This is a genomic window from Allobosea sp. 10L422, assembly GCF_056395345.1.
On sequence record NZ_JBFTJI010000001.1, the window covers coordinates 1 to 224,149 of the forward strand.

Annotated in this window: 210 protein-coding genes, 1 tRNA gene and 1 pseudogene (1 of these 212 cut by a window edge); 105 read left to right on the forward strand and 107 right to left on the reverse strand. The window is 65.2% G+C overall.

What is annotated here, in order from left to right:
- Positions 1-160: 160 nt before the first annotated feature.
- The 3 genes from AC1DEZ_RS00005 to AC1DEZ_RS00015 all read right to left on the reverse strand — a co-directional run bounded on the left by AC1DEZ_RS00005 (position 161) and on the right by AC1DEZ_RS00015 (position 3,089).
- Positions 161-412, reverse strand: a complete 252-nt coding sequence (locus AC1DEZ_RS00005) for a hypothetical protein (protein WP_476778114.1) — start codon at positions 410-412, stop codon at positions 161-163.
- A complete protein-coding gene (locus tag AC1DEZ_RS00010; protein WP_476778115.1) occupies positions 403-2,475 on the reverse strand; it encodes an ATP-dependent helicase in 2,073 nt (690 codons plus the stop codon). The genes AC1DEZ_RS00005 and AC1DEZ_RS00010 overlap by 10 nt, the downstream gene beginning before the upstream one ends.
- A 380-nt stretch (positions 2,476-2,855) precedes the next feature.
- Positions 2,856-3,089 carry a hypothetical protein gene (locus AC1DEZ_RS00015; RefSeq protein WP_476778116.1) on the reverse strand — a complete coding sequence of 78 codons (234 nt, stop codon included), beginning with the start codon at positions 3,087-3,089 and terminating at the stop codon, positions 2,856-2,858.
- A gap of 241 nt (positions 3,090-3,330) precedes the next feature.
- Here AC1DEZ_RS00015 and AC1DEZ_RS00020 point away from each other — a divergent pair, with 241 nt between their 5' ends.
- The 5 genes from AC1DEZ_RS00020 (at position 3,331) to AC1DEZ_RS00040 (ending at position 5,314) form a co-directional block, all read left to right on the forward strand.
- Positions 3,331-3,630: a PepSY domain-containing protein gene (locus tag AC1DEZ_RS00020; protein ID WP_112764225.1), complete on the forward strand. Its 300-nt coding sequence runs from the start codon at positions 3,331-3,333 to the stop codon at positions 3,628-3,630.
- 12 nt (positions 3,631-3,642) lie between these two features.
- The gene (locus AC1DEZ_RS00025; RefSeq protein WP_476778117.1) at positions 3,643-4,179 is read left to right on the forward strand and encodes a hypothetical protein; all 537 of its coding nucleotides are present in this window, start codon (positions 3,643-3,645) and stop codon (positions 4,177-4,179) included.
- A gap of 90 nt (positions 4,180-4,269) precedes the next feature.
- Positions 4,270-4,773, forward strand: a complete 504-nt coding sequence (locus AC1DEZ_RS00030; protein WP_113255015.1) for a YciE/YciF ferroxidase family protein — start codon at positions 4,270-4,272, stop codon at positions 4,771-4,773.
- A 63-nt stretch (positions 4,774-4,836) separates the two neighbouring features.
- Positions 4,837-5,088 carry a hypothetical protein gene (locus tag AC1DEZ_RS00035; protein ID WP_476778118.1) on the forward strand — a complete coding sequence of 84 codons (252 nt, stop codon included), beginning with the start codon at positions 4,837-4,839 and terminating at the stop codon, positions 5,086-5,088.
- A complete protein-coding gene (locus AC1DEZ_RS00040; RefSeq protein WP_370955412.1) occupies positions 5,069-5,314 on the forward strand; it encodes a hypothetical protein in 246 nt (81 codons plus the stop codon). The genes AC1DEZ_RS00035 and AC1DEZ_RS00040 overlap by 20 nt, the downstream gene beginning before the upstream one ends.
- A 6-nt stretch (positions 5,315-5,320) precedes the next feature.
- Here the strand turns inward: AC1DEZ_RS00040 and AC1DEZ_RS00045 are convergent, their stop codons facing one another.
- The 4 genes from AC1DEZ_RS00045 to AC1DEZ_RS00060 are packed head-to-tail and all read right to left on the reverse strand — an operon-like array spanning position 5,321 to position 7,080.
- Positions 5,321-6,178 (reverse strand): SDR family oxidoreductase, encoded by an 858-nt coding sequence (locus AC1DEZ_RS00045; RefSeq protein WP_476778119.1) that lies wholly within the window; start codon positions 6,176-6,178, stop codon positions 5,321-5,323.
- A 22-nt stretch (positions 6,179-6,200) separates the two neighbouring features.
- On the reverse strand, positions 6,201-6,389 hold the full coding sequence (locus AC1DEZ_RS00050; protein ID WP_112764281.1) for a DUF3008 family protein: 189 nt from the start codon (positions 6,387-6,389) through the stop codon (positions 6,201-6,203).
- 11 nt (positions 6,390-6,400) lie between these two features.
- Positions 6,401-6,778 (reverse strand): VOC family protein, encoded by a 378-nt coding sequence (locus tag AC1DEZ_RS00055; protein WP_476778120.1) that lies wholly within the window; start codon positions 6,776-6,778, stop codon positions 6,401-6,403.
- Entirely contained in the window at positions 6,775-7,080 is a 306-nt protein-coding gene (locus AC1DEZ_RS00060; protein ID WP_476778121.1) for a GNAT family N-acetyltransferase, read from the reverse strand. The genes AC1DEZ_RS00055 and AC1DEZ_RS00060 overlap by 4 nt, the downstream gene beginning before the upstream one ends.
- Before the next feature lie 105 nt (positions 7,081-7,185).
- Between AC1DEZ_RS00060 and AC1DEZ_RS00065 the strand changes: the two genes are divergently transcribed.
- Positions 7,186-7,452: a hypothetical protein gene (locus AC1DEZ_RS00065; RefSeq protein ID WP_476778122.1), complete on the forward strand. Its 267-nt coding sequence runs from the start codon at positions 7,186-7,188 to the stop codon at positions 7,450-7,452.
- On the forward strand, positions 7,430-7,996 hold the full coding sequence (locus AC1DEZ_RS00070) for a CinA family protein (RefSeq protein ID WP_476765293.1): 567 nt from the start codon (positions 7,430-7,432) through the stop codon (positions 7,994-7,996). Before AC1DEZ_RS00065 ends, AC1DEZ_RS00070 begins: the two co-directional genes overlap by 23 nt.
- A gap of 78 nt (positions 7,997-8,074) precedes the next feature.
- Here AC1DEZ_RS00070 and AC1DEZ_RS00075 read toward each other — a convergent pair whose 3' ends face one another.
- Both AC1DEZ_RS00075 and AC1DEZ_RS00080 read right to left on the reverse strand, forming a co-directional pair.
- Positions 8,075-8,305, reverse strand: a complete 231-nt coding sequence (locus AC1DEZ_RS00075; protein ID WP_476778123.1) for a hypothetical protein — start codon at positions 8,303-8,305, stop codon at positions 8,075-8,077.
- A gap of 453 nt (positions 8,306-8,758) precedes the next feature.
- Entirely contained in the window at positions 8,759-10,270 is a 1,512-nt protein-coding gene (locus tag AC1DEZ_RS00080) for a PAS domain S-box protein (RefSeq protein WP_476778124.1), read from the reverse strand.
- A 235-nt stretch (positions 10,271-10,505) separates the two neighbouring features.
- On the opposite strand from AC1DEZ_RS00080, the gene AC1DEZ_RS00085 reads away from it, so the two are divergent.
- Positions 10,506-10,982 (forward strand): response regulator, encoded by a 477-nt coding sequence (locus tag AC1DEZ_RS00085; protein ID WP_476778125.1) that lies wholly within the window; start codon positions 10,506-10,508, stop codon positions 10,980-10,982.
- 428 nt (positions 10,983-11,410) lie between these two features.
- Here the strand turns inward: AC1DEZ_RS00085 and AC1DEZ_RS00090 are convergent, their stop codons facing one another.
- Both AC1DEZ_RS00090 and AC1DEZ_RS00095 read right to left on the reverse strand, forming a co-directional pair.
- Positions 11,411-12,340, reverse strand: coding sequence for a hypothetical protein (locus tag AC1DEZ_RS00090; RefSeq protein ID WP_476778126.1), 930 nt, complete (start codon positions 12,338-12,340; stop codon positions 11,411-11,413).
- 77 nt (positions 12,341-12,417) lie between these two features.
- Positions 12,418-13,431: a L,D-transpeptidase gene (locus AC1DEZ_RS00095; protein ID WP_476778127.1), complete on the reverse strand. Its 1,014-nt coding sequence runs from the start codon at positions 13,429-13,431 to the stop codon at positions 12,418-12,420.
- A gap of 494 nt (positions 13,432-13,925) precedes the next feature.
- Here AC1DEZ_RS00095 and AC1DEZ_RS00100 point away from each other — a divergent pair, with 494 nt between their 5' ends.
- The 4 genes from AC1DEZ_RS00100 (at position 13,926) to AC1DEZ_RS00115 (ending at position 20,156) form a co-directional block, all read left to right on the forward strand.
- Positions 13,926-15,131, forward strand: coding sequence for an MFS transporter (locus AC1DEZ_RS00100; protein ID WP_476778128.1), 1,206 nt, complete (start codon positions 13,926-13,928; stop codon positions 15,129-15,131).
- A 45-nt stretch (positions 15,132-15,176) separates the two neighbouring features.
- The gene (locus AC1DEZ_RS00105; protein ID WP_476778129.1) at positions 15,177-16,229 is read left to right on the forward strand and encodes a glycosyltransferase family 4 protein; all 1,053 of its coding nucleotides are present in this window, start codon (positions 15,177-15,179) and stop codon (positions 16,227-16,229) included.
- A gap of 63 nt (positions 16,230-16,292) precedes the next feature.
- Complete coding sequence (locus AC1DEZ_RS00110; protein ID WP_476778130.1) at positions 16,293-18,542, forward strand: amylo-alpha-1,6-glucosidase; 2,250 nt, start codon at positions 16,293-16,295, stop codon at positions 18,540-18,542.
- 375 nt (positions 18,543-18,917) lie between these two features.
- Positions 18,918-20,156, forward strand: coding sequence for an NRAMP family divalent metal transporter (locus AC1DEZ_RS00115; protein ID WP_476778131.1), 1,239 nt, complete (start codon positions 18,918-18,920; stop codon positions 20,154-20,156).
- Between the two features lie 74 nt (positions 20,157-20,230).
- Here AC1DEZ_RS00115 and AC1DEZ_RS00120 read toward each other — a convergent pair whose 3' ends face one another.
- Complete coding sequence (locus AC1DEZ_RS00120) at positions 20,231-21,127, reverse strand: DUF6328 family protein (protein ID WP_476778132.1); 897 nt, start codon at positions 21,125-21,127, stop codon at positions 20,231-20,233.
- A 9-nt stretch (positions 21,128-21,136) separates the two neighbouring features.
- Positions 21,137-21,682 carry a phosphatase PAP2 family protein gene (locus AC1DEZ_RS00125; RefSeq protein WP_476778133.1) on the reverse strand — a complete coding sequence of 182 codons (546 nt, stop codon included), beginning with the start codon at positions 21,680-21,682 and terminating at the stop codon, positions 21,137-21,139.
- Positions 21,683-21,832: 150 nt separating this feature from the next.
- Between AC1DEZ_RS00125 and AC1DEZ_RS00130 the strand changes: the two genes are divergently transcribed.
- The 3 genes from AC1DEZ_RS00130 (at position 21,833) to AC1DEZ_RS00140 (ending at position 23,808) form a co-directional block, all read left to right on the forward strand.
- Positions 21,833-22,294 carry a low affinity iron permease family protein gene (locus AC1DEZ_RS00130; RefSeq protein ID WP_476778134.1) on the forward strand — a complete coding sequence of 154 codons (462 nt, stop codon included), beginning with the start codon at positions 21,833-21,835 and terminating at the stop codon, positions 22,292-22,294.
- A 467-nt stretch (positions 22,295-22,761) separates the two neighbouring features.
- Positions 22,762-23,265, forward strand: coding sequence for a YciE/YciF ferroxidase family protein (locus AC1DEZ_RS00135; RefSeq protein WP_476778135.1), 504 nt, complete (start codon positions 22,762-22,764; stop codon positions 23,263-23,265).
- A gap of 297 nt (positions 23,266-23,562) precedes the next feature.
- A complete protein-coding gene (locus tag AC1DEZ_RS00140) occupies positions 23,563-23,808 on the forward strand; it encodes a hypothetical protein (RefSeq protein ID WP_476778136.1) in 246 nt (81 codons plus the stop codon).
- Positions 23,809-23,819: 11 nt separating this feature from the next.
- Here AC1DEZ_RS00140 and AC1DEZ_RS00145 read toward each other — a convergent pair whose 3' ends face one another.
- The 6 genes from AC1DEZ_RS00145 to AC1DEZ_RS00170 all read right to left on the reverse strand — a co-directional run bounded on the left by AC1DEZ_RS00145 (position 23,820) and on the right by AC1DEZ_RS00170 (position 26,300).
- A complete protein-coding gene (locus AC1DEZ_RS00145; protein ID WP_476778137.1) occupies positions 23,820-24,677 on the reverse strand; it encodes an SDR family oxidoreductase in 858 nt (285 codons plus the stop codon).
- A gap of 48 nt (positions 24,678-24,725) precedes the next feature.
- Positions 24,726-24,914, reverse strand: a complete 189-nt coding sequence (locus AC1DEZ_RS00150) for a DUF3008 family protein (RefSeq protein ID WP_476778138.1) — start codon at positions 24,912-24,914, stop codon at positions 24,726-24,728.
- Positions 24,915-24,926: 12 nt separating this feature from the next.
- A complete protein-coding gene (locus tag AC1DEZ_RS00155) occupies positions 24,927-25,304 on the reverse strand; it encodes a VOC family protein (RefSeq protein WP_476778139.1) in 378 nt (125 codons plus the stop codon).
- On the reverse strand, positions 25,301-25,615 hold the full coding sequence (locus AC1DEZ_RS00160) for a GNAT family N-acetyltransferase (RefSeq protein ID WP_476778140.1): 315 nt from the start codon (positions 25,613-25,615) through the stop codon (positions 25,301-25,303). The genes AC1DEZ_RS00155 and AC1DEZ_RS00160 overlap by 4 nt, the downstream gene beginning before the upstream one ends.
- A 157-nt stretch (positions 25,616-25,772) precedes the next feature.
- Positions 25,773-25,982: a con-10 family general stress protein gene (locus AC1DEZ_RS00165; protein ID WP_476778141.1), complete on the reverse strand. Its 210-nt coding sequence runs from the start codon at positions 25,980-25,982 to the stop codon at positions 25,773-25,775.
- A gap of 129 nt (positions 25,983-26,111) precedes the next feature.
- Positions 26,112-26,300: a hypothetical protein gene (locus AC1DEZ_RS00170; RefSeq protein WP_476778142.1), complete on the reverse strand. Its 189-nt coding sequence runs from the start codon at positions 26,298-26,300 to the stop codon at positions 26,112-26,114.
- Positions 26,301-26,539: 239 nt separating this feature from the next.
- Between AC1DEZ_RS00170 and AC1DEZ_RS00175 the strand changes: the two genes are divergently transcribed.
- From AC1DEZ_RS00175 to AC1DEZ_RS00185, 3 genes and pseudogenes are all read left to right on the forward strand, one after another.
- Positions 26,540-27,409 (forward strand): hypothetical protein, encoded by an 870-nt coding sequence (locus AC1DEZ_RS00175; RefSeq protein WP_476778143.1) that lies wholly within the window; start codon positions 26,540-26,542, stop codon positions 27,407-27,409.
- Positions 27,410-27,675: 266 nt separating this feature from the next.
- Positions 27,676-28,344, forward strand: a pseudogene (locus AC1DEZ_RS00180) (UdgX family uracil-DNA binding protein); the annotation flags it as partial.
- Between the two features lie 165 nt (positions 28,345-28,509).
- Positions 28,510-28,770 carry a hypothetical protein gene (locus AC1DEZ_RS00185; RefSeq protein ID WP_476778144.1) on the forward strand — a complete coding sequence of 87 codons (261 nt, stop codon included), beginning with the start codon at positions 28,510-28,512 and terminating at the stop codon, positions 28,768-28,770.
- Positions 28,771-28,871: 101 nt separating this feature from the next.
- Here AC1DEZ_RS00185 and AC1DEZ_RS00190 read toward each other — a convergent pair whose 3' ends face one another.
- Together AC1DEZ_RS00190 and AC1DEZ_RS00195 are read right to left on the reverse strand one after the other, a co-directional pair.
- Positions 28,872-29,285: a DUF1236 domain-containing protein gene (locus tag AC1DEZ_RS00190; RefSeq protein ID WP_476778145.1), complete on the reverse strand. Its 414-nt coding sequence runs from the start codon at positions 29,283-29,285 to the stop codon at positions 28,872-28,874.
- A 124-nt stretch (positions 29,286-29,409) separates the two neighbouring features.
- Entirely contained in the window at positions 29,410-30,639 is a 1,230-nt protein-coding gene (locus tag AC1DEZ_RS00195) for an NAD(P)/FAD-dependent oxidoreductase (protein WP_476778146.1), read from the reverse strand.
- Positions 30,640-30,925: 286 nt separating this feature from the next.
- Here AC1DEZ_RS00195 and AC1DEZ_RS00200 point away from each other — a divergent pair, with 286 nt between their 5' ends.
- Positions 30,926-31,225 (forward strand): hypothetical protein, encoded by a 300-nt coding sequence (locus AC1DEZ_RS00200; protein WP_476778147.1) that lies wholly within the window; start codon positions 30,926-30,928, stop codon positions 31,223-31,225.
- A gap of 399 nt (positions 31,226-31,624) precedes the next feature.
- On the forward strand, positions 31,625-31,930 hold the full coding sequence (locus AC1DEZ_RS00205) for an acyl carrier protein (protein ID WP_476778148.1): 306 nt from the start codon (positions 31,625-31,627) through the stop codon (positions 31,928-31,930).
- 574 nt (positions 31,931-32,504) lie between these two features.
- On the opposite strand, the gene AC1DEZ_RS00210 is transcribed toward AC1DEZ_RS00205, so the two are convergent.
- Entirely contained in the window at positions 32,505-32,813 is a 309-nt protein-coding gene (locus AC1DEZ_RS00210; RefSeq protein ID WP_476778149.1) for a DUF1236 domain-containing protein, read from the reverse strand.
- Between the two features lie 270 nt (positions 32,814-33,083).
- On the opposite strand from AC1DEZ_RS00210, the gene AC1DEZ_RS00215 reads away from it, so the two are divergent.
- Both AC1DEZ_RS00215 and AC1DEZ_RS00220 read left to right on the forward strand, forming a co-directional pair.
- Positions 33,084-33,323 carry a DUF2171 domain-containing protein gene (locus AC1DEZ_RS00215; protein ID WP_476778150.1) on the forward strand — a complete coding sequence of 80 codons (240 nt, stop codon included), beginning with the start codon at positions 33,084-33,086 and terminating at the stop codon, positions 33,321-33,323.
- Between the two features lie 84 nt (positions 33,324-33,407).
- Positions 33,408-34,352 (forward strand): cation diffusion facilitator family transporter, encoded by a 945-nt coding sequence (locus tag AC1DEZ_RS00220; protein WP_476778752.1) that lies wholly within the window; start codon positions 33,408-33,410, stop codon positions 34,350-34,352.
- 69 nt (positions 34,353-34,421) lie between these two features.
- Here AC1DEZ_RS00220 and AC1DEZ_RS00225 read toward each other — a convergent pair whose 3' ends face one another.
- Entirely contained in the window at positions 34,422-34,907 is a 486-nt protein-coding gene (locus AC1DEZ_RS00225; protein WP_476778151.1) for a flavodoxin family protein, read from the reverse strand.
- 554 nt (positions 34,908-35,461) lie between these two features.
- Here AC1DEZ_RS00225 and paoA point away from each other — a divergent pair.
- Genes paoA through paoC form a run of 3 tightly spaced genes read left to right on the forward strand, consistent with a single transcriptional unit; the run spans position 35,462 to position 39,280 of the window.
- Positions 35,462-36,127 (forward strand): aldehyde dehydrogenase iron-sulfur subunit PaoA, encoded by a 666-nt coding sequence (paoA, locus tag AC1DEZ_RS00230; protein ID WP_476778152.1) that lies wholly within the window; start codon positions 35,462-35,464, stop codon positions 36,125-36,127.
- On the forward strand, positions 36,124-37,074 hold the full coding sequence (locus tag AC1DEZ_RS00235) for an FAD binding domain-containing protein (protein ID WP_476778153.1): 951 nt from the start codon (positions 36,124-36,126) through the stop codon (positions 37,072-37,074). Before paoA ends, AC1DEZ_RS00235 begins: the two co-directional genes overlap by 4 nt.
- 4 nt (positions 37,075-37,078) lie before the next feature.
- Entirely contained in the window at positions 37,079-39,280 is a 2,202-nt protein-coding gene (gene paoC / locus AC1DEZ_RS00240) for an aldehyde oxidoreductase molybdenum-binding subunit PaoC (protein WP_476778154.1), read from the forward strand.
- A 322-nt stretch (positions 39,281-39,602) separates the two neighbouring features.
- Here paoC and AC1DEZ_RS00245 read toward each other — a convergent pair whose 3' ends face one another.
- The 3 genes from AC1DEZ_RS00245 to AC1DEZ_RS00255 are packed head-to-tail and all read right to left on the reverse strand — an operon-like array spanning position 39,603 to position 42,110.
- Positions 39,603-40,799 (reverse strand): arabinose transporter, encoded by a 1,197-nt coding sequence (locus AC1DEZ_RS00245; protein ID WP_476778753.1) that lies wholly within the window; start codon positions 40,797-40,799, stop codon positions 39,603-39,605.
- Between the two features lie 2 nt (positions 40,800-40,801).
- Complete coding sequence (locus tag AC1DEZ_RS00250; RefSeq protein ID WP_476778155.1) at positions 40,802-41,578, reverse strand: carboxymuconolactone decarboxylase family protein; 777 nt, start codon at positions 41,576-41,578, stop codon at positions 40,802-40,804.
- A gap of 13 nt (positions 41,579-41,591) precedes the next feature.
- On the reverse strand, positions 41,592-42,110 hold the full coding sequence (locus tag AC1DEZ_RS00255) for a (R)-mandelonitrile lyase (RefSeq protein WP_476778156.1): 519 nt from the start codon (positions 42,108-42,110) through the stop codon (positions 41,592-41,594).
- A 64-nt stretch (positions 42,111-42,174) separates the two neighbouring features.
- Here AC1DEZ_RS00255 and AC1DEZ_RS00260 point away from each other — a divergent pair, with 64 nt between their 5' ends.
- On the forward strand, positions 42,175-43,068 hold the full coding sequence (locus tag AC1DEZ_RS00260; RefSeq protein ID WP_476778157.1) for a LysR family transcriptional regulator: 894 nt from the start codon (positions 42,175-42,177) through the stop codon (positions 43,066-43,068).
- Positions 43,069-43,120: 52 nt separating this feature from the next.
- Here AC1DEZ_RS00260 and AC1DEZ_RS00265 read toward each other — a convergent pair whose 3' ends face one another.
- The 4 genes from AC1DEZ_RS00265 to AC1DEZ_RS00280 form a co-directional block, all read right to left on the reverse strand.
- On the reverse strand, positions 43,121-44,137 hold the full coding sequence (locus tag AC1DEZ_RS00265) for a zinc-dependent alcohol dehydrogenase family protein (protein WP_476778158.1): 1,017 nt from the start codon (positions 44,135-44,137) through the stop codon (positions 43,121-43,123).
- A 20-nt stretch (positions 44,138-44,157) separates the two neighbouring features.
- Positions 44,158-44,556, reverse strand: a complete 399-nt coding sequence (locus AC1DEZ_RS00270) for a cyclophilin-like fold protein (protein WP_476778754.1) — start codon at positions 44,554-44,556, stop codon at positions 44,158-44,160.
- 78 nt (positions 44,557-44,634) lie between these two features.
- The gene (locus tag AC1DEZ_RS00275; protein ID WP_476778159.1) at positions 44,635-45,723 is read right to left on the reverse strand and encodes an alpha/beta hydrolase; all 1,089 of its coding nucleotides are present in this window, start codon (positions 45,721-45,723) and stop codon (positions 44,635-44,637) included.
- Between the two features lie 22 nt (positions 45,724-45,745).
- Entirely contained in the window at positions 45,746-46,933 is a 1,188-nt protein-coding gene (locus tag AC1DEZ_RS00280) for an MFS transporter (RefSeq protein WP_476778160.1), read from the reverse strand.
- A gap of 134 nt (positions 46,934-47,067) precedes the next feature.
- On the opposite strand from AC1DEZ_RS00280, the gene AC1DEZ_RS00285 reads away from it, so the two are divergent.
- Positions 47,068-47,973, forward strand: a complete 906-nt coding sequence (locus AC1DEZ_RS00285; protein ID WP_476778161.1) for a LysR family transcriptional regulator — start codon at positions 47,068-47,070, stop codon at positions 47,971-47,973.
- Here AC1DEZ_RS00285 and AC1DEZ_RS00290 read toward each other — a convergent pair.
- The 3 genes from AC1DEZ_RS00290 to AC1DEZ_RS00300 form a co-directional block, all read right to left on the reverse strand.
- Positions 47,970-48,245 carry a hypothetical protein gene (locus AC1DEZ_RS00290; protein ID WP_476778162.1) on the reverse strand — a complete coding sequence of 92 codons (276 nt, stop codon included), beginning with the start codon at positions 48,243-48,245 and terminating at the stop codon, positions 47,970-47,972. The two genes, AC1DEZ_RS00285 and AC1DEZ_RS00290, sit on opposite strands and share 4 nt — an antisense overlap.
- A 136-nt stretch (positions 48,246-48,381) precedes the next feature.
- Positions 48,382-49,053 (reverse strand): hypothetical protein, encoded by a 672-nt coding sequence (locus tag AC1DEZ_RS00295; protein WP_476778163.1) that lies wholly within the window; start codon positions 49,051-49,053, stop codon positions 48,382-48,384.
- A 497-nt stretch (positions 49,054-49,550) separates the two neighbouring features.
- Complete coding sequence (locus tag AC1DEZ_RS00300; RefSeq protein ID WP_476778164.1) at positions 49,551-53,276, reverse strand: vitamin B12-dependent ribonucleotide reductase; 3,726 nt, start codon at positions 53,274-53,276, stop codon at positions 49,551-49,553.
- 866 nt (positions 53,277-54,142) lie between these two features.
- On the opposite strand from AC1DEZ_RS00300, the gene AC1DEZ_RS00305 reads away from it, so the two are divergent.
- From AC1DEZ_RS00305 to AC1DEZ_RS00315, 3 genes are all read left to right on the forward strand, one after another.
- A complete protein-coding gene (locus tag AC1DEZ_RS00305) occupies positions 54,143-54,553 on the forward strand; it encodes an NADH:ubiquinone oxidoreductase subunit NDUFA12 (RefSeq protein ID WP_265054815.1) in 411 nt (136 codons plus the stop codon).
- A 192-nt stretch (positions 54,554-54,745) separates the two neighbouring features.
- Positions 54,746-55,381 (forward strand): DUF2155 domain-containing protein, encoded by a 636-nt coding sequence (locus tag AC1DEZ_RS00310; RefSeq protein WP_476778165.1) that lies wholly within the window; start codon positions 54,746-54,748, stop codon positions 55,379-55,381.
- A 3-nt stretch (positions 55,382-55,384) separates the two neighbouring features.
- On the forward strand, positions 55,385-55,963 hold the full coding sequence (locus AC1DEZ_RS00315) for an FUSC family protein (protein WP_476778166.1): 579 nt from the start codon (positions 55,385-55,387) through the stop codon (positions 55,961-55,963).
- On the opposite strand, the gene aat is transcribed toward AC1DEZ_RS00315, so the two are convergent.
- Together aat and gyrA are read right to left on the reverse strand one after the other, a co-directional pair.
- On the reverse strand, positions 55,960-56,631 hold the full coding sequence (aat, locus tag AC1DEZ_RS00320; RefSeq protein ID WP_476778167.1) for a leucyl/phenylalanyl-tRNA--protein transferase: 672 nt from the start codon (positions 56,629-56,631) through the stop codon (positions 55,960-55,962). The two genes, AC1DEZ_RS00315 and aat, sit on opposite strands and share 4 nt — an antisense overlap.
- Positions 56,632-56,853: 222 nt before the next feature.
- On the reverse strand, positions 56,854-59,571 hold the full coding sequence (gene gyrA, locus AC1DEZ_RS00325; RefSeq protein WP_476778755.1) for a DNA gyrase subunit A: 2,718 nt from the start codon (positions 59,569-59,571) through the stop codon (positions 56,854-56,856).
- Between the two features lie 294 nt (positions 59,572-59,865).
- Between gyrA and AC1DEZ_RS00330 the strand changes: the two genes are divergently transcribed.
- Positions 59,866-60,495 carry a MarC family protein gene (locus AC1DEZ_RS00330; RefSeq protein ID WP_441513487.1) on the forward strand — a complete coding sequence of 210 codons (630 nt, stop codon included), beginning with the start codon at positions 59,866-59,868 and terminating at the stop codon, positions 60,493-60,495.
- 63 nt (positions 60,496-60,558) lie between these two features.
- Positions 60,559-61,374, forward strand: a complete 816-nt coding sequence (locus AC1DEZ_RS00335; protein ID WP_476778168.1) for a bestrophin-like domain — start codon at positions 60,559-60,561, stop codon at positions 61,372-61,374.
- A gap of 109 nt (positions 61,375-61,483) precedes the next feature.
- Here AC1DEZ_RS00335 and AC1DEZ_RS00340 read toward each other — a convergent pair whose 3' ends face one another.
- Positions 61,484-63,079 carry an arylsulfatase gene (locus AC1DEZ_RS00340; RefSeq protein ID WP_476778169.1) on the reverse strand — a complete coding sequence of 532 codons (1,596 nt, stop codon included), beginning with the start codon at positions 63,077-63,079 and terminating at the stop codon, positions 61,484-61,486.
- 182 nt (positions 63,080-63,261) lie between these two features.
- Positions 63,262-63,927 carry a DJ-1/PfpI family protein gene (locus tag AC1DEZ_RS00345; protein ID WP_476778170.1) on the reverse strand — a complete coding sequence of 222 codons (666 nt, stop codon included), beginning with the start codon at positions 63,925-63,927 and terminating at the stop codon, positions 63,262-63,264.
- Positions 63,928-64,000: 73 nt separating this feature from the next.
- On the opposite strand from AC1DEZ_RS00345, the gene AC1DEZ_RS00350 reads away from it, so the two are divergent.
- Positions 64,001-64,966 (forward strand): GlxA family transcriptional regulator, encoded by a 966-nt coding sequence (locus AC1DEZ_RS00350; protein WP_441513525.1) that lies wholly within the window; start codon positions 64,001-64,003, stop codon positions 64,964-64,966.
- A 34-nt stretch (positions 64,967-65,000) separates the two neighbouring features.
- Here AC1DEZ_RS00350 and AC1DEZ_RS00355 read toward each other — a convergent pair whose 3' ends face one another.
- The 8 genes from AC1DEZ_RS00355 to AC1DEZ_RS00390 all read right to left on the reverse strand — a co-directional run bounded on the left by AC1DEZ_RS00355 (position 65,001) and on the right by AC1DEZ_RS00390 (position 74,834).
- Positions 65,001-66,179 (reverse strand): E22 family MetX-like putative esterase, encoded by a 1,179-nt coding sequence (locus AC1DEZ_RS00355; protein WP_476778171.1) that lies wholly within the window; start codon positions 66,177-66,179, stop codon positions 65,001-65,003.
- Between the two features lie 180 nt (positions 66,180-66,359).
- Positions 66,360-68,117 (reverse strand): AsmA family protein, encoded by a 1,758-nt coding sequence (locus AC1DEZ_RS00360; protein ID WP_476778172.1) that lies wholly within the window; start codon positions 68,115-68,117, stop codon positions 66,360-66,362.
- Positions 68,118-68,211: 94 nt separating this feature from the next.
- Entirely contained in the window at positions 68,212-69,798 is a 1,587-nt protein-coding gene (locus tag AC1DEZ_RS00365; protein WP_476778173.1) for an ABC transporter permease, read from the reverse strand.
- A 95-nt stretch (positions 69,799-69,893) separates the two neighbouring features.
- Positions 69,894-70,904 (reverse strand): extracellular solute-binding protein, encoded by a 1,011-nt coding sequence (locus AC1DEZ_RS00370; RefSeq protein ID WP_476778174.1) that lies wholly within the window; start codon positions 70,902-70,904, stop codon positions 69,894-69,896.
- Positions 70,905-71,127: 223 nt separating this feature from the next.
- On the reverse strand, positions 71,128-72,204 hold the full coding sequence (locus AC1DEZ_RS00375; protein ID WP_476778175.1) for a DUF2865 domain-containing protein: 1,077 nt from the start codon (positions 72,202-72,204) through the stop codon (positions 71,128-71,130).
- Positions 72,205-72,350: 146 nt separating this feature from the next.
- The gene (locus tag AC1DEZ_RS00380) at positions 72,351-72,761 is read right to left on the reverse strand and encodes an MAPEG family protein (protein WP_476778176.1); all 411 of its coding nucleotides are present in this window, start codon (positions 72,759-72,761) and stop codon (positions 72,351-72,353) included.
- Positions 72,762-72,831: 70 nt separating this feature from the next.
- The gene (guaB, locus tag AC1DEZ_RS00385) at positions 72,832-74,325 is read right to left on the reverse strand and encodes an IMP dehydrogenase (protein ID WP_476778177.1); all 1,494 of its coding nucleotides are present in this window, start codon (positions 74,323-74,325) and stop codon (positions 72,832-72,834) included.
- Between the two features lie 191 nt (positions 74,326-74,516).
- The gene (locus AC1DEZ_RS00390; protein WP_476778178.1) at positions 74,517-74,834 is read right to left on the reverse strand and encodes a hypothetical protein; all 318 of its coding nucleotides are present in this window, start codon (positions 74,832-74,834) and stop codon (positions 74,517-74,519) included.
- A gap of 291 nt (positions 74,835-75,125) precedes the next feature.
- Between AC1DEZ_RS00390 and AC1DEZ_RS00395 the strand changes: the two genes are divergently transcribed.
- Entirely contained in the window at positions 75,126-76,565 is a 1,440-nt protein-coding gene (locus AC1DEZ_RS00395; protein WP_476778179.1) for an MFS transporter, read from the forward strand.
- A gap of 38 nt (positions 76,566-76,603) precedes the next feature.
- On the opposite strand, the gene AC1DEZ_RS00400 is transcribed toward AC1DEZ_RS00395, so the two are convergent.
- Complete coding sequence (locus tag AC1DEZ_RS00400; protein ID WP_476778180.1) at positions 76,604-77,344, reverse strand: RlmE family RNA methyltransferase; 741 nt, start codon at positions 77,342-77,344, stop codon at positions 76,604-76,606.
- A gap of 9 nt (positions 77,345-77,353) precedes the next feature.
- Entirely contained in the window at positions 77,354-78,472 is a 1,119-nt protein-coding gene (locus AC1DEZ_RS00405; RefSeq protein WP_476778181.1) for a Ppx/GppA phosphatase family protein, read from the reverse strand.
- A 215-nt stretch (positions 78,473-78,687) separates the two neighbouring features.
- Between AC1DEZ_RS00405 and glpK the strand changes: the two genes are divergently transcribed.
- The 12 genes from glpK to AC1DEZ_RS00465 all read left to right on the forward strand — a co-directional run bounded on the left by glpK (position 78,688) and on the right by AC1DEZ_RS00465 (position 90,798).
- Entirely contained in the window at positions 78,688-80,190 is a 1,503-nt protein-coding gene (gene glpK / locus AC1DEZ_RS00410; protein WP_476778182.1) for a glycerol kinase GlpK, read from the forward strand.
- Positions 80,191-80,472: 282 nt separating this feature from the next.
- Positions 80,473-81,165 (forward strand): MtnX-like HAD-IB family phosphatase, encoded by a 693-nt coding sequence (locus AC1DEZ_RS00415; RefSeq protein ID WP_476778183.1) that lies wholly within the window; start codon positions 80,473-80,475, stop codon positions 81,163-81,165.
- Positions 81,158-82,603, forward strand: a complete 1,446-nt coding sequence (locus tag AC1DEZ_RS00420; protein ID WP_476778184.1) for an aspartate aminotransferase family protein — start codon at positions 81,158-81,160, stop codon at positions 82,601-82,603. Before AC1DEZ_RS00415 ends, AC1DEZ_RS00420 begins: the two co-directional genes overlap by 8 nt.
- Before the next feature lie 18 nt (positions 82,604-82,621).
- Positions 82,622-83,545, forward strand: coding sequence for an arginase family protein (locus AC1DEZ_RS00425; RefSeq protein ID WP_476778185.1), 924 nt, complete (start codon positions 82,622-82,624; stop codon positions 83,543-83,545).
- Positions 83,542-83,904, forward strand: coding sequence for an EamA family transporter (locus AC1DEZ_RS00430; RefSeq protein WP_441513468.1), 363 nt, complete (start codon positions 83,542-83,544; stop codon positions 83,902-83,904). Before AC1DEZ_RS00425 ends, AC1DEZ_RS00430 begins: the two co-directional genes overlap by 4 nt.
- 11 nt (positions 83,905-83,915) lie before the next feature.
- The gene (locus AC1DEZ_RS00435; protein ID WP_476778186.1) at positions 83,916-84,767 is read left to right on the forward strand and encodes an alpha/beta hydrolase; all 852 of its coding nucleotides are present in this window, start codon (positions 83,916-83,918) and stop codon (positions 84,765-84,767) included.
- Between the two features lie 29 nt (positions 84,768-84,796).
- Complete coding sequence (locus tag AC1DEZ_RS00440) at positions 84,797-85,924, forward strand: GNAT family N-acetyltransferase (RefSeq protein WP_476778187.1); 1,128 nt, start codon at positions 84,797-84,799, stop codon at positions 85,922-85,924.
- On the forward strand, positions 85,921-86,328 hold the full coding sequence (locus AC1DEZ_RS00445; RefSeq protein ID WP_441513465.1) for an EamA family transporter: 408 nt from the start codon (positions 85,921-85,923) through the stop codon (positions 86,326-86,328). Before AC1DEZ_RS00440 ends, AC1DEZ_RS00445 begins: the two co-directional genes overlap by 4 nt.
- Positions 86,315-86,737: a DUF2147 domain-containing protein gene (locus AC1DEZ_RS00450; RefSeq protein ID WP_441513464.1), complete on the forward strand. Its 423-nt coding sequence runs from the start codon at positions 86,315-86,317 to the stop codon at positions 86,735-86,737. Before AC1DEZ_RS00445 ends, AC1DEZ_RS00450 begins: the two co-directional genes overlap by 14 nt.
- A 61-nt stretch (positions 86,738-86,798) precedes the next feature.
- Positions 86,799-88,526, forward strand: coding sequence for a sensor histidine kinase (locus AC1DEZ_RS00455; RefSeq protein WP_441513463.1), 1,728 nt, complete (start codon positions 86,799-86,801; stop codon positions 88,524-88,526).
- Positions 88,523-89,899: a sigma-54-dependent transcriptional regulator gene (locus tag AC1DEZ_RS00460; RefSeq protein WP_441513462.1), complete on the forward strand. Its 1,377-nt coding sequence runs from the start codon at positions 88,523-88,525 to the stop codon at positions 89,897-89,899. Before AC1DEZ_RS00455 ends, AC1DEZ_RS00460 begins: the two co-directional genes overlap by 4 nt.
- 77 nt (positions 89,900-89,976) lie before the next feature.
- A complete protein-coding gene (locus AC1DEZ_RS00465) occupies positions 89,977-90,798 on the forward strand; it encodes a MipA/OmpV family protein (protein ID WP_476778188.1) in 822 nt (273 codons plus the stop codon).
- A gap of 161 nt (positions 90,799-90,959) precedes the next feature.
- Here AC1DEZ_RS00465 and AC1DEZ_RS00470 read toward each other — a convergent pair.
- Positions 90,960-91,033 (reverse strand) — tRNA-Gln (locus AC1DEZ_RS00470).
- Positions 91,034-91,311: 278 nt separating this feature from the next.
- On the opposite strand from AC1DEZ_RS00470, the gene AC1DEZ_RS00475 reads away from it, so the two are divergent.
- Positions 91,312-92,661: an amidase gene (locus AC1DEZ_RS00475; protein ID WP_476778189.1), complete on the forward strand. Its 1,350-nt coding sequence runs from the start codon at positions 91,312-91,314 to the stop codon at positions 92,659-92,661.
- A 64-nt stretch (positions 92,662-92,725) separates the two neighbouring features.
- Positions 92,726-93,838 (forward strand): M20 family metallopeptidase, encoded by a 1,113-nt coding sequence (locus AC1DEZ_RS00480; protein ID WP_476778190.1) that lies wholly within the window; start codon positions 92,726-92,728, stop codon positions 93,836-93,838.
- Between the two features lie 260 nt (positions 93,839-94,098).
- Here AC1DEZ_RS00480 and accC read toward each other — a convergent pair whose 3' ends face one another.
- From accC to AC1DEZ_RS00495, 3 genes are all read right to left on the reverse strand, one after another.
- Complete coding sequence (gene accC, locus AC1DEZ_RS00485) at positions 94,099-95,460, reverse strand: acetyl-CoA carboxylase biotin carboxylase subunit (RefSeq protein WP_476778191.1); 1,362 nt, start codon at positions 95,458-95,460, stop codon at positions 94,099-94,101.
- A 41-nt stretch (positions 95,461-95,501) separates the two neighbouring features.
- A complete protein-coding gene (accB, locus tag AC1DEZ_RS00490) occupies positions 95,502-95,957 on the reverse strand; it encodes an acetyl-CoA carboxylase biotin carboxyl carrier protein (RefSeq protein ID WP_476778192.1) in 456 nt (151 codons plus the stop codon).
- A 347-nt stretch (positions 95,958-96,304) separates the two neighbouring features.
- Positions 96,305-97,111 (reverse strand): DsbA family protein, encoded by an 807-nt coding sequence (locus AC1DEZ_RS00495; RefSeq protein WP_441513456.1) that lies wholly within the window; start codon positions 97,109-97,111, stop codon positions 96,305-96,307.
- A 183-nt stretch (positions 97,112-97,294) separates the two neighbouring features.
- Between AC1DEZ_RS00495 and AC1DEZ_RS00500 the strand changes: the two genes are divergently transcribed.
- Together AC1DEZ_RS00500 and AC1DEZ_RS00505 are read left to right on the forward strand one after the other, a co-directional pair.
- Positions 97,295-98,485, forward strand: a complete 1,191-nt coding sequence (locus AC1DEZ_RS00500; RefSeq protein ID WP_476778193.1) for a pyridoxal phosphate-dependent aminotransferase — start codon at positions 97,295-97,297, stop codon at positions 98,483-98,485.
- Positions 98,486-98,562: 77 nt separating this feature from the next.
- On the forward strand, positions 98,563-100,872 hold the full coding sequence (locus tag AC1DEZ_RS00505) for a mechanosensitive ion channel family protein (protein WP_476778194.1): 2,310 nt from the start codon (positions 98,563-98,565) through the stop codon (positions 100,870-100,872).
- A 13-nt stretch (positions 100,873-100,885) separates the two neighbouring features.
- Here AC1DEZ_RS00505 and AC1DEZ_RS00510 read toward each other — a convergent pair whose 3' ends face one another.
- Positions 100,886-101,239, reverse strand: a complete 354-nt coding sequence (locus AC1DEZ_RS00510) for a hypothetical protein (protein ID WP_476778195.1) — start codon at positions 101,237-101,239, stop codon at positions 100,886-100,888.
- A 134-nt stretch (positions 101,240-101,373) separates the two neighbouring features.
- On the reverse strand, positions 101,374-104,154 hold the full coding sequence (locus AC1DEZ_RS00515; protein ID WP_476778196.1) for an Rne/Rng family ribonuclease: 2,781 nt from the start codon (positions 104,152-104,154) through the stop codon (positions 101,374-101,376).
- Between the two features lie 638 nt (positions 104,155-104,792).
- On the opposite strand from AC1DEZ_RS00515, the gene AC1DEZ_RS00520 reads away from it, so the two are divergent.
- The 3 genes from AC1DEZ_RS00520 (at position 104,793) to prfB (ending at position 110,062) form a co-directional block, all read left to right on the forward strand.
- On the forward strand, positions 104,793-106,058 hold the full coding sequence (locus AC1DEZ_RS00520; protein ID WP_476778197.1) for an N-acetylmuramoyl-L-alanine amidase: 1,266 nt from the start codon (positions 104,793-104,795) through the stop codon (positions 106,056-106,058).
- A gap of 262 nt (positions 106,059-106,320) precedes the next feature.
- A complete protein-coding gene (locus AC1DEZ_RS00525; protein ID WP_441513450.1) occupies positions 106,321-108,768 on the forward strand; it encodes a penicillin-binding protein 1A in 2,448 nt (815 codons plus the stop codon).
- 165 nt (positions 108,769-108,933) lie between these two features.
- Positions 108,934-110,062 (forward strand): peptide chain release factor 2 gene (gene prfB / locus AC1DEZ_RS00530; protein WP_441513449.1). Its coding sequence is split into 2 segments (ribosomal slippage): positions 108,934-109,002 and positions 109,004-110,062, totalling 1,128 coding nucleotides; the frame shifts between segments, so codons are not numbered across the junction.
- A 66-nt stretch (positions 110,063-110,128) separates the two neighbouring features.
- On the opposite strand, the gene AC1DEZ_RS00535 is transcribed toward prfB, so the two are convergent.
- Complete coding sequence (locus AC1DEZ_RS00535) at positions 110,129-111,436, reverse strand: M23 family metallopeptidase (RefSeq protein ID WP_441513448.1); 1,308 nt, start codon at positions 111,434-111,436, stop codon at positions 110,129-110,131.
- Positions 111,437-111,518: 82 nt separating this feature from the next.
- Positions 111,519-111,983 carry a peroxiredoxin gene (locus AC1DEZ_RS00540; RefSeq protein ID WP_476778198.1) on the reverse strand — a complete coding sequence of 155 codons (465 nt, stop codon included), beginning with the start codon at positions 111,981-111,983 and terminating at the stop codon, positions 111,519-111,521.
- A 230-nt stretch (positions 111,984-112,213) separates the two neighbouring features.
- On the opposite strand from AC1DEZ_RS00540, the gene AC1DEZ_RS00545 reads away from it, so the two are divergent.
- On the forward strand, positions 112,214-115,648 hold the full coding sequence (locus AC1DEZ_RS00545; RefSeq protein ID WP_476778199.1) for a hypothetical protein: 3,435 nt from the start codon (positions 112,214-112,216) through the stop codon (positions 115,646-115,648).
- Positions 115,649-115,666: 18 nt separating this feature from the next.
- Here AC1DEZ_RS00545 and tyrS read toward each other — a convergent pair whose 3' ends face one another.
- Together tyrS and AC1DEZ_RS00555 are read right to left on the reverse strand one after the other, a co-directional pair.
- Complete coding sequence (gene tyrS, locus AC1DEZ_RS00550; RefSeq protein WP_476778200.1) at positions 115,667-116,920, reverse strand: tyrosine--tRNA ligase; 1,254 nt, start codon at positions 116,918-116,920, stop codon at positions 115,667-115,669.
- 94 nt (positions 116,921-117,014) lie between these two features.
- Positions 117,015-117,242 carry a hypothetical protein gene (locus tag AC1DEZ_RS00555; protein WP_476778201.1) on the reverse strand — a complete coding sequence of 76 codons (228 nt, stop codon included), beginning with the start codon at positions 117,240-117,242 and terminating at the stop codon, positions 117,015-117,017.
- A 127-nt stretch (positions 117,243-117,369) separates the two neighbouring features.
- On the opposite strand from AC1DEZ_RS00555, the gene gcvA reads away from it, so the two are divergent.
- Entirely contained in the window at positions 117,370-118,317 is a 948-nt protein-coding gene (gcvA, locus tag AC1DEZ_RS00560) for a transcriptional regulator GcvA (RefSeq protein WP_476778202.1), read from the forward strand.
- Between the two features lie 9 nt (positions 118,318-118,326).
- Here gcvA and AC1DEZ_RS00565 read toward each other — a convergent pair whose 3' ends face one another.
- On the reverse strand, positions 118,327-118,998 hold the full coding sequence (locus AC1DEZ_RS00565; RefSeq protein ID WP_149129147.1) for an alpha/beta hydrolase: 672 nt from the start codon (positions 118,996-118,998) through the stop codon (positions 118,327-118,329).
- A gap of 293 nt (positions 118,999-119,291) precedes the next feature.
- On the opposite strand from AC1DEZ_RS00565, the gene AC1DEZ_RS00570 reads away from it, so the two are divergent.
- From AC1DEZ_RS00570 to AC1DEZ_RS00605, 8 genes are all read left to right on the forward strand, one after another.
- Positions 119,292-120,497, forward strand: a complete 1,206-nt coding sequence (locus tag AC1DEZ_RS00570; RefSeq protein ID WP_476778756.1) for a cysteine desulfurase family protein — start codon at positions 119,292-119,294, stop codon at positions 120,495-120,497.
- Between the two features lie 59 nt (positions 120,498-120,556).
- Entirely contained in the window at positions 120,557-122,029 is a 1,473-nt protein-coding gene (gene sufB / locus AC1DEZ_RS00575) for a Fe-S cluster assembly protein SufB (RefSeq protein ID WP_476778203.1), read from the forward strand.
- A gap of 109 nt (positions 122,030-122,138) precedes the next feature.
- On the forward strand, positions 122,139-122,891 hold the full coding sequence (sufC, locus tag AC1DEZ_RS00580; protein WP_441513441.1) for a Fe-S cluster assembly ATPase SufC: 753 nt from the start codon (positions 122,139-122,141) through the stop codon (positions 122,889-122,891).
- Complete coding sequence (sufD, locus tag AC1DEZ_RS00585; RefSeq protein WP_476778204.1) at positions 122,891-124,240, forward strand: Fe-S cluster assembly protein SufD; 1,350 nt, start codon at positions 122,891-122,893, stop codon at positions 124,238-124,240. The genes sufC and sufD overlap by 1 nt, the downstream gene beginning before the upstream one ends.
- Positions 124,240-124,446, forward strand: a complete 207-nt coding sequence (locus tag AC1DEZ_RS00590; protein WP_400506761.1) for a tautomerase family protein — start codon at positions 124,240-124,242, stop codon at positions 124,444-124,446. Before sufD ends, AC1DEZ_RS00590 begins: the two co-directional genes overlap by 1 nt.
- 2 nt (positions 124,447-124,448) lie before the next feature.
- Positions 124,449-125,702 (forward strand): aminotransferase class V-fold PLP-dependent enzyme, encoded by a 1,254-nt coding sequence (locus AC1DEZ_RS00595; RefSeq protein WP_476778205.1) that lies wholly within the window; start codon positions 124,449-124,451, stop codon positions 125,700-125,702.
- Positions 125,703-125,760: 58 nt separating this feature from the next.
- Positions 125,761-126,120, forward strand: a complete 360-nt coding sequence (locus tag AC1DEZ_RS00600) for an SUF system Fe-S cluster assembly protein (protein ID WP_441471087.1) — start codon at positions 125,761-125,763, stop codon at positions 126,118-126,120.
- Positions 126,121-126,334: 214 nt separating this feature from the next.
- Positions 126,335-127,225, forward strand: coding sequence for a PhzF family phenazine biosynthesis protein (locus AC1DEZ_RS00605; RefSeq protein ID WP_476778206.1), 891 nt, complete (start codon positions 126,335-126,337; stop codon positions 127,223-127,225).
- Here the strand turns inward: AC1DEZ_RS00605 and AC1DEZ_RS00610 are convergent.
- The gene (locus AC1DEZ_RS00610) at positions 127,220-127,576 is read right to left on the reverse strand and encodes an MmcQ/YjbR family DNA-binding protein (RefSeq protein ID WP_476778207.1); all 357 of its coding nucleotides are present in this window, start codon (positions 127,574-127,576) and stop codon (positions 127,220-127,222) included. The genes AC1DEZ_RS00605 and AC1DEZ_RS00610 overlap by 6 nt on opposite strands.
- A gap of 7 nt (positions 127,577-127,583) precedes the next feature.
- Positions 127,584-128,651, reverse strand: a complete 1,068-nt coding sequence (locus AC1DEZ_RS00615; RefSeq protein ID WP_476778208.1) for a malate/lactate/ureidoglycolate dehydrogenase — start codon at positions 128,649-128,651, stop codon at positions 127,584-127,586.
- Between the two features lie 305 nt (positions 128,652-128,956).
- Between AC1DEZ_RS00615 and AC1DEZ_RS00620 the strand changes: the two genes are divergently transcribed.
- Positions 128,957-129,346 carry a HesB/IscA family protein gene (locus AC1DEZ_RS00620; RefSeq protein ID WP_476778209.1) on the forward strand — a complete coding sequence of 130 codons (390 nt, stop codon included), beginning with the start codon at positions 128,957-128,959 and terminating at the stop codon, positions 129,344-129,346.
- 312 nt (positions 129,347-129,658) lie between these two features.
- Here AC1DEZ_RS00620 and AC1DEZ_RS00625 read toward each other — a convergent pair whose 3' ends face one another.
- Complete coding sequence (locus AC1DEZ_RS00625; RefSeq protein WP_441513434.1) at positions 129,659-130,717, reverse strand: GGDEF domain-containing protein; 1,059 nt, start codon at positions 130,715-130,717, stop codon at positions 129,659-129,661.
- Positions 130,718-130,903: 186 nt separating this feature from the next.
- On the reverse strand, positions 130,904-132,376 hold the full coding sequence (locus AC1DEZ_RS00630) for a DEAD/DEAH box helicase (protein WP_476778210.1): 1,473 nt from the start codon (positions 132,374-132,376) through the stop codon (positions 130,904-130,906).
- 162 nt (positions 132,377-132,538) lie between these two features.
- On the opposite strand from AC1DEZ_RS00630, the gene AC1DEZ_RS00635 reads away from it, so the two are divergent.
- On the forward strand, positions 132,539-133,234 hold the full coding sequence (locus AC1DEZ_RS00635; protein ID WP_476778211.1) for an alpha/beta fold hydrolase: 696 nt from the start codon (positions 132,539-132,541) through the stop codon (positions 133,232-133,234).
- A gap of 2 nt (positions 133,235-133,236) precedes the next feature.
- Here the strand turns inward: AC1DEZ_RS00635 and AC1DEZ_RS00640 are convergent, their stop codons facing one another.
- The 3 genes from AC1DEZ_RS00640 to parE all read right to left on the reverse strand — a co-directional run bounded on the left by AC1DEZ_RS00640 (position 133,237) and on the right by parE (position 136,781).
- Entirely contained in the window at positions 133,237-133,497 is a 261-nt protein-coding gene (locus AC1DEZ_RS00640; protein ID WP_441513431.1) for a hypothetical protein, read from the reverse strand.
- A 71-nt stretch (positions 133,498-133,568) separates the two neighbouring features.
- On the reverse strand, positions 133,569-134,540 hold the full coding sequence (locus AC1DEZ_RS00645) for a LysR family transcriptional regulator (RefSeq protein ID WP_476778212.1): 972 nt from the start codon (positions 134,538-134,540) through the stop codon (positions 133,569-133,571).
- Between the two features lie 159 nt (positions 134,541-134,699).
- The gene (gene parE, locus AC1DEZ_RS00650) at positions 134,700-136,781 is read right to left on the reverse strand and encodes a DNA topoisomerase IV subunit B (protein ID WP_476778757.1); all 2,082 of its coding nucleotides are present in this window, start codon (positions 136,779-136,781) and stop codon (positions 134,700-134,702) included.
- Between the two features lie 332 nt (positions 136,782-137,113).
- Between parE and AC1DEZ_RS00655 the strand changes: the two genes are divergently transcribed.
- The 3 genes from AC1DEZ_RS00655 to AC1DEZ_RS00665 all read left to right on the forward strand — a co-directional run bounded on the left by AC1DEZ_RS00655 (position 137,114) and on the right by AC1DEZ_RS00665 (position 140,148).
- Complete coding sequence (locus tag AC1DEZ_RS00655) at positions 137,114-137,317, forward strand: hypothetical protein (RefSeq protein WP_441513429.1); 204 nt, start codon at positions 137,114-137,116, stop codon at positions 137,315-137,317.
- 145 nt (positions 137,318-137,462) lie between these two features.
- Complete coding sequence (locus AC1DEZ_RS00660) at positions 137,463-138,842, forward strand: hypothetical protein (protein ID WP_476778213.1); 1,380 nt, start codon at positions 137,463-137,465, stop codon at positions 138,840-138,842.
- A gap of 82 nt (positions 138,843-138,924) precedes the next feature.
- Positions 138,925-140,148 carry a glycosyltransferase family 4 protein gene (locus AC1DEZ_RS00665; RefSeq protein ID WP_476778214.1) on the forward strand — a complete coding sequence of 408 codons (1,224 nt, stop codon included), beginning with the start codon at positions 138,925-138,927 and terminating at the stop codon, positions 140,146-140,148.
- Positions 140,149-140,155: 7 nt separating this feature from the next.
- Here the strand turns inward: AC1DEZ_RS00665 and AC1DEZ_RS00670 are convergent, their stop codons facing one another.
- A complete protein-coding gene (locus tag AC1DEZ_RS00670) occupies positions 140,156-140,986 on the reverse strand; it encodes an FkbM family methyltransferase (protein WP_441513426.1) in 831 nt (276 codons plus the stop codon).
- Positions 140,987-141,058: 72 nt separating this feature from the next.
- Between AC1DEZ_RS00670 and AC1DEZ_RS00675 the strand changes: the two genes are divergently transcribed.
- Positions 141,059-142,465 carry a TIGR03808 family TAT-translocated repetitive protein gene (locus AC1DEZ_RS00675; RefSeq protein ID WP_476778215.1) on the forward strand — a complete coding sequence of 469 codons (1,407 nt, stop codon included), beginning with the start codon at positions 141,059-141,061 and terminating at the stop codon, positions 142,463-142,465.
- Positions 142,466-142,586: 121 nt separating this feature from the next.
- Here AC1DEZ_RS00675 and glnA read toward each other — a convergent pair whose 3' ends face one another.
- Both glnA and AC1DEZ_RS00685 read right to left on the reverse strand, forming a co-directional pair.
- Positions 142,587-143,996 carry a type I glutamate--ammonia ligase gene (glnA, locus tag AC1DEZ_RS00680; RefSeq protein WP_441513425.1) on the reverse strand — a complete coding sequence of 470 codons (1,410 nt, stop codon included), beginning with the start codon at positions 143,994-143,996 and terminating at the stop codon, positions 142,587-142,589.
- Between the two features lie 96 nt (positions 143,997-144,092).
- Entirely contained in the window at positions 144,093-144,431 is a 339-nt protein-coding gene (locus AC1DEZ_RS00685; RefSeq protein WP_441513424.1) for a P-II family nitrogen regulator, read from the reverse strand.
- Positions 144,432-144,713: 282 nt separating this feature from the next.
- On the opposite strand from AC1DEZ_RS00685, the gene AC1DEZ_RS00690 reads away from it, so the two are divergent.
- Positions 144,714-146,240, forward strand: a complete 1,527-nt coding sequence (locus tag AC1DEZ_RS00690; RefSeq protein ID WP_476778216.1) for an NAD(P)H-hydrate dehydratase — start codon at positions 144,714-144,716, stop codon at positions 146,238-146,240.
- A gap of 75 nt (positions 146,241-146,315) precedes the next feature.
- On the opposite strand, the gene AC1DEZ_RS00695 is transcribed toward AC1DEZ_RS00690, so the two are convergent.
- Entirely contained in the window at positions 146,316-146,855 is a 540-nt protein-coding gene (locus AC1DEZ_RS00695) for a PRC-barrel domain-containing protein (RefSeq protein ID WP_476778217.1), read from the reverse strand.
- Positions 146,856-147,098: 243 nt separating this feature from the next.
- On the opposite strand from AC1DEZ_RS00695, the gene AC1DEZ_RS00700 reads away from it, so the two are divergent.
- On the forward strand, positions 147,099-147,305 hold the full coding sequence (locus tag AC1DEZ_RS00700) for a hypothetical protein (protein ID WP_441513421.1): 207 nt from the start codon (positions 147,099-147,101) through the stop codon (positions 147,303-147,305).
- A gap of 89 nt (positions 147,306-147,394) precedes the next feature.
- Here AC1DEZ_RS00700 and AC1DEZ_RS00705 read toward each other — a convergent pair whose 3' ends face one another.
- Positions 147,395-147,562, reverse strand: a complete 168-nt coding sequence (locus AC1DEZ_RS00705) for a hypothetical protein (protein WP_441513420.1) — start codon at positions 147,560-147,562, stop codon at positions 147,395-147,397.
- A gap of 157 nt (positions 147,563-147,719) precedes the next feature.
- On the opposite strand from AC1DEZ_RS00705, the gene AC1DEZ_RS00710 reads away from it, so the two are divergent.
- The 4 genes from AC1DEZ_RS00710 (at position 147,720) to AC1DEZ_RS00725 (ending at position 151,016) form a co-directional block, all read left to right on the forward strand.
- Entirely contained in the window at positions 147,720-147,995 is a 276-nt protein-coding gene (locus tag AC1DEZ_RS00710) for a hypothetical protein (protein ID WP_476778218.1), read from the forward strand.
- 199 nt (positions 147,996-148,194) lie between these two features.
- On the forward strand, positions 148,195-148,854 hold the full coding sequence (locus tag AC1DEZ_RS00715; protein WP_476778758.1) for a peroxiredoxin: 660 nt from the start codon (positions 148,195-148,197) through the stop codon (positions 148,852-148,854).
- A 105-nt stretch (positions 148,855-148,959) separates the two neighbouring features.
- Positions 148,960-149,847 carry an MBL fold metallo-hydrolase gene (locus AC1DEZ_RS00720; protein WP_476778219.1) on the forward strand — a complete coding sequence of 296 codons (888 nt, stop codon included), beginning with the start codon at positions 148,960-148,962 and terminating at the stop codon, positions 149,845-149,847.
- A gap of 128 nt (positions 149,848-149,975) precedes the next feature.
- Positions 149,976-151,016 carry a zinc-dependent alcohol dehydrogenase family protein gene (locus tag AC1DEZ_RS00725; RefSeq protein WP_476778220.1) on the forward strand — a complete coding sequence of 347 codons (1,041 nt, stop codon included), beginning with the start codon at positions 149,976-149,978 and terminating at the stop codon, positions 151,014-151,016.
- 155 nt (positions 151,017-151,171) lie between these two features.
- On the opposite strand, the gene AC1DEZ_RS00730 is transcribed toward AC1DEZ_RS00725, so the two are convergent.
- The gene (locus tag AC1DEZ_RS00730) at positions 151,172-151,498 is read right to left on the reverse strand and encodes a hypothetical protein (protein ID WP_476778221.1); all 327 of its coding nucleotides are present in this window, start codon (positions 151,496-151,498) and stop codon (positions 151,172-151,174) included.
- Positions 151,499-152,211: 713 nt separating this feature from the next.
- Between AC1DEZ_RS00730 and AC1DEZ_RS00735 the strand changes: the two genes are divergently transcribed.
- Positions 152,212-152,505 carry a GIY-YIG nuclease family protein gene (locus tag AC1DEZ_RS00735; protein WP_441513521.1) on the forward strand — a complete coding sequence of 98 codons (294 nt, stop codon included), beginning with the start codon at positions 152,212-152,214 and terminating at the stop codon, positions 152,503-152,505.
- Between the two features lie 100 nt (positions 152,506-152,605).
- Here the strand turns inward: AC1DEZ_RS00735 and AC1DEZ_RS00740 are convergent, their stop codons facing one another.
- The 3 genes from AC1DEZ_RS00740 to uvrA all read right to left on the reverse strand — a co-directional run bounded on the left by AC1DEZ_RS00740 (position 152,606) and on the right by uvrA (position 157,567).
- Positions 152,606-152,809 carry an SEC-C metal-binding domain-containing protein gene (locus AC1DEZ_RS00740; RefSeq protein ID WP_476778759.1) on the reverse strand — a complete coding sequence of 68 codons (204 nt, stop codon included), beginning with the start codon at positions 152,807-152,809 and terminating at the stop codon, positions 152,606-152,608.
- A gap of 470 nt (positions 152,810-153,279) precedes the next feature.
- A complete protein-coding gene (locus tag AC1DEZ_RS00745; protein ID WP_476778222.1) occupies positions 153,280-154,506 on the reverse strand; it encodes an ATP-dependent nuclease in 1,227 nt (408 codons plus the stop codon).
- A 142-nt stretch (positions 154,507-154,648) separates the two neighbouring features.
- Positions 154,649-157,567, reverse strand: a complete 2,919-nt coding sequence (uvrA, locus tag AC1DEZ_RS00750; RefSeq protein ID WP_476778760.1) for an excinuclease ABC subunit UvrA — start codon at positions 157,565-157,567, stop codon at positions 154,649-154,651.
- 261 nt (positions 157,568-157,828) lie between these two features.
- Here uvrA and AC1DEZ_RS00755 point away from each other — a divergent pair, with 261 nt between their 5' ends.
- Positions 157,829-158,494: a GntR family transcriptional regulator gene (locus tag AC1DEZ_RS00755; protein WP_476778223.1), complete on the forward strand. Its 666-nt coding sequence runs from the start codon at positions 157,829-157,831 to the stop codon at positions 158,492-158,494.
- A 227-nt stretch (positions 158,495-158,721) separates the two neighbouring features.
- Positions 158,722-159,288 (forward strand): biotin transporter BioY, encoded by a 567-nt coding sequence (locus AC1DEZ_RS00760; protein WP_476778224.1) that lies wholly within the window; start codon positions 158,722-158,724, stop codon positions 159,286-159,288.
- 239 nt (positions 159,289-159,527) lie between these two features.
- Here the strand turns inward: AC1DEZ_RS00760 and AC1DEZ_RS00765 are convergent, their stop codons facing one another.
- The 4 genes from AC1DEZ_RS00765 to AC1DEZ_RS00780 all read right to left on the reverse strand — a co-directional run bounded on the left by AC1DEZ_RS00765 (position 159,528) and on the right by AC1DEZ_RS00780 (position 165,208).
- The gene (locus AC1DEZ_RS00765) at positions 159,528-160,292 is read right to left on the reverse strand and encodes an HpcH/HpaI aldolase family protein (protein ID WP_476778225.1); all 765 of its coding nucleotides are present in this window, start codon (positions 160,290-160,292) and stop codon (positions 159,528-159,530) included.
- 54 nt (positions 160,293-160,346) lie between these two features.
- On the reverse strand, positions 160,347-162,056 hold the full coding sequence (locus AC1DEZ_RS00770; RefSeq protein ID WP_476778226.1) for a hydantoinase B/oxoprolinase family protein: 1,710 nt from the start codon (positions 162,054-162,056) through the stop codon (positions 160,347-160,349).
- Positions 162,049-164,175, reverse strand: coding sequence for a hydantoinase/oxoprolinase family protein (locus tag AC1DEZ_RS00775; RefSeq protein ID WP_476778227.1), 2,127 nt, complete (start codon positions 164,173-164,175; stop codon positions 162,049-162,051). Before AC1DEZ_RS00775 ends, AC1DEZ_RS00770 begins: the two co-directional genes overlap by 8 nt.
- 106 nt (positions 164,176-164,281) lie before the next feature.
- Entirely contained in the window at positions 164,282-165,208 is a 927-nt protein-coding gene (locus tag AC1DEZ_RS00780; protein WP_476778228.1) for a LysR family transcriptional regulator, read from the reverse strand.
- A 206-nt stretch (positions 165,209-165,414) separates the two neighbouring features.
- On the opposite strand from AC1DEZ_RS00780, the gene AC1DEZ_RS00785 reads away from it, so the two are divergent.
- Genes AC1DEZ_RS00785 through AC1DEZ_RS00795 form a run of 3 tightly spaced genes read left to right on the forward strand, consistent with a single transcriptional unit; the run spans position 165,415 to position 168,289 of the window.
- On the forward strand, positions 165,415-166,401 hold the full coding sequence (locus AC1DEZ_RS00785) for a TRAP transporter substrate-binding protein (RefSeq protein ID WP_441513404.1): 987 nt from the start codon (positions 165,415-165,417) through the stop codon (positions 166,399-166,401).
- 52 nt (positions 166,402-166,453) lie between these two features.
- Positions 166,454-166,975: a TRAP transporter small permease gene (locus tag AC1DEZ_RS00790; RefSeq protein ID WP_441513403.1), complete on the forward strand. Its 522-nt coding sequence runs from the start codon at positions 166,454-166,456 to the stop codon at positions 166,973-166,975.
- Positions 166,976-166,984: 9 nt separating this feature from the next.
- Positions 166,985-168,289, forward strand: coding sequence for a TRAP transporter large permease (locus tag AC1DEZ_RS00795; protein WP_476778229.1), 1,305 nt, complete (start codon positions 166,985-166,987; stop codon positions 168,287-168,289).
- 54 nt (positions 168,290-168,343) lie between these two features.
- Here the strand turns inward: AC1DEZ_RS00795 and AC1DEZ_RS00800 are convergent, their stop codons facing one another.
- The 3 genes from AC1DEZ_RS00800 to AC1DEZ_RS00810 form a co-directional block, all read right to left on the reverse strand.
- Complete coding sequence (locus tag AC1DEZ_RS00800; protein WP_476778230.1) at positions 168,344-169,441, reverse strand: ABC transporter ATP-binding protein; 1,098 nt, start codon at positions 169,439-169,441, stop codon at positions 168,344-168,346.
- Complete coding sequence (locus tag AC1DEZ_RS00805) at positions 169,438-170,421, reverse strand: zinc-dependent alcohol dehydrogenase family protein (RefSeq protein WP_476778231.1); 984 nt, start codon at positions 170,419-170,421, stop codon at positions 169,438-169,440. Before AC1DEZ_RS00805 ends, AC1DEZ_RS00800 begins: the two co-directional genes overlap by 4 nt.
- A 301-nt stretch (positions 170,422-170,722) precedes the next feature.
- A complete protein-coding gene (locus tag AC1DEZ_RS00810) occupies positions 170,723-171,124 on the reverse strand; it encodes a phasin family protein (RefSeq protein WP_476778232.1) in 402 nt (133 codons plus the stop codon).
- 114 nt (positions 171,125-171,238) lie between these two features.
- On the opposite strand from AC1DEZ_RS00810, the gene AC1DEZ_RS00815 reads away from it, so the two are divergent.
- Together AC1DEZ_RS00815 and AC1DEZ_RS00820 are read left to right on the forward strand one after the other, a co-directional pair.
- On the forward strand, positions 171,239-171,718 hold the full coding sequence (locus AC1DEZ_RS00815; RefSeq protein WP_476778233.1) for an NUDIX hydrolase: 480 nt from the start codon (positions 171,239-171,241) through the stop codon (positions 171,716-171,718).
- A 147-nt stretch (positions 171,719-171,865) separates the two neighbouring features.
- Positions 171,866-172,075, forward strand: a complete 210-nt coding sequence (locus AC1DEZ_RS00820) for a hypothetical protein (protein ID WP_476778234.1) — start codon at positions 171,866-171,868, stop codon at positions 172,073-172,075.
- A 294-nt stretch (positions 172,076-172,369) separates the two neighbouring features.
- Here the strand turns inward: AC1DEZ_RS00820 and AC1DEZ_RS00825 are convergent, their stop codons facing one another.
- Positions 172,370-172,816, reverse strand: coding sequence for a host attachment protein (locus tag AC1DEZ_RS00825; protein ID WP_476778235.1), 447 nt, complete (start codon positions 172,814-172,816; stop codon positions 172,370-172,372).
- Between the two features lie 31 nt (positions 172,817-172,847).
- Positions 172,848-173,018, reverse strand: coding sequence for a hypothetical protein (locus AC1DEZ_RS00830; RefSeq protein ID WP_441513396.1), 171 nt, complete (start codon positions 173,016-173,018; stop codon positions 172,848-172,850).
- Between the two features lie 222 nt (positions 173,019-173,240).
- Between AC1DEZ_RS00830 and AC1DEZ_RS00835 the strand changes: the two genes are divergently transcribed.
- Positions 173,241-174,785: a bifunctional aminoglycoside phosphotransferase/ATP-binding protein gene (locus AC1DEZ_RS00835; protein ID WP_476778236.1), complete on the forward strand. Its 1,545-nt coding sequence runs from the start codon at positions 173,241-173,243 to the stop codon at positions 174,783-174,785.
- Between the two features lie 31 nt (positions 174,786-174,816).
- Here the strand turns inward: AC1DEZ_RS00835 and AC1DEZ_RS00840 are convergent, their stop codons facing one another.
- Complete coding sequence (locus AC1DEZ_RS00840; protein ID WP_476778237.1) at positions 174,817-175,623, reverse strand: ABC transporter ATP-binding protein; 807 nt, start codon at positions 175,621-175,623, stop codon at positions 174,817-174,819.
- An 88-nt stretch (positions 175,624-175,711) separates the two neighbouring features.
- The gene (locus AC1DEZ_RS00845; RefSeq protein ID WP_476778238.1) at positions 175,712-176,632 is read right to left on the reverse strand and encodes a universal stress protein; all 921 of its coding nucleotides are present in this window, start codon (positions 176,630-176,632) and stop codon (positions 175,712-175,714) included.
- Between the two features lie 162 nt (positions 176,633-176,794).
- On the opposite strand from AC1DEZ_RS00845, the gene AC1DEZ_RS00850 reads away from it, so the two are divergent.
- The 3 genes from AC1DEZ_RS00850 to mgtA are packed head-to-tail and all read left to right on the forward strand — an operon-like array spanning position 176,795 to position 180,761.
- Entirely contained in the window at positions 176,795-177,919 is a 1,125-nt protein-coding gene (locus AC1DEZ_RS00850) for an NAD(P)-dependent alcohol dehydrogenase (protein WP_476778761.1), read from the forward strand.
- Between the two features lie 11 nt (positions 177,920-177,930).
- Positions 177,931-178,164 carry a hypothetical protein gene (locus tag AC1DEZ_RS00855; RefSeq protein ID WP_476778239.1) on the forward strand — a complete coding sequence of 78 codons (234 nt, stop codon included), beginning with the start codon at positions 177,931-177,933 and terminating at the stop codon, positions 178,162-178,164.
- Complete coding sequence (mgtA, locus tag AC1DEZ_RS00860) at positions 178,161-180,761, forward strand: magnesium-translocating P-type ATPase (protein WP_476778240.1); 2,601 nt, start codon at positions 178,161-178,163, stop codon at positions 180,759-180,761. The genes AC1DEZ_RS00855 and mgtA overlap by 4 nt, the downstream gene beginning before the upstream one ends.
- Positions 180,762-180,816: 55 nt before the next feature.
- On the opposite strand, the gene AC1DEZ_RS00865 is transcribed toward mgtA, so the two are convergent.
- The 3 genes from AC1DEZ_RS00865 to AC1DEZ_RS00875 form a co-directional block, all read right to left on the reverse strand.
- Positions 180,817-182,178: an HlyD family type I secretion periplasmic adaptor subunit gene (locus tag AC1DEZ_RS00865; RefSeq protein ID WP_476778241.1), complete on the reverse strand. Its 1,362-nt coding sequence runs from the start codon at positions 182,176-182,178 to the stop codon at positions 180,817-180,819.
- Positions 182,165-183,916: a type I secretion system permease/ATPase gene (locus AC1DEZ_RS00870; RefSeq protein ID WP_476778242.1), complete on the reverse strand. Its 1,752-nt coding sequence runs from the start codon at positions 183,914-183,916 to the stop codon at positions 182,165-182,167. The genes AC1DEZ_RS00865 and AC1DEZ_RS00870 overlap by 14 nt, the downstream gene beginning before the upstream one ends.
- Before the next feature lie 155 nt (positions 183,917-184,071).
- Positions 184,072-185,637: a hypothetical protein gene (locus tag AC1DEZ_RS00875; RefSeq protein WP_476778243.1), complete on the reverse strand. Its 1,566-nt coding sequence runs from the start codon at positions 185,635-185,637 to the stop codon at positions 184,072-184,074.
- A 504-nt stretch (positions 185,638-186,141) separates the two neighbouring features.
- Between AC1DEZ_RS00875 and AC1DEZ_RS00880 the strand changes: the two genes are divergently transcribed.
- Positions 186,142-187,677, forward strand: a complete 1,536-nt coding sequence (locus tag AC1DEZ_RS00880; protein WP_476778244.1) for a S10 family peptidase — start codon at positions 186,142-186,144, stop codon at positions 187,675-187,677.
- Positions 187,678-187,787: 110 nt separating this feature from the next.
- Here AC1DEZ_RS00880 and AC1DEZ_RS00885 read toward each other — a convergent pair whose 3' ends face one another.
- The 5 genes from AC1DEZ_RS00885 to AC1DEZ_RS00905 all read right to left on the reverse strand — a co-directional run bounded on the left by AC1DEZ_RS00885 (position 187,788) and on the right by AC1DEZ_RS00905 (position 192,055).
- Complete coding sequence (locus tag AC1DEZ_RS00885; protein ID WP_476778245.1) at positions 187,788-188,123, reverse strand: hypothetical protein; 336 nt, start codon at positions 188,121-188,123, stop codon at positions 187,788-187,790.
- Entirely contained in the window at positions 188,123-188,989 is an 867-nt protein-coding gene (locus tag AC1DEZ_RS00890; RefSeq protein WP_476778246.1) for a DUF6772 family protein, read from the reverse strand. Before AC1DEZ_RS00890 ends, AC1DEZ_RS00885 begins: the two co-directional genes overlap by 1 nt.
- A 35-nt stretch (positions 188,990-189,024) precedes the next feature.
- Complete coding sequence (locus tag AC1DEZ_RS00895; RefSeq protein ID WP_476778247.1) at positions 189,025-189,867, reverse strand: carbohydrate ABC transporter permease; 843 nt, start codon at positions 189,865-189,867, stop codon at positions 189,025-189,027.
- Positions 189,860-190,732, reverse strand: coding sequence for a carbohydrate ABC transporter permease (locus AC1DEZ_RS00900; RefSeq protein WP_476778248.1), 873 nt, complete (start codon positions 190,730-190,732; stop codon positions 189,860-189,862). The genes AC1DEZ_RS00895 and AC1DEZ_RS00900 overlap by 8 nt, the downstream gene beginning before the upstream one ends.
- A 198-nt stretch (positions 190,733-190,930) precedes the next feature.
- On the reverse strand, positions 190,931-192,055 hold the full coding sequence (locus AC1DEZ_RS00905) for a mandelate racemase/muconate lactonizing enzyme family protein (protein ID WP_476778249.1): 1,125 nt from the start codon (positions 192,053-192,055) through the stop codon (positions 190,931-190,933).
- Positions 192,056-192,165: 110 nt separating this feature from the next.
- On the opposite strand from AC1DEZ_RS00905, the gene AC1DEZ_RS00910 reads away from it, so the two are divergent.
- From AC1DEZ_RS00910 to AC1DEZ_RS00925, 4 genes are read left to right on the forward strand one after another with little or no spacing between them, the layout of a single operon-like run.
- Positions 192,166-192,957 carry a FadR/GntR family transcriptional regulator gene (locus AC1DEZ_RS00910; RefSeq protein WP_476778250.1) on the forward strand — a complete coding sequence of 264 codons (792 nt, stop codon included), beginning with the start codon at positions 192,166-192,168 and terminating at the stop codon, positions 192,955-192,957.
- Entirely contained in the window at positions 192,929-194,224 is a 1,296-nt protein-coding gene (locus AC1DEZ_RS00915) for an ABC transporter substrate-binding protein (protein ID WP_476778251.1), read from the forward strand. Before AC1DEZ_RS00910 ends, AC1DEZ_RS00915 begins: the two co-directional genes overlap by 29 nt.
- Positions 194,225-194,283: 59 nt before the next feature.
- The gene (locus AC1DEZ_RS00920) at positions 194,284-195,573 is read left to right on the forward strand and encodes an ABC transporter substrate-binding protein (RefSeq protein WP_476778252.1); all 1,290 of its coding nucleotides are present in this window, start codon (positions 194,284-194,286) and stop codon (positions 195,571-195,573) included.
- Entirely contained in the window at positions 195,573-196,325 is a 753-nt protein-coding gene (locus AC1DEZ_RS00925; RefSeq protein WP_476778253.1) for an SDR family NAD(P)-dependent oxidoreductase, read from the forward strand. The genes AC1DEZ_RS00920 and AC1DEZ_RS00925 overlap by 1 nt, the downstream gene beginning before the upstream one ends.
- 237 nt (positions 196,326-196,562) lie before the next feature.
- Here AC1DEZ_RS00925 and trhA read toward each other — a convergent pair whose 3' ends face one another.
- Positions 196,563-197,231 carry a PAQR family membrane homeostasis protein TrhA gene (gene trhA / locus AC1DEZ_RS00930; RefSeq protein ID WP_476778762.1) on the reverse strand — a complete coding sequence of 223 codons (669 nt, stop codon included), beginning with the start codon at positions 197,229-197,231 and terminating at the stop codon, positions 196,563-196,565.
- A 299-nt stretch (positions 197,232-197,530) separates the two neighbouring features.
- Entirely contained in the window at positions 197,531-198,343 is an 813-nt protein-coding gene (locus tag AC1DEZ_RS00935; RefSeq protein WP_476778254.1) for a GntR family transcriptional regulator, read from the reverse strand.
- 135 nt (positions 198,344-198,478) lie between these two features.
- Between AC1DEZ_RS00935 and AC1DEZ_RS00940 the strand changes: the two genes are divergently transcribed.
- The 8 genes from AC1DEZ_RS00940 to AC1DEZ_RS00975 all read left to right on the forward strand — a co-directional run bounded on the left by AC1DEZ_RS00940 (position 198,479) and on the right by AC1DEZ_RS00975 (position 208,144).
- Positions 198,479-199,804 (forward strand): M20 family metallopeptidase, encoded by a 1,326-nt coding sequence (locus AC1DEZ_RS00940; RefSeq protein ID WP_476778255.1) that lies wholly within the window; start codon positions 198,479-198,481, stop codon positions 199,802-199,804.
- A gap of 11 nt (positions 199,805-199,815) precedes the next feature.
- On the forward strand, positions 199,816-201,369 hold the full coding sequence (locus tag AC1DEZ_RS00945; RefSeq protein ID WP_476778256.1) for an ABC transporter substrate-binding protein: 1,554 nt from the start codon (positions 199,816-199,818) through the stop codon (positions 201,367-201,369).
- A gap of 20 nt (positions 201,370-201,389) precedes the next feature.
- Positions 201,390-202,337 carry an ABC transporter permease gene (locus tag AC1DEZ_RS00950; RefSeq protein WP_476778257.1) on the forward strand — a complete coding sequence of 316 codons (948 nt, stop codon included), beginning with the start codon at positions 201,390-201,392 and terminating at the stop codon, positions 202,335-202,337.
- Positions 202,330-203,154, forward strand: coding sequence for an ABC transporter permease (locus AC1DEZ_RS00955; RefSeq protein WP_476778258.1), 825 nt, complete (start codon positions 202,330-202,332; stop codon positions 203,152-203,154). The genes AC1DEZ_RS00950 and AC1DEZ_RS00955 overlap by 8 nt, the downstream gene beginning before the upstream one ends.
- Positions 203,155-203,158: 4 nt before the next feature.
- Positions 203,159-204,778 (forward strand): dipeptide ABC transporter ATP-binding protein, encoded by a 1,620-nt coding sequence (locus AC1DEZ_RS00960; protein ID WP_476778259.1) that lies wholly within the window; start codon positions 203,159-203,161, stop codon positions 204,776-204,778.
- 17 nt (positions 204,779-204,795) lie between these two features.
- Entirely contained in the window at positions 204,796-206,016 is a 1,221-nt protein-coding gene (locus tag AC1DEZ_RS00965; RefSeq protein ID WP_476778260.1) for a M20 family metallopeptidase, read from the forward strand.
- Positions 206,013-207,149 (forward strand): M24 family metallopeptidase, encoded by a 1,137-nt coding sequence (locus AC1DEZ_RS00970; protein ID WP_476778261.1) that lies wholly within the window; start codon positions 206,013-206,015, stop codon positions 207,147-207,149. Before AC1DEZ_RS00965 ends, AC1DEZ_RS00970 begins: the two co-directional genes overlap by 4 nt.
- Positions 207,150-207,445: 296 nt before the next feature.
- Positions 207,446-208,144: a hypothetical protein gene (locus tag AC1DEZ_RS00975; protein ID WP_476778262.1), complete on the forward strand. Its 699-nt coding sequence runs from the start codon at positions 207,446-207,448 to the stop codon at positions 208,142-208,144.
- 138 nt (positions 208,145-208,282) lie between these two features.
- Here the strand turns inward: AC1DEZ_RS00975 and AC1DEZ_RS00980 are convergent, their stop codons facing one another.
- The gene (locus tag AC1DEZ_RS00980; protein WP_476778263.1) at positions 208,283-209,740 is read right to left on the reverse strand and encodes an NAD-dependent succinate-semialdehyde dehydrogenase; all 1,458 of its coding nucleotides are present in this window, start codon (positions 209,738-209,740) and stop codon (positions 208,283-208,285) included.
- A 163-nt stretch (positions 209,741-209,903) separates the two neighbouring features.
- Here AC1DEZ_RS00980 and AC1DEZ_RS00985 point away from each other — a divergent pair, with 163 nt between their 5' ends.
- From AC1DEZ_RS00985 to gabT, 3 genes are read left to right on the forward strand one after another with little or no spacing between them, the layout of a single operon-like run.
- Complete coding sequence (locus AC1DEZ_RS00985; RefSeq protein WP_441513367.1) at positions 209,904-210,242, forward strand: tRNA-binding protein; 339 nt, start codon at positions 209,904-209,906, stop codon at positions 210,240-210,242.
- Between the two features lie 12 nt (positions 210,243-210,254).
- Entirely contained in the window at positions 210,255-211,433 is a 1,179-nt protein-coding gene (locus AC1DEZ_RS00990) for an NAD(P)/FAD-dependent oxidoreductase (protein WP_476778264.1), read from the forward strand.
- 36 nt (positions 211,434-211,469) lie between these two features.
- Entirely contained in the window at positions 211,470-212,774 is a 1,305-nt protein-coding gene (gabT, locus tag AC1DEZ_RS00995) for a 4-aminobutyrate--2-oxoglutarate transaminase (protein ID WP_476778265.1), read from the forward strand.
- Between the two features lie 221 nt (positions 212,775-212,995).
- On the opposite strand, the gene AC1DEZ_RS01000 is transcribed toward gabT, so the two are convergent.
- The 3 genes from AC1DEZ_RS01000 to AC1DEZ_RS01010 form a co-directional block, all read right to left on the reverse strand.
- The gene (locus AC1DEZ_RS01000) at positions 212,996-214,414 is read right to left on the reverse strand and encodes an FAD-binding oxidoreductase (protein ID WP_476778266.1); all 1,419 of its coding nucleotides are present in this window, start codon (positions 214,412-214,414) and stop codon (positions 212,996-212,998) included.
- 146 nt (positions 214,415-214,560) lie between these two features.
- Positions 214,561-215,049: an Lrp/AsnC family transcriptional regulator gene (locus AC1DEZ_RS01005; protein ID WP_476778267.1), complete on the reverse strand. Its 489-nt coding sequence runs from the start codon at positions 215,047-215,049 to the stop codon at positions 214,561-214,563.
- A 22-nt stretch (positions 215,050-215,071) separates the two neighbouring features.
- Positions 215,072-215,794: a haloacid dehalogenase type II gene (locus tag AC1DEZ_RS01010; protein WP_476778268.1), complete on the reverse strand. Its 723-nt coding sequence runs from the start codon at positions 215,792-215,794 to the stop codon at positions 215,072-215,074.
- Positions 215,795-215,851: 57 nt separating this feature from the next.
- On the opposite strand from AC1DEZ_RS01010, the gene AC1DEZ_RS01015 reads away from it, so the two are divergent.
- The gene (locus AC1DEZ_RS01015) at positions 215,852-216,094 is read left to right on the forward strand and encodes a hypothetical protein (protein WP_441513360.1); all 243 of its coding nucleotides are present in this window, start codon (positions 215,852-215,854) and stop codon (positions 216,092-216,094) included.
- Positions 216,095-216,188: 94 nt separating this feature from the next.
- Here AC1DEZ_RS01015 and AC1DEZ_RS01020 read toward each other — a convergent pair whose 3' ends face one another.
- The 8 genes from AC1DEZ_RS01020 to AC1DEZ_RS01055 are packed head-to-tail and all read right to left on the reverse strand — an operon-like array spanning position 216,189 to position 223,960.
- Complete coding sequence (locus tag AC1DEZ_RS01020) at positions 216,189-216,671, reverse strand: GAF domain-containing protein (protein ID WP_476778269.1); 483 nt, start codon at positions 216,669-216,671, stop codon at positions 216,189-216,191.
- Complete coding sequence (locus tag AC1DEZ_RS01025; protein WP_476778270.1) at positions 216,668-217,654, reverse strand: CobW family GTP-binding protein; 987 nt, start codon at positions 217,652-217,654, stop codon at positions 216,668-216,670. The genes AC1DEZ_RS01020 and AC1DEZ_RS01025 overlap by 4 nt, the downstream gene beginning before the upstream one ends.
- Entirely contained in the window at positions 217,654-219,228 is a 1,575-nt protein-coding gene (locus tag AC1DEZ_RS01030) for an amidohydrolase family protein (RefSeq protein WP_476778271.1), read from the reverse strand. Before AC1DEZ_RS01030 ends, AC1DEZ_RS01025 begins: the two co-directional genes overlap by 1 nt.
- Positions 219,225-220,181: a branched-chain amino acid ABC transporter permease gene (locus AC1DEZ_RS01035; RefSeq protein WP_476778272.1), complete on the reverse strand. Its 957-nt coding sequence runs from the start codon at positions 220,179-220,181 to the stop codon at positions 219,225-219,227. Before AC1DEZ_RS01035 ends, AC1DEZ_RS01030 begins: the two co-directional genes overlap by 4 nt.
- Entirely contained in the window at positions 220,178-221,065 is an 888-nt protein-coding gene (locus tag AC1DEZ_RS01040; protein ID WP_476778273.1) for a branched-chain amino acid ABC transporter permease, read from the reverse strand. Before AC1DEZ_RS01040 ends, AC1DEZ_RS01035 begins: the two co-directional genes overlap by 4 nt.
- A 21-nt stretch (positions 221,066-221,086) precedes the next feature.
- Positions 221,087-222,298, reverse strand: a complete 1,212-nt coding sequence (locus tag AC1DEZ_RS01045) for an ABC transporter substrate-binding protein (protein ID WP_476778274.1) — start codon at positions 222,296-222,298, stop codon at positions 221,087-221,089.
- Positions 222,285-223,052 carry an ABC transporter ATP-binding protein gene (locus AC1DEZ_RS01050; protein WP_476778275.1) on the reverse strand — a complete coding sequence of 256 codons (768 nt, stop codon included), beginning with the start codon at positions 223,050-223,052 and terminating at the stop codon, positions 222,285-222,287. The genes AC1DEZ_RS01045 and AC1DEZ_RS01050 overlap by 14 nt, the downstream gene beginning before the upstream one ends.
- Positions 223,049-223,960, reverse strand: a complete 912-nt coding sequence (locus AC1DEZ_RS01055) for an ABC transporter ATP-binding protein (RefSeq protein ID WP_476778276.1) — start codon at positions 223,958-223,960, stop codon at positions 223,049-223,051. The genes AC1DEZ_RS01050 and AC1DEZ_RS01055 overlap by 4 nt, the downstream gene beginning before the upstream one ends.
- Positions 223,961-224,013: 53 nt before the next feature.
- Between AC1DEZ_RS01055 and AC1DEZ_RS01060 the strand changes: the two genes are divergently transcribed.
- Positions 224,014-224,149: the 5' portion of a helix-turn-helix transcriptional regulator gene (locus AC1DEZ_RS01060; protein WP_476778277.1), read on the forward strand. It continues 419 nt past the right edge of the window; the window shows 136 of its 555 coding nt (coding positions 1-136); the start codon lies at positions 224,014-224,016; the stop codon falls past the right edge of the window.

Genomic DNA, 224,149 nt, shown 5'->3' on the forward strand with positions numbered 1-224,149 from the left:
CAACGGGACGCCCCTGCGACAACAACACGTCAACCTGTCGCAGCTTCGCGACGATCTCTTCGGGCTTGTGCTTCTTCTGCGCCATAGCGGCTTCCTCCAAAGGCTCAAAAGCCTACTTCACGGAGGACCACTTTTCAGGGGGCAGGCCAAGGACTCTCCCTCAGACCGGAGGAGAAAAGGGTCTCAGGTCAATCCGGCCGCCGTGGTAGTGCCGGAATGCCCGGACGAATTTCTCCTCCGCGAAGCAAACGCGCACCTGCCCTATAGCGCCGAGCGACGATCCGATGCGGTACGGGATTTCCCATTCCTGCAACCATGTCTCGATTGCGCGGAGCATCATGTCGAACCCAGCCCGGGGAACTTCGATTTCGATCTGATGAGGCCAGCGATCGGCCTGAGCGATCATCGCCACATGCCCCGCATCTTGGCTCGCACGTCGACCTTGGGGCCAGCGTTCGGCGTCCGGCCGGGGTCTGTCCCTGAGACGATCGGCCAGGCGATCCGCTCGAAATGACCGAGCAAGCCGTTCGGGATGAAGCGCGTTCGGTTGGCGTAGACATGACGGTCGCCGGTTCCGGATTGGCCGGACGTGAAGAAGCGCTGCGGCACGATCAGGTGAAGGTCGTCCTTCGCCCGCGTCATCGCGACATAGAGCAGACGGCGTTCCTCCTCGATCTCGTCCCTCGTTCCCGTCCCTAGGTCGATGGGAAGGCAGCCATCGACCGTGTTCATGACGAAGACCGATTTCCATTCCTGGCCCTTGGCCGAATGGATTGTCGACAGGATCAAGTAGTCCTCATCGAGGTGCGGTACCCCGGCCTGGTCGCTTGTCGCATCGGGGGGATCGAGCGTGAGTTCGGTCAGGAATCGCTCCCGGGAAGGGTAGCCGCTGGCGATCTGCTCGAGCTGCACCAGATCGGCCTGCCGTGTGGAAGCGTCCTCATAGATCCGTTCGAGATGCGGCTCGTACCAGCGACGGGCGCGCTCGATTTCACTGGGCCAGCCAGCGCCGCCGGAGCGGATCTCGGTGACCGCGGCGAGGAACCCGGGCCAATCTTCGCCGGCGCGCTGTGGGGCAGGGGCGTTCTCCAGCGCTTCGATCGGGGAGGCCGCCTGTGCGATGTGATCGAGGACACGCTGCGCCGATGTCGGTCCGACGCCAGGTAGAAGTTGCAACACGCGGAAGCCGGCGACCTTGTCCCGTGGGTTCTCCACGAACCGGAGTATCGCCAGAAGGTCCTTGATATGCGCGCTATCGAGGAACTTCAGCCCGCCGAACTTCACGAACGGAATGTTGCGACGGGTCAGTTCGATCTCGAGGGGGCCGCTGTGATGCGACGCCCGAAACAGGACCGCCTGCTGCTTCAGCGCCGAACCGCTCTCACGGTTCTCCAGCACCTTCTCGGCGATGAAGCGTGCCTGGTCGGCCTCGTCGCGAACATGCACGAGCTGCGGAGGGGACCCGGTGGCGCGGTCCGTCCAAAGGTTCTTGGTGAAACGTTCAGTGGCCAGATCGATCACTGCGTTGGCGGCCGAGAGGATGGCTTCGGTCGAGCGGTAGTTCTGGTCGAGGGTGACGACCTCCGCAGGGGGCGAGAACGCGGCGGGGAAGTCGAGGATGTTGCGGACCGTCGCGGCGCGGAACGAATAGATCGACTGGGCATCGTCGCCGACCACGGTGAGACCGCGACCATCCGGCTTGAGCGCGAGCAGGATCGAGGACTGGAGGCGGTTGGTGTCCTGGTACTCGTCGACCATCACATGATCGAAGCGCGCGCCGATATCCGCAGCGATGTCCGGGTCGGTCATCGCCTGCGCCCAGTAGAGCAGGAGGTCGTCGTAATCGAGGACGTTCTGGCTCTGCTTGGCTTCGACGTAGGCGGCGAAGAGGCCTTTGAGCTCCGCCGCCCAGGCGACGCACCAGGGGTAGGACCGGCCGAGGACTTCCTCGATGGACGCTTCCGCGTTTACGCAGCGCGAATAGATCGCCAGGCAGGTCCCCTTGGTCGGGAAGCGCGCTTCGGTCTTCGAGAAGCCGAGCTCATGCCGGACGAGGTTCATCTGATCGGCGGAATCCTCGCGGTCATGGATGGTAAAGGCCGGGTCGAGGCCGAGCTGATCGGCGCAATCCCGCAGGAGCCGGGCTCCAATGCCGTGGAAGGTGCCTGCCCAGGTGAGGGCATCGCTCAGCACCCCGGCACCGTCGCCGAGAACCTTCCGCGCGATGCGCTCGACGCGCTTCGCCATCTCCGATGCCGCGCGGCGCGAGAAGGTCATCAGCAGAATGCGCCGCGGGTCGGCGCCGCTGACCAGCAGGTGCGCGACCCGATGCGCCAACGTGTTGGTCTTGCCCGATCCGGCGCCCGCAATGACCAGGAGCGGAGACGACACTATTGCGCCCACGCCATGAACGACGGCGCGCCGCTGCGCCGAATTGAGCGTGTCGAGATAGCTGATCGGGGCGACGGCGTTCATGAGGATCTGCTGGATGATGATTCGCCCGAACCTACCATGTCGAATGATAAGCGCGCGTCAGGATCGGCTGCGCTTGGCATCGCGGGCGGCTGCACGCCCCCGATACCAGGTTCCCCAATAGGCTCCGCGGCCGCGATCTCGGGGATCGAAATCGAGCCCGCCCATAATCTCCCTGAAGCGCGCGGCCTGATCGGGATCGGAGAAGCAAAACACGCGATATCGCTTGCCGTCATAAGCGACCTCATGGCCCCGTGGCGCGAGCGATGATAGGGGTCCTGTCGATGGGACAATGCCGAGCCCATGGCCAGGCGGGATTTCGACTGCGATCTGGTGAGGCCAGCGACGGTCAACCTCCGAGGGCGACAGCTCACCCTTCCGTCTCATGTTTCGTCGACGGCGGGAGGACGGCGCCGCCCCTCCGAAAAGCGACCGCGCAAGAAACCGCGCGACGAAGCTGCATCGGCGTCGGCTGCCATGACGGCCAGGTCCCGGAGGACCATCCGGATCGCCTCCCGGGAATCTCCGCTGGCTTCCTCCAGGACCGCATCGATCTCCTCATCGGAAACGGCAAAAGGGTCTGGTTCAGGCGGGCGCTGAGGCACGGCTGCTGTCATGGTTCTCACTCGGGATGCGAGAACATAAAGAGAACATATGGATTTAGGAGTCAAGCCGGAAAGACCAACGCCAGAGGCCCGGTGACTTCGGGGCCGCCACCTGGCGCTGCCCCGGCATATGAAGAAAACGCCCCGCGGTTTGGTCGCTACGGATCCCAAAAATCTGGCGGAACAGAAACGGCGCCCAGCTCGTTCGAAATGCATTCAGTGGACCATTCCACGAGTTTCGAGGAGCTTAAACATGAAGAAGCTTTTGCTCGCGTTTCTCATCGCGGCAACGACCTCCTTTGGTGCGCTCGCTCAGACCGCGACGACTTCACCCGTACCATCGCCCAAGGGCGAAGCGGACAAGAATGCTCCGCTTCCAGGCGCGAATAGCTTCACCGAAGGACAGGCGAAGAGCCGTCTCGAGGCCAACGGCTATTCGCAGGTTGGTCCGCTGACGAAGGACGCCAATGGCGTCTGGAAGGGCAGCGCCACGCATGGCGGCGCCAAAGTGAACGTCACCGTCGACTATCGCGGCAACATCACCCGCCAGTAATCGGAGACTCCCATGACTCAGACACTGACGCGTTCCTATGAAAACTACGAGACCGCCCGGTCGGTGGTCGAAGCCCTCGAAGCCGAGGGCGTCAGCGCCGCTGACATCAGTGTGGTCGGTCGGCACGCCAAGGCCGATGACAGCAATGCCGGTGAAGGCGCCGGAATCGGCGCGGCACTCGGCGGAGCAGCCGGTCTGCTCGCAGGTGTCGGACTGCTCGCCATTCCCGGGATCGGCCCGGTGGTGGCCGCAGGTTGGCTCGCGTCGACGGCAGCGGGCGCCGCGGCCGGCGGCGTCGCCGGCGGGATCGTCGGAGCGCTGACCAGCGCCGGCCACAGTGAAGAGGATGCCAACTACTACGTCGAAACGGTTCGGCGCGGCGGTACCGTTGTTTCGGTTCGCGTTGCCGATGAGCAGGTTCCGGCGGTCGAGGCCATCCTCGATGGAGCATCTCCCATCGACCGGGATGCCCGTCTCGCGGAATACCGTGCAGCAGGGTGGAACCGGTTCGACGAGACGGCGGAACCCTATCGCTCCACGGTGATCTGAACAAAGCCGTCCGGCTTTCGGAAGAGGGCGGACCAGCCCTCAGGAACGACCAAGCGCTGGGGGGATTTTCCTGCCAAAATGGAGAGCGGCATGGGTTGGTTTTCTAAAGACATCGCCACGATGGACGACCTCTTCGTCCATACGCTTCAGGACATTTATTACGCCGAGAACCAGATCAAGAAGGCGCTTCCGGACATGGTCGAAAAGGCCACCAGCCCGGATCTCAAGCGAGGCTTCGAAACGCATCTGCGCGAGACCGAGGGCCAGATCACGCGCCTGAAGGAGGTCTTCCGCCTGCATGGCGTTGAGGAAAAGGGCGTCACCTGCCCTGCGATCGACGGCATCCTCGAAGAGGCCAATGACGTCGCCGGCGAAGTCGAAGACAAGCAGGTGCTCGACGCAGCGCTGATTGCCGCGGCCCAGGCGGTGGAGCACTACGAGATCACGCGTTACGGCACGTTGGTCGCTTGGGCGAAGCAGCTCGGTCGCAATGACTGCGCGTCGCTCTTAAAGCAGAACCTCGACGAGGAAGCCGCGACCGACGAGAAACTCACCAAGCTCGCGCTGGACGGTATCAATCGCAAGGCTGCTTGAGCGCGCGGCCCCGCCGGACATCCGGCGGGGTCTTTTTCTCTTCGGAGTGTACAGGAGTCCCTGATGCTTTCGTCCGAACCGTTTACTTCCGGCCGGGATCTCGCGCTGCGGATGAATGCAGCTTACCCGCACCGCGATTGGGTGGCGCTTCTGGCGGAGAGTGCCGGGAAGAGCCGGGACTTCGTGGAATGGCATCTTCAGGAAGATATGGCGCCGCCGGAGGCTTTGTCGCGAGCCGCCTCCGAACTCCTCGACGAGATTGCTGCAAGCAACCAATCCGAATTGGACTCCAGCCATGACTTTCAAAAATCATGAGGAATATGAGGCTGCCGTACAGCGCGCCGCCGCGCTGAGCGACGCGCCCGCAGGTTCTCCGCAGGCAGCCGAGTTTCTACGGCTTACAGACAAGATCCGGCACTGGAATGAGGCGCACAGGGGCGAAAAGAGCCATGGTCCTGAACCGTCCGACAGCTTGCTCAAGCCGGACGATCTTCCTTTCTCGGGCCTGCCCGGCAATCTCGGGAAGCTCAACAAAGATTGACCCGCTTCACAGGATCGGATGACCGCCAGTTACCGCGATGGTGGCGCCCGAGACGTAGCTCGAGAGTGGATCGGCGAGCATCACATAGGCCGTCGCGAGCTCCGCCGGTTGTCCCGGCCGCTTCATTGGGACCTGCTTGCCGAACTGCGTGACGCTCTCGCCCGTCATCGTCGAGGGGATCAGCGGTGTCCAGATCGGCCCGGGCGCTACGGCATTGGCCCGGATCCCTTTCTCCGCCAGCAACTGCGCCAGCCCGCCGGTGAAGTTCTGGATGGCTCCCTTGGTCGTGGCATAGGCGACTAGGGTCGGATTGGGCTTGTCGGCGTTCACCGAGGCTGTGTTGATGATGCAGGAACCAGGCTTCATGTGCGGGACGGCAGCCTTGGTCAGGAAGAACATCGCGTGGATGTTCACCGCGAAGGTCAGTTGCCATTCTTCGTCCGAAATGTCGCCGATATTCTTGAAACTGGCCTGATGGGCAGCGTTGTTGACGAGGATGTCGACGCCGCCGAATTCGGCCACGGCCCGGTCGACGATCTGGCGGCAATGGGCCGCTTCCTGGATGTCGCCGGATACAAGCATGGCTTTCCGTCCGGCCTTCTCGACCCAACCGCGGGTTTCCCCGGCATCCTCATCCTCGTTCAGATAGGAGATCAGGACGTCCGCGCCCTCCCGCGCGAAAGCGATGGCAACAGCCCGCCCGATGCCGCTGTCGCCACCGGTGATGATGGCGCGCTTGCCCTCGAGACGACCCGAGCCGACATAGCTGTCCTCGCCATGGTCCGGTCGGGGCGTCATGGCATCGGTGCGCCCCGGCATCGGTTGCTGCTGCTCAGGGAAGGGCGGTTCGAAGTGTGATGTCATCGTTTTTTCCTCGAAACGCGAATCAGTGCTTGCTCTTGTGCTCGGGTTTTCCCTTGCGCTTGGTCGAAGCCATCTTCTCGAGTTCGCTCTCGCTCATCGACTTTTCCATCGACTTCGAGGCGCCCTTGAGCTTGCTTTCCTTGATGTCTCCGCGCTTTGCGGCGAGCGCGGCGCCCGCGGCCTTCTGTTGAGCGGCTGATTTTGCAGGCATGTCGTCCTCCTTCACTTGGATGAACGGGTGACGGCCTCGATCTTGTTGCCGTCGGGGTCGAAGACGAAGGCGCCATAGTAGTGAGCGTCGTAATTCGGGCGTACACCCGGGGCGCCAGCGTCGGTGCCACCGTTGGCGAGCGCGGAATGGTAAAAGGCGTTCACGATCTCTCGGCTACCCGCAGCAAAAGCGATGTGGGTCCCGTTGCCGCTGGAAGCCCTATTGCCGTCAACGGGCGTCTCGATGCTGAAGAGAATGCTGCTCACGCCATAGTCGGCCGATCGATTGCTGCTGCTGAGAAGCCGGATCCCGAGTTCCGCAAGGACCGCGTCGTAGAACGTGCGCGCATTCGCGAGATCATTGGTGCCGACGGAAATATGGTCGATCATTGCGCCCACTCCGTCCGCTGGGCGAGAACGTCTTGGTATTCAGGATGCCGCCTCGCCCAGTCCGCGATGAATGAGCAGGCGGGGACGATACGCTCTCCGCGGCCGCGTGCGCGCTCGAACAGGGCTTCCGCAAGCTGCGAGCCGAGACCTCGACCGCGCAAACTCGACGGCACCTCGGTGTGCGAAACAATAAGGTAGTCATCAAGTCGCCGATACGTTGCGAAGGCCTCCCCGCCCGGAACCGCCATCACGAACCTGTTGTGTTCAGGGTCGTCTCGGATGCTTGGCGGTTTCGTCGGCATGGGGCGCTCCTGAAAGAGGCGGTGTCCGGGTTGAACCCCGGCAGCCGATCGGAGTTCCCTCTCGCAGCGATGCTTCTCGAAGCCCTGCGGGACTGGGAACGGTGAATGAAACACTCGATCTGGACCCGATTCAGATTTGCCTGGGTGACCGGCGGCTTCTTCCTGATCAGCCTGGTCGGCCACTGGGTCTTCGGCTGGTTCGCCTCTGCCAACGACCAAGCGAGCCATGGTCAGGCCGCCAGCTTCGAGGGGCTCGATACCATCCTGCGCAAGGTCGATCGCGACGACGGCGACCGCCTCATCGAGGAGATCGACCGCGACTACGCAGGCCGCCACACGGATCACCGCTATGTCAGAGAACGCCAGTCATAAGGTATTCGACGGTTCGGCGCTTCCCGGGCTCCATGTCCTGGCGGAGCGCTTGATCGCGACGGCATGCAGCCTGCGGATCCGGCTTGTGACCGTCGAATCCTGCACGGCCGGCGCGATGGCGCATGCGCTGTCCCGTCCGTTCGGCGCAGCCCTGGCTCTTGCAGGGGGTTTTGTCACCTATACGAAGGCAGCCAAGGAGAAGCTGGTGGGCGTACCTAGGCCGCTTCTCGCGGAATGCACCGCCGTGCATGCGGAGGTGGCGAAGGCAATGACTCTCGGCGCCCTCGAACGTAGTGGAGCGGACTGCGCGATTGCCATCACCGGCGTGACCGGCGCAGAACCCGATGAGGACGGAAACCCGATCGGGCGGGTTTTCGTCGGTTTCGCTCGGGCCGGTGAAACACGCACATTGCACTGTGAGTTCGGTCCGCTCGCTCCAGATGCGCTTGCTCACCTGGCAATCCAAGCGGCTATCGCCTTTGGCCTGTCGCAACTCGGCGATGAAGCGGCCCATACTGCTCTGAATAAGGCCCTTGCCTGTTAAACCGGCTACGTAACCCGAGCAGATACCTGTCAAAACTTATGCCATCTGGAAGGTCGCCAATGTCTGGGGTTCCGATGATCAAGCGGCGGTATTCTCGGCCGACTGTCGATAGCGCTCGACTGCGCGCCTCTTCAGATCATCTTCGTCTTCTGCAATGGCGACCAGAAAGGCCACGATATAGGCTAATCTGGTCCGCTCCTTCTCATCTCGCGCATCGGGAATGGTCGATCTGATTTCATCCCACGCGGCATCCAAAGCAGCCTGCGCTCGAGCGAGATCGACCGGATCATTCAACGATGAGAATGGCATGGTTCCTTCCCCGTAGCTGGGTGATAGGATTTCTGAGAAATTAGCGCGCCGCGGCGCTCTGCCAAGATGCCAAAGCTAAAAATTTGAGACAGACTTTGCCCGACCGATCTTCGGAAGCGCCGCAGCATCGTGTTTCCTGAGCGCGTCCCACGGATCTCGCCTCGCGCCGGGTGACACGCAATTCCTCAAGGGTGTGCGGCCACTATCCGCAGAGGAGGGCGCCCGGCAGGGTCGGCCGTCGCGCGTGTCAGCCCTGACCAGTTCCTCATGTGTGGGATCCTTCGGCGCGAGGATCTGGAGACCCGCTGTGAGCGGTCAAAATACCGGATGTGATCGGTGCATCTCTCCAAAACTGCACCCAAATCCGACAATTGGGTACAGTTTTTGGTTGAACCGCCTCTCGATCGCCAAGGAGAGCGAAGGCTTAGGCGCCTTCACACCGACATCGTCGGCCTAGCTGTTCAGTCGATCCATCCGGAGATCGAGCGAAAGCGACAGACCTTCGGGATCCCATTTCCGCACGATTGTCGCGCCGAGCCCACTCAGCGTCGCCTTTTCCAGCTTGCTGCCGAAGCCCGCCTGCGCGGGAGTTCCCGCAATCGTTGGGCCGCCGCGCTCCCTCCAGTGGAGTTTCACCGTCTCGCCTTCGTGCACGAGCTTGACGTTGAGCCGACCTTGCGGAGAGGAGAGAGCACCATACTTCGCCGCGTTTGTCGCAAGCTCGTGCAGCACCAGGGCGAGGGCGGTCAAAGCGGACCCGCCGACCGAAACCTCGGGCCCGGCAATCTCCAGCGCCTCTCGATGCTCCGCCTCGTAGGGTGACAAGATCGCACGCACAAGGCCAAGGAGATCGGTGGAGGCGCGATTGCCTTCGGCGTCGCCCGAGATCGTGAGGTCATGAGCGCGAGCCAACGCCGTAAGCCGTTCGCGAAGTTTCTTGGTCAGCTCTTCGACGGAGGTGGCCGATCGCGCGCTCAGCGAAATCAGCCCACCGGTCAGGGCGAAGAGATTCTTGATCCGGTGGTTCATCTCGCGCATCAGGAGGGCTTGCTGCTCCTGCGCCTGGATACGCTCGCCGATATCGCGCGCGATTTTAGACGCGCCGACGATCACGCCATCCTCGCCGCGGATCGGTGAAACGGTCAGCGACACATGAATGAGCGATCCGTCTTTGCGCCGCCGCTGGGTTTCGAAATGGTCGGTCCGACGTCCTTCGCGGACTCCGCCGATGATCATGTCTTCTTCATGCAGACGATCATCGGGGATCAGCATGGTGATCGGGCGCCCTATCGCTTCCTCTGCGGTGTAGCCGAACAGGCGCTCGGCGCTGGCGTTCCAGCTCGTGATCGTGCCGTCCAGCGACTTGCTCACGATCGCATCGTCTGAATGGGCCACGATCGCCGCGAGCTTCGCGCTGGCCTCATGGGCGACCCGCCGGGCCTCGGATTCCCGACGCGCCTCACCAAGAAGCGCGGCGTTGTCGATGGCAATGGCAGCGTGAGCGGCGATTGCCTTGACGATTTCCTCCGCCTCTTCGTCGAATTGCCCAGGCTCATCGTGAGCAATGAAAATGCCGCCATGAACGCTGCCCGTTCGCGAGATGACCGGAACCGCGAGGTAGCTCACGACGGGCAAGTGGCCGGGAGGCATGCCGAAATGCGGAGCGCTCAATCCGTATCGGGTATCCTTGCGAATATCGTCCGAGCGAACGACGCCGGTGCCATCAAACGTTGGCGCGAACACCGCTGTTTTACGCGGCATCTCGAAGTCGGCGAAGGCCGATCTCGACACCCCCGACAGCGCGTAGAGGCTGTAGATTTCGCCCTTTTCGTCGACTTGATTGTAGAAGAAGGCGCCGAACTTTCCTCCGGACCACTTGGTCGCTGCATCCGTGACGAGGCCGACCAGTTCCGCGAGGTCGAATTCCACGGCGACAGCGCGGGCAATGCGACTGAACATCCGCATGCGCTCGATCTCGGTGGAACGCGCATCCGCGCCTCGCACTTGCCCCCTGTTCAAGCGTCTTCCCCCGCGCAATCAATCCGAGCGCACCTGAAGATGCCATGTCAAATCGAGCAGCAACACATCATTTGCCAAGTCGTCCTGTCAATGCAGCGCTTACAATCTGGAGGAAGCCCCACTGGGTGGATCACCCATTTCTTCCGATCGGGATAATGACGTCCACTCGTCAATTCTCCCTATGGCGGGAACTGATGCGATCCAGTCTCGTTTCAACGAATTGGGGCTCGGTTCCAGCGTTTGCCGTCGCAACGACTGTGGTCCAATCGTCGAGGCCGGGATGGTCCATGAGAGCCCCCACGTGAGACCGACTATCCTGATCGTCGAAGACGAGCCGCTTCTGCTGATGGATGCGATCGACATGGTGGAGGAGGCGGGGTTCGAGGCCGTGGAGGCATTCAATGCCGACCGGGCAATAGAGATTCTGGCATCGCGATCCGACATCCGCATCGTGCTCACCGATATCGAGATGCCGGGCTCTATGGATGGTGTGAAGCTCGCCCAATATGTTCGCGACCGTTGGCCTCCGATCGAGATCATCATAGTCTCTGGTCATCGCACCGTGGCCGCCGAGGACATGCTGGACCGCGGCCTGTTCTTTTCCAAGCCCTATAATCGCCACGCCCTCGCTTCGGCCATGAGAAGATTGGCGTCATAGCAGCGATCGTCGGCCATCGAACGGACCATCGAACCGTAGGCCACCACATGTTTCGAGCTGCGGCAGGCCTCTTTCCTCAACCTAGCGTGAAGTATATTCCACTCGCACTGGAAGCGTCCCGGGCCAGTCGCGGGGAAAGGTCCCCCCTGGTTCGGCGGTGAAGCGCTTTCCGGGCCAAGGTTGGGCGTGGAGGTACATGATTCGCGATTCATGCAGCGGCGCTCGCATGCGAATCACCGTGGTTTCGAGCCCAGGGAAGGGGCTCATCCAGCCGCAGCGATCGGCGCTGACCCTCTGAAAAGTGACCGCGCAGGAACCCACGCGACGAAGCAGCATCGTCGTCCGCTATGACGACGAGATTGCGCAGCACCATCCGGATCGCCTACCGGGAATCTCTCCTGGCTTCCTCCAGAACCGCATCAACCTCCTCATCGAGACGGCACAAAGGTCCGGTTCAAGCGTGAAGCACTGCTCGCTCGGCGCGTTTCTCGAGCGCGCTCCAACGAGCTCGCCGCTCGCCGGGCCGTGCGCAATTGCTCGAGCGTAGGTTGCCACCATCCTCGGAGGAGGGCGCTCACCGCGGTGGGATGTCGGGCAGGCCAGGTTTTCACAAGTTCGTCGTGCGTCGGGCGACGCCACAATGCCCAGACCAGATCGTCGCGTTGTCCGGAACTCCAAGGGTAATGCCGGGCGGCGGTCTCCGCGGGAACGACCTCGCCGGTAACCTCAAGGACCACGAGCGGTCCTTGATGGGACATGACCACTCTGTCGAGCGGCGGCTGCTCGCTCGCCGGGACAGGATAGCGCCGGCGGCGCCGCTCAGTCATCGCTGCTTTGGCGTCTTCGTATTCGGGCGAGGATTTCGCCGCTTCGCGCCGTTGCCTTCGAACTTCCGGCTCGCTGCGTTCGGCGGCGGCCTCGATCGCCGGCCATCTCCTGCGAAGTTCATCGATCGAGCGGAATGGTACGTGCCAAGCCTTGTCTTCTCCGTTCCACCACGCCCACGGAACCGCGCGTAATTCGTCGACGACGGTTCGTGAATAAGGGGTGCGCACGACGAGCTCATCGGCGACCTCCAGATAAGGGCTGACGATCGGCTCGAACGAAAAGGAATCGCGGCCGCGCTGGTCGGCGAGGCTGAAGGCGCTCGACAGCTCACGATCGAGCCATCGCGCCGCGCGAAGCATCGCCGTCGTGCCCGGGATCCGCCAAGCAGCCAGGTCGTTGTTCCAGCGCGCTCTCGGAAAAGCGTCCCGAAAGCGTTCGACGGTAGTGGCGTCGAACGGGAAGGAAACGATGGCACCCGACCCTTCTTCATCATCGCGAATTTCAATATCGTTGCGTTCGCGCCTAGCCATCGGCCTACAATCCCACAGTCGCGAGGGACGGCGCCTGTCCCGTCGCCGATTGAAGCGAGTAGCCGCGGTGGTGCTGCCTACTGCGTGAAGCGGACCGTCGTGCCGGGCCTGACAAGCTGGGCTAGCTCCTCGGCATCCCAATTCGTAAGCCGCACACAGCCATGCGATGACGCCTTGCTGATCTTCGAAGGCTCCGGCGTACCATGAATGCCGAAGGTCGGCTTGGACAGCTCGATCCAGACCGTGCCGACCGGGTTGTTGGGACCCCTTGGGAGCACCAGTCTGCGCTTGTTCTTCCCCTGCTGGAAATTCTTGACCGGGTCGTAGTGATAGGTCGGGTTCTTCACGACCCTCACCACCTGATATTCGCCCTCGGGCGACGGGGTGTCCTCGCTGCCGATGGTGGCCGGATACATCGCGATCACCTTTCCCGTCGCATCGAGCGCGCGAACCATGCCGTTCGTCTTGTCGGCCTCCACTGTCCGTGCCTCATCGGGAGGAAAGGTTCGTCCGACCGAGACGACGTGCAGCGTTTCCTCCCGCTTCCGATAATGCGTTCGCGGGTTGAGAACCCCGAGAAGGCCCTCGCTCATATGAAAGCGTTCGGCGAACATCTCCTTCGCGTTCCTGTAGCCGAGCCGCTTCATCCGGGCCTGGCGAGCGTAATCGTGAGGGATGCGCCGGACGAACCGGGTTTTGATATCGTCCTTTGTCACGACGTAGTCCGAGACGATGTCCGAGCTGACGTCCCCTTTGAGCGCCTGCCATGTCGGTGCGTCGATGATCTCGCCGGTTCCGAGATTTTCGCGGCGACGGAACTGGTCGATGGCCTTGCGATAGTTATCGCCGTCTAGTCCGTCGATCTCCCCGGGAGACACCCCCTGACGCGCCAGCAAGACCTGGGCCTTGATGATCGACGCGCTGGGCCGCGTCACCTTGGTCTTCGTGATAGCGGGACGGCCTGCTCGATTCACCTCATCGCGGGTGAGAGCTCCGGCGGCCGCCGGAGCCAGCAAGACGCACCCGCACACCAAGGCTGCTTGGAATTTCTTCAGCAGCGCGAAAACGGATCTTGGCACGGAAATCACCATCGCTGGTCCCACGCACGGCCAACGCGATGTTTCATCCCGGGGTTCCGCGACGGCGTTGCCGAGGTCGCGCGAATACTGGCCGATCAACGAGGGCTGTCGCTAGACCTCGATCCGTCCAGCCGTGCTTAGGCCGAAGCCGATTGACGATATTGGAGCAGGACGCTCTGAGTTAGCTCGTCCTCGTCGAGCGCCATCGGCACGGAGGCCGTCACCAGATAGGCAATTCGGGTTCGCTCCTTCTCGATGTCCGCTTCGGGAATTGTATCCCTCACCTCGTTCCAAACGGCCTCCAAAGCTGCATACGCAAAGCTCCGGCGCGCGGAACAGCGACCGGTCGACAACGATTAACTGGCTGCGGTGGCCAAGGAAAAGGATTCAGCGGAGCGCCTCTATTTCGCTTGGGCCATGCTGATCGGTTGCCCTGGATCGGTGAAAATCGGTGAAGCGAGGAGCAAATGCCGCATCGGGCAAGCCTCGATTGGCTGAACTTCCTGTTGGCGGATCTGCGCGGCGGGCTGGGTCCTTACGTGAATGTCTTCCTGCTCACGGAGGTCGGCTGGGACCAGGCGAAGATTGGTGCCTTGCTCACCGCCAGCGGTCTCATCGGCATTGCCTTTCACGCGCCGATCGGCGCCTTGATCGACGCCACGCGCGCCAAGCGCGGTCTCATGATCGGTGGGGCCTGGCTCCTCGCGCTTCTGGGCGCAGGCATTGCGACTTATCCGACGATATCCGTCGTGTTCGTCGCGGACGTCAGCATGGCGCTCTTGGGGGCCGTCTTCGCGCCCACGATCGCGGCGATCACGCTTGGGCTTTACGGCGCGCGCGACGCTGCTGCGCAGCTCGGGCGCAACGCCGCGTTCGACCGGCTCGGTAACCTGTTCATTGCCGCCTTGGCCGCGGTAGTCGGCACGCATTTCGGGCAACGCGGCGTCTTCTATATGCTTCCGCTGTTCGCCGTGCTGTCGATGATCGCTGTTCTTTCAATTCCGGCCGGCGCCATCGATCATCGGCGAGCTCGCGGCCTCGATGACGTCATCCGCGAGGATGGTCGGCCGTATCCGTGGCGGCAGTTGTTCGCCGAACGCCCCTTTGCCGTGCTGGCGATCGGCACGGCGCTGTTCCATTTCGCCAATGCTCCGATGCTGGCCCTCGCCAGCCAGAAGCTGGCGCTCGAAGCAAAGGGCTTCGAGTCCGCCGTGACGTCGGCGGCGATCATCGTCGCCCAGCTCGCGACTATCCCGATGGCGTTCCTCGTGATGCGCGCCAACCGGATCGGCGGCAAGACGCTGCTTTTCCTGGCGTTCGCGGCCCTGCCGCTACGCGGCATCCTGTTCGCCACGGTCGACAACCCCTACTGGATGATCACCTTTCAAGTCCTCGACGGAGTTGGGGCCGGGCTGTTCGATGTGCTCCTGCCGCTCATTCTGTACGGCGCGGTGCTGGGCAGCGGGCGCTACAACATGGCGCGCGGAATGCTCGGTACCATTCAAGGGATTGGAGGAGCGTCGAGCTATGCATTCGCTGGCGGCCTGGTCGTTTGGGGCGGATACGGCGTGGCCTTTGCCGTGCTCGCTGGGGTGGGCGTGATCGCTCTCCTCCTCATTCTGATGGCCATGCCGGAGACCGTCTCGCGGATCCGGACGGAAACCCGTATCGAAGAGCTCGGACCCCGAACTTTCGGCCCGGACCGGCGTTGAAAACTCGCCCGCGTTCGTGGGTTGCATTGGCCGGAGAGCAAGGGGATGCGGATCGCGCAAGTTGCGCCGCTGGCGGAGTCGGTTCCTCCGCGACTGTATGGCGGCACGGAACGGGTAGCGTCGTGGCTTACCGAGGAACTCGTACGGCAGGGACATCGGGTCACCTTGTTCGCCTCCGGCGATTCCGAGACCTCGGCCGAACTGGTCGCCTGCGCACCGCAGGGCTTGCGGCTGGCAGGCATTCGAGATCACACGGCCAGCCACCTCGCCATGCTCGCGAAGGTCCGCGAACGGCAGGAGTCATTCGATGTCATCCATTTCCACCTCGATCTGCTCCAGCACGCAATGTTCTCGAACCTGACCCACAAATGCGTGACGACCTTGCACGGGCGTCTGGATCTGCCTGATTTTCTGCCGGTATATCAGGCCTTCCCGCGGATGCCGCTCATCTCGATCTCCGAGGGGCAGCGAAAGCCGATGCCAGCCACCGCAAACTGGCTGGCGACCGTCCACCACGGCCTGGGACCGGGCCTATGTCCGTTCGATGCCCGGGGAGGGGATTACCTCGCCTTCCTGGGACGGATCACGCCCGAGAAGCGACCTGACCGCGCGATCGAGATCGCCAAGCGTGCCGGAATGCGCCTGCGGATCGCGGCGAAGGTCGACCCGGTCGACGAGGAATATTTCCGAAATCAAATCGCACCGCTCCTCGATCATCCCTTGATCGAGTTCATCGGAGAAATCGACGAAGCGCAGAAGGCCGGGTTTCTCGGCGGTGCTCGGGCACTCCTGTTTCCGATCGACTGGCCGGAGCCGTTCGGCCTCGTCATGATCGAGGCGATGTCGGCGGGAACGCCCGTGATTGCTTGGCGCAACGGCTCCGTGCCGGAGATCGTCAGCGACGGAGTGTCCGGGATCATCGTCGACTCGATCGCCGAGGCCGTTTCAGCTTGCGGGCGCAGCGCCGCCATGGATCGCTCAAAGGTGCGGGCCCATTTCGAGCAGCATTTCACCGCCGAGCGAATGGCCTGCGATTATCTCGCGGCGTTCGACCGACTGCTGGCCTCGTCACAGGATCGCGCCAGGGCCGCAGAATAGACGCAGAGACGTGAGCCAATCGGCGGAACGAACCGCCTGGCCTCCGACGAGGAGGAGCTTCGAATGCATGAGCAGAACGTTGCCTCAAGGCAGCCGGAAATAGCCGGACGATCTGAGCCTTCGTCCGATCACGCCCTTGATGCGCATCCCTCGCTCGTCGAGCGTCCGCTTCAGACCTTGAAATCCGGCGATGCCTTCGCGGTTCTCGACAGTCATGGCGACATCGGCATCACGCCCGACACCTCCGAGGGGCTGTTTTGCAACGACACCAGGCATCTCTCGCGGCTGGAGCTGTTCTTCGAGGACAAGCGCCCCTTGCTTCTCGGTTCGGTAATTCAGGACGATAACACGGCCTTGACGGTGGATCTCGCCAATCCGGAGATTACCCGGGGAGACGGGTCGACCATCATCCCGCGCGACGCGATCGCGATGGAGCGGACGAAGTTCCTCTGGAACGCGGTCTGTTACGAGCGGGTGGGACTGCGCAACTTCGACCGGGTCCCGCACGAATTCACGCTGTCGTTGTCTTTCGATGCGGATTTTCGGGATCTCTTCGAAGTCCGCGGAATGAAGCGCGCCCGGCGCGGCGAGACGGAGACGCAGATCGCTTCAGGGACGGCCCGCTTCGCTTATCGCGGCCTCGACGACAGGGTCAGAAGAACGGTCCTGCGCTTCAAGCCCGAGCCGTGCCAGTTGAGGAACGGCTCGGGCTCGTTCCGCTTCCGCCTCGAACCCGGCGAACGGACCTCGCTTCTTCTGACCGTCGCCTGTGATCTGGTCGATGCTTCGAGGGGCGATGTCCGGCCCATCGGCACCGCGCCCGGCGTGCCGCCGCTGGATTTTGCCAAGGCCTATAAGGACGCCCGTCGGGGCCTTCGCGCGCTGACGGCCAACATATCCAAGGTCAGGTCGTCGAATGCCCTCTTCACCGACCTGATGAGCCGATCGACTTCGGATCTCTACACACTCATGACCCGCGGGGCTGACGGGCTCTACCCCTATGCCGGCATTCCATGGTTCTCGACCATGTTCGGACGGGACGGGATCATCACGGCGATGATGTTGCTATGGGCCGATCCGGCGGTGGCGCGCGGGGTCCTGCTGCATCTGGCGCGCGCGCAGGCCGTAACCAGCGATCCCGTAGCCGATGCGCAGCCCGGCAAAATCCTGCACGAACGACGAAGTGGGGAGATGGCCAACCTGGGGGAAGTGCCCTTTGGATTCTACTACGGTTCGGTCGACGCCACGCCGCTCTTCGTCATGCTGGCAGGCCAGTATTTCGACCGTACCGGTGATCTGGCGACGATCCAGCAGCTCTGGGAGAACATCGAGGCTGCGCTCCTGTGGTGCGACACATATGGAGATCGCGACGGAGACGGCTTCGTTGAATATTTCCGGGAGACCGAAAACGGGCTCGCCAACCAGGGCTGGAAGGACAGCCACGATTCGATTTCCCACGCGGATGGATCGCTGGCCAGCGGCCCGATCGCGCTCGTCGAGGTCCAGGCCTATGTCTATGCCGCCAAACGGGCGGCTGCCGCTATGGCCCGGGCCCAAGGCTTGGACGTGCGCGCCGGCGAGCTGATGCAGCAGGCATCGGTGTTGCGGGAGCGCTTCGACCAGGCCTTTTGGTGTGAGGAAATCGGCTCCTATGCGCTGGCGCTCGATGGCGACAAGCGTCCCTGCCGAGTTCGTTCCTCGAATGCGGGACATGCCCTGTTCGGAGGCGTCGCCTATCCGGAGCGCGCCGAGCGGGTTGTTCGAACCCTCATGAGCGAAGGCAGCTTCAGCGGCTGGGGCATCCGAACCTTGAATGCCGGGGAAGTCCGCTACAATCCGATGTCCTATCACAATGGCTCGGTTTGGCCGCACGACAATGCTTTGATCGCCATAGGCTTCGGCGCCTATGGCTTCAAAATCGAGGCAGCGCGTCTGTTCGAAGCCATCTTCAACGTCGCGACCCATCAGGAACAGCAACGTTTGCCAGAGCTGTTTTGCGGTTTTCTACGAAAGGCCCGCCGCGGGCCGACGGCCTATCCCGTGGCTTGCTCGCCTCAGGCCTGGGCCGCGGCAGCTCCCTTCGCGATGCTCTCCGCTTGCCTTGGCCTAGAGCTTCCTGCGGCGGCAAACGAGGTCAAGCTGGTCGACCCTGTCCTGCCGTCTTTCCTCGACGATGTGATCATTCACGAGCTGACCCTGGGCGGTTCTCAATTCGACCTACGCGTGCACCGCCACCAAAGCGACGTCACGCTCAACGTGCTGAAGCGCTGGGACGAAAGCAACGCACGGGTCACGATGATCAAGACGAGATAGACGCGACCTGGTTTCGAGGCGTCTTGGCAGGTTCACTCAATCAGTAGGAGATCTTCGGTGGCGCTTCCGGCACCGTCCAGTGACCTGCATCGAGAACGCTCGACGCTGCGGTTCTCTGAAACGATGCCTAGCGCGATAGATGGGCCTCCATTTAATCAGAGATCCCGGTGTGTCGGGGCAGGATACCGCGCGGAGGAACCGGTCGGGCGGCAGCCTCGTTGATCGTGTTGCCAGGGCATATTCCGTCCAAATGCGGAGCCAACCTTTGCCTGGCGGGAGCTGCCGTCGGGAGCATTATTCTTGGTTGCCGATTCCTCCTCTCGATCCGCTCCCGGGTCCGCGCGAGATCCGGTCGTCGAACCCAGCAAGCCCCGGTTGCTGAAGCTGTTGGGACCGGGCTTGGTCACGGGGGCGTCAGATGACGATCCCAGCGGGATCGCGACGTATTCCCAGGCGGGTGCCCAGTTTGGCCATGCCGCAAGTTGGACGCTCGTCCTGACCTATCCCTTGATGGTAGCGATCCAGATCATCAGTGCCCGCGTCGGACGGACGACCGGCCACGGAATCGCCGGGAACATCGCCCGCTGCTATCCTAGCTGGGTCGCCTACGCCGTGACCGTTCCGCTGCTCGTCGCCAACGTGATCAATATCGGCGCCGATCTCGGCGCGATGGGCGATGCCCTGAGGATGCTGGTCGGCGGCCCCGCCCACATCTACGTCGTCGTCTTCGGCGCGATCTGCATCGGCTTGCAGGTTCTGCTCGAGTACAAGCGTTACGTCGCGGTGTTGAAGTGGCTCTCGCTGGTCCTGCTCACCTATGTCGCGACATTGTTCGTCGTAAAGGTCGACTGGCTGGCAGTTGCCACCAGCATCGTGCTTCCCAGACTTTCCTTCAGTGCCGACTACTTGTCGATCGTCGTCGCGATCTTCGGGACCACCATCAGCCCCTACCTGTTTTTCTGGCAGGCTTCGCAAGAGGCGGAGGACCTCAAGGAGAAGCCGAGGGAAGAGCCTCTCGTCGACCATCCCGAACAGGCGGAACCCGCGCGCGAAAGAATTCAGCTCGACACCGTGATCGGCATGGCGATTTCCAATCTGATTGCGCTCGCGATCGTGACGACGACAGCCTCGACCTTGAACCCGGCGGGATTGACGGACATCCAGAGTTCGGTCGATGCCGCCAAGGCGCTGGAGCCGATCGCGGGCTCTTTCGCGAAGGTGATCTTCGCGCTCGGTATCCTCGGGACCGGAATCCTTGCCGTTCCGGTACTGGCCGGATCGGCAGCCTATGCGATCGGAGAGGCGGCCAAATGGCCGGTGGGGCTTTCCCGGGAGCCGCGTGAGGCGAAGGCTTTCTACCTTGCCGTCTCGATAGCGACGGCTATAGGCGTGGTCCTGAACTTCACGTCGGTCGACCCGATCAAGGCCTTGGTCTGGAGCGCCATCATCAACGGCGTCGTCGCCGTGCCGATCATGGTGATCCTGATGCTACTGGCATCGGATCCGAAGATCATGAAGCAGTTCGTCATCGGGCACGCGCTGAAGGTACTCGGCTGGCTTGCCACTGCGGCAATGGCCGCGGCCGTCGTCGGCATGGCGATTACCGCGATTTGAGGGAGAGCCTGCCGGGCCGGACCTTTCGAAACCACCAAGGGGTCTCGGCCATCTCGCAGGAGCTCACGGGCTTCTTAATCTACGGCTGATCGACGCCACCAAGGCCATATGTGCCAGAGCCCAAGGAGCAGGACGGCGACAGTGATTGCGCTTGAGGCTGCCATCCAAGCGTGGTGGATGATCTTCGAAACCACGACATAGGCATCGGTCGCAAGCCCCAGGGCAAGGAACACGGTAGCGAGGAGCAGGAGCCGGCTCGCCAGGCGATGGAATTCGGGTTCGTTCCGGCCAGCGTAGACGAGGCGATGGTAAGCCGCTGGGGCGATCAGGAGCGCGGTCGCGAGCGCGATCAATCCCAAGGCGAGGCCATGGATCACCTTCAGGCTGGGCGATAACTGCTCGAAGCTATTGGTCAGCACGATGGCAAGCTGGAACCCGAGCAGGGCCTGAGCTCCCGGGAGAACGACACGCGCCTCGGTCAGCACATAGTCGATCTTGGCGTCGAGAGGGGTTTTCTTATCGGAGGTCGGCATCGTCTCGTCCTCGCTCGGATGATGAAAGAGTAATGGCCCGAACCAGATCGCCAGCGGCAGCGCTGCGCCCAGCACGGCGCCAGCAATCCCCGCAATGAGACCGGCGATCCGCGTTCCGGCAAGCCCGAGATCAAGGCCGATCGCGACCGCGAAGGCAGGCAGGGTGGCCGCCGATATTCGGGTTAGAAACTCGATGAAGCGGGAACTGGCCTCGCCGTCCTGCGCGATCCGATGATGGGCGCTCGGGGTTATCAGCAACCCGACGACGACGATGATCAAGCCCAGGACGCCGAGCTCGACCGCCTTCTCATTGCTCGATACCTTCGAGAACCCGTCCTGGAACGGCGCCTGGAATTGAAAGCCCAAAAGGATTTGGGCACCCAGCATCATCATGCGGGATTCATCCAGGGCAGTCTTGGTTCGGTCGGCGAGAGCCATTTGCGCACTTCAAGCCTTCGGGTTCCGATCGACAGCGTGCACCAGGCTCTCGGTCACGACGCCCAAGGCCTCTCCGGCCAGGACATCGCTGAGCCAGTGCGCCAGCAATCCCACGCGAGTCAGCGCGAGGAACGAGGCGACGCTCCAGATGAGCATGCGATGAGAGGGAACCATCCTCGATAGAGCGGCAGCGAGCGCTCCCATGTGAACGGCATGCCCTGAGGGAAATGCATCGAAGGCTTTCCCGGAGCGGGGCACGCCATGGCGATCGCCATGGATTTCCAGTCGATCCGGCCTTTCCTGGGCAATGACCTTCTTGAGAAGATGCGGCAGCACCGTCGTCGTGGCCACCGTCAGGAGTAGATGGTTCGCGGTACGGCGACGGGAGGGCTGCCCCCCGCGCGATGCAAGCCAGTAAAGCGAGACCGCCGGAAGCAGAAAGTACTCATCCGCGATTCGGGTCAGCAACTTCAGCGGTCGCTCGAGCCCCGGGGAACTGCCCCTGGCGATGACCTTGGCGATGGGCCGATCGAAGCCGAAGGCCGCAAGATGCAAACGTTTCATAACGCCACCTCATCCACGCAGCAGGAACGAGGCTGAGCGGAGGTTGTTCGCCGGTGTCCGTGGAGGGCTGGAACCCTGACCGTCTGCCGGAACATCGGATGGAGAACCCGGTTTCTGTGATGCTCTTCATGGAGGCTCGACATGCCCCGTCACGATAACGACTCTTCCTCCAGGAAGACCTCGATCTTCACAAGATTCGCCCACAAGGCCGCGGCATGGACGGGCAGACCCGAGACGTTCTTCATTGCCTTGGCGCTGGTCGTACTCTGGGCGCTATCAGGGCCCTTTTTCGGCTACAGCGACACTTGGCAGTTGGTCATCAACACCTCGACGACGATCGTGACCTTCCTGATGGTCTTCGTGATCCAGAACAGTCAGAACCGCGATACCGCCGCGATGCAGATCAAGCTGGACGAACTGATCGTGAAGCTGGAGGGCGCCCGCGACGAAATGCTCGATCTGGAGGAACTCGATCAGGCTCGACTGGAAGAGATGCAAAAGGATTTTTGCCGCCGCGCCCGCCGGGCGCGCAAGCGCGTTGTCGCTACCGATGAAGCGTCGTCGACCGAATCCGACTCTTCCTCGGACCCGCGCATCCAGTAATCGGATACCGTCCCGCGTTGGCTCAGCGACTCGCTTTGCGAGCGCGGGCTGCCTGCCTTGCAACCATGCCGGCTAACCGCATAACCTGCCCTTGCGGCAAGGGGCAGAACGGTAGTGAAGCATCAAAGTCTGACGTCGGGGCAAATCGACGAGATGATCGCGCAATCTTGGACGTGCGAGACTTGGCCTCCATCCTGGAACTCGGCAGCGTTTCCTATTTTCTCGATATGGCGCTGGCAGAGGCAAGAGTTCAGAGCCACCGGCTTGAGGAGAAGAGATTGGCTGAGGACTTCGTGGGAAGGCCGGACGGTGTATCGCCCTGGCATTCAGGATAGGGCCGCTCATTGAGGAGCTCGGAACGGCACGAACGCCCCGGGACCAGGCGATGGCTCATTTTGCGGGAACAACCATCGGATCGACTCGTTCGAGTTTCACGGACTGGGGGATTGCACCAGACGGAGAATCCAATGGGTTGGTTTTCAAAGGACATCGCCACGATGGACGACCTCTTCGTCCATACCTTACGGGACATCTATTACGCCGAGCACCAGATCAAGAAGGCGTTGCCCGACATGGCCGCGAAGGCGACCAGCGCGGAGCTGAAGCGCGGCTTCGAAACGCACCAGCGGGAAACCGAGGGCCAGATCGTCCGCCTGAAGGAGGTTTTCCGCCTTCATGGCGTCGAGGAGAAGGGCGTTACCTGCCCGGCGATCGACGGCATTCTCGAAGAGGCCAATGACGTCGCCGGCGAGGTCGAGGACAAGCAGGTGCTTGATGCCGCCCTAATCGCCGCCGCACAGGCTGTCGAGCACTACGAGATCACGCGCTACGGCACGTTGGTTGCCTGGGCGAAGCAGCTCGGGCGCAACGACTGCGCGTCGCTCCTGAAGCAGAACCTCGACGAGGAAGCTGCGACCGACGAGAAGCTGACGAAGCTGGCGTTAAACGGCGTCAACCGCAAGGCTGCTTGAAAACTGAGGCCCCGCCGGGAATTCCGGTGGGGCCTTCTTCTCTTTCGGAATACAGGAGGGTGCGATGAATTCGTCAGAGTCTGTTGCTTCCGGACGGGAGCTTGCTCTGCACATGAATGCAGCGTTCCCGCATCGTGACTGGGTGGCGCTCTTGGCGGAACGGGCCGGAACCAGCCGCGACTTCGTGGAATGGCATCTTCAGGAAGGCATGGCTCCGTCGCCAGCCTTGTCCCGAGCCGCCTCCCAACTCCTCGACGAGGCGGCCGCCAGCAACCCACCCGAATTGGACCCTCGGCCATGACGCTCAGGACCCACGAAGAGTATGAGGCGGCCGTACAGCGCGCCGCCGCGCTGAGCGACGCGCCCGAAGGGTCTCCCCAGGCGACCGAGTTTCAACAGCTTGCAGACGAGATCCGGGGCTGGGATGAGGCGCACAAGGGCGAGAACAGCCACGGCCCGGAGCCGTCCGACAGTTTGCTCAGGCCGGATGATCTTCCCTTCTCGGGACTGCCGGGGAATCTAGGGAAGCTCGAAGACAATTAAGCCGCGTGCGACTACAGGATCGGATGCCCGCCGGTGACGGCGATGGTAGCTCCTGAGACGTAGCTCGAGAGCGGATCTGCCAGCATGACATAGGCCGTCGCGAGCTCCGCCGGCTGGCCGGGGCGCTGCATCGGCACCTGCTTGCCGAAGTTGCTGACGCTCTCTGCCGGAAGGGTCGAGGGGATGAGCGGCGTCCAGATCGGCCCGGGCGCCACCGCATTGGCGCGGATGTCCTTGTCGGCGAGCAGTTGCGCGAGCCCACCCGTGAAATTCTGTATCGCGCCCTTCGTCGCCGCATAGGCGAGCAGGCTGGGGTTCGGCTTGTCGGCATTCACGGAAGCCGTGTTGATGATGCAGGAGCCCGGCTTCATGTGCGGAACGGCGGCCTTGGTCAGGTAGAACATCGCGTGGATGTTCACCGCGAAGGTGAGCTGCCATTCCTCGTCCGAGATCTCGTCGATGGCGTCGAAGCTCGCCTGATGCGCGGCGTTGTTCACGAGGATATCGATGCCGCCGAACTCCTCCACGGCCCGCTTGACGATGGCACGGCAATGCGCGGGATGCTGGATGTCGCCGGGCAGCAAAACCGCCTTCTGTCCCGCCTTCGCGATCCATTCGGCGGTCTCGGCCGCATCCTCATCTTCGCTGAGATAGGAGATCAGGAGGTCAGCGCCTTCCCGCGCGAATGCGATGGCAACAGCTCTGCCGATGCCGCTGTCACCGCCGGTGATGATGGCGCGCTTGCCCTTGAGGCGGCCCGAGCCGACATAGCTCGTCTCGCCATGGTCCGGCCGCGGCGTCATCGCGGCGGTCTTCCCCGGCATCGGTTGCTTCTGTTCAGGGAAGGGGGGCTCGAAACGCGCGGTCATCGCGACTCTCCTGCTGGCGGAAGCCGCACGGCCTCCACGTTGACGGGGTCAGTGCTTGGAAGCGTGCTCCGGCTTTCCCTTGCGCTTGGTCGAAGCCATCTTCTCCAATTCGGTCTCGCTCATCGACCTCTCCATTGATTTGGAGGCCCCCTTGAGCTCGCTCTTCTTCATGTCGCCGCGCTTGGCCGCCAAAGCGGCTCCTGCGGCCTTCTGCTGTGAGGCTGATTTCGCAGGCATCGTATTGCTCCTTCACTGGGACGAGCGGGTGACGGCCTCGATCTTGTTGCCGTCGGGGTCGAACACGAACGCCCCGAAGTAATGGGCGTCGTATTCGGGGCGCAGCCCCGGCGCTCCGGCATCGCGGCCGCCATGGGCAAGGGCTATCCGGTGGAATGTCTCGACAAGTTCGCGCCGACCAACCGCGAATGCGACATGCATGCCGTTTCCGCGCGTCGCCGGGTGACCGTCGAGCGGTGTTTCGACGCTGAACAGGATGCTGGCCACGCCGTAATCGGCCGAGTGCTCGCTGCTTTGAAGCAACCGCAGGCCGAGGCAGCCAAGGACACTGTCATAGAATTCGCGGGCGCGGGCGAGGTTATTCGTCCCGACGGAGATGTGGTCGATCATCGCCGCGCTCCCTCCGGTGCCGCCAGCACATCGTGATACCCGGGATGACGATGCGCCCAATCAGCCACGAAACCGCAGGCCGGGACCATGCGCTGTCCGCGTTCTCGCGCCAGGCGGAAAATCCCTTCGACGAGGCGCTCGCCGATGCCGCGTCCGCGAAAAGGCGCGGGCACCTCGGTATGCGAAACGATCAAGTCGTCGTCGAGCCTGCCATACACGGCGAACGCCACCCCGTCAGGAAAGCTCATCACGAAACGATTGTCGGCCGGATGGTCGGCGATCGCCCAATCCGATTGCTGAAACCCCTGCATCGCGGTCCTCGATCTGGCTATGCGAAGACGAACACATGGACTGGCTGCGAGTTCCCTTTGATGATCGCTCCTCCGACGGGACATCCGGCTGGCGATCGGACGGAAAAAGGGCGAGCCCCGAAGGACTCGCCCACCCAATCCGCACGATGACGGAAAACTAGTGCTTGCCGCCCTTGCGGCCGGCTTCCGCCGCCCGCTCGCGGTCATTAGCGAAGTTGCCGGAACCGCCGCGCTGGCCGTCTGGCGAGCCATGCTGCGAACGATCCGAATGGGCCTGGGTCTGCTGGCGGTCGTGGCTGTGCTCGCCACCCTTCCTGCCGGCCTCGGCAGCCTTCTTCGGATCCTGGGCGAAACCTTGCTGAGCCATATCCACTCTCTCCATAGGTTGCTCTCCGGGAGACCGGAGAATCTCGGGTTGAGGTTCTGGGAAGACCGACATTCATGCCGGTCATTGAATCAACGGGTGCCGCCGCAGCCTGTTCCGAAAAAACTGTGCCTATTCGCCCACCCCCGCAGCGGGCTTGTCGCCTGGCTTCACCTTCGGCTTGTCGGCGTCGCCTGTATCCTTTTCGGGATCCGGGTTGATCGAGACCTTCGTGGTGGCGTCCTTGCCCGGATCGCCCTGGATCGATTTCACGCGCTGCTGCTCTTCGGGGCTGAGCTTGTTGCCTTCGCCGTCTCGCATGGGTGCCTCCTGTCTGGAATGCCCCCCGGAGGTGAACGGACTTCCTTCCCAGCGGTTCCGGTCTCGCTCGCTGCTCGGCGCGAGTTTCTCCGCTTGCGGCGGTCAGGAACCAATCCGCTCCGACGACTGTTTGCCTGCGTCAGCAGGAGGGGCTCATGGACAGTATCATCTACCTCGTCGGTCTCGTGGTGGTCATCATGGCCATCCTGTCGTTCCTCGGTCTTCGATAGGAATTCGCCATGTCCATGTCTGGAACGGACGTCGTCGTCGCCCCCGTGACCGTCAACAAGGAGAACCGCTCCTATGTGCAATGGGGGCCGATCATCGGCGGCGCGGTGATCGCGACCGCCATTTCCACCATCATGACCGTCTTCGGTTCGGCGATCGGCCTGTCGATGGTCTCCGCCGATTTCGAGAAGAGTTCGAGCGCGACCGCCCTGGCGATTGCGGGCGCGCTCTGGGCACTGTGGGTCATGGCCTCCGCCACGATGGCGGGTGGCTATCTCGCAGGCCGCATGCGGCAGCCGAGCTTCGATGCCAATGGAGAGGAGCGGAAGGTGCGCGACGCGACCCATGGCCTCCTCGTCTGGGCGACCGGGGCGCTCCTGATCACCATCGTCGCCACTTCGTCACTCTTCGGCGCCGCCAAGACGGCCGCCGGCGGTGTCGCGACCGCCAGCTCGGGCGTGGCGTCGCTGGTCTCCCAGAATGTCGATCCGCTCGCGATGGCGCTCGACAATGTCATGCGCGCGAATGGCCAGCAGCCGCCAACCGCCCAGGAACGCGACGAAGCCTCAAGGATCTTCGTCAACGCGCTCAAGAACGGCAAGATCGAGCAGGGTGACCGGGATTATCTCGCGGCGCGGCTCGCCGCACGGTCCGGCATCAGCGAGCAGGATGCCCAGAAACGCATCGACGATGCCTATGCCCGACTCTCGCAGGCCAAGGAAACCGCCAAGCAGGCAGCCGAACGCGCGCGCAAGATCGCGGTGCTGACGGCGTTCCTCACCGCGGCCGCATTGCTCGTCGGCGCCGCTGCCGCATCCTGGGCGGCGATCCTGGGTGGTGAACACCGTGACGAGAATCTTCGGAGCCAACCCGTCCTGTGATCGGGCGGGAAGATCCGTTCCGCCCGGCCGCCTCAGCGGCCGGGCGTATTTTCGTTATCGGTCCCCGAACCGACCCCGGCGCCGCAGAGTTGCTGGAGCATCAGGATCGAAAGGACATGCGATGGCTGAAAAGAAACCCAAGCGGAATGGCAGCACCAATGGCCCCACCGAGCCGGACCAGCGCCCGGCCGAGCGCCGCGAAGAGCCGACGGAGAATGCCGTGAAAGGCCCTGCGGTGATCTCGGAAGCAAATGCTCGACAACGCACTGAGGAGCATCGCCGGAAGGGCGATCGCTAAGCGACTGGATTCGCCGATGCCCGTCCGCGATGACGCGATCCCTGAAAATGCCCGGAGCTTGTCAAACCTGGAGGAACTGAATGCGGCTATCGCCGCGTCGGCTTCGCTTGTCCCGGGCGCCACACGTGCCGTTCTCGGCGAAGGCCCAAAGGGCGCGGCCATCGCCTTCGTGGGAGAACAGCCCGGCGACCAGGAAGACAGGCAGGGGCGCCCCTTCGTCGGGCCCGCTGGCCACTTGCTCGACCGCGCCTTGAAGGAGGCCGGGATCGAACGTCGCTCCAGCTATCTCACCAATGCCGTCAAGCACTTCAAATTCGAGCAACGCGGCAAGCGGCGGATTCACCAGCGACCGACTGCCGGCGAAGTCAGACATTATCGCTGGTGGCTGGAGCGGGAGCTGGAATTCGTGAATCCGCGTATCGTCGTCGCATTGGGTGCGACCGCTGTTCTCGCGCTGGCCGGAAAGGCTTTGCCGATCTCACGCAATCGCGGCGCGACGCACTTCGGAGACAGGCCGGGCTTCATGACCGTCCATCCCTCCTACCTGCTGCGGCTGCCGGAGCAGGAGGGCCGGGCACAGGCCTTTGATGCGTTCGTTGCAGATCTTCGTCAGGCCCTTCGGCTCGCATCCGCCTGACGTGGTCCCGCCTGATCCAAGGCTTTTATCAGGAACGCCTCGGGTGGGTGATCCGGTGCGTCCGCATACCTCTCCGGGGAGAACGCACGTTTTCCGCGGCCGCGGCATGGACCGTCCGATTGCTATATAAAACGAAACCCCGTCGGCACGGTCTCAGGAAAGCCTATGCCGTTCAGCTTCGCATCGCCTGAGGATCTTGTACGGCTCGAGGCCGCACTTGAGCAGGCGTGGACCATCTTGGGAGAGCGACATACTCACGATCCGCTCAAAGCACCGGCGGAAAGAGAGCGGCTCGCCTATATCGTTGCGGCGCTGTGGCGGCAGGGAGAACAGGACGATATCCCCGGAAGGGCGGCGGAGCAGTTCGAGGCAACTGCGCCACCTCTATTGCCGCTCAAGACGGAGAACGACGAGTCCTCTGCTTAGGCACCGCAGTTCCAAAGCATGTCCCGGGAACGCGGAGTTGGAAGGCCTGGTCCGTGTCGCATTGGCCCCCGAGCTTAAGGGCACGGGGGCCAATAGGAGCCTTATTCGATAACCTGGATGATCTTGCGCGTCTTGGGCTCGACGATCACCGTGCGATCGTTGACGACGGTGTAGCGATAGCCCTTGGTGCCGAATTCGGCCGGTACCTCGCGATAGGTCACGCCGCTCTCCGGCAGCACCGCGCCTACGCGAACGTCTTCGCGATAGGTGTAGGACGGAACTTCATGGGCGCGGACGTAGGTCTTGAAGCGCGGCGTGGCATCGCCCGCGATGCCACCGACGACAGCGCCTCCGACACCGCCCACGACAGCCCCGACCGGTCCGCCGACGATTGCGCCGCCGACTGCGCCGGTCGCCGCTCCAGCAGCGGCGCCACCGCGCGCGCCTTCGGGATTTTGGGCAAGAACCGCCATCGGAGCGATTACGGCGGCTGCAACGAGAATGATCTTCTTCATCAGTCGATCTCCTGGTTACCCCAGATGGAGGGCATAACTTAGAATTCGCTTGAACTGTTCCCAGCGGCTTCGTCATCGCCGGCGTCGGGACGAATACCGAGCGCCAACAGTGCCAATTGACGCCCTAGCGAATACGATCGCGGTCGATCGCAAATGCGCTGAACCATGGCCATTCCACGCCGTGGACCAACTGCCCGATCATCTTCGCGGCCAAGAAGCTGAAGGTGATCCCATTGCCGCCGTAGCCATAGGCGGCGAGGAGACGGGGGTGGCCCGGGACGCTTCCGATGAGCGGCAGGCCGTCCTGCGTCTGGCCGAAGGCCCCGGACCAGGCTCGATCGAGGTCAAGGTCGGCCATCGGTATCATGGCATGCAGTCGCGACTGCAAGGCCTTCGTCTTCTCCGGTCCGAGGGCTTCCCGCCGATCCGGATCGCTGAATTCCTCGTCCTCACCGCCGAAGATAATACGGCCATCCGCCGTAGTGCGGCAGTAGCAGTAGTCTTTTGAGGCTTCCCATATCAGTGCCGGACCTGGCCAAAGTATCCGAGGTGCTTGCGGGACGGTCGCGATTGCCCAGCTTGATGCGACGTGATGGAGGCCGTCACGGACGACCTCCGGCATGACATAGCCGGTGGCAAGCACGATCCGGTCGGCCTCTACGAGCCGCCCGCTGCCGAGCGTGACAGCAGCGCTACGGATAGTGGTGTCGAAGGCAACTGCCTCGTCGCGGATCAGTCTCGCTCCTCGCCGCACGGCTGCGGCGAGGAGGCCGTGACAAAGACTGAGCGGATCGGCTTCGGCCGAACCCGGCGAAACGATAGCAGCCGGCCGATCAAAGCCGAAAGCCTCGCGCAGCACCTTATGCTCGATGAAGTCGCCGGGTAACCCGGCCCGCATTCGCACGGCAATCTCTTCCCGGAGCTCGCGCGGGCCGCTTTCCCCCGCCGCAAGATAAATGGTTTGGCGCGAAGAAAAACCGCACGAGAGATTAAGCTCGCGGATGAGGCGGCCCAGGCCTTCGACAGCCTGAAAGCTCAGCCGATACACATCGGCAGCGCGCTCAAAGCCGTAGAGCGCAACGAGATCGCGCAGCGGCAAATCGATTTCCCATTGCAGCATGGCCGTTGAAGCGGCGGTGCTTCCGAAACCCTCGCGCTCGCGATCGATCACGGCAACGTCGAGGCCCTGGGCGGTCAGGTGCTCGGCGAGGAAAGCACCCGTGATGCCAGCGCCCACAATCACGATGTCGCAGCGAGCATCCTTTTCAAGAACTCGGCTGGGTGGGCGATGTGCGCGCCATGGCCCGGCTCCGCTGCGAAGGTCGTCGTGACCCGAGCGGATCGGATCAAGCATCTTCGGGGCTCAACTTGTCGTCCATGATCTGCCCCTCACGCCTGGATAGACTGAACGAGCAATGGGCATCGGTGTTCCGCGCCACGCCGCTGAGGGATTCGCGGTCACGCAGCGCCTTGCAAAGAAGAGCATGGGATCGTGGAACTGAACCGTGCAGGCCCGGTTGCATCCTAAGGCTAAGCCATTCGCCGTCCCGGACCGTCTCCAACTGCAAGCCGTTGCTAAGGTGACGGCGCCTCAAATTCCGGTCCGCTTCATTCGATCGACAGCGCACCCGGGAAGAGCCATGAAACCAACCATCGAAGTCTACACGGTCGCCATGCCCTGGTACGAACGCGAGGATTTTTCGCGTCTCTGGGAACTAGCCCATGATCGGGACGAAATGCCCTCAAGCTACGAGGTATGGCATCGCAACGCTCTTGCGGTCGTTAATGCATGGCTTGCCAGGGGGAGGGCGCTGGAGATCGTAACAATCCGGCCCGATGAATTCCTCGCGTGGATAGACGACCGAGGCCTTCCCAATACCGCCGAGGTCCGGCGTCAATATGTTGAGGAACTGGCAAGGCATTGTCATGATGTCGCGTAGGCACCCGGCCGTATTGTTGTGGGGTCAGGCTACGGTGGCCTGCCGCTAGGCGATTGTGCTGCCCAAATCTTCACAGCCGGACGGCCTGACCTCGCCGGTAAGTAGATTTTTGGGCTCGAAAACGTGGAGGCCTGCCAGCAGTCATGAACCGCCGAGGCTCCACGCCGCGCGACGACGCCCACGAACACTTTCACACCTCGATACGCGGCAAAAGGGAACCATCCGAGTGGCGTCAGGTTCGTCGGGCAGCCAGGTCGTGAGGACAACGGCAAACTCCCACGCCGCCTCTAAGCCAGCCCTCAACCACGTTTAGGAAATAACCGGCGCTCTTGAAGGCACATTTGAACAGCGCCAAATTTGGGAGGCTCGTATTGGCCGTAGTAGTCTGGAGGGCGAAACATGTCCTCTGACCAGGATGGCAAGCTTGGACCGGATGATCAGGTACAGACAGAGCTTGCCTTGGTGGATCGTCTGCTTGAGATCATCGCAACGGAGGGCCTGGTAGCTCCTGAGCTCTTGGAGCCGCATGCGACGGTCGATGAGATCGGGTTCTCGATCGACGACCTGACGCTTATCGGGAATGCGATCGAGCGGGAATACAATTGCGACATGATCCCCGATGAAGCCATGCAGCGTTGCCGAACGGTCCGCGAGCTGGTCGAGCTGATGGGCCGCCGGATCCAAAGCGCGAGTAACGCCAACTGAGAGTTCTCCGTGCCCTTCGAATCTCACAACTACTTCGCCATCGCGTCTCGCCCCTGAAAGCTGGCCGGATGAGTTCTCCGTTCTGACCGGCCGCGAGGGCAGCTCAGGCATCCAGGAAGTTAAATCTAAAATCCGAGCGAGCGGCTGTCGCGCACCTTTGTGTTGAGATCGATCTCTGAAGCGCAGCCATGGTCATTAGCCGGGGCCGCTAATCGCGTCGTTCAATCTCGCCCTGTTGGCTCAAGTGGACGGTGAAGCTTCGGCCATTCGTCATAGCGGTGCCCGTCCATCCGCCGTCTGAGCTGCGGGCGAGATCGTGCACATTGGGATAGCCATGAGATGCGAAGCTTTGTCTCGCGTCATCTTCGGATAGCGCTGACTTCGGCTGCATCGTGTCGGCAGGAGGAGCATCGTGCGGGGGCCCGGTCGGCGATATCTGCGCATGGGCTGGGCCGCTGAAAATCAGTGCAATAAGGACCATGCGAAGCCACATTTGGCTTTCCCCTCTAGGCCCCCCAAGGAACAAAAAGGTCCTAGTCCGACCGACCTCTTTGCCCTGACGCGTGATGAGATTTCACTCGATGATCTGTACGATCTTGCGCGAACTCGGCTCGACCAGCACGGTCTTGTCGTTGACGATCGCGTAGCGGTACTGCGTAACGCCGACGTCAGATGGCAATGCGCGCAAGGTCACCGATGACGGCAGCGCCGCTCCGACGGCAACCGACTCGGTGACCTTTACCGAAGCCGGCTTCTCCTTGACCACATATGCGCGGACCTTGCTCTGTTGGTCGGTGGTGATCGTGGTGGTGGTTGTCGAAGTCTGGGCAAACACCACTACGGGAGCCATTGCGATAGCGGCGGCGATGATGAATTTCTTCATTTTGGCCTCCTGGTTATCCCCCAGATTGAGGGCGTAACTGGGAGGCACAGTAAATGTTCCCGGGTAAGGTGAGCACGCCCCAGTAGTGCGGGTCGCGCCTCCGGCGCCTCCGCGATTCCGGCATCGCCCGGACCTCCTGGGAAATCGGTTCATCAGCGGTCGGCATCAGTGCATCTCCCGGTTCAGGAGACAACGAGCCAGCACTGAAAAGGGCCATGCCGGAACCGAACCGTGGTAGGTCGGTTGCGTCTCCAACAAAAGGAGACCGCCATGATGTTCGCCGAACAGATTCGGGAAGGCCTTGAGATCGTAGGGACGGACGGCGTGCATGTCGGCACTGTCGACGGTCTATCCGGGACGCTCCTCAAGCTCAAGAAGTCCGACCCGTCGTCCGGAGGCACGCAACACTACCTTGATATCGGGCTGATCGTCGCGATCGACGGCAATGCGGCTAAGCTGCTGGTGCCGGCTTCGGAAGCGAGGCAGCGCTGGTCGGCGGAAAGCGAGTGATGCGCCCGTGAACTTCGGCGCTGGGGCAGTACCCCCGGGGCTCTTTTTGCACATGGATCGTTGCGCCAGGCTGAGAGAGGTTCAATGGCAGCGCACGCGGGATCCCGGAGGGTCATCTATGCAGCGCTGACTGGAAATTGCCTGATCGCTGCAACTAAATTCGTTGCTGCGGGATGGACCGGAAGCTCCGCCATGCTCTCGGAGGGAGTTCATTCCCTGGTCGATACCGGCAACGGCGCCCTTCTTCTCTACGGTCTCAAGCGCGCTGCCCGCCCGCCGGACCTCACGCATCCCTTTGGCCATGGACGCGAGCTCTATTTCTGGAGTTTCATCGTCGCGCTGTTGGTCTTTGCAGTCGGCGCGGGCGTGTCGCTCTACGAAGGCGTAGCTCACATCATCGAGCCGCATCCGGCCACGAGCTTGACCACGAATTACGTTGTGCTCGGCCTGTCGGCCCTGTTTGAGGGATATTCTTGGCGGGTCGCGCTAAAGGAGTTCAAGGCCGCCAAGGGATCGCTGAGCTATTTCGCTGCCGTACGGCAGAGCAAGGATCCCAGCGTCTTCACAGTGCTGTTCGAAGATACCGCGGCCCTGCTCGGACTGCTCATCGCCTTCATCGGGATTACGGCAGCAGCCTTTTTCGAGCGTCCGGAACTGGATGGCGCGGCGTCGCTTCTGATTGGCCTCATCCTGGCGACCACGGCGATGCTGCTCGCGCGGGAAAGCAAGGCCTTGCTGCTGGGAGAAGCTGCGCTTCCGCATGTTCAGGAAGCGATCAGGGCTGCGGCCGAAAGTGATCCCGATGTCGAGCGCGTCAACGGGATGACCACGGTCCATCTCGGCCCGGATCAGATCGTGGTGGCGCTGAGCCTTGAATTCAAGGACGATCGCTCGACCGCTGATATCGAGGACTGCGTGGAGCGTGTCGAAGCGAAGCTCCGGGCGCACCGCTCGGATATCGTCTCCGTTTTCGTGAAGCCACAGACACCCGCTGCTTGGCGCGAGAGGCGGGCCCGGTTGGTCGAGTGAACCCGAAAATTGGGAATTCATCCGGGTGTTGGAACACCGCACCACGGTCAACCGGCTCGGACACCGGTCTCAATAGCCCGGATAGGCATGGCGCTTGAGCAGCTCGGCAAGGTGGGCGGCGTTGCGGGCGAGCATGCGATTCGTCGTCGCCGTCGCCTTTGGAACCTGGGCGAGATCGATGAAGTTCACGCGACCCATGGCTTCGCCGACCCAATAGGTCGGCCCGCCGGCGGCGATGGTGAAGCCGACATCGAAGAGCGCTTGCGCGATGGCGGCGGAGACGTGATGGGCCCCGTCCTCGTTGCCGACGACAGCGATGGCCGCGACCTTGCCACAGGCCGGCGTCCGATTCTGATTGTCGGCCTCGCTGAGCAACGCGTCCAGGCGCTCCAGCACGCGCTTGGCAATGCTCGACGGCTGGCCGAGCCAGATCGGAGTGCCGACAAGCAGGATGTCGCAAGCGTCGATCTTGCGCCTCAACGCTGGCCAGTCATCGCCATCGCCTTCATCGGACGAGACGCCCGGCTTGATGTTTAGGGCCGCTCGCTCGCGCAATCGTCCTGGAATTCCTGTAGGACGAGTTCGAGAATGCGCTGGGTCGAGGACCGTCCCTCGGGTTTCAAGGTGCAATTCAGTGCCAATATTGAGAGCGGCATCGGCAGGTCCGATCGTTGTCAGGAAGGGAGCCGCCGGAGCCCCGAGCGCAAGCCGTCGGCTTGGCCCGGGATCGACGGCATGTTGAGACGTACCAACGCGATCCGCGCCTGTTCCAACGCGCAAGCTGCGGTGCGTCACCGCACGGATGCGACGGGCGCCCTCTTGCCGGCGCGTACGGTTGCGCAACGAGGCTCCGCGCCGCGGCTCCGTTCCCGCCTTGGCTAGGTAGCCGCGAGCGCGGCTAGTTGCGTTGTTATCTTCAGCGGTCGCACAACGCTGGCGACCGCTGTGATCGCGCTTCGCTTGTTTCGGCCGGCTAGCTGCGCGTTCAGGATCGTTCTCGGAATGGAGACGACACGCCGATCTCGAGATTGAGCCCCCGGCCGGAACCATCGTCCACTCGCTTTGTTCTCTGCCGAAGTGTCCAGCCACGCCGGCGTCGGCGCCAGGGATTGGAACATCACATGCAAAACAGTAGCGATCATGAGATCAGGCGGCGGGATGTGCTCCTTGCCGGAGCCGCTTCCGCGGCGCTTGGGGTTTCCCCGCTGGCACAGGCTCAGACCGCTGCACCTGCCGAGAGGTCGATGACGCCCGACATGCCCTCGATGACCGACGTGTCGATGGTCGTGAACGGCGAAACACGCAATCTCAGGATCGATGTGCGCACCACCCTGCTCGACGCGCTTCGCGAGCATCTCCACCTCACCGGAACCAAGAAGGGCTGCGATCACGGCCAGTGCGGCGCCTGCACCGTGATCGTCGAAGGTCGCCGGATCAATTCCTGCCTGACGCTGGCCGTGATGCATGAGGGCGATCGCATCACCACCATCGAGGGGCTGGGCACGGCCGCGAACCTTCATCCGATGCAGGCCGCCTTCGTCAAGCACGACGGCTATCAATGCGGCTATTGCACTCCGGGCCAAATCTGCTCGGCCGTTGCGGTGCTCGACGAGATCAAGGCCGGCATTCCCAGCCACGTCAGCACGGATCTGCTGGCGCAGCCGGAGCTGACGGCCCTGGAGCTTCGCGAGCGCATGAGCGGCAATATCTGCCGTTGCGCGGCCTATCCCAACATCATCGACGCCATCAGCGAGGTGGCGGGGAGGAAGGCATGAGGTCCTTCATCTATGAGCGCGTAGCTTCGCCGGCAGAAGCGGTTGCCGCTGCCACTCGGACCCAAGGCGCGAAATTCATCGCCGGCGGCACCAATCTGCTCGACCTCATGAAACTTGAGATCGAGACGCCGACACATCTGATCGACGTGAACGGGCTCGCCTTCGACAAGATCGAAGCCGCGCCTGACGGCGGTCTGCGGATCGGCGCCTTGGTGCGCAACACCGATCTCGCCGCGGATGAGCGCGTGCGGCGCGACTATCCCTTGCTCACGCGCGCCTTGGTCGCCGGTGCCTCCGGCCAGTTGCGCAACAAGGCGACGACGGCGGGCAACCTCCTCCAGCGCACACGCTGCCCCTATTTCTATGACACCGACCAGCCCTGCAACAAACGCCGACCGGGCAGCGGTTGCGCCGCCATCGGCGGTTTCACGCGCAATCACGCCATCCTTGGCACCAGCGACGCCTGCATCGCGACGCATCCGAGCGACATGGCCGTGGCCATGCGCGCGCTCGATGCAACCGTGGAGACGCTGGGCTCGGACGGTGCGACACGGCGTATTCCCATCGCCGAGTTCTACCGATTGCCCGGCGACACGCCCCAGATCGAGACCATGCTCATGCCGGGAGAGCTGGTCACCGCCGTCACCTTGCCGAAGTCGGTCGGCGGCGCGCAGATCTATCGCAAGGTTCGCGACCGAGCCTCCTATGCCTTCGCCCTGATCTCGGTCGGCGCCATCGTCCAGCGCGACGGCAGCGGACGCGTGGCACTAGGTGGCGTGGCCCATAAGCCATGGCGCATCGAGGCGGCCGAAGCCGAACTGCCGCGCGGCGCCAAGGCTGCCGCCGCGCAGCTTCTTGCCGGCGCCAACCCGACCCGGGAGAACGCATTCAAGCTACCGCTGGTCGAGCGCACGCTCAGTGCGGTTCTGACGGAGGCGAAGGGGTAGCGCCATGAAGTTCGATACCCCTGCGACGACGAATCCGATCGACCAGCTCAAGGTGATCGGCCAGCCCACCAGCCGGATCGACGGCCCGCTCAAGACCACCGGCACGGCGCCCTACGCCTATGAACGGCACGATGTCGTACCGAACCAAGCCTATGGCTATGTGGTCGGCGCGGCGATCGCGAAGGGGCACATTGCTGCGATCGATCTTACGGAAGCGAAGGCCGCGCCCGGCGTGCTGGCGATCGTCACGGCGGAAAACGCCGGCAAGCTGAGCAAGGGCGGCCGGAACACCGCGGCGCTGCTCGGCGGCCCCGCCATCGAGCATTACCATCAGGCGGTTGCGCTCGTCGTCGCCGAGACCTTCGAGCAGGCCCGCGCGGCCGCCAAGCTGGTCCGCGTGGATTACACGCGCGCCGAAGGTGCCTTCGATCTCGCCGCTTCCAGGAACTCGGCAGGCACGCCCAAACCGGGCTTCGGTGGCCCTCCCGATACCTCCGTCGGTGATTTTGCCAAGGCCTTTGCTGCGGCGCCCGTCCAGCTCGACGAGACCTACACGACGCCCGACCAGTCGCACGCAATGATGGAGCCGCATGCCACGCTCGCCGCCTGGGACGGGGACAGGCTCACGGTTTGGACGTCCAACCAGATGATCGCCTGGGCGGCCGGCGACCTCGCGAAGACGCTCGGCATCTCCAGGGACAAGGTTCGCGTCCTCTCGCCCTTCATCGGCGGCGGCTTCGGCGGCAAGCTCTTCCTGCGCACCGATGTGCTGCTCGCGGCCCTCGGCGCGCGAGCCGCCGGGCGGCCGGTCAAGGTCGCCTTGACGCGCCCGCTCATGGCCAACAACACGACGCACCGGCCGGCGACAATCCAGCGCATCCGCATCGGTGCGACGCGCGACGGCAAGATCGCTGCGATCGGTCATGAGAGCTGGTCCGGCGACCTGCCCGACGGCGGCCCCGAGGAAGCGGTGAACCAGACCCGGCTGCTTTACGCCGGCGCCGACCGCATGACGGCGACACGGCTCGCCGTGCTCGATCTCGCCGAGGGAAACGCCATGCGCGCTCCGGGCGAGGCTTCAGGGATGATGGCGCTCGAGGTCGCCATCGACGAAATGGCCGAGAAGCTCGGGCTCGATCCGGTGGAGTTCCGCATCCTCAATGACACCCAGGTCGATCCGGAACATCCGGAGCGGCCGTTCTCACAACGTCATCTCGTCGAATGCTTGCGCAGCGGCGCGGAGCGCTTCGGCTGGAGCAAGCGTCAGGCGCAACCCGGACGCATGCGCGATGGAAACACCCTTATCGGCATGGGCGTCGCCGCGGCTTTCCGCAACAACCTGCTGACGAAGTCGGCCGCCCGCGTCCGGCTCGACAGCGGCGGCTTGGTGACCGTCGAGACCGACATGACCGATATCGGCACCGGCAGCTACACCATCATCGCCCAGACCGCGGCGGAGATGATGGGCCTACCCATCGAGAAGGTGGCGGTCCGTCTCGGGGATTCAACCTTTCCGGTCTCCTGCGGTTCGGGCGGACAATGGGGCGGCAACAATTCGACGGCCGGGGTCTACGCCGCTTGCCTTAAGCTGCGTGAAATGGCCGCCCAAAAGCTGGGCTTCAATGCTGCCGAAGCCGTCTTCGTCGACGGTCATGTCCGCGCGGGCAATCGCGCCTCTCTCGCCGAGGCCGCCGGTTCCGAGGGGCTCCTTGCCGAAGACCGCATTGAATATGGCGACCTCGACAAGAAGTACCAGCAATCGACCTTCGGCGCGCATTTCGTCGAGGTCGGTGTCGATGCTGCGACCGGCGAGACCCGCGTCAGGCGCATGCTTGCCGTCTGCGACTGTGGCCGCATCCTGAACCCGACGACCGCGCGCAGCCAGTTGATCGGCGCCATGACCATGGGCGTCGGCGCTGCCCTCACGGAGGAGCTGGTCGTCGACAAGCGCGCCGGCTTTTTCGTCAACCACGACCTCGCCGGCTATGAAGTGCCGGTCCATGCCGATATTCCGCACCAGGACGTGGTCTTCCTCGACGGAGCTGATCCGATCTCGTCGCCAATGAAGGCCAAGGGCGTGGCGGAGCTCGGAATCTGCGGGGTAGCAGCGGCAGTGGCGAATGCGATCTACAACGCTACCGGGGTGCGCGTGCGAGATTATCCCATCACCTTGGATAAGTTGATTGCGCGGCTGCCGGACATGTAGTGGGAACGCGGCACGCAAGTCGATTGATCTGCTTTGCGCCGCGTAGAGAGGCGAACGGTATGACCGCTCGGCCAAGCCGGCGTGGCGGACTGGCGCGTTCTCCGGATCGCAATGGGGTTTGCCTCGAAGAGTTCGGCACCGTGTGAGGATGCCGCTCTGCGGGGGGCGAGTTCGCGCGACTGAGCGCGACCTATGGGTGGATTGTCATCCGTTCAAATCCCTGGCGCCGACGTCGAGGTGGCTGGACACTTCGGCAGCGAACAAAACCACTGGACTATGGATAGCGCAATCGCATGCGTGATTTTTGTTTGGAGGCCGGTCATCAACGTGTAACTACGGTCCGCCGAAACAAACGAAGCGCGATCGCCGCTGCTGAGAGCGTGACTCCAGCGCTGGCGATAAAGACGGCATTCAAATCTTCAATCCCGGCTACCCAGCCCAGAGTCGGGCTTCCCACCGCAATCGCGATATCGAGGAAGACGGTATAGATCCCCATGATCAGCCCCCGGGTTTCCGGAGAGCTATTCCGTACTGCCTCCACGCCGAACCCTGGATAGACGAGGGCATATCCGAACCCGGCCAATGCGGCCCCGACGGTGGCGAACATGCCGCTGCGCGCAAGCCCCATGAGAAGTAACCCAGCCGCTTGCACCACCACGAACAGCATGGCGATCCTGGCGCCGCCGAACCTGTCGGGCAGATGACCGCAGATCACTCGTGCCGCGATCAACGCGACGCCGAAGGCGGTGAAGGCGAGCCAGACCGGTTGCCAGCCATGATTGCTGTAGAGCAACGAACCGAAGGCGAGGATGGCGCCGTAACCGACACTGCTGAGTGCGGCTCCGATCCCGGGAAGCCAGACTGCGTTCAGGACTCGTCGCAGGGAACTCCCGGTTTGTCGAGACAGCCCGTGGGGAGCGGGTACTCGCAGCAGGCCGAACAGTACGATGAGAGGGAGCAGCGTCGTGGCGAGCCCGATGGCCGCGAAGCCGTGCGAGGCGAACGACGTCGTCCCGATCGGCCCGCCCAGGGCAAGGGCGGCGAACATGGCCGTGCCGACCCAGGCGATCACCTTCCCGGCGTGATGATCCTCGACGGTGGCCAACCCCCAGCTCACGCCTCCGGTAATGATGAAGCTCTCGGCACCGCCCAGCAGCGCGCGCCCGGTCAAGAGGATGGCGACGGACAGGGTGGGCGATCCCTCGGCGGCGGAGGCGAGCAGGTAGAGGAGTCCGGATGCACAGGCGCCGACGAGGCCGAGCATCACTGTCCGCTTTCCGCCATGCGTATCGGCGTGAGTCCCTGACCAGATGCGCGTCGCCACGGCCGCAACGAACTGCGCGCCCGCCACGAGGCCGACGACGAAGGTGCCGAAGCCGAGATCGCGGTTCACGTGCAGCGGCAGAACCGGGAGGGCGATGCCGATGACCAGGAAGCCCGTCAGGACTGCCGCCATGATCGGCCACAGGACGAAGGCAACGGACCGCGCTGATCCGGGCGGAACCGACGAAGCTTCCATGCTCAATTGGCGGCTCGCTTCTCGAACACGGCACGTGCCACTGGCGCCGCTGAGAAGGCATTCGGCCAACCGGCGTAATAGGCGAGGTGGCTGATCACCTCCGACGCTTCCGCCCGCGTCAGGCCATTATCCATGGCCCGATTGAGGTGGTAGGGAATCTGCTCCACCTGTCCGGCCGAAATCAGGGCGCTGACCGTGACGAGGCTGCGGTCGCGCGGCGCGAGGTCGGGCCGCAGCCACAGATCCCGGAACAGAACTTCCGTCGTGTCGCGCACCAGGCCGGGTGAAGCCGGTCCCGTGCCCTGCTCGACGCGGGCGGCACGATCAGCCTCGGCCTTCTCGTCGAGCGGCAGGAATTCGACCCGGGCCTTGGGGAGCTGGTCGGCGCCGATACCGCGTGCCTCGAAGACATCCTTCGTGATCGCCGTCGCCGCCATCGCATTACCCCATCCGGCATAGAAGGCGAGATGGGTGATGACCTCGGAGAGTTCGGCGGGCTTCACGCCGTTGTCGAGGGCGAGCCTGATCTGCTCGGGGAGAAGGATGCCCTGGTTTCGGGTGATCACCGCCGCGACGGTGACGATGCTGCGGTCACGCGGCGACAGGTCGGGGCGCTTCCAGAGATCATTCGCCAGCTTTTCGGTGGCATAGCGTTCCAGGGCCGGTGAGACGGTCGCAACGTCGGAGCGGGAAAGGCTTCCGGTCTGCGAACCGGTCTGCGCAATGGCGTCGGCCGAGCCCATGGAGAGTGCGAGCGCCAGAAGGGTCGAGGGTTTCATGGCTTCCTCCCGATCAGCGATACTGTTCGTCGGACACCGGCTCGAGCCAGTCGACGTTCTTGTTGTCCTGCATGTAGCTGAGGGCGATGTGCGCCATCGGGCTCGTCGCGGTCGCGCCATGCCAGTGCTTCACGCCAGCGGCGATCCAGACGACATCGCCGGGGTTGATCACGCGCCGGTCCTTGCCGTCCTCCTGGATCCAGCCCTGGCCCGCGGTGACGATGAGCAACTGCCCGGCGGGATGGGTGTGCCAAACGGTGCGCGCGCCCGGGGCAAAGTTCACCAGTCCGGTGCTTGCCCGGGTAATGTCGGTTGGCGGGAACAGCGGGCTGATGACGGCGTGCCCTGAGAAATTGCCGGCGACGCCGATCACCGAGGCCGCGCTGCCGTTGGCCTTGATCTCGATGGTTTCCGCTTGCGCCGGAACGATGCCGACCGCGCTGACGGCGGCGGCTGCAAGGATCTTGTTCATCCGGGACTCCCTTAGATTTTCGGCACCTGCCGATGCAGGTGCTGCTGTCCTGACGAACATAGGGCCCTGCCGAATACGCGATTAGATGTTAAGTTCGGCATGAACCCATAAGGAAAGCTACTGAATGGCGGGCGATAGCCTGAACGATCTCTCCGCCTTCCTCGCCGTTGCGGAGGAACGGAACTTCACCCGGGCGGCGAAGCGCCTCGGGGTGTCGCAGTCGGCCTTGAGCCAGACCATTCGCGTTCTCGAGGCGCGGCTGGGCCTGCGACTGCTGACCCGCACGACGCGCCGCGTCGCTCCGACCGAAGCCGGTGAGCGGCTGATCAACTCCGTTGGCCCGCGGATCGCGGAGATCCAGCGGGAACTGGACGGCTTGAGCGAGCTTCGGGAAAAACCGTCCGGAACGATCCGCCTGACGGCCTCGGAGCATGCTGCCGAGTCGATCCTCTGGCCTGCGGTCGCCAGGCTCGTGAACGACTATCCCGACATCAAGGTCGAGATCGTGATCGATTACGGCCTGACCGACATCGTCGGCGAGCGTTTCGACGCGGGCGTGCGGCCGGGCGAGACGGTCGCCAAGGACATGATCGCCGTGCCGATCGGCCCGGAGCTGCGGATGGCCGTCACCGGTTCACCTGCCTATTTCGCGAAGCGTCCACCGCCGAAAGCGCCACAGGACCTGACGGATCACAACTGCATCAATCTGCGTCTGCCGATCCATGGTGGTCTCTATGCCTGGGAATTCGAGAAGAAGGGCAGGGAGCTCAACGTCCGGGTCGATGGCCAACTGACATTCAACACGGCGAGCCTCATGCTGAAGGCCGCGCTGGAGGGATACGGGCTGGTCTATCTGACCGAAGGCCAGGTCGCGCCCTATCTGGCCGATGGGCGGCTCGTCCGCGTTCTGGCCGATTGGTGCGAGCCGTTCTCCGGCTACCATCTCTACTACCCGAGCCGGCGCCAGCCGACACCAGCCTTCGCCTTGCTGGTCGAGGCGCTCCGGTATCGGCGTTGACCGGAAGCGCCGCTGGATTTCGGCGCACTCCATGTTGCGGCGTTCGACGGGTCTAAACGCGAAGCAGTGTCTTGATGGCCCTGCGCTCGTCCATGGCGCGGTAGCCTTCCGCAACATCTTCAAGAGGCAGCGTCAGGTCGAAGACTTTTCCTGGATTGATCTTGCGCCCCAGCACGAGGTCGATGAGGTCCGGCAGAAACCGGCGCACGGGTGCCGGGCCGCCGAGCAGGTTTTTCTGGGCGAAGAACAGGAACTCGCCGTTCAGCTCGACGCCATGGGGCACGCCGACGAAGCCGATGGAGCCACCGGGCCTCGCGCAATTGATCGCCTGATGCATGGACTCGTTGGTTCCGACGCATTCGAGCACCGAGTCCGCGCCGACCCCTTTGGTCAATTCCTTGATCCGGGTGACGCCGATTTCCCCCCGTTCGGACACGATGTCGGTCGCTCCGTATTCCAGGGCAAGGTCCTGCCTGGTCTTATGGCGGCTCATCGCGATGATGCGTTCCGCGCCCATCTGGCTGGCTGCGAGCACGCCCATCAGGCCGACCGCGCCGTCGCCCACCACCGCGACCGTCGAGCCGGGTTGCACCCGTGCTGCATTGGCGGCGTACCAGCCGGTGCCGAGCACGTCCGAGACCGCCAACAGGCTGGGGATCAGATCGTCGTCGGGCATGGTAGCGGTGGCGACCAACGTGCCGTCGGCCAACGGCACGCGGGCATGGGGCGCCTGCGCGCCCGACATGAACTCGCGCTGCTCGCAGGAAGACTGGAACCCGAAGCGGCAGTGCGGGCAGGTGTTGTCCGACAGAACGAAGGAGCCGATGACGAATTGGCCCGGCTTCACGGTCTTCACAGCGCTGCCGACCTCGACCACCACGCCGCAGTACTCGTGGCCCATATGCATCGGGCCATCGACGGGCTGGAGTCCACGGAAGGGCCAGAGATCGGATCCGCAGATGCAACTGGCCGAGAGTTTGATAATCGCGTCGGTGGGCTTGAGAATTTGCGGATCGGCTACCTCTTCGCAGCGGATATCGCCGGGGCCGTGCAGAACGGTTGCGAGCATGATGTGAGCTCCGATGGGGTTCAGGAGGCGTTTTCGACGCGCAGCGGATACTCACCGCGCACCAGCAACGGCTTGGCTCCTTGGTCGAGGCGCCCGAGCCGGATCAGGCCGCGCGACCAGCGATAGGGGCCATGGAACATCGCGAGGTTGCCCCAGGGGGCATAGTAGCAAAGGTCGCCGACAGCCTCTCCATCGAAGCGATCGCTGCCGTCCTCGGTCAACTTGCGCGGAAGGTAGGCGATCTTCTCATTGGTCGAATAGTCGCCGATCTTCAGGTCCAAAGGCAGCAGGGAGAAGAGATCGCGTGCGGAGGGATTGTCCTCCAGCGTCGCCGTGAATTCCTGATCCGCCAAGGCAAATCGAAGACGCATGGCGGCTCCTTTCCGATCCGAGGACGCATCGGTCTGCGCCCGAGCCATGGAATGAGAGGCGAGGGCGGTCGCGCCTCCCGCCAGGAAAGCGCGACGAGACTGCACTGTGTCCTCGAATGTCATTCGTCACGCGGCCAGATGCCGGTTGAAGAAGCTGGCCAGCTTGTCGAAGGGGATGACGTCCACCTTGTCGTAGAGATCGACATGGCTGGCTCCCGGGATGATCATCAGCTCCTTCGGCTCTGCCGCAGCCGCGTAGGCGGTTTCGCTGAAATACCGCGAGTGAGCCTTCTCGCCATGGATCAGCAGCACCGGCCGCGACGAGATCTCCTTGATGTAGGTCAGGAGCGGCATATTCATGAACGAGAGCGGCGTGGTCCGTGTCCATGAGCTGCCGGAGTTGACGGCACGCGGATGATAGCCGCGCGGCGTCCGATAGTAGTCGTGGTAGTCGACCAGGAACTGCGCCTCGCCGCCTTTCAAGTCGTTATAGGGCGGCTGGTAGGCCGGGGCTCCGTTGGCGGCGTCTTCCCAGCGCTGTCGGCTCATCTGCTCCAGCGCCTGCGTGCGCTGCTCGAGCGTCACGCTGTCGTTGTAGCCCTTCGACATGACCCGGGTCATGTCATACATGGTGCTGGCGACGACGGCCTTGACCCGCTTGTCGACGGCAACGGCATTCAAGGCCATGCCGCCCCAGCCGCAGATGCCGATGACGCCGATCCGCTCGCGATCGACGGAGGGGTGCAGACCAAGATAATCGATGGCGGCGCTGAAATCCTCGGTATTGATATCGGGCGAAGCGACGTTGCGGGGCTCGCCACCGCTTTCGCCGGTGAAGGACGCATCGAAGGCCAGCGTGATGAAGCCGCGCTCCGCCATCGTCTGCGCGTAGAGACCGGACGACTGCTCCTTCACCGCGCCGAACGGACCTCCGACGGCCAAGGCTGCCAGCCGTCGATCGCCCCGGCTCTTGGGCAGATACAGATCGCCCGCCAGGGTAATGCCGTACCGGTTCCTGAAGGTGACCGTCAGGTGATCGACCTTCTCGCTCTTCGGGAAGGTCTTGTCCCAGTCCGCTGCCATGTTCTGAGCCCTTGCGTTGGAGATGGTGAGGAGCGGTGCGGCGGCCAAGATCGCCATGCCGGCCCCGGTAGTTTTCATGAGCTCGCGACGGTCCATGCGTGTGGTCGGCGCGGTGGTCGTGTTGGTACTCATCGATGTCTCCCGTTCTCTGTAGTCATTCGGGCTTGAGCAGGCGTTGACCGCTGCCAATCACGGCAATGCCGATGGCGGCCATGAGCACGCTTCCCGCGAAGGTCGCGAAGATCGACAGGCCATCGAGCAGCAACCCGCCGATCACTGCACCGAGCAGGATCGAGGCCTGGATCGCCGCGACCATGAGGCTTCCGGCGGCCTCCGGTGCATCGTCGACGTTCTGTGACATCCAGGTCATCCAGATCACCGACATGGCGGTGTTCATCGCGCCCCAGAGCGCCAGGAAGAGTCCCGCCGCGACAACCGAATAGCCGAGCAGCAGAAGGCCGAGCGTGCAGCCCCCCATCAGCAGCGTGGGGACTTTCAAGAGAGGCGCGACGCTGCCGCTCAGGAAGCGGCCGGAGGCCCAGGTTCCGACGAACCCGGCGCAGCCGAGCGCCAGCAACAGGATCGAGAGCGTCGTCACATCCGCACCCGTCACCTGTTCCAGGAACGGGCGCAGATAGGTGAACATCGTGAAGGCCGAGCCCCAGGAGAGCATCGAGGCGACGAGGCCACGCAGGAAATGCGGACGCTTCAGCAGGCCGAACATGGTCCGGAAATCCTGGCGCTGGCGGGCCGGAAGCGACGGCAGTGCGACCACATGCCAGACGAGGTTGATGGCGACGATCGGCGTCAGCGCCCAGAACACGGCACGCCAGCCGAAGATGCCGCCGAGATAGCTGCCGACGGGCGCGGCGAAGGCCGCTGCAATGGCTTGTCCGCCATACATCAGGGCCAGGGCGCGGGGCACCTCGCTCCCCGGAACCAGCCGCATGATGACGGCGGCCGCCAGCGCCCAGAAACCGCCGATGCAGATGCCGAGCAGGGCACGGCCAAGCATCAGCACGGTGAAGTCCGACGCGGCGGCGACCATCACCAGCGAGACCAGCATGAAGCCCGTCAGTCCGACCAGGACCCATTTGCGATTCAGCGTCCCGGCGGCGGTGGTGATGACCATGCTCGCCGCCACCGCGAAGAGACCGCTGATCGAGATCGCCTGTCCGGTCTGGCCTTCGGTCGCGCGCAGCCCTTCGGCCATCGGCGTCAGCAAGCTGACCGGCATAAACTCCGAGGCGATCAGCATCGCCACGCAAAGCGCCATCGAGAGGACGGCGCCCCAAGCCGCGATCGGCTTGGCTTCTTCATTCGATAAGGCGGCAACCGTCATGATCGTTTGCTCCTGCATGCGTTGTTGCAGTGCAAACTAGCGAGTCAGCCGTCGAACGATTACCCGTCGGAATACGCATGAACTAATCGAGTGGATCGATTAGTCTAGCCCGTGCCGGAACCTGGGGAACTCTCATGGACAAGACCGATCTCAACCAGCTCAGGTGGTTCCAGATCGTCGCCGAGGAGCACAGCTTCACCCGGGCAGCGGCGAAGATCGGCGTGGCGCAATCGACCCTCAGCTACACGATCAAGCAGCTCGAGGCGCAGATGGGCATTCGGCTCCTGACCCGGACGACGCGCAACGTTGCGACTACGGCAGCGGGGGAGCGGCTACTCCAGACCATCACGCCGCGGATCGCAGAAATCGAGGACGAGATCGCGGCGCTGACCGCGTTGCGCGACAAGCCGTCGGGCTCGATCCGGCTGACGCTATCCGATCATGCCCTCGAAAGCGTCGTCTGGCCGAAGCTGAAGCCGGTTCTCCGCGACTATCCCGACATCCATGTCGAACTGATCCTCGACAGCACCTTCCGCAATATCGTCGAGGAGGGCTTCGATGCCGGTGTCCGGTTGGGCGAGAGCGTCGAGAAGGACATGATCGCCGTGCGGATCGGCCCGGACTGGCGGCTGGTGGCCGTCGCTTCTCCCGGCTATCTCGCTACGCATGGCGTGCCGGAACATCCGCAGGATCTGGTCCGCCACGTCTGCATCAACATGCGCCACGAAACGGCCGGCGGGCTCTATGCCTGGGAGTTCGAGAAGGACGGGCAGGAGCTGCGCGTCCGGGTCAGCGGCCAGCTCACCTTCAACAACTCCTACGCCATGATCGACGCAACGGTGAACGGCTACGGCATCGCCTACGTCCCCGACGACATCGTCGAGCGGCAGATCGCTTCGGGCGAATTAGTCCAGGTTCTCGATGACTGGTCGCCCTTTTTCGACGGCTACTTCCTCTATTATCCGAGCCGCCGTCAGAACCTCCCCGCGTTCAAGGTCATCGTGGACGCGCTTAGGTATCGGAGTGGAGCCGCGGGCTAAGCTCGGCCGACAACGAACTTCTTCGGCACGAGGACATGCAGGCCTGCCGCCGTTGGCCAGTAGATCGTGAACCGCTGGTCTGGAATGCCATCGCCCTTGCAGACCAGCTCGACGATCTCGTCCCTGATCAGTTCGACCCCGTTGGCCCGGGCGTGTGCGATGAGGAAGCTGGCAAGCTCGGCAGGCGCCTCCGACATCGCGAGCTCCGGCAGCGGATAGGTCTCGTCCCTGAAGAAATAGATGCCATCTGGCAGCGTTGGAACGGCGATCATAGCGGTGATCTGATGACAGCACTTGGAATGGGTATGAGCGGGGGGCGCCCTTCAATATTGATGAAACTTGCAGAAAATGCATGTCCCATCAATATCGACGCCGGACTGGGTGCCGCTAGGTGTGTTCGAAACGATCTCACATCCGCATGCCTGACGTTACCCCGTCGACCGGGTTGAAGTCGCTCCAGAGCCCGTCTTCGATCGAGACCTGATGGACCCCTAGGGCGAGCGCGATCCCGCAGACGATTCTGATGCTGTTCCGATCATCCTCGTCGAGCGTCTTGAAAATCTTCGTCGTCATAGGATGGTCGTCAGCCAGCTCGTGACGGAGCCGGGCAAGTCTGGCCCTGACTTGGAGAGGGGTGTAGCCCTCGGCTGCCAGCCTTTCGGGGAAGTCCTTGATCAGGTCCGCCCGGACCGGAACCTCCATGCCGTCGAACTTGAACCAGCGGTAGCCGTCATCGGTGTCCGGCAATGGCATCCTGTCGGTTACCGCCATGATGGAAAGGGTTTCGATCGCTCCGGCGAGCGCGGCCTGTCGGGTCGGGTAAATCTCCGGGCTACCGATGATCCTCGGCACTCCCGGGGGTAGGTCCTTGAATACGACGTCAGCCTGCCAACCCCCGCCTTCGTGAAAGACGTGGACCCCGTCGACCTTCGAGAGACGCCACCAGGCCATCGAAGACTCGGCGCTCATCGTCCGCACATCGATCGTCGGGACGCCGACGTCGATGAGCTTGCTCTTCAGGTCCTTGAGCACCGCGCTGGCGCGAAGGCGATTCTCGTACTTGGAATGATCGTAGGTCATGGAGGTCCGCCGAATGGGTCCGCCCAGGAACGGCGGCGTTGACCTCGAAGTCCTCATGGAGGCGCGCAAGGCGCAAACGATCGCAGCAGCCCGACGTCGCTCAGCTCTCCTTGAACCCTCACGCCGATAGCCAGAAAAAAGCCTGCCGCGAAGGTGCGGCAGGCTGATGCGTCAATTGCGGTGCGCTGATGCGTCAATAAGGCAAACTATGGTTCCACTCACATTTGCCACTCCTGTTGATCAGAGGGGCTGACATGCACGAGTCAGTGATGAAGCTCGTCGTCTTCGACCTCACGTTTAGTTCAGGCCTGACGGATGCTGGCCGACGCGCCGTGTTCCAGGCCGTTGGAAGCTAGCGGCCCCGAATGCCCGATCTGATTGGCTGAAAAGCAAAGCGCCGCCCGGCTTGATGGCCGGGCGGCGCAAATCTGTTTGCGGAACTTTTCCTAAAATCGAGGCAACATTATGCCTCTCTTTTCAAACATCAACTCGGCATATCATGAGCAGCCGGTGGTATTACCGCAGGTGTTGCACTTCAGACAGGTTCCGTTCCGCACCAGCGTGAAGTTGCCGCATTCGCCGCAGCTGTCGCCGACATAGCCCTTCATGATCGCCTCGGCGCGGCGCTCGGACTGGCTCGGCTGGGCGGCCGGGGCCGCGAAGCCCAGCTTGGCCATCTCCGCCTCGCCATAGGCCTCCGGTTCCTCCTTCAGCGCGGTCGCGCCGGCCGTGGCCAGCGCCGTCACGGACGAGGCCGAGCGGGCGACCGCATCGTTCGCCGCCCCGCCGCCCTGGATAGCGAGCAGGTTGATCGGCTTGCCGCGGCGGAAGCCGGTGGAGGCGAGGGGGGTCGAGGTGATCGGAGCCGCAGCATCCGGCGCCTTGTCCTGGCCGACGCCGCCGCCGATCACGTCATGGCCGATCTCGCTCGGGTCGACATGGGCGAGGTCGTTGCGGCCGAGATAGGAGATCGCGAGCTCGCGGAAGACGTAGTCGAGGATCGAGGTCGCGTTCTTGATCGACTGGTTGCCGGCAACGAAGCCCGAGGGCTCGAAGCGGGTGAAGGTGAAGGCCTCGACATACTCCTCCAGCGGCACGCCATATTGCAGGCCGAGCGAGACCGCGATGGCGAAGTTGTTCATCATCGCCCGGAAGGCGGCGCCTTCCTTGTGCATGTCGATGAAGATCTCGCCCAGGCGCCCGTCCGAATACTCGCCGGTGTGGACATAGACCTTGTGGCCGCCGACCACCGCCTTCTGGATGTAGCCGGTACGGCGATCGGGCAGCTTCTCGCGCTCGCGCTTGCGCTCGATACGCTCGACGATGCGTTCGACGATCTTCTCCGAGATCTGCGTGGCACGTGCCGCCATCGGCGCCGCGACCAGCGTCTCGACGGCGTCATCGGCCTCGTCGTCCTCATCCGAGATCAGCGCGGAGTTCAGCGGCTGCGAGAGCTTGGAGCCGTCGCGGTAGAGGGCGTTCGCCTTCAGCGCCAGCTTCCAGGAGAGCATATAGGCGCTCTTGCAGTCCTCGACCGTCGCGTCGTTGGGCATGTTGATGGTCTTGGAGATCGCCCCCGAGATGAAGGGCTGCGCCGCCGCCATCATGCGGATATGGCTCTCGACCGAGAGATAGCGCTTGCCGATGCGGCCGCAGGGATTGGCGCAATCGAAGACGTTGTAGTGCTCGGTCTTGAGATGCGGGGCGCCTTCCAGCGTCATCGCGCCGCAGACATGGACGTTGGCGGCCTCGATCTCGGCCTTGGTGAAGCCGAGGAAGGGCAGGAGCTCGAACGACATGTCGTTCAGCTTCTCGGCCGGGACCTTGAGCGTGCCGGTGAGGAAATCCTCGCCCAGCGTCCACTTGTTGAAGACGAACTTGATGTCGAAGGCGCTCTTCAGCCCCTTCTCGACCGCCTCGATCTTCTCGTCGGTGAAGCCCTTGGCGCGCAGCGTCGAGGGGTTGATGCCCGGCGCCTGCTTCATCGAGCCGTGGCCGACGGCATAGGCCTCGATCTCGGCGATATCCGCCTCGCGGTAACCCAGCGCCCGCAGCGCGTCCGGTACGGCGCGGTTGATGATCTTGAAGTAGCCGCCGCCGGCGAGCTTCTTGAACTTCACCAGCGCGAAGTCGGGCTCGATGCCGGTGGTGTCGCAATCCATGACGAGACCGATCGTGCCGGTCGGCGCGATCACGGTCGCCTGGGCGTTGCGGTAGCCGTAGCGCTTGCCCTGCTCCAGGGCTTCGTCCCAGACGATGCGCGAGCGCTCCGCCATGGTCACGGCCGAGCCGCCGAGGCGGGCCAGCGTCGCATGGTCGAGCGGGACCGGGGTGACGCTCAGGCCCTCATAGCCGTCGGCGAGGCCATGGGCCGCCGTGCGGTGGTTGCGGATGACGCGCAGCATGTGGCTGGCGTTCTTCTTGTAGCCGGGGAAGGGGCCGAGCTCGCCCGCCATCTCCGCCGAGGTCGCATAGGCGACGCCTGTCATGATCGCGGTGAGGGCACCAGCTAAAGCGCGGCCCTCGTCCGAGTCGTAGCCGAGGCCCATGGTCATCAGCAGGCCGCCGATATTGGCGTAGCCGAGGCCGAGCGTGCGGTACTCGTAGGAAAGCTCGGCGATCTCGCGGCTCGGGAACTGCGCCATCGTCACCGAGATCTCGAGCACGACGGTCCAGAGCCGGCAGAGATGCTCATAGGCCGCGACGTCGAAGGACTTGGTCTGCGTATCGTAGAACTGCAGGAGGTTGGCCGAGGCCAGGTTGCAGGCGGTGTCGTCGAGGAACATGTACTCGGAGCACGGGTTGGACGCCCGGATCCGGCCGGAAGCCGGGCAGGTGTGCCAGTCGTTCATCGTCGAGTTGAAATGCAGGCCGGGATCGGCCGAGGCCCAGGCGGCGTAGCCGATCTTCTCCCAGAGGTCGCGGGCCTTCAGCGTCTTGAGGACCTTGCCGGTGGTGCGGCCGGTCAGGTTCCAGTCATTGTCGTTCTCGACAGCGCGCAAAAAGTCGTCGGTCAACGAGACCGAGTTGTTCGAGTTCTGGCCGGAGACGGTGAGATAGGCGTCGGAATCCCAGTCGGTGTCATAGGTGTCGAAGGAGATGTCCTTGTAGCCCTGCTTGGCGAACTGGATGACGCGCTTGATGTAGTTGTCCGGCACAAGGGACTTGCGGGCGAGCTTGATCTCGCGCTTCAGCGCCGGGTTCTGCTCGGGATCGAAGCAAGAGTCGCCGTCGCCTTCGCAGTTCACGCAGGCCTTGAGCACGGCCTTCATATGCTTCTTGACGATCTTGGAGCCGGTGACGAGAGCCGCGACCTTCTGCTCCTCCTTCACCTTCCAGTCGATATAGGCCTCGATATCCGGATGGTCGGCATCGACGACCACCATCTTGGCGGCGCGGCGGGTGGTGCCGCCCGACTTGATGGCGCCGGCGGCGCGGTCGCCGATCTTGAGGAAGGACATCAGGCCCGAGGACTTGCCGCCGCCGGCGAGTTTTTCGCCTTCGCCGCGCAGCATCGAGAAGTTCGAGCCGGTGCCGGAGCCATACTTGAACAGGCGGGCTTCGCGGACCCAGAGGTCCATGATGCCGCCCTCGTTGACGAGGTCGTCCTGCACGCCCTGGATGAAGCAGGCATGTGGCTGCGGATGCTCGTAGCTCGACTTCGACTTCACCAGTTTGCCGGTCTTGAAGTCGACGTAGAAATGGCCCTGGCTCGGGCCATCGATGCCATAGGCCCAGTGCAGGCCGGTGTTGAACCATTGCGGCGAGTTCGGCGCGACGCGCTGGGTCGCGAGCATGAAGCGCAGCTCGTCATGGAAGGCCGCGGCATCCTCCTCGGAGGAGAAATAGCCGCCCTTCCAGCCCCAATAGGTCCAGCAGCCGGCGAGGCGGTCGAAGACCTGCTTCGACGAGATCTCGGAGCCGTAGCGCTCGCCTTCCGGCAGCTCGGCGAGAGCGGCCTCGTCGGCAACGGAACGCCAGAGGAAGGAGGGGACGCCGTTTTCCTCGACCTTCTTCATGCGCGCGGGCACGCCGGCCTTGCGGAAATACTTCTGAGCGAGCACGTCGCTCGCGACCTGGGACCAATCCTCGGGAACCTCGATGCCTTCGAGCCGGAAGACGACGGAGCCGTCCGGGTTCTTGATCTCGCTGACGGCCGATCGGAACGGGATCGCGGCGTAGGGCGATTGTCCGGCGGAGGTATAGCGGCGCTCGATGCGCATGATCTTCGTCCTTGCATGCCGCGGGTGGATACCCCGCGCGGCCGGTTGATCGCCGGCTCCTGATGTCAGTCCAAACTCGGTTCGATGCCTCGTGGGTCCTTGGCGGTGTCGCCCCGCTTGCAGGCCCGGACGCGCCCAAAATGCCCGTGCAAATCCGTTCGCTTCCGCTGATGTCGGCGGATGCGGCGGCAGGCCCGTAAGCACTCTGGAAAACTAGGGTTCGCAGTCATCCAGAGGGGGTGCCGCCGGCCGTCATGCGATGGTCAAAATCTAGCGCCGTTCGCGACGCTCCGTCAAGGAATAGTGGAGCGCCATCCTTGTGGATACGACATGTGGTAGGGATGTGTGGGTTGTGGGGATAAGTTTCAAGGCCCTGGCTAAGCCTTGGAAATGGCGAAGAGAATCGCTGCCCCGCGGCAACATTGCCACAGCGCTGTGCGAAGCGCAGTTCCTAAAATCCCCACTATTCACGGTAAATGAAGTGTGACCCTCGGGTGACGAGCGCGGGTTTGCAGATAGCGGTTGCGGGGAGCGCTCCAAGTGCTTGAAGTCGGTGCGCTTCGGCGCTGAATCATGGCGGCGAGCGAGCCTAATCGCGGCGAAATTCCGGCGGAGCGTGGGCGGGAATCAGCAGCCGATCGCAGGAGGAATCAGGCCGCGCGCTGCGCGGTCTGGGCGACGACCGGCTGGACCATCGTTTTGCACGCTCTTGTGGATATTGTTGGAGACCATCCAGCGCCGCTGGCGCGGCGAAGCGACCCGGCGGCAGCGTTCCGGACTGGACAGAGCAGGGCCCTGCCGCCATAAGTCGGGCCAAGACGCGCCGGCCTCTCCGCACGGCGCTGCAAGCGCATGGACTGAAGGCAATGAAGGACTGGCTGCTGCAGATCTTCACCTGGTGGAACGGCCAAACCATCGGCACGCGCTTCCACACCTGGCGCTTCGGCGAGAAGGTGGGCGAGGACGAGTTCGGCAATGTCTATTACCGCACCGCAGGCGGGGTGAAGGACAAGGCGCTCGGCTTCCAGCGCCGCTGGGTGATCTACAAGGGCGAGGCCGAGGCCTCCAAGGTTCCGCCCGGCTGGAATGGTTGGCTGCACCACACCGTCGACGTCGCCCCCTCGGAGGAGAGCTACCAGCCGCGCGAGTGGCAGGAGCCGCACCAGCAGAACTGGACCGGCACGGCGCTGGCCTATCGCCCGCAGGGCTCGACGCTGGCGGAGGGCGAGCGCCCGGCCGCGACCGGCGACTACCAGGCCTGGACACCGGGCCGCTGAGGCAACGCCGCAAGGCAGGTTGCGAGATATCGGGGCCGCTCCTTTCGGGGCGGCCTTTTTGCTGGGTGGCAAGGCAGCGGCGGCCGCTGCTGAAATGGCCGTTTCGGGCGCGACGCCCTTTTTCCGCTGCCTTTGCCGTGTTACTGCGCCCCGTCGCGGTCTTTCCGCGCTGTGGAAGAGATTCGCGCCAGCATGCCGTCCTTGTTCCGCCTTTCGACCCTGGCAGGCCTCGCCACGAGCGGGGCCGCGTTGCTTGCTGCGATGGGGCCGGCGCAGGCCGACCGCATCCGCAATCCGACGGCGGTCTTTGCGGGGCTCGACAAGATCACCGGCCGCATCATCTCGTTTGAAGTGGCGGTGGACGAGACGGTGCAGTTCGGCGCGCTGCAACTGACGCCGCGCGTCTGCTGGAGCAGGCCACCGACGGAAGCACCGCAGACGGATGCCTTCGTCGAAGTCGACGAGGTGACGTTCAAGAACGAGTACCGGCGCATCTTCACCGGCTGGATGTATGCGGCGAGCCCCGGCCTGCACGGCGTCGAGCACGCGATCTACGATGTCTGGCTGACCGAGTGCAAGGGCGGCACCGAGCTCGTCGTCGATCCCAAGGAGCCCGAGCCACCGCCGGCGCCGGAGGATCCGCGCCGCCCGCGCACGCCGCCGCGCGATCCGAACCTGCTGCCGCCCTTGCAGCAGCCTGTGCCGCCGCCCGGCGGGCGCATCGATGTCGAGCCGCCGCGCGGCGTGCCGGTGCAGCCGCAGCGGCCGAGCCAGCGCTTCTTCCCGACCAATCCGGGACAGGGCCGCGACCCGACCGGCGGCGGCTGACCCGTGCCGCCCGACGGCGCTGACAAGGGAGCCGGGCGCGAAACGACGCGCATCAGGCGCCTGCGCCGTCACCTCGCCGATCTGCGCAAGCGGAGTCCCGCCGGGCGGCGCTTCCGCGACGGCCTCGAACATGCGCTGATGTCGAGCGCGGCGGCGTTCGCTGCCTATTTGCCGACGCAGGCGCTGGGGCTGCGCGAGGGCTTCTGGGCTGCCATCACCGCGATTGCCGTGGTTCAGGCCGAGTTCGGCGCGACGCGGACGACGGCGCGCGACCAGTTCGTCGGGGCTGCCATCGGCGGCGCGATCGGCGTCGCGGTCGTGCTCATCGCCGGCCAGACCATCGTGAGCTATCTGCTGGCGGCGGCGCTCTCCGTTCTGGCAGCCTGGATGCTGAACGTCGCCAGCGCCGCGCGCCTCGCCGGCATCACTGCGACGATCATCCTGCTGGTCCCCCATCCCGGAACGAGCGCGCAGCAGATGATGCTCTCGCGCGTCTTCGAGGTAGGCTGGGGCGTCAGCGTCGCGATCGCCGTCGTCTGGCTGGCCGAGCGCCTCGATCCACGCAGGCCGACCTCAGACTAGAGTTCGGCGAGCGCCTGCCTGCCGCTCACGGCTGGCTCCCTTGGCCAAGCTTCCCAATTGCCCTGGTGGCGCAGCGCATCGTCGAGCCTGAGCCGATAGGCATCGCGCGGGATCTCGACGGTGCCGAACTGTGCGAGATGGCCGGTCTGGAACTGGGTGTCGAGCAGGCGATACCCGCCGCGCCGCAACCGCGCGACGAGATGGACGAGCGCGACCTTGGAGGCGTCGGTCTCGCGGTGGAACATGCTTTCACCGAAGAATGCGCCGCCGAGCGACAATCCATAGAGCCCGCCGACGAGGCGGCCCTCGCGCCAACATTCCACGGTATGGACGTGGCCGAGCGCGAAAAGCTCGCCGAAGATCGCGCGGATGCGGGTGTTGATCCAGGTTTCCGGCCGGTCGGGCCGGGCCTCGCCGCAGGCTTCGATCACCGCTTCGAAATCGCTGTCGACACGGATCTCAAAGTGGTCCGAGCGGACCGTGCGCGCGAGGCGCGAGGAGAGATGGAAGCCGTCGAGCGGGATGATGCCGCGCAGCTCCGGCTCGACCCAGAACAGGCCGGGATCATCGGCGCTTTCCGCCATCGGAAAGATGCCGGCGGCATAGGCGCGCAGCATGATCTCCGGCGTGATCGCGGGCGAGCGGACGGGCACGGAACGAGCCTTCATGGACGCATGGGATCGCGGGGGGCGTTGCGAGTCAAACGAAGCCGCGCGTCATGCCCGGGCTCGACCCGAGCATGACGTGACGGAGAGGCGCTGCTTCCTGCCAGAGATTCTCGGGCCTACGCTTCGCGCCGCCGGGGAATGACGGGCATCGTCAGCGCCAAGCAGGCAGCGAGGCCAGAGCTCAGAGGTAAGCTGAGAAACTGGCCGTAAAAAGCTGATCAATCAGCCTTCCGCCTGCTCCTCGCCCGGAGCCTCGTCGCCGGCCTCCTCGCCATTCTCGCCGTCATCGTTGATGCACTCGACCGAGACGACCTTCTCGTCCTTGGCGGTGTTGAACACCGTCACGCCCTGGGTCGAGCGGCCGGCGATGCGGATACGGTTGTCCGGGCCGGCATCGACAGGAACGCGGATGACCTGGCCGCCATCGGTGACGAGCATCAGCTGGTCGGTATCGACAGCCGGGAAGGAGGCGACGAGTTTGCCGTTCCTGTCGTTGACCACCATGGCGACGATGCCCTTGCCGCCGCGCCCGGTGACCCGGTACTCGAAGGACGAGGTGCGCTTGCCGTAGCCCTTCTCCGAGATCGTCAGGATGAACTGCTCGGCCGCGCCCATGGCGGTGTACTTATCGAGCCCAAGCTCGATGTCGCCGGCGCTCTCCTCGGCATCGGCCTCGACTGCGGGGGCAGAGTCCGCACCCTCGTCGGCCTCGCCGGTCAGGGCGCGGCGCGCCGCGGCCGCCCGCTTGAGATAGGCGGCGCGCTCGTCCGGCGTGGCGTCGAGATGGTGCAGGATCGCGAGCGAGATGACCTCGTCGCCCTTCGCCAGGTTGATGCCGCGCACGCCGGTGGAGTCGCGGCCCTTGAAGACGCGCACCTCGGGCACCGCGAAGCGAATGCACTGGCCGTCAGCCGTGGTCAGCAGCACGTCGTCATTCTCGGTGCAGATCTGCACGTCGACGATGTGGTCGCCCTCGTCGAGCTTCATCGCGATCTTGCCGGCGCGGTTGACGTTGACGAAGTCGGAAAGCTTGTTGCGCCGCACCCCGCCCGAGGCGGTGGCGAACATCACGTCGAGCGTCTCCCAGCTCGCCTCGTCCTCAGGCAGCGGCATGATCGTGGTGATGCGCTCGCCCTGTTCGATCGGCAGCATGTTGACCAGCGCCTTGCCGCGCGCGTTCGGCGCCGCCAGCGGCAGGCGCCAGACCTTCTCCTTGTAGACCTGGCCTTCGGAGGAGAAGAACAGCACCGGGGTATGCGTGTTGGCCACGAACAGCCGCGCGACGAAATCCTCGTCCTTGGTCGCCATGCCGGAGCGGCCCTTGCCGCCGCGGCGCTGCGCCCGATAGGTCGAGAGCGGCACGCGCTTGATGTAGCCGCCATGGGACACGGTCACGACCATGTCCTCGCGGGCGATCAAATCCTCGTCGTCGAGGTCGGAACCCCAGTCCTGGATCTCGGTCCGGCGCGGCGTGGCGAAGGCGGCCTTCACCTCGGCGAGCTCGGTCTTGACGATCGACTGGATGCGGGCGCGCGAGCGCAGGATGTCGAGATAATCAGCGATTTCGGTGGCGAGCTTCTGCAACTCGTCGCCGATCTCGTCACGGCCGAGAGCCGTGAGGCGGGCGAGGCGCAGCTCGAGGATCGCCTTGGCCTGCGCATCCGACAGGCGGTAGGTGCCATCGGCGTTCATCGGATGGCGGGGATCGTCGACCAGCGCGATCAGCGGAGCGATGTCTTCGGCAGGCCAGTCGCGGGCCATCAGCGCTTCATGCGCCGCGGCCGGGGTCGGCGCAGTGCGGATCAGGCGGATGACCTCGTCGATATTCGCGACCGCCGTGGCGAGGCCGCAGAGCACATGGGCGCGCTCGCGGGCCTTGTTGAGCAGGTAGCGCGTGCGCCGGGAGACGACTTCCTCGCGGAACTCGACGAAGGCCGAGATGAAGTCCTTGAGGTTCAAGACCTCCGGGCGGCCGCCGGTCAGCGCCACCATGTTGGCGCCGAAGGAGGTCTGCAGCGGCGTGAAGCGGTAGAGCTGGTTCAGCACGACATCGGCGACGGCATCGCGCTTGACCTCGATGACGACGCGCACGCCCTCGCGGCTCGACTCGTCGCGCAGGTCCGAGATGCCCTCGATGCGCTTCTCGCGCACGAGATCGGCGATCTTCTCGACCATCGTCGCCTTGTTCACCTGATAGGGAACCTCGGTGACGATGATCGCCTCGCGCTCCTTGCGCAGCTCCTCGATATGCGTCTTCGAGCGCATCACGATCGAGCCGCGGCCGGTGTGATAGGCCGAATGGATGCCGCTGCGGCCCATGATCGAGGCACCGGTCGGGAAATCCGGGCCGGGCACGATCTCGATCAGCTCGTCGATCGTGATCTCGGGATTGTCGATATAGGCGACGCAGGCGTCGATGACCTCGCCGAGATTGTGCGGCGGGATATTGGTCGCCATGCCGACCGCGATGCCGCCGGCGCCGTTGACGAGCAGGTTCGGATAGCGCGCCGGCAGGACCGTCGGCTCGTGCTCCTTGCCGTCGTAGTTCGGCTGGAAGTCGACGGTGTCGAGGTCGAGGTCCTCGAGCAGCGGCATCGCCGCCTTGTCGAGGCGCGCCTCGGTGTAACGATCGGCGGCGGCGGAATCGCCGTCCATCGAGCCGAAATTGCCCTGGCCGTCGATCAGCGGCAGGCGCAGGGAGAAATCCTGCGCCATGCGCACCAACGCGTCATAGACCGCGAGATTGCCGTGCGGATGGTATTTACCCATCGTGTCGCCGACGATGCGGGCGCATTTGGTGTAGGGCCGCTCGGGCAGGTTCTTGTTCTCGTGCATCGAGAACAGGATGCGGCGGTGCACAGGCTTCAGGCCGTCGCGGACATCGGGCAGAGCGCGACTCACGATCACGCTCATGGCGTAATCGAGATAGCTCTTCTTCATCTCGTCGGTGATCGCGATCGGCTTGATGTCGCCGCCGAAATCCGGGGCGTCGTCACGCCTGTCGTCGGTATCGTCGCTCAAGGAGAAATGTCCCGATTCCTAGTATTTTTCAGGCTTCTGGCTACCCGATTCCGGCCTTTCGCGCCAGCAAAAGCGGGCGCTGTCCAAGCAAAAAATACCGAAGCGATATCAATATGTTGTCGACGATTTTTGCGGGCGTCCACAGCTGCTGCCACAATCCCGCCTTTCTTCGCGGGTGACGGCGACCGCAAGGCGTGGTGAAGTCGCCTCCGCATGTTCATCGAATTCGTCACATCCGCCCTCGTCACGATGCTGGTGACGCTCGACCCGCCGGGTCTGGCGCCGATCTTCCTGTCGCTGACGCGCGGAATGTCGGAAAGCGAGCGGAAACAGGTCGCGATCCGCGCCTCGATCATCGCCTTCTGCATCATGGCTTTCTTCGCCGTGGCGGGCGATGTCGTGCTGAAGGCGCTCGGCGTCTCGCTGCCGGCCTTCCGCATCGCCGGCGGGCTCCTGCTGTTCTGGATCGCCTTCGAGATGGTCTTCGAGCGCCGGACCGAGCGCAAGCAGCAGACGGCCGAGACCGCGATCACGCTGGATCATATCCGCAATGTCGCGGCCTTTCCGCTGGCGATCCCGCTGATGGCGGGGCCGGGGGCGCTGACCGCGATGATCCTGCTCGCTGGCCGCGCCGGCGGCGATCCGCTGCTGCTGGTCGCGCTGGCTGTGATCTGCGGGCTGGTGATCCTGAGCTGCCTTGCCGTGTTCCTGGCCGCGACGCCGATCGCGAAGCTCCTCGGCGTCACCGGCAATGTCGTTCTGACGCGGCTGCTCGGCGTGATCCTGGCGGCGCTCGCCGTGCAGTTCGTGATCGACGGGTTGAAGGCTGCTCTGGCGGGATAGGGCGGTCAAAGAGAAGCGTGTTTGCTGTTTGCCGTGGGCGTTCGACCCAAGGGGGACGTGGCAATGGAAATCGCGACGATCATCGCCGAGCGCAGCATTCTGGCCTTCGCCATCTGCCTCTTCCTGGCTCATCTCGTCTTCTATGAGCTGGGCTACCGCACCGGCCGGCGGCTGCACGACAGGACGGGCAATGCACCCGAGGCGGTCGGTGTCGTCGTCGGCGGCATGCTCGCGCTCCTGGCCTTCGTCCTGGCGCTGACGCTGAGCTTCGCGAGCGCTCGCTTTGCCGAGCGGCGCATGGGCGGCCTGTCCGAAGCCAACGCCATCGGGACGGCGTGGCTGCGGGCCAAGGCGATCGGGACGCCGCGCGGCGACGAGATCGCCACGCTCCTCGAACAATACACCGCCATCCGGGCCGATTTCGTCAGGGCGGGCCGCGATCCCGAAGCGGTCGAGAATCTCAACGGCCGGACGAGTGCGTTGCAGTCGCGGATCTGGGGCCATCTTTCGGCCATCGTCCGCGAGCGTCCGGACGCTATCTCCGGCGCGTTGATGGCTTCGCTCAACGAAGCCTTCGATGCCAGCACCAACGAACGCTTCGCCTTCGAGACGCGGCTGCCGATGCAGCTCTTCTGGCTGCTCGTCGGCATCACGCTCATCACGCTGGCATGCCTCGGCTACCAGTTCGGTCTCAGGGCCAAGCCTTTACGTATCCTCATCGCCTTGCTGACGCTGATGTGGACGTCGGTCATCGTCGACATCCTCGATCTCGCCTCCGGGCGCCTCGGCAAGTTTCGGACGGGAACGGCGGCCTATGAATGGGCCCTGAAAGGCTACGAGGGTGGGATAACCATACCGCCGCTGCCGGCGCCGCAGTGATCCGCCCGGGCAGGCGCTGTAACCGTTACAGCTTCGACGGAACTTGACAGGATCTGCCCTATGGGCAGCGGCGGGGCACCAGTTGCGATGCCCCGCCGGCCCATGCGGGTCAACGTGGCGCGAGACGCTCCAGCTCATTGAGGCGTTTCAGGGCCGCCTGCTGCTGCAGCAGCCCGTAGTTGATGCCGGCGGCGTTCAGCGAATTGCCCGTTTGGTAGGGGAACTGCTCGAAGTCGGAGAAGAACTCCTTCACCTTCCCCTGGATCGGGACAAGCAGCCATATCTGCCTGGCGTAGAAGTCCATCGCGTTTCCGCCTTCCTTGGCCCCGCGCTCATAAGGGTCCATTCGCAGGTTGGTGATGCCGGCCCATGACGTCACCTCGCGCGTGGCCGTCGCGATGTTGCCTTCGCTGGCAATGGCGAAGCTGACCTTCCAGTCGTTCCAGCGTATGGCGTTGAGATTGCCGCCCTGGTCGAAGTAGTAGATCGCGTCGCGCGGAGGGCTTTTGTCGTCGCCCTTCAGATAGGGCATGAAGTTGTAGCCATCGAGATGCACCTTGAAGGTCTTGGTGCCGCTCTGGAAGCCGGTTTTCATCTTCTCCTTGATATCGCCAAGGCCGGCCGCGGCGCAGAAGGTCGGGAACCAGTCGATCAGGGCGATCATGTCGTTCACCTGGGTTCCGGGCTTCACCACTCCCGGCCAGCGCACCATCATCGGGATGCGGAAGCCGCCTTCCCAGGTGGTGCCCTTCTCGCCGCGGAACGGCGTCATCGCGCCGTCCGGCCAGAGCGCGAGTTCGGCGCCGTTATCGGTGGTGTAGAGCACGATGGTGTTCTCGGTGATGCCGAGATCGTCGAGCTGTTTCAGTAGCTGTCCGATATGGCCGTCATGCTCGACCATGCCGTCGGCATGGATGCCCTTGCCGGTCTTGCCAAGCGATTCCGGCTTGAGATGCGTGAAGACGTGCATGCGGGTCGAGTTGAACCAGCAGAAGAACGGCTTCTGCGCCTTGACCTGCCGATCGATGAAGTCTTTGGCACCAGCCAGGAACTCCTCGTCGACGGTCGGCATGCGCTTGGTGTTGAGCGGTCCGGTATCCTCGATCTTGCCGTCCGCGCTGGACTTGATGACGCCGCGCGGGCCGAACTGGCGCCGGAAATTCGGATCCTTCGGATAGAAATAGCCCTCGGGCTCCTCCTCGGCATTGAGGTGGTAGAGATTGCCGAAGAACTCGTCGAAGCCGTGCCGCGTCGGCAGATGCTCGTCGCGGTCGCCGAGATGGTTCTTGCCGAACTGACCGGTGGCGTAGCCCGCCGTCTTCAGCGCGTCGGCGATCGTCGGCATCCAATCCTGGATGCCATGGGGGTCGCCGGGCATGCCGATCGTCAGCAGGCCGGTCCGGAACGGCTCCTGTCCGAGGATGAAGGAGGCGCGGCCGGCGGTGCAGCTCTGCTGGCCATAGGCGTCGGTGAAGATCGCGCCCTCGCTGGCGATGCGGTCGATATTGGGCGTGCGGTAGCCCATCATTCCCATCGTGTAGGCGCTGACCTGGGGGATGCCGATGTCGTCGCCGAAGATGACGAGGATATTGGGCTTCCTGCCGCCGGCCGGCGCGGGCGCGGGCTGCTGGGCCTGCGCGGTCTGGACGGGCGCACTCGCGAGATAGCTCCCCGTCGCCGCGAGAACGGTTCCGCCGAGAAGCATTGAGCGTCGATTGAGGGCAGCCTTCTGCGAAGAAACTTCATGCTTGGGTTCCACGACACGTCCTCCAGCATATCCTTCAGGGGCGGCGTCTATGCCTGCGCCTTGCGCCCGAGGAGCGTAGGATGCCGTCGTCTGCCGCGCAGCCTTGTTACGGTTACGGAAGCCGCACCGGGAGCCGGAGCTCAGTTCCGCAGCAGGATTGCCTCTCGCTCCGCGCGGGACGCGGCCATGCGGCGGCGGGCCTCGGTCACGATGGCCTGCCTCGCTTCCTCCGGCGTGCCGGATCGGAACGGCGGCGAGGGGGCGTATTCCAGCGAGAGCTGGATCGTCTCGGCTTCGGCCTGGCTGGTCAGCGCCGCCACGACCGTGAGGCCGAAATCGATGCCGGAGGTGACGCCCCCGGCCGTGATGAGGTTGCCGTCCTGCACGACGCGCTCTTTGACCGGGATTGCGCCGAGATGGCCGAGGAAGTCATGCGCGTTCCAATGCGTGGTGGCGCGCTTGCCGGATAGCAGGCCGGCGGCGCCGAGCACCAAAGAGCCAGTGCAGACCGAGGTGAGGTAGCGCACGAGCGGCGCCTGGCGGCGCAGGAAGTCGAGCACCGCTTCGTCTGTGAGGAGCGCGTTGACGCCGCCTCCGCCGGGAACGCAGAGCACATCGAGGGGCGGGCACTCCGCCAGCGTGATCGTCGGCGTGAAGGGAAGCCCGGTTGCAGACCGGACGGGCGCGAGCGTCTTCCAGATGAGATCGACACGGGCTCCCGGCAGCGAGGCGAAGACCTCATACGGCCCGGTGAGATCAAGCTGCTGAACGCCGGGGAAAACGAGAAGGCCGAAATGAAACGACATGGAGCGGCTCCTGATTGACAGGCCCACGATAGCGGACCAGCCTTTGGCTGTTCTGTCAAACACCCCTCGTTTCATGCCAAAGACGCCGCGTCGTATCGAGATCCTCACCTTTCCGAAGGGGCAGGTCCTGGACGTAACAGGACCGTTGCAGGTCTTCGCCACGGCCAACGATCTCGCCGCCATGGCGAGAACTGACGTGCCCTATGAGGTGCGGGTGGTGGCGGCCGAGCCGAATGTGATGACCTCGGCGGGACTTGCGCTGCTAACGGAGCCGCTTTCCGGGCCGGACCAACCCGTCGATACGCTGGTCGTCGCCGGCGGCTACGGCATCCAGGCCGCATGCGACAGCCCGGCCCTTGTCGCATGGCTACGCGAACGGGCCGGTGCGGCACGGCGCGTGGCCTCCGTCTGCAGTGGCGCATTCCTGCTGGCGACCGCCGGATTTCTGGACGGCAGGCGTGCCGTCACCCATTGGGGGCGTTGTGCCGAGTTCGCCGCGCGCTTTCCCGAGGTCCGGCTTGATCCGGACCCGATCTTCATCCGCGACGGCAAGGTCTGGACCTCGGCCGGGGTGACGGCGGGGATCGACCTCGCCCTCGCATTGGTCGAAGCCGATCTCGGCCGCGAGACGGCATTGGCGGTGGCGCGCCAGCTCGTCGTCTTCCTGAAACGGCCGGGCGGGCAGTCGCAGTTCAGCACCACGCTCGCGTTGCAGGGGCGGGATGAACGCTTCGACGGCCTGCACGCCTGGATCGTCGAGAACCTCCGCAGCGACTTGTCGCTCGAGCGGTTGGCGGCGCGGGCCAATATGAGCCTGCGCAGTTTTGCCCGCCATTACCAGAGGGCGACGGGCCGCACCCCGGCCCGCGCCGTTGAGGAGATCAGGATCGAGACGGCGCGCCACCTGCTGGATCAGGGGCATCCCGTCTCCCGCGTCGCCGGCCGCTGCGGCTTCGGTTCGGAGGAAACGCTGCGGCGCGCGTTCCTCAGGCGGCTCGGCACGACCCCGCAAGCCTATCGAGAGCGGTTCGCGGGATAAGCCGGAGCCGCGTACAGCCTGGACGAAACAGGTTCTATTTCGCCAGGAACGCCCGGATCGCGCCTTCCGCCTGCTTCATCGACATCACGCCGTCGAGATGGCCGCGGGCGCCGTCGATGGTGACATGGGTGATGTCGCGCCCGGCGTCCTTCGCCGCTTTCACCGTGCGCTCCACCGCATCAGGGGTGAAGACCAGATCCTTTGGCTGAGTCACCAGCAACATCGGCGCCCTGGTCTTCGCCATGCCCTCGGCCAGCGAGTTGCCGCCGGCCGCGAAGAGCTGGTTGGCCTTGACGAGATAGAGGAAGTGATTGGCGTCGGAGACTTTGGCGCGGGCTGCGCCGGCGTTGTCGAGCACGCTCTGGACCTGGAACTTGTTGGCGAGCGCCTTGGCCGGATCTTCGCCTTCCTTGGCGGGGCGGCGGCCGAAGGTGGCGTTCGCCCAATCCTGATGGTTTGCCTGCAGCGTCACCGCGGTCAGCGCCTTGGCGAGGCCGGCAAGCGGCGGCGTCCTGCCGTAATAGTCACCGTTGTTCCAGTTGGGGTCCACCAGGATCGGCGCGGCCCAGACGTCGAGCCAGCCGATCAGCATCGCGTCGGCCTCGGCCGCCCCGATCACCGGCATCGCCTTGGCCACCATCTCGGGATGGCTCGCAGCCCATTCGAAAGTCTGGAGCGAACCCATGGAGGGGCCGGCGACCAGTGCGAGCTTCTTGATTCCAAGGCTTTCGACGAGAGCCTTCTGCACCTCGACGAAGTCGCGGACGGTGACGATCGGGAAGTCCAGCGCATAGGGCTTGCCGGTATCGGGATTGATCGAGGCCGGGCCGGTGGTGGTGGTCTTCGGGTCGCCGGTGTTGAGGTTCACCAGCGTGTCCGACGAGATGACGAAATACTTGTCGGTGTCGATCGCCTTGCCCGGCCCGATGATCGCGTCCCAGTAGCCGGGCTGTGCGTCCTTGGCGTCATATTTGCCGGCGGCGTGCGAGTTACCCGAGAAGAAATGGCAGATCAGCACGGCATTGGATTTGTCGGCGTTGAGCGTGCCGTAGCTCTCCCAGCCGGTACGGACCTGCTTGAGCGTGCGTCCCGATTGGGTCGTGAAGCTCGGCAGCTCGAAGACCTTCTTTTCGGTCATCAGATCCTGTGCGTCCGCCATTCCCGCTGCAACCCATCCTGCAAGGGCGAGAACGCCCGTGATCCATTGCCTCATCACCACTTCCTCCCTCCAGCCGTCACGCGGCCTTCGCCGCATCAGAGCGGATTTCCACGCGCGGCGGAAGCGCCTTCGCTCAGCGCAGCGGACCGAAGAGGGGAATTCGCTTTTCGGACAGATCCGATGCCTTTGGCCAAGGGAGGATCGCCACCACCCGTCCGTCAGGACGCATGGCGATCAGCGCGTCAGGAGAGACGGGAAGGGCGTGCCGCCGGCCGGGCTCAGGAAGGCCTCGGTCTCGAGCTCGAAGAGCGGGGCGTCCACCGGCCCCTTGAGGCTGAAGGGCAGCCTCAGCGCGCTGGTCGTGGACGCCAGCGAGGCCGCCATATCGAGGATGCGGGTGCGCAGCGAGGCGTTGCCGCTCAGGTTGAAGCGAAAGGCCTGTCCGCTCATCTGGGCGTCGGTCAGCACCAGCAGCCCGCCGGCGATGCCGGCATTGGCCGTCAGGTTCTCGAACGGCGTCTTGCCCTGGTGCCAGTCTCGCCAGGCCTGGGAGGGATTCCGCTCCGCGCGGCGCAGCATGTCGACGAAGGCGACGCCGGCGAGCTCGCCCTGTTTGACGGAGAGATTGGCCCGTCCGGCCAGCGAGCCGAGGAGCTCGTCAAAGGTCCGGCCGACACCGTCGAGCGCAAGCTGGAAAGTGCCATTGCCCGAGAGGCGCGACAGCTGCGGCAGGTCGCTCGACGCTTGCCCGAAATTCACGCGCTCGAGGCCGGCCTGGAGCTTCACATCGACCCCCGCGGGAGCGCTGACCGCCAGGAGCCGCGTCTTGACGCTGCCGCCATAGGCGCTGGCCCGGACCAGCCCGGTCTCGAATCGTCCCTTCTTGATCAGCAGGTAGCTGGCGACGTCGTTGAGCCGGGCGCCGTTCAGCTTGGCGGCGTCGACCGAGATTCTGAGATCGACCTCGCGCCCTGTCCAGCCGTCGAGATCGAACGGGCCGGGATCGCCGGCATCGATGGCCGGGATCGGCAAGCGGTTGACGAGGCGGCCGATATCGAGCGTCGCCCCTGCCAGCGTCCCCGAGAGCGCGAAGCGTCCGGCCCCGGTTTCGGACAGCGTGAGGACGCCGTCGAGGCGCTCGCCGTCGAGGCTGGCGATCGCGTTATTGAAGGAGGCTTCATGCGGCTTGAGCTGCAGATCGGCCGACAGCGTCAGCGCGCCGAGGGCCGCCGCCAGGCGCGAATCCTCGCCGAACCAGCGCAAGAGCTGTGGCACGGACGGGGTGGACAGGGCGAGAAGGCCATTGAGGACCGGCTCGTCCGGTCCGGACCGCGTGCCGTCGAACCGGAGCTTCAAAAGCGGCGAATTGGCCGAGAGCGCGGCCTTGGCGTTGCGGCCATCCATTGGCCAGAGCAGGCTCACTTCGGTCGGGACGCCGCGCCAGGTCAGGGAGCCCGACAGTTCCAGCGGCTCGTTTTGGCTGCGTTCGTCGATGACCAGATGGACGTCGCGGACCACGCTCTGGATCGCGCCGTTCGCGCGCAGGAAGAGCGAACCGCCCTGGATGACGATCTTGCTCTGGTTGCGCAGCCGCTCGAGCTCGGCCATTGGCGTCGCAAGCCACTCCGCCACACCGTCGCTGCCGGGCGCGACCGCCACGTCGATCTGCGGCGCGACGAGATCGATCCTGTCGAAGCTGAGCGTGCCGATCAGCAAGGGCAGGAGGCGTAGATGCGCCCGCACGCGGACAGCTTGGCCCGAAAGCGCGCCATCGCGCTGGCTGAAGCTAACCTGGGACAGGCTGATGCGCGGCAGCGGCAGGAGCGCGATCTCGGCGCGCTCGACCGTCTCGACGACGAAGCCCGTCTTCTTGGCGATTGCGGCGACGACGCTCCGCTGCACCCGCCCGAGCGCAAGGTCCCACGGCTGCAATCCGAGCAGGCCGATCAGGACGACAAGGCTGAAAGCGAGGATCGCTGCGCGTCTGGTCATGGACTTCCGAATCGGCGCCGGCCGAAATCAGCCAGCCCCCTGGCGGCGGATGGTGTATGCCGATGTTGATGGCTTGTCGAGGCGGGGAAACCCGCTATCCCGCACGATTTGTGCCGGTTTTAGCCAGAAGCATGGCAGGATAGAGGCCGGCGAGGATGATCAGCAGGGCAGCGAGTGCCCCGTCCTCGAAGACGCCGCGCGAGGCGTGGCCATAGACCACGGTCGCCAGTGTTTCGAGATTGAGAGGGCGCAGCAGCAGCGTCGCGGGCAGCTCCTTCAGGCAGTCGACGAAGACGAGCAGCGCGGCGGCTGCCACCGCCGGGCGCATCAGCGGCCAGTGGATTCGGCGCAGGATCTCGGGCTGGCCGGCGCCGAGCGCACGCGCGGCATCGTCGATCCGCGGCGAAACACGGCTCAAGCCGCTCTCCACGCCGGCGATGCCGATGGTCAGGAAGCGCACGACATAGGCGATCACGAGCGCCGCGCCGGAGCCGATCAGCAGCAGGCCGGGCTTGATGCCGGACAGTGACGTGATCGCGTTGGCCAGCACATTGTCGAGCGCGGCGATCGGGATCAGCAGCCCAAGCGCGAGCACGGTGCCGGGCACGGCGTAGCCGAGCGAAGCGAGGCGGGCGAGGGTCTTCAGCCAGCTTTCGCGGCCGGCACGGCTCGCCGTGGCGATGCCTAGCCCCAGCAGCAGCACGATTGCGGCGGCAATGCCGGCGAGCAGGAGAGCATTGGCGAGCAGCCGCAACAGCGCAGCGTCGAGTTGCATGAGCAATCCGCGTCGCAGGATCTCTGCGGCGAGATAGCCGACCGGCAGGATGGCGCCGAACAGGACGGGGAGAGCGCAGGCGATCGCGGCCAGGAGGGCCGCGCGTGGCCGCAGGGCCCTGCGGCCGAGGGGGCGAGGCTGGCGCACCGGGAGGGCGAAGCGGCGCTGGCCGCGCAGGCGAGCCTCCGTCCAGATCAAGAGGAAGACGACGACCAGCATCACGCAGGCAATCTGCGCTGCCCCGGGCAGCGAGCCCCGGTTGATCCAGGTGGTGTAGATCGAGAGGGTGAGCGAACGGACGCCGAGATATTCGGTCGCGCCGATGTCGTTGAGCGTCTCGAGCAGGACGAGCGTCAACCCGGCCGCGAGCGCCGGCCGGGCGAGCGGCAGGCCGATACGCCAGAACAGCCGGCCCGGCGTCGCGCCGAGATTGCGGGCCGCCTCGACGATGGTCGCGCCCTGGATGCTGAAGAGGGCACGCGTGCTGAGATAGACGTAAGGGTAGAGCACGATCGCCATGATCGCGATCGCGCCGGGCAGGCTGCGCGGATCGGGAAACCAGTAATCGCGCAAGGAGCGCCACCCGGTCAGCGCTCTCAGTGCACTCTGCAATGGCCCCTGGAAGCCGAGAAACTCGACGTAGATATAGGCCATCAGATAGGTCGGCAGCGCCAGCGGCAGCACCAGAAGCCAGTCGAAATGGCGCCGGCCGGGAAATTCGAACTGCGTCACGAGCCAGGCCGTCCCCACACCGAGAACGGCACTGAGGAGGCCGACACCGGCCAGCAGGAGCCCGGTCTGGACCAGCGCGGTCGGCAGCACATTGGCGGCGAGATGCGGCCAGATCTCCGCGGCCTGCGAGGACGAAAGCGCCGTCGTGAGGAGCGCGAGCAACGGCGTCAGCACGAGCGCCGCTCCGATCAGCGAGGCCAGCGCAAAACGCGTCGACGGCCGCCACGTGAATGGCGGCCGTCGCGAGGCGGTGAGCGGAGCGCTCAGGCTCAATTGTCGAAACCGACCTTGTCGACGAGATCGGCGGCGGGCTTGCGCTGTTTGGCGACCTCGGAGAGCGGCAGCTTGTCCGGCGTGACCGCGCCGAGCAGCTTCACTGCGGCCGAGTCGGTGACGGCGGTGTTGACCGGGAACTCGAAATTGCCGTTGGCGTAGAGCGCCTGCGCCTTCTCGCCGAGCATGTATTCGATCAGCTTGACCGCGTTGTCCTTGTTCGGGGCGTTCTTGGCCAGCGCCGCGGCCGAGACGTTCACATGGGTGCCGCCATCGGCGAAGGTGGTCTTGAGCGGCTTGATCGCATCGTACCAGCCCTTCTGCTCGTTCTTCGCCTGGCTCATCAGGCCGATATAATAGGTGTTGATCACGGCGACGTCGCAGAGGCCGGACTGGATGTCGCGCGCAACGTCGCGATCGCCGCCGCCGGGCTTGCGGGCGGCGTTCGCGCGCAGGGCCTTCAGGAAGGTCTCGGTCTTATCCGGGCCGTTATGGGCGATATAGGCGGCGAAGAGCGCGTTGTTGTAAGGGTGCTGGCCGGCGCGGATGCAGAACTTGCCCTTCCACTTCGGATCAGCGAGCTCCTCATAGGTGATCGCATCCTGCGCAACGCGCTCCTTCGAGGCGACGACGATGCGGGCGCGCTTGGTCAGCGTGACCCAGCTGTTGTCGGGGCGCAGCTGCGCCGGGACGATCTTGTCCACGGTCGGCGAATGGATCGGCTGCGTGACGCCGGCAGCGACCGCGGCATTGATCTCCCCGACATCGACCACGAGCATGACGTCGGCCGGGCTGTTGGCCCCCTCGGCGCGGATGCGCTCCTGCAGGCCGTCCTTCAGGAAGACCGCATTGACCTTGATGCCGGTGTCCTTGCTGAAGGCTTCAAGCGCCGGGTTGAGCAATGTGGGCTCGCGCGTCGTGTAGAGATTGACCTCCTGGGCGAGGGCCGGCGCGGCGAGCAGGCAGGACGACAGCGTCAGGGCCTGGAGGTGCTTCTTCTTGATCATTGCTTCGCTCCGTCGGTTCAGGGCGCCAAAGCGCGACGGGCGACGGTTAAAGGGCGGCGGACACTGCTGTCAACGGAATCATCCTTTAGAATCAGCGTCTTGGACGATTTCCAGACTGGTTCTTATTTTGATGAATTCTAATATCTGAGCCATGATGTTGGAATGGCGGGACGATTCCGCACCATGCAAGTCGTACGACTTCAGTCTAGGTCATTCCGCGGCGTCAGCGTGACGCGGCCGTGATCGGGATCAGGCGCACGGCAACGCGCGTCTCGGGATCGATCGAGCCACGCAGCACGGCGTCGCTGGCCACGGTCTCATCTTGCAGATGCGCCTCCCGCACCAGCATCTGCCGCCGCAGGCTGCGCGCCTCCGCCTCCATGCGTGAAACGCCGACCCGTTCGTCGATCTGCTGGCGCTGGCCCGTGCTCAGCTCCGGCGCCGTGCGAAAATCACGGAAGTCGCGCCGGCTATAAGGCCAGCTCGATCCGCCGGTGAAGGTCGAAACCTTGCCGTCGAGGACGACGCTGTCGCCGGGGCGGAGCGTGATGTCCCGCAGGAGCGAGATGCGCCGCTCGCCGACCTGGACGATGGCCGGCCGGCAGGCCGGGTCGGCTGCCTTTTCGTGGCTATAGGCCATCGGCAGCGCCGCATAGCGCTGGCCGTCGGCTGCGACGGCGGCGTCGATGCTGGTCGAGCCGGCGGCAGCACGAAAGACCTTGACCGGAATGCCGGGGTTCATCGCCTTGCAGAGAGCCTCATGGGCGCTGAGATCGCTGGCCGACCGCAGATGGCCGATCGGGGCATGGAAGCCGTCGCAGAGCCGCACGCAGAAAGTCTGCGCATTATTGGCGGAGACCAAGGCGGCGCTGCCTTCGACCGGCCTGTGCGGGCGGGCCGCGACCTTTTTCGGGCTTCGCTTGAAGGGGTTGAGCTCGACCGCCGGGTGAGCGATGCGTCCGTTCGGCCGTATCTGCATCAGGGGCAGGCGCCAGCCATTCGTCGCCGGTGCATAGGCGGTCGGGCGCGTCGATGTATAGGCAGCGCTCTGCGCCGGAGCGCGTGCAGCCCTGCGCGCCGCCTCCTCGAGGAAGAACGAGCGGATGCCTGCATCGTCGTCGGCCTGGACCAGCGAAGCCGTCAGCACCATGCCGCCGCAGCCGACGGCAATGCCGAGGATGGTCGCCGCAGCCCAGCGACCGGCACGCGAGCGGGCCGGGGCCTTGCTGACAGAGCCGGCGTAACCGCTCTCGCCGCCGCGGGGCAATGCCCGCACGGGGATCTCACGGACACGCAACATCGCGTCACTCCAACCTGCGCTTGTTCACCGTCCGCCGCAGGTTGGGTGTAGTTTACGTTTCGTTAAGATTCAACGTTTTCGCTGCGGCATGCTCCGCAAACGTCTGAAATGCTTAACGACGGGTGAGGAGATGGCGGGCGAGGGGCTCAGACGACGGCGAGCAGGACGCCGATCCACATGCCGACCAGGGCGAGGGCGCCGATGCCGTAGACCGCTCCGCGCACGGGCAGCTTGTTGGGGCCGATATGGATGAGCGTGTGGATGACGCGGGTCGCGACGTAGAGCCACGCCAGCACCGCCATCGCATAGCTGGTGGCGCCCACTTCCATCGCGAGCATGATGAGCGCGAAATAGATGACCGGCGTCTCGAACTGGTTCGAGAAGTTCGCCGAGGCGAGCCGGGCGGAGACGGGGTAACGCTCGGCCGAAACCTGGACGTCTTCGTGCCGCACGGCGCCGGAGGTGAAGGCGTCCTTCCGGCGCAGCATCAGGATGACGCCGACGATGAAGATCCAGAGGATCAGGGCCAGCGTGGGATAGACGAGCTTCAGGGTCATGGTCGCGGTCGCCTCGTGTCAGCGCTGGCCAGGATGGTCCCGGCCAGTGCTGCACGAAGCCTGCGCCGACTCAAGACCGGGTCGGATAGTTCGGGCTCTCGCGCACGATCGTCACGTCATGGACATGGCTCTCGCGCAGGCCGGCGCTGGTGATCCGGATGAAGCGGGCCTTGTTGCGATAATCCTCGAGGTTGCGGCCGCCGACATAGCCCATGGCGGCGCGCAGGCCGCCGGCGAGCTGGTGGAGCACGGTGGAAACCGGGCCCTTATAGGCGACCTGACCCTCGATGCCCTCCGGCACGAGCTTCAGCGCGTCCTTGATGTCCTGCTGGAAGTAGCGGTCGGCCGAGCCGCGGGCCATGGCGCCGACCGAACCCATGCCGCGATAGGCCTTGTAGGAGCGGCCCTGGTAAAGGAAGGTTTCGCCCGGCGTCTCGTCGGTGCCGGCCAGCAGCGAGCCGACCATGGCGCAGGAGGCACCGGCGGCAAGTGCCTTGGCGAGGTCGCCCGAATACTTGATGCCGCCGTCGGCGATGACCGGCACGCCGGCCTTCGACGCCGCCGAGGCCGCGTCCATGATCGCGGTGAGCTGGGGCACGCCGACGCCCGCGACGATGCGGGTCGTGCAGATCGAGCCCGGGCCGATGCCGATCTTGACCGCGTCGGCGCCGGCATCGATCAGGGCCTGCGCCCCGCCGGCGGTGGCGACGTTGCCGGCGATGACCTGGACCGCGTTGGAGAGCTTCTTCACCCGGCTGACCGCGTCGAGCACCTTGGACGAGTGGCCATGCGCCGTATCGACGACGATGAGGTCGACGCCGGCGTCGATCAGCATCTCCGAACGCTCGAAGCCCTGGTCGCCGGTCGTGGTTGCTGCAGCGACGAGCAGGCGCCCTTGCGCGTCTTTCGCCGCGTTGGGGTGAGCTACCTGCTTTTCCATGTCCTTGACGGTGATCAGGCCGATGCAGCGATAGTGGTCATCGACGACGAGCAGCTTCTCGATGCGGAACTGGTGCAGCAGGCGCCGCGCCTCCTCCTGGCTAACGCCCTCGCGCACCGTGATCAGCCGCTCCTTGGTCATCAGCTCCGAGACGGGCTGGGCCGGGTTGGCGGCGAAGCGCACGTCGCGGTTGGTCACGATGCCGACCAGTTTGCCCTTGTGGCCTTGCGGTCCGCGCTCGACGACGGGAATGCCGGAGATGCCGTTGTTCTTCATCAGCGCCAGCGCATCGGCCAGCGTCTCGTCGGGATGGATCGTGATCGGGTTGGCGATCATCCCCGATTCGAACTTCTTGACGAGGCGCACCTGCGCCGCCTGCTGGTCGATATCCAGGTTGCGGTGGATGACGCCGAGGCCTCCGGCCTGCGCCATGGCGATCGCCATGCGCGCCTCCGTCACCGTGTCCATCGCCGAGGCGATGATCGGCAGGTTGAGCGAGATCGACTTGGTGAGCCTGGTGCGGATGTCGACATCCGCGGGCATGACCTCGGACGGGCCGGGCTCAAGCAGCACGTCGTCGAAGGTGAAACCGTCGCGAATCAGACCGTCGAGGGAAAGCGTCATCGTCAACTCCGACGCCGGGCGGAACCGGCTTTCCAGGGGAGGCAGGGCAAGAGGCCCGATGCCGAGTTGACGAGGCCCGTTAGCATGCGCCCGGCGGCTTCGCTAGTCCGGCGGGCGGGATTCTTTTGCAGTGCGACAACGGTCCCCGGCGCATGGCTGCTCCGGGGACGTCCGCAAAAAGCCGGTTCGCGTCAGTAGCGCGACCGCGCAGGGGCGGCCGAGGCATCCGGCATCACGCCGAAACAGCCCATGGCCATCGTCATATGCCCCATCTGGTTTGCCAGGCGCTCGCAGTCCCGCTGCCGCACGCAGTTGTTGTAGCGAATGCTTTCGCCATAACCCTGAGGCGCGGCCTTGTCCTGGCAGGCCATCTGCCAGTCGGTCATGGCGGCGGAAGCAGGCGTGGCGGCTGCGCCGTAGCTCAGCCCGGCCACCAGTGCCAGGCCTGCCAGCCGCAGGCCTACGGGAACACGGCGCGCAAGCGCCGAAATTGTTGAAACAGGGGTCATGTCAGCTCTCCGGAGGTTACGACGCGCGCCCCTCGCGCCGATCCGGACCCAGGCCGGATAGAACAGAGATGGTGACTTCCCAATGCGTGTAGGAGTGCGGCGGGCGCATGGCGGATTTGTGTTTGATGATGGGGCAGAAGGTGCGTGCATGGCAGGAGCGCGTGGCGATCGCGTGAAATGGCCGGAAAAAGCAACTTCGCCTCTCGTCACGTCGTGGTGCTCGCATTAATAACCTAGCTTATGAATTCAACACGCGCTCACACAACAGCGTGAGCGCGGAAGGTTACCGCCTTGCAACGAGCCAGACTGCTTCCTCTCATCGTCGCTTGTGCTCTCTTCATGGAGAACACCGACTCGACCGTGATCGCGACCTCGTTGCCGGTCATCGCCAGGTCGCTGGGGGAGGACCCGATCGCGCTGAAGCTCGCTCTGACCTCCTATCTCGTCAGCCTCGCCGTCTTTATCCCGATCTCGGGCTGGATGGCCGACCGGTTCGGCGCCCGCACGATCTTCCGCTCTGCGCTGTGCGTCTTTATGCTCGGCTCGATCCTCTGTGCCGTATCGAACTCTCTGGGCGCCTTCGTCGGCGCGCGCTTCGTTCAGGGCATGGGCGGAGCGATGATGGTCCCGGTCGGGCGCCTCGTCATTCTGCGCAGCGTCAGCAAATCCGAGATCGTCGGCGCGCTGGCCTATCTGACGGTCCCGGCGCTGGTCGGACCCGTGGTCGGGCCGCCGCTCGGCGGCTTCATCACCACCTATTTCGACTGGCGCTGGATCTTCTTCATCAACATCCCCATCGGCTTCGTCGGCATCGTGCTGTCGAGCCTGTTCTTCGAGGATATCCGCGAGGAGGATGTCGCACCTCTGGATGTGAAGGGCTTTCTGCTGTCCTCCTTCGGCTTCGCCAGCCTGATGCTCGGCCTGGCGACGGGCGGCCGGCACCTCGTCCCTGTCTACGTTTCCTATGGCTGCGTGCTGGCCGGGGCGGCGGCGCTTGCGGCCTATTGGTTCCACGCCCGGCGCGTGCCCTATCCGGTACTCAACCTGTCGCTGTTCCGGATACCGACCTTCCGGATCGGCGTCGTCGGCGGCTCGATCTTCCGCACCGGCATCGGCGCGATCCCCTTCCTGCTGCCGTTGATGCTCCAGCTCGGATTCGGGCTCGACGCCTTGCAGTCGGGCCTGATCACCTTCGTTTCGGCAGCCGGCGCGCTGATCATGAAGACGTTGGCGAGGACCATCCTGGCGCGCTTCGGCTTTCGCAGCGTGCTGGCGATCAATGCCGTGATCGGCGCCGCCTTTCTCGCCGCGTCGGGCCTGTTCACCCCGACCACGCCGCATGCGATCATGCTCTCCGTGCTGCTGATCGGCGGTTGCTTCCGCTCGCTGCAGTTCACCGGCATCAACGCGCTGAGCTATGCCGACGTCTCCAACCGCGACATGTCGAGCGCTACAAGCCTGTCGAGCGTCGCCCAGCAGCTCTCGCTCAGCATGGGCGTGACCATCGGCGCCTTCGCGCTGGAGGCCGCCAATACCTTCAACGGCGGCAAGGCTCTGGCAGCCGGCGATTTCTGGCCGGCCTTCGCGATCGTCGGGCTGATCTCGGCATCCTCGGCGCTCTGGATGGTGCAGCTGGCTCCCGATGCCGGCACGGAAGTCTCAGGCCACGTTCCGGTGAGCGCGCGCAAGGTCACAGCCGAGGCGCTCGCCGACCAGAAGCCGCTGGAGTGAGCGCTCCGGCGCCCTGATATCGCCGGCGTGCGCGCCCTTCAGGCGTCGGCGCTTTCGTCGGCCGTCTTCCGGCGATAGCCGGTCGCCAGCACATAGAGCTCGGAGGAATCGGCGCGGCTCGCTGCCGGCTTGACGTTCCGCACGGTGGTGAAGTCGCGCTTCAGCGCGGTGAGGAGCTCGGCGCTGTCGCCGCCCTGGAACAACTTGGCGAGGAAGAAGCCGCCCGGCGCCAGCACGCTGTGCGCGAACTCGACCGCGGCTTCGGCCAGCGCGATGATCTTGAGATGGTCGGTCTTCTTGTGGCCGGTGGTGTTGGCGGCCATGTCGGACATGACGCCGTCGGCTTGGCCGCCGAGGCGCTCGGTCAGCAGGGCCGGGGCCTCCTCGGCCATGAAGTCGAGTTGGATCAGTTCGACGCCGGGGATCGGATCGACCGGCAGCAGATCGATGCCGATGACGCATCCTTTGCCGCGCTCAAGCCCGATCCGCTTGGCTGCGACCTGGCACCAGCCGCCGGGGGCGCAGCCGAGGTCGACGAGGCGCTGACCGGGCTTCAGGAACTTGTAGCGGTCGTCCATCTCCTCGAGCTTGAAGGCGGCGCGGGAGCGATAACCCAGTTCCTTCGCCCGCTTCACATAGGGGTCGTTGAGCTGGCGCTCGAGCCAGAGCTGCGACGAATGCTTGAGCTTGCCGGCCTTCTTCACCTTGACGCGCATGTCGCGCGCGCCGGCGGACCCTTTGCCGCTGCCGGCCTTGCCGCCCGATTTTTCGGTGCTCATCGCCTCAACCTATTTCCGTCGCCACCAGGCACGGTCCTCGTGCATCATGCGCAGCAAGATGCCCTCGCGCAGCCCGCGATCGGCGATGCGGACGCGCTCGCTCGGGAAGGCGCGATGGATCGCCTCGAAGATCGCGCAGCCGGCCAACACCAGATCCGCGCGCTCGCGGCCGATGCAGGCATTGGCCGCCCGGGCGGCATAGTCCATATCGATCAAGCGGTCGATGACGGCGGCGACATCGTGCTGGTGCATCCACAGCCCGTCGACCTCGCGGCGGTCATAGCGAGGCAGGTCGAGATGGATGCCGGCGACGGTCGTGACCGTGCCGGACGTGCCGAGCAGGTGGAAGCCCTTGGAGCCGCAGGCGGCCGCAGCCTTTTTTGCAAAAGGTTCAAGCGCTTGCGTGCAATCATCAACCATTTGCTCGAAGAGCTCGCGGCCGACCTCGATGCCGCCATAGCGTTCAGCCACGGTAACGACGCCGATCGGCAGAGAGGCCCATTCGCGGATACGGGCAGCGGGGTCGCGCGCCTCGCTGCGCCCGCCGAGCCAGATGATCTCGGTCGAGCCGCCGCCGATGTCGAAGACGATGACGCTCTCGGCCGCCGGGTCCGTCAGCGCTGCACAGCCGGAGACGGCGAGCGCCGCCTCGGTGCGCTGGTCGATGATTTCGAGCGCGAGCTCGGCCTCTGCGGCGACTCGGCGGATGAAGTCCAGTCCGTTGGTCGCCGCACGGCAGGCTTCGGTGGTGACGAGGCGGGCGCGGGTGACGCCGCGATTCGCCATCTTGCCGCGGCAGATCTTCAGCGCCTCGACCGCCCGGTCCATCGCCGCATCGGCCAGGCGGCTGCTGGCAGCGAGCCCTTCGCCGAGGCGGACGATGCGGGAAAACGCATCGACCACCCGAAAGCCATGCTGCGCCGGGCGCGCGATCAGGAGGCGGCAGTTGTTGGTGCCGAGATCCAGCGCCGCATAGGTCGCGGTGGGCTGCTGATGGATCAATGCCGGGTTGCAGCTCTTGAAGGCATCGGAAACCAACGCGCCACCGGCCCGTTGCGGATCGGTGGTATGCCTATGCGGCGGCGCCACATGCGTGACGTCCCGTTGCTGCCGGTCCTCGACCGCCACCGTTTTCCAATCCCTCGACCTGTCAGCACAAGGCCGGACAGGGGCCGCAGCGTCGCGCGGCCGGTTGCTTCGTCGTCAAGGTAACTGCACGGCAAGCCCCGTGCCAAGCGGAACCTTGCAGGGATACCGGCCGGCCTTGCATCCGCGGCGGCTGATCGGCCAGTGTCCGCCGGCCGGCCTGCCGGCCAGGACGCATGAAGGGCAAGGGATTCGCCATGGCTGCCAGACACATCCTCGCCATCGACCAGGGCACGACATCCTCGCGGGCGATCTTGTTCGATGTCTCGCTCGCGGTCGTCGCGTCCGCCCAGCAGGAGTTTCCGCAGCATTTCCCCGCATCCGGCTGGGTCGAGCATGAGCCTGAGGATATCTGGGAAAGCGTGCTGGCGACGGCCCGTGAAGCGGTTGCCAAGGCCGGGCTGAATGCGGGCGACGTCGCGGGGATCGGAATCACCAACCAGCGCGAGACGACGCTGATCTGGGACCGGCGGACAGGCAAGGCGATTCACCGCGCCATCGTGTGGCAGGACCGGCGCACGGCGCAGGCCTGCGCCGATCTCGCGGCCGCCGGCCACGAAAACCTGGTGGCCCAGCGTACCGGGCTGCGTATCGACCCCTATTTCTCCGCGACCAAGATCGCCTGGCTGCTGGACAATGTGCCCGGCGCGCGGCGGCGGGCCGAAGCGGGCGAACTCGCCTTCGGCACCGTCGATTCCTTCCTGCTGTGGCGGCTGACGGGCGGGGCGGTACATGCCACCGATGCCACCAATGCGGCGCGCACCATGCTGTTCGACATCGGCCGTGGCATCTGGGACCCCGAACTGCTCGGCCTCTTCGACATTCCGGCGGCGATCCTCCCGGAGGTGCGCGACTGTGCCGCGCATTTCGGCGACACGGTGCCGGAGCTCTTCGGAAAGTCGATCCCGGTGCGCGGTATCGCGGGGGACCAGCAAGCGGCCACCATCGGCCAGGCCTGCTTCACGCCGGGCATGGTGAAGTCGACCTACGGCACCGGCTGCTTCGCGCTGCTCAACACCGGGGACACGCCGGTCCGCTCGAAGCATCGCCTGCTCAGCACGGTCGCCTACCAGCTCGGCGGCAAGCGGACCTACGCGCTCGAAGGCTCGATCTTCATCGCGGGTGCTGCGGTGCAATGGCTGCGCGACGGCCTCGGCATCATCGAGAAGGCCAGCGACACCGGCCCGCTGGCGGAGGCGGCCGATCCCGAGCAGGACGTCTATCTGGTGCCGGCCTTCGTCGGCCTCGGGGCACCGCACTGGGACGCCCACGCCCGTGGCGCGATGTTCGGGCTGACCCGCAACTCCGGCCCGCGCGAATTCGCCCGCGCCACCCTCGAAAGCGTCTGCTACCAGACGCTCGACCTGATCGAGGCGATGCATGCCGACTGGCCGGAAGCCGGGCAGGGCGGTCGCTCGGTGCTCAGGGTCGATGGCGGCATGGTGGCGTCGGACTGGACGATGCAGCGCCTCGCCGACATCCTCGATCTGCCGGTCGACCGGCCGACAGTGCTCGAGACGACGGCGCTGGGCGCAGCCTATCTCGCCGGGCTCGACGCCGGGCTCCTCCCGGAGCCCAGGCGGTTTGCCGACCAATGGCGGCTGGAGCGCCGCTTCTCGCCGGCCATGGCGGCCAGCCAGCGCGAGCGCAAGGTCAGGGGCTGGCAGGACGCGGTGCGGCGAACACTGAGCGGGGGATAGGCGCGTCTTGCGGCGCCTGTCGCCATCCGCAGGCGCAGCCGCTTGAATGGCGCTGTTGGTGGAGGGGCAACTGGCTATCGCCGCTCTTTCGCAGAATGTCTTCGGCGCGCATGTCCGAGTTTGTAACTCCATTGGCCGTGATGCTCCAAAATTTGATGGACACCTCAATTTTGTGAGGAATTCACCAGTCTGCTTGGCAAGAAAGCCTAATTAAATCAATGTATTGCGTGATGGCACGACGCTTGCCATTGGCAGCTCCGCGAAACGGGAGCTTCCGCGCAGATGCAATGGCAGGCCATCGTCGATTTCGACGGGACGATTTCAGAGAAGGACACGACGGACTGTGTCCTGGCCCGCTTCGCCGAGCCCGGTTGGGAAGCGATCGAGGATGACTGGGTCGCCGGACGCATCGGTTCGCGGGAGTGCATGGAGCGGCAGGTCGCGCTGCTGCGCGCCTCGCCCGATGCTTTCGACGGCTTCGTCGAAAGCTTTGCGATCGACTGGGGCTTTGCCTTCTTCGTCCGGGTCTGCCAGCGCCACGGCGTGCCCGTTACCGTGGTTTCGGATGGGCTCGACCGCACCATTCATACCGTGCTTCGTCGGGCCGGGCTCGCCGGGCTGCCGGTCATCGCCAATCACCTCGAACCGGTCGGAGTGGATCGCTGGCGCCTGACTTCGCCGCATGCGTCCCGCGATGGAAGCTGCAACAGCGGCACCTGCAAATGCAGCGTGGCTACCAGCCTGGGGCGGCCTGCCACCATCCTCGTCGGCGACGGCCGGTCCGATTTCTGCCTGGCCGAGCGCGCTGACATCGTCTTCGCCAAGAACGGCCTGATCGCCCATTGCGATCAGGCTGGGGTGGAACACCGCCCATTCTCCCGGCTCGCGGAAGCGGCGCGTGCCCTCGACGACATGCTGACTGGCGTCGTCCCGGCCGCAGCGAGCCATCACATCAAGGACTTGATCAATGGATGACGGATTTCCCCAGCACGGCCGTACTGCAGCCGCTCCTGCTGCGGTGAACTTGGCCTCGGTCACCGCCGAGGAGGCCCGCCTGCTCGCACTCGAGGCGGAGTTCTGCTCGCATGGCGATACCGTGCACTACACACAGTTCCCGAAGATCTTCTCGGGCTGCGAGGGCTCCTTCATGCTCGATGCGGCGGGCAACCGCTTCCTCGACCTGCAGATGTGGTACTCGGCCGTCAATTTCGGCTACGCCAATCCGCGCCTCAACAACGCGCTGAAACGCCAGATCGACAAGCTGCCGCAGGTCGCGAGCCAATATCTCCACCGCGAGAAGATCGAGCTCGCGGCGATGATCGCCAAGGATGCCCAGCGCAAGTTCGGCACCAAGGGGCGCGTCCATTTCAATGTCGGCGGCGCGCAGGCGGTCGAGGATTCGCTCAAGCTCGTGCGCAACGCCTCGAACGGCAAGAGCCTGATGTTCGCCTTCGAGGGTGGCTATCACGGCCGCACGCTCGGCGCCTCCGCCATCACCTCGTCCTATCGTTATCGCCGCCGCTTCGGCCATTTCGGCGAGCGCGCCCACTTCATCCCGTTCCCCTACCATTTCCGCGGGCCCAAGGGCATGAGCAAGGAAGAGTATGGCGAGCACTGCGTGCAGCAGTTCGCCCGGCTCTTCGAGAGCGAATATAACGGCGTCTGGGATCCCAAGGCCGGCCAGGCCGAATATGCGGCCTTCTATGTCGAGCCGCTGCAAGGCACGGGCGGCTACGTCATTCCGCCGCCCAACTTCTTCACCGGCTTGAAGAAGGTGCTCGACGACCACGGCATCCTGCTCGTCGTCGACGAGATCCAGATGGGCTTCTACCGGACGGGCAAGCTCTGGTCGATCGAGCATTTCGGCGTCCAGCCCGACGTTATCGTCTTCGGCAAGGCCGTCACCAATGGGCTGAACCCGCTCTCGGGCGTCTGGGCCAAGGAAGCGCTGATCAACCCGACCGTCTTCCCGCCGGGCTCCACGCATTCGACCTTCAACGCCAACCCGCTCGGCACGGCCGTCGCGCTCGAGGCGATGAAGATGATGCAGGAGGAGGATTACGAGACCATGGTCATGGCCAAGGGCGCGTATTTCCTCGATGGGCTGAAGGACCTTCAGAAGCGCCACAAGATCGTCGGCGAGGTCGACGGCCTCGGCATGGCCCTGCGCATCGAGATCTGCGAGCCGCATGACAGCTATACGCCGTCGAAGCGGTTGGTCGACCTGATGTGCGACGAGGGCATGAAGGCCGATCTGGAGCTCGAAGGCCGGCGCTACGGCCTCGTGCTCGATATCGGCGGCTACTACAAGAACGTCATCACGCTCGCGCCGGCCCTGACCATGAGCTACGAGGAGATCGATCTGGCGATCGCCCTCCTGGACCAGCTCTTCGCCCGCGTGGCTGGCGCCTGATCTGACCGGAGACGGCTGTTGCGCCTGCAGGTGATCGATCTCGATGGCAGCGTCGCGCGCCAGGAGCCGCTGCGCCGCCGCATCGACGCGGGAGAAGCTTCCCGCATCGATGCGGCGCATCTGGCCGCGCGCCTGCGCATCGTGGCGAGCCGCGGGGCGCGCGCGCGGCTGCTCGAGCAACTGGCGGCCGAGGACAGGGGCGGGAGCGGACCACCCGTCTACTTCTACGGTTCCGGGGATTTCCATCACCTCGCGGCGCTGCTGATCGCAGGAGTCTCCGAGCCGGTGACGGTTGTCCATTTCGACAACCATCCCGACTGGGTGCAGTTTCCGGCGACGGTCAATTGCGGCGCCTGGGTCAACCGGGCGCTGGAGCTGCCCCAGGTCCGCAAGGTCATCACCATCGGGCCCTGCAGTAGCGATCTCGTGCGTCCGGAATGGCAGTTCGCCAATCTCAGGGCGGTCGCAGAGGAGCGGATCGCGCTCTATCCCTGGCGGCACGCGCCTTCGCGCGTCTGGGGTCGATACGGAACGGTTGCGAGTTTCCGGCAGGAGGGAAACCACCTGCATTGGCGCAATCTGGCCGATGAGGACTGGGCTCATTTCCTCGACGACCTCGTCGCCACGATCCCGACCGGGGATATCTGGCTCAGCATCGACAAGGACGTCCTCGGGCGGGACGAGGCGCTGACCAACTGGGATCAGGGTGATCTGCCGCTGACTCATCTGCTGGGCGCGATCGAGCGCCTGGCGGGCGCGCGTCGCGTCGTCGGGGTGGATGTCTGCGGCGACTGGTCCGAACCGCGCTTCTCCGACCCGTTCCGCGCGGCGCTCGCCTATTTCGATCATCCGCGGCCGATGCGGCCTTCTTCGGAAGAGCTCGGCGTCAACGCCCGGGTGAATGCCGAACTCATCGACTGCTTTGCGCGGGTGCTGCCGTGACCGTGAACATCGTCCTCTGGTTCATCCTGTCGATCGTCTGCGACGTCGTCGGCCAGCTCTGCCTCAAGCTCGGTGCCGACAGGTTGCCGCAGGGTGCGGGGCTGCGCGAACTCACGGTCGCGCTCGGCCGCTCCGGCTGGGCGATGGCCGGCGTGCTGACCTATGTGGCGGAATTCTTCATCTGGCTGCGGATCCTCGCTGAGGTGCCGCTATCGATCGCCTTTCCTATTGCCAGCCTCAATTTCCTCGCCATCACCTTCGCCAGCGCGGTTCTGCTCGGCGAGCGTGTCGGTTCCCGGCAATGGTTCGGTGCTGTCCTCATCACCTGCGGCGTGGTCATCGTCGCTCGAACAGTCTGACGGAACGAGACGTGACGACGCGCGATTTCAGCCTTCGCTATGCCGGTGGCCGGACCGGCTTCCTTCTGATCCACGGTTTGGGCGGAACCCCGACCGAGATGCGCCTCGTAGCGCGCGCTCTCAACCAGGCCGGCCATACGGTGCACTGCCCGCAACTCGCCGGCCACTGCGCCGGAGAAAGCGAGCTTCTGGCGACGGGCTGGCGCGATTGGGCCCAGAGCGTCATCGACGAACTCGACCGGATGCACCAGATCTGCGATCGCGTCATCGTCGGCGGTCTTTCGATGGGTGCCGTCCTGGCGATGCATGTCGCTGCCGCGCGGCCCGAAGCCGTCGACGGGCTTGCGCTCTACGCGCCGACGCTCTGGTACGATGGCTGGTCGATCCCGCGCTATGCCTTCCTGTTGAAGTGGCTGATCAACACGCCCTTCGGCCGCCGCTACAGCTTCGTCGAGCGCGAGCCTTATGGCGTCAAGGATCTGCGCACGCGCGCGCTGATCACCGCCGCGATCACGCGCGGCGACAGTTCCGAGGCAGGTTTGCTCGGCACGCCGTCCGGCGCACTCCAGCAAATGTGGGCGCTGATCGACCAGACGCGGCGCGAGATGCCGACGATCACCTGTCCGGCGCTGCTCGTGCATGCCCGCGAGGACGATGTCGCCAGCCTGTCGAACGCGTTCTACATCCAGCGCCGGCTGGGCGGCCTCGTCGATGCCGTGATCCTCGACGACAGCTATCACCTCGTCACGATCGACCAGCAGCGGGGCATCGTCGTCGAGCGTTCGTTGGCGCTCGCGGCGCGGTTGGCGAAGCGGGAGGTTCGGGAGAAGGCGGCGGGACTGCGCGTCGTCGCAGCCGAATGAGCCGGCTTGCCGCCCGGATCGTCGCAAGCGTGGCCGCAATCGAGCCCGCGGCCTGGGATGCGTGCTTGCCCGGCGAGGCGGAGTGCCACGCCTACTACAACGCCTGCGAGGCGGCGGCGGCCGCTTCCGGGGTCGGGCTGCGCATGGCGGCGATCGTCTTCGAGGCGCAAGGCGAGGTGATCGGGGTCGCGCCGTTCTTCCGGCTGAAGTACCGACTCGATACACCGCTTCAGGGCCCGCTGCGTGGGCTTGGCGAGGCGCTGTTCCGCCATGTGCCCGGCCTTGTCACCCTCAAGGCCCTCTGTGTCGGCTCTCCCTATGGCGAGCGCTGCCATCTCGGCTTTTCGCCGCAGCTGGATTCGGCTGGCCGGGCCGCTGCCTTTCGGCAAATGGCTGAAACCCTCCAGCGGCAGGCCGTGGCCGAAGGCGCGCATCTGGTCGTCTGGAAGGATCTGGCGCCCGAGCAGGAACGGGAGGCCGGAGCCTTCCTGGGCGGGGCAGGCTTTGCACGCCTGGCCAGCTTGCCGGTCGCCGTGCTCGACCTGCCTTTCCCGGACGAGGCCGCCTATCTGGCGTCGCTGTCGGCGGCGACGCGCAAGGACGTCAGGCGCAAGCTCGCGAAGGCAGGCGATGTCCGGATCGAGTTCCGCACCGACATCTCCGGGTTCGAGCAGGAGATCGACGCCCTCTACGAATCCACGCGCGCGCAAAGCGGCCTGGACTATGGCGAGCTCGAGCTGCTGCCGCCCGGCTATTTCGCCGGAATTTCGCGGGCCTTGGGCGAGCAGGCCGTTTTCGTGCTGTACTGGATCGGAGGCGAGCTTGCGGCGTTCAACCTGCTGCTGGTCGAGGCCGATCGCGTCATCGATAAGTTCCTGGGCATGCGCTACCCGCTCGCGCGTGAGCACAATCTCTACGTGGTGAGCTGGATGGCGAATGTGCGCTTCTGTCTCGAACGCGGCATCCGCCTGTTCCAGAGCGGCCAGACCGCCTACGCGTCCAAGCTTCGCTTTGGCAGCCGGCTCGTTGCCTCCACCATCCATGTCCGCCATCGCCGTGCGCCCCTGCAATGGGCGCTGCGTCGCTTGAGCCCATGGCTCGGCTTCGACCGCTTCGATCCCGATCTCGCCGAACACGCCGGAAAGAAAGCTGCATGACTGCCTTCACACCCGCCGAAGCGCCGTCGCGCTGGCGCCAGCTTGCGATCTGGCTGGCTTTCATCGGGCTCGACACCGGCACGCAGCTCGCCTTCAAATGGGGCGCGGATGGGCTTGGCGACATGGATTTCGGCCTCGCGATGCTGACGCGATCCATGGAGCTTCCCGGCGTCTGGCTCGCTATCGTCGGCTATCTCGGAACTTTCGTGGTGTGGATGGCGATCTTGCGCGACATGCCGCTTAGCCGTGCCTTCCCGATGACGGGATTGGTCTATATCACCGTGCCCTTGTTCGCCTGGGCGGCTTTCGGCGAGCGGATCGATCTCCTGCGCGCCGTCGGCATCGCCCTGATCATCGCCGGAGTGATCCTGCTCGGTGGGGAGCATGAAAATGAGCACCCGTAGTTTGCGGATTGCGCTCGCCGTTGCCGCGCTCCTGGGGGCCCTGCCGGCCGGCGCCGGCCCTGCAACGGATGTCGTCGGGCGCTGGCGCGATTCCGACGGGGAGTCGGAAATCGCGATCGCCCGCTGCGGGGCAGCGCTGTGTGGCCGCATCGTCTGGCTGAAGGAGCCGCGTTTCGACCAGTTCAATCCCGATGCCAGACTGCGCGCGCGCTCGCTTCTCGGCATCCAGGTTCTGAGCGGGTTCACTCCGGGCGGGGACGGAAAGCTCGTGGGCGACGGCTACAATCCCGCCGATGGCAAGAGCTACCGCACGACGATGGAGCTCGCGGCGCCCGGCACATTGGTGGTGCGCGGCTGCGTCCTAGGGGGCCTGATCTGCGACGACGACACCTGGACGAAGCAGCCGTGAACGACGCGAGATCGCGTACCGCAGAACGGGGAGGCGGCCCGCCGCCGTTGCGGGGCTCGTCGTGACCACCCGCATGACCACGCTCAGGCTCAGGCTGGTGATCGGATTCCTGCTGGTGATCGTGCCGGCGATGCTGGCCTCGGCCTTTGTCGCTGCGAAGCTGATTTCCAATGCGTTCGAGGACAATGTCGGTCATTGGCTGGGCGAGACGTCGCGCTTCTTCGGGCTGGAGGTCTCGGAAGCCGCACAGGAGGCGCAGCGCGTCGCCGGGGTCATCGGCAGTCGGCTGGAGCGGAGCCCGAGCGACGTCAAGATGCAGCATACGGTCGAGCGCGAATTCGGCGTGCTGAGCTCGGTCGGCTACGATCTCATCGCGGTCTATCGCCCCGGCGGCGAAATCATCTTCTCCTCGCGCCGTTTCTCCGCCGTCGGGTCTCTGCCCGAGAAGACGGGGCAGGGATTGTTCAGGATCGTTGCGGACGGCCAGCGCTGGATCATGGCGGGAGCCGTCCAGTCCATCCAGATCAACGGGCAGTCCGCCAATCTTCTCGTGGGCTCATGGCTCGACGACAACTACCTGGGCGGGATCAAGGTCGTCACGTCGCTGGAAGTGCGGTTGTTCTCCGACTTCGACGGCGAGCTCGAACCGATCGTGCAGACGCATAGCGATCGGAAGGTCGTCGTGCCGAAGGCGATCCTGGCACGGCTTGATGCCGGCGAGGAGGAAATCTTCGATGCGGACGCCGAAGGGGGCGCCTACCGCGCCGTCTATACCGGCTTTCGCGGCATCGACGGCAAGCTGGTGGCGATCAGCTTTATCGGCCTGCGCAGCGAAGCGGGGTTCTTCGAGCAGCTCGGCCGCGAGCGGCTGTTCCTCGGCATATTCCTCTTCGGAAGCTGCATCGCGATTATCGTCGGCATAATGATGTCGGAGGTGCTCGTGCGGCCGTTGCGCGCCCTGACCCGCGGCGTCCGGGCGATTGCAGCGGGTGATTTCGGTCAACGCGTCACCGCCGGCGGCGGGCGCGAGATCGCGCAGCTCGCCGCGGGATTCAATGGAATGGCCGAGCAGCTGGGCAAGCTGCACGATCTCGAAATGGAACTGCGCCGCCGCGACAGGCTTTCCGCGCTGGGGCAGGCGGCGATGGTGATTGCGCACGAGGTTCGCAATCCGCTCGGCATCATCAAGACGTCGACGGAGGTGGTGCGCAATCGCTCCAAGCTCGGCGCAACCGAGAGCAAGATGCTCGGCTATGTCATCGACGAAGTCCGCCGGATCGAGACCCTGATGCGCGACTTTCTCGACTTCGCCCAGCCGAGGCCGCTCGTGCACAGCCGATTCCCGTTGCGCAATGTCATCGAGCGGGTCGCAGCCATCGCGGCTCCCGAGCTTGCCCGGCGCGGCATCACCCTTCAGATCGACGACCGAAGCAAGGGCGCCCTGATCAGCGGGGACCCCGACCAGCTCCACCAAGCCTGCCTCAATCTGGTTCTCAATGCCATGGATGCCATGCCTTCGGGCGGCGCCATTCACGCCAGCCTGGCGGTGAATTCAGACACAGTGTCGCTGACGATCCGCGACGAAGGGCCTGGCGTTCCCGAAGCGATCCGAGGCGAGGTCTTCAATCCGTTCTTTACCACCAAGGCGAAAGGTACGGGGCTGGGGCTCGCTAAGGTGCAAAGCGTGGCGGCGGCGCATGGCGGAACGGTCGCTTGCGAATGCATGGCGGGCCAGGGCGCGGCCTTTACGCTCGCATTGCCGCGGGTCAAGACGGGAGAGGACGTGTGAGCCACACCATCCTGGTGGTCGATGACGAGGAGCGTCTGGCGGACGTGCTGGCCGCCGCGCTGGAGGATCTCGGTTATCGCACGACCGCGGTGACGAGCGTGCAGGCGGCCCTCGTGGCATTGGACCAGTCGCGCTTCGACCTCGTGCTCACCGATCTGCGGCTGCCGGTGATGGATGGGCGCGACCTGCTGCGCGAGGTGCGCAGCCGCTGGCCGGATATTCCCGTCATCATCCTGACGGCCTTCGCCGCCGTGCGCGATGCGGTCGAGCTCATCAAGGAAGGAGCGTTCGACTACATCGCCAAGCCCTTCGAGATGGAGGATGTCGCGGCGACGATCAGGCGCGCGCTGCGCCTGGCCGATGTTGTGCGGGACAATGAGCGCCTGCGCAGCGAGCTGGAAGGGCGCCACAGCTTCGATACGCTCATCGGCAACAGCGCGTCGTTCCGCCGCGTGATCGAGCAGGTCACCGAGGTCTGCGAGACCCGGGCGACCGTCATGCTGAACGGGGAGAGCGGCACAGGCAAGGAACTGGTCGCCCGCGCGATCCATTTCAACAGCCCGCGCCGGGGGCGGCCCTTCATCGCCGTCAATTGCGCCGCCATTCCGGAAACTCTGCTGGAGAGCGAGCTCTTTGGCCACGTCAAGGGCGCCTTCACCGGCGCGCTGGCCAATCGGGTCGGCCGTTTCGCCGCAGCGGAGGGCGGCACGCTCTTCCTCGACGAGATCGGTGACATGCCGCTTGCGATCCAGGCCAAGCTGTTGCGTGTCGTCCAGGAGCGCAGCTTCGAGCCGGTCGGCGCGAATCGCAGCCAGAGCGTCGATGTCCGTCTGATCGCGGCGACGCACAAGGACATGCGCGAAGCGGTCGCTGCGGGCAGCTTCCGGGAAGACCTGTTCTATCGCCTCAATGTCTTTCCGATCCAGCTGCCTGCATTGCGCGAGCGCCCTGAAGACATTCCGCTTCTGGCGACGCATTTTCTGGCGACGCTCTCGGAAACGATCGGCAAGCGGGTTGCCGGCTTCTCGCCCGCCGCGCTCGCGGCCATGGCGGGACATGACTGGCCGGGCAATATCCGCGAGCTGCACAATTGCGTCGAGCGGGCGCTCATCGTTGCCAAGACTTCACAGATCGATGTCCAGGATCTCCCGCGCGATCTGTTCGAGGGGCCGCGCCGGGCCGGCCGCGACGCGCTGCCGCGCGATCTCGACGCCGAACTGGAACGGATCGAACGGGATTTCATCGTCGAGGCGCTGCGCCGGAGCGAGGGCGTGCAGGTGAAAGCGGCAAGGATGCTGGGCATTGCCGAACGCAGCCTCTGGCATAGAATCAAGAAGCTCGATATTCGGGTTGGTCGGACGGTAATCGAATGATTGGCGGGCATGTAGCGGCGCTGTCGCGAAAGCGCGCCAGAATGATGTTTGGCGCGTTTGCCGCGCATGGAGGAACCGTGTCGCGTATCGGTTTTGGACAGATTGGCTGCCTCGTTCTGCTGTCGGCGACGTCCGCGGCGGCTGCCGAGCCTAGCCCGGCTTTGACGGACGCAACGCCAGCCAAGGGCTGGATCGTGACGCTCGGCGGCTCGTTCCAGATGGGTCCCAAATACGAGGGGGCGAATGCCGTGGGCCCGTCCTTCATGCCCTCGCTCAGCTGGCGCCGTGTCGGCGAGCCGGAAGGCTTCAGCGCGCCCGACGACAGTCTCGATTTCGCGCTCTATGAAACCAACCGCTTCAGCTTCGGCGTGGCGGGGAGCTGGAAAAGCGGGCGCTATTCGTCGTCGAGCCCGAAGCTTTTCGGCATGCGAGACGTTCCGTGGGCGATTGAGGCCGGCGTTTTCGCCGAGTTCTGGCCGATACTCGATCGCCTGCGCACGCGCATCGAGGTTCGCCAGGGCTTCAACGGGCACCACGGCATCGTTGCCGACCTCTCTGCCGACTGGGTCGAGCGCCTGGGGCGCTTCACGCTGTCGGCGGGCCCGCGGCTCTCGCTGGGCATTGCGTCCTACATGCGCACCAATTTCGGCGTGACGGTGCCGGAAGCGCTGATCAACGGCTATCTGACCCCATATCGGCCCTCGGGCGGCGCCAAGAGCCTGGGCGTCGCGACGGCACTCGAATACACCTGGTCCGAGCAATGGTCGACGACGCTGTTCGCGCGCTATGACCGGATGATCGACCAGGCCGAGGGCTCTCCACTTGTCCGGACGATCGGCCAGCGTGACCAGTTCACGGTCGGGCTCGGCGCCAGCTACTCGTTCAGAATGGACCTTTGATCCGACGACTCGATTCCGAGGTCGCCTGACGGCAGCCTCGGATTCCGGGCGTTATCAGGCATCGGACGTCGCTGGATCAAATCCTGTCTATCGGCGTGACCTGTTCGGATCCAGGATTGCCTGTTTGCGCGCTCGGCGCCAACGCTTGCCACTTAGAAAAGTGGCTGGGGGACTAGGATTCGAACCTAGACAACCAGAGTCAGAGTCTGGGGTCCTACCGTTAGACGATCCCCCAACGATGGGGCGCTTCGGGGCGCCGCGTTGGTGAGCCGGGGTCTAATCAATGCGGTCCGGCTTGGCAAGAGCTGAATTCACGCTGCATGCGAAACAGTTCACAGGAAGATGTCGTGCGCTCTGGCAGCGCGGGGATCGCCCGCGATCGCGGCGGGGCCGCCTTGCCTGCGCATAGCTATGCTGTTGGTCCGCAGCATGCCAAACATGCGCTGCCTCCCTCCGAAGGGCAGGCTGCCTGCTCCTCGATATCCTCCGCCTCGACCTGGTCCCGACAACATCATGGCTCGCACCCTTTCCGTCCTTGCCGACGATCTCGCCTCCGGCCGGACCACCTCGCTTGCCCTCGTGCGCGAGGCGCTCGCCCGGATCGACGCGCCGGAGGGAGAGGGAACGCTCGCCTTCATCAAGGTCCATCGCGAGGCGGCGCTCGCCGCGGCCGAGGCGATGGATAAACTGCGGACGGCCGGGCTCGCGCCGTCGCCCTTCGCAGGCATCCCGATCTCGGTGAAGGATCTGTTCGACCTCGCCGGCGAGCCGACCACGGCCGGCTCGACCGTACTGGCCGATGCGGTCCCGGCCGAGCGCGACGCGCCGGTGATCGCGCGGCTGCGGCGCGCCGGCTTCATCGTGATGGGGCGGACCAACATGACCGAGTTCGCCTTCTCGGGGCTCGGCCTCAACCCGCATTACGGCACGCCGGCCTCGCCCTATGACCGCACGACGCGCCGCATTCCCGGCGGCTCCTCCTCGGGGGCCGCCGTGTCGGTCGCGGACGGCATGGCCTATGCCGGAATCGGCTCGGACACCGGCGGCTCCTGCCGCATCCCCGCGGCGTTCTGCGGCATCGTCGGCTACAAGCCGACGGCCGCGAGCGTGCCGCGCGAGGGCGCCTTCCCGCTGTCGCAGACGCTCGATTCGATCGGCCCGCTCGCCAACAGCGTCGAATGCTGCCGTATCCTGCACGAGGTCATGAGCGGAGCGGAGCTGCCGAAGGACGTCCCGGCCGGCCTCGAGGGCCTGCGCATCGGCGTGCCGCAGACGATCGCGCTCGACGGGCTCGACGCGCATGTCGCGGCAAGCTTCGACCGGGCGCTGGAGCTGCTTGCGAAGGCCGGCGCCGCCGTGATCGATGCTCCCCTCGAACGCTTCGCCGAGGTTGCGCGGCTCAACGCCAAGGGTGGCTTTGCCGCCTCGGAGGCCTACGCCCATCACCGCGACCTGATCGAGGCGAAGGGCGATGGCTACGACCCGCGCGTGCGGACGCGGGTGCTGCGCGGCCGCAATCAGGATTGCGCCGACTATATCGAGCTCACCCACGCGCGGGCCGCCTTCGTCGCGGCGATGCGCGAGGATATTTCGGGCTTCGACGTGCTGGCGATGCCGACCGTGCCGACCGTCGCGCCGACCATCGCCGAACTCGTGGAGGACGACGAGGCCTTCACCCGCATCAACCTGCTGATGCTGCGCAACCCGACGCTGATCAACATGATGGATGGCTGCGCGATCTCGCTGCCGATGCATCGTGGGGGCGAGGCGCCGGCCGGGCTGATGCTGGCGCGGGCCGGCGGCGGCGATGCGGCGCTGTTTGCAATCGCAGCGGCGGCTGAAGCCGCCCTGGCGGGACGCTGAGCCGCGCCGGGTGCCAGCAGGAGATGGCCTTCCGGGCCACCGCATCTTTGGAGAGAATGACCCCATGAATCAGAACGATGCCGCCGCCGCGCTCTCCGTCTGGGTCGCGCTCGAGAGCCCAACGAGCCATCCCGCCGGGCTGAACGGCATGATGGACCTCGTCCAGAAGGATGTGGCAGGGCTGCCGATCGCGGTCGAGCGCATCCCGGGTCGTGACGGGCTCGGCGACATGGTCATGCTGCGCGCCGGCCTCGACAACGGCCAGCCGGCCGTCGCGGTGATGTCGCATCTCGACACGGTGCATCCGGTCGGCACGAGCGCCAAGGAGCTGCCGGTCAGGATCGAGGGCGACCGGCTCTATGGTCCCGGCGTCTACGACATGAAGGGCGGCGCCTGGCTTGCCTTGCAGGCCTTCAAGCAGGTCGCGTCCGCCGGCAGCGCCAAACGGCCGCTGGTCTTCCTGTTCACGCCTGACGAGGAGATCGGCTCGCCGACCAGCCGCGGGCTGATCGAGGAGATCGGCCGGAAATCGGCAGCGGTGCTCGTCACCGAGCCGGCGCGGCAAGGCGGCAGGATCGTCACGGCGCGCAAGGGCGTCGGCCGCTTCGATGTCAGGCTCGAAGGCCGGCCGGCCCATTCCGGCTCGCGCCATGCCGATGGGCGCAGCGCCATCCGCGAGGCGGCGCACCAGATCCTCGCCGTCGAGGGCATGACCGACTATGCCCGCGGCATTACGACGAGCGTCGCGTTGGTCGGCGGCGGCACGGCCGCGAACGTCATCCCGCAGCACGCCTGGTTCAGCGTTGATTGCCGCGTGACCACGCTCGCCGATGGCGTGATGATGGAGAACCGCATCCTCAGCCTCAAGCCGCACGATCCCGATGTGAAGCTGCGCATCACCGGCGGCATGAACAGGCCGCCCTATGAGAAATCGGCGATGGTGGCGGAGCTGTTCGGACAGGCGCAGAAGGTCGCGGCCGGCATCGGATTCGACCTGCAGGACTGCCCGATGACGGGCGGCGGCTCGGACGGCAACTTCACCGCAGCGCTCGGCGTGCCGACCCTCGACGGTCTCGGCATTGACGGCGACGGCGCGCATACGCTGCAGGAATACGCGCTGATCTCCTCGATCGCTCCGCGGCAGGCGCTGATGAAGGGCCTGCTGGAGACGATCTGAGCGCCGTTTGAGAATCGAGCCCTCATCTGAGGAGTTGCGGAACGCGGCGTCTCGAAGGATGATGTCTCGGGAGCCTCCCGGCACATCCTTCGAGACGCGCCTGTGGCGCTCCGCAGGATGAGGGCTCGGGGGACTTCCCGGGCTCAGGCCTTTGGTCCGCCCGGGAATGGCGTTGCGGTTCCGCTGAGGTGAGCGCGATCGTCAAGACAAAAAGCCCCTCGCTATGCGAGGGGCTTCGTCGTTTCAGGCCTACCCGCCGCTCAGCCTTCCGGTTCGCCCATGCCGCCGGCGGCGAGGAATTTCTCGAGCCAGTGAATGTTGTAGTCGCCGTTGAGGATGTCCGGGTTGCGGACCAGCGTGCGGAACAGCGGCAGCGTGGTGTCGACGCCGTCGACGACGAACTCGTCGAGCGAACGGCGCAGGCGCATCAGGCACTCGTCGCGGTTGCGGCCGTGCACGATCAGCTTGCCGACCAGCGAGTCGTAGTGCGGCGGGATGGCATAGCCCTGGTAGGCGGCGGAATCGACGCGCACACCGAGGCCGCCCGGCGTGTGGAACGAGGCGATCTTGCCGGGCGAGGGCCGGAAGGTCGCCGGATGCTCGGCATTGACCCGGCACTCGATGGCGTGGCCCTCAATGACGATGTCCGACTGCTTGAGCGAGAGCGGCGCGCCGGCGGCGATGCGGATCTGCTCGTTGACGAGGTCGATGCCGGTGATCATCTCGGTGACGGGATGCTCGACCTGGATGCGGGTGTTCATCTCGATGAAGTAGAACTTCCCGTCCTCGTAGAGGAACTCGATCGTCCCGGCGCCGAGATAGCCGAGCTCGGACATCGCCTTGGCGCAGACATCGCCGATCCGGTCGCGCTCGCCGGCATTGAGGGCAGGCGAGGGGCCTTCCTCCCAGACCTTCTGGTGGCGGCGCTGCAGCGAGCAGTCACGCTCGCCGAGATGGATGGCGTTGCCCCGGCCGTCGCCGAGCACCTGGATCTCGATATGGCGCGGCTTTTCCAGGTATTTCTCGATATAGACCGCGTCGTCGCCGAAGGCGGCCTTGGCCTCGGTGCGGGCGGTCTGGAGCGCGACGAGGATTTCCTCCTCGCTGCGCGCGACCTTCATGCCGCGCCCGCCGCCGCCGGCCGCGGCCTTGATGATGACCGGGAAGCCGATCTCCTTGGCGATGCGCAGGGCGTCGCCATCATCGCTGACGCCGCCTTCCGAGCCGGGAACGCAGGGGATCCCGAGGCGCTTCGCGGTGCGCTTGGCCTCGATCTTGTCGCCCATCACGCGGATATGCTCGGCCTTGGGGCCGATGAAGGTGATGTTGTGCTGGTCCAGGATCTCGGCGAAGCGGGCGTTCTCGGACAGGAAGCCGTAGCCGGGATGGACCGCGTCGGCGCCGGTGATCTCGCAGGCGGCGATCAGGGCGGGGACGTTGAGGTAGCTCTCGCGCGCGGGCGGCGGGCCGATACAGACACTCTCGTCGGCCAGGCGCACATGCATGGCGTTGGCGTCGGCCGTGGAGTGAACCGCGACGGTGGCGATTCCGAGCTCCTTGGCGGCGCGCAGGACGCGCAGCGCGATCTCTCCACGGTTGGCGATCAGAATCTTGTCGAACATCTTGAAACCCAAATCCGACCGGGCGGCGAGCGGCGCCACGCTCACTCGATCACCAGCAGCGGCTCGCCGTATTCCACGGGCTGGCCGTCCTCGACGAAGATGGCCGTGACCTTGCCGGCGCGCGGCGCGACGATGTCGTTGAAGGTCTTCATCGCCTCGACCAGCAGGATGCGCTCGCCCTGCTTCACGATGCTGCCGATCTCGACGAACGGCTTCGCCTCGGGCGAGGGGCGGCGATAGGCGGTTCCGACCATCGGCGAGTTGACCGCACCCGGATGGGCGGTGGTCGGCTTGCTTTCGACGGCGGCAGCCGCGACGGGGGCGGCTGCGACGGCCAGTGGCGCCGCGGCCGGGACCTGCACGGTCGTGGTGATGCTGCGGGCGACGCGAACGCGCAGATCGCCCTTCTCGACCTCGATCTCGGTGAGATCGGTCTGGTTCAGGAGCTCGGCGAGCTCGCGGACAAGTTCGGGATCGATCGGGCTCTTGGTCGCCATGGCGGGTGTCACCGTCTTCTTTAGATTCTCGGATGGGCCGCGGCCTGCGCCGCGAGCCCGTTCATTCGGATTCAGATGGCCTTCGCCGCCCACCCGTCCGGCAGCAGAGCTAAGGCGTCGAACACGGGTTCAGCGTGCCCGCCGCCGCAGCTAGCCGTCCCGCGTGGTGCAGGCGGATTGGGGTGGGGTCCGTTCAGGACGCGGACGGAGACCATGGAAGGGCGTTGATTCCGGCGCCGCGCGCAGGCGGCAGGAGCCGCCCTCATAAACGTTGCGGGCCGGCAGGGGAAGCCTGAACGGCGCCTGCCAGCCCGGCATGTCTCGTTGCAGGGAGACGGTGACCGGCCTCAGCCGGCGCATTCGGTCTTGCCGCAGCGGCGCACGGAGTCGATCTTCTGCTTGAGAGCGGCCTGGCCGACGGCGCCGAAGACGATCTCGTCGCCGACGATGAAGGCCGGCGTTCCGGTCAGGCCGAGCCTATCGCCGAGCGCGACGGTGTCTTCGATCGCGGCCTTGGTGGCGGGCGCCTCCATATCCTTCTTCAGTTGCGCGACATCGGCGCCGATCTCCTTGGCAATGTCGAGCGCCTTGGCACCGTTGACCTTGCCCTTCACGGCCATCAGCTTGTTGTGGAAATCGAAGTACTTCTGGCCCTGGAGCTGGTTCTTGGCGGCGACGGCGACGCGGCTCGCCTCGACCGAATCCGGTCCGAGGATCGGGAAGTCCTTCAGCACGACGCGCAGCTTCGGATCGCTCTTGGCGAGAGCCGTCACATCCTCCATCGCCCTTTTGCAGAAGCCGCAGTTGTAGTCCATGAACTCGACGAGGGTGATGTCGCCCTCGGGGTTGCCGATGATGACGGAGGTCGCCGGATCGCTGATCCGCGCCTTCTCGGCGGCGACGGCACCGCGCTGCGCCTCGGCCTGGGCAACGGTGTTGCGGCGCTCGAGCTCGATCAGAGCATCCTGGATGATCTCGGGATTCTTCAGCAGCGTCTCGCGGATCAGGTCCGTCACCGCCTTGCGCTGCTCGGGCGAGAGAGGCTGGCCCTGCGCCATGGCGGGCGCGGCGGAGGCCGCGAGCCAGAGGCCAAGCGCGAGGCCGGCAGGCCGCAGGCAGGCGCGCGCCAGGCTGGTGAGGGTCCGGAAAGCCATCTGGTTGTCCTTTCAAAGCCGCTGGGCGCAGAACGATCCAGCGGAACAAAGCACTCGTATGCGCGAGCTTGTGTGTGTTCGCCGCCCGAAGGTCAAATCACAGCTCTGCCAGCAGGGTGGCGGTTGCGGGCCGGCGCTGCCTCGGCTACGCGGGCTCGGCCCCTCGATGAACCGGACAAGTCGATGCAGAAGCCCCCGTTTTCGCCCGCTGCGCTGCCTGCTCTCGCCGAGCGCGCCGAGCGCGTGGCCCCCTTCATCGTCATGGACGTGATGAACCAGGCGGCCGCGATCGAGCGTCGCGGCGGCTCGGTGGTGCATATGGAGGTCGGCCAGCCCTCGGCGCCGACTCCGGCCTCGATCCGCGCCGCCGCGGCGCGGGCGCTCGAGGATGGGCGGATCGGATACACGCAGGCGCTCGGCACGGATTCGCTGAGGGATCGCATCGCACGCCATTATCGCGAAGCTTATGGCGTCGACGTGGCGGCCGAACGTGTCGTGGTGACGACGGGCTCCTCCGGCGGCTTCATTCTCGCCTTCCTCGCCTGCTTCCAGCCGGGCTCGCGGATCGCGATCACGGCGCCAGGCTACCCGGCCTATCGCAATATCCTGATCGCGCTCGGGCTTGAGCCGGTCGCGATCGAGGTTGGGCCCGAGACGCGCTTTGCGCTGACGCCCGAGCTGATCGAGCGAGCCCATCGCGAGAAGCCGCTCGCCGGCGTGCTGACGATGAGCCCGGCCAACCCAACCGGCGTGGTGATGGCGCCGGATGCGATCGCCGAGGTCGCGGCCTGCTGCCGCAAGCTCGGGCTCTGGTACATCTCGGATGAGATCTATCACGGGCTGACTTATGACGCGCCCGCCACGACGGCGCTCGCGGCCGATCAGGACGCGATCATCGTCAACTCGTTCTCGAAATACTATTGCATGACCGGCTGGCGCGTCGGCTGGCTCATCGTGCCCGAGCGGCTTGTGCGCACCATCGAGCGGCTCCAGCAGAATTTGTCGATCTCGGTGCCCTATCTCAGCCAGGTGGCGGGAGAGGCGGCCTTCGATGCGACGCAGGAATGCGAGGCGATCAAGGCGGGCTATGCACAAAACCGCGCCTTCCTGCTCAAGGCCCTGCCCGAGATCGGGCTCGGCGACTTCCTGCCGGTCGACGGCGCCTTCTACATCTATCTCGATATCGGCCGATATTCGAACGATTCCATGGCCTTCTGCCGCAGTGTCCTCGAAGAGGCCGGCGTCGCGATCACGCCGGGGCTCGACTTCGACGAAGGGCGCGGCGCCCGCACGGTGCGGCTCTCCTTCGCGGGCTCATTGGCGGAATGCGAAGAGGCGGTCTCCCGCATCGGTGGCTGGCTCAAGAAACGCTGAGGCATAGTGCCTCGTCCCCCTTGCCAGAATCCGCAGAAGCTCCGCATTCTCCGCTTCGGAGAAGGGGGAGATTGGCCATGGACGTCGCTGCAGCCGGCAGGGCTTCTGCGAGGCGCCTTTCAGCGCTCTCCTCAGCGATCCTGATCTGTGCGCTCGTTTCGCTCGCTCTTCTGCTCGGCTTCGGCTTGGCGGGGATGGCGCGCGCCGAGACCGAGGCCCCGGTCGTCCTCAATCTTCGCGGCGACGAGACGCCCGAAACGATCCGCAGGATGGTCGATGCGCTGTCGGGCCGGCCCGTGGAGATCCGGGTCGGCGGCGTGCCGGCCGCGGCGCCGCCGCCCGCGCCCGCGCCGACCGCTAAAACCAAGCCAGCTGCGGCAGCTCCCGCACCGGCCATCTCGATGGCGGATGAGGAGGGCTTCCAGGCCGAGGCCAGTGCGCTCGTCGACCGTTTCGTCGACGGCGTCGAATATAGTGGCGCCTCCATTCCCTCGGTCACCGAGCTGCCTGCCGACTGGGAACGCTCCTGGCAGCGCAATCTCAACGGCCGCGACGGGCCCACCGCCGGTTGGCGGATCGTCGGGATCGTCTGCCTCGCGCTCGCCATCGCCTTCGCGTTCCGGATCGCGACCGCCCGTTGGTTCGCGCGCAAGCGTCGGCCTTTGGGGCCGGAGTTCACTCCGCGCCTCATCGCCTCCTCATGGGGGCTACTCCAGGATGTCGCGACGATCCTGCTGGCACTCGCCGTGGCGAGAACGGCCCGCAACGCCTGGCTGCCAGCGGACGACCTCGCCATGCAGGCCCTGACGACGGCCGCAAACGGCGCCGCGATCGGCGCGCTCTATATTGCCGTCGGCCGGTTCCTGATTTCGCCCGATGCTCCCGAACGCCGTATCATGCCACTGCCGCGTGCCGAGCGGCATTTCCGCCGGCTGGTTGTCTATTCCGTTCTGACGCCGTTGATCGTGACGGGCATTCTGCTGGCCAACCAGGTCAGCTCCGGGCCGCGGCCCGTGACGGGGCTCATCGCGCTGACAGGGCTCGCCATCACGCTCTTCAAGATCTGGTGGTTCTATGACGGCCGGCATGATCTCGCGGTGCTGGTCCTGTCCGGCTCCTCCGAGCCCGGCCCGATCCGGCGGCTGATCGCGGCCGGGACAGCGTGGTTCTATATCGCGACGACGGTCCTGTTGTGGATGGTCAGCAGCGCCGCGGCGATGATGTCGAATGGCGGGCGCTGGGCGGAGGCCTCGGCGCTGACCCAGGTGGCGATCGTGATAATCCCCATCGTTGCCGTCGGGCTTGCCAGCTGGCTTCGGTGCCGTGCGGCCCGGCGCGAGGCAAAGCACGGTGTCACACCGATCCTGAGCGCCGGCAGTGCCGCTGTCCGGGCCGCCGCTCTGGGGGTGATCTGGGCGGCCGGCTTCTACATTATCGCACGGCTTTGGGCAGGACTTCTTCTTGGCGTCAGCTCTGCGCAGTTCGCTGCCGTCATGCGGCAAACGGTCGGCGTCGCCGTGTTCGCCTTCGCCGGCTGGGTTGCGCTCGTCTTCCTGCACGCCTTCTTCGATGCCTACACGCCGCAGCGCCGTGTCGTCGGCCCCGCCGACGAGGACGTAGCCCATGATGAGGGGGTGCCGAGCCGGCTTGCGACGGTGCTGCCGGTGCTGCGCGGCGTGGTCCTGGGCGCAGTGCTCGGCCTCACCATCCTGGTGGTGCTGTCGCGTCTCGGCGTCGATATCGGCCCACTGCTGGCGGGTTTCGGAATTCTCGGCCTTGCGATTTCCTTCGGCTCGCAGGCCCTGGTGCGCGACATCGTATCCGGCGTGTTCTTCATGCTCGAGGATGCTTTCCGCGTCGGCGAGTATGTCGATACCGGCCGGCTCAAGGGAACTGTCGAGAAGATTTCGCTGCGCTCAATGCAACTGCGTCATCAGAGCGGCCAGATCCACACCGTGCCCTTCGGCCAGGTGCAGTCGCTGACCAATGCCAGCCGCGACTGGGCAACGGTGAAGTTCAACGTCCGCCTCGATCACTCCGCCGATATCGAGCAGGCCCGCAAGGCCATCAAGAAGGTCGGCCTCGCGCTACTGGAAGACCCGGAATACGGGCCGCACTTCATCGCGCCGCTCAAGATGCAAGGCGTGGCTGATATCACCGACCAGGCGATCGTGGTCCGGCTGAAGTTCACCGGGAAGCCCAATCAGGCGTCGATGCTGCAGCGCGAGGCCTTGAAGCGCGTCTACCGTTCGCTGAACGAGGCCCACATTCCCTTCGCTTCCAACGCGGTCACGGTGCGGGGCGGCGAGGGCGGGGCGCAGTCCAGCGCGGCAGCGGCGATCGCGACGGTGCCGCCACCGACTCCGCTCGCACCAGCGGCGAGCTGAGCGGGTCTCGCTTCTAAAGCAGGAAGAACAGGCCGAAACCGATAACCGTCAACCCGCCGCCGAACAGGCTGGCGAGGCGCGCGGCATGGGCGAGGGCGCCACGTTCGGCACTGCGATGCGCGCGCTCGGCGTGGTGCAAGCCCGCCTCGGAGCGATACTGTCCGGCATGGAGATCGGGCGTCATTTGCGGGCCGATCGGCCGATTGCCTTCGAGCTCGATCCTGACGGCGAGGAAGGCGACGAAGAGTCCGACGAGCCCGACTCCGAACCAGCCTACCGCGCGCCAGGCGAGATAGGCCAGACCGATCAGCCCCACCGCGCACAGGAGGAGCAGAACGTCACGTTCCCTGTTTCGAGGCGGCGGCATCTGCTTCCTCCCGTCCCGGCGATCAGCCATCGACCACAATGCCGGGTCGGGACGCGGCCGCCAAGCGCCCCCGAAAAACAAAGCCCGCCGCTGGTGGCGGCGGGCTTTGCATCGATCGTTTCGGAAGCGAGCGCTCAGGAGCGGCCGGCGAGCCTGTTCCACCAGCCGCCGCGCTTCGGGCGGTTCGGGTCCGGCTCCGTCAGCACGACCGCAACGGGCTCTTCCGCGGGGGCCCGAGCGGGAGCCGGCTCAGGCGCCGGAGTGGGCTCGGCCGGGGCTGCAACGGGCTCGGGCACTGCGGCCGGGGCCTCAGGCTGCGCCTCGGCAGCGGCCGGAGCGGTCTCGGCAGCGGCTTCCCCGCCTTCGGTGATCGGCACGACCTTCTTGCGCGAGCGGCTGCGCTTGGGCTTCTCCGCCGGCGCGGCTTCGGCCGTGGCCGTCTCCGTCTTGGCTTCAACCTCCTTGGCCTCGGCCTTCGGCTTGCGGGCGCGGCTGCGCTTCGGCTTTGCCGGCTCCGCAGGCGCCGCCTCTTCGGCTGCCGGTTCCGGCGCGGCCTCAGTGGCAGGAGCCTCGATCACGGCCTCGGCAACGACCTCGACATCCGTGCCTTCGGCCGCGTCGTCTCCGTCCTCGCCCTCATCGCCCTCGGCGTCCTCGCCGTGACCCGCTTCGAGCTGCTGGCCCTGGTCGTCGCGCTCTCCGCCACGCCGCCGACGACGGCGGCGGCGGCGGCGGCGATTCTCGCGGTCGCCTTCGCCGCGTTCGTCCTGGGCTTCGCTGGCAGTCGTCTCGTTGTCGCCGGTCTCGGCATCGAGCGCGGCAGCCTCGGCCGCAGCGTCCAGCGCCTCGTCATCGACATCGGAGGCGATGGCTTCGGCCTTGAAGCTGGTCGGGATCACCCGGCCTTCATTGCCGACGAACTCGCCGCGCTCGACCTCGAAGTAGCGGGTGCCGAGCAGGTTCGGATCGGTCGAGACCGTGATCGCGATAGCGAACCGGTTCTCGAGATCGGCCAGATGCGCGCGCTTCTGGTTGAGGACGTAGAGCGCGACCTCCGGCCGGGTGCGGACGGTGAGGTTGTGCGAGGCGCTCTTGATCAGCGTCTCCTCCAGCGCACGCAGGATCTGCAGCGAAACGGACGACGTCGAACGGATCATGCCGGCGCCGGCGCAATGCGGGCACGGGACGGAGGAGCTTTCGAGCACGCCGGTGCGGATGCGCTGGCGCGACATCTCCAGCAGGCCGAAGGCCGAGATGCGGCCGACCTGGATGCGGGCGCGGTCGTCCTTGAGGCACTCCTTCAGCTTCTTCTCGACCGCCCGATTGTTCCGGTTCTCCTCCATGTCGATGAAATCGATCACGATGAGACCGGCGAGGTCGCGCAGGCGGAGTTGGCGAGAGATTTCCTCTGCAGCTTCGAGATTGGTCTTGAGGGCGGTGTCCTCGATATTGTGCTCGCGGGTCGAGCGACCCGAGTTGATGTCGATCGCGACCAGCGCTTCCGTCTGGTTGATCACGAGATAGCCGCCGGACCTGAGCGTGACGGTGTTCGAGAACATCGCGTCGAGCTGGCTCTCGACGCCGAAGCTGGCGAAGAGCGGGGTCTGCTCGCGATAGGGCTTCACGCTCTTGGCATGGCTCGGCATGAGCATGCGCATGAAATCCTTGGCCTCGCGATAAGCCTCCTCGCCGGCGACGTGAACCTCGTCGATATCCTTGTTGTAGAGGTCGCGGATCGAGCGCTTGACGAGGTTGCCCTCCTCATAGACCAGCGCCGGGGCGACAGAGGCCAGCGTCAGCTCGCGCACGCTCTCCCACATCCGCATCAGATACTCGTAGTCGCGCCGGATCTCGACCTTGGTGCGCGAGGCGCCGGCCGTGCGCAGGATGAGGCCCATCCCCTCGGGAACCTCGAGCTCCTGGGCGATCTCCTTGAGGCGCTTGCGGTCCTCGGCGTTGGTGATCTTGCGCGAGATGCCGCCGCCCTTGCCGGTGTTCGGCATCAGCACCGAGTAGCGGCCAGCGAGCGAGAGATAGGTGGTGAGCGCCGCGCCCTTGTTGCCGCGCTCTTCCTTCACGACCTGGACCAGGATGATCTGGCGGCGCTTGATCACCTCCTGGATCTTGTACTGGCGGCGCGACTGCCGGTGCGGGCGCTCCGGCATGTCGTCGAGGGCGTCGCCGCCGCCGAGCTGCTCGGGAGCCTCTTCGGCCTCCTCGCCGTTCTCCTCGTCGTCGCCATCCTCGGAGCCTTCGTCCTCGGAAGGCTTGCGGGCCTCGACTTCCGAAGCCTCGGCGTCTTCCGCGGAAGCCGAGCCCTCATTGGCCGAGGCGGTCGCCTCGACCGTCTCGAAAGTCAGCGGCGCGGCATTCTCGGCGGCGTCCTCGGTCGTCGATTCGGCAACCGCCGGGGCGAAGTACTCGCCGAAGGCCGGCGCGCCCTCGTTGACCATGGCGGCTTCCTTGCCGTCGGTCTCGACGCGGTCCTCGCCATTCGCCTCGACCTCGGCCGAGACGGTCTCGTCGGCCGCGGCCTTCTTGGCGCGGTGGTCACGGTCGCCACGGCGCCCGCGATCGCGGCGGCCGCGCTTCTCGCGGCGCTCCTCGTCGCGCTCCTCGTCGCGTTCGGCACGCGCCTCGTCCTCGATCAGCGCCTGCCGGTCGGCGACGGGGATCTGATAGTAGTCCGGGTGGATTTCGGAGAAGGCGAGGAATCCGTGCCGGTTGCCGCCATATTCGACGAAGGCAGCCTGAAGTGACGGCTCAACGCGCGTCACCTTGGCGAGATAGATATTCCCCCGCAGCGGCTTGCGGCTGGCTGATTCGAAATCAAACTCTTCGACGCGGGATCCGCGGACCACCACGACCCGGGTCTCTTCCGGGTGGGTGGCATCGATAAGCATCTTGTTGGCCATATGAAACTTCCATTGGCGCGGTCGCCTGTGCAGGCGCGGCTACGGATGAGAATCCGCCGCCGCGGCCAGGGGCGCCGCGCTGAGGCCGGAACGAGCCGGCATGTTGCAGGAGGTGGGAAAGACTAGCCTGGACAGGAATACGGCTCGGGAGCGCTGCTCGGGCTTGAAGCCCGGCGCGGTCCCGCAGGTTCGGACGGTTCACCTCAGGTGCTAGCGTCGTCTTTTGCCCCGTCATCTGTCCTGACCTGCGATGCGTCTGCCTGGCGGCCGGCCCATCGCGTTTGCACGCTCGCGAGACAAGGTGGGGCGCAGAACACTCGCAATCCCCATACCAATCGTCTGCGGACGATCCGTTGTGGCTACCTGCCGCCGCTCCCGAGGGAGAAGGTGGCACAGCCTGACCGGACGCCGACGGATCGCTCGATCCGGGTGTGTCCCATGGGCAGGCTGACGGGCAGCCAATTCCATTACAGACAGGTGATGGTGATTTGCAAGTCACATGACAGCCGCATTTCGCCGACCCGGTCCCCGAGCGGTTCACGCCCTCCTTGAGAGGTGGTAACCGCCTCTTAAGATTTCACCCCCGTTATGGTTAAGCCTTGGTAATATCGAACGGGATTTTCCAGCTGTTTCCGCGCATGCGCCACGCTGTTCAGGGTCCGGAAGGTCGATCGTCCCGCAATATCCTGCGGGGTGCCGCCTTCATCGCCTTGGCCTGCGGGCTCATATTCGCCTCCGTGCCGGCGCGCAGCGAGAGCAAGCCGCAGAACGAGTATCCGGTCGCGACCGATGCGCGCCTCGAGCAGAGCGGCGACAGCGTGCGCCTGACCATGACGATGTCTTCGATGGTCGAGATCGAGGCTTGGGTGCAAGCCTCGCCGGACCGCGTCATCGTCGAGATGCCGTCGACCAACTTCCAGATCCAGGGCAGCGCGAAAAAGGCTGCCGGCTTCGTCAGTGCCTATCGCTACGGCCTCTTCACCGCCGACAGGGCCCGAATCATCATCGATCTTTCGCAGCCGGCCACGATCGCCAGGACCGAGGTGAAGCCCGTGCGCGGCGGCTTCGGCGAGCTCACGATCGAGCTGAAGAAGGCTGCGCGTGCCGATTTCCTGGCCGAGGCGGCCAAGGCAAAGAAAGTGCAGGAAGCCCCTGTGCCGGCGCTTCCCGCCGCCAAGCCCCGCGGCGAGACGCGCCGCGTGGTCGTCATCGATCCCGGCCATGGCGGTATCGACCCCGGCACCATGGTTGCTTCCATCTCCGAGAAATCGGTCGTGCTCGCCTTCGGCAAGGCGCTCAAGGAGCAACTGGAAGCCTCCGGCCGCTATCGCGTCGTGATGACCCGCGACGATGACCGATTCGTCTCGCTTTCGGACCGGGTGCAGACGGGCCGCGACGAGCAGGCTGACCTGTTCATCTCGATCCATGCCGATTCGCTGATGCAGGCGCAGGATGTGCGCGGCGCCACCGTCTATACCCGCTCGGAGCGGGCGACCGACGCCGAGGCGGCCAAGCTCGCCGCCAAGGAAAACGAGGCGGATGCGGCAGCAGGGCTGGAGACGCGCGAGGAAGTTCAGGATGTTGCGGGCATCCTGATGGATCTGGCACGCCGCGAGACGCGGACCTTCACCGGCGTGTTCGCCCGCAACCTCGTCGACAAGCTCGGTGGCTCGATCAAGATGCACAAGATTCCGCTGCGCTCGGCTCGCTTCTGGGTGCTGAGCGCGCCGGACGTTCCCTCGGTGCTGATCGAGCTCGGCTACATGTCGAGCCCAAAGGACGCCGAACTGCTGAATTCGCCCGAATGGCGCGGCAAGGCGGTGACGGCGGTCTCGGCTGCGGTGGAAGACTATTTCGCCAGGGAGCGCGCCTCCGTCGGGAAGGCAGCGGAGAATCGCAACTAGAGCATCTTCGAGTGAGGCGAATACTGGTCACGCGAAGAAAATGCGACCAAACAGGGAGATGGAGCGTCGCGGCGATTCGGAGAAGCCGCGCTGGATGCTCCGGTATCGCGGTGGTGCCGCTGCGTTCCGACCCAGTGTCGGATCATGCCGAATGTGGTCGCAAGGCCACGGTTCCGCCATCTACGTCATGTTATAGCTCTGATTTGCGACGCGCCCCGATTTGGCGCCCGTCGGGTGGCAGAGATGGGGTCCAAGGCCTGAGATGCGGTTCATTCTGCGAATCTTCGGATGGTTGTTCGCCGCCGGCGCGATCGCCTTCGTGATCGTTGCTGCCTTGGCCGGCGGCCTGATCTGGCATTATTCGCAGGACCTGCCCGACTACGCCCAACTTCGGAATTACGAGCCGCCGGTGATGACGCGCGTCCATGCGGGTGACGGCAGCCTGATCGCCGAATATGCCCGCGAGCGGCGTCTGTACCTGCCGATCCAGGCTGTGCCGAAGCTCGTCGTCGACGCCTATATCTCGGCCGAGGACAAGAATTTCTACAAGCATATGGGCGTCGACCCCGAAGGTCTCGTCCGCGCCGCGATCTCCAACTATCGCAACCGCAGCGCCAATCGCCGGCCGCAGGGCGCCTCGACCATCACCCAGCAGGTCGCGAAAAACTTCTTCCTGAGCCCCGAGCAGTCGATTGAGCGCAAGATCCGCGAGGCGCTCGTCGCGCTGAAGCTCGAATCGACCTATTCGAAGGACAAGATTCTCGAGCTCTATCTGAACGAGATCTATCTCGGCGCGCCGGCCCCGGGGCAGGGCAGCTATGGCATAGCCGCCGCCGCGCTGAACTATTTCGGCAAATCGGTCCACGAGCTCAACCTTCAGGAAGCGGCCTATCTCGCCGCCCTGCCGAAGGCGCCCTCCGATCTGCATCCCTTCCGCAACCGCGACCGTGCGATCGAGCGCCGCAACTACGTCATCGACCGCATGGTCGAGAACGGCTACGTCAAGCGTGAGGTCGGCGAGGAGGCGAAGAAGCAGCCGCTCGGCGTCAATCCGCGCGCGGTTTCGCCGAACCAGATCGCGGCCGGCTATTTCGCCGAGGAGATCCGGCGCGAGCTTCAGGACCGCTACGGCGAGAAGAAGCTGCTTGAGGGCGGCCTGTCTGTCCGCGCCACCGTCGATCCCAAGACCCAGCTGATGGCGCGCAAGGCGCTTGTCGATGGCCTCGTGCGCTTCGACGAGGCGCGCGGCTGGCGCGGCGCGATCCAGAAGCTCGACACCGGCAAGGACTGGGGCGGCGCCATCGGCGAACTGCCTGTCCTCGGCGACGTCGCGCCCTGGCGGCTTGCGGTCGTGCTCGAGTCCAATGGCGACAGCGCCAAGCTCGGCCTGCATCCTCTGCGCGACAATGCTGGCCACCTCAACAAGGAGCGCCAGACCGTCACGCTTGCCGCCGATGGCATCAAGTGGACGCGCCGTGCGCGCGTCTCGCAGGCGGTTTCCGTCGGCGATGTCGTCTATGTCGAGCCGATGGAAAGCCGGCCCGGCTTTGCGCGCCTGCGCCAGCTGCCCGAGGTCAATGGCGCCATCGTTGTGATGGACCCGTTCTCGGGCCGCGTGCTCGCCATGGTCGGCGGCTTCTCGCACGACCAGTCGGAGTTCAATCGCGCGACCCAGGCGCTGCGCCAGCCGGGCTCCTCCTTCAAGCCATTCGTCTATGCGACGGCGCTCGACAACGGCTACACCCCGTCGAGCATCGTGCTCGACGCCCCGATCGAGATCGATCAGGGCCCGGGTCTCGGCATGTGGCGCCCGGAGAACTACGACGGCAAGTTCACCGGCCCGCGCACGCTGCGCTACGGCATTCAGTTCTCGAAGAACCTGATGACGGTGCGCCTCGCCAAGGATGTCGGCATGCCGCTGATCGCGGAATATGCCCGCCGCTTCGGCGTCTATGACGATCTGCAGCCCGTGCTGTCGATGGCCCTCGGCGCTGGCGAGACCACGGTCATGCGCATGACGGCGGGATATTCGATGCTCGTCAATGGCGGCCGCCGCATCCGCCCGACGCTGATCGACCGCATCCAGGACCGCACGGGCACGACCATCTATCGCCATGACCAGCGCGTCTGCGAAGGCTGCAACGCCGACAAATGGGCAAACCAGTCGGAGCCGCGCCTGATCGACAACCGCGAGCAGGTGCTCGATCCGCTGACCGCCTACCAGATGGTCTCGATCCTCGAAGGCGTGGTCAACGCCGGCACGGCGACGGTGGTCAAGTCGGTCGGCAAGCCGCTCGCCGGCAAGACCGGCACGACCAACGACGCCAAGGACGTCTGGTTCGTCGGCTTCTCGCCGGACCTTGCGGTGGGCGTCTATATGGGCTTCGACAAGCCCAAGTCGCTCGGCACCTCCGCCACCGCCGGCCAGTATGCCGCGCCGATCTTCCGCGACTTCATGACGGTCGCGCTGAAGGACAAGCCGGCTACGCCGTTCCGCGTGCCGGCCGGCATCAAGCTGATCCGCGTCGATCCGAAGACCGGCATGCGGGCTGGCGGCGAGGGCGGCATTCTCGAAGCCTTCAAGCCCGGTACCGCGCCGCCGGACAGCTATTCCGTGATCGGTGCGGCGGGGGACGGCAGCGCGCCGCTCTCCGTCGGCCCCGGCGCCGGCGGCCGCGCCATCGGTTCGGGAACCGGCGGCCTCTACTGAGCGAACGACCGTTTTGCGGTGCCCGGAGCTCTGCTCCGGGCATTTTGCTATTCGAGATTGCGTTGGCCCTCGCAGGTTCAGGCCAAGGCGGGCGTTTACAGCCGCGGCTTTCACCCCTATCTCAACGCTCGAACACAGAGCTCACAAGGACGTTTCGACGGAATCATGCGCCCCGAAATCCAGACGCAACTCGATAACGCCAAGCAGTCGATCGGACTGCTGAGGAGGCATCTTTGACTGGGATCAAGCCCAGCGCCGCCTAGCGGAACTCAACGCCCTCTCGGAGGGACCCGATTTCTGGAACGATGCCGAAGCCGCGCAGAAGCTGATGCGCGAGCGAACCTCGCTGGAAACCCAGATCGAGGGCATAACCAAGCTCGAACGCGAGCTCGACGACGCGCTCACGCTGATCGAGCTTGGCGAGATGGAGGAGGACGAGGCCACCGTCACCGAGGGCGAGCAGGCGATCAAGGCCATTCAGGACGAAGCGGCGCGCCTTCAGGTCGAGACGCTGCTCTCCGGCGAAGCGGATATGCTCGACACTTATATCGAGATCCATCCCGGCGCGGGCGGTACCGAGAGCCAGGACTGGGCCGAGATGCTGCTGCGCATGTATCGGCGCTGGGGCGAGCGGCGGAAGTTCAAGGTCGAGACGCTCGAATATCAGGACGGCGACACCGCCGGCATCAAGTCGGCGACGCTCCAGTTCAAGGGGCATAACGCCTATGGCTGGCTGAAGACCGAATCCGGCGTGCATCGGCTGGTGCGCATCTCGCCCTTTGATTCGAACGCGCGGCGTCAGACTTCCTTTGCCTCGGTCTGGGTCTATCCGGTTGTCGACGACCGCATCGTCATCGACGTGAAGGAGTCTGACTGCCGGATCGACACCTATCGCGCGCAGGGTGCGGGCGGGCAGCACATCAACACGACCGATTCGGCTGTGCGTATCACGCATCTTCCGACGGGGATCGCGGTCTCCTGCCAGCAGGAGCGCTCGCAGCACAAGAACCGGGCCAAGGCCTGGGACATGCTGCGCGCACGGCTTTACGAGGTCGAGCTGAAGAAGCGCGAAGAGAAGGCCAATGCCGAGCAGGCCTCGAAGACCGATATCGGCTGGGGCCATCAGATTCGATCCTATGTGCTGCAGCCCTATCAGCTCGTGAAGGATCTGCGCACCGGAGTGGCCTCGACAGACCCTTCCGCGGTGCTCGACGGCGATCTCGACCCGTTCATGGAGGCATCGCTGGCCCAGCGCGTCTACGGGACCGAGGTCGAGGTCGAGGACATCGACTGAGCGATCCACCGCTTCCAAACAGAAAAGCCGCGCGACCTGCGCGGCTTTTTCTGTTTTGGCCGAGGCTCAGAGCGCGTTGGCGAGGAGCTTGCCGCCGGCGCGCAGGAAGCGCGTGGGATCGACCGGCTCGTCGTTGATGCGGGTCTCGTAGTGCAGATGCGGGCCGGTCGAGCGGCCGGTCGAACCGACGCGGCCGAGGACCGAGCCGGTCTTCACGATTTGCCCGACAGAGACCGAGATCGCCGACATATGGGCGTAGCGCGTGCTCAGACCATTGGCGTGCTCGACTTCGACCATGTTGCCATAGCCGCCATTGTACTCGGCGGCGACAACCTTGCCGGGCGCGGTGGCGAGGATCGAGGCTCCCGTCTCGGCCCGGAAATCGACTCCGGTATGCAGGGCGAGCCCGCGGGTGAAGGGGTCGGTCCGGTATCCGAAGTTCGACGTGAAATCGTGGTCGCCGGCCATCGGCCGGGCGAGGGGGAGCTGATCGATCACGCCGCGCAGGCGCATGACCGAGGCCATGCGCGGCTGCAATGCGGTCAGCGTCGCCTCGAACGGGCCGGCGGCAGGGTCGAGCTTGACCGGGACGAAGGGGCCGCCGACACCACCTGCATTGCCCGGGGGCGAAAGGCGCTCGGCGTCGAGGCCGGTCTCCGCCAACGCGGTGCGGAGCCGCTTCTGGGTCGCGGCCAGTGTTTCGTCCATGTCCTTCAGCGCGGCGATCTGGGCTTCGGTCGTGCTCGCCATGGCCTTGTCGAGCCGGGTCAGCGTGGCTTCGACGCGCTTGGCGGGCGGCTCGGCCGGCGCCTCGCCCGATTGCCAGCCCTCGGCGGCATTGGCCTCGGCGCCGCGCAGCGGCGGCGCTTCCGGGGCCGGCATCGGCTTGGTCGGCATGATCGGCGCGAAACTCGTGACGCCGGAAGCGCGGATCGGCTCGGCCGGCTTGATGACGTTCGCGCGCAGCGGCAGCTTCGCGGCCGGCGCGAGGCCGTTCGATTGCAGCGAATCGGCGAGGGCGGTGACGAGAGACTGGCGCGATTCGAGTTCGGCCTGCCGGGTCGCGAGCTCGTCGACTCGTGATTCGACGCCGTCCTGGTCGAGCAGGGCACGGCTGGCATAACGGTCGATATCGGCGCGCAATGCCGCGATCCGGTCTTCATAGGCGTATTGGCGGGTGGTTTCGCGGGCTATCAGCCGGGCGGCGAGGTCGTCCCGGCTGAGGATGTACCAGGCGGCGCCGCCAGAGCAGGCCGTGGTGAGGGCGAGCCAGGCGAGCCCGGCGAGCATCGTCGAGCGGCGGATCGTGTAGGTCTTGTGGGTGACCAGGCCGACGGCCGAGAGAGCGGGGCCCGTTTGTGACTGATGATGCATACGCGGAACCGGAAAGAACGCTGCCGATGCCGCAATTAGAGATCGTTAGGGTTAATCTTTCGCAAATTCTGACGCAGCCGGCTTACAAGTCCCGCGCTGCAGCCAGCACGTCCTCGGCATGGCCGGCGACCTTGACCTTGCGCCAGATCCGGGCAAGGCGGCCCTCGGCGTCGATCAGGAAGGTCGACCGTTCGATCCCCATGAATTTGAGGCCATATAGGCTCTTCTCGACCCAGATGCCGTAGGCGGAAGCGAGCTTCTGCTCCTCGTCGGCCAGCAGAGCGAAGTCCAGCTCATATTTGCGCTTGAAATTGCCGTGACGCTTCACGGAATCCGGCGACACGCCGATAATCTCTGTCCCGCAATCCGCGAAGGCCTGCCGCAGGCGGTTGAAGGCGATCGCCTCCTGCGTGCAGGCCGGGGTGTTGTCTTTCGGATAGGCGTAGAGCACGACCTTCCGGCCGCGCAGCTCCGACAGGCTGATCTCGCCGCCACCGTCCCGCGGCAGCCTGAAATCGGGGGCCGGATTACCTTCCTGCAATGTCATGGCCGTCGCCTTCCTTTTGTCGCCTTCTCGCTGCATGGACCGCCGAACACGATAAGGCAGGCCGGCGATACTATCGGCCAGCGAAGCAAGTGGCATGTCCTTTCCGGATTGCCGAATCGCTTCGTCTGGCCTCATCGACATGCATGCCGTCTGGCGGGATTGCGGCAAGAGGCGAACAGACGCACTCTGCGGCAGGCCGATGCCCGGCGCCGAAAAGGACCACGCGCATCTTGGCGGATGAGGAAGTAGGGGCCACGGCTTCGCGGCGTGCTGAAACGCAGGCCGAACGCGAAGCCTGTGAGGTCGAGATCGTGAAGCGCGGCGCGAAAGCCGGGCTGGCGACGATCTGCGTCGCGATCACGGTGGCCATTCTGGTTCTGGCGGGCGCAGCGGTCACGCTTCTGGCGACCGGGATCATCCCGCTGTCGGGGCTGGAGGGGCGCATCTCCGCGGCGATCGAGGAGCGGCTGGGGCCGGGCTGGACGGTCGAGGCTGCATCGGCGGAGCTCAGCCGGACGGATGGCCATTCCCAGCTCAAGGTTCGCCAGGTCCTGTTCCGGCATGCCAGTGGCGCGATCATCCGCGCGCCTGAAGCCGTTCTCGGCTATGAGCCCCTCGCGCTGCTCAAGGGCGATATCCGGCTGGTTTCCGTCGATCTGCGCGGCGTCAATGTCCGCCTCGGCGTCAACAAGGAAGGCGTTCTCGTCGTCAACGCCGACGCGGCGCCCGCCGAGACGCCGCCGACGCCGGCGCTGCCGGATGCCGCGCAATGGAACGCCTTCACCGGTATCATGGGGGCGATCTCGATGCTGGCGCGCGGCGACGGGCTGCTGGGCTCGCTGGAGACCGCCGGCATGAATGGTGCCCGGCTGGCGCTCGTCGATCCCGACGGTCGTCAGAAGGCGGGCCTCGAGGATGTCGAGATCAGGCTCACCCGCACCGGCGAGCGCGGAACCCGCCTGACCATGAAGGGACGCACCGGCCAGCGCTGGAAGGACATCGCCGTCGATCTGTCGACCGAGGCCGACGGCACGCAGCGAGCCGACATCGACATCCTGCGCTTCGAGCCGGCCGAGATCGTGGCGCTGGCCCTGGGCACCGGGGTGAGCCTGGAAGGCCTGCCGCTCCAGGGCAAGGCGACGCTCCGCCAGACGCCGGATGGCCGCAAGTCGATTACCGCGCAGATCGATATCAGCGCCGGCCAGGTGCGTTTCCCGGATGGCCCGATGCCGCCGATGGCGGTCGATTCCGTCCATCTCGAACTGGCGAGCGGCGCCGACCTCACGCAGCTCGACATCCGCAAGGCCGAGTTCAGGGCCGGTGCGACGCAGTTGATCGGGACCGGCTCGCTCCGCGCCGACAACGGGGCCTGGGTCGCTGCTATCGATGCCGGGGGCCAGCTCGCTGGCCTCGATGCCACGGACCCTGCCGTTCGCATCGACAGCCTGAAGGCAGCGCTGAAAATCGACCCGGCGAACGCCACGGTGACGATCGAGCAGGCGGCGATCCGCGGACCTGCCGCGACCGTCGACATGACCGCCTTTGTCCAGAAGCAGGGCGAATCCCCGCAGCAGCGCTTCACGATCAAGGCGCGTGATTCCGACGTGCGGGCGCTCCTCGCGATCTGGCCTGAATTCACCTCGACCCATGTGCATCAGACCTTGCACCATCAGCTCGCAGCCGGCCGGATGAAGTCGCTGTCGGTCGATCTCGACCTGCCGGCGGCCGATCATGCCCGCCTGATCCGCGGCCATGGTCTGCCGGACGGCGCCCTTTCGGTCCTGATCGATGCCGACCAGGTGCGCTATCTGCCCGATCCCGGCTTGCCGCCGCTGGCGGACGCGACCGTCACCGGAAAGGTGACGGGCCGGACCGTGCAGCTGGCGATCGGCAATGCCACCGCCGAGCTTGGCAACGGACGGCAGCTGCTGCTCAGCGAAGGCAGCTTCGCCATGCCCGACTACGCGATGCACCGGGCCCCGGCCCGGATCGGCTTCCGGTCGCAGGGCTCGATGGATGCGCTGGCCGCGCTGTTCGCCTTTCCGTCGCTGAAGGATTTCAATCTGGGCCAGATCGACCCTGGCGCCATCAAGGGCACCAGCGACCTCAAGGTCACCATCGGCCTGCCGCTCGCAAATGATCTGAAGCCGGACGAGGTTACGGTGGCCGCGACAGGGACGCTGACGAATGTCAGCTCGGATACGCTCCTGGGCAGCGAGAGGCTCGAAGGCGGCAATCTTTCCGTCAATGTCGATCGCAACGGTCTGGCCCTGAAGGGCGATGCGCGCATCGGCGGCGACAAGGCCACCATCGAGCTGAAGCAGAGCGGCAAGGGGCAGGGCGAAGCCACCCTCCAGCTCAACCTCGACGCAGCAGCCCGGCAGAGGCGTGGCTTCGGCGCGGATTCCGGCATTTCGGGAACGCTCCCCGTGAAGGTCACGAAGGTTCTCGGCAAGGGCGGCGATGGACCGCCGCGCGTCGAGATCGATCTGACCAAGGTGGCGCTCGATGGCGTCGTTCCCGGCCTGAGCAAGCCGGCCGGCCGCGCGGGCAAGCTGAGCTTCCTCTATGTCAACGACGCTGACGGGCCGGATCTGGAGGATTTTACGCTCGATGCGGCGCCCGCCCTGATCAAGGGGCGCGTCGAGCTGAACAGACAGAACGGCCTCGACGCCGCCAGCCTGTCGCAGTTCCGTCTCTCTCCCGGCGACAATCTGAAGCTCGACCTGAGGCGGGACGGCAACGTCACCAAACTCTCGGTGCGCGGCGCCGTCGCGGATCTGCGCCCCTTCATCAAGGATATCCAGGGCGCGGTCCCATCGCCCAAAGGCGGGGACAAGGCGGGAGCCAGGGATGGCGACTACGATGTCGACCTCGACGTGCCGATCCTGACCGGCTTCAACAACGAGGCCATCACCAACGGCACGCTCAAGCTTTCCAGGCGGGGCGGCGAGATCCGGACGGCAAACTTCCAGGGCCGGATCGGCAAGGCCGATGTGACGGCGCGCCAGGGCCGGCAGGGTGAGCGCCTTGTCGTGCAATCCGAGAATGGCGGCTCGCTGCTGCGCTTCCTCGATCTCTACAACAGGGCCCATGGCGGTGATCTCGTCCTGACCATGGGGGCGGGACCAAGCCAGAGCGGCGATCTGATGTTCCGGAACTTCATCGTGCGCGACGAGCCGGCCCTGCGCCGCGTGGTCGGTGCCCAATCCGCAAGCGCTTTCTCGGGGGACCGCGCCGAGGAGCAGCGTATCGACACCTCCGAGGTCGCCTTCACCAAGCTCAAGGCCGAATTCACCCGCTCGACCAGCCGGCTCGACGTTTCCGAGATGGTGATCTGGGGCCAGCAGGTCGGCTTCACCTTGCAGGGCCATGTCGACTACGGGCGTGACCGCGTCGATATCGGCGGCACCTTCGTGCCGGGTTATGCCTTCAACAACGCCTTCGCCCAGGTGCCGGTGGTCGGCGCCTTGCTCGGCGGCGGCAGCCAGTATGGCGGCCTCTTCGCGGTGAACTTCCGGATTTCGGGCCCGGCCAGCGCGCCGACCATGACGATCAATCCGCTCTCGGCGATCGCACCGGGCATCCTGCGTCGCTTCGTCGATCCGCTCGGCGGCGCGCCGGCTCAGCGCCCGGTCCAGCCGGGCCAGGCGCCGCCGCGCTGAGCGGAGTGCTGCCGAGGCTTATTCGGGCCGCAGCAGGATGTGCTTCTTCTTGCCGAAGGAGAGCTTGATCGCGCCATCCGTGGACAGATCGCCGAGGCCGAGCGTCGCACGCTCGTCGGACACCACCGCATCATTGACGCGCAGGCCGCCGGCCTTCACCTGGCGGCGGGCCTCGCCGGTCGAAGGCACGAGCCCAGCCTTGACGAAGGCCGTCAGCACGCCCAGTCCCGGCTCGATCTCGCCGCGCGGGATCGCCACGCTCGGCAAGTCGGCGGCCGTTTCGCCTTCCTCGAAGGTCCTGCGCGCCGTCTCGGCAGCGGCTTCAGCGGCCTCGCGACCGTGAACGATGGCGGTGATCTCGGTGGCGAGGATCTTCTTCGCTTCGTTGAGCTCGGCGCCGCCGAGCGCGGCCAGCTTGGCGATCTCGTCCATCGGCAGACGAGTGAACACCTTGAGGAAGCGGCCGACATCGGCGTCCTCGGTGTTGCGGAAATACTGCCAGAAATCATAGGGGCTGAAGACATCGGCATTGAGCCAGACCGCGCCATTCGCGGTCTTGCCCATCTTGGCGCCGGAAGAGGTCGTCAGCAGCGGCGTCGTCAGGCAATAGAGCTGCGGGCCGCCCATCCGGTGCGAGAGATCGACGCCGTTGATGATGTTGCCCCACTGGTCGGAGCCGCCCATCTGCAGGCGGCAGCCATAGCGGCGGTTGAGCTCGACGAAGTCGTAGCCCTGCATGATCATGTAGTTGAATTCGAGGAAGGACAGCGACTGCTCGCGGTCGAGCCTGAGCTTCACCGAGTCGAATGAGAGCATGCGGTTGACCGAGAAATGCCGGCCGACATCGCGCAGGAACTCGACATAGTTCAGCTTCAGCAGCCAGTCGGCATTGTTGGCCATCATCGCGTCGGTCGGCCCGTCGCCATAACGCAGGATGCGGCCGAAGACGCGCTTGATGCTGTCGATATTGGTCGCGATCTCCTCGACCGTCAGCAGCTTGCGCTGGTCGTCGCGGAAAGAGGGGTCGCCGACCATCGAGGTGCCGCCGCCCATCAGCGTGATCGGGCGGTGGCCGGTCTCCTGGAACCAGTAGAGCATCGTCAGCGAGATCAGGTTGCCGATATGAATGCTGGTCGCGGTCGCGTCATAGCCGACATAGGCCGTCTGCGTTCCCTGCCGGCACAGAGCATCGAGGCCCTCCGCATTGGAGACCTGATGGATGAGGCCGCGCTCGTCGAGCACGCGCAGGAAATCGGACTTGTAGGTGGTCATGGCGGCTTGCGATCTGATGGAGGTCGTTCCGCCGTCGTCTAGAGCATCGGGCCGAAAAGTGGAAATCGCTTTTGCTGGGAATGCGCTCCCGACCTTATCCCGGAATGCGATTGAGCCACGGATCGATGGCGTCTCGTGGATGGGGCGGGTCCACGACATCACGCGGAAGGCCGAGTTCGCGGAGCGCGCGATCGTCAAGTGCGGCCAGGCGGTGCTGCGCGCGGATGCCGGCCGCGTGGCGCTGCCAGAGCGTGAACAGGCCGTGCAGAAGGGACGAGCCGCCGGATGTCTCCAGCGGCGCCGCAGGGGAGGCGCAGGTCATGATGTGATCCTCTCGGAGGCGAGCGCTGCCACCCGCTTTGTGCGGATGAAACTGGGCCAGACAGAACGCGGCGACAAAGCGGAAGATTGTCACCTGCCATAAAGAGGGCTTATGCTTCGATATGCCCGTGCAACCGCCACCGCCGAAGCTTCCGCCCCTTGCAGCAGTCCGCGTCTTCGAGGCTGCGGCGCGTCATCAGAACTTCACCCGCGCGGCCGAGGAACTCGGGATGACGCAGGCTGCGGTGAGCTATCAGATCCGTTTGCTGGAGGACCGCGTCGGGGCGCCGCTCTTCGTGCGTCAGCCGCGCCAGGTCGTGCTGACCGCGATCGGCCAGCGGCTCGCCGGGCCAGTAGGCAAGGCGCTCGCCGATATCGGAACGGTGTTCCGCGACATCTGCGAGCAGAACCAGACCGTCCTGACGATTTCCTCGCTGCAGACCATGGCGATCACCTGGCTGTCGCCGCGCCTGGCCCAGTTCCAGGTCGAGAATCCGCAATTTGAGGTGCGGGTGGGAACGACAGAGCACCTCGTGAATTTTGCGACGGAATCGGTTGATGTCGCGCTGCGCTACGGGCTGGGGGATTGGCCCGGCCTCGTGGCGGAAAGGCTGTTTGCCTGTCATTACGCGCCGCTATGCACGCCGGAGCTGCGCGAGCAGCTGCAGCTGCGCGAGCCTCGGGACCTGCTGCGGGCGCCGATGCTGAGTCCGATGGATATCTGCTGGAAGAGCTGGTTCGCCGACGTCGGCGTCGATGTGCCCAAGCTCGGTGGGCGCGCGACGATGGCGCTGCAGATGCAGGCGATGAGCATTCAGGCGGCGCTGCGCGGGCATGGTGTCGCGATGGCGATACCGGAACTCTTCGCCTACGATATCGCAGCCGGGCGGCTGGTCTTCGCCATCGACCATGCCGTTCGCGACGAGCGTTCCTATTGGGTCGTCTACCCGCAGGAGCGCCAGCGCGAGCGCAAGATCAGGCTGTTCCGCGACTGGGTTCTCGGGGAAGCCCGGGCAGCCTGCATGAAGCTGCCCGTTCTCGCCGGAAGCCGGGGCGTTGCCGTCCCGGCGGTCTGAGCGTCCGGGTCAGGCCTGTTCCTGCTCGGATTTGAGGATCTCGGGGCCGACCTTGCGGTCGAGATAGACGCCGACCTGCTCCATCAGCTGCTCGACGCGGCCGTCGAAGAAGTGGTTGGCGCCGTCGACCACGGCATGCTCGATCTGGATGCCCTTCTGGGTCTTCACCTTCTCGATCACCGCCATGACTTCCTTGACCGGGGCGACGCGATCCTCCGAGCCATGGACGAACAGGCCCGAGGACGGGCAGGGCGCGAGGAACGAGAAGTCGTAGCGGTTCGCCATCGCCGCGATCGAGAGGAAGCCCTCGATCTCCGGGCGGCGCATCAGCAGCTGCATGCCGATCCAGGCGCCGAAGGAGACGCCGGCGATCCAGCAGCTCTTGGCCTCCGGGTTGAGCGCCTGCATCCAGTCGAGCGCGGCGGCGGCGTCCGAAAGCTCGCCGGCACCGTGGTCGAACTGGCCCTGGCTGCGGCCGACGCCGCGGAAGTTGAAGCGCAGCGCCGAGAAGCCGCGGTTCACGAAGGTGTAGAACAGGTTGTAGACGATCTGGTTGTTCATCGTCCCGCCGAATTGCGGGTGCGGGTGCAGGATGATCGCCAGCGGCGCGCCGCGCTTCTTGGCGGGCTGGTAGCGGCCCTCGATCCGACCTGCCGGCCCGTTGAAAATCACCTCTGGCATCGTCTCACCGCTTCCTGTCGGGGACGCCGGCGCAGGCGGGCAGAAAGCGGGCGCATGCCCGCTCGAAACCCGGCCACCCTTGACGGCGCCACCATGCGCGCCCTAGATGAAGAGCGCTTAGAATAGTTCTAACAGCCGTGAACAAGTCGAGAACAAAACGGTGGATCGCTCATGCGAACCGCGTTTCGACCGTTCCGGCCAGTTCGGATGGGCGGCTATAGCACGGCGCACAGGTGCAATTTCAAGCATTTCGTATCGGCGAGCCGAGCATTGACGAAGATGGAGCAAGCAGGATCGTGACGGCGGGACGCGCCTATCTCGACCACAACGCCACAACCCCGGTCCGGCCGGAGGTGGTGGAGGCGGTTGCGCATGCGCTTTCCCTGCCCGGCAATCCGTCTTCCGTCCATGGCGAAGGCCGCGCCGCGCGCGGCGCGCTGGAGCATGCGCGCGAGCAGGTCGCTGCGCTCGTCGGTGCCAAGGCCTCGAACATCGTGTTCACCAGCGGCGGCACCGAGGCCAATGTCACGGTGCTTTCGCCTGGCCTGATGGATTGCGACGGCGGGCGCGATTGCATTCGCACGCCCGCCTCCCTGCTGCTCTACAGCGCCACCGAGCACGCCTGCGTGCGCGAGGGGCACCGTTTCGCCACTGGGGCAGTCGAGGCGATCCCGGTCGACGGGAACGGTCTGGTCGATCTCGCCTGGCTCGACGAACGGCTCGCCCGCTTCGTGGCGGATCATCCCGGCGCGCGCGCGCTCGTCTCGATCCATCTCGCCAACAACGAAACCGGCGTCATCCAGCCGATCGCTCAGGCGGCCGAGATCGTGCATCGTCATGGCGGCCTGCTGCACAGCGACGCCGTGCAAGCGGCGGGCAAGATCGCCATAGACATCGCGACGCTTGGCGCCGATGTGCTGACGCTCTCGGCACACAAGATCGGCGGGCCCAAGGGTGTCGGCGCGATCGTCTTCCGCACCGGCGCGCTCGAACTTGCCGACAAGCCGATGCGCGGTGGCGGGCAAGAGCGAGGCTGGCGCGCGGGAACTGAAAACCTGCCGGGAATCATTGGCTTCGGCGCAGCGGCTGATGTCGCGCGCGAGCTTCTGACCGAGGAGGCGGAGCGGCTTGCGCAACTGCGGGACCGGCTGGAAGCGGGGCTTGCGACTCTCTCGCCGGAGACGGCGATCTTCGGCCAGGCGGCACCACGCCTGCCCAATACCAGCGCCTTCGCGACGCCGGGCCTCAAGGCAGAGACGCTGCTGATCAAGCTCGATCTTGCGGGGGCAGCGCTATCCTCCGGTTCGGCCTGCTCCTCGGGCAAGGTCAAGCGCTCGCATGTGCTCGACGCGATGAAAGTTGCCCCCGCCATGAGCGCCGGGGCCTTGCGGGCCTCGCTCGGATGGACCACCTGCGAGGCGGATATCGATCTTTTCCTCGCGGCCTACGGCAAGCTCGTGGCCGCGGACACAAATCGGAGCGCCCGGGCTGCCGCCTGAGCGTTCCGCAACACGAAGACTGAACCGGCGGGCCCTTGAACCCGCACTGGAGACTGAACATGGCAGCGGTCCAGGAGACCATCGATCAGGTCAAGTCAATTGACGTGACCGAGTACAAATACGGCTTCGTCACGGAGCTCGAGGTCGAAAAGCCGGCCAAGGGCCTCACCGAGGACACCGTCCGCTACATCTCGGCGCGCAAGAACGAGCCGGAATGGATGCTCGAATGGCGGCTGGACGCCTTCCGCCGCTGGAAGACCATGACCGAGCCGGTCTGGTCGCGTGTGCAGTACCCGCCGATCAATTATCAGGATCTCTATTACTACGCCGCCCCGAAGAAGGGCGCTTCGCCGAAGTCGCTCGACGAGGTCGATCCGGCGATTCTGGATGCCTATAAGAAGCTCGGCATTCCGCTCCGGGAGCAGGAGATCTTGGCCGGCGTGGCGCCGGAGAACCGCGTCGCGGTCGATGCTGTCTTCGATTCCGTTTCGGTGGTGACGACCTTCAAGGCGGAGCTCGCCAAGGCCGGCGTGATCTTCTGCTCGATCTCGGAGGCGATCCAGGAGCATCCCGAGCTGGTGAGGAAGTACCTCGCGACCGTTGTGCCGGTCACGGACAATTACTTCGCCACGCTCAACAGCGCAGTCTTCACCGACGGCTCCTTCGTCTACATCCCCAAGGGCGTGCGCTGCCCGATGGAGCTGTCGACCTATTTCCGCATCAACGAGCAGAACACCGGCCAGTTCGAGCGCACGCTGATCATCGCCGACGAAGGCGCCTATGTCAGCTATCTCGAAGGCTGCACGGCGCCGAAGCGCGACGAGAACCAGCTCCACGCTGCCGTTGTCGAGTTGATCGCGCTTGATGATGCCGAGATCAAGTACTCAACCGTGCAGAACTGGTATCCGGGCGATGCCGAGGGCAAGGGCGGCATCTACAACTTCGTGACCAAGCGCGGCGACTGCCGCGGCAAGAACTCGAAGATCTCATGGACGCAGGTCGAGACGGGATCGGCGATCACCTGGAAATATCCGTCCTGCATCCTGCGCGGCGACGGCTCGCGCGGCGAGTTCTACTCGATCGCCGTATCGAACGGGGCACAGCAGGTCGATAGCGGCACCAAGATGCTGCATCTCGGCAAGAACACGACCTCCAAGATCATCGCCAAGGGCATCGCGGCCGGCAAGTCGGACTCGACCTATCGCGGCATGGTCTCGGCCCACCGCAAGGCGACCGGCGCGCGCAATTTCACCAATTGCGACTCGCTGCTGATCGGCGACCAGTGCGGCGCGCACACCATCCCCTATATCGAGGCCAAGACCGCGACCGCGATCTTCGAGCATGAGGCGACCACCTCGAAGATCGGCGAGGACCAGATGTTCTACTGCCAGCAGCGCGGTCTCTCCGAGGAGGAGGCGGTGGCGCTCATCGTCAACGGCTTCGTCAAGGAGGTGCTGCAGCAGCTCCCGATGGAATTCGCCGTCGAGGCGCAGAAGCTGATCACCATTTCCCTTGAAGGCTCCGTGGGCTGACGCCCGGTCGTTTCCGAGATGCCCGGGTCAAGCCCGGGCATGACGCCAGGATGAAGCGCGTCATGGCCGGGCTTGACCCCACCATCTCCTGCAGAATGGAACTCTGAACATGCTCGAAATCCGCAATCTGGTCGTCAAGATCGCCGACGAGGACAAGCAGATCCTCAATGGCCTCAACCTCACCGTGAATGACGGCGAGGTCGCCGCCATCATGGGGCCGAACGGCTCCGGCAAGTCGACCCTGTCCTATGTCATCGCCGGCAAGGAGGATTATGAGGTTCTCGACGGCGAGATCCTGCTCAACGGCCAGAACGTGCTGGAGATGGAGGCCGATGCCCGCGCCGCTGCCGGCATCTTCCTCGCCTTCCAGTACCCGCTGGAGATCCCCGGCGTCGCCACCATGACCTTCCTGAAGGCGGCGATGAACGCCCAGCGCAAGGCGCGCGGGCAGGACGAGCTGCTGACGCCGGACTTCATCAAGCAGGTGAACGCCGCCGCCGACAAGCTCGGCATCGCCAAGGACATGCTGCGCCGGCCGCTCAATGTCGGCTTCTCCGGTGGTGAGAAGAAGCGCATGGAAATCCTTCAGATGGCTCTGCTTTCGCCGTCGATGTGCATCCTCGACGAGACCGATTCCGGCCTGGACATCGACGCGCTGCGGATCGTCGCCGAGGGCGTCAACGCGCTCCGCGACAAGAGCCGCGGTTTCCTCGTCATCACCCATTATCAGCGCCTGCTCGACCATATCGTGCCGGACACCGTCCACGTCATGTCGCAGGGCAAGATCGTGAGGACCGGCGGCAAGGAGCTGGCGCTGGAGCTCGAGAAGAGCGGCTATGCCTCCTATGGGGAGGCGGCGTAATGGCCATCGTCACCCCGCTGAAGACGGCGGCCGAGCAGACGCTGATCCAGCAATATGCGGACAGCAAGGCTGAGTTGCCGGGCGGCCCGGCCGTGCGCAAGCTGCGCGAGGATGCCTTCGCCGGCTTCGAGGCCAAGGGCCTGCCGCATCGCCGGCTCGAATCCTGGCGCTATACCGACCTCCGCACGCTGCTGCGCGAGGCGCGTCCGCTCGCTGACGGCGCGGTCGCTACCGAGGCGGTCAAGGCGCGGCTGGCCGCGCTGAAGCTCGGCGGCCTGCGCCTCGTGCTGGTCGACGGTGCCTTTGCGCCGGAGCTGTCCACGCTCGACGCGATCCCCGAAGGCGTCTCGGTGCAGTCGCTTGCCGATGCGCTAGTTTCGCCGCGTGAGGACCTGACCGGCATTCTGGCTGGCCCCTCGGTCGGCAATGACGACACCGGCCTGATGCTCAACACGGCGCTGATGCGCGATGGCGTCTTCGTCGAGCTGGCCGATGGCGTCGAGCTCGAGCGGCCCGTCGTGATCGTCTCGCTCGCCTCGGGCGAGGAGGAGCGGGCGGTGTTCCACCGTTCGGTCGTGCTCGCCGGCAAGGGCGCCAAGGGCACCATCGTCGAAGTCAGCGAAGCCGCGGGCTCCGCCGCACAGCAGATCAACGGCGCCATCGTCTTCGAGACCGGCGACAAGAGCGAGATCCAGCATGTCCGCGTGGTGACGCGGCAGTCGGCGGCAAGCGTGCAGGTGCAGAGCCTGCTCGCGACCGTCGGCGCTCATGCCAAGTTCGATTCCTTCGCGTTCGTCGCCAAGGCGGGCACGCTGCGCCAGCAGCATTTCGTCCGCTATGCCGGCGAGCACAGCGAGATCGGCCTGCGCGGCGTCAACCTGCTCCGCGGTTCCGAGCATGCCGATGTCACGCTGATCGTCGACCACGAAGTGCCTCACGGCACCAGCCGCGAATTGTTCAAGACGATCGCGAGCGGCGAGTCGACCGGCGTCTTCCAGGGCAAGGTCATCGTGCGCCAGCATGCGCAGAAGACCGATGGCAGCATGAAGAGCAACGCGCTTCTGCTGAATGACGGCGCATCGATGTTCAACAAGCCGGAGCTCGAGATCTTCGCCGACGACGTGGTCTGCGGCCATGGCGCGACGGTCGCGCAGATCGACGGCGAGCAGCTCTTCTACCTGATGGCGCGCGGCCTGCCGCGGCCGCAGGCCGAGGCGCTGGTGCTGCAGGCCTTCGCCGGCGAGGCGGCCGAATTCATCGCCGACGAGAACGTGCGCGATCTGGTGATGGTCGAGGTCGAATCCTGGCTCAAGGCCCGCGAGGCCGCTTCCGAGGTGAGCACCGTCTGATGCCCTACATCAATCTCCAGATCACCAAGGGCGCGACGCGCGAGCAGAAGGCGCAGATCGTCAAGGAGTTCACCGAGACGCTCGTGAAGGTTCTCGGCAAGAACCCGCAGAACACCCATATTGTGATCCAGGAGATTGAGCGGGAGGATTGGGGGCATGCCGGCGCGCTCGTCGCCGACCGGCAGCCCGGTTCCGGAAAGGCGTGAGGATGAACGCGGTTACCGGCCAGCCCATGCTGAAGCCCTATGACGTCGAGACCATCAGGCGGGATTTCCCGATCCTGTCGCGCGAGGTCTATGGCAAGCCGCTCGTCTATCTCGACAATGCCGCCTCGGCGCAGAAGCCCGAGGTGGTGATCGAGGCGATGACAAAGCTGATGCGCGAGGACTATTCCAATGTTCATCGCGGGCTGCACTATCTCGCGAACGCTTCGACCGAAGCCTATGAGGCAGCTCGCGAAAGTGCCCGTCGCTTCCTCAATGCCAGGCATCTCGAAGAGATCATCTTCACGCGCTCCTCGACCGGGGCACTCAACACGGTCGCATCCTCGCTCGGGCGCCATCTGGACCTCGGCGAAGGCGACGAGATCATCGTCTCGATCCTCGAGCACCATTCCAACATCGTGCCCTGGCATTACTGGCGCGAGCGCCACGGCGCCGTGTTGAAATGGGCACCGATCGACGAGGACGGCAATTTCCTCATCGAGGAATTCGAGAAGCTGATCTCGCCGCGCACGAAGGTGGTGGCGCTGACGCATATGTCGAACGCGACCGGGACCATCGTGCCGATCGCCGAGGTCGCGAAGATCTGCCGGGCGCATGGCATTCCGCTCGTCGTCGACGGCAGCCAGGGCGCGGTTCATCTGCCGGTCGACGTGCAGGCCCTGGGCTGCGACTTCTACGCCTTTACCGGCCACAAGACCTATGGGCCGACTGGTTCCGGCATCCTCTGGGGCCGCAAGGAATGGCTCGACAAGCTGCCGCCCTATGAAGGCGGCGGCGAGATGATCGTCACCGTCACTGAGGATGCGGTGACCTATAACGACCCGCCGCATCGCTTCGAGGCCGGCACGCCGGCGATCGTCGAGGCGGTGGGGCTGGGCGCTGCGCTCGACTACATGATGGCGCTCGGCCGCGAGAACATCGCGGCACATGAGGCCAGGCTCGGCGCCTATGCGATGGAACGTCTCGGTGAGATGAATTCCATCCGCATCTTCGGCAAAGCGAAGGAGAAGGGCGCGATCGTCGCCTTCGAGATGAAGGGCGCCCATGCCCATGACGTCGCGACGGTGATCGACCGCGCTGGTGTCGCAGTTCGCGCCGGCACCCATTGCGCCATGCCGCTTTTGGCACGATATGGGGTGACATCGACCTGCCGCGCCTCCTTCGGCCTCTACAACACGCTGGAAGAGGTCGACAAGCTGGTGGAAGCCCTGCGGAAGGCGGAGAGCCTTTTTGCCTGATAATCGAGGATTTTGAGCCTTGGCCACCTCCGAGCCCATCGCGTTGAAGGAAGACGGCCTGAAGCCGAACGAGCCGCAGGTCGGCTCCGGCACGTCGCTTCCGCCCGAGGAGATCGACCGCCTGACCGACGACATCGTCGCGGCGCTGAAGACGGTCTACGATCCCGAGATCCCGGCTGACATCTACGAGCTCGGCCTGATCTATCGCGTCGACATCGCCGATGACCGCCAGGTCACCATCGACATGACGCTGACCGCGCCGGGCTGCCCCGTCGCCGGCGAGATGCCGGGCTGGGTCGAGAACGCTGTCAGTACCGTGCAGGGCATCGCGGGCGTGACGGTCAACATGACCTTCGACCCGCCCTGGGATCAGTCGCGTATGTCCGACGAGGCGCGCGTCGCCCTCGACATGTGGTGAAAAACGCCGGCTTCATGCCGGCGTGATGGATCGCATTCCATCGCTTCATTGGCATTCCGCGCGCTGCACTGGCAGGAAGGGCTGAAGCATCGGACCGAAGAGTGGAATCCACTTTTCGGAGGACATCGGATGCTTAACAAGGGGCTGGATCGCCACTTCGCGTCCGATAGGATGCCCGGCGATCTGGAGCCTGAGCCGCCTTCCGGAGCCCGCCATGCCCAGCTTTCCCTTTGAGACCGTCGACGTCTTCACCGACCGCCCCTTCGGTGGCAACCAGCTCGCCGTCTTCACCGATGCGCGCGGTCTCTCGGACGCCCAGATGCAGGCGCTGGCGGCGGAGATGAACTACAGCGAGACGACCTTCGTCCTGCCGCCGGACGATCCAGCCAATGACGCCAGGGTCCGGATTTTCACGCGTACGCATGAGATGCCTTTTGCCGGACATCCGAATGTCGGAACGGCTTTCGTGCTCGCGCGCCACGGGCGAGACCGCGGCGGTGTGCTGCGCTTCGAGGAAGTTGCCGGGCTGGTCGAGGTCAAGGTCGCACGCGATTCTTCCGGTGCCGTCACCGGCGCGACGATCGCCGCGCCGCAGCCCCTGACGAAAAGCATCGAGCTTCCGGCCGACGCGATCGCGGCCTGCGCAGGTCTCGCGCCGTCGGATATCGTGGTGACGAACCACCAGCCGCTTCGTGCGTCGGTCGGCGTCTTCTTCGTCCTCGCCGAAGTGACCGTGGAAGCGCTTTCCCGCGCCACGCCGGACCTGAGCCGGTTCCGGGCGGTTCGCGACAGCACGCCCGGGCTGGAGGGGCGCTTCTCGCTGTTCCTCTATGCCCGGGACGGCGTCGCCGATATCCGCGCCCGGATGTTCGCGCCGATCAGCGGCACATGGGAGGATCCCGCTACCGGCAGCGCCAGCGCCACGGTCGCGGCCCTGTTGCTCTCTCTCAATAGCCAGGACGATGCGAGCTTCACGCTGACGCAGGGCGTCGAGATGGGCCGCCCGAGCCTGCTGCACCTGAGCGCGCGCCGCGGCGAGGACGGTATCCGCGCCACCGTCGGCGGCTCCTGCGCACAGATGTTCCGGGGCGAAGCGCTCCTATAGGCCCAGCTCGGCGCGCACCCGCTTCGTCAGCCCGGCGGCGGCGAGGCGGTGGCTCTCGCGCAGATAGTCCTGCAAGGCGTGGTCCGGCATGCTTTCACCGGTGAGCCACTGGATCCACTTCATGCCGCGCGAGGCGAGATAGGGCGCGGGCCTGAGGCCCGGCTGCTCCTTGAGGATGTCGAAGGCCATCGGCGAGCATTTGAAGCTCACGGCCATCTCGCCGTCTTCCTGTTGGCGGGCGATGGCGAAGACCTTCTCGCCGACCTTCCAGACATCGGCGCCGCCCCACTGCACGACATGGCTCGTCGCCGGCAGCGCGGCGCAGAAGGCGTTGTAGGCGTCGGGCGACATCGTGGCCTCAGTAACTCTCGGCGTCGATGCCGTGGCGTGCCGCGGCGGCCTTGATCTGAGACCAGGTCTCGTCGTCGAGCGGGATGCCCGCGGCGCCGCGCTCAGCCCGGACCTTGCGCTCCTTGTCGCCCGGCGCCAGGACCGGATTGGCAGGGTCCTGCGGCTTCGCCGCGCGCACGAAGGCGAGGTAGCTTTCGGTGCGGCTCCTGCGCAGCTCGGCGTCCGGCTCCAGCCGGGCCGGGTCGATGATCACGCCGAAGAGCGAGTTGATGATCCAGGTCTTCTGCGGCTTCTGGTCGATGCGCGCCGCGCCCATCAGCCCGGCCGAGAGCAATTCGGCGATGAGCGAGAGGCCGGCGCCCTTGTGGTCGCCGAAGGGCAGCAGCGCGCCGAGCGGGTGGTCCGGGCTGATGAAGACATGGGCCGGGTCGGTCGTCGGCCGTCCCTCGCCATCGATGATGTAGCCGGGCGGCACCTGCTCGCCCTTGTTGAGGGCGACGCGGGCCTTGCCATGGGCCATGCGGCTCGTCGCGAAATCGAGGATGAGCGGCTCGCCTCCGGGGACGGGAATGCCGATCGCATGCGGATTCGTGCCGAAACGCGCCTCCTTGGCGGCATAGGGCGCGACGATCGGCGGCCGGCCGGCGACATTGACCCAGAAGAACGAGATCAGACCGGCGGCGGCGGCGACCTCGGCATAGTGGCCGATGCGGCCGATATGATGCGAATCGAGCAGATTGACGATGGCGACGCCACCGGCCCTGGCCATCTCGACGGCGCGATCGACGGCCCTGCGCGCATTCGGCTGGCCGAGCGCGACCGCTCCGTCGATGATCAGGAAGGGCGCGGCGTCGACACGGGCCTGTGGTTGCGAATTCGGATCGAGATTGCCGTCCGCCAGCGACTGGAAATAGAGCGGGATCATGCCGACGCCATGGCTGTCATGCCCGCTCAGATTGGCGAGCACGAGATGCTCGGCGGTTTCCTGCGCCTCCGCTTCCGTCCAGCCGGCCTTCACCACCATGTCGTGGACGAGGGCGCGCAGCGATTCGGGGCGATGCAGGCGATGAGGCATGGTTCTTCCGGGAGTTTGGCGGACAGATCGGATGAGGAAGCCAGAGTGCATGCCCCGGCCCGATGCGCAATGCATCTGGCGATGGGCGCGAGGCCGGAGATTGCATGGCTGGCATAGGACCGAAAAGCGGGCCCCACTTTTCGGAGAATCCTGTGCTCGGACAAAGGCCGAGATCGCCACCTTGCGTCCGAAAGGACGCACGGCGATCTCGGCGCGTCCATCTCGACGCGAGCCGCCGCGATCCCTATGTTAGGGCAGCAATCTTGCTTCACCGGGCCTTGAACCCGGTCGAGGAGGGACGAGGAATGTTTTCGATACCGGGCCTCAAGGTCATCTCGCTGACCGACGCCGCGGCTGCCCGCATCCGTGAGATCATGGCGCAGTCCGCCGATGGCGATGCGCCGGCGCTCGGCTTGCGCGTCGGCGTCAAGAAGGGTGGCTGCGCCGGGATGGAGTACACCTTCGAGATCGCGCGGGCGGTCAACAAGGGCGATGACGTCGTGGCTGAGAAGGGCGCGACCGTGGTTGTCGACGCCAAGGCGGTGCTGTTCCTGCTGGGCACCGAGCTCGACTTCAAGACCGACCGCTTCTCCTCAACCTTCGTCTTCAAGAATCCCAATCAGGTTTCGGCCTGTGGCTGCGGCGAGTCGGTCGAGATCAAGCCGCGCAGCGAGAGCGCACTCACGGCTCCCTGAGCGGTGGAAGAGGCCGCGGTCAGGCGGTTCTTTGCGCGCAAACGCAGCATCCTCGGCGGCGTTGGCATCTATGCCGATGACGGGCCGATCGTCGCCTTGCTGCTCGACGGAACGGTCCATCTGAAGACGGCCGCATCGAGATCCCGCTTTTCGAGGGCGCTGGAAGCGAGCCCTTCAGCGATGAGGCCAAGGGCATGCCGCGCCGGACGAGCTATTGGTCGCCGCCGGACGACGCGCGCGAGAGCGGCGAAGCCCTCCCGCGCTGGACCGGGTTCGCTCTGGAGGCGGCCCGTGAGGCCGCCGCCTGAAAGCTCAGGCCACCCGGCTCGTCGTCTCCAGCACGTCCTCGGTGACGGTACGGTTGCGGCCGTCGCGCTTGGCCTGCATCAGCGCCTGATCAGCCCGGTCGACCAGCGAACCTGCGGTGTCGCCGCGTCGATAGGTCGATACGCCGAGCGAGATGGTGATGCGGCCGAGATTTTCGTTGGTCGAGCGCTTGATCAGCTCGCGGGTCAGCAAGGCCTGCCGCACCGTTTCGGCGCCAAATTTGCCGGCGATCAGGTCTGCCTCCGGCAGGATGATCGCGAATTCCTCGCCGCCGAACCGGCTGATGACCGCCTTTTCCTTGAACTTGTCTTTCATGGTGCGGGCGACCAGCCGCAGGACCTGATCGCCGGTGAGATGGCCATGGGCATCGTTGAAGCGCTTGAAGAAGTCGATATCGGCCATCACCAGAGCGAAAGGCTCGCGCCGCAGCGTCGCCTGATCGATCGACTTCTGCAGCATCTCCTCGAAATGGCGGCGATTGGCGAGCCCGGTCAGCGGGTCGGTCAAGGCTTCCGCACGGGTCGATTCCAGCGCCTCGCGGAGGTTGCGGATCTCGTTGGAGCTGTTGCGCAACTCGGCTTCGAGCTGGGCCTTGCGCGTCACCTCTTCGCGGGTCGAGAGCACGAGCGCCTCGACCCATTCGCGCAGCTTCTGCCGGTCGGTCATCGGCGGCACGTCTTCCGACATCGCCGTCAGGCGGCCGTGAAAAAGTTCGCTCGACCCCAGGGCCTTGTCAACCAGCTCCATCATGGCGTCGATCTCGCCGAGGACCTGGAGGCTGGTGCGCTCTGCCTGACGGGAAAAGCGTTCCGTGCTGATGAAGCGCTCGTACAGGCTGTCGATGTCGGCAGCGGTGACATTGCCCTCATTGCCGGCGATGATGGCGTTCATCGCCATGCTGACGGCGGGCATCTCGCCGCTCAGATGCGCGTACCAGACCTCGAAAGCGCGAGGATAGCTGGGCGAGCCGTGGTGCCGCATTGCGGCGACGACGCGCTCGGCGAGATCGTTGGTGCGGGCGGAAACCGAAGCTTCGTCGTCCATGCCTTCGCCATTCCGGTATGAAGCCGGGTCGTGGCTTTCGGCCACGTCAGCTTCGATTGATCCAATCGAAGCGGGACATCCTGTCCGTCTATACGGCGGCATGCGCCCGTCCGCCGCTGCGGTGTTCCCGCAGCAGCGACGACCAACTTAGTCAGACGACGTTAAAATCGGGTTGATGACGCAAGGTTATCCGACGCGGGCCGGGCGGAGCAGAAAGGCCGGCACATGATCGCCCAACCCCTTGACCTGAGGCCCTTCATCGTCGTCGCGCGAGCGGGAATTCCGGCCGCGGCGCGCGCTGTCCTGCTCGCGATGAGCGACCGGCGCAGCCGCAACCTCGGCATCCGGCCTGACGGGCTGGCGGCGGCCGGCATTGCGCGGGCTGTCCTCGGCCTTCTCGGCCGCTTGAGGGCGGGGGGCCGGTTCGGTGGCAGCGCGTGGCCCGCGTTCCGGCCGCCCGCGTCCGCGCGCTGGGCGCTTGTCGTCGCGGCGACCGCGCCGTTCCTCGCGCGGCTCGCCGGGAGGCAGGTCGGCGACGCTGCCGCCTTCGAAGGCGATCGTCTGGCCGGTCAGCTTCTCGATCGCCGCGACGAGCTTGTCGTCATGGCGCGTGACGATGGTGAAGGAGGCGCCTTCGCGCCCGGCGCGGCCGGTACGGCCGATGCGATGGACATAGTCCTCGGCATGGGTCGGCACGTCGAAATTGAAGACGTGGCTAACGGCCGGGATGTCGAGGCCGCGCGCGGCGACGTCGCTGGCGACGAGGATCGGATTCTCGCCGGTGCGGAAGGATTCCAGTGCCGCCATGCGGGCGTACTGGTCCATATCGCCATGCAGGGCGACCGCCGGGAAGCCGTGGCGCAACAGCGATTTGTGCAGCGTGGCGACGTCGCGCTTGCGGTTGCAGAAGACGATCGCATTCTGCAGGTCGGTCGCGCCCTTGATGAGACGGCGCAGCGTCTCGCGCTTCTCGAAGTCCTGCGAATTGGAGGCGATCAGGCGCTGGGTGATCGTCGTTGCCGCCGTTGCCGGGCGCGAAACCTCGACACGGACCGGATTATGCAGGAACTGCTCGGAGATGCGGGTGATCTCGGGCGGCATCGTCGCGGTGAAGAACAAGGTCTGCCGCGTGAAGGGAACAAGTTTGCAGATCCGCTCGATGTCCGGGATAAAGCCCATGTCGAGCATGCGGTCGGCTTCGTCGATGACGAGAAGCTCGACGCCGGTCAGCAGGAGCTTGCCGCGCTCGACATGGTCGAGCAGGCGGCCGGGCGTCGCGATCAGTACATCGACGCCGCGGGTGATCTTGGCATCCTGATCGCCGAAGGAGACGCCGCCGATCAGCAGCGCCACCGAAAGCTTCTGGTTGACGCCGTAGCGGACGAAGTTCTCCTCGACCTGCGCGGCGAGTTCGCGCGTCGGTTCGAGGATCAGCGTGCGCGGCATCCGGGCGCGGGCGCGCCCGTTCTCCAGGATGGTGAGCATCGGCAGCGTGAAGGCTGCGGTCTTGCCCGTACCCGTTTGGGCGATGCCCAGAACGTCCTTGCGGGCAAGAACATGCGGAATGGCCTGGGCCTGGATGGGGGTCGGCGTGCTATAGCCTGCGGCCGTGACAGCCGTCAGGACCTTTTCGCTCAAGCCGAGTTCGGCAAATGACATCGCGTATGGCGCTTCTTCAGGGTCGGTGAAACGCGGTGGGACGACCTGCTCGACCACCGCGTTGGCGCGACAACACTTCCTGCGCGCCTTCGGACCCGTGTGGAATGCAAAGAAAACGCGGCAAAGTCAATCATCTAACCTTGAAGGGACTGCTTTGGCCTCATGAAGGAACCGCTTGTCCTCGTTCCCGGGCTGAGCGCCAACGCCGCGCTCTATGCTCAGCAATGGCCCGCGCTTGCCGATGGTCGCCCGATCCTGGTCGCCGAGCACAGTCTGGACGACGCGCTTTCAGGCATCGCGCAGCGCCTACTGGCGGCAGCGCCGCCCCGCTTCGCGCTCTGCGGGCTGTCGATGGGCGGCTATGTCGCTTTCGAGGTCTTGCGACAGGCCCCGGAGCGCGTGTCGCGCCTTGCCTTGCTCGGCACCACCGCCAAGCCGGCAACGCCTGAAACCAACGTTCCGCGCGAACAGATGATCTCATTGGCGGAGAAGGGCGCCTTCGACAACGTTACGACCCTGCTCTGGCAGAAGCTCGTGGCGCCGGCGCGGCTCGCCGACGAGCCGCTGCGGCTCCTCGTGCGGCAGATGGCGGAGGATGTCGGGGCGGGCGGTTTCATTCGCCAGCAGCGGGCGATCATGCTGCGGCCGGACTCGCGGCCGACGCTGGCCGGCTCGACCTGCCCGGTGCTGGTTCTCGTTGGCGAGGAGGATGAGATCACGCCGCTCTCCGAGGCCCGTGAAATGGCCGCATTGGTCGGCGGGCGCGGGCGACTGGCCGTGATCCCGGGCAGTGGCCACCTCTCGACGCTGGAGGCGCCCGATAGGGTCACCGCGGAGCTGCTGCGCTGGCTCGATTGAGCTCAGCGGGGCAGGGCGCAGGGATCGAGCCGGGTGTCGCCGGCCGCCTTCGTGATCGAGCCCGTGGTCAGCGGATCGACCGGCTGGCGCTTGGAGGCGGCGAGACTGACGGCCGCCATGCGCTCCCTGTCCAGCGGCTCGATGCGGCTCGACATGAAGTTGGCGGCGATCACCGACAGGAAGGCGATGGCCGCGCCGGCCTTGGCGACATCGGCGACCACCGTGCCGCGGTCGTTCTTCCAGAACAGTTCGATCAGGCGCATGGCGCACTCTCCGCGTCTCGTGACCTCACGAGAACCGCAGACGACCTTACGGAAGAGCCGTAAAAGCTTGGTTAGCCGGTTCTTGCCGGGAACCGCTCGATTTGCGTGCTTCTCACCGGCTTGATCGCATCGCCCGCCAGGAGCGATCGCTGCTCGCGGAAGAGCTTGCGCAGCGCGCCGAGGACGGCGACGACGCCGGGCCGGCTGCGCGAGATCTCATGCGAGACCAGATAGATGTCGTCGCCGGTCCGCTCCGGCGGCGGCTCCAGCCGGCGCAGTGTCGAATCCGCATCGCCCATGAAGCAGGGCGCCATCGACAGGGCGCCGGCGGAACGGATGCTTTCGTAGCGCGCCGCCGAGTCGCCGACGCGCGCTGCGATCGGCCGGCCCGCGGCATAGGTCATGATGTAGTCGTCTATCCGGGACGAAGTCTCGCGGTTGACCGAGATGATCGGGGCCGTGGCGGGATCGATGTCCTGCCGGATATAGAGTGCCTGCATCAATCGGCCGAGCTTCTGGGCGTAGTGGCCCGGCTCGGTCGGCGGCTTGCTCATGCGCAGCGCGATATCGGCCTCGCCGCGGGCAAGGTCGAGCCTGCCGCGCGTGCTGATGATGACGATCTCGACGCCGCCGGCCGCGGCCGAGATCGCGGTCGCATGCATGGTCAGGAGGAGGCTGATCGACGTCGTCGCGGTCACGCGCACCGGAGCATTGGCGAGCGGTTTCGCAGCCTCTGCGCGGATCGCGAAGCGGCGGGCGGCAGCCTCGATCTCGCCGGCCTCAGCAGCAAGCCCCTGTCCGATCGCCGTCGGGGCGAGGTGATTGGCCTCGCGCGTGAAAAGCTGAAGGCCGAGGTCGCGTTCGAGCGCCTTGAGCCGGCGCGCGACGGTGGCTTCGCTCAGCCCGAGCTGCGCCGCCGCCACGGCCATCGACCCGCCGACGGCGATGGCGTGAAAGATCCGGATATCGTCCCAGGAGGCGCTCCCGGCGGCTGCCGCCAGATCGCCGTCGCGTCGAGATGGAGGTGGAGAAGGCTCGGCCATAGGGTCAGCGGCCAGTCGCCCGGCGCGGTCCGGTGCTTGCGGTCATGGCATTCGGTAGGGTGAGGCGGGTTCGGCATGCGCGAACCCTGCCTGCAACGGCCGCGTGGGGCAGCCCGGCGGCCGTGAAGCCCAGCCCCCCAGAGTTGCTGGGCTCGCTCCTCACAGGTCGATCAGCTCCCCGGCGAAGGCAGCGCGTTCCTGGATGAAGGTGAAGCGAGCTTCCGGCTTGTTGCCCATCAGCCGCTCGACTGTATCGGATGTTTCTTCCTTCGCCTCGTGGTCCACCATGACCTTGAGCAGGATGCGCTTGCTCGGATCCATGGTGGTTTCCTTGAGCTGGGCCGGCATCATCTCGCCGAGGCCCTTGAATCGCGAGATCTCCGGCTTCTTGCCCTTGAACGCCGTCTCAAGCAGCTCGTCCTTATGAGCATCGTTGCGGGCATAGATGCTCTTGCCGCCATGCTGGAGCCGGTAGAGCGGCGGGACGGCGAGGTAGAGATGGCCCTTCTCGATCAGGCGCGGCATCTGGCGCCAGAAGAAGGTGACGAGCAGCGAGGCGATATGGGCGCCGTCGACATCCGCATCCGTCATCACGATGACCTTCTCGTAGCGAAGATCGTCCTCGCGGAATTGCGCGCCGATACCGCATCCCAGCGCCAGGATCAGGTCGGCGAGTTGCTGGTTTGCGTGAAGCTTCTCGCGCGTCGCATTGGCAACGTTGAGGATTTTGCCGCGCAGCGGCAGGATCGCCTGGTTGGAACGGTTGCGCGCCTGCTTGGCGGAGCCGCCGGCCGAGTCGCCCTCGACGATGAAGAGTTCGGAACCAGCCGCGCCGGCATTGGAGCAGTCGGCGAGCTTGCCGGGCAGGCGCAGCTTGCGCGTAGCGGTCTTGCGCGAGACCTCTTTTTCGAGGCGCCGGCGCAGCCGCTCCTCGGCGCGGTCCACCGACCAGTCCAGCAGGCGCAGCGCCTGCTGCGGCGCGGCCGCAAGCCAGTGGTCGAAAGCGTCGCGAACGGCGCCCTCTACGATGCGGGAGGCTTCGAGTGTCGCCAGCTTGTCCTTGGTCTGGCCCTGGAATTCCGGCTCGCGGATGAAGACCGAAAGCATGGCCGCGCAGGTTGCCATCACGTCGTCGGAGGTGACCTGCGCCATGCGCTTGGACTGGCCGATGCGCTCGGCATGGTCCCGCAGTCCGCGCAGCAGGGCGATGCGCAGGCCCTGCTCATGAGTGCCGCCTTCGGGCGTCGGGATCGTGTTGCAATAGGAGGAGGAGAAGCCGTCCTCGCCGGTCGCGAGCCAGGCCACCGCCCATTCAAGCGAGCCGTGGCCGCCTTCCTTGGTGATCTTGCCGGAGAAAATCGGCTCGGCGACGAGGTCCTTGCCCTCGATCTCGCGGCCGAGATAGTCGCGCAGGCCCCCGGGGAAACGGAACACGGCCTCCGCCGCGACATCGCCTTCCGGCTTCAGCAGCGACGGCGCGCAGGTCCAGCGGATCTCGACGCCACCGAAGAGATAGGCTTTGGAACGCGCCATGCGGAACAGGCGAGCCGGCGAGAAATGCGCGCCCTCGCCGAAGATCTGAGGATCGGGATGGAAGCGCACCTTGGTGCCGCGCCGGTTGGCGACGGCGCCGACCGTCTCCAGCGGCCCCTGCGGCAGGCCACGCGAGAAGATCTGGCGGTAGAGCGTCTTGCCGCGCGCGACCTCGACCTCGAGCCGGTCGGACAGGGCATTGACGACGGAGACGCCGACGCCGTGCAGGCCGCCCGACGTCTCATAGGCCTTGGAATCGAATTTTCCGCCGGCATGCAGTATCGTCATGATGACTTCGAGCGCGGACTTGCCCGGGAATTTCGGATGGGGATCGACCGGAATGCCGCGGCCATTGTCCGTCACCGCGATGGAGCCGTCCTCGAACAGCTCGACATCGATGAAGGTGGCGTGTCCCGCCACCGCCTCGTCCATGGCGTTGTCGATCACCTCGGCGAAGAGGTGGTGCAGGGCGCGCTCATCGGTGCCGCCGATATACATGCCGGGCCGGCGCCGGACGGGCTCCAGCCCCTCGAGCACTTCGATTGCGGAAGCGTCATAGCCGGTCTCGGAAAGAGTGCCGTTGCGCGCGCCGTTTCCTGCGGGCGCGGGCGCCTTCGGAGCCGCGGCCGGCGAGCGCGCTTCCGGCTTGGGATCAGCCGCGCGAGGCCGCTCCGGCTCCCCGCCGAAAAGATCGCCGTTCTCGTCCATCACTGCCTAACGTTTCCTGATTCGTTCCGTCCAATTCTAGTGCATGAAGGACGGATTTTGCGATGTGCTTGTTTCATCCGGAGTCCGATCCGGCTCGGTAGCGGCGTCGGGCGTCGCGCCTCGTCGCTCCGCTTATAGACAGGTCCCCGAGACATCGGAACTCTCTCGTTGGAACGGTGCACCGGTCGTCATCGGCATGTGACGTTGCCCTGGCACAAGGGGCATCGGAACCGGCGCGTTCAGTCTGCGTTAACCATCGCCGTCGAGGATCGGAAACAGATCGGGCCTATGCGGACAGCCGCAATGAGCTATGATCGGGGCAGGGGGAAGAAATGGCCGTGGTGTCGCGTCGCTCAGTGCCGGTTACGGGAATCGCAGGGCTGCAGCGTGCCGCGCGGCTTGCGGGTGAGAGCTTCGGGCATGAGGACGTCATCGGCGCGCCGCTGACCCAGGCCGAAAGCCATGCGGGCCGCTGGTTGTGGTGGCTCGCGGCGATTGCTGCATCGGCCGGCCTGACGGCCCTTCATTTCTACTGATCCTTCAGGCAGACAGCGCGGAAGTATCAACCTTTTTGCCCTAAGGCCTTTGGCCGGAGGGTAGAATTTCCATGGCTTCCGGTATCGGTTTCGGCGGGACTCAAGATGGCTCCGCCGCGCGCATCGCAGGCGGAGTGGCCGCCTGATGGCCAAGATCACCGCATTGGGCGCGTATTTCTATCAATCGCTCCTGGCTTTCGGCCTCCTCATCGTCGTCTCCAATCTGCTGCCGGCGTCGGACTACGCTGCCTACTCGCTCTTCGCCTCCATCGTGCAGTTTGCCGATATCGCGTTTTTCCACTGGATCCGCGCCGCCTCCAGCCGCTTCTATCCGGGCCCGGACAAGACCAGCGAACAGGCCGAGCGCGGAGTCATCATGGTCGAGCTCGCTGGAAGCGCGGGCCTCTGCCTGCTCGCAGCCTTCCTTGCCCCGCTCCTCGGCGCTCCGGTCTGGCTGGGATTGCTTGGCGCGATGGCGGCGATCCTGCAGGGTGCAGGCGAACTGCACCTGACCATGCTGCGTTTCCGGCAGGAGTTCAGGCTGTTCTCCTGGCTCCAGGGTGCACGCGCGACGATCCTGGCCGCGGCAACGATCGCCGGCGCTGCGATCAGCCCCGATTTCGCCCATGTGCTGGCCGGGGTGCTGGCCGGCAACATCATCTACTGCGTCATCGCCTGGGCCCGGTCGCGCCGGGTGATGCCTCTTGCCATGCATTGGCAGGCCGATATCGCAACGAGGCATCTGGTCTATGGCGGGATCACGGCCGGCGCCGGCGTCGCGACCCTGCTCATGCCGCTCGCTCTCAAGACCGTCTTGCTCGGCTCGCTCGGCCAGGCCGCTGCGGGGCCGATGCTGGCGCTCGATCTGTTGCAGCGGCCCTTCATCATGATCACCTCGTCGCTTCAGGCGATCCGCTTTCCCGAACTGGTCGCCCAGTTCGATCGCAAGGGCGATCCCAAGGCGATTCAGGCCGAACTGGGCCGCTACTACGCGCTGCTGGTGGGCCTCTCGCTGATCGGAGCCGCTGGAATCATCGCCGTGCTCGGCCTCGCCACCCAGCTCGTCATTCCCGTGGGGCTGCGCGAGGCCTTCCTGCGGACCGCGCCTTTCGTCATGCTGATGGCGATGCTGCGGGCACTCGCCCAGACCGTGCTGCCGGCGCCCGTGCATCTGCAACGCCGCTTGACCGCCATCCTGGGGCTCGCAGCTCTCGACTGCGTTTTGACCTGTGCGGGCGCGCTCGTCGCGATGTGGTTCCTTGCCGGCACCGACACGGCGATCGTTGCCGGCGCTGCCGCCGGCGCCGCCGCGGCGCTGGCGCTCGGATGGTTCATGCTGCGCCGGGAGTCCTTCGCCATGCCTTGGCCGCCGATCGCCCTGTCGGGCACCGCGCTCGCACTGTCCTGGCTCTGCACGATCTGGTTCGCGGGCAACCTCATGCTCGCGACCTGTGCCGCGCTCGCCATCGCGCTCGTCATGAGCGCCTACCCCTTGCTCATCCTTGTCCGCTGGATCGCTCGTTGAGACCGCCTGGCCGGACAAGCCTGCTCGCGCCACGTCGAGGCTCCCGCCATCCCTGCCGCTGGAATGATCTCTGGAGTTCTTCATGCGCGTGGTCATCGTCAGCGATTTCGGCTCGATCAACGGCGGCGCCGCCAAGGTGGCGATCGAGAGCGCCCGCGGCTTGGCCGAGGCCGGCGTCGAAGTCGTCTTCGCCTACGCGATCGGTCCGGTTTCAGACCGTCTCGATCATCGGCTGATCGATGTCGCGCATTTCGCCGGTGAGGAGGTCTGGCAGGTCGGCAGCAAGGTCGCAGCCGCGCGCCAGGGCATCTGGAACGCCCGGGCGCATGCCTTCCTGAGCGAACTGCTTGCGAAGCAGCCCCGCCGCGAGACCCTCGTCCATCTCCACCAATGGACCAAGGCCTTCAGCCCGGCTGCCATCGCCGCTGCGGGCGAGAGCGGGATGCCGGTCGCGATCACGATGCATGATTACTTCTCGTTTTGTCCGGTCGGCGGCTATTTCGACTTCAAGGCCGGAGCGCCCTGTCGGAAGAGGCCGATGTCGATCGGTTGCGTCAGCGCCAATTGCGATCGCGCCTCCTATATCCACAAGCTGGTCCGCGTTGCCCGGCAATGGCGTTCGGACAAGGCGCTGCGGGGTTTGCAAAGGCCGCTCTTCATTCATGTCAGCGCGTTTGCTCGCGACGTCGCCGAGCCGTTCCTGCCACGCACGGCACGGCATGTTGTGATCGAAAACATGATGAACGCGACGCCGCACGCGCCTGCGGACGTGGCCAAAAGCCGTCATGCCACCTTCGTCGGCCGGCTTACCCAGGAGAAGGGCATTCTGGTCCTGGCGCAGGCGGCTCGCGAAGCCGGCGTTGCCTTACGGTTCGTGGGTGATGGGGACGATGAGATCAAGGCTGCGGTCGCTGGCCTCAACCCGGATGCCGAGATCACCGGTTGGCTCGATTCCTATGCGGTCCTCGCCGAACTCCGCGCCGCCCGCTGCCTGGTGGTGCCATCGCTCTGGTATGAGACAGGGCCGCTGACCGTGGGCGAGGCGATGGCGCAGGGTGTCCCGCCCATCGTGCCGCGCACGATCGGCGCCGCCGGTCGTGTGCGTGATGGAATCGACGGCCTTGTTCTCCCCGCCGTCGAAGCCGGAGCGTTGACCGAAGCTCTCATTGCCTTGCGCGACGACGCTTTCGCGTCACGTCTCGGGCGAGCGGCTCATCAGGCCTTCTGGGCAGAGCCGCCGACGCTCGGTCGTCATGTCGAGGCGCTGCGCGCCAGCTATCGGGCTGCCTTTGCTGCGACGGCGTAGGCTTGTTTCAGGTCAATGGCCGTGCGGCCGCAAGCAGATTGGCGGAAAAGGCAGGAGGGGCGTCGATAGGTTCGATCCGGCACTCGTGCCCCTGGAATAGCCGCACGAACTCTCGCGTGAGCGGCGAGGCCGTGTGAGCGGTATGTCTGAGCATGTAGAGGCGGTCGTACCCAAGGCTGCGCAGGACGTTCCAGCTCGACGCGCCGAGCTCTGCTGAATTGCTTTCGAAGGCGATCACGGGCCGATGCCGCGCCAGGGTTTCGGACAGGCCCTGGAAAACGGAGTGCTCGAAGCCCTCGACATCGCATTTCACGAAGGTGATCGCGCGCCCATCCAGGCCAAGCTCCGTGACAAGGCGGTCTCCGTGGCGCACAGGCAAGCTCCTGTCGCCGTTCCCCTTTGCGAAGGTGCCGGTCCCGTCATTGCCTTCCTCGTGGAAGGAGAAAGGGAGTTCGGCGTCTTCCGGCCCCAGCCCAACCTCGGCCACCTGGACATTGGTGCAATGGTTGAGGGCCAGGTTCGCGCGCAGGACAGCGCTCATCTGCGGGTTGGGTTCGAAGCAGACGACGCTGTCGAAGAGACCTGACCAGACCACTGCATGATTGCCGATATTGGCGCCGATATCGAGGCAGATGCCTTCGCCCAGAGCAAGGTTCCGGATCAGTTCCGTCAGGCAGGCGAGCTCCTCGCGCTCGTACAGGCCGTTGGTGAGGACGGCAAGCCCGACATGTTCATGCGGGATGACCGCAAGCCGGGGAGAATGACGGCGCAGCTCCCCCCATTGCCGCCGCACTAGGGCCTTGATCGCCAGATCCCGGATTCGAAACAGCGCACCCATGACTTATCCCCGTCGCCTCCGGCGCCAATATACCGACGGTCCCTGAAACATTCCGATAACAAGGGACACCACATGCCTGGATATCGCGTCTTCGATGATGTCGTCATCGCCGACCCCGCCACGCCGCCGCCGGCCGGGTTCACCAGCGGGCCGATCGGCAATGCTATCGACGCCGCACGGGTTGCCGGCAAGCCGCTTCAAGTTCGGCCCGGCAGCTATAGCCTTTCCAATATTGACATTCTGACAACGAACGGAGCCGGGCGCGGCATCGAAGTCTACTGCCCGGCGGGTTCGGCGATCCTGACCTTGACGGGCGGCAGCTATGGCTTGCGCATTGCCGGCCAATCGGGGATGAGCTTCCGCAACCTGACTTTCGACGGACAGAACATCGCGCTGCCCGCCTATGGCGCGCCCAATGTCATCACTGCGGCTGCCGGGCTGGTCATCCTCGACAATGCCAAGAACACGGCGTTTCGGAACTGCTCCTTCCGCAACACGGTAAAGACGGCCGGTGAGCCAACGACCGGCGCCTACAAGGCAGGCCTGCTCTGTGTCAACGACTCGCTGCCGGTCATCACAGCGTCCACATTCGACAATGTCGACATCGCAATCTGGGCCTTCAGCTCCGAGATCCTTGTCGATGATTGCACGGTCACCGGCGCCAAGAACAACGGCATTGCGGTGTGGGGCACCGTCGGCAGCGGCGGCAACCTCTCAACCATTCGCAACAACAGGATCAACTTCGTCGCGAGCGACTACGGAACTGGAGCCAACGGCAACGGTGTCGCCGTCTATCTGGCCAATGACGTAACGATTACCGGCAACGTCATCATGAACTGCGATTTCTCGGCGGTGCGCATCAATGGTGGCTCGCGCTGCCTGATCGCCGACAACACCTGCTGGAACATTCGCGAGGGCTGCCTCTACTACGAGGCTCCCGCCTCGGGGCAGGACAGCACTGGCGTCACGATCGTCAACAACAGGGTCGATACGGCCGGGGACGGTGTCTACGTCACCAATTCCGGCTTTTTCGGCGACGGAACCGCCCGCAGGGCCGTCATTCAGGGCAACCAGATCAGCAACCTGTCCTCGAACGCCATTCCGGCTTCCGGCGGCATCGGGCCCTATTCGACGATGGCAATCGGCGTCACCGTCGAGCAGGATTGCATCGTCTCGGGCAACATCGTCGAAAACGCCCTGGGTGGCATCAAGCTCGGTGTTGCGCAGGGCGCCCGCGACCTCGTCTGTGATGGCAACCTTCTGCGGCAATGCGGCGTCGGCATCGCCTTCTCGGCCAATGCGGCAGCCGGCAAGATGGTGATCGCGAACAACGTGATATCCGGATCCGGCAGCAACGCGCTCGTCTCGGCGACGACGATCGGGCTGACGCCGCCGCTCGTCAGCTACAACGCCAATCTGCTGTCACAGACGGCCGGAGCCGGCGCCCAGATCCTGATCGCGCATAATCGCGCGTCCTGACGGCTCTCCATTCGCCAATAAGAAAAACCGGGGCGTTTCCGCCCCGGTTCACAAAGGTTGGCCGCAAAGCGCGGCCGGGAGGAAGCGCGCGGCCGGTTCCCTGCGAAGCCGGCCGAAATCCTCAATACGAGTAGTACATCGCGAACTCGACCGGGTGCGGCGTCATCTCGAAGCGCGCCACATCCTGCATCTTGAGCTCGATATAGCTCTCGATGAAATCGTCGTTGAAGACGCCGCCGGCCTTGAGATAGGCGTTGTCCTTCTTGAGGGACTCCAGCGCCTCGCGCAGCGAACCGCAGACGGTCGGGATCTTCTTCAGCTCGCGCGGCGGCAGGTCGTAGAGGTCCTTGTCCATCGCCGGGCCGGGATCGATCTTGTTCACGATGCCGTCCAGACCGGCCATCAGCATGGCCGCGAAGGCGAGATAGGGGTTCGCCATCGGATCGGGGAAGCGGACCTCGACGCGCTTGGCCTTCGGCGAGGTCGTCCACGGAATACGGCAGGAAGCTGAGCGGTTGCGCGCCGAATAGGCGAGCAGCACCGGAGCCTCATAGCCCGGGACGAGGCGCTTGTAGGAGTTGGTCGAGGGGTTCGTGAAAGCGTTCAGCGACTTGGCATGCTTGATGATGCCGCCGATGTACCACAGGCACTCCTGCGACAGGTCGGCATATTTGTTGCCGGCGAAGACCGGCTTGCCGTTCTTCCAGATCGACTGGTGGACATGCATGCCCGAGCCGTTGTCGCCATAGATCGGCTTCGGCATGAAGGTCGCGGTCTTGCCGTAGCTCTGGGCCACGTTGTGGATCGCGTACTTGTAGATCTGCATGAGATCGGCGGTGTGCGTCAGCGTGTCGAACTTCATGCCGAGCTCGTGCTGGGCCGAAGCGACCTCGTGGTGGTGCTTCTCGACGACCACGCCCATCGACTGCATGGCGGCCAGCATCTCGCCGCGCATGTCCTGAGCGGAATCCTGCGGCGGGACCGGGAAGTAGCCGCCCTTGGTGGCGATGCGGTGGCCGAGATTGCCGCCCTCGTAATCGGCATAGCCGTTGGTCGGCAGCTCGACGTTATCGAGCTTGAAGCCGGTATGGTACGGGTCGGCGGCGATCTTGACGTCGTCGAAGACGAAGAACTCGGCCTCGGGGCCGACATAGACGGTGTCGCCGATGCCGGTCGACTTCAGATAGGCCTCGGCCTTCTTGGCGATGCCGCGCGGGTCGCGGCCATAGGGCTCGCCGGTGCCGGGCTCGAGCACGTCGCAGTTGATGACCATCGTGGCGGCCGAGAAGAACGGATCCATCGTCGCGGTCGTCGGGTCCGGCATCAGCAGCATGTCGGACTCGTTGATGGCCTTCCAGCCGGCGATCGAGGAGCCGTCGAACATCGTGCCCTCGGCGAAGATGTCCTCGTCGATCATGCCGACGTCGAACGTCACGTGCTGCCACTTGCCGCGCGGGTCGGTGAAGCGGAAGTCGACGTATTTGACGTCATTGTCCTTGATCGCCTTGAGGACATCCTTGGCGCTTTTCATTTCAGCATTCCTCTTGCCAGCAGTTTTCAAACTCGTGGGCCGTCGCTGGCTCCAATCCAGCCGCGGCCTTTGATTCCGTGATGCGGGGGAAAGATCTCAGATCGCGTCCGCGCCGGTCTCGCCGGTCCGGATGCGGATCGCCCCCTCGACCGTTGATACAAAAATCTTGCCATCGCCGATGCGGCCGGTCTGGGCGGCCTTGACGATGGCCTCGATGGCGCGGTCGACCATGTCGTCGCTCAGGACGATCTCGATCTTCACCTTCGGCAGGAAGTCGACGACGTATTCGGCGCCGCGATAGAGTTCGGTATGGCCCTTCTGGCGTCCGAAGCCCTTGGCTTCGAGCACCGTGATCCCCTGCAGACCGACCTCCTGAAGCGCCTCCTTCACCTCGTCCAGCTTGAAGGGCTTGATGATCGCTTCGATCTTCTTCATGCGCCGATCGACCTCCACTGCGCTTCAGGCTCCGGCGCGTGCCGGAAAAGAACTGCAAAAATCCGTCGGCGCGGGCTGGGAGCCCCTCGGCTTTCGGATGATTGCGACCGTACGTCTGCTCATAGCATTGGCGCAAACGCCCCGCCATGCGGCAGGCCCCATTCCTTCGCCTGTGTAGGAGGCAAAAAACAGCACAAAAATAGTTCATATGATTAATTCAGCGGCAATCGGCCTGATCCGCATCGTCTTGCGATATTGGGCCAGACGGTCCCATCATGCGGCATGACGATCTCTCAAGCCGAAGCGACGCAGCCATCGGATCTCGCCCTGCTTTCGACCGACGAGATGCGGCGAGCGGACGGCGTTGCGATTGGCGCCGGTATGGCGGGCATCACTCTGATGGAGCGCGCGGGAAGCGCCGTTGCCGAGGCGGCGCTGCGGCGCGTCGAGAAGGGCGCCACGGTCGCGATCGCCTGCGGTCCTGGCAACAATGGCGGTGATGGATTCGTTGCAGCCCGGCTTCTGCAGGCGCGCGGGCTCACTGTGAAAGTCGCGCTGCTGGGCTCGCCGGACGCCGTCCAGGGCGACGCCGCGCTCGCCTTCGCGCAATGGAGCGGGCAGGTTCTGCCGCTGGCATCGCTCGCCAACGGGGCCGTAGATCTCTATATCGACGCGCTGTTCGGCGCGGGCCTCGCACGGCCGCTCGCCGGCGAAGCCGCCGAAGCCGTCGCACTCATGAATCGCGCAGGCCGCCCGGTGATCGCCGTCGATGTCCCCAGCGGCGTGTCCGGGGATACCGGCCTGGCCGAAGGCCCCGCTGTTCGCGCGACTGAAACCGTGACGTTCTTCCGGCTCAAACCGGGTCACCTCTTGCTGCCGGGGCGTTCCCTTTGCGGAAGGATCGTCGTGGCCGATATTGGAATCCCGGCCGCGACGGCATTGTCAGAGATCGCACCCAGAGCTTTCCACAATGAGCCGGCGCTCTGGCTCGCTGCCTTGCCGCATCACGGCCTCGACACGCACAAGTTCCGGCGCGGAGCGGTCGCCGTCGCCGCAGGCGGTGTCGCGGGCGTCGGCGCGCCGCGTTTGAGCGCGCGGGCAGCGTTGCGGATCGGCGCCGGCCTTGCGACGATCCTGTGCGCTCCCGGGGCTCTGGCAGCCCATGCGTCGCGCGGCCCGGATGCGCTGATGCAGCGCCCGGTCGCGGATGGCGAGGCGTTCTCGGAATTCCTCCTGGACCGGCGAATCTCTGCGATTGCGGCAGGGCCGGCCCTTGGGCTTGACGAGCGCGCGGTCGCGTTGGTCCGCTCGGCCCTCGCGAGCGAGAGGCCGGTCGTGCTCGATGCCGACGCCCTGACCCTGCTTGCGACCTCGCTGCGGGAGGACGTCTCGACCCGGAACGCCGCCTGTCCGCGCGTGTTCACGCCGCATGAAGGGGAGTTCCAGCGCCTGTTCGGCGGTGAGCCTGCGATCGCGACGGAAGCCTCGAAGCTGGAGCGGGCGCGCAAGGCCGCCGCTCGCTCGGGCGCGATCCTTGTTTACAAGGGAGCGGATACGGTGATCGCCGCGCCTGACGGGCGGGCGGCGATCAATTCCACAGGCTCGGCCGCACTGGCGACCGCCGGCTCAGGCGATGTGCTGGCCGGGCTCATCACCGGCCTGCTGGCGCAGGGGATGAGCGCCTTCGAGGCGGCTTGTGCTGCCGTCTGGCTGCATGGCCGCGCTGGAGAAACGCTCGGCATGGGTTTGATCGCGGACGATCTGCCGGAGGCGATCCCGCCATTGCTCCGCGCCCTGTCCAGGGGCTGAAGCGTTGAACCGAAAAGAAGAAGCCCGCCCTTGCGGGGCGAGCTTCGTTCGGTTTCCCGAGCATGGGGCGGGCGCTCAGGTGCCCGAATACGTGACGGCAGGCGCCGCGTGGAGCTGATCCTTCGTCATCGTGATCTTGCCGTGGTCCGGGTACATCGCGGGCGCCTTGGGCGCCGCTGCGGCAGGAGGGGTTGCCGGCATCGCTCCACCGGTTCCGGCCGCGCCGCCACCCGAAGCAGGCGCGGGCGCGGGGGAAGCCATGGGCTGGTCACTCCAGCTCACCTGATCGAAGGGGATCGCGACATCCTTCGTGCCGATGCCGAGGAACCCACCGACGCCGACGGTCACCATCTCGACCTTGCCGGTCTTGTCCATGATCACTTCCGTGACGTCGCCGACCTTCTTGTCGTCGGGCCCGTAGATATCCACGCCGATCAGCTTGGTGGTGCGCCATTTGCCCTGGCCGGCGAGATTGGTTGGCGCCGGGGTGCTCTTCGCTGCCGAGGTCGAGGCTGACGGTGCCGAGGACGGCGGCGAGGGAGCGTTGGTCTGCGCAAGCGCACTGGCCGCGAGCAGGCTCGCTGCGACAGAAGCGAATACAACATGTCTGATCATGTTTTCCTCCTTAATATTTCCGCGATGATGCGGGTCGCTCCAATAACAACCGCGAGGAAGATTTGTTTCAAATTACGTGTTATCGAGTATTAATCGAACAGTTTCGACAGCAACATCCGCGCGAAGACAGTTGTCTTCGATTCGGTTCTGAAATAATTTGCTCGCAAAACGAGGCCGTGCTCGTATGCTGCGGAGGAAGAACGCCGCGAGCGCGGCCCTGTTCCATCCGAGGAGGAAACTGTGATGTCGCCGGCTATGGTTACGGTTTCGCTGAGCCGGGAGGTTCTGGCAGCGCTCGATCACCACATCACGATGCAGAATCCGCCCCGCACGCATGCCGAGCTGATCGCCGAGATCGTCTCGCAATGGGCCGCGGCCCAAGGCGCGCAGGCCGGTCCGCCCGATGAGGGGCTGCGCCCCGAAGAGCTCAACGCCAGCAACGACTCCTAGGGCATTTCCGCGCTGCCAAGCGGCGCCATCCGCTTCGTGAGATCATGTTTGGGGGCGCCGCGCGAAACGATTTCCGTCGAGCGTCGGCTTCAATCGTCGGCGTCGTCGCGGCGAAGCTCGAAGGAGAGCATGGCTTCGGCGATGGCGTGCAGCTCCTTCTCCTTGTCGGGAGTGTCCGGCATCGCGTTCAATTCCTTCACCCGCTGCTGGGCGCGATCGTAGTCCTCGTCGCTATGGATGACGATGGGCAGTTTCACGTTGCGATCTCCTTTGCTCGTCCGGCTCGCCGTACCGCCTCGCGGCGTACGCGGCGATCCTGCGCTCGTCGGCGCGCTTCGGTTCGAAGGCCCCGCTTAAGCGTTCGGCAAGGGCAGTCGGTCATCATAGGGTTCTGAGACTGGACGGGAAGAGGCGATGAACAGGTTGTTCCTCCTGGCGCTGCTGGCCGGCGGCACTTTGCCGGCTGCGTCGCTGTCGGCCGCGGCCTTCTGGCAGCGCTCGCAGGTCTCCCGCTGCAACGACGCCACCACCGAGGCGGAGCGTCAGAGGCTGCGCTGCTGGGAGCTCAACGCCTATGCCGATCCGGGCTGGCCTGCCCTTGGGGCCGGCCTTGGCCTGGGCGGCGCCTATTATCTGGGCCCGCCGCCGCCGCCGGTGATCAAGGGTGGCGTCACGCGCCGGCTTGGCTAAGGCATACGGACGGCCATTTCCTCGCGCATAGGGGCTCGCGGAGCGGCCGGCATTCGTGCGAGAATTGCGTCGCGCGCTGATAAGGCCGGACGCCCGTTGCCAAGGACGCGCTCTTATGACGTGACCTGGCGACAGCCGCTCGGTGATGCGGCCGAGCTTGCGAGCCGTCTCCATGACGAAAGAAGAGCTGGAGGAAGCCATGACCCTGCGGATCAACGATACGGCTCCGGATTTTGCGGCCGATACGACGGAGGGACCGATCCAGTTCCATGACTGGATCGGCGACAGCTGGGCGGTGCTGTTTTCCCATCCGAAGAACTTCACCCCGATCTGTACCACCGAGCTCGGCATGATGGCCGGCATCAAGGGCGAGTTCGACAAGCGAAACGTCAAGATCATCGGCATCTCCGTGGATCCGGTGGAGAGCCACCATAAATGGAAGGCCGACATCCAGACCGCGACCGGTCACAACGTCACCTATCCGATGATCGGCGACAGCGAGCTCAAGGTCGCCAAGCTCTACGATATGCTGCCGGCCTCGGCCGGCGACACCTCCGAAGGCCGCACGCCGGCCGACAACCAGACCGTGCGTTCGGTCTTCCTCATCGGCCCGGACAAGAAGGTCAAGCTGACGCTCACCTATCCGATGACGACGGGCCGGAACTTCCAGGAGATCCTGCGCGCGATCGACTCGATCCAGCTGACGGCGAAGTTCCCTGTGGCGACCCCCGCGGACTGGAAGCCGGGCGAGGATGTCGTCATCGCCGGCTCGGTCTCCGACGAGGACGCGACCAAGCGCTTCGGCCTGTTCGAGCGCGTCCTGCCCTATCTCCGCAAGACGAAGCAACCTACGGCCTGAGAAGGCTCCGGCACCCGCGCGGATGTGGCGGGTGCCGACCGGCTCCGCGGCAGTTGCCGTTGCCGCGGTCGCATCCGGCGTTGGCGCAGGCAGGGGAGCGTCGAAGTGGACATCACGCAGCTCAGGCCGTCGGTGCGGGGCTTCTATGACCCGCCGACCGGCTCGATCCAGTACGTCGTCGCCGATCCGGCCACGCGGCAGTGCGCGATCATCGATCCGGTTCTCGATTTCGACGAGAAATCCGGGGCTGTCGGCACCGAAAACGCGGATGCCCTGCTCGCCTATCTCGATGCCGAGGGCCTCGCCCTCCAGTGGATCCTCGACACCCACCCGCATGCCGACCATTTCTCGGCCGCGCATTATCTGAAGAGCCGGACCGGCGCGCCGACCGCGATCGGCGCGCGCATCGTCGACGTCCAGAAGCTCTGGAAGACCATCTACAATTGGCCGGGCTTTCCGGCTGATGGCTCGCAATGGGACCGCGTCTTCGCCGATGGCGAGGAGTTCCGGATCGGCGAGCTGCCCGTCCGGGTCCTGTTCACGCCCGGCCACACGCTCGCTTCGATCGCCTATCTCATCGGCGACGCCGCCTTCATCCACGACACGCTGTTCATGCCCGACAGCGGGACGGCGCGGGCCGATTTTCCCGGCGGGGATGCCGGCCGGCTCTGGCGCTCGATCCAGGCCATCCTCGCCCTGCCGGACCGGACGCGGCTGTTCACCGGCCATGACTACAGGCCGGAAGGCCGGCCGGCCCGCTGGGAGAGCACGGTCGCCGAGCAGAAGGCCGCCAATACCCACATCGTCCAATGCCGGAGCGAGGCCGCGTTCGTAGCCCTCCGCGAGGCCCGCGACCGGACGCTGCCGATGCCGCGCCTGATCCTCCATGCCCTGCAGGTCAACATCAACGGCGGCCGCCTGCCGGAGCCTGAAGCCAACGGGCGGCGCTACCTGAAATTCCCGATCGATGCGCTGAAGGCCGGCGGAGCCTGAACGACCGAGGACAGCGCCCGCGCTTGCCGGCGGAAGACGCGCAGGCGAGGAACGGCGATCCGTCGCAATTGACGATTCCGCCGGCGGTGCCGCATGACACGGGCGATCGACCCAAGGAGGCCCGCCCCATGAAAGCCGTCGTCTACGAAGCCTTCGGGCAGGCCCCCGAACTGCGCATCGTGCCGGACCCGGTGCCGGAGCCGCACAGCGTCATCATCAAGGTCGAGGCGACCGGCCTGTGCCGCAGCGACTGGCATGGCTGGGTCGGGCACGATCCCGATATCCGCCTGCCGCATGTGCCGGGCCATGAGCTTGCCGGCGTCATCGCCGCGGTCGGCCGCAGCGTCGTGCGCTTCCGCGAGGGCGACCGCGTCACCGTGCCCTTCGTCGCGGGCTGCGGCTCCTGCCCGCAATGCCATTCCGGCAACCAGCAGGTCTGCGACGACCAGTTCCAGCCCGGCTTCACCCATTGGGGCTCGTTCGCCGAGTATGTCCGCATCGACCGGGCCGATTTCAACCTCGTGCGCCTGCCGGAGGAGATCGACTTCGCCACGGCCGCCAGCCTCGGCTGCCGCTTCGTGACTTCGTTCCGCGCCGTGGTCGACCAGGGCAAGGTCTCGGCCGGGCAATGGGTCGCGGTGCATGGCTGCGGCGGCGTCGGCCTCTCCGCGATCATGATCGCCAATGCGCTCGGCGCCCAGGTCGTCGCCGTCGACATCTCCGACGACAAGCTCAAGCTCGCCCGCGAGGTCGGCGCCGCGGTGACGATCAACGCCAAGACCCAACCCGATGTCGTCGCCGCCGTGCGCGACGCGACCGGCGGCGGCGCCCATGTCTCGCTCGATGCGCTCGGCCACCCCCAGACCTGCTTCAACTCGGTGGCGAATTTGCGCAAGCGCGGCAAGCATATCCAGGTCGGGCTGCTGCTGGCGGAGCAGGCGACGCCGCCGATCCCGATGGCGCAGGTCATCGCCCACGAGCTCGAAATCCTCGGCAGCCACGGCATGCAGGCGCATCGCTATGGCGCGATGCTCGACATGATCAGCGCCGGCAAGCTCACCCCGCAGCAGCTCGTCGGCCGCCGCATCGACCTCGCCGAATCGATCCCCGCCTTGATGGCGATGGACCGCTTCGAGGGCACGGGCGTGACGATCATCGACCGGTTCTGAGGGGGAGGCGAGGGGCGTAAGCCAGCTTCGCGACTGCGCCGATGCGCGTCATGCTCGGGCTTGACCCGAGCATCTCATGACGAGGAGGCTCCGACGCCTCATTCGGCCAGAGATTCTCGGGTCTGCGCTGCGCTCCGCCCGAGAATGACGCCCTGTTACTCGCCCTGCCGCGCACTCTCCTCCGCGACGCGCGCCTGTGCCCGCGCGATCGCCTCGTCGGCGTCGAGCCCCTTGCTGCGGTTCTCCAGCGCGTAGCGAAACTCCCGGCGCTCCTCGTCCGGCACCGCCTGCATGAAGGCGGTAAGGCAGGCCCCGTCGCTGCGCCGGCAGCTCCGCGCCCGGATGCAGCTCTTGTTCTCGCAGCCTTCCCAGACACCGAGGGTATCGCCGAGACGCTGCAGGATCAGCGGCCGTGCCCTCTGGCAGCTCTCGAAATCGGTGATCGGCGGGATATCGGCAAAGAGGCTTTGGTTCTTCGGCATGGCGGGGCTCCGGTCGGGCGAGACACGCGGGATCATCCGCCCGCGCTGATGCGCGGCGGGGTCGCAAGGGTGACGAGACAGGGCTGGCGGAGCGCCGCGAGGCGCGAGGGATATCCGCAACCGTTGAGCCAGGCTGCGGCGCGGCGGGATTGAGCCACCCGTCGCACGCCCCGTGGCGCTCCGCCTCCGGCGATTTTGGGCTCCGGGCCGCGCTTATCGGGCAGGGCGGTTCAGGATGGGCCGGCCCGGACGCCAGTTCCCCTCAGCGGGTCGTCGCGTCCTGCCTTGCCCGTCCGTCACCGGCCGAGCCTTCCAGCGAGCTCCTCGCACAGGGACCGTAGTGTCCCCAGGGCGGTGCCCCGAAGCCTCCCGAGTCTGGCTTGTGAGACCAGCCGCAGGCGCCGACCCTCACCCAGCCACTGGCACACCTCCGGATGGCCGCCCCGTTTGGGTGATGGGCGAGGGCAGGATAGGGCGGGTGATGAGGGGCGGGGATAAGTTTGCTGCCGGAAGCTCTCCCGTCATGGTCGCCCTCCATCGTCATGGTCGCCCTTGTGGCGACCATCCACGTCTTCACGCGGGAACGACTCGCCGCGCACCTCATGGTTGGCCGGCCCCCGCCATCGGCGCCGCAAGACGTGGATGGTCGGGACAAGCCCGACCATGACGGCGGAGCCCTTGCCGCCGCCCCCGCGCAATCGCATCCTGAAGCCATGAAGCAGAAGGGCGGCTGGGTTTACATCGTGACGAACCGACCCAACGGCACGCTCTATATCGGCGTGACGAGCGATCTCGGCCGACGCATTCACGAACATCGCGAGGGGCTGATCGCCGGCTTCACGCGGCAATACGGATTGAAGCGCCTTGTCTGGTACGAATGGCACGACGAGATCGAGGCCGCGATCCAGCGCGAGACCTCGATGAAGCGCTGGTACCGCGCCTATAAGACCCGCACGATCATGGCCGGAAACCCCGAGTGGAACGACCTTTACGAGGAACTGGCCTGATCGAGGCGGTGGCTCTCGGCGTCGCGATCGCCCTCCGCCATCATGGTCGCCCTTGTGGCGACCATCCACGTCTTCGCGCAGGAGCGACCGGGGCACGCCTTCATCGCTGGCCATCGCCCGCCATCAGCGTCTCAAGACGCGGATGCTCGGGACAAGCCCGAGCATGACGGCGAGGCGAGGCTGCTTTGTCACTCCCTGAAAGTAGTCTTCCCGGTCGGAGCCGTCGAAACGGCCGCTCGGCATGCAGCATTTCTTGAAATCTGCGCCCGGAGCCGCAGACGCAGAGATCGTTGCGGCCGAGCATTTCATGCAGTTCGACATCGCCATGGACGATGCGGACGCCGCGCTTCACGCGGGTTTCGGACGGGTAGGACTTCCGACGCTTGCTCGTGACCTCAAAAGGACGGCTGGTCGGTGAAGTCGTGCTTGGTCATAGTTATGGCACCCTCCATCGGTTTTGTGGGGGCGGTCTCCTAACCTGCAAAGGGCGCTTCCGCCAAGACGGAAAGCGCGGGAACCGCGACACCTTGAATCTAAAATTTTAGGCGATCACGAACGGCTGCCACTATTGGTTTCAGCGAAGCTTCATTCTGCTCGACATATATGGAGATCAGGCCACGGCGAACGATCAATTCAGAAATGAACCCCAAGCTGTCGCCCAGTTTAGAAAAATAGAGGTGATGGTCCGTGGTGTCGATCGCGACCGTCTCTATAGCCCTGACCAAATCGCTTTGCGATATTGCAGGGCATTGGCAACGTTGCTTGATAAGAGCGCTATTTGCTTCGGCTGTTTGCCGAATATAGCCAAAAAACAACTACTTCAGGTGCGCCTTTCGGCAGTTCAAACACAGCTTCATTGGGCTTGTCCAATGGAGGATTATCGCCATCGATGATCGCAGTTGCCGGCTGAGAAGTGGTCGGGTTCTTAATGTGGTAATCTAGAACGTTCACGACATAGGGGTATCCACCTGCCTTGTGCACTTGCACGCGCTCAAAAATATCGAGGGCGTATTGTCGGAACATTTCTTCGACCAGGTCCTTGGCGAAGTCATCCTCGACGAAAATTGCAGCATCCTTGGCCACCTTGCCGGTAAGGGCGCGCAAGCTCTCGATGGTTAACTTACCTTGATAAGCAACCCCTTCGATGCAGGCCCAAATCGCTTTGGGGGGTAAAACTGTAAGCGCGTATTCCGAATGTGTCGTGAATACTATCTGAGCGCTCTTTCGTTTTGCTACATCGATCAGGTATTCGACCATCTTTTCCGTCGCTAGCGGGTGCAAGCCGTTTTCTATTTCTTCGATAAGAATCAGAGAGTTGTCGTCTGCGCCCTCGATTCTCGATACCATCTCAATAATAGATGCTTCACCCGCTCCGAAATGAAACTGGGAATAATCGTTGGCACCGCGCATCCCGACGAGGATACTTTTCGATTTATCGTTCTTAAGAACAACGCGTTCGTAGCTTTTCGCATCTTTACCTAAAATGCGACTAACATATGCAACGACGGATTCTTCTATTGGCTCCTTCAATACTTCAGAATTAGCAGCTATGCCAATAAAATGCTTAAATTTCGCTTGTTCGTTGGCGGGCACAGTACGCTGAATTGGTATGACAACAACGTCGCGATCGGCAACCTTGTCACGACGCCATTTCGCTTTAGTAAAGCGTGCGTTTCGAGGGAAGGCGGATGTATTATTGACATCTCGGTCAAGTACATCGTATTCGACTCGCCAGTTCGCCATACTGTTATCGCCGATATTCGATTTTGGAAAGAAATCGCCCGGCTTCACATCTTTGTAGGCGAGGGCTGTTGCCCCTAAAATAGTGCTCTTGCCGCCACCATTTGTTCCAATCACCGCAGTAACAGGAAAGTCAAAGGTAATCGTTTGGCTATCGAAGCTACGAACATTTAACAGCTTCATCTTCGGAAGGAATCGTGCGTAAGAAAGCTTTTTTACTTTCTCTTCGAGATTGACAATGTCAGAATGCCGAACGTCCATACAGCTCCCCCAAACGGCTGCAAGTACAACACAGCAAATATCGGCTGATCTCTACCGAATCGCTGAATGAGAGCATAGATGCCAAGAGTCGAAAGCCAATACCACAAGGCAGGCTTCAACTCGTGCGCCGAATGCCGATGCCTCACTCCGCCGCCTGCCGCTGCACCTTGCCCTTCTTGATCGGCCGGCGGTCGAGCACTTCCTTCAGGAAGCGCGCGGTGTGGCCCTTGCCGATGCGGACGATGTCCTCCGGCGTGCCCTCGGCCACCACCTGGCCACCGCCGTCGCCGCCTTCGGGGCCCATGTCGATCACCCAGTCGGCGGTCTTCACCACCTCGAGATTGTGCTCGATCACCACCACCGAATTGCCCTGGTCGACCAGCTCGTGCAGGACTTCCATGAGCTTGGCGACGTCGTGGAAATGCAGGCCGGTCGTCGGCTCGTCGAGAATGTAGAGCGTGCGGCCGGTGGCGCGCTTCGACAGTTCCTTGGAGAGCTTGACGCGCTGCGCCTCGCCGCCCGAGAGCGTCGTCGCCTGCTGGCCGACCTTGACATAGTCGAGCCCGACGCGGTGCAGCGTCTCCATCTTGTCACGGATCGAGGGGACCGCCTTGAACAGGATCTTGGCCTCCTCGACCGACATGTCGAGCACATCCGCGATCGATTTTTCGCGATACTTCACCTCGAGGGTTTCGCGGTCGTAGCGCTTGCCCTTGCAGACGTCGCAGGTGACGTAGACATCCGGCAGGAAGTGCATCTCGATCTTGATGACGCCGTCGCCCTGGCAGGCCTCGCAGCGTCCGCCCTTGACGTTGAACGAGAAGCGCCCGGCCTGATAACCGCGCGCCTTCGCCTCCGGCAGGCCGGCGAACCATTCGCGGATCGGCGTGAAGGCGCCGGTATAGGTCGCCGGGTTCGAGCGCGGCGTGCGGCCGATCGGCGACTGGTCGATGTCGATGACCTTGTCGAGATGCTCGATGCCCTCGATGCGGTCATGCGGGGCTGGGTGCTCGATCGACCCGTTCAGCTTGCGCGCCACCGCCTTGTAGAGCGTGTCGATCACCAGCGTCGACTTGCCGCCGCCGGAGACGCCGGTGATGCAGGTGAACAGGCCGAGCGGGATCTCGACATCGACATTGCGGAGGTTGTTGCCGCGCGCGCCCACGATCTTGAGCGAGCGCCCCTTCTGCGGCTTGCGGCGCTTGTCGGGGATCGCGACGCTCAGCTCGCCGGTGAGGTATTTGCCGGTGAGCGAATTGGGATCGTCGAGAATGTCCTGCGGCGTGCCCTTGGCGACGATCTCGCCGCCATGGATGCCGGCGCCGGGGCCGACATCGACGACATAGTCGGCCGTCAGGATCGCGTCCTCGTCATGCTCGACCACGATCACCGTGTTGCCGAGGTCCCTTAGCCGGCGCAGCGTGCCGAGCAGGCGCTCATTGTCGCGCTGGTGCAGGCCGATCGAGGGCTCGTCCAGCACATAGAGCACGCCGGTCAGGCCCGAGCCGATCTGCGAGGCCAGCCGGATGCGCTGGCTCTCGCCGCCCGAGAGCGTGCGCGAGCCGCGCGCCAGCGTCAGATATTCCAGCCCGACATCGAGCAGGAAGGTCAGGCGGTCGCGGATTTCCTTGAGGATGCGCGGGGCGATCTCGTTCTGCTTCTTCGACAGCCGCGAGGGCAGGGCGGTGACCCACTCAAGCGCGTCCTTGACCGAGAGCTGCGAGATCTCGCCGATATGGCGCATGTCGATCTTCACCGCCAGCGCCTCGGGCTTCAGGCGGAAGCCGTTGCAGGCGGCGCAGGGCGTCTCGGACATGAAGCGGCCGATCTCCTCGCGCGCCCAGTCCGACTCCGTCTCCTTCCAGCGCCGCTCCATATTGGTGATGACGCCCTCGAAGGGCTTCTTCACCTCGTAGCTGCGCAGGCCGTCATTATAGGCCATGCGCACGGCTTCTGTGCCCGTGCCGAACAGGATCGCCTTGCGGGCGCTCTCCGGCAGCTCGGACCAGGGCTTGGTCATGGAGAAGCCGAAATGCTTCGCGAGCGATTCCAGCGTCTGGCCGTAATAGGGCGAGGTCGACTTGGCCCAGGGCGCGATCGCGCCCTTCTTCAGCGTCAGCGCATGATCGGGGACGATCATGTCCGGGTCTATCCGCATCTCGTGGCCGAGGCCGTCGCAGACCGGGCAGGCGCCGAACGGGTTGTTGAACGAGAACAGCCGGGGCTCGATCTCGGGGATGGTGAAGCCGGAGACCGGGCAGGCGAACTTTGAGGAGAAGGTGACGCGCCGGGCATCGCCGTTCTCCTCCTTCTCATCGGCATATTCGAAGACGGCGATGCCGTCGGTCAGCTCCAGCGCCTGCTCCAGCGAGTCGGCCAGCCGCGCGCCGAGATCGGGCCGAATCACGATGCGGTCCACGACCACGTCGATGTCGTGCTTGAACTTCTTGTCCAGCGGCGGCGCGTCCGGGATCTCGTAGAACTCGCCATTGACCTTGACGCGCTGGAAGCCGCGCTTCAGCCAGTCGGCCATCTCCTTCTTGAACTCGCCCTTGCGGCCACGCACCACCGGCGCGAGCAGGTAGCCGCGCGTTTTCTCCGGCAGCTCGACCAGGCGGTCGACCATCTGCTGCACGGTCTGGCTCTCGATCGGCAGGCCGGTCGCGGGTGAATAGGGGATGCCGGCGCGCGCCCAGAGCAGGCGCATATAGTCGTGGATCTCGGTGACGGTGCCGACGGTCGAGCGCGGGTTCTTCGAGGTCGTCTTCTGCTCGATCGAGATCGCCGGCGAGAGCCCGTCGATCTGGTCGACATCGGGCTTCTGCATCATCTCGAGGAACTGGCGGGCATAGGCCGAGAGCGACTCGACATAGCGGCGCTGGCCCTCGGCATAGATCGTGTCGAAGGCGAGCGAGGACTTGCCCGAGCCGGAGAGGCCGGTGAACACCACGAGCTTGTCTCTGGGAATCGCGAGATCGACATTCTTGAGATTGTGCTCGCGCGCGCCGCGCACGGTGATGGCGCGGCTGTTCGGATCGGCCGCGCGGTTGCGGTCGAACATGTCTTCCAGCGCAGCAGCCTGGGCGGCGGCGGTATCGGTCTTGCGGGCCATCGGGGCGTCCGTTGCGGTGAAGCGCTACAGATAGGGCAAAAGCCGGGCCTTTCCAGCCTCGCGGCGATCTGCCCGGCATGAATAGCACGCAGCCGTCCCGGCTGCTGCCGTCGTCCTGACAGAAAGCGTCAGCAGCGGCGAGGGTCTGATATGGGGACCACTGGGCCGATCGCAATCGACTCCGGCGCGCCGTTGAATTATCTATAAATCATGACGAAGCCTGCCGACACCATCGCCGTCCGCATCGCCAGGGCTTTGGCGGAGCGGATCATCGCCGGAACGATCGAGCCGGGAGCGCGGCTGCGGCAGGACCATATCGCCGAGGAGTTCGAAACGAGCCATGTCCCGGTGCGCGAGGCGTTCCGGCGGCTCGAGGCGCAGGGGCTGGCGATCAGCGAGCCGCGGCGCGGCGTCCGCGTCGCCTCCTTCGACCTGTCGGAGGTGAAGGAGGTCGCGGCGATGCGCGCGGCACTGGAGGTTCTGGCGCTGCGCCATGCCGCGCCGCACCTCACCGCCGCCATTCTCGACCAGGCCGAGCAGGCCCGCCGCGACTGCGACGCCGCGACCGACGTCCGGGCCTGGGAGGAGGCGAATCGTCGCTTTCACCGCACGCTGGTCGCGCCCTGCGGCATGAAGCGCCTGCTCGCGACGATCGACGATCTGCATGCGGCGAGCGCCCGCTTCCTGTTCTCGGCCTGGCGCTCGGAATGGGAAGCCCGCACCGATCACGACCATCGCACCATCCTCAACGCGCTCCGCGGCAGCGATCTGGAAACCGCCACAGCGACGCTGGCGCGGCATGCCCAGTGGATCGGCGAGCGGCCTGTCCGCACCGCCTCGGGCGCGACGCGCGGGGCCTTCGCGATCGTTGGTTAGAGGGTACGCCAAAGCTGCGAATTCGGCCTTCGTAAGCTTCTTCCGGCAAGAGATTCTCGGGTCTCCGCTCTGCTCCGCCCAAGAATGACGCTTCGTCCGGACGCAGGATTTCCTGGCTTGCAGAGGCATCGCAAAGGGCGCGCTTGCCTTTTCCGATGAGATATGGGTTCTCTCATAGATCAAAGATCAGAATTATAGATAATTTTGATCACGACGAAGGAGTGACCATGACCGATCTTGCCCTCAGCCGTCCCTTCAGCCCGCTGCGGTTGGAAAGCCGCTCGCTCGCCTGGCGGGCGGGGGCCGTGATCGTCGGCAGCCTGCTGCTGGCGCTGTCCTCGCAGATCAAGGTGCCGATGTATCCGGTGCCGATGACGATGCAGACCTTCGCGGTGCCTCTGATCGGCGCGCTCTATGGTTGGCGCCTCGGCGCGGTCACCGTGATTGCGTGGCTGCTGCAGGGCTTCATTGGCTTGCCGGTCCTCGCCGGTGCCGCTGGCGGCGCGGCTTATTTCGCCGGCCCGACGGCGGGCTACCTGCTGGCCTTCCCCTTCGCCGCGGCTCTCGCGGGCTGGCTCGCCGAGCGCGGCTGGAACGGCAGCCGCGTCGGGCTCGCCTTCGCTGCGATGCTGGCCGGCAATGCGCTCTGCCTGGTGATTGGCGTGGCCTGGCTCGGCGTCCTCATCGGCCTGCCGAAGGCGATCGCCGTGGGCGCGACGCCCTTCATCCTCGGCGCCGTCCTGAAGTCGGCCCTCGCAGCGGCGACGCTGAAGGCCTTCGCGCCACGCGGCTGAGCCGGCGGGCCAGGGCTCCCCAATTATCATCCCGGCGGGCCTCAGCCTGCCGGGGGTTTCATCCAGCTCGATCAAGGCGCCGTCCGCGGGAATATCTCAGTCGGGGAGGGGTGCGCGATGCGAAATCGCGACGTCCCCAAGCTTGAGCTCCGACGCCGGCTGCGAACATGGCGCGCTGTCGCAATCTCCGCCTGAGTGCAGCAACCGCGCTTCCACCCGCGGCGTCGCGACCTTGCGGGTCAGTTCTTCATGCTGCCGAGAAGCCTGTCGGCCCCCCGCGCCAACAGCACGGCGTCGGACCCGCAGGCGACGAACGCAAAACCTTCAGCCAGCAGACTCTTCGCGAAGGCGGGATCGAAAACGAGCGTCCCGACCGGAATACCGGCGTCGATGAGCCGGCGCGCCGCCGGGCGGATGACCTCCCAGACGGCCGGATCATTCGGGCGGCCCAGCAGGCCGAGATCCGCCGCGATGTCGGCGGGACCGAAAAAGACGCCGTCCACGCCGTCGACCTGGCCGATTTGGAGGGCTTGCTCGATGGCGGCCCGCGTCTCGACCTGAACGATGACGGCGGTTTCCTCCTCGATCCGGCTGAAATAATCCGTCATGCGGGCGAAGCCATTGGCACGCGTGCAGCCGCTGACGCCCCGGATGCCACGCGGCGGGTAGCGCGTCGCCGCGACGGCCTGCCCGGCCTCTTCGGCCGTCTGGACCATCGGAAAGAGCAGGCCGGGCGCCCCGATATCGAGGAGACGCTTGATGAGGACGGCGTCATTCCAGTCGGGGCGCACGATCGGCGTCACGGGATGCGCGGCCAGAATCTGCAATTGCGTCATGACCGAAGCCAGGTCGTTGGGCGAGTGCTCGGTGTCTACCAGGAGCCAGTCGAAGCCGGCGCCAGCGACGGCCTCGGTGGCGTAGCCGCTGGCCAGGCTCAGCCAGAGGCCGATCTGCGGCTGCCCGCTGCGAATTGCGGCGAGGAACTTGTTGGAAGGCATTTTCATCGTTCAGCATTCCGAAAATGGGAGGCAGCTCCCGGGCTACCCCCGAGCCGGTCTCTAGCGGGGCAACTCGCCGCGCCGCGATATCGCGAGGACATCTGCCGCGCGGTTCTCGGCCAGGCCGTAATCGGCCTGCGCGACGTCGGCGGAGATGTATCCGAGGGCCAGGTCGCGCTCGACATTGCGCTGGTCCCGCTCTTCCGGCGCGCCATAGCCGGCGCCGCCGGGGAAGGCCATGACGACCCTGCGGCCATGCGGCACGAATTGCTTGCCCTTGCCCTTCATCGCCATGCCGTCGTCGAGCGCGATCGTCGTCGGCGCGCCGGCGCCGCCGCCGCGGCGACCGCGGGCAGGGTGATGGACCCGGTCGAACATCGCCTGGATGTCGAATTCGTAGCCTTCCCAGGCGCCGACCTCCATATGCTGGCCCAGGCCGCCGCGATGGCGGCCGCTGCCGCCGGAATCGGGCCGGAGTTCCTTGCGCCAGACGATCACCGGGCCGACCTGCTCGGTCGCCTCGACCGGCATAGTCATCACGCCGGAGGGGAAGGCGGTGGCGTTCATGCCGTCCAGCGCCGGCCGCGCGCCGGAGCCGCCGGAGTTGAAGGTCAGAACCTCCGCGCGCACGGGCTCGGCCGGCGGGGGCCCGTCGCTGCGCGGCCTCAGCGAGACCTGGAAGTTGCAGAGGCTGCCGGCCCCCTCGGCCGGGACGAGGCCGGGCAGGAGCTTGTCGAGCGCGTCGTAGATCGTGTCCGGCACCATGTGGCCGATGATATGGCGCAGCGCCACCGGCGCCGGCCAGACCGCGTTCACGATGGTATTCTCCGGGGCGGTGATGCGGAAAGGCTCCAGCGAGGCCGCGTTGTTCGGGATCTCCGGCGCGATCGCGCATTTCAGCGCGTAGCAGGTATAGGCCTTCGTATAGACCAGCGGCACATTGATGCCGTTCTTGTCGACGCCGGAGGTGCCTGCCCAATCGCAGAGCACGCCATCGGCCTCGATGGAAATCTTGACGCAGAGGTCGATCGGACGGCTGTAGCCGTCGATCCGCATATGGCCCTCGGCCTGGCCGCGCGGCAGCGCCGCGATCTTGTCGAGCGTCGCCTGGCGCGAATTGCTCAGGATGAAGTCGGAGATGCCGGCGAGGTCGGCCAGCCTGAACTCGACGATCATGTCGATCAGGCGGCGATGGCCGATCTCGTTGCACGTCGCCAGCGCGTAGACGTCGCCGACGAGCTGATCGGGTTCGCGGACATTGCCGCGGATGATAGTGACCAGCGTCTCGTTGACCGTGCCGCGGTCGACGAACTTCATGATCGGGATATGCAGGCCTTCCTCATAGACCGAGTTGGCGTCGGCGCCGAAGCCGCGCCCCCCGATATCGACGATATGGGCGGTGCAGGCGAAAAAGCCGACGAGGTGGCCGCGGTGGAAGGACGGGCTGACGACGGTGATGTCGTGCAGGTGGCCGGTGCCCTCCCAGGGGTTGTTGGTGATGTAGACATCGCCTTCGGCGATGTTCTCGCGCCCGATCCGGCGGATGAAATGCGCGACCGCATCGGCCATGGCGTTGACGTGGCCGGGCGTGCCGGTCACCGCCTGAGCCAGCATCTCGCCCTTCTCGTTGTAGACGCCGGCCGAGAGGTCACCGGCTTCGCGCACCGAGGTCGAGAAGGAGGTGCGGATCAGCGCCTGGGCCTGTTCCTCGACGACCGAGATCAGGCGGTTCCACATGACCTGATAGGCGACCTTGGAGATATCAGACATGGGCGGGCTCCTTCCGCGCGGCGACGGAGGCGGTAGGCAAGGCTTCGGCGAGGCGGATGTCGATGCAGCCGTCGTTCAGCGTGACGCCCATGCGGCTCGACGGCAGGACGATGGTGGTCTCGTCTTCCGTGATGATGCCGGGGCCGCTGACCGTGCTGCCGGCGGGCAGGGCGGTGCGGCTATGGGCATCGGCCGTGACGCGGCGGCCGAGCCCCGCATCGAACACGGAACGGCTGCCGTCCGCCGGCGCATCGCGCATTTCCGCCAGGGGCGCGACCGGGGCGATCGCGGCTTGCGGCGTATGGGCATTGACCGACCAGACGGTGATCTCGGCGGCGAGGCCCTTCACCGTGCGGCCGAAGAGATTGGCGTATTCGTGCTCGAAGCGCTGCAGGATGACGGCGGGATCGGCGGCGCGGGCTTCCTCCGGCGTCAGCGTCACCGGGATTTCCCAGCCCTGGCCGGCATAGCGCATATAGACCTTGTATTCGGCCTGGATCGCGCCGGCCCAGCCGCAGGACCGCACGACCCGCATCGCTTCCTCCTCCATCTCGTCGAAGAGCCTGGCCACGCGCGCCGTGTCGAACTGGGCAAGACGCATGAACAGCGTGCGGTTGGCCTCGAAGCTGAACGGCGCCCGCAGGAAGCCGATGGCCGAGCCGACGCCGGCTCCCGGCGGTACGAGGCAGCTGCTGATGCCGAGCTTCTCGCAGAGCCGGCCCGCATGCAGCGGGGCGGCGCCGCCGAAGGCGATCATCGTGTATTCCGACAGGTCCTCGCCGTTCTCGACGGCATGGACGCGGGCGGCGTTGGCCATGTTCTCGTCGACGACCTCGGCGACGCCCCAGGCGCTTTCCTCGGCGTCCATGCCGAGCCTGCCGCCGATCTCGCCCTTCAGCGCGCTGGCCGATTCATCCGCGAAGAGCGGGATCGTGCCGCCCGCGAAGTTCTGGGGGTCGATCTTGCCGAGGATGACGTCGGCATCGGTCACGGCGGGGCGCGTGCCGCCGCGGCCGTAGCAGGCGGGGCCGGGCTCCGAGCCCGCACTTTCCGGGCCGACCCGGATCTGGTTCATCGAATCGACATGGGCGAGGCTGCCGCCGCCGGCTCCGATCTCGACCATATCGATCACCGGGATCGAGATCGGCATGCCCGAGCCCTTCTTGAAGCGATAGGTGCGGGCCACCTCGAAGACGCGGGCGGTCTTCGGCGTGTAGTTCTTGATCAGGCAGATCTTCGCGGTGGTGCCGCCCATATCGAAGGACAGCACCTTCTTCAGGCCATGCCGGGCGGCGATGTCGGCGGCGAAGACCGCGCCGCCGGCCGGGCCGGATTCGACGAGGCGTACCGGGAATTCCGAGGCGCTCTCCAGCGAGATGATGCCGCCGCCGGAATGCATCAGGAAGATCGGGCAGACGGCGCCTTCCGCCGCGAGGCGCCCCTTCAGCCGGACGAGATAGCTCTTCATCAGCGGCTTGATGTAGGCGTTGGCGATCGTCGTGTTGAAGCGCTCGTATTCGCGCATCTGCGGCGAGACTTCCGACGAGAGCGAGACCATCGCGCCGGGCAGCCGCTCGGCCAGCACGTCATAGATCAGCCGCTCATGGGCATCGTTGACGTAGGAATGGAGCAGCCCGACCGCGACGCTCTCATAGCCGGCCTCGCGAAGCTCGTCGGCCAGTGCCTCGACCGCGGCGCGATCGAGCGGGATCAGGACCTTGCCGCGTGCATCCATGCGCTCCCTGACGGTGTAGCGGCGGTTGCGTGGCAGCAGCGGCTCCGGCAGCGTCAGATTGAGGTCGTACTGCTCGAAGCGGCTTTCGGTCCGCATCTCGATGACGTCGCGGAAGCCTTCCGTGGTGATCAGGGCGGTCTTGGCGCCGCGCCGCTCGATCAGCGCATTGGTCGCCAGCGTCGTGCCATGGATGATCTGCCCGACGGCGGAAGCCGCGATGCCCGCCTTGGAGCAGACCCTGTGCATCCCCTCGATGATCGCATCCTCGGGCGCTGAATAGGTCGTCAGTACCTTCGTCGAGTATCTCTGCCCGCCCTGTTCGAGCACGACATCCGTGAAGGTTCCCCCGATATCGACGCCCAGGCGGGCCCCGAGAATGGACATGGCTCACTCGCCTCCGTTGTCTGAGGGAGGAAAGATGGAATGGGCAGCCGATGCCGTCGAATTATTATTTTCTATATAACTCGATAAGATAACTTTATCGCTTGAATCAGCGCGCGGCTGCCTCCATGGGCCGCCGCGCATCGCCCTGATGATGCCGTGCAGCCCTTTCGCCGGCGAGCTCGGCGGCCCGCTTCAGCAGAAAACTGGCAGGCGTATGAGCGTATGACGCGGTGAAGATCAGCGCGCTGGGCTTCCACTCATAGGGGAATTCCACAAGCTCTCCCGTGTCGAGGAGCCTTTCGACGAGCGTCTGCGACATCGGTGCGATGCCGAGGCCGTCGATGGTCATCTGCAGGCTGGCTGCGAGACTGCTCGACGGCACGATCCGAACCGGCCTCTCCCAGTTGTCTCGAAAATGCGCGGAGAGCTCGACGAAATGGCGCGTGTTGCGCGCATGGGTCAGGATCGTATGCGAGGCCATCGTCGCCAGATCCGAGCCGACGAGCCCGAGCCGTGGCGAGGCCACCCACAGATAGGGTACGGAGCCGAGATCGACATTGGTGATGTTGAAGTTCGAGATCGGGCCGTTCAGTAGGCACAGGTCGAGCGAGCGCGAAACCAGCTCCTCACGCAGGTTGATCGTCAGGTCGACCCTCAGCTCGACATCGACGTTCGGGAAGACCTGCCGCAGGTCGAGCAGATAGTCGCGCAGCCAGGTCTGGGCGATGAGCTCGGCGACGCCGAGCCTGAGAATGCCAATCTGCTGATCGGAGCGGATCGACTGTTGCGAGAACTCCTCCGAGGCTTGCAGCACGCGCTCGGCTTGCCCCAGCAGGGAATGGCCGATCGGCGTCAAGGCGATCGAGCCGGAGTCGCGATGGAACAGCCGCACCCCCAAAACGGATTCGAGCTGAGAGATGCGCACCGAGATATTGGGCTGGGTCGTATTCAGGCGTTCCGCCGTTGCCCTGAAGCTGCCGAGCTTGGCCACCCAAACGAAGCTTTCGAGCTGCTTCAACGTCCAGTTCGGCATCCGCCTCCATAGCCTCCAGACAAGCAATTTTCGGGCCGCACCATCGGCCAATAAACAAAATCTATCGCAACAACAGATAATTTCAATTGGATGCTATCGCGATAACGCGCTCGACTGACCTTTAGCCGCCGATCGAGCCTCGGCCCGGTTCCGGCTCCTGAAACTCGCGCGGGTCTCGCCGCAGCGGGACAAGAACGAGGGGAACCATGAACCGCAGAGCCTTGATTGCGTCCGCCGCCCTTGCGTTGAGCCTCGGGCTGGCCGCTCCCGCCACCGCCCAGACGAGCTGGACGATGGCCTCCGGCTATCCGGAAAGCAGCTTCTTCACCCAGAACATCCGACAGATGATCAAGGAGATCGAGGAGAAGAGCGGCGGCAAGCTCAAGATCGATCTGCGCTCCAACGACAGCCTGATCAAGCTCGATGCGGTGAAGCGCGCCGTCCAGTCCGGCCAGATCCAGATCGGCGAGATCCGCCTCGGCGTCTACGGCAACGAGGCGGCGATGTACAATCTCGACAACATCCCCGGCGTTGCGACGACCTACGACCAGGCCACCAAGCTGACGGAGGCCCAGGCTCCGTTCTTCGACGGAATGTTCAAGAAGAACGGGCTGCGCGCCATTTCCTACGTCGCCTGGCCGGGGCAGGGCTTCTACACCAAGGAGCCGCTGAAGGGGCTCGCAGACCTCAAGGGGCAGAAGCTGCGGATCTATTCCAAGCAGACCCAGATCATGGGCGAGAAGCTCGGCATGGAAGCACTGATCCTGCCCTTCGCCGAGGTGCCGCAGGCCTTCTCGACCGGCATGATCCAGTCGCTCTGGACCAGCGCCCAGACCGGGACCGACGTCCAGATCTGGGATTACGTCAAGCACTTCACCTATACCGGGACGATGCACAACAAGAACGCGATCCTGGTCAATGAGCGCGCGTTCCGCCAGCTCGATCCGGCAACGCAGAAGGTGGTGCTCGAAGCCGGCGAGGCCGCGACCAAGCGCGGCTGGGAGATGTCGAAGAAGGCCGGCGAGGAGCGGGAGAACGTCCTGAAGGGCCATGGCGTGACGATCGCCCAGTCGCCGAAAGACGTTCTCGACGCCATCGCAGCCGCCGGCAAGGGCATGGTCCAGGACTGGCTGGCCACGGCCAGCGCCGAGGAGAAAGCCGTTTACGAAACCTATCAGAAGAGCCTCAACTGACGGCCCGCCTGCGCGCCATCCATTCCATGAACAGTGGCCAGCGGGGTGACCGGTGATACGTGGGGTTCTCGACAGGTTCTATGAGGCGTGCGGCTATCTCGCCGCCGTCTTCATGGTCGGCATCGGGCTGGCCATCGTCGCCCAGATCGTCGGACGGATGCGGGGCGTCACGATAGACGCCACCGAGGCGGCGGGCTTGTGCCTGGCGGCCTCGACCTTCTTCGGCCTCGCCCACACCTTCCGGCGCGGCGGCCATGTTCGCATCAATCTGATCGTCGACCGTCTGCCGAAGCGTTGGCGGCGGGGCGTCGAGCTCTTCAACTGCTTGCTGGGCACGGTGGTCGTGTCGTTCCTTGCCTGGCATGTCAGCGCGCTGGCGCTGCAATCGCGTGAATTCAACGATGTCAGCCCAGGCCTGCTGGCGATGCCGTTCTGGATACCGCAAACCGGCGTCGCCTTGGGCGTGACCGCGCTGGCGATCGCCTTCATCGACGAGCTCCTCTGGCTCCTGACCGGCGGCAAGCCTCGCTACGAGGCACCCGACGAGATCGAACTCGACAGGCCGGTGGCATAGGGGCCGATGATGGACACGACCGTTCTTGCTTCGCTGGTCCTTGCCGGCTCCCTGCTCCTGCTGCTCGCGGGCGGCGTCTGGGTCGCGCTCTCGCTGCTCACCGTCGGCATGGTGATGATGGGGCTCTTCACCAGCGCGCCGATGGGCTCGCTGATCGCCTCGACGCTCTGGGATTCGAGTTGGGGGTGGGCGCTGACCTCGCTCCCGCTCTTCATCTGGATGGGCGAGATCCTGTTCCGCTCCAAATTGTCGGCGGACATGTTCCAGGGGCTGGCGCCCTGGGTGTCGCGGCTGCCGGGCCGGCTGCTCCATGTCAACGTGCTCGGCTGCGGCATCATGGCGGCGGTCGCCGGTTCGTCGGCGGTGACCTGCGCTACGATCGGGCGCATCAGCGTGCCTGAGCTGGAGAAGCGGGGCTATCCGCTCAACATGACCATAGGCACGCTGGCGGGCTCCGGTACGCTCGGCCTGCTGATCCCGCCCTCGATCATCATGATCGTCTATGGCGTGACGGCCGAGGTCTCGATCGCGCGGCTTTTCATCGCCGGCGTCCTGCCCGGGCTGCTGCTGATGGCGCTCTTCATGGGCTATACGGCGATCTGGAGTCTGCTGAACCCCGACAGGATGCCGCCGGCCGAGCCGCCGGTGCCCTTTCTGGAAAAGATCTACCGCTCGCGGCGTCTGATCCCGGTGGCGCTTCTGATCGGCTCGGTCGTCGGCTCGATCTATGGCGGCATCGCCACCCCGACCGAGGCCGCGACCATCGGCGTGATCGGAGCGCTCATCCTCGCAGCGGTCGGTGGCGGGCTCACCCGGCAGAACTTCATGGAAGGGCTGATGGCGGCCATGCGGACCTCCTGCATGATCTCCTTCATCATCGCCTGCGCCGCCTGTCTGACGATCGCCGTCGCCTTCGTCGACATCCCCCGGTCTCTGGCGAGCTGGGTCGAGGCCATGCACCTCTCGCCCTATGCGCTGCTGGCGGTGTTGGCCGTGTTCATGTTGATCCTCGGCTGCTTCCTCGAGGGCATCTCGATCATCGTGCTGACCTCCTCGGTGATGCTGCCAATGGTGCAGGCGGCCGGCATCGACCTGCTCTGGTTCGGCATCTTCGTGGTGATCCTGATCGAGGCGGCGCAGATCACCCCGCCGGTCGGGTTCAACCTGTTCGTGCTGCAGAGCATCACCGGCAAGAACATCCTGGCGGTGACGAAGGCGGCGATCCCCTATTTCTGCGTGCTGATGCTGCTGCTCGTGCTCATCACTTTGTTCCCGCAGATCGTGACCGCCTTGCCGAAGATGATGGCGGGCTGACGGGGCGGAGCGTATCCGCCTGCGGGCGGACACGCGATACCTGCAAATCGCAAGTCAGGATGGCTGGTCGCGCGTCGGTCCGTTCGCGCGCCCGGATGCTGACGAGGATGTCCAGCCGTCAGCCGGCACCAAACGAACGTCGGCGCCGCCATGCGCCGCCGCGGACAAGGCCGGAACGCCGCCGGGCGATGCCTCGATCGCCTGGGTGACAAGCCGGTACTTCACGGTCGTCAGCGCCAGACCTCGCGCCCAGTCGACCACGTCATTCCACGGGTCGACGATCCGTGCGGTCGCGGACAGAAAGGTGACGACGGTCGCGATCTCGGTCTGTCCCTGGATGACCAGAATGCAGCCGATCCCGAGCACCAGCAGGTTGCCCAGGGAATAGGTCAGGTTCATCAGGAAGTTGAGAGAGAATTTGATCTCGAACATGCCGAGGTTGATCGTGAAGACCTCGTCCAGTCGACGCGCGCTCGATTCCGCTCTCGACGGAGACAGGATCTCCTCGCCGAAGCGCCGCAGAATGCGGGTTCGCTGCGCGACGCGTCGGTTGATCGCCCGTTGCATCAGCGGCACGAACACGAATTGCGGCATCAGGATCAGAAGGCTGACGACCATCATCTTGAGGTCGAGCACGGCGAGATAGATGAAGACGCTCGCCAGAAAGCCGATCTCGACGATGGGAAGGCTGAGGCTAGAGCCGACGAACGCGCCGATGTCGTCGGCTTCCCCAAGGATCATGGCGAGGCCGGTTCCATTGGTGAGGGCGGAGTCCTCGGCGTCCTGGCCCTCCAGCCTGCGGGTCACCACGAGGCGCAGATCCCGCGTCGCGCATTCGCCAAGCCAGGCGCGGTAGATGTTCATGGCCAGCTTCGCCAGCCCGAACGTCAGCAGGAGGGCGAATTGCAGCGCGACGAGAGTCAGGATCGCGGAGAGGCTGCCGGCATGGACGGCCGCGTCGATGATGCGCCGCTGCGTTTCGATCGGAGCGGCATTGAGAAGGAAGACGGCGACGGACAGCGCACAGACCGCCGCCTGATGCCAGCCGCCCGAGCAGAGGACGAAGCGCAGGAACGAGGAGGGCAGGGCGAAGCCCTGCGCATGCGGGGGCGGGGGCTCGGCTATCGCCGCGATAAAGTGCGAGAACTTCATGGAATGAGCACCGCCGCACCTTGCAACTTCCCGCTGCGCAGTGCGGACAGCGCCTCATTTGCCTGGTTCAGCGGGTAGATCGTCGTTTTGGTTGCAATGCCGGCCTGCCGCGCAACAGACAGAAATTCGCGGCCATCGGCCCGCGTGAGATTGGCGACGGAGACCAGCTCGCGCTCCTGCCACAGCAAGTCGTAGCTGAAGCTCGGGATGTCGCTCATGTGGATGCCGCCGCAGACGACGCGCCCACCCTTGACCACAGCACTCAGCGCCAGCGGCACGAGCGCTCCGACAGGCGCGAAGATCAGTGCGGCGTCGAGGGGCTCGGGAGGCTTTTCCTCGGAGCTGCCGGCCCAGCGAGCGCCGAGCGAGCGCGCATGGGCCTGCGCCGCCTCGTCGCCCGGGCGCGTGAACGCGTAGACCTCGCGGCCCTGCCAACGGCAAATCTGCGCCAGGATATGAGCGGCCGCCCCGAAGCCGTAGAGGCCGATCCGCCGCGCTGCCCCCGCGCTGCGCAGGCTCCTCCATCCGATCAGTCCCGCGCACATCAGCGGCGCGGCGGCGACGGGATCGGGAAAATCGTCCAGCGGGAAGACGTAGGCCGCGTCGGCGACGACATGAGTGGCGAAGCCGCCGTCGCGCGTATAGCCGGTGAACTCCGGAGCGTCGCAGAGGTTTTCCCGGAGGCTGCGGCAATAGGGGCAGTGTCCGCAGGTGTGCCCGAGCCAGCCGACACCGACACGCCTTCCCAGAAGTGCGTCGGCGGTGCCCGGCCCGAGCAAATCGACCCGGCCGACGATCTCGTGACCGGGCACGCGCGGGCATTGCAGGCCCGGCAACTCGCCGTCGACGACATGCAGGTCCGTGCGGCAGATCGCACAGGCCTCGACCCTGATCCGCAATTCCCCGGAGCGCGGTATCGGATCGGGGCGCCGCTCCTCGACAAGCGGTTGGCCAGGAACCTTCAGAACCATCGCTTTCATCGGCTTCTCCGGCCAACGCGCAACGGAAGGATGCCGGCGCGATGCCGAGCCGGCCTTGATCAAGCTCAAGGATTATACGGCTCTCAAGGCGAATCTTGGCGAAGAGTTTCCGCCGGTGCCGCGGACAATCCCGTCCACTCGGCCGTTCCGCCTGGCGCCGTGCCCGGCACATGCCCGAATGCGCACATCCTGCCAAAGAGCGCTGGGCGGAGCAGCCTGACGGCAGTCAGCTGCAGAAAGCTGGCGGATGAGCCGTCCGAGCTGCCTTGCGGGCGCTCAGACGGGCTCCAAGGGCAGCCTCTCAGGCCGCGGCCTTCCGGGGGCCCGGCCAGTTCGACGTGTCTTGGGCGCTGATCCCGGTCCAGGCATCCATATTCCGGCGGGCGAGCGTCGACAGCTTCTCGGCTTCGTCGGCGTAGGCGCCTCCGATACCCCTGGCAAAATCCTGATGAACGTCGACCGCCTGAGCGATCTCCTTGCAACGGCCGAGCTTGGCGCAGAATTCGGCCTGGGCCTGCATTCGGCGCCCCATGAAGGCCAGGACTTCGGAGACCATGGCGAACTGGGTTTCCCAGAGCTTCTGCGGCAGCACGGTCGCCGAGCCGAACTGCGCTTTGACGAGTTGCATGCCTTCATCGATCATGGCGGTGGCCCCGTTCTGGTCGGCGGGAAGGGAGTCGGAGACAGGCTTCATCGTAGGCATGTGAACCTCCTGCGTTGTCTCAGCCGCCTGAGCTGCGGCAGTGCGGAGTTTCCTCGGGGCGCGTCGCCCGGTCCTTGACGCATCGCAAATTCGGACCGCGGCCGAGGTTTTTCGATGGCTTCCTTCAGTGCCGGCATCCTGATGTATCGCCTGGCGGAAGAGGGCGCAGAGGTTCTGCTCGTCCATCCGGGCGGCCCGTTCTGGCAGCGCAAGGATCTTGGAGCCTGGTCTATCCCCAAGGGCGAGGCGCAGCCGGGCGAGACAGCACAGGAGACTGCGCGGCGGGAATTCACGGAAGAAGTGGGGGCGGCGCCCGACGGCCCTCTCATTCCGCTCGGGTGCATTCGGCAACGGGCGGGGAAGGTCGTCGAAGCCTTTGCGCTGAGGGGGGACCTTGCCGCGGAGCAAAGTCGCTGCACCAGCGAGGCCGAGATGGAATGGCCGCGCGGCAGCGGCCATATCCGCCGCTTTCCCGAAATCGACAGGGCGGCGTGGTTTTCGCTTCCCGAGGCTCGGCGGCGCATCCTGGAGGCGCAGGCCGAGCTTCTCGATCGCCTCGAGAAGAAGCTGGCCGACGAAGGCGATCGAGCCTGACCGCCGCTCGACGTCATGATCGCGGTGCGCTGGCGCGATGCAGCGGCGTGCGGCCCGAGCGGTCGCCGAGCCGGGCTTGATCTGGCGCAAACGCCGGCTCTTGCGTTCGGAGTATGATCGGCACTCCATCGTCCGCGGAGGTAGCCCATGAAAACGGCAATCACGCACGGGCCGGAATCCTGCAGGTCAGACCCGCCCAGGTTCACGATCGAGACCGCTCAGGACTATGCGCTCGCGAGGCACCGCATCAAAGCGCTCCTCGTACAGGATGGAACCAGTTTCCGGGAGTTGGAGGCGCTCAAGGACGCAGTCCGCGATTGGAAGTTGCGCCATCCTGCGCATGAACAGGGCAACTGAAGCGACACCAATATTCGCGTTCGCCCCGCGAAGCTGCGCTTGTTTCGGCGTTCGTCAAGGCCGCGCGGTCGATATCCTGCGCATGCTCAGGGATATGACCGCGCACGGATGGCGGCAGATCCGCATGGCTCACATAGGGTATGAACAAATTGCCGCAACTTGCTGCTACATATGTCCTCGCGGACAAGACCTGCGACCGGCCGTCTCGAACGCCAACAAGGCAAGCCGGCGTCGTCCCGAGACAATTCGCCTCGGCGGCCAGCCTCGATACCCGCATTGAGACGCGCTTCCCTTCTAGGCGCCGGTCAGAAGCCGTTCTATCGCGTGGATCGGATGCTTGGTCAGGTCTTTGTCGACCTCTGCGACGATGCGAGAGCGCGATTGCTCGTCGAGGTGCTGCCGGAGCACTGCGAGGATACGCGGGGGCGCCACCAATACGATGCCTCGCGAGCGGCCGGACTGGCTGGCAAGATTGAGGGCAGCCGCGGTTTCGCGTGCGAACTGCTTCTCCGCCAGGTCATGCCAGTCTGTTTCGTCGGTCGCGCTGGTGGGCGCGACGGCATTTTGCATGCGACCGGGCCGATCCGCTCCCTGCTGACCGTTCGGCGGGTTTGGCGAGGCCTGCTTGATCTGCTCGACTTCGAGCTTGAGGAGCGTCGGGCTGCCTTCGTTTCGCAGAAACATCGCCTTGCGGGCATCGCAGATGATCACCCATGCGTCGTGCGGAATCCGTAGGTTCATGGCGTTGCTCCTTGCGATGACCGGGGCGGCTTCAGCGGGAAATAATCTCGCGAACGAGGCTGATAAAGGCGCGCAAATGCAGCAAGAAAGAGAAGGCAGGCTTTTCGTCCAGTTGGTTGACGATTGCCGGGGCACGGTCGCGCCAGTTTCGCCAGGAGCGCCCGACCTTGGCGATCCAGCCACATGCGCTCGCTTCGGGCATGGCAGCCCCCTAAGGTGCAACCAGCTCAGATAATCGCAGCGCCGCCCCCCGGTCCTTGATCCGCGTCAAGGACGAAAACCGATCGAGGACGCGAGACGATTGGCGGCCAGCTCATCCTGAAATCGTTCCGCTTTGCAGGGGCGTCAGGCCGTCGATATTGACAAGCATCAATGTCGTTTTTGGGGACTGAAGAATAGTGGCTCGTCCGAGGGGAGCCTTGTCATGCAGGTTGCCAGCCAGAATGAAACGATCTGCTATCTCGGATCGTGCGATGCTTTCGGAGGCGGCGCGGAGTGGATGGAGATGGTCTCCACCCACATCTCGATCGTCCTGCTGATCGGCTCCCGGGCCCTCAAGCTGAAACGACCCGTCAAGCTGCCCTATGTCGATCTGTCGACGCCGGAACGACGCTTGGCGATGTGCGAGCAAGAACTGCTGCTGAACCGCCGGACCGCTCCCGACCTCTATCGCGCGGTCCACCGGATCACGCGGGAGCAGAACGGCGATCTTGCGCTGAACGGCCGGGGCGAATTGGTCGATGCCGTCCTGGAAATGGAACGCTTCAACGACAATTTCCTGTTCGATCGGATGGCAGAGAGAAAGCATCTCACCGCGCCCGACATGGCTGCGCTCGCCGGTGCGATCGCGCGATTTCATCGCGCGGCGCCCATCTCGCCGGACGGCGAGGGCGCAAGGCGGATGGAGCGCGTGCTGTCGGTCAATGAGCGAGCTTTCGCCAATGCGGAGCTTCTCCCGCATCGCGAGGTCGAACCGGTGATCGCGGGGTGCCGCGAAGCGCTCGCGCGCCATGCCAGCTTGCTGAACCAGCGGGCACGGCAGGGAATGGTTCGGCGCGGGCATGGCGATCTGCATCTGCGCAACATCTGCCTGTTCGAGGGCAAGCCGTTGCTCTTCGATTGTCTCGAGTTCGATGAGGATCTGGCGACCGTGGATATCCTCTACGATCTCGCCTTCGTTCTCATGGACCTCTGGCACCGCAAGCTCGAGACACTCGCGAACGTCCTCTTCAATCGCTATCTCGATGCCATCGACGACGAGTCCGGCCTGTGCCTGCTACCGTTCTTCATGGCGGTGAGGGCCGCCGTGCGCGCGCATGTGACCGCAGTGGATAGCGGCAGACCGAAGGCCTCGCGATTGGCCGAGGCACGCGCCTATCTCCAGCTCTGCCGCAACCTTCTGAAGGCGCGGTCCCCTGTGCTGGTCGCGGTCGGCGGCTATTCCGGCTCCGGGAAATCGACGCTTGCGGCGAAGCTCGCGCCATCGCTTGGGCCGCCGCCGGGGGCCCGCATCGCCGCGAGCGACCGCATTCGGAAGAAGCTGTGCGGCGTCGCCCCAGAGATCCGCCTGTCGGCGGATGGCTATAGCGCTGACGTTTCCGCCCGGACCTATGCCGCGATGATGCAGGTTGCAGAAGCGACGCTGGCGCAAGGTCACGCGGCCGTCGCGGATGCCGTCTTCGATCGGCGCGTGGACCGGGAACGGATCGGCGAGGTGGCTCGCCATGCAGGCATGCCGTTCTGCGGCCTCTGGCTGCAGGCGCCGCAAGAGACGCTGGTGCGACGGGTCTTGGCGCGCTGTGGCGATCCCTCCGACGCCACGCCCGGCGTCGTGATCGACCAGATTGCCCGGCATGGCGCGGCGACGGAATGGACGAGGATCGCGGCCGAGGAGAACATCGACGGCGTGCTTCGAAGCACGTTCGAAGAGGCGCCGGCGTTGAAATACCTGCACGATATGGGTCGATAGCATCTCCGTCCCAAGTGGTGCCTGCGCGGCATCAGGCGGTGATCTCGTCCGCGAAGATCGTACGACCGCGCTCCCCGGCAAAATACTGCCTGAGCCAGGGATCCTTGTGCTTGAGCAGATCCTGTAGCGACCCGAGGGCGATGACTTTGCCGTGCGCGATGGCCGCGACCCTGTCGCAGGTCGTATGAAGGCTGCTCAGGTCATGAGTGATCATCATCACCGTCAGGTTCAAGCTCGCCTTCAGGGTCAGCAAAAGCTGATCGAACGCATCGGCCGCGATCGGATCGAGCCCTGACGTCGGCTCGTCGAGAAACAGGACCTCGGGATCGAGGGCGAGGGCACGTGCCAGGGCCGCCCGCTTGGTCATGCCACCAGAGAGCTCGGCGGGATATTTTTCCGCTGCATCTGGCGGCAATCCGACCAGATCGAGCTTGAGGATTGCCATCTCGGCGAGCAGGCTCGGCGACAGATGCAGGAGCTCGCGCATCGGCAGCTGGATATTCTCGGCGATCGTCAACGATGAGAACAGGGCGCCTTGCTGGAACATGACGCCGCAGCGCTGTTCGAGCAATCGCCTCTCGTTCTCCCGCAGATCATCGATGTTCCTGCCGAAGAGCTCGATGACGCCGCTTCGCTTGGGCACAAGGCCCAGAATGGTGCGTGCCAGGACCGACTTGCCGGATCCGGACGCGCCGATCACGCCGAGAACCTCGCCGCGCATGACGTCGAGGTCGAGATGGTCCAGCACGGTCTTGTCGCCGAACGCGACTGCAAGGTCCCGAACGCGGATGGCGACCTCACCGCTGTCCGGAGCCATGTCTCGTTCGGTCGAAGCCATGGATAACTCTCCGGCTGCGCACCATCATACACCCGAGCCGCAGGTGCTGCCGATCGGATAAGCCGGCAGACCAACGGCTGCGGTTGCGCTAGTGCGCGAGGAAAAGCGGCACGGGAGCGCTGTCGAGCAGATCCGCAGTCACGCCGCCCAGCACCCACTCCCTGAAGCGCGAATGACCGTAGGCTCCGGCGACGATCAGGTCTGCCGAGATCCTGCGGGCTTCGGCCAGGATGGCGTCGCCCGCGGAGGTTTCGGTGTCGAGAACGGTCGCCGTCGCCTCGACGCCGTGACGGACGAGATGGGCGCAGATGTCGGCGAGGACTTCGGCGCCGCCCATCCGTCCGTGGGCTTCCTCCCGGACCGTGACGACATGGACCTGCGTCGCCTGAACGATCAGAGGCAAAGCCTCGGCCACGGCGCGGGCGCTTTGCCGCGTGTCGGTCCATCCGACAAGGACGGTCTGGATCGCGGAACGCGGCAGGGCCTTGGGCGGCACGAGGTAGAGCCCTCTTCCGCCATCGAACATGACGCGCTCGAGCAGGGGACGCCAGCGTGCCTGACTATCGTCGCGCGGGCAGGTCGCGATGAAGAGGTCGTTCCAGCGGGCTTCCGTGGCGACGGCCTGTTCGAGGATACCGGGGAAAGCATCGACACGGCGCAACTCATGCGCAGGGTCGAGGCGCGTCAATCGCTGGCGCAGCCGCTTCTCGCTGGCATCTCCTTCCTCGGTTACGTCATCGACCAATTGCCCGATGGCGGAGGTGCCGAATTCACCGACGAAAATGGCAGGGTCGGGCAGGAGATTGGTAAAGACCCCGGTGAGGCGGGCACCGTGCCGCGCCGCGAGCGCTTCAGCGTGAGCCAGGCGGACCTCATCTTCCGGCGAACCGTCCAGATGAACCGCGATGTCGCGATAGGCAGCGTTGCCGGCGGCTCGTGCCTTCGCCGAGGCGCCTGACGATTGAGTGAAGTCCTTCATGCCAACCTCCGCATCGATAGCGCTGTTCATGGCGCCTATCGAGCAGCGGAAACAGGCCGGCCGCATTGATTCTCATCAAAACGAGACAGGGGTTCCCGGCGTTTGCGCTGAATCAAATGCAGCGGCGCGGATTCGCGGCAAGCTGGGGCTACGAAACCACAACGGCGATTTCGGAGAGCGAACATGCCGCCAATGCTTCAGTCCAGCGCATTGTCCGCTCCGGGGGCCGGGCGGACGAGCCGCCCCAAGATGATGTGCGCCGCCGTCTTCCGAGAGCCAGGCCGCATCGAGCTCGAAGACAAGCCGATTCCGGATGTCGGGCCGCTCGACGCGCTGCTGCGCATCACGACCACGACGATCTGCGGCACCGACATCCATATCCTCAAAGGCGAGTATCCGGTCGCACGCGGCCTCACCATCGGCCATGAGCCAGTCGGCGTGATCGAGAAGCTGGGATCCGAGGTGAGGGGCTTCCGGGAGGGCCAGCGCGTGATCGCCGGTGCGATCACGCCGTCCGGACACAGCGCCGCCTGCCTCTGCGGCTGCGCCTCGCAGGATGGCCCTGGCGAGCGCCACGGCTTCAAGGCGATGGGTGGCTGGCGCTTCGGCAATACCATCGACGGGGCGCAGGCCGAATATCTGCTCGTGCCGGACGCCATGGTCAATCTCGCCCATGTGCCTTCCGGTCTGACCGACGAGCAGGTGCTGATGTGTCCCGACATCATGTCGACCGGCTTCTCCGGTGCCGAGAGCGGCGGCGTGAGGATCGGCGACTGCGTCGCGGTCTTCGCGCAGGGACCGATCGGGCTATGCGCCACGGCCGGAGCGCGCCTGATGGGGGCGACCCGGATCATCGCCGTGGAGAGCATCCCCGAGCGGCAGGCCGTGGCACGCAGGCTGGGAGCCGACGAGATCGTCGATTTCTCGAAGAGCGACCCGGTCGACGAGATCATGCGGCTGACGGAGGGCAGGGGCGTCGACGTCGCGATCGAGGCGCTTGGACGGCAGGAAACTTTTTCCGCGGCGTTGCGCGTGCTGCGGCCGGGCGGAACGCTCTCGTCGCTGGGCGTCTATTCCAGCGACCTGACGATCCCGCTCGGGGCTTTCGCCGCGGGCCTCGGCGACCACCGCATCGTCAGCACGCTCTGTCCCGGCGGCAAGGAGCGGATGCGGCGCCTGATCGAGGTCGTCGCTTCCGGCCGCGTCGATCTGGAGCCGCTGGTCACGCACCGATACCCGCTGGAGCGCATCAAGGACGCTTACGAGCTGTTTTCCCATCAGCGTGACGGCGTGCTCAAGGTTGCCATCACGCCGTAAGCGGCAGAGCCATGGACCAGCGCGTCACGCCATCGCCGGTTCAGCAGCCGGTTCTCGTTCTGGCCGACGAACCGACGGGCAACCTCGACAGCAAATCGGCCGATGGCGTGTTCGGGCTGATGCGCGAGGCGAATGGGCGCTCCGGCACCGGCTTTTTGATGGTGCCCCACAGCATGGATCTGGCCCGCCGCCGCGACAGGATCATCACCGCGATCGATGGGAGCATCAGCGGGAGCCCGGGATGACCATGGAACCAGCGAAAGCGGCGGCGGCAGGCGAGGGCGAGTTCTGGCGGGAAGGCCGCTGCGCGTCGCTGCAGCGCCTCGGGGCGACTCCGGATGGCTTGAGCGATGCGGAGGCGGCCGAGCGTCTGCGCCGCTGCGGACCCAATCTCGCGGTGGCCAGCCTGCGGCGCGGATTGCCGTTCAAGATCGCCAAGCGGCTTGTCGAGCCTCTGATCGCGATCCTGCTGATCGCCGCGTTGATCTCGGGCGTTACGGGCGATTGGCAGAGCCTGATCATCATCGTCCTCATCGTGCTGGCTTCGATCGCTCTCGATGTCTTCCAGGAGACCCAGGCCGAGAACGCCGTCGATGCCTTGCGGCGCACCGTTGCGGTTCAAGTCACGGCCGTTCGGAGCGGGCGGCCGGTCGAGATTCCGGTAAGGGAGGTGGTGGCAGGCGACGTGGTCGCGCTCCGTGCCGGCGATCTGATCCCGGCCGACGGGCTGATCCTCGAGAGCCATGACGCGATGGCCGACGAGGCGGTGCTCACGGGCGAGCCCTTTCCCGTCGAGAAGCTGGCCGCGGAATCCGACCGAGGCAACGACGGAACCGATACCGCGCTCTTCGGCGGAACGAGCCTCGTCGCCGGCGAGGCCAGGATGCTCGTGGTGGCGACGGGTGCCGATACGCGGCTAGGTTCGATCTCCCGCTCCATGCAGGCGAGCGAGCCGCCGACGGCCTTCGAACGGGGCGTTCATGGCCTCGGAATGCTGATCCTGCGCCTCACCGGCTTCCTGGTTCTGTTCGTCCTGCTGACGCAGCTCGTGCGGCACGGTCTGTCGATCGAGAGCTTCCTGTTCGCCGTCGCGCTTGCCGTCGGCCTGACGCCGGAGCTGCTGCCGGTGGTGATGACGGTGACGCTCGCGCGCGGTGCCCTGCGGATGGCTGCGCGCAAGGTCGTCGTGAAGCGCCTCTCCGCGATACACGATCTCGGCGCGATGGACGTCTTGTGTACCGACAAGACGGGGACGCTGACGGAAGCGCGGATCGCCCATGTCGGGAGCTTCGGCTGCGACGGCATCGAAAATGCCGACGTGACCGCGCTCGCGAGGGTGAACAGCCGCTTCTGCAGCGGGCTGCGCAACAACCTCGACACCGCCCTGCTCGCCGGCTCAGAAGACGATGACGGCTCCTGGCGTCCTCTGGCCGATCTGCCTTTCGATTTCGAGCGGCGCCGCTCCTCGGTCCTCGTAGCGAGAGGCGACGAACGGGAGATGATCGTCAAAGGCGCTCCCGAGGCCTTGCTCGCCTTATGCGACCGGTTCGAGGCAGCGGATGGCAATGCCGTCAGGCTTGAGGACGCGGCCAGAAGCCGGCTGCTCGCCCTCATCGATGCCAAGGGCGCGCAGGGGCTGCGCCTGCTCGGCATCGCCCGCCGATCCATGGCGCCGGGAACCGATGCGCTGGTCCGCGAAGACGAGGCCGGGCTCGTCTTTGCCGGCTGCGCCGCCTTCATCGATCCGCCGAAGACCTCGGCAGGCGCAGCCGTTCGCCAGCTCGCGGCGGCCGGCGTGCGCGTCAAGGTGATCTCCGGCGATGCGGCTCCCGTCGTCCGCCATCTGGCGGAAACGCTGGCGCTCCCGTCGCGCGGCCTGATGACGGGCGAGGAGATCGCGGCATTGGGTGACGCTGCGCTTGCCGCCCGGATCGGCAACATCGACTTGTTCGTCCGGGTCGCGCCGGAGCAGAAGGCGCGCATCGTCCTGGCGCTGCGCAGGGCAGGGCACACGGTCGGCTTCATCGGCGACGGCATCAACGATGCGCCGGCCATCCACGCCGCCGATGTCGGCCTGTCCGTCGAGGGCGGCACGGAAGTCGCGCGCGAGGCGGCCGCGATCGTCCTCCTCGCGCCCGATCTCGGCGTGCTCGCGCAGGGCATCGCCGAGGGGCGGCGCACCTATGCGAACATCATGAAGTATGTCCGTATGGGCACGAGCTCGAATTTCGGCAACATGCTCTCGATGGCACTGGCCTCGATGGTGCTGCCGTTCCTTCCGCTCAACCCACTGCAGATCCTGGTCAACAATATCCTCTACGACCTCTCCGAGGTCGGCATCCCCTTCGACGAGGCCGATCCCGCCGACCTCGAGCGACCGCGACGCTGGGACATGAACGCCGTCCTGCGTTTCACGCTCGTCATGGGCCCGCTCTCCTCACTGTTCGACGCCGCGACATTCGCCGTTCTGCTCGGCGTTTTCGGCGCCGGTGTGGAGATGTTCAGGACCGCATGGTTCGTCGAGTCGATCCTGACACAGATCCTGGTGATCTTCGTCATCCGCACGGCGGCTCCCTGCTGGCGCAGCCGGCCGCACCGCTTCCTTGTCGCAACCTCGCTGGGCGCGCTGGCGATCGCGTTGATCCTGGCGCTGACGCCGGTCGGACGCCCGCTCGGTTTCATAGGGCTGCCGATGCCGATCCTACTGTCCATTCTGGCCATCGCGGCCTTCTATCTCGTCCTCGCCGAGCTGCTGAAGCCGCTGGCGATGCGTGCCGGCACCGGCAGGGGAAAGCCCCGCGCTGCCGGCGCCGCCATGCGCCGCCGCGCCCGGCCGTTCTGAGCGGCCGGCTGGGCAGGCCGCCGCGGAACGCCGCCGGGCGGTGCCTCGATCGGCATCAATCGTATCGGAACGATCGCGCGATCTGGTCCTCGATCGGCTTCACGAGATAGACGAAGGCGGTGCGCAGGCCGGTCTGGATGAAGGCCTCGACTGGCATGCCCGGAAGCAGCACCTTGCCATCGAGCCGCTTCACTTCGTTCAGCCCCAGGCTTATGCGGGCGGTGTAGAAGGAGACACCCGTCTTCTCGTCAGTGGAGGCGTCGGCCGAGATCCGGATCAGGCGCCCCTCCAGGTCGGGGGTCGTGCGACTGTCGAAAGCAGGAAATCGCAATACGACAGCCTGGCCGATGCGCAACCGGTCGATCATGGCCGGCTCGATGCGCGTCTCGATGACGAGCCCGTCCGTCTCGGGCACGATCAGCATGATCTGCTCCGCCGGCGAAATGACGCCGCCGATCGTGTGCACCGTGCTCTGGTGAACGATGCCGTCCTGCGGCGCGCGCATCTCGGTCCGGTCGAGCTGGTCGACCGCTGCGATGCGCCGCTCGGAGAGATCGGCGATCTTGCCGTCGACATCGCGCAGCTCGGTCGTGACCTCGCGACGCAGGTCCTCGTCGATCTGCAGGATCTGCAGCTCGATCTCGGCGATGCGCCCCTTCACCCGGGCCGTGTCGGCAATGAGGCTGCCCTGCTCGCCGGCGAGTCGCGAGGCCTCGCGCTGCAGCGCCGTCAGCCGCGACAGCGCGACGAGGTTCTGGTCGTAGAGCTTCTGTACGGCGTCGAGCTCCTGCTTGATCAAGCCGGCCTGCGCCTGCTTCGCCTCGATCTGGGCCGCGATCCCCCTGATCTCCTCGCGCGACTGGACGATGCGCTCGCGGAACTGCGAGCGCTGCAGCTCGGCCGCGCTGCGTCGCGTGCGGAACAGGGTCTGCTCGCTGTCCAGGGCCTGGATCACCGTCGGCGCTCTCGCCCGCTCCGCCAGCTCCGTTGGGACGACGACCTCGGCCTTGCCGTCGCGCTCGGCCTCGAGGCGGGCCTTGCGGGCCTGGAACCTGCGCAGTTCGATCTCGATCAGTGCCAGGCTTGCCCTGGCATGGGTCTCGTCGAGCCTGACCAGGACGTCACCGGCCTTGACGTGGTCGCCGTCCTTGACCCGGATCTCCGCTACGATGCCGCCGGCTGCATGCTGGATGCGGCGGACATTGCTCTCGACAACGATCTTTCCGGAGGCGATGACCGCGCCCGCCAGCGGTGCCGTCGCGGCCCAGAGCCCGACCGTGCCGCAGAGCACGGCGATGGTGGCGACGCCGGCGATCGCCGCCCGGCGGATATCGCGGCGGGGATCGAGGCGGCGCGCGATCTTCCGGCTCGCACCTGACAGGTGCCCACCCACCACGTTCTCGTTAGCCGTGCGCATCGGTTGTCACGATCCTCTTCGAAGCCTGGAAGCCGGCGCCCGCCGCTGCCGGGGCAGCCGCCAGACTCTTCCGCAGGATCTCCTCCTTCGGCCCGAACGCCTGGACTTGGCCCTCGGCCAGGATCAGGACGAGGTCGGTGCCAGCGAGCGCCGAGGGGCGGTGGGCAATGACGATCACGATGCCGCCGCGCTCGCGCACGCTGCCGACGGCGGCGGTGAGCGCCGCATCGCCCGCTGCATCGAGGCTAGCGTTCGGTTCGTCGAGCACAACCAGGAACGGGTCGCGGTAGAGCGCCCGGGCGAGCGCGATATGCTGCCGCTGGCCGCCGGAAAGAAGGCTGCCGGCTTCGCCGATCGGCGTCTCGAAGCCCCTGGGCAGGCCGAGGATCATGGCGTAGGCGCCGGCCGCCTTGGCTGCGGCGAGAACGGCCTCCTCGCTGATGTCCGGATCGAAGCGGGCGATGTTCTCCGCCACCGTGCCGGCGAAGAGCTGCACGTCCTGCGGCATGTAGCCGATGATCCCGCCGCGCTGCTCGGGGGCCCATTGGTCGAGCGTCGCGCCGTCGAGACGCAGGCTGCCGCGCATGAGCGGCCAGACCCCGACCACTGCCCGCGCCAGCGTCGACTTGCCGGAGGCGGAGGGGCCGATGATCGCAAGCCCTTGCCCCGCATTCAGCGCAAAGCCTGCATCCTTCACGATCGGGCTCTGGGCGCCCGGCGCCGCGACAAAGACATGTTCCAGCACCAGCCGCTCCGTCGGCCGGTCCGGCGCGATGGAGGGATGGGCGCGCGGCTCCGCCAGCGCCGCCTTCAGCCGCTGCCAGGCCTGGCGGGCACCGATGAAGGGCCGCCAGCTGCCGATGGCGAGTTCGATCGGCGCCAGCGCCCGGCCGCTCAGGATCGAGGCGGCGATCATCACGCCCGAGGAGGCCTCGTTCTTCATCACCAGCCAGGCGCCGAGGCCGAGCATGGCCGACTGCAGCATGAAGCGGATGGTCTTCGACATCGTGCCGAGCGTGCTGACGAGATCGGACGAGCCAAGATTGGTCACGACGTAACGGTCGTTTATGCGGTCGAACAGAGTGGCGACGCGCCGCTCCATGCCGAGCGCGCCGATCACTTCGGCATTGCGCCTGGCGGCCTCGAGCAGGGCCGAGCGCTCGGCACCCGCGCGAGACGACTCGCGCGCGGGGCCACGCGTCAGCACTTCGGTCAGCAAGGCGATGAAGATGAGGATCGCCGCGCCGGCGACCAGGGTCCAGCCGAGAGAAGGGTGCAGCAGGAAGCACAGGCCGCCATAGAGGGGGATCCAGGGCAGGTCGAACAGCGTCGTCGGCCCGAGCCCCGAGAAAAAGCCGCGCACGCTGTCGAGGTCGCGTGAGAGCTGAATGCCGCCCGGCCCGCCGCGCAGGTGCGTACCGAGGATTGCGCCGACCACCGGCGCGCTGAGTTGGCGGTCGAGCACGATCCCGATCCGGATCATGATACGCTGGCGCAGCCAATCGAACAGGCCGAGCAGAATGTAGAGGGCTGCGACAATGATCGAGAGCGCGACCAGCGTCGGCACGCTTCGCGAGGGCAGCACCCGGTCATAGACCTGCAGCATGTAGATCGACCCGGTCAGCATCAGCACGTTGACCAGGGCAGAGAACAGCGCGACCGCCAGGAAGGCGGAGCGGCAGGATGCCAACGCCTCGCTGGCAGCATCGGAAGAGGGCTTGGGAAGCAAGGCAGCCATCCCTGAGCAGATGTGAACGGGTCAGACAGGGCCCACCCTATGGCCCCGGCGGATCTCACCGGAGATCCGCCTTCGGCCAACGGCAGGCAAGATTTTCCGGAACTTCCGACAGCTGCGCTCCGCAGAACGAGCCGCCGGCAAACCCCGCTTTGCTTTCAGGCGAACAAAAAATCACTATGCGTCAGCATGTGCGTGAAATTGTGCAGCGTAACCTGGTCCGCCCCGGCGGTAATGACGGTGTCGGAGCCGCTTTGCGCGATAGTCAGATCAGCGAAGGAATGTACGCCAGCCACACCGCTGAACCCGATCTTGTCATGCTGGGCCTGACTGAAATCTTCGATGGTGTTATTGGTCCCGACCGTCATCGAACCAGAATCCTTGAACAGGAACAGATCGGCGCCGCCACGCGCCTGGTCGCTCAGTTGTCCGTCGCCCCACATGTCGTTGCTGACCGCGGATCCGGATGCAGCTGTCCCGGCGATCAAGGTATCATTGCCGCCCCTGGCGAAGCCTGACAGGGTTGCGGCGTCACCGAAGAGGCTGTTCGTCACCGTGCCTGCGCCGCTGTTGCTGCCACCGGTCAGCGTATCGTTGCCGCCTCTCGCCGCGTCGCGCATGGATTGCGCGTCGCCATAGAACTGGTTGACGACATCCCCGGAACCGACGCCGCCCGACAGGCGGTCATTGCCGCCGGCAGCATCGCCGAACATCGTCTGCGCGTCGCCATAGGCCGCATTCGTGAACTGCGCGGATAGTCCCTCATTGCCGGCAAAGAACGCGACGTCATCGCCGCCCTGAGCCCGGCCGAACATGTTGTGGCCGGCATCACCGAAGAAAGTGTTGCTGGAGCCGGGACCGCTGGTGAAGGTGTCGTTGCCGCCCTTGGCAAAGTCGACCATGTCGAACGCGTCACCGTAGAAAAAGTTGGTGGAAAAGGCGCCATTATTTGTGAAACTGTCGTCGCCGCCCCGCGCATGACCGGACATGCTGCGCCCGGCGTCGCCGGCGAAAACGTTGTTGCTGAAGGCGCCGCCACCCGTGAAATCGTCGTTGCCGCCTTGGGCGAAATCCGACATGTCGCGGAGCGCATCACCGTAGAAACTGTTGTCGGCATCTTGGCCGCCGCCAGTGAAGCTGTCATTGCCGCCTCGAGCATGGTCGAGCATGCTGCCGACCGTGTCGCCATAGAAGGTGTTGTTGGCCTGGTTGCTGGCGCCGATGAAGTTGTCGCTGCCGCCCCGAGCATGGCTGGACATATCGCCGCCCGCATCTCCGATGAAAATGTTGTTGGACAGGGCAGCGCCCACGAAACGATCATCGCCGCCCTGAGCCTGACCGGACATCCGGCCGCCCGCATCGCCGAAAAAAGTGTTGGTGGAGAGGCCTCCACCCGTGAAGGCGTCATTGCCGCCCTTGCCTTGGTCGAGCATGTCGCCACCCACGTCACCGTAGGCCGTGTTGGTGGAGCTGAGCGCACCCCTGAAAGAGTCGTTGCCGCCCTGAGCATGGTCGAGCACGTTGCCGACCGCGTCACCGTAGAAGGTGTAGCTGGCAGGGGCGCCGCCGCTGAACGTGTCGTTGCCGCCCCGGGAATGATCGCGCAGGTTGCCGCCGGCGTCGCCAATCAAAACAGTGTTGGTCGGATCGCCGGCAAGAGTGTCATCAGCGCCCAATTGATGATCGGTCAGATCACCCGGGGTAAACGGCACGCGGTGAGACATGGTCATGCTCCCACTGAGTTACCCCAGCGCCCGTCGCGATATTAGGCTGATATGCCCGAGCCCACAACGAGCACAAACGGGGTAGTTCGCTTGGATCGACGACACTCCGGGCGCTCCGCGCATGCTCGCTGCCAAGCAGGAGCCAGCCTCCAGTTGCATCGGCCGAAGGACACACCGCTCAGCAAAGCCGGCTTTCTCGGGGGGCCTCGCTCGCGCAACGAGCCAAGCACGCGCAATGCATTTTCGATCGCTCGATGCTCGGTAGGGCGGATCCGAGCGAGATCGCGATCGGAGCCGAGAGCTCGGCGCGGGGCGGCGAGCTTCAGCAACGCGGGGGGCAGGCGGTCGGGGCAGGTCCCGGATTTGTGAAGCCTTTGCCTGCAGACCGGATCTTGGGGCGGGCTATGGTCATTGGGCGGTGAGCACATTCGCCGCAATCTTGAAGCAGGGGTCGGTCGAGTGACGCATCCAAGGAAAACGGCCGGGCGTCCGAGTGGTTGGTCGGTGACGATCGCTTTGCTTGTCGCCCTGTTCAGCGCGGCAACTGCTTATGCACAGGAGGGGGCGGCCAACAGTCCGGCCGCTGGAGCCAGGCCCTCGGCCGAGGTCGCGGAACGGCGAGTGGTCACGGCGTCCAGTTTGCCGCCCGCGTCGATCACACAGCATGAACTCGCTCTGGATGAAGGCCTTCTGCGATACACCGCCATTGCGGGCGCACTTCCGGTGCGCGAAGCCTCCGGCCGAGTTCTGGGAGAGATCGCGTATATTGCCTATCAGCGCTCGCTCGCCGGCGAAAAGGCCGATCAGCGTCGCCGTCCGGTGATCTTCGCCTTCAATGGCGGACCGGGCGCCGCTTCAGCCTTTCTCAATGTCGGGGCATTCGGACCCAAACGCGTTGCGTTCGGGCGACCGGGCGATGCGCCATCTGCTCCGCCAACCCTGGTAGACAATCGAGAGACCTGGCTCAGTTTCGCCGATCTCGTCTTCATCGATCCGGTTGGAACAGGGTTCAGCCGGTTCTCATCTGGCGCGGACGACGCGCGGGGCATGCTCTGGTCCGTCGAGGGGGACTATCGCTCGCTCTCGCGCTTCATCGTCAATTGGTTGAGGGCAAACGACAGGATTGGCTCGCCCGTCTATCTGGTCGGCGAGAGCTACGGTGGATTCCGGGCCCCCAAAATCGCCGGCGAATTGCAGACCTCGGACGGCATCGGCGTTTCCGGCCTGATCCTGATCTCGCCGGTTCTGGACTTCACCTTCCAGCGGGACGCGCGCGACACGCCGCTGAAATGGGCGGTCTCTTTGCCCTCCTTGGCAGCAACCCACTTGGAGGCAAGAGGCAAATTCTCGCCCGAGCGGCTCGCGGAGGTCGAGGCCTATGCCACCGGCGAATACGTCATTGATCTTTTGAAGGGGCCGCGCGACGCCCAGGCTCGCGCTCGCATCGTTGAACGCGTGGCGGGATTCACGGGGCTCGATCGGGATCTTGTCGAGCGCCGCGGTGGCAAGATCGATAATGGCACCTTTTTGCGCGAGGCAGGGCGAAAGGACTTTGTCGTCGGCAGCCCTTATGACGGAGCGGTTGCCGCGATGGATCCCGAGCCGGATGCCGCTCGTAGCCGGGCGCCGGATGCCGTCCTGGAGGCGGCGACCGCACCGCTGACGAGCGCGATGCTGATTCACTACGCAAACGATCTGAAATGGAGCCCCGACGGGCGCTATATGCTGCTCAACAACGAAGTCAGCAATCGTTGGAGTTACGGCCCGGGGCGGGGCGATCGGGAGTCGATCTCGGAGCTGCGGAAGCTTCTGGCGCTGGACCCTCATATCCGCGTGCTCGTCGCCCATGGTTACGCCGACCTCGTCACGCCGTACCTCGAAAGCAAGCTCCTGCTCGACCAACTTCCCGCTCTCGGCGATCCCAGACGGGTTAAGCTATCGCTGTTTGAAGGGGGGCATATGTTCTACTCCCGGGACAAATCGCGCGCCGAATTACGCGATGCAGTTCGGCAGATCGTGGAGCCGCGCCAGGAGCTTTAGCGCGACACAGACCGAGGCCGCGCGATGCAATTTCGTGAGGGCTGGCGCGCGATGTGGGGTTTGGGGCGAACACCCAACGTCCGGAAGTGGCGCTGGGCGCACCCGCACGGTCAAGCTTTAAGATGAAGCGTAACCAGGACGGTCACTGCGGCGCCATCGGGTAGCGTTGCTGCGACGCGCAGGAAATTGCCGAAATGCGACAGGCGCTGGAAAGTAACGGCGTCCTTCGCCGCTGGCAGCGCGAACTCCGAGCCTTCATGGCACCAGTGCATGCCGTCGGCGGAGATTTCGATCCGCGCCTTCGGCAGAGGTCCTTCGGGGTCCTTCAGCGCTCTGACGAAGACGATCGCCTCCTTCGCCCAGCCCGCCTCGTAGGGCTCTGTCGCACTGGTCCCCGTCCAGGTTTCGTTGCGGGCGACGACGGCGGTCAGGTTTTCGGGCAGCATCAGAAATCCCCCGACAGGCAGACGGAGTCGAGATAGGCGAAGGCGCGCTTGTTGGTATCCGTCTCGGCGAAGAAGGCGAGGTTCAGCATGCACCACAGGTTCTTCATCGCGGGGATGCGGATGCAGTCGAAGCCGTCCATGGCGAAGACCCGGTCATTGACCTGGAAGCGCGTCGCCTGCATCGCGGCGAGGTCGAAATCGAAGCGCAGATAGTGCCAGTTCACCTTGGTCGGAATCTCGTTGTAGCAGAGCCGCTGCTCTCCGCCCGGCAGATCCTCCCAGTCCTCGGGCGCGAGGTGGTAATGCGTGATCGTCTTGCCGGCGGTGCCGATCGGTTTGATCGGCGTCGTCCGGCGCTTGAACTGCCATTTCTGGATGTGCTGCCCGTCCTGCGCGTTGAGAAAGCGCAGGTGCGGCATGACGCGATCGCCCGGCCCTGAGGTGTCGCCGATCTGGAGATCGTAGAGGAAGCCGAAAGATCGGATGTCGGTCTCCGAGAGCGCGAGCTCCGTCGCCTCGGGCTTGAAGGTGAAGTAGGCCTCGAGCCGGATCGGCCCGGCCTTGCGGAAGGTCAGGCGCTTGATCGCGACATTCTGCGCGCCCTTCCTCGGACGCGTCGCGATCTTCAACGCATAGGAGCCGTCGACGCCGCCATGCGAGCCGAAATCCCAGCTCGGCAGCGTCGAGAGCATGGCGTGGCTGTGCTGGGCATAGCCCGGCAGCATCGCGTCGAGCGTATCCTCGTAGTTGCCGACGAGCTGGGTCCAGCCGCACATGCCGCGGTCGAAATCGTCGAGGCAGATGATGCGTGGCAGCGGGTCGAAGCGGCTGAGTTGCGGGTCACTCTCGCGGAGCGCGCGCCTCATGTCGTCTAGCCGGGAATCCGATGGGTTCATGGCGGTTACCCCTTCACCGCGCCGGCGGTCAGGCCCGCGACGAGGTGTTTCTGCATGAGGATGACGAAGGCGAGCACGGGCACGAGCTGCACGGTCGAGGCGGCAAAGAGCACGCCCCATTCGACGCCCTCGACGGCGCCGATCATCTCGGAGATCACCAGCGGCGCGGTCTTGGCATTGGTGGTGGTGAAGATGAAGGCGAAGAGGAACTCGTTCCAGGCATAGACGATGACGAAGACCGAGACCGCGAGCATGCCCTGTGCCGCCATCGGCAGGATGACGCGGACAATGATCTGCATCTGCGAGGCGCCGTCGACCATCGCGGCTTCGTCGAGTTCGCGCGGGATCTGGTCGATGAAGGTGCGCATCACCACCGTCCCCAGCGAGACGAAGAAGGTGGCGTAGAGCACGATCAGGATGAAATGCGTGTCGTTGAGCCCGAGCCAGTTCACCACCGGGAAGAGCGGCAGCGTGATCACGATCGGCGGGATCAGCCGGATGAAGATCAGGAAGAAGGCCGAGGCCTGCAGGCCGCGCGAGGCGAAGCGCGAATAGGCGAAGCCGGCAAGCAGCGAGACTCCGACTGCCAGCACAGTCGCGCCGACCGTGACGAGGAAGCTGTTCCACAGGCCGAAGAAGAAATCGCCCCAGCGGCTCCAGAGCGCCTGATAGTTCGCCAGCGTCGGCGCGAAGGAGAAGGTGCCGGTGGTCGAGAAGATGTCGCGGTCGGCCTTGAAGGACGACATCGCGATCAGCCCGATCGGCACGAGCGACCACGCGACGACTGCGAGCACGCCGACGAATTTCAGGAGATGGCGCAAAACCTTGGGCAGGGAGAGCTTAGGCACGCGCGAACATCTCCCGGTAGAGCCGGCGCAGATAGAACAGCGCGAGCAGGAGCGAGGCGAGTACCAGGAGCCAGCCGGTGGCGGCGGCCGAGCCGAAGGCGTTGTAGCGGAAGGCCTCGAGATAGAGATAGACCGCCATCACCTCGGTCGAGCGTGCCGGGCCGCCGCCGGTCATCAGCCAGACCTCCGAGAACAGCCGGAAGGCGAAGATGTAGCGGAACAGCGCGGCGATGAGCAGCGCCGGCATCAAAAGCGGCAGCGTGATGCGGCGGAAAGAGGTCCAGGCCGAGGCGCCATCGATCGAGGCGGCCTCGTAGAGATCGCCGGGAACCGACATTCTCGCCGCATAGAGGATGATGAAGCTGAAGGGCAGGTGCAACCAGATCGAGAGCAGGCTGACCATGGCGAGGCCATGGCTCGGATTGACCGCCCATTCGATCGGCGGCAGGCCGATCGCGGCCAGCAATCGGCTCATCATCCCGACGTCGGGCTCGAACAAATAGCGCCACATCACCACCGCCGAGACCTCGCTCACCGCATAGGGCGCGAGCACGATGGCGAGCAGGAGAGGGCGAAACGGCACGCCCGAGGCGAAGAACAGCGCCATGCCAAGCCCGATCAGCAACTCGACATGCACGACGATGGCGACGACGATGACGGTGTTGAGCAGCGCCTTCCAGAAATACGGATCGGCCAGCACCTTGGCGTAGTTGGCGAGGCCGACGAATGTCGCCGCCTGACCGAAGGAGGACTGGTTGAGGCTGAGCCAGAAGACATAGATCGCCGGCAGGAAAATGATCCCGCCGATCATGAGCTGGACCGGCGTGACCAGTGCGATGGCGGAAATGGGCGTGCGGGTGGTCATGAGAGCACTCGCGCTTCAGATTTCACCCATCCCGCTCTTCCAAACCGCTCCGTCATCCCGGGCAAGCGAAGCGCAGACCCGGGATCCATCGTAGAGTTCGACACCTTTCGATGGATCCCGGATCGGCGCGGCTGCGCCGCTTGTCCGGGATGACGGCGGAGCTTGGATGGAAGGGAAGCGCTCGAATCCATCGCCGCCTCACGCGATCCCGAAGCGCTTCAGCGCCTCGCGGTCGATCTCGATGCCCAGCCCCGGCCCTTGCGGGATCGCGAGCTTGCCGTCGACGAGCTGCGAACCCTCGCCGACGAGCGGCTTAGTGAAGGCGTCGCGCAGCGGGTTCTCGTAGACCATGCATTCGAAGGTGCGGAAGCTCTCTGCCGCCGCTGCGAGCTGCAAACTGGCGGCGACGCAGATCGCACCGGACCAGCCGACATGCGGCGCATAGGCCGTGTTGAAAGTCGCGGCGAGCTCGGCGATGCGCCAGGTCTCGGTGATGCCGCCGGAGCGCGTCACGTCGGGCTGGATCAGTCCGAGCGAGCGATCCTGCAGCATGGTCAGCGCCTCTCCTGCGACGAAATCGCTTTCGCCGGCCGCAAGCCGGATCGGCAGGTGCTGCGCGAGGCGGCGATACCCCTCGCGATCACCAGGCGCGATCGGCTCCTCGAAGAAGCCATAGCCGAGATCGGAAAGCGCGCGGCCGACGATCAGAGCGTCGTCGACGTCATAGGCCCAGTTCGCGTCGACATAGAGGGCGATATCGTCGCCGGCGAGGCGCCGAATCAGTCCGGCACGGGCGATGGCGTCCTTGAGCGGATGGCCGAGCTTGACCTTGATCTCGCGGAAGCCGGCCTTCAGCGCCGCCGCCACCTCGGCCTCGACAGTCGCATCGTCGAGCCAGTTGATCGAGGAGGCATAGGCCGCGACCGCCTTGCGCCCCATGCCGCCGAGCAGGCGGTGGATCGGCTGGTTCGCCTGCTTCCCGGCGATGTCCCAGAGCGCGATATCGATTGCCGCGATCGCCTCGACGATCTGCCCGCCGGGGCGGCCCGAGAGCGCCGCGCGCATCGCCTTCCAGAGCGCGCGCCGGTCGGCACCATCGCGCCCGATCAGGCGTGGCACCAGCGCCTCCTCGATGAAGCGCGCATAGCCGGCCGCGCCGCGCCGGCACAAGCCTTCGCCGAAGCCGACGGTGCCATCCTCGGCCTCGACTTCGACCACGACGATCTCGATCGCCGGATAGTCGCCCTGCGACGTCCGCTGGACCTTGGGCAGGGTCGCCCGCAGCGGATGGACATCAATTCTGGCGATGCGGCTGGCCGACATGCGGCATGGCCCTCCCGAGACGTGCCGCTGAGCGGCATCTACTTATCAGATAAGTTGAACAGTTGCCAAGGAACGCGGCACCTGTCAATGATCACCGCCGGAGGACATTGATGAGCGATCTCGCCCGTTCCGTTCTGGATGCAGACGACCCGTTCGCGGGTGGCGATGTCGTGCCGATGCGCCTTGGCGATGCGGTGATCCAGCGCATCACGCAGGCGATTCATGAGGGGCGCCTGAAGCCCGGGGACTCCCTGCCATCGGAGGCGCGCATCGCGGCCTCCTTCGGCGTCAGCAAGCCGATCGCGCGCGAAGCCATCCGCCAGCTCGCAGCCATGGGCGTCGTCCATATCCAGCAGGGCAAGCCGACGCGGGTGCAGGCGCTCGATGCCGCCCCGCTCGACCGCTTCTATCGTTTCGCCGTGCGCGGCCGCGCCAACGGCCTGAGCGAGGCGGTGGAACTGCGCCGCATCCTCGAGCCGCCGATCGCGGCCCATAGCGCGGAGCGGCGCTCGGCCGAGGATATCGAGAAGCTCGATCTCATTCTCGCCCGGATGGAAGATGCTCTCGGCAATGTGCCGCGCTGGATCGAGGCCGATCTCGATTTCCACGAGGCCGTCGCCGCCTCATCCGGCAACCGCCTGCTCGATTTCCAGATCCGGGGCCTGCGCCCGGTGATCCGCGAGGTCATGGAGATCTTCAACTCGCGCGAGGCGAGGGGGCCTGAGGACTGGCGGCGCACCTTCGAACGGCATGTCCGCGTCGTCGAGGCGATCCGGGCGAGCGATCCGGCTGCGGCCTTTGCCGCCATGAACAAGCATTTCGAAGCGGCAGAAGCCGCCATCGCGGAACTCGCGAACCACAGGGAGGATCAGCATGAACCAGAGGACGACGCTCGATCGTAGACAGTTCGGGGCCGGCATCCTTGGGGTGAGCTTCGCCGGGCTCGGCGGGGCCGCGCTGGCACAGAGCGGCCCGTTCAACGTCTTCACCCACCGCGTCATGCAGACGGTCGCGACCGGCGCGCAGGCCGGCGACATCACCAGGGACTGGGCGCAGAAGAACGGCGTCACCGTCCAGTGGACGACCTTCGACACCAGCCCCTTGCAGGAACGACTGTTCCGCGAGGCCAGCCTCGGCGAGACCTCGGTCGATGTCGGCTTCGTGGTCAACACCCAGGTCGTGCCGCGCGCCGCGACCCTGTTCGAGCCGCTCGACGACTATCTGAAGAAGGACCCGGTCGAGGACGTCGCCGACATCTTCCCCGGCCTGATGGAAGGCATGAAGGTCGGCGGCAAGCAACTCGCCATCCCGTTCCGCCACGCCTCTTCCGGCCTGCATTACAATGAGGAAATCCTGGCCGAGAAGGGTTTCTCCAAGCCGCCGGCGACGATCGAGGAGATGATCGAGATCGCCAAGGCCTGTAGCTATCGCCGCAGCGACGGCACGCAGGTCGTGGGCTTGTGCACGCCGGGCGTGACCTATCCCAACGTGATCGACCTCGCGCGCGCCTGGGACGGCGAGTTCATCACGCCCGACTTCAAATGCGTCGCCGACCAGCCGCCGATGCTGAACGCGATCCATACGCTGCGCGCGCTCTTCCAGGCCAATGCCTTTCCGCGCAATTTCGCGACGCTTTCGCCCGAGGACGTCAATGTCTGGATGCAGCAGGGCCGCGCTGCGATGAGCCTGCAGAGCATGGGCCGCAACCGCATCTACAACGACCCGCAGAAGTCGAAATTCCCCGGCAAGATCAAGACGATCGCCGTTCCCGCCTCGAAGACGCTCGCCGGCAAGTACGACGCCGCGCCGGCCAAGGTCGAGTTCTGGGGCATGGTCATCCCGAAGAACGCCAGGCGCAAGGACCTCGCCTGGAGCTTCATCAAGGCGATGGCCTCGAAGGAGGCGACGCTGAAGGCGGCGCTCAACGGTAATGGACCGGTGCGCGCCTCGACCTACGCCGATCAGAGCTTTGCCGGAACTGTGCCCTACGCCGCCGAGGAATTGAAGGTGCTGAAGGTCGCGCGCGTGCCGATGCCGGCCTTCGACGAGGCGGCGCGTGCCGGCGACCTGTTCAAGGAAGAGGCGGAAGCCGCCGTGCTCGGCATGAAGACGCCGGAGGAGGCGATGGGGTCGCTGGTCAAGCGCGTGCAGCCGCTGCTGCCGGCCTGAACGGTCGAGAAAGCGGCGCGACCAAAGCGCCGCCGGGGACATATCCGGGAGGACAATCGATGACATCCAGCATCTCGCGCCGCAGATTCGGTGCGCTTGCCAGTGCCGCCGCGACCGCCGCCCTTATACCGAAAGGCGTCCTCGCCCAGGCGAAGACGCTGACGGCGCTCGGCCACCGCGTCCACCAGACCGCCGCGACGACCGGGCCCGGCGGCGACGCGACCGAAAGCTTCCGCAAGGCTGCTGGAGCCGATGTGAACTGGGTCACCTTCGGCGACGTCAACGCCGTGCATGAGCGGCTGCTGCGCGAGGCCTCGCTGTCGGAGACCTCGATCGACGTCGCCTATCTCGTCAACGGACGCGCTGTGCCGCGCAATCTCCAGCTCTTCGAGCCGCTCGACAGCTTGATGAAGCAGGCGCCGATCGAGGCTTTCGATGATTTCGCTCCGGGCCTGCTCGCCCCGCTCAAGGTCGGCGAAGCCCTGCACGGCATCCCCGTCCGCCACGCGACCAATGCCCTGATCTATAACGAGGCCCTGCTGGAAGAGCGCGGCGTCACCAAGCTGCCGACGACATTCGAGGAGCTGACCGAGCTTGCCCGCAAGCTCACCTTCAAGCGCGAGGATGGCACGCAGGTCTATGGCCTCGCCTTCACCGCCGTATTCGCTTCGAACTTCCTGACGCTCGCCCGCTCCCTCGGCGGCGATTACATGACATCAGACGGCAAGATCGTCGCGGCCGAGCCGCCGATGGTGAAGGCGCTCACCCTGCTCGCCGATTTCTACAAGGCCGGCGTGCTGCCGCGGAATTTCGCGACGGTGAACAACGAGGAGATCACCACCTGGATGCAGCAGGGCAGGGCGGCGATGACGATCAATCCCTTCGCCCGCCTCGTCACCTATAACGACCCGTCGAAGGGCAAATATGGCGGCCGCTTCAAGTCGCTGCTGCCGCCAATGGCCGCCGACCTCGCCGGCAAGGTCGCATACGCGCCGACGGTCGAGTTCTGGTCGCTGGTGATCCCGAAGAGCGCCAAGCAGAAGCCATTGAGCTGGGAGTTCATCCGCGCGCTCTCCTCGAAAACCGGCACGACCGCCATGGCGCTGAACGGCAACGGCCCGGTGCGCATCTCGACCTATGCCGACGAGAAGCTGAAGGCGGCGATGCCCTATGCCCCCGACGAGGCCGCCGCGCTCAAGGCCTCGCGCATCCATCTGCCAGCCTTCGACGAGCAGGCCCGCGCCCACGACATCTTCATCGAGGAAACGCAGGCCGCCGTGCTCGGCCGCAAGCCGGCGCAGCAGGCGATGGATGATGCCACCGCGCGCGTGAAGCCGTTGCTCGGCTGATGGCTGGAGCGCTTTCAGACCGCGTCGCGCTTGTCACCGGCGCGGCACGCGGCATCGGCCTTGCGATCGCGACGCGCCTCGCCGAGGCCGGCGCCCATGCGATCATCCATGACCGGGATGCCGGCGCCGCCGACGCTGCGGTGGCCGACCTGCGGGCGCGAAACCTCCTGGCCTCGCCCCTGATTGCCGACCTCGCGGGGCCCGCAGTCCCGCCAGCCATGGCGAATGAGCTGAAGGCGCGGGGGACCGAGCCCGATATCCTCGTGCTCTGTGCCTCCGTCGAAATGCTGGAGACCTGGGACGCGGTCTCGGAAGCGGCGATGAGCGCCCAGACTGAGATTAATCTCCACGCCACGGTGCGGCTGCTACAGGCCTTCCTGCCCGCCATGCTCGCACGCGGCTTCGGCCGGGTGATCGCGATCGGCTCCGTGCAGGAGGCGCGCCCCAATCCGACGCATTTCTATTATGCGGCCACCAAGGCCGCGCAGACCAACATGATCCTGAACCTCGCCCGCACGACGCAGGCGCCGGGCGTTACCTTCAATATCGTCAAGCCCGGCGCGATCCTGACCGACCGCAACCGCGCCGTCCTCGCCCAGCCCGGGCGGAAGGAGCAGGTGCTCGCCCGCATTCCCCTTGGCAGACTCGGCAAGCCGGAGGACTGCGCGGGGATCGCCCTGCTGCTCTGTTCGCCCGAGGGTGGCTATATCAACGGCGCCGAGATCGCGGTGGATGGCGGCCTGCAACTGTGACAGCCGCCACGACCTTCTTGCCGAGCTCCCATCTGGATATCTGCTAACGACCGCTTTTCGGCACCGATCCAACTCCCGGTGTTGGCCCGCAGCGCCACTCGTCTGCCAATCACGGCATCGCAGTTTAAGCGACCCGGCTATCTGGAGGCTGGGCCTCTAGAGCTTACGCCTGAAGAGCTCAGCCAAATCGTGGAAATGGAGAGGTGAGGCCGAGCGGTTGCCGATGGCGGCCATGGCTCACGCCGTCGGCGCTATCGCATACGCCCGAAACACAGCCCCATAGAAACAGCCGGAAGCAATAAGAACGAAGCCGTGCCAGATCGCATTCTGGAACGGCAGGCTATGCCAGACGTGGAAAACGACACCAATCGAATACAGAAGACCGCCTGCAACGATCAGCCATACGGTAGTCGCTGGAAGGAGGCTGACGCTTTCCCAGATCAGAAGACCGCTCCACCCGATCAGGAGATAGAGCGCTATCGACAGGCGATCAAATCGACCCGGCAAAGCGACCTTGATGACGACGCCGGTCGCCGCCGCGAGCCATACGATTATCAGGAGAGCCTGGGCGAAAATGCTCCCGCTCAGCTTCATCAGGAATGGCGTGTAGGTGCCGGCGATGAGGACGTAGATCGCCGAATGGTCGAAGCGCCTGATGAGCCACTTGCGGGGCGAGATCGGCCACATGTTGTAGGTTGCCGAGACGATGAGAACCGTCAGAAGGGCCGCACTGTAGATTGATACGGGGATCAAATCGAACAACGGAGCACTGTTCGCGACCTGAACGATCAAAGCTGCGACGGCAGCCAGCCCTAAGGTAACGCCCAGGGCATGGATCACGCCGTCAGCCCAAAGCTCGGCACGCCTGAAGACGAAGCGCCCTGTTACGGGAACATTCACAGCAATTCCTAACGTGCTGGCGGCTTGGTTTGGCTTCGCCGGGTACCGAGCATCTATGTCATTCCGATGTCGAAACCGGTGCCGCTGATACCTGCCGCCGCTTCAATGGATGCGTCCCCGCGGTCTAGAGCGAAGGTGAGCCGTTTCGCCCGGGCGAGGCGCTCGGCCTAGAAATCCACGTCGTAGCGTGCCGTAGAGGGCGGCTGCCCCGCGAAGCCGACCGTCGACACATGCCCGCACCGACCAGCCCTACAGAACGCTCAATAGCCCTTGCCAAAGGAGAACCGTCCACACCTGGCGCGTTCTTACCGGACTTCATTCACATAGGCATGTGAGGCGGTCGTCGCACGGTGCCATCCGAGGATTGTGGGAACGCCGGCCTGATCGTACGCGACCTCGTCGATCGTGAGGACGGCCTGACGCTCAGGCAGGTCGAGTAGCGCCATGTCCTCATCGCTCGCGAGATCGGCCGTGATTTGCTCGCGGACGGCCGAGATACGAATGCCGTATTGCTCCAGGAGATGCAGGTAGAGCAAGGCCGGGAGCGCCTCCGGCTCGCGCGGCAGGTCCGGCACCCTTTCCTCGGCGAGCAGCAGCTTGTCGTGCATGACGGGGCGGCCGTCGGCATGCCTGATGCGATGGATGGCGACGATGCCACCCGCGGTAATCTGCAGGCGCTCGATCTCTTCCGCCGTGGCCGGTCGCGCCGTGACGCTCAGGAACTGGCTGGTGGATTTCACCAGGCTGCCATCGGCACGGTGCAAGCGGAAATACTGGAAGAAGAAGCGCAAGCTGTGATGCGGTGTCCGCCCGGTTACGACGGTGCCGGTCTTGCGGCGGCGCGAGAGCAAGCCCTCCGCGACGAGATCGCTCATCGCCCGGCGCACCGTGCCGACGGCGATGCCGAAGCCCTGGGCCAAAGCCGTTTCGCTGGGCAGCACCATGCCGGGCGGCCACTCGCCGACCAGGATGGCCTCCGACATATGCCGCTTCACGCGCTCATAGAGCGGCGCCGCCTCGCCGGCGCCGAAATTCGGCAGGACCGGCGCGGACGCGCCGGCGCCATTGCCTGTTCCGGCGGCAGCGCTCGACGCTTTTTTGGCATTGACAGGGGGCATGCCAGTCTGTCCTATTTCTATATAGTTTATATGAAAGAAGGAGGTCCGCAAATGGTGTTGCCAGTTGCGGCAGTTCAAGTGCTCCATCGCAGATCGGGCCGGCGCCGGACAAGCGCGGCCTTTGCGGGCTGAGCGATGTCGGAAGCTTCCTCGCCTCGATATCAGGAAACCGTGCTGGCGCAGGCCGGCGGCTGGATTGCCGGTCATGTCGACGGCGCGGTCGCCGAGCTCGACCGGATGATCGCAGTCGATACCTCCTTCCCGCCGGGCCTCGGCTATGACGATTTTGCGGGGCTGTTGGAGGAGCTCGTCGCTCCGCTCGGCTTTGAGAGCGAGCGCGTCGCGGTTCCCGAGGCGCTTTGGCATCTCCCGCACGGCCCCGCCGCCGGAGCACGCACGAACCTGATCGCCAGCCGCGCGAGCGGGCGGCCAGCCTGCGGCCTCTACTTCCATGTCGATACGGTGCCCGCCGCGGCAGGCTGGGAAACCGACCCGCTGCGGATGGAACGCGATGACGAGCGCCTGATCGGCCTCGGCGCGGCCGATATGAAGGGCTCCATCGCCGCGATCCTGCTGGCTCTGCGGGCGGCCAAAGCCTGCGGGGTCGAACTGGCTTATGATCCAGTGCTGCTGTTCTGCACGGACGAGGAGGGTGGCCTCTATCCCGGCATTCGCTATCTCGCCGAGCAGGGCCGGGTTCCGGGGCACATCCTCAACTTCAACGGCAGCGCCGAGGCCCGGGTCTGGGCCGGTTGCTTTGGCCTGTTCAACCTGCTCGTCCGCATTCACGGCCAAACCGTCCATGCTGGCGAGGGTAATCGTCGGGGTGGCGGCCTCAATGCGATCGAGGCCGCGTTGCCGCTGCTCAATGCGCTGGCGGCGCTGAAAGCCAGGGTCGCGACCCGCGTCTCGGCCTTGCCGCCGCCGCCGGGCAAGCCGCCGCTTGCCGCCCAGCTCAACCTCGCCGCGATCCGGGGCGGCACGGCCGGCGGGCAGGTTCCCGCGCTGCTCGAACTGACCATCAACCGACGCTACGCCCCCGAGGAACGCTTCGAGGATGCGCTGGCCGAGATCGAGGATGTGATCCGCCGTTGCGCTGCCGCTGTGCCGGAGCTGACGGTCGAGACGGCTCTGGTGGGCCATCTCATGCCGACTGCGGACCCCACCGGGCCGCATTGGCCGCGCTGGCAGACGGCCACGGGCGAGGGCTTCGGCTATGCGCCGGGAGAGTTCCGCAAATGGGGAGCTGCGAGTTGCTCCGATTTCGGTTGGGTCCAGCGAGCTACCGGCCGAAGCGAGGTCCTGCTCGGCGGGCTCGGCCGGCCCGACCGCAACATCCATTCGCCCGGTGAGTACACGACCGTGCCCGACATTGTCGCGCTGGCCAAGGCCGTGCTCGCCTATCTCGCCGCCGATTTCAGGCCAGACATCAACCCCGATCTGCCCACGTCACAGAGCTGAAGGAGCGTCCCATGCCGAGCATCCATCGCCGCGATTTCCTCGCCGCCTCCGCCGCTCTCAGCGGCCTCGCCATGAGCGGCATCCCGGCCTTCGCGCAGACGCCGCGCCGCGGCGGCACGCTGCGCGTCAGCGTCGACCAGGCGGTCGCCAAGCTCAACCCGCTCGTCACCCGCGTGAACCCGGAATATCTCGTCGCCGAACTGCTCTATTCCGGCCTGACCCGGCTCAAGGTCGATATGAGCGCCGAGCCCGATCTCGCCGAGTCCTGGACCAACTCCGCCGACCTGACCGAATGGACCTTCGTCCTGCGCAAGGGCCTGACCTTCCATGACGGCTCGCCCTGCGCGGCGGCCGATGTCGTCGCGACCTTCGAGGCGATCCTCGATGCCAAGACCGCCTCGCCGGCGCGCCAGAATGTCGGCCCGATCGCCAAGGTTTCGGCGAAGGACGATGCGACCGTCGTCTTCAATCTCTCGGCGCCCTTCGCCGATTTGCCGGTGACGCTGGCCTATACCAACGCCAAGATCGTGCCGGCGGCCGTCATCAAGGGCGGGCTGGAGAAGCTCGACCGTCAGGCGATTGGCACCGGTCCGTTCAAGCTCGTCTCCTTCGAGCCGGAGCGGCAGATCGTCGTCACCCGCAACGACGCCTACTACGACAAGGCGAGGCCCTATCTCGACAAGATCGAGGTCGTCGTCTTCCCGGATGTCAGCGCCGAGGCCTCAGCTCTGATCGCGGGTGATACCGACCTGATCAGCACGACCCCACCGACCGAGTTCGGCCGGCTACAAAAGGCGAATGGCGTCAAGGCGCTGCGCGTGCCCTCGGGCCAGTTCTGCAACGTCAATTTCGGCTGCGACCAGAAGCCCTTCAACGATGTGCGCGTGCGCCAGGCCCTGGCGCTCACCGTCGACCGCGCCGCCATGGTCGATTTCGTCACCGAGGGCTTCGGCTCGGCCGGCAACGACACGCCGCTCAACCCGGCCTATCGCTTCTATGCCGACCTGCCAGCCAAGAAAGCCGACATCGCCAAGGCCAAGGCGCTGCTCACCGAGGCCGGCTATCCGAAGGGGCTCGAGGCAACGCTGATCGCCTCCGACCGACCGGGCCAGCGCACCCAGCTTGCAGTGGCCCTGCGCGAGATGGCCAAACCCGCCGGCTTCGACATCAAGGTCGAGACCATGCCGCATGCGACCTATCTCGACCAGGTCTGGAAGAAGGGCTCGTTCTATGTCGGCTTCTACAACATGCAGGCGACGGCCGACGCCATCTTCTCGCTGCTCTACACCTCCAACGCCGCCTGGAACGAGACGCGTTGGAACAATGCCGCCTTCGACAAGCTGATCTTCGAGGCGCGCGCGACCGTCGACGAGGCCAAGCGCCGCGCGCTCTACGCCGAGGCGCAGAAGCTGATGTATGACGAGGTGCCCTCGATCATCCCGGCCTTCTTCGACCTGCTCGGCGGGCAGCGCGACTGGGTCGAGGGCTATCAGCTCCATCCGCGCGGCGCAGTGTTCCGGCTCGACCATGTCTCGCTCGGCGCCAACGCGCCGAAGCGCGGCTGAGCGCAGGCGAGGGCAGCGGCGTGTCGCCGGCCTATATCCTCAAGCGCATCCTGCTGATCGGCTACACGCTTCTGGTGGTGTCGCTGATCGTCTTCGCGATCACCCAGATCCTGCCGGCGGATGCCGCCGTCATGATGCTGGGCGAGAACGCGACGCCGGATGCGCTGGCGGCGCTGCGCCTCAAGATGGGGCTGAACGACCCCATCTGGATGCAGTATCTGCACTGGCTCGGCGGCGTGGTCCGTGGCGATTTCGGTATCTCGATGCGCACCGGTCAGCCGGTCGCGCCCGCGATGATCGAGGCGCTTGGCCGCTCGCTGCTGCTCGCGCTGTTCTCGATCCTGCTGATGCTGGCGGTCGCGATCCCGCTCGGCATCGTCGCGGCTGTCAGGCGCGGCAGGGCGGCCGATCTCGGCGTCAGCTTCCTTTCCTATATCGGCGTCTCCTTGCCGGAATTCGTCACGGCGACGCTGGTGGTGCTCATCCTGGCCGACTGGCTGCAATGGCTGCCGGCGACGGGCTATGTCCCGCTGACGGAAGATCCGCTGCGAGGCCTCAAGCACCTCGTCCTGCCCGTGCTGACGGTGTCGATGATCCTGATCGCCCATGTCTCGCGCATGGTGCGTTCCGAACTCGTCGACGTCTTGCACTCCGACTATATCCGCGCCGCGCGCCTCAAGGGGCTGTCGAAGCGGCAGGTGCTGTTCAAGCATGCGCTGCGCAACGCGCTGCTGCCGACCATCACCATCGTCGCGCTCGATGTCGGCTACCTGCTTGGCGGCGTCATCGTCGTCGAGGAGATCTTCGCCCTGCCTGGCATCGGGCGCCAGCTCATCGTCGCGATCCAGGCGCGCGACCTGCCCTCGATCCAGGCGGGCGCGCTGATCATGGCGACGACCTATGCCGTCGCGAATTTCCTCGCCGACATCGCCTATGCCTGGCTCGACCGGAGGATCCAGTATGATTGAGATCCTCAAGCGCATGCTGCGCTCGCCGCAAGGCGCTCTCGGCCTCGTCATCGTCGGGCTGATCCTGCTCGTCGTGATCGTCGGGCCGTGGTTCGCCCCTTACGATCCCGAGAAGATGGCGCCGCTGATGCGCTACAAACCGCCGAGCGCGCAGTTCTGGCTGGGCACCGACCAGTATGGGCGCGACATCCTGAGCCGCCTGCTGCACGGCGCACGCGCCACCGTCGTCCTGGCCGTGCTGGCTACCGTGCTCGGAACGCTGGTCGGAGCCGTGATCGGCACGGTCTCGGCCTTCTTGGGCGGGCGCAGCGACGAGGCGATCATGCGCACCGTCGACGCGATCATGTCGATCCCCAGCCTGTTGCTGGCGCTCCTGATCGTGAACCTGCTCGGCAAGAGCAGCCTCAACGCGCTGCTCGCCATCGCGCTCGCCTTCGCGCCGGGCATGGCGCGGGTGACGCGCTCGGTCGCGCTCGCCGTGCGCAAGCAGGATTACGTCAACGCTGCGATCGCGCGCGGCGAGAGCGCAGCCTTCATCGTCGGGCGCGAGATGCTGCCGAACGTGGTGGCGCCGATCATCGTCGAGATGACGATCCGCGTCGCCTTCGCGGTGATGCTGTTCGCGACGCTCTCCTTCCTCGGGCTGGGCGCGCAGCCGCCGGCTTCCGAATGGGGGCTGATGGTCGCCGAGGCCCGCCGCTTCATGCATCTCAGCGCCTGGATGATCCTGTGGCCGAGCCTCGCCATCGCGCTGGTCGCGATCGGCTTCAACCTGCTCGGCGACGGCCTGCGCGACGCGCTGAACCCGAGGACCTGACGCGATGAGCACGATCCTCGACATCGCCGGCTTCAGCCTCGACTACGCGACGCCAACCGGCTTCATGCGAGCCCTCGACGATGTCAACCTCCAGGTCGCCAAGGGCGAGGTGCTGGGCCTCGTCGGCGAATCCGGCTCCGGCAAGACCTCGCTCGCCTGGGCGATCATGCGTTACCTGCCCGCGACTGCGCGCGAGGCGGGCAGCATCCGATTGACCGGGCAGGACCTGCTGAAGGCGTCCGAAGCCGAGATCGACGCGATCCGGGGCAAGCGCATCGGCATGGTCTTCCAGGATCCGAGCACCTCGCTCAACCCGACGCTGCCGCTCGGCGAGCAGCTTGCCGAGGTGTTGGTGCGCCATCGCGGCCTGACCCGGAAGCAGGCCTGGGCCGAGGGCGAGGAGCGCCTCGCTCATGTCGGGCTGAAAATGCCCAAGCAGATGATGCGGCGCTACCCGCATGAGGCCTCGGGTGGTGAGAAGCAGCGCGTCGTCATCGCCACCGCCTTCGCCTGCCAGCCGGAATGCATCATCTTCGACGAGCCGACGACGGCGCTCGACGTCATCACCGCCCGTCAGATCCTCGATCTTTTCAAGGAACTGCAGGAAGAGACCGGAGTCGCCTCGCTCTATATCTCGCACGACCTCGCTCTGGTCTCGCAGATCGCGACCAAGGTCGCGGTGATCCATCGCGGCAGGATCGTCGAGCAGGGCGCTGTCGGCGATGTCTTCGCCCGGCCGCAGGACAGCTACACCCGGAGGCTTCTGGCCGCAGTGCCGCGGCCGGACCACAGGCTGGTCGAGACGCAGGGACCGGAGACCGGCAAACCGCTGGTCGAGGTCGAGAAGGTCAGCGTGCTCTATGGCCGCAAGCCTTTCCTTGGCGGGCTGCTCGGCCGGGCGAACACGCAGTTCACCGGCAATCGCGAGGTCAGCCTGTCGGTGATGCCCGGAGAAATCCTCGGCATCGTCGGCGAATCCGGCTCGGGCAAGTCGACGCTGGCGAAGGCGATGACGGGGCTCAACCGCTTCGAGGGTGAGATCCGCTTCGCCGGGCGACGGATCACCGGGCTGTCCGACATGGACCGGACCTATCGCCGCGACGTCCAGATCATCTTCCAGCACCCGGATTCCTCGCTCAATCCGCGGCAGCGCATCCGCGAGATCCTGTCCCGGCCGCTCGCGCTCTATGGCGAGCCGGGCGCCCGCAGGGACACTGCTGCCATCGGCGAATTGCTGGAACAGGTCAGGCTGCCGGCATCCTATGCCGAGCGCTACCCGCACCAGCTTTCCGGCGGCGAGAAGCAGCGCGTCGCCATCGCGCGGGCCTTCGCCTCGAAGCCGAAGCTCGTGATCTGCGACGAGATCACGTCAGCGCTCGACGTCTCCGTTCAGGCCTCGGTGGTCGAGCTTCTCGTCGATCTGCAGAAGCGCTTCGGCACCGCCTATCTCTTCATCACCCATGATCTCAATCTGGTGCGCCAGATCGCCCACCGGATCGCGGTGATGTATCGCGGCGACCTCGTCGATCTCGTCGATATCGCCGCGCTCTCGACCGGCCCCCTCCATCCCTACACCCAATCGCTGCTCGAAGCCGTGCCCGCCCCGGCCACGGCTGCCGCCTGACATCAGAGGCCACACGCATGAACCCCCGCGACCTGATCCATTCGCTCGACGAGAAGGCCTGCCTCGCGCTGCTCTCGGACTGGGTGAAGCAGAAGAGCTATTCCGAGACCGAAGGCGAGAAGGCGCTCGTCTACCATGTCGTCGATCAGATGAAGGCGATGGGCATAGAGGCGGAGGCGCAATCCTTCGACGAGGGTCGACGCGCCAATGCCATCGGCCGCTGGACGGGGCAGGGCGGGGGCAAAAGCCTGCTGTTCAACGGCCATCTCGATACCAACCCGGCGACCGAAGGCTGGACGGTCGACCCGTGGGGTGGCGTCATCGACGATGAATTCATCTACGGAATCGGCGTCTCCAATATGAAGGCGGGCGACGCCGCCTATTACTGCGCGGTCAAGACGCTGATCAATGCCGGAGTGAAGCTGAAGGGCGACGTGATCCTGACCTTCGTCGTCGGCGAATTGCAGGGCGGTGTCGGCACCGTCGCGGCGATCCGCAACGGCATCCGCGCCGACTATTTCGTCAACAGCGAACCGACCGACCTGCAGGCCGTGACGATGCATGCCTGCGCCTTCTCCTTCGTCATCGAACTCACCGGCAACACCCGCCACCTCTCCAAGCGCGAGCAGGCGGTCGACGCGATCATGGCGGCCTGCGATCTCGTCCCGCGCCTCAATGCGATGACCTTCTCGGGCGCGCCGTCGCCCGAGCATGAATCGATCAACCGCGTCCATGTCGGCGTCGTCCATGGCGCCCTCGGCAAGGAGCTGCACGAGTGGCGCGCGCCGCAGGTGGCGGATTACTGCAAGCTCAAGGGCTCCGGCCGCTATGCGCCCGGCCAGACCCAGGAAGGCGCGCTCGCCGACATGAAACGCGAGCTCGCCGCGCTGGAGCAGCGCTTTCCAGGGTTGAAGACGACGATCCGCATTGAGAAGAAGGAAGGGCATCAGTCGATGCCGGCCTTCGAGGTCGCCAAGGATGCCCGCATCGTGAAGACCGTCAACGCGGCTTACGAGGCCGTGCGCGGCGAAAAGCAGCCGACCGGCGCGATCAAGCCGCCCGGCTTCTTCGGCACCGATGCCGGCCATCTCTATGCCGAGGCCGGGATGGAAGGCATCGTCTGCGGACCGGGCGGGCGCTACAACACCATGCCCGACGAGCGCGTCGAGATCCGCGATTTCCTCGACATGATCCGCATCTACATGCTGACGATCCTGGATATCTGCGAGGTCGCGTGAGCCCGCCCTTTCCGCGTGAGGAATTCGCGGGACGGGTCGCTAGGGCCCGCGCCGCGATGGCGCAGGCCGGCGTGGACATCATGCTCGTCGATCATGCCGAATTCCTGGCATGGCTGACGGGCTACACCGTCTCCGAGACGATGTATCGCGCGGCCTTCCTGCCGCGCGAGGGCGAGCCCTGGTTCGTGCTGCGCGAGCTCGATGCCGGGCCTTGCCGCGCCGCCTGCTGGTTCTCCGACATCGTCGGCTATGCCGATACGGCCGAGCCCCATGCGATCATGGCCGATGAGCTGCGCCGCCGCGGCTTGGCGGGCGCCCGTATCGGGGCCGATCACAGCTCCTACGGCTTTACCGCCGCGACGCGCGACAAGCTGGGCGCCCTGCTGCCGGAGGTGCGCTTCATCGACCTGCCTGCGGCAAGCGATCTGCTCAGGGCCGTGAAATCGCCGCTGGAGATCTGCCTGATCGGAGACGCCGGCTGCATCGCCGACAAGGCCATGGCGGCCATTGCCGCTCAGGCGAGGCCGGGGCTCTCGCCGCGTGCAGCGGCCGCGATCGCTGCGGCTTGTTTCCTCGAGAACGGGGCCGACACCGGCGAAACCGGCCCCATCGTGCCCGGGATCGGCGACCATGAGTTCCTGCATGGCGTCATGACGGCGCAGCCGCTGCGAGATGGCGACATCCTTCACGTCGAGCTGATCCCGAAGGTCCGCAATTACGGCGCACGCCTGATGCGGCCGGTCCTGATCGGCGAGGATCGCCGCGGGCTTGCGTCGCTCGCCGAACGCCTCGTCGCCCTGCAGGACCGGCAGCTCGCGGCCATGAAGCCAGGCGCTGTCGCGCGCGATGTCGATGCCATCCTCCGAAAGGCTGTTCTCGCCGAGGGCCTGCGGCCAGCCTATGACAACGTGAGCGGCTATACGCTGGGTCTCTACGGCCGAACTCCGCGGCCAAGCGATTTTTCCCGCGTTTTCCTGCCGAGCTCCGATTGGCGGCTGGAGGAGGGCATGGTCTTCCATATGTATGTGTCTGCGGGCGGGCTGGGCTTCAGCGAAAGCGTCGTTGTGGAAATGGAGGGCGCGCGACGCCTGACGCAGGCGCCGCGCATGCTGCTTTCGGCCAACTGGCGGTAACTCGTCGAGATAACGCAACGAACGACTTCATGGACCTGGCCTCTGTAGCGATACGCCGCGGGAGATGAGTGTCCGCTTTCTGGCGATAATCCAATGCCAGGGGTTGGCGCGAGGAGCCCGGAGACATCTCGATCGCTCCAATGATCGCTTGGGCTGGTGGCCAACGCCCATCGGTGGCTGATTAGGCGCTGGCTCGGATCGAGGCGATAGAGGGCACACGCTGGCCGGCTCGACCATCTGTTGCTTCGGCCCTATCAATGCCTCCGGTGCGGTGGGGAGCGCGACAGGGATAGCGGATGCGGATCGATTCCAGTCTTAGAGTAAGCCAAGAAGCCCGAATTCTCGCAAAAGATATCGAGGAGCAATCAGGCTACCTCGTCAGAATACGTCGCCCCGCGCCCAGCGAAGCGGGGTTCTTCGATCTCTGGAACCGCTCCTTTGCCAAGGTCGATCCCAACTCCCGAACCGCTCATGTCGTAGTCAGTGGCGACCTCGACCATCGAATTGAAGCCCATGAATTGCGTCACCTGGAACGCTACCTGGTCGATCGGGTTTGGCAGTTCGCTTCCACCGAAGCGTTGCCGGTAAGGCAACGGCATCAGGTCGAGGCGCTCGACAACGACCTCGAGCATTTGACGATGATTCCGTTCGAGCTCGTTCTCCCGGGCGCCGAGGAGTTTTGGGAAGCACTTTACTCCGAGGTTCTCAAAGGTGTGCCCAGCTCCGATGACGGATCTTTTGATCTATCGAGGCATTTGCTCATTCTTCGCGTCGTTCTGCCCAGCTCGGCAGTCAGGCGCGATGCAGAGAAAATGGCTGAGGCGATCGGTATCACGGCGCATGTTGATCGGCTGGAAAGCTGGTACCGGCAGGCGCCAGACGACAAGGTTGGCCTCGGGCGGCTGATGATCGAGGAAGCTGGGCTGCCAGTGGCCTGCATCAGACTGCAGAGATTTCGGCCTGCGCCTGACGTCATTGAGATCCAAGCACTTTAGCATGCTTTCGCGGGATCCCGTTGGTTCCTGCGGATTGAAACCTGGAACGACTGCCTCCGCGAGGCTGGCGTTTAGCTGTCAGCTTCGGCGCATCCTCGATTTCGGGGGGAAGAATGCACTGCTCCATGGTTGGATGTCCTAGATGCCACCGAGATGAAGCGTTTTCATTTCCAGGAACTCTTCGATGCCGTGGTGAGACCCTTCGCGACCGAGACCGGACTCCTTGATGCCGCCAAAGGGAGCGGTCGTTGTCGAAACCGACCCGGCGTTGATGCCGACCATTCCGAATTCCAAAGCCTCCGCCACCCGGAATGCTCGGGATATGTCCCGGGTATAGAGATATGACGCCAAGCCGAACGGCGTGTCGTTCGCCTGGGTGATGACCTCGGCTTCCTCGGAGAAGCGGAACAGCGGAGCCACCGGGCCGAAGGTCTCCTCGCTGGCGATCTTCATCTCCACGGTGGCTCCCTTCAGCACCGTCGGCTCGTAGAACAGCCCGGAACGGACCTTGCCACCGAGGACGAGCGAGGCTCCGCGCGCGGTAGCATCGTCGACGTGCTGCTGGATCTTGTCGATAGCTACCCGGTTGATCATGGGGCCGATCGTGGTGCCGTCCGCCAGGCCGTCGCCGAGGACGAGATTGGCTGCCGCGGCTGCCAGCTTTTCCGCGAAGGCGTCGTAGATGCCGTCCTGGACGAAGATGCGGTTGGCACAAACGCAGGTCTGGCCGCCATTGCGGAACTTGCTGGCCATGACACCCGCGATGGCGGCATCGAGATCGGCGTCATCGAAGATCACGAACGGAGCGTTTCCACCCAGCTCCAGGCCAACGCGCTTCACCGTGGCAGCGCATTGCTCCATCAGGATCTTGCCCACGCGGGTCGAGCCGGTGAAGGTCAGCTTCCGCACGAGCGGGCTGCGCGTCAGGGCGCCGCCGATCTCGCCGGGCTGGCCCGTCAGGATGTTGATCACCCCCTTCGGAATCCCCGCACGCTCGGCGAGCACGCCGAGTGCGAGTGCCGAGAAGGGCGTGGCTTCGGCGGGCTTGATCACGATGGTGCAGCCGGCCGCAAGGGCGGGCGCCGCCTTCCGCGTGATCATCGCGTTCGGGAAGTTCCAGGGCGTGATCGCGGCGACCACGCCGATCGGATGCTTCTGGACGATGATGCGGCCGTCGGTGGTCGCGGCAGGAATGGTCTCGCCGTAAACGCGACGCGCCTCTTCGGCGAACCACTTCACGAAGGAGGCGCCGTAGACGATCTCTCCGCGCGCCTCGGCCAGCGGCTTGCCCTGCTCGAGCGTCATGATGCGCGCGAGATCTTCGCTGTGCTCCATCATGAGGCCGTACCAGCGCTCCAGGAGGTGCGCCCTGTCGGCGGCGGTCCGCGTCTTCCAGGAGTGGAAGGCGCGCTCTGCGGCCGCGATGGCTGCCTCCGTCTCCGATGCTCCGCACCGAGGAACGTTGCCGATGATCGCCCCGCTCGCGGGATTGTCGACGGCAAAGGTCGAGGCGTCGTTCGCTCCCACCCATTCTCCATCGACGTAGCAGAGCTCGCTGAAGAGCGAGGGATCTTTCAACTGGGTAGCGATCGTCATGCCAGACCTCCGACGGGTTGTCGGCATCATGCTTCGCGAACCACGGCACGATCTGCTGAAAGGAGCATCGAGATCGATCGCAAAGCGCGAATGCGGCTTCACTTCTTGCCGATCCAGCCAGGCAGGCAGTGCTTTCTGTAAGGCGAATATGCGGGGCTGGAAAATGACCAAGGATCAGATCGTCTACGAGGATTTTTCGAAGATCGACATTCGGATCGGCCGCATCGTGCAGGTATTGCCGTTCGAGCGTGCCCGAAATCCCTCCTACAAGGTCGAGGTCGATTTCGCAGAGTTCGGCAAGAAATGGTCGAGCGCCCAGATCACCAGCTATGCCGCCGACGAGCTCGTGGGCCGCCTGGTGTCCTGCGTCATCAATATGCCGCCTCGGAACATCGCCGGCTTCCAATCGGAAATCCTGATCCTCGGCGCGCGCGACGCCGCCGGCAATGTGAAGCTGCTGTCGCCGACCAACGAGGTCGGACTGGGCGAGCAGGTCTTCTGAGGGACCGAAATCATGGAAACCGCGGATTTCATCGTCATTGGCGGAGGCATCGCCGGTGCTTCGGTCGGCTACGAGCTGAGCCGCCACGGCAAGGTCGTCGTGCTGGAGATGGAAGCCTCTGCCGGCTACCACTCTACGGGCCGGTCGGCCGCCGTGATGTCCGAGAATTACGGTCCGGCCTTGTGGAGCAGGCTCGTGACGGCGTCGCGAGCCTTTCTGGAGACGCCTCCGGATGGCTTCACCGACGTTCCGCTGGTCACGCCCCGCGGCGCGCTCTTCCTCGCCCGAGATGGAGAGCAAGCGCAGCTTCAGTGCCAGGCCGACGAAATGCTCCGACGCGGCGCGACGATCGAAATGACCACGGCCAAGGAGGCTCTGAGGTTCTGCCCGGTCGTCCGAGACAGTGAATTCGTATCGGCGCTTTACGAGCCCGACTGCAAGGATATCGACACCAACGCTCTCCTCATGGGCTATTTGAGGGCGCTCCGGAAGAACGGCGGGACATTCGTCCCCGACGCGAGGGTTCAGTCGCTTCAGCACGCGGGGGAGACATGGCGGGCCTCAAGCCGTCGGGGCCGCTTCGAGGCTCCGGTGGTGGTCAATGCCGCCGGCGGCTGGGTCCAGGAGATCGCCGAGCTCGCCGGCCTATCCTTCCGGAACGTCGTGCCCTTCCGCAGAACCGCCGTTGTCTTCGATCCGCCGGCAGGCAGCACGATCCAAAGCTGGCCGATGACCTTCGACGTCGCCGAGACCTTCTATTTCAAGCCCGAAGCGGGCCGGATCATGGTGTCGCCCGTCGACATGGCACCGTCCGCTCCCTGCGATGCACAGGCTGACGAGTTGGAAATCGCCGTGGCGATCGACCGGATCCATCGCTGCACGACGATGGAGGTGAGGACCGTCGTCCACAAATGGGGCGGTCTGCGGACCTTTGCTCCGGATCATGAACCGGTCATCGGGCGAGACCCGGAGCAGCCCGGTTTCATCTGGCTGGCCGGGCAGGGCGGCAATGGCGTGATGGCTGGCGCGGCTGCCGCGCGCCTCGCCGCGAGCTTCGCGCTGGACACCTCGATTCCAGCCGACCTCGCGGCGCTTGGCATCACCGCCGAGAATGTCTCGCCGGGGCGTGCCTGCGTTGTTGATCCCGACGCCGGAGTGCCGGTCGTCGGCACGCTGGAAGACTTCGCCTGACGAAAACGCGCTTCGTTCCAACGGAAAGGAAAACCCATGCCTGTCGATCAGCGAACTTCCGAACAGCTTCTGGCGGCGCGCGCCGACAACATTCCGCGCGGCATTCTGACCGCCCATCCCATCGTCATCGATCGTGCGGAGGGCGGGTATCTCTGGGACAAGACCGGTCGGCGCTATCTCGACTTCGTCGGCGGCATCGGCGTCATCAATGTCGGGCACAACCATCCGCGCGTTGTGGCCGCCGTCCAGGAGCAGCTCAAGCGCGTCACGCATACTGCTTTCCAGGTTGCGGCCTATGAGCCCTACATCGCTCTGGCCGAACGTCTCAACAAGCTCGTCGGCAAGGGGGCCCCGTACAAGAGCGTCTTCCTCACCACCGGCGCGGAGGCGGTCGAGAATGCAGTGAAGATCGCCCGCGGCTACACCAATCGTCCGGGCATCATCTCCTTCCGCGGCGGCTTCCACGGCCGCACTTTGCTTGGAGTGACGCTCACCGGCTTTGCCCAGCCATACAAGCAGAACTTCGGCCCCTTCGCAGGCGAAATCTACCATACGGCCTACCCGGACAGCTATCGCGGCGTATCCTCGCAGGATGCGATCGCGGCCCTGGAAGAGGTGTTCGCCACCGAAATCGCGCCGGATCGCGTCGCTGCGATCATCATCGAGCCCGTCCAGGGCGATGGCGGATTCCTCGAGGCTCCCGCCGCGTTCATGAAGGCGCTTCGGGAGATCACCCAACGCCACGGCATCGTGCTGATCTCCGATGAGATCCAGACGGGCTTCGGCCGGACCGGGAAGCTCTTCGGCTTCGAGCATTCCGGCATCCAGCCGGATCTCGTTACGGTCGCCAAGAGTCTGGCCGGCGGCTTCCCGATCTCAGGCGTCGTCGGCAAGGCGGAGATCATGGATGCGCCGGCTCCGGGAGGCCTCGGCGGAACCTATGGCGGCAACGCAGTCGCCTGCGCTGCGGCGCTGTCTGTGCTCGACGCCTTCGAGCAGGACGGTCTCGTCGAGCGCGCCGGGGTTCTCGGCGGGAAGCTGTCGGCTGCCCTCGATGCGCTCAAGGCGAAGCATCCCGATATCGGCGTGGTGCGTGGCCTCGGCTTCATGCGCGCGCTCGAATTCGTGACCGACGCCGAGACCAAGGCGCCGGACGCGGACCGGGCCCATCAGGTCATGGAACGCGCACGCGAACGGGGCCTGCTGGTGATCAAGTGCGGCGTTCACCGCAATATCGTCCGCTTCCTCGCTCCGATCGTCATTTCTGACGCGGATCTCGACGAGGCGATGCACATCCTCGGTGAGGTGCTGGCTGGCACGGAGGCGGCCAAGGCGGCTTAAGGCAATCATGCTACCCCGGTGAGCTTCGCGTTCACCGGGGGCCAGAAAAGACGTTTCAGCGCCTCGTGGAATTTCACAGGGGGTCTGAGGCAGGTATATCGAGCGCGGCCGCTGAGATGGTGGCACCTCAAATTGTGCTGGAGAGCACGCCACACCTACGGCCGGCCTCCGATGCAAGCCTGGGTGCGAGCGCGAACTTGTCTGCGAGACCGCACCAGGCCTCAGTCGACATTCGGTATCACTTTTCCAGGGTTCATCAGTTTCTGCGGATCCAGTGCCTGCTTGACGAGGCGCATGATGTCGACCTTCGACGCAGCCCCGAAACGGGCGAGCAGGTCGAGCTTCACGCGTCCGATTCCGTATTCGGCACTGAAGGTCCCGCCCATGTCGAAAGCGAGCTCGTAGATCTTCGGCGATACCTGCTCCTCGAACCGCGCCTTGAATTCAGGCGCGGAAATGCCCTGCGGCGCGACGACGTTGAAATGGACGTTCCCGTCACCGACGTGGCCGTACACGGAGAGGATGGCCCCGGGACGGTTCTCGTTCACGATTTTCGAAGCTGCCTGAATAAACGCCGCGAGACGGGACGTGCGAACGGCAACGTCATGTTTGACCGAGCCTCCGTGATGGACTTCGGCCTCCGGGATATTTTCCCGCAATTGCCAGAAGTCCGCGGCCTGCTGTCCGCTTGCGGCGATGGCTCCATCGCTGACAAGGCCGCTTTCCATCAATTCTGCGAGCAGTTGGGTGCTCGCCTCCTCGAGGTTGAGCACCGACGACGACGTCGAAGCCTCCATCAGGACGTAGTGATCGGCTGGGTTCGCGAGCGGGCGACGAAAGTCAGGCCGTGACGCCAGCAGGAGCTGCAACGACGTCTCCGAGACATATTCGAAGGAGGTGATCGCTTCGCCTGTTTCGCGCTGGGCGGCATCGAGAATCCCGGCCAGATCTTCGATATGCTTGATCGCGAGGAACGCGGTTATCGTCTGCTGCGGTTTCCTCGTCAGTTTGAGCGAAGCGCCTGTGATGATGCCGAGCGTGCCCTCCGCGCCGATGAAGAGCTGCTTCACGTCGTAACCCGAGTTGTTCTTTCGCAGCGGGCTGAGCTCGCTGTAGAGCGCGCCATCGGGGAGCACGACTTCAAGCCCGAGAACCAGGTCCCGGGCCATGCCATAACGCAGAACCGAAACGCCGCCGGCATTCGTCGACAGGTTGCCGCCGATCCGGCAGGACTGCTGCGAGCCGAGCGAGAGTGGGAGCAACAGGCCAGCATCGTCGGCGGCGCGCTGAAGCTCGCTAAGGATGATTCCTGCATCCACCGTGACGGAAAGGTTGCCGGGGTCGAGGTCGCGCACCCGGTGCATGCGCTCGAGGCTGACGACGAGCTCGTCGCCGCTGCGACTTGGCGTGGCCGCGGTGCAGTAGCTCGTGTTGCGGCCTTGGGGGACGAGCGGAACGTGCTCCTCCGCGCAGGCCCGGACGATCGCCTGGACTTCCGCGGTATCCCGTGGCCGCAGCAATGCCCGGGTACTGCCGGAATACAACTTCCGGAAATCGGTCGTGTAGGCGGCAATGATGTCCTGGTCGCAGGTCACGATGTCTTGCGGTAGTTTGGAAAGCACCCGAGCGATGGCATCCATGGGGGCAGCGTTCTTCCTGAGGTTGCGGTTCGAAGGACAGGCTAGGAACGAGCGAGCAACGTGGGCGGCACCGAGTTGTATTCCCCGAAGCGATGGGGTCCCTGCGAGACAGCCTGTCTGAAATGATCCGCAGCGGACCGGCGGGCCTATTGGTCGAGAATGTACTTCACCGGGACGTGCTCCTTATCGAGGATCGTCTTGATCACGATGTAGCTGAAGTACTTCTCCACGCCGATGTTGCGCTCCAGGATGCCCTCCATGAGTTCCTGGTAACGGGCTACATTCTTGGTCACGAATTTCAGAAGATAATCGTACCCACCGCTCACCAGATGGCACTCCTGAAGGGCCTCATAGCGCTTGATCTCGACCTCGAACTTGATGAAGTCCTCGCGGCGATGATCGTTGAGCGTCACTTCGGTGAAGACGGTTATGTGGTCGACGAGCTTCGACAGCTGGATGCGGGCATTGTAGCTGACGACATAGCCCGCTTCCTCCAGACGTCGCAGCCTGGCAAGGCACGGACTCGGGGATAGCCCCACCGCGTCCGCCAGGTCGACATTGGTCAACCTGGCGTTCTGCTGGAGCTGCGCGAGGATGTTGATGTCGATGCGATCAAGTCTCGGTGCGCCCGCCATTCCCGCGTCTCTCCCCTCGTGATCAGCCGCGAAGCGCTTCCTGATGCGCCTTCGCGAGATCGGCCATGCTGTTGAAGCGGAAATCATACTTGGGCATGTCGCCCGGGTGCATCGTCGCGCCGAACCCATCCTGGTCGTAGCGGCGATAGATCCAGCAGGATGCCAGGCCGTGCTTGTTCGCCGGTCCGTGGTCGTGGAACATGCTTTCGGCAGTGTGCAGGACCTCGTGCTTCTGGATACCGAGCGTCTCCAGCTTCTTGAGCATGTAGTCGAAGTTGCGATCGGACGGCTTGTAGGAGCCGATATCCTCGGCCGTGTAGATCGCGTCGAATTCGACCTGGAGCTTCGCGTTGCTGGCGGCGAAGCTCTCATTGTCGACGTTAGACAGAATCACGAGCTTGTAGTGCCGCTTGAGGTATTGGAGGGCGCCGGCGGAGTCGGTGAATGCCGGCCAGTTCTTGACCGACTGGCCATAGGCCACGCACTCGTCCCATGTCACGGCGACACCCCATTCCTCGGCCAGTCGCTTGTAAACGATCGGCAGGAGGTCGCGATAAGTCTTCGCCGGCGTCTGCAACTGCTGCGACGACTCGTGGCGGGCGTGCGCTTCCAGCACCTGATCGCGCGTGAGGGGCGTCGCGAGCCGGCTGGTGAGTGGCTTGAGTCCCTCGAACATGCCCGTTTCCCAGTCGATCAGCGTTCCATAGCAGTCGAAGGTGAGCGCTTTGAAGTCTGTGAGTTTCATAGGTCTTGTCCTGTCTTTGAGGGAACGAAACGATGGTCGGCGCCTGAGGGCGGCGGCATGGCGATCGATGAAGTCTTGCCAGCAGCCCCGGTCGGCATCTCCTGTCTGTCCTCAATGTGCCGCGTGTTCCGCCGCAACAGCGAGAAAACCTGCAAGCGCAATCCGCAGCTCTTGCTGAATGCGACCGGTGAAACAGCGGCATCTGCCGCTCGCGTGCACTCGGGGCAGGGCGCTGCGGAACTCGAATTTATAAGCCGCTGCAACTGCTTGGCCCGGCCGGCGGCGTGCTTCTCCCACTGACGAGCGAGACGCCGCGGCAACGCAGCACGATGTGCTGGTCCGGCCTCATCGGGGTAATCGCAACGGGTTTGGGCTGGAAATGAACGCATCCCGGTCAGACCGTCTTGAGGAAGAGGGGCACCGCCAATTGCGCGTAGACCGAAAATCGCGATGCCGTTTCTTCCTCGAACTGCGCCGCTCTGCCGAGAATATTGATCGAGCCAACCGTTCGATCCAGCCAGCGCACCGGGATGTTCATCACGCTCTCGCAACCGATCGCCCACAGCGCCTCGTGGTCGAAGAAGACGTCCTTGAGGTCCTGCCGGCTCCGGCCGACATAGCTTCTGCCTTCCAGGATGAGCCGATCGGCCCATCGGCTGCTCGGCAGCGGTTTCGAGCCGCCGGTCGGGCTGACGTCCTCCCGGTTCGAGTAAAGACGCGACATGACCATGTCGTCGTAGTCGAAGCGCAGGCAGGTGAAGAGCAGATGAGCGTGAAGTCCTGCGGAATGCTCTTCCAGGGCGGAAAAGATAGCCTTCTCGCTCGTCGCTTTCGTCAACACGGCGAGAAAGGCCCGGATGTCGTCGTGCGCGATCATCGAACCCTCACCGTCGGCTGGTTCTCGCCACCGAAGGGCTGGATAAGATCGCCGGCTGTGACATCGCGCAGGATCAGCATCAGGCCGAGGCAGACATCGTCCTTCACCCGCATCCGACGGGGAGGGGAGAACGCATCGCCGACGCCATTGATGAGCATGGGATCCGGATGGCCCTCGGGCCTGACGAGGCCCTTCAAGCGCAGGAGGCGGGTTCCGAAGAATCCGGCCAGATTCTCGATCCATTCGGAGATCGAGCTCCAGGAGGCATCCGGCTTCCATTCCGCGAAGGCTACCGTGATGCGCGAGGCCGTGGCAGCGATCGCAGAGAAACGAGCTGTCCCGGGGACAGATCGATCGCCCTGCGCCGAGAACGCCAAAAGCGCCCGCTCGCGAGGCTGATCCGTCAGGACCTGCGCCGCCAGGGGATTGAAGCCTTGAGCTTCGGTGGCGCAGCGGTTCCATTCCCGCTGGGAAAGCCGATCCAGCTTGGTCATCACGATCGTCTGCGCGGCCGCGAGCTGCGATGCATAGTGCGGAAGGAAGTTGTCGCCGACGAATGGGGCCGAGGCGTCGAAGGTGGCGATGATGCGGACATCGAACGCGACTTGCCGGATCGCGCGCAGGGAGCGGATGATCGGCGCGGGTTCGGAGAGGCCGCTCGTTTCGAGAATGATCCGCCGCGGAGGTGCCAGATGCCGCTCCGCCCAGGCCAGCAGCAAGGCATCGATCCCCTCCTGCAAATCATTGCCGAGGGAACAGCAGACGCAACCGCCATCGAGCGTGGCGAGAGCGAGATTTCGATGGTCGGCACTGATCACCGCCCCGTCGATATTGACCTCGCCGGCATCGTTGACGAGGACGCCGGTGTCGGAGGTGTCCGCGAAGGAGAGGTGATCCGAGAGAAGCGTCGTCTTGCCGGAGCCCAAAGGGCCGGTCAGCACGATGAACTCCGGCCGCTCCGTCGTTGGGGCAGGGCGGTGCATCACGCCCCCTGCCGGGCTGCCGCAACCATCGCCTCGACATCGACGAGGAGTTCGGCCGGGTCATAGAGCAGGCCGCCCTTGATCACGGTCTCGAGGCTGCGCTCCCAATCGACCGACTTCGTGGCGTCGTTCAGCCGCATCGTGCCGGTGCCGTAGAGCAGCTTGAAATCGTTCAGCGGATTGCTGCGGTGGATCAGGATGTCGGCGCGCTTGCCGATCTCGAGCGTCCCGGTATCCTGATCGATGCCCAGAAGCTCGGCGCCGCAGGCGGTGGCGGAACGCAGCACCTCAAGCGGGGTGAACCCGGCCTCCTGCAAGAGCTCCAGCTCCCGGACATAGCCGAAGCCGTAGGTCTGGAACATGAAGCCGGAATCGCTGCCGACGGCGATACGCCCGCCGAGATTCTTGTAGTCGTTGACGAAGCGCATCCAGAGACGGAACGTTTCCCGCCACTCGATCTCGTTCGTCGTCGACCAGCGATACCAATAGGCGCCGTGCCCGCCGCGCTGGGGCTGGAAATAGGCCCAGAGCGTCGGATCGGTAAAGCGCTCGTGCCAATCCGCCCGCCGCGTGCGCATCAGGTCGCGGTTGGCATCGTAGACGTTGAAGGTCGGCACGAAGCTGTGACGCGCTTCGAGGAAGCGCCCGAGCACCGTTTCCCACTTCGGCGAACCAGGACGGGCGGCCTGCATAAAAGTCTGGCCCGCCGCCGAAAAGCGCAGATATTCGTCGCCGTAATCGTAGTCCGGCGGAAAGGCTTGCAACGTCCGGTTTTCGAGCAGCGTCTCGGGGATACCGTAGGAGTGCTCGGTGCTGCTGAGACCCCAAGCGGCCGTCTGGAGCGGGTTCATCCGGCCGACGGCGAGCTGTGCGTGATGGCAGCAACTCCGCAGGTCGTGCCGGGCACACTCTTCGAGCGCCGCCTTCATCAGTGCGGGCGGCGTCCCGAAGAACTTGACGCCGTCGGCACCGGCCGCCCTCACGGCGCGAACCCAGGCGGCCGCCTGTTCCGGCGTGTGCAAGCTCTTGACGTAGTCGGTCGTCGCCGGGAACGGCGCGTAGGCCATGATCCGCGGCGCGTCGATCCGATGCTCCTCGGCCGCCGCCTTCTGCTGCAATGTCCAGGACAGTCCGTTGAAGCATCCGGTCTCGCGGACGGTGGTGACCCCGTGGCCGAGCCAGAGCTTGTAGATGTAATCGGCCGACGGCTGCGGTCCGTTCTTCGCATGGAACGGAGCACCGATATGCGCATGGCAGTCGATGAGGCCCGGCGTGAGGAACTTCCCGGAGCAGTCGATGTCCAGAACATCCTCGGCGCGAGCTTCCTCGGGCAGCTTCGCCTTGCCGGTCTTGGCCAGGATCACGATGCGGCCGCTCTCGACGATCAGGTCGGCCGGGCCCCAGGGCGGGGCACCGGTTCCGTCGATAATGCGGGCGCCCGTCAGCTTGAGATAACGACGGGGCTCACGGCCACGAGATCTTTGGGTCGCCGCCGCCAAGCCGGGCATGCCCGACGCGGCGAACATGGCCGCGAATTCATCTCCCGGCGCGCTGGCGGCCGATGGCGTCGTCATGATGGCATTCTCGCTTCGACGGGGCCGATAGCTGCTGCAGGTGTTGCTGCACCGGCGCTGAGTGAGCCCGATCGCTCGTTTCGGAGGCCGAAGACGCCTTGTGGCCGGAGCTGCATGATCACGATCAGCGCGACGGCGATCGCAAACTCCCTGAGCGAAGCGATCTGCACCGCGCTCAGGCCCGGAATGAACTCGGCGGCAAAACGCGAGGATTCCAGAATCGTCATCACCGCGAGGGAGCCGAAGACGGCGCCAACCAACCTGCTGTAGCCGCCCGCCGTCACCGCGAGGAAGATATAGATGGTGAGCTGCACGACGAAGTTGTCAGGCGAGATGTAGCTGGTGAAGTGGGCATAGAGGCCCCCGGCCAGGCCGAAAAGCGCGGCGCCGATACCGAAGGCCTGGCATTTCAGCCGCAGCACGTTCTTGCCTGCAACGGCGGCCACCTTCTCGTCGTCGCGAACGGCACGAAGGGCTCGGCCGAACGGGCTGCTGAGGACGCGGGCGAGCACCCAGACCACCAATGCGACGAGGGTCCAGGCCAAGGCGAAATAGAACCAGGGATAGAGCTCGCCGAGGGCGTCCTTGAATGGCGCCCGGATACCCGAGATGCCGTCGCTACCGCCCGTGAGCCAGCGCTCGTTGAGCTCGACGAGACGCAGGCCCTCACCGAAGCCGAGCGTCACAATGGCGAGATAGTCGCCCCGAAGCGTTCGGGTCAGCAGGCAGAACCCCACGCCGATCGCAGCCGACAGAGCCGCGGCGGCGACCCAGCCAAGACCGATCGGCGCTCCCAGCTTTGTCAGGAGCACGGAACAATAGGCGCCAAGGCCGAAGAAGCCGACCAGGCCGAGATTGACCATGCCCGCCTGGCCCCAGCTCACGACGAGTCCAAGGGAGAGCAGGGCATAGATCGCCGTGATGGTCCCGATGAACAGAAGATAGGAGGTCATTTCCTGACTCCTGCCGCTCCGGCGAAGAGGCCTGTCGGCTTCACCAGAAGGATGAAGAGGATGGCAAGAAAGGCCGTGAGGGATTGATAGACCGGGGGCATGGCGATCATCGCGACCTCGCCCACGACACCGATGATCAGGGCTCCCAGGACGGCCCCATAAAGGCTGGTCAATCCGCCGAGGACGCTCGCCGCAAAGATGATGAGGATCAGCCGCGAGCCGGTCGAGGGGTCGACGCTCGTATCGATCGCCAGCAGGGAACCGCCGATGCCGGCCAGCCCCATCCCGATGAACGTCGCGAGGTTCGACAGGTTGCGCGGCTCGATGCCCTTCAATCTGGCGAGGTCGGTGTTATCGGCGACGGCCCGCATCGCCTTGCCCCAGCGGGTGAGCGAGAAGAATGCCGCGAGCGCGACGGCGATGACGAGTGCGGTAACCAGATTGCGAAGCTGCTGGGGTCCGACGCTCAGCCCCCAAACCTGGACGTTGCGTTCGATCGGAAGATCGAAGCTGTTGAGATCGCTCCCAAAGAGGAAGCGGAGTGCATTCTCGATCGCAAGGTTGAGCGCGATCGAGACGACCGCCAGCATCAAGGCGGTATGGGCCCCTGATTGGCGCCGAATGGGAGCGAGCGCGAGACGGTCGGTCGCAACGCCCAGAATCCCCGGGACCATGAATGCAAAGAGCAGCATCAGGACCGGCGACCACCCCAGATGAGCGCCTGCGTACCAGGCGGCATACGCGCCGACGGTCATCTGCGCGGCCACGCTGAAGTTGACGAAACCCTGCACGGAGAAGATCAACGTCAGGCCGAGCGCCGGCAGCGCGATCAGCGCTCCCAGCACGAGGCCGTTCAGCACATATTGTGCGATTTCGGTGAACACGGCTCGCCTGCCCGAATTCGCTCAGGCAACCTTCAGAAGGGACATCTTGCCCTTCTGAACCTGCTCGTACCGGAAGAAGACGCCTTCGACGTCGCCATTGGCGGCGAATTCGAGCGGACCGCTCGGGCCGTCATAGTTGATCGGCTTCTTGTCTGCGATGAGCTTCAGCGCCTTGGCGACGTCGCTGACCTTTTCACCCTTCGCATCTTGCGAGATTGCCCTGACGGTGTCCCGCACCGCCGTGCCGCTCGGCGACGCGACCGCAGCCTGAGCCAGCGCCAAGGCGGTCAGCACGACATGGTCGTAGACCTGGCACGAATAGCTATCGAGGGCCGCCCGCCCCATCTTGCCGATGAGCGTTCTGTAGGCCGTCGAATCCTCGGATGCCGATGGTACGAGCGATGCGGTCCCTTCCGACACCTCGTGAGGAACACCGTCCGCCAGAACCTGATTCACCCCGAAGGAGAATCCGATCTTCTTGCCGCCGAAGCCGGCGCGATAGAGGTCCTTGAGAACGACGGAGGTATCGGGCACGTAGCCGCCGAGCACGATGACATCGGGGTTCGTCCGCAGCGCCTGGTCGATCTCGGTGCGATAGCTGGCCCGCTTGTCCTCGTAGATCAGCCCCTGTCCGGATCCACCCGCATCCTTGAACAGCTTCGAGATGATATCGATGTAGGACTGCGCGAAGGGCGTCTGCGGCCCGAGGAAGAACATCTTCCTGGCACCGAGCTCCAGCGCGTACCGACCAACCCGGGTGCCCTGCAGCGTCACGGTGGGAGAAGTGCGGAAGATGTAGCCGTTGTGCGGCGTCTTGGTGATGCTGTCCGCGCCCGAGGACGTGAAGAGCGCCGTCTTGCTCTCGTAGCACAGGGGCGCGATCGCCGAGGTTACGGCCGAGGCATAGGAGCCGCCGATCGAGACGACCTTGTCGACGTCGATCAGCTTGCGCGCCGCACGAACGGCAGCCTCCGGGTTGCTCTGGTCGTCTTCGATCAGAACCTGGATCGGCCGGCCTGCCACACCTCCGGCAGCGTTGATATCGCTCTCGGCGATCTTTGCCGCGGCGCTCATCGTCGCGCCGAACTGGCTGGTTGCTCCGGTCAGGGGGATGACGATCCCGATCTTGATGGGTTGCGCGCCCTGGGCCAGCACTGCCCGCGGCCAAAAGGCTGCGAGGGAGCCGGCGCCCGCGGCGCCGACCAGGAAATCACGACGGTCAAACTTGCTCATGACGATCCCCTTGTTTTGTTTTGTGCCTTGCGCCCTGGCCCTGCTCGCGGCGGCCAAGGAACAGGTGACGCACCTCATCGTCCGCAAGCAGCGATGAGGCGGTGTCCTCGCGGGCCTTCCGCCCAGCGACCAGGGCAAGGCCCTTGGTTCCGTATTCGAGAGCCAGGAGAGCGTTCTGCTCGACCATCAGCACCGCGAGGCCCGACTTCGCCAGGCCGCGAACGAGTTCGAAGACTTCGTCGGCGGCCGCTGGCGAAAGCCCGGCGGTGGGCTCGTCGAGGAGGAGGACGCTTGGGCTGGTCATGAGCGCGACGCCCATGGCGAGCACCTGGCGCTGGCCGCCCGACAGGTTGCCGGCCTTGTCGCGGAGCTTGGTCTTCAGGAGCGGGAAGCGCGATAGCTGCTCGTCGATCCGGTCCTTCAAACCCTTTCGAATGAGATACCCGCCCATCTCCAGGTTTTCGCGGATCGTCAGGCTTGCGAAGACGTTCCGCTCCTGCGGAACGAAACTCATCCCGCTCTTGCAAGCCGCCTGCGCGTTCCCCGGTTGAAGGCACTTGCCTTGCAGGCTGATCTCGCCCGAAGTCGGTCTCAGAAGACCGGCCACGAGTTTCAGGAATGTCGATTTCCCAGCCCCGTTGGGGCCGATGATGACGGTCAGATCACCGGCTCGGACATCCAGGTCGATGCCTTTGACGATTTCCTCGGCGTTGGGATAGCCGCCTCGGATTCCACGGACAGCAAGGTCGGTCATTGGCGCCGCATCCCCAGGTAGCTTTCCTGTACGTCACGGTTTCCAGCGATTTCTGAGAAGCTGCCGCGCGTCAGGAAGCGACCGCTCGCCATGACGATGACCTCGTCGCAAAGGCGCTCTATCAGCTCCATTTCGTGCTCGATAAGGACGATCGATATCCCGCTCTTCCTGATCTCGACGAGATGGTCGGCGATTTCCTGGACCAGCGTCGGGTTCACGCCCGCCATGGGCTCGTCGAGCAGGATCATCTTCGGCTTCGCGAGCAGAACCCGGCCTATTTCCAGCAGCTTCTTCTGGCCGCCGGAAAGGCGCGTCACGAGGTTGTCGAGGACATGCGCGAGCTTGAGCCGTCGCGCCATGTCCAGCGCTTCTTCGCGAAGCGCCTCCTCTTGCCTACGTGCCTCGCGATTGCCGAAGAGGGCGCCGAGAAGTCCTTCTCCGCGTTGGCGTGGGCCATACAGCATGAGGTGTTCGAAAACCGTCATGTTCTCGCAGCCACGTGCGAGCTGAAACGAGCGGACCAGACCCGCGCGCGAGATATCCTGAGGCTCCTCCCGGGAAATGTCGCGACCGCAAAAACGGACCTTTCCGGTCGCCCCCGGCGTCAGCCCCGAGATGCAATTGAACAAGGTCGTCTTGCCGGCGCCATTGGGGCCGATCAGTCCGGTGGTAATGCCCGGCTGGATTGCAAAGGAGGCGCCGTCGAGCGCGCGGATGCCTCCGAAATGGATCGAGAGATCAGCGATCTCCAACTGCGCGTGTGTCATGGCTGTCCAATGTCGCGGTTCCCCGAGGGCTTCGACGAAGCTCGTCGGCCCTTCATCTGCTCGAAACCGCATGGCGGCTCGGCTCTTATCGTCCTGGGACGCTATGACACCTATACGCTTAATGCTATAGGTGTCGAACACTTAAGTGTTTGGGCGGCATTCCGGCTCGGATCACCCGCGTGGAGGTCGTTGTGATGGACGTGGATTATCGGGAGGCGTTCGAGAATGCGCCGGTCGGCCTGGCGGTCGGCAGGAACCGGACTATCGTGGCCGGGAACCACGAGTTCGCCAGAATCTTTCGAGGCTCGATCGCCGATATGGTCGGCGCGA

Coding starts and splice junctions, on each gene's coding strand:
- AC1DEZ_RS00110 (WP_476778130.1), top strand. CDS start 16,293: ATGCATGAGCAGAACGTTGCCTCAAGGCAGCCGGAAATAGCCGGACGA.
- AC1DEZ_RS00855 (WP_476778239.1), top strand. CDS start 177,931: ATGGACCAGCGCGTCACGCCATCGCCGGTTCAGCAGCCGGTTCTCGTT.
- AC1DEZ_RS00190 (WP_476778145.1), bottom strand. CDS start 29,285: ATGAAGAAGATCATTCTCGTTGCAGCCGCCGTAATCGCTCCGATGGCG.
- AC1DEZ_RS00360 (WP_476778172.1), bottom strand. CDS start 68,117: ATGACCAGACGCGCAGCGATCCTCGCTTTCAGCCTTGTCGTCCTGATC.
- AC1DEZ_RS00195 (WP_476778146.1), bottom strand. CDS start 30,639: ATGCTTGATCCGATCCGCTCGGGTCACGACGACCTTCGCAGCGGAGCC.
- AC1DEZ_RS00390 (WP_476778178.1), bottom strand. CDS start 74,834: ATGACCCCTGTTTCAACAATTTCGGCGCTTGCGCGCCGTGTTCCCGTA.
- AC1DEZ_RS01020 (WP_476778269.1), bottom strand. CDS start 216,671: ATGATCGCGCACGACGACATCCGGGCCTTTCTCGCCGTGTTGACGAAA.
- AC1DEZ_RS00055 (WP_476778120.1), bottom strand. CDS start 6,778: ATGATCGACCATATTTCCGTCGGCACCAATGATCTCGCGAATGCGCGC.
- AC1DEZ_RS00810 (WP_476778232.1), bottom strand. CDS start 171,124: ATGCCTACGATGAAGCCTGTCTCCGACTCCCTTCCCGCCGACCAGAAC.
- AC1DEZ_RS00740 (WP_476778759.1), bottom strand. CDS start 152,809: ATGCTCGGCCGCAACGATCTCTGCGTCTGCGGCTCCGGGCGCAGATTT.
- AC1DEZ_RS00605 (WP_476778206.1), top strand. CDS start 126,335: ATGCCCAGCTTTCCCTTTGAGACCGTCGACGTCTTCACCGACCGCCCC.
- AC1DEZ_RS00060 (WP_476778121.1), bottom strand. CDS start 7,080: ATGCCGACGAAACCGCCAAGCATCCGAGACGACCCTGAACACAACAGG.
- accB (WP_476778192.1), bottom strand. CDS start 95,957: ATGGCGACCAAGAGCCCGATCGATCCCGAACTTGTCCGCGAGCTCGCC.
- AC1DEZ_RS00215 (WP_476778150.1), top strand. CDS start 33,084: ATGATGTTCGCCGAACAGATTCGGGAAGGCCTTGAGATCGTAGGGACG.
- AC1DEZ_RS00865 (WP_476778241.1), bottom strand. CDS start 182,178: ATGCGCACGGCTAACGAGAACGTGGTGGGTGGGCACCTGTCAGGTGCG.
- AC1DEZ_RS00235 (WP_476778153.1), top strand. CDS start 36,124: ATGAGGTCCTTCATCTATGAGCGCGTAGCTTCGCCGGCAGAAGCGGTT.
- AC1DEZ_RS00555 (WP_476778201.1), bottom strand. CDS start 117,242: ATGACCTGCGCCTCCCCTGCGGCGCCGCTGGAGACATCCGGCGGCTCG.
- AC1DEZ_RS00400 (WP_476778180.1), bottom strand. CDS start 77,344: ATGAGCACCGAAAAATCGGGCGGCAAGGCCGGCAGCGGCAAAGGGTCC.
- AC1DEZ_RS00830 (WP_441513396.1), bottom strand. CDS start 173,018: ATGCCCGAAGCGAGCGCATGTGGCTGGATCGCCAAGGTCGGGCGCTCC.
- AC1DEZ_RS00285 (WP_476778161.1), top strand. CDS start 47,068: ATGGACAAGACCGATCTCAACCAGCTCAGGTGGTTCCAGATCGTCGCC.
- AC1DEZ_RS00975 (WP_476778262.1), top strand. CDS start 207,446: ATGCGGATCGATTCCAGTCTTAGAGTAAGCCAAGAAGCCCGAATTCTC.
- AC1DEZ_RS00935 (WP_476778254.1), bottom strand. CDS start 198,343: ATGCCCCCTGTCAATGCCAAAAAAGCGTCGAGCGCTGCCGCCGGAACA.
- AC1DEZ_RS00120 (WP_476778132.1), bottom strand. CDS start 21,127: ATGGCTCTCGCCGACCGAACCAAGACTGCCCTGGATGAATCCCGCATG.
- AC1DEZ_RS00515 (WP_476778196.1), bottom strand. CDS start 104,154: ATGGCCAACAAGATGCTTATCGATGCCACCCACCCGGAAGAGACCCGG.
- AC1DEZ_RS00105 (WP_476778129.1), top strand. CDS start 15,177: ATGCGGATCGCGCAAGTTGCGCCGCTGGCGGAGTCGGTTCCTCCGCGA.
- AC1DEZ_RS00420 (WP_476778184.1), top strand. CDS start 81,158: ATGGATGACGGATTTCCCCAGCACGGCCGTACTGCAGCCGCTCCTGCT.
- AC1DEZ_RS00840 (WP_476778237.1), bottom strand. CDS start 175,623: ATGGCTTCGACCGAACGAGACATGGCTCCGGACAGCGGTGAGGTCGCC.
- AC1DEZ_RS00635 (WP_476778211.1), top strand. CDS start 132,539: ATGAAGGAACCGCTTGTCCTCGTTCCCGGGCTGAGCGCCAACGCCGCG.
- AC1DEZ_RS00695 (WP_476778217.1), bottom strand. CDS start 146,855: ATGATCAGACATGTTGTATTCGCTTCTGTCGCAGCGAGCCTGCTCGCG.
- guaB (WP_476778177.1), bottom strand. CDS start 74,325: ATGACGCTTTCCCTCGACGGTCTGATTCGCGACGGTTTCACCTTCGAC.
- AC1DEZ_RS00875 (WP_476778243.1), bottom strand. CDS start 185,637: ATGTCTCACCGCGTGCCGTTTACCCCGGGTGATCTGACCGATCATCAA.
- AC1DEZ_RS00070 (WP_476765293.1), top strand. CDS start 7,430: ATGTCAGAGAACGCCAGTCATAAGGTATTCGACGGTTCGGCGCTTCCC.
- AC1DEZ_RS00160 (WP_476778140.1), bottom strand. CDS start 25,615: ATGCAGGGGTTTCAGCAATCGGATTGGGCGATCGCCGACCATCCGGCC.
- paoC (WP_476778154.1), top strand. CDS start 37,079: ATGAAGTTCGATACCCCTGCGACGACGAATCCGATCGACCAGCTCAAG.
- AC1DEZ_RS00205 (WP_476778148.1), top strand. CDS start 31,625: ATGTCCTCTGACCAGGATGGCAAGCTTGGACCGGATGATCAGGTACAG.
- AC1DEZ_RS01025 (WP_476778270.1), bottom strand. CDS start 217,654: ATGCACCGCCCTGCCCCAACGACGGAGCGGCCGGAGTTCATCGTGCTG.
- AC1DEZ_RS00135 (WP_476778135.1), top strand. CDS start 22,762: ATGGGTTGGTTTTCAAAGGACATCGCCACGATGGACGACCTCTTCGTC.
- AC1DEZ_RS00785 (WP_441513404.1), top strand. CDS start 165,415: ATGAACCGCAGAGCCTTGATTGCGTCCGCCGCCCTTGCGTTGAGCCTC.
- glnA (WP_441513425.1), bottom strand. CDS start 143,996: ATGAAAAGCGCCAAGGATGTCCTCAAGGCGATCAAGGACAATGACGTC.
- AC1DEZ_RS00445 (WP_441513465.1), top strand. CDS start 85,921: ATGACTGCCTTCACACCCGCCGAAGCGCCGTCGCGCTGGCGCCAGCTT.
- AC1DEZ_RS00660 (WP_476778213.1), top strand. CDS start 137,463: ATGGCCAAGATCACCGCATTGGGCGCGTATTTCTATCAATCGCTCCTG.
- uvrA (WP_476778760.1), bottom strand. CDS start 157,567: ATGTTCGACCGCAACCGCGCGGCCGATCCGAACAGCCGCGCCATCACC.
- AC1DEZ_RS00670 (WP_441513426.1), bottom strand. CDS start 140,986: ATGGGTGCGCTGTTTCGAATCCGGGATCTGGCGATCAAGGCCCTAGTG.
- AC1DEZ_RS00525 (WP_441513450.1), top strand. CDS start 106,321: ATGCGGTTCATTCTGCGAATCTTCGGATGGTTGTTCGCCGCCGGCGCG.
- AC1DEZ_RS00140 (WP_476778136.1), top strand. CDS start 23,563: ATGACGCTCAGGACCCACGAAGAGTATGAGGCGGCCGTACAGCGCGCC.
- sufD (WP_476778204.1), top strand. CDS start 122,891: ATGGCCATCGTCACCCCGCTGAAGACGGCGGCCGAGCAGACGCTGATC.
- AC1DEZ_RS00700 (WP_441513421.1), top strand. CDS start 147,099: ATGTCGCCGGCTATGGTTACGGTTTCGCTGAGCCGGGAGGTTCTGGCA.
- AC1DEZ_RS00540 (WP_476778198.1), bottom strand. CDS start 111,983: ATGACATTGCAGGAAGGTAATCCGGCCCCCGATTTCAGGCTGCCGCGG.
- AC1DEZ_RS00305 (WP_265054815.1), top strand. CDS start 54,143: ATGAAGGACTGGCTGCTGCAGATCTTCACCTGGTGGAACGGCCAAACC.
- AC1DEZ_RS00075 (WP_476778123.1), bottom strand. CDS start 8,305: ATGCCATTCTCATCGTTGAATGATCCGGTCGATCTCGCTCGAGCGCAG.
- tyrS (WP_476778200.1), bottom strand. CDS start 116,920: ATGACCACCTACAAGTCCGATTTCCTGCGCGTGCTCGACGAGCGCGGC.
- AC1DEZ_RS00685 (WP_441513424.1), bottom strand. CDS start 144,431: ATGAAGAAGATCGAAGCGATCATCAAGCCCTTCAAGCTGGACGAGGTG.
- AC1DEZ_RS00045 (WP_476778119.1), bottom strand. CDS start 6,178: ATGACATCACACTTCGAACCGCCCTTCCCTGAGCAGCAGCAACCGATG.
- AC1DEZ_RS00675 (WP_476778215.1), top strand. CDS start 141,059: ATGCCTGGATATCGCGTCTTCGATGATGTCGTCATCGCCGACCCCGCC.
- AC1DEZ_RS00495 (WP_441513456.1), bottom strand. CDS start 97,111: ATGGCTTTCCGGACCCTCACCAGCCTGGCGCGCGCCTGCCTGCGGCCT.
- AC1DEZ_RS00795 (WP_476778229.1), top strand. CDS start 166,985: ATGGACACGACCGTTCTTGCTTCGCTGGTCCTTGCCGGCTCCCTGCTC.
- AC1DEZ_RS00800 (WP_476778230.1), bottom strand. CDS start 169,441: ATGAAGTTCTCGCACTTTATCGCGGCGATAGCCGAGCCCCCGCCCCCG.
- AC1DEZ_RS01005 (WP_476778267.1), bottom strand. CDS start 215,049: ATGGCGGGCGCACCGAGACTTGATCGCATCGACATCAACATCCTCGCG.
- AC1DEZ_RS00335 (WP_476778168.1), top strand. CDS start 60,559: ATGGAAATCGCGACGATCATCGCCGAGCGCAGCATTCTGGCCTTCGCC.
- AC1DEZ_RS00450 (WP_441513464.1), top strand. CDS start 86,315: ATGAGCACCCGTAGTTTGCGGATTGCGCTCGCCGTTGCCGCGCTCCTG.
- AC1DEZ_RS00290 (WP_476778162.1), bottom strand. CDS start 48,245: ATGATCGCCGTTCCAACGCTGCCAGATGGCATCTATTTCTTCAGGGAC.
- AC1DEZ_RS00095 (WP_476778127.1), bottom strand. CDS start 13,431: ATGGTGATTTCCGTGCCAAGATCCGTTTTCGCGCTGCTGAAGAAATTC.
- AC1DEZ_RS00210 (WP_476778149.1), bottom strand. CDS start 32,813: ATGAAGAAATTCATCATCGCCGCCGCTATCGCAATGGCTCCCGTAGTG.
- AC1DEZ_RS00885 (WP_476778245.1), bottom strand. CDS start 188,123: ATGCTGCCCGAAAACCTGACCGCCGTCGTCGCCCGCAACGAAACCTGG.
- AC1DEZ_RS01000 (WP_476778266.1), bottom strand. CDS start 214,414: ATGGATGCCATCGCTCGGGTGCTTTCCAAACTACCGCAAGACATCGTG.
- AC1DEZ_RS00725 (WP_476778220.1), top strand. CDS start 149,976: ATGAAAGCCGTCGTCTACGAAGCCTTCGGGCAGGCCCCCGAACTGCGC.
- AC1DEZ_RS00375 (WP_476778175.1), bottom strand. CDS start 72,204: ATGTTGCGTGTCCGTGAGATCCCCGTGCGGGCATTGCCCCGCGGCGGC.
- AC1DEZ_RS00300 (WP_476778164.1), bottom strand. CDS start 53,276: ATGCGCATCGAGCGCCGCTATACCTCCGCCGGACAATCGCCCTACGCC.
- AC1DEZ_RS01030 (WP_476778271.1), bottom strand. CDS start 219,228: ATGACGACGCCATCGGCCGCCAGCGCGCCGGGAGATGAATTCGCGGCC.
- AC1DEZ_RS00645 (WP_476778212.1), bottom strand. CDS start 134,540: ATGGCCGAGCCTTCTCCACCTCCATCTCGACGCGACGGCGATCTGGCG.
- gabT (WP_476778265.1), top strand. CDS start 211,470: ATGCCTGTCGATCAGCGAACTTCCGAACAGCTTCTGGCGGCGCGCGCC.
- AC1DEZ_RS00035 (WP_476778118.1), top strand. CDS start 4,837: ATGCTTTCGTCCGAACCGTTTACTTCCGGCCGGGATCTCGCGCTGCGG.
- AC1DEZ_RS00030 (WP_113255015.1), top strand. CDS start 4,270: ATGGGTTGGTTTTCTAAAGACATCGCCACGATGGACGACCTCTTCGTC.
- AC1DEZ_RS00755 (WP_476778223.1), top strand. CDS start 157,829: ATGACGAAGCCTGCCGACACCATCGCCGTCCGCATCGCCAGGGCTTTG.
- AC1DEZ_RS00155 (WP_476778139.1), bottom strand. CDS start 25,304: ATGATCGACCACATCTCCGTCGGGACGAATAACCTCGCCCGCGCCCGC.
- AC1DEZ_RS00025 (WP_476778117.1), top strand. CDS start 3,643: ATGACTCAGACACTGACGCGTTCCTATGAAAACTACGAGACCGCCCGG.
- AC1DEZ_RS01015 (WP_441513360.1), top strand. CDS start 215,852: ATGGCGATCGATGAAGTCTTGCCAGCAGCCCCGGTCGGCATCTCCTGT.
- AC1DEZ_RS00620 (WP_476778209.1), top strand. CDS start 128,957: ATGTTTTCGATACCGGGCCTCAAGGTCATCTCGCTGACCGACGCCGCG.
- AC1DEZ_RS00985 (WP_441513367.1), top strand. CDS start 209,904: ATGACCAAGGATCAGATCGTCTACGAGGATTTTTCGAAGATCGACATT.
- AC1DEZ_RS00500 (WP_476778193.1), top strand. CDS start 97,295: ATGCAGAAGCCCCCGTTTTCGCCCGCTGCGCTGCCTGCTCTCGCCGAG.
- AC1DEZ_RS00520 (WP_476778197.1), top strand. CDS start 104,793: ATGCGCCACGCTGTTCAGGGTCCGGAAGGTCGATCGTCCCGCAATATC.
- AC1DEZ_RS00270 (WP_476778754.1), bottom strand. CDS start 44,556: ATGGCTCGGGCGCAGACCGATGCGTCCTCGGATCGGAAAGGAGCCGCC.
- gyrA (WP_476778755.1), bottom strand. CDS start 59,571: ATGAAGAAGAGCTATCTCGATTACGCCATGAGCGTGATCGTGAGTCGC.
- AC1DEZ_RS00015 (WP_476778116.1), bottom strand. CDS start 3,089: ATGACAGCAGCCGTGCCTCAGCGCCCGCCTGAACCAGACCCTTTTGCC.
- AC1DEZ_RS00780 (WP_476778228.1), bottom strand. CDS start 165,208: ATGCCGAACTGGACGTTGAAGCAGCTCGAAAGCTTCGTTTGGGTGGCC.
- AC1DEZ_RS00805 (WP_476778231.1), bottom strand. CDS start 170,421: ATGAAAGCGATGGTTCTGAAGGTTCCTGGCCAACCGCTTGTCGAGGAG.
- AC1DEZ_RS00835 (WP_476778236.1), top strand. CDS start 173,241: ATGCAGGTTGCCAGCCAGAATGAAACGATCTGCTATCTCGGATCGTGC.
- AC1DEZ_RS00175 (WP_476778143.1), top strand. CDS start 26,540: ATGTCCATGTCTGGAACGGACGTCGTCGTCGCCCCCGTGACCGTCAAC.
- AC1DEZ_RS00165 (WP_476778141.1), bottom strand. CDS start 25,982: ATGGCTCAGCAAGGTTTCGCCCAGGATCCGAAGAAGGCTGCCGAGGCC.
- AC1DEZ_RS00085 (WP_476778125.1), top strand. CDS start 10,506: ATGGCGGGAACTGATGCGATCCAGTCTCGTTTCAACGAATTGGGGCTC.
- parE (WP_476778757.1), bottom strand. CDS start 136,781: ATGGACGAGAACGGCGATCTTTTCGGCGGGGAGCCGGAGCGGCCTCGC.
- AC1DEZ_RS00915 (WP_476778251.1), top strand. CDS start 192,929: ATGAACCAGAGGACGACGCTCGATCGTAGACAGTTCGGGGCCGGCATC.
- AC1DEZ_RS00510 (WP_476778195.1), bottom strand. CDS start 101,239: ATGCCGCCGCCTCGAAACAGGGAACGTGACGTTCTGCTCCTCCTGTGC.
- AC1DEZ_RS00090 (WP_476778126.1), bottom strand. CDS start 12,340: ATGGCTAGGCGCGAACGCAACGATATTGAAATTCGCGATGATGAAGAA.
- AC1DEZ_RS00940 (WP_476778255.1), top strand. CDS start 198,479: ATGTCGGAAGCTTCCTCGCCTCGATATCAGGAAACCGTGCTGGCGCAG.
- AC1DEZ_RS00355 (WP_476778171.1), bottom strand. CDS start 66,179: ATGAGGCAATGGATCACGGGCGTTCTCGCCCTTGCAGGATGGGTTGCA.
- AC1DEZ_RS00350 (WP_441513525.1), top strand. CDS start 64,001: ATGCCAAAGACGCCGCGTCGTATCGAGATCCTCACCTTTCCGAAGGGG.
- AC1DEZ_RS00200 (WP_476778147.1), top strand. CDS start 30,926: ATGAAACCAACCATCGAAGTCTACACGGTCGCCATGCCCTGGTACGAA.
- AC1DEZ_RS00920 (WP_476778252.1), top strand. CDS start 194,284: ATGACATCCAGCATCTCGCGCCGCAGATTCGGTGCGCTTGCCAGTGCC.
- AC1DEZ_RS00900 (WP_476778248.1), bottom strand. CDS start 190,732: ATGACCACCCGCACGCCCATTTCCGCCATCGCACTGGTCACGCCGGTC.
- AC1DEZ_RS00535 (WP_441513448.1), bottom strand. CDS start 111,436: ATGCATCATCAGTCACAAACGGGCCCCGCTCTCTCGGCCGTCGGCCTG.
- AC1DEZ_RS00595 (WP_476778205.1), top strand. CDS start 124,449: ATGAACGCGGTTACCGGCCAGCCCATGCTGAAGCCCTATGACGTCGAG.
- AC1DEZ_RS00665 (WP_476778214.1), top strand. CDS start 138,925: ATGCGCGTGGTCATCGTCAGCGATTTCGGCTCGATCAACGGCGGCGCC.
- AC1DEZ_RS00850 (WP_476778761.1), top strand. CDS start 176,795: ATGCTTCAGTCCAGCGCATTGTCCGCTCCGGGGGCCGGGCGGACGAGC.
- AC1DEZ_RS00310 (WP_476778165.1), top strand. CDS start 54,746: ATGCCGTCCTTGTTCCGCCTTTCGACCCTGGCAGGCCTCGCCACGAGC.
- AC1DEZ_RS01050 (WP_476778275.1), bottom strand. CDS start 223,052: ATGACCGACCTTGCTGTCCGTGGAATCCGAGGCGGCTATCCCAACGCC.
- AC1DEZ_RS00890 (WP_476778246.1), bottom strand. CDS start 188,989: ATGAGGCGCGCGCTCCGCGAGAGTGACCCGCAACTCAGCCGCTTCGAC.
- AC1DEZ_RS00170 (WP_476778142.1), bottom strand. CDS start 26,300: ATGCGAGACGGCGAAGGCAACAAGCTCAGCCCCGAAGAGCAGCAGCGC.
- AC1DEZ_RS00145 (WP_476778137.1), bottom strand. CDS start 24,677: ATGACCGCGCGTTTCGAGCCCCCCTTCCCTGAACAGAAGCAACCGATG.
- AC1DEZ_RS00640 (WP_441513431.1), bottom strand. CDS start 133,497: ATGCGCCTGATCGAACTGTTCTGGAAGAACGACCGCGGCACGGTGGTC.
- AC1DEZ_RS00625 (WP_441513434.1), bottom strand. CDS start 130,717: ATGGACGACGAAGCTTCGGTTTCCGCCCGCACCAACGATCTCGCCGAG.
- AC1DEZ_RS00065 (WP_476778122.1), top strand. CDS start 7,186: ATGAAACACTCGATCTGGACCCGATTCAGATTTGCCTGGGTGACCGGC.
- AC1DEZ_RS00735 (WP_441513521.1), top strand. CDS start 152,212: ATGAAGCAGAAGGGCGGCTGGGTTTACATCGTGACGAACCGACCCAAC.
- AC1DEZ_RS00260 (WP_476778157.1), top strand. CDS start 42,175: ATGGCGGGCGATAGCCTGAACGATCTCTCCGCCTTCCTCGCCGTTGCG.
- AC1DEZ_RS00505 (WP_476778194.1), top strand. CDS start 98,563: ATGGACGTCGCTGCAGCCGGCAGGGCTTCTGCGAGGCGCCTTTCAGCG.
- AC1DEZ_RS00220 (WP_476778752.1), top strand. CDS start 33,408: ATGGCAGCGCACGCGGGATCCCGGAGGGTCATCTATGCAGCGCTGACT.
- AC1DEZ_RS00265 (WP_476778158.1), bottom strand. CDS start 44,137: ATGCTCGCAACCGTTCTGCACGGCCCCGGCGATATCCGCTGCGAAGAG.
- AC1DEZ_RS00020 (WP_112764225.1), top strand. CDS start 3,331: ATGAAGAAGCTTTTGCTCGCGTTTCTCATCGCGGCAACGACCTCCTTT.
- AC1DEZ_RS00150 (WP_476778138.1), bottom strand. CDS start 24,914: ATGCCTGCGAAATCAGCCTCACAGCAGAAGGCCGCAGGAGCCGCTTTG.
- sufC (WP_441513441.1), top strand. CDS start 122,139: ATGCTCGAAATCCGCAATCTGGTCGTCAAGATCGCCGACGAGGACAAG.
- AC1DEZ_RS00040 (WP_370955412.1), top strand. CDS start 5,069: ATGACTTTCAAAAATCATGAGGAATATGAGGCTGCCGTACAGCGCGCC.
- AC1DEZ_RS00870 (WP_476778242.1), bottom strand. CDS start 183,916: ATGGCTGCCTTGCTTCCCAAGCCCTCTTCCGATGCTGCCAGCGAGGCG.
- AC1DEZ_RS00945 (WP_476778256.1), top strand. CDS start 199,816: ATGCCGAGCATCCATCGCCGCGATTTCCTCGCCGCCTCCGCCGCTCTC.
- AC1DEZ_RS00255 (WP_476778156.1), bottom strand. CDS start 42,110: ATGTTCGTCAGGACAGCAGCACCTGCATCGGCAGGTGCCGAAAATCTA.
- mgtA (WP_476778240.1), top strand. CDS start 178,161: ATGACCATGGAACCAGCGAAAGCGGCGGCGGCAGGCGAGGGCGAGTTC.
- AC1DEZ_RS00905 (WP_476778249.1), bottom strand. CDS start 192,055: ATGTCGGCCAGCCGCATCGCCAGAATTGATGTCCATCCGCTGCGGGCG.
- AC1DEZ_RS00715 (WP_476778758.1), top strand. CDS start 148,195: ATGACCCTGCGGATCAACGATACGGCTCCGGATTTTGCGGCCGATACG.
- AC1DEZ_RS00820 (WP_476778234.1), top strand. CDS start 171,866: ATGAAAACGGCAATCACGCACGGGCCGGAATCCTGCAGGTCAGACCCG.
- AC1DEZ_RS00990 (WP_476778264.1), top strand. CDS start 210,255: ATGGAAACCGCGGATTTCATCGTCATTGGCGGAGGCATCGCCGGTGCT.
- AC1DEZ_RS00280 (WP_476778160.1), bottom strand. CDS start 46,933: ATGACGGTTGCCGCCTTATCGAATGAAGAAGCCAAGCCGATCGCGGCT.
- AC1DEZ_RS00370 (WP_476778174.1), bottom strand. CDS start 70,904: ATGATCAAGAAGAAGCACCTCCAGGCCCTGACGCTGTCGTCCTGCCTG.
- AC1DEZ_RS00275 (WP_476778159.1), bottom strand. CDS start 45,723: ATGAGTACCAACACGACCACCGCGCCGACCACACGCATGGACCGTCGC.
- AC1DEZ_RS00295 (WP_476778163.1), bottom strand. CDS start 49,053: ATGACCTACGATCATTCCAAGTACGAGAATCGCCTTCGCGCCAGCGCG.
- AC1DEZ_RS00710 (WP_476778218.1), top strand. CDS start 147,720: ATGAACAGGTTGTTCCTCCTGGCGCTGCTGGCCGGCGGCACTTTGCCG.
- AC1DEZ_RS00760 (WP_476778224.1), top strand. CDS start 158,722: ATGACCGATCTTGCCCTCAGCCGTCCCTTCAGCCCGCTGCGGTTGGAA.
- AC1DEZ_RS00745 (WP_476778222.1), bottom strand. CDS start 154,506: ATGGACGTTCGGCATTCTGACATTGTCAATCTCGAAGAGAAAGTAAAA.
- AC1DEZ_RS00960 (WP_476778259.1), top strand. CDS start 203,159: ATGAGCACGATCCTCGACATCGCCGGCTTCAGCCTCGACTACGCGACG.
- glpK (WP_476778182.1), top strand. CDS start 78,688: ATGGCTGCCAGACACATCCTCGCCATCGACCAGGGCACGACATCCTCG.
- AC1DEZ_RS00730 (WP_476778221.1), bottom strand. CDS start 151,498: ATGCCGAAGAACCAAAGCCTCTTTGCCGATATCCCGCCGATCACCGAT.
- AC1DEZ_RS01045 (WP_476778274.1), bottom strand. CDS start 222,298: ATGAGCAAGTTTGACCGTCGTGATTTCCTGGTCGGCGCCGCGGGCGCC.
- AC1DEZ_RS00130 (WP_476778134.1), top strand. CDS start 21,833: ATGCCCCGTCACGATAACGACTCTTCCTCCAGGAAGACCTCGATCTTC.
- AC1DEZ_RS00955 (WP_476778258.1), top strand. CDS start 202,330: ATGATTGAGATCCTCAAGCGCATGCTGCGCTCGCCGCAAGGCGCTCTC.
- AC1DEZ_RS01035 (WP_476778272.1), bottom strand. CDS start 220,181: ATGACCTCCTATCTTCTGTTCATCGGGACCATCACGGCGATCTATGCC.
- AC1DEZ_RS00250 (WP_476778155.1), bottom strand. CDS start 41,578: ATGAAACCCTCGACCCTTCTGGCGCTCGCACTCTCCATGGGCTCGGCC.
- AC1DEZ_RS00610 (WP_476778207.1), bottom strand. CDS start 127,576: ATGTCGCCCGACGCCTACAACGCCTTCTGCGCCGCGCTGCCGGCGACG.
- AC1DEZ_RS00080 (WP_476778124.1), bottom strand. CDS start 10,270: ATGCGGATGTTCAGTCGCATTGCCCGCGCTGTCGCCGTGGAATTCGAC.
- AC1DEZ_RS00690 (WP_476778216.1), top strand. CDS start 144,714: ATGACGATCTCTCAAGCCGAAGCGACGCAGCCATCGGATCTCGCCCTG.
- AC1DEZ_RS00765 (WP_476778225.1), bottom strand. CDS start 160,292: ATGAAAATGCCTTCCAACAAGTTCCTCGCCGCAATTCGCAGCGGGCAG.
- AC1DEZ_RS00910 (WP_476778250.1), top strand. CDS start 192,166: ATGAGCGATCTCGCCCGTTCCGTTCTGGATGCAGACGACCCGTTCGCG.
- AC1DEZ_RS00980 (WP_476778263.1), bottom strand. CDS start 209,740: ATGACGATCGCTACCCAGTTGAAAGATCCCTCGCTCTTCAGCGAGCTC.
- AC1DEZ_RS00050 (WP_112764281.1), bottom strand. CDS start 6,389: ATGCCTGCAAAATCAGCCGCTCAACAGAAGGCCGCGGGCGCCGCGCTC.
- sufB (WP_476778203.1), top strand. CDS start 120,557: ATGGCAGCGGTCCAGGAGACCATCGATCAGGTCAAGTCAATTGACGTG.
- AC1DEZ_RS00345 (WP_476778170.1), bottom strand. CDS start 63,927: ATGTCGTTTCATTTCGGCCTTCTCGTTTTCCCCGGCGTTCAGCAGCTT.
- AC1DEZ_RS00480 (WP_476778190.1), top strand. CDS start 92,726: ATGAATCAGAACGATGCCGCCGCCGCGCTCTCCGTCTGGGTCGCGCTC.
- AC1DEZ_RS00925 (WP_476778253.1), top strand. CDS start 195,573: ATGGCTGGAGCGCTTTCAGACCGCGTCGCGCTTGTCACCGGCGCGGCA.
- AC1DEZ_RS00475 (WP_476778189.1), top strand. CDS start 91,312: ATGGCTCGCACCCTTTCCGTCCTTGCCGACGATCTCGCCTCCGGCCGG.
- AC1DEZ_RS00655 (WP_441513429.1), top strand. CDS start 137,114: ATGGCCGTGGTGTCGCGTCGCTCAGTGCCGGTTACGGGAATCGCAGGG.
- AC1DEZ_RS00590 (WP_400506761.1), top strand. CDS start 124,240: ATGCCCTACATCAATCTCCAGATCACCAAGGGCGCGACGCGCGAGCAG.
- AC1DEZ_RS00415 (WP_476778183.1), top strand. CDS start 80,473: ATGCAATGGCAGGCCATCGTCGATTTCGACGGGACGATTTCAGAGAAG.
- AC1DEZ_RS00825 (WP_476778235.1), bottom strand. CDS start 172,816: ATGAACCTACGGATTCCGCACGACGCATGGGTGATCATCTGCGATGCC.
- AC1DEZ_RS00815 (WP_476778233.1), top strand. CDS start 171,239: ATGGCTTCCTTCAGTGCCGGCATCCTGATGTATCGCCTGGCGGAAGAG.
- AC1DEZ_RS01010 (WP_476778268.1), bottom strand. CDS start 215,794: ATGAAACTCACAGACTTCAAAGCGCTCACCTTCGACTGCTATGGAACG.
- AC1DEZ_RS00565 (WP_149129147.1), bottom strand. CDS start 118,998: ATGCCAGAGGTGATTTTCAACGGGCCGGCAGGTCGGATCGAGGGCCGC.
- AC1DEZ_RS00770 (WP_476778226.1), bottom strand. CDS start 162,056: ATGTCTGATATCTCCAAGGTCGCCTATCAGGTCATGTGGAACCGCCTG.
- AC1DEZ_RS00615 (WP_476778208.1), bottom strand. CDS start 128,651: ATGCCTCATCGCCTGCATCGCCCCGAATCGCTGCGCGCCCTCGTCCAC.
- AC1DEZ_RS00185 (WP_476778144.1), top strand. CDS start 28,510: ATGCCGTTCAGCTTCGCATCGCCTGAGGATCTTGTACGGCTCGAGGCC.
- AC1DEZ_RS00630 (WP_476778210.1), bottom strand. CDS start 132,376: ATGTCATTTGCCGAACTCGGCTTGAGCGAAAAGGTCCTGACGGCTGTC.
- AC1DEZ_RS00010 (WP_476778115.1), bottom strand. CDS start 2,475: ATGAACGCCGTCGCCCCGATCAGCTATCTCGACACGCTCAATTCGGCG.
- AC1DEZ_RS00245 (WP_476778753.1), bottom strand. CDS start 40,799: ATGGAAGCTTCGTCGGTTCCGCCCGGATCAGCGCGGTCCGTTGCCTTC.
- AC1DEZ_RS00330 (WP_441513487.1), top strand. CDS start 59,866: ATGTTCATCGAATTCGTCACATCCGCCCTCGTCACGATGCTGGTGACG.
- AC1DEZ_RS00845 (WP_476778238.1), bottom strand. CDS start 176,632: ATGAACAGCGCTATCGATGCGGAGGTTGGCATGAAGGACTTCACTCAA.
- AC1DEZ_RS00380 (WP_476778176.1), bottom strand. CDS start 72,761: ATGACCCTGAAGCTCGTCTATCCCACGCTGGCCCTGATCCTCTGGATC.
- AC1DEZ_RS00965 (WP_476778260.1), top strand. CDS start 204,796: ATGAACCCCCGCGACCTGATCCATTCGCTCGACGAGAAGGCCTGCCTC.
- accC (WP_476778191.1), bottom strand. CDS start 95,460: ATGTTCGACAAGATTCTGATCGCCAACCGTGGAGAGATCGCGCTGCGC.
- AC1DEZ_RS00775 (WP_476778227.1), bottom strand. CDS start 164,175: ATGTCCATTCTCGGGGCCCGCCTGGGCGTCGATATCGGGGGAACCTTC.
- AC1DEZ_RS00340 (WP_476778169.1), bottom strand. CDS start 63,079: ATGCTTCTCGGCGGAACCGTTCTCGCGGCGACGGGGAGCTATCTCGCG.
- aat (WP_476778167.1), bottom strand. CDS start 56,631: ATGAAGGCTCGTTCCGTGCCCGTCCGCTCGCCCGCGATCACGCCGGAG.